The sequence below is a fragment of the Sphingomonas sp. Leaf9 genome, assembly GCF_001421355.1.
In the GTDB taxonomy this organism is placed as follows: Bacteria; Pseudomonadota; Alphaproteobacteria; order Sphingomonadales; family Sphingomonadaceae; genus Sphingomonas.
Genome location: NZ_LMKC01000001.1, coordinates 616,586 through 844,109 on the forward strand (window position 1 = coordinate 616,586; position 227,524 = coordinate 844,109).

Genomic DNA, 227,524 nt, shown 5'->3' on the forward strand with positions numbered 1-227,524 from the left:
ATCGTGCGAACCGGATTCGGCGCGGACGGGCTGAACTATCCCAGGGAAGACTCCGGGCTGGTCGTCCGCCGTGGCGCCAAGGTCCTGTCCACCCGGCGTTGCACGTCGATACAGCCGATCGCGGCGGAGGTACGCGACCTGCTGCCGGAGGGCGAGTTCGTGGAGCATTGAGTTGGCCCCACTATTCCGCTCGAAAGCGGATGTGATGGGTCCGACCAGGCATGGGAAGGTCGAGACGGACAATATCGCCCGCACGGATGCGTTCCTTGCCTGTAAAATTGGCAAAGCCGATCGCAAGGGAGCGCTCGTCCTTTGCCGGCACGGTCAGGGTCGGTGCAGTAGTGGCACTACCCGCATCGTAGAGCACCGGCGGGACATCATTGTCGGTACGCCCGTCAGACCGGTTCACCCCCGCCATGTCGGAGACCGACCACAAGGCAGCCTCTTCCCCGCCCCGGCGCAGACGAAGCGGCGCAAGTTCGACCCGAACCGGTTGGATGCCGCCATTGGTATATCGCAACTGCAGCGCCTGTGACGCCTCCGCCGCCCATTGCCCTTGGATGACCGCGACGACCCGCCCTTCCCGGACGGACATGCCGTCACCGGATATCCTGCCGCCATCGATCGGCACCAGGGTACCGGCATCGCCCACGCGGCAAGCGCCAAGAACGAGCGCCAGCGCGGCGATCCGGGCGAGTCTCATTGCGCGTCCCGAGCTTGCGAAACGGAGGAACGAGGGCACGCCGACGTTCGGCATCTGCCGTCAGCTGCTGGTGGTGTCGACAGCCTCCGCCACGCGCCGCTTCTGTGCCGCGCTCATCGCTTCGGTTTCGGTCAGGTCGACGATATGGGTGGTGGCCCGGCCAGCACGCTGCGCAATCCGCGAACCGGTCACGAAGTCAAAGGCCGACCGGATCGTGAAACGGTCAATCCGATAGATGCCGGGATGCCCAGCCGGAACCTCCAGCGGAATATATCGTCGTGCGCGGACCTGTTGCAGCACGGCGCGTTCCCACTGCCCCAGTCCGGACGTAGTCAATATTTCGGCATCCGCGGTTCGCCCGTCCGGTCGGATCCAGTATCCCACATCGGCCAGTCGGATATCGCCGGTCGCGGCACCGTTCGACATCATACCGGCGGGCGCCTGGACGTCCTCCACCGGTTGCGACGACAATAGCGTCGGACGGGCGACCGCCGACTGGCGGAGCCGTGCGGCCACCGCATCGATCCCACCGGCATCGCCCTTGTCCTTGTGCAGGGCGATGCGCGCCAGGAATATCGCGTGCAGGTCGTTCATCGCGCGATTCGCCGGGCCGGCAATGGCCATGGCCTCGTCCATCAGCCGCATCGCGCGCTTCTGGTTGCCCAATCCCATTTCCAGCCACGCCAGGCGGAACGTGGCCCCTGCCGCGAGGTCTGTCTTTCCGCTGTCGAGCGCGAGGCGCTGTACCTTGGTGAGGACACCGGTTGCCGAGGAAATATTGCCGTTTTCGAGCAGATTGCGGGCCAAGGTCATTTCCTCCAGCAAGGTCGCCGGATTGGACGGGCCCAGATATTTGCGAAGGATCTGGACGTTGCCGCGCGACGCATACATCCACTCGCGCGGATACCCATCATGCTCGGCCACGGTGGCAAGCGTCGCATATAGGCTGGAGACCGGTCCGGGCAGGTCAGCGGCATGGCGGCGGTTCCGCGCGATCGACCGGAGCAACACATGCCGAGCCTGCGCATAGCGCCCGGCCGAGAATTGCTCGACCGACGCCTGAAGCGATGCCTCGACATCCTCGGCGGGCGGGCATTTGCGTGCGAGGCAGGCGGCAAGCGCGTCCGTCGCACGGTGGCCGACGACCACGATCTCCTCGGCCAAGGCGGCGGGCGGCGGGGCGGTCGTCTGTGCGACCGCAAGCAGGATCGTGGACAGCATGGATCATGCTCGCCCGGACGGCCTGCCCTGTCAATCAATCCCGTGCCGGATCGGCAGAAAGGTCAAGCCAGGTCGTTCAGCGCCTTTTCCACGGCGTCCATCGTGAACGGCTTCGACAGGACCGGGCGGTCGCGGTGGGCGGGTTCGATAGTGTCGCCCGATCCACCGGTCGCCAGCACGAACGGGATACCCGCCGCCGCCAGGCGATCCGCAACCGGCCAGCTCTTTTCCCCGCCGCGCAGGTGCACGTCGAGGATCGCGCCGTCGATGCCGCCCTTGTCGATCGCCGACACGGCGGCCGCCACGCTGTCGGCGGTGCCGGCGACGGTGCGGCCGAGCATGTCGAGGAAATCCTCGAGCATCATGGCGATCAGGGGTTCGTCCTCAACCAGGAGGATACGCGCAGGCGAGGTCATAACGGCCGCCCTTTAGCGGTCAAAGCAGGAACACTGCAACCGAATTCGCGGGCTGTTCAGGACTTTGCCAGCGCATCGCGCGCGGCGGTGGCTAATTGTTGCACCGAAAACGGCTTTGGCAGGAACGATACTTGATCCAGATCAATCGAACGGCGCAACTGTTCCTCGGCATAGCCCGACATGAACAGGATCGGTAGCGTCGGATAGACTTTGCGGACATGGCCGACCATCGTCGGACCATCCATCGTCGGCATCACCACGTCGGATATCAACAGGTCGATATGCGGCCGGTCGGCGAGCAGTTCCAGCGCCGCCTCGCCATGTTCGGCGGTCATCACGGTATAGCCCTGCCGCGTCAGCGCGCGTTCGGCGATCGCGCGGACCATGTCCTCGTCCTCGACCAGCAGGATCGTGCCGGTGCCCCAAGCAGGCTCGGCCGGTTCTGCCTTCAGCTTGGGGTTCGTGCCCAGCCGCGGCGGTTCGGCGGCGGCGGCATGGACCGGCAGGTGGATGGTGAAGGTCGACCCCTGCCCGGCACGCGATTCGGCAAAGATATAGCCGCCCGACTGCTTGATGATGCCATAGACGGTGGAAAGGCCGAGGCCGGTGCCCTTGCCCACTTCCTTGGTCGTGAAGAACGGCTCGAAGATCTTGGGCAGCACGTCGGCGGGGATGCCGGTGCCGGTGTCGGACACCTTCAGCGTCACATAATCGCCGACCGGCAGCACGTCGTCGTCCATCGCGCGGACTTCCTGCGCGCTGGTCGCCAGCGTCTCGATCGTCAGCACGTTGCGGTTGCCGCCCTGCGAGAGCATCGCGTCGCGGGCATTGACCGCGAGGTTGACGACGACCTGTTCGAGCTGCCCCGGATCGGCACGCACCGACCCCAGCCCGCGACCATGGTTGACGACGAGCTGGACCGTTTCGCCGAGCAGACGCTTCAGCAGGTTCGACACCTCCGAAATCACGTCGGGCAGCTGCAGCACCTGCGGGCGCAGCGTCTGCTGGCGGGAGAAGGCGAGCAGCTGGCGGGTGAGACTCGCGGCACGGTTCGAATTGGCGCGAATCTGCTGGATGTCGTCATAATCGCTGTCGCCGGGCGCATGGCGCATCAGCATCAGGTCGCAATGGCCGATGATCGCGGTCAGGATGTTGTTGAAATCATGCGCGACGCCGCCCGCCAGCTGGCCGACCGCCTGCATCTTGGTCGCCTGTGCGACCTGGCGCTTGAGCTTGCCCTCCTCGCCCGTGTCCCGCAGCGACAGGACGACGGCGGCCTCGCCCAACCCGCGCGCACCGGCGATCGACAGCGCCACCGGTTCGTCGGTGCGATCGTTCAGGCGCACCGCCATGTCGGCGCTATGCTGCGCGCCCCCGGCAAAGCGGCGGACGGCATCGGCGAGCGCGGCCTTGTCCTCGCGCACCACCAGGTCGCCGGGATAGAGCGGCGGCGCGACCGGGTTCACGCCGGTCGCGCGGATGAAGGCGTCGTTCATGTGCAGGAAGCGCCCGTCGCGATCGACCAGCGCCATGCCGACCGGCAGCAGCGAGACGAGCGCGCGGACCTGCGCAGCCGATCCCGGCGCCGCGATCGGCATCAGGCCGACCGGCGCTTCCTCTTCGTCCAGCATCGCCACCAGCATCGGCCCGGCGGGATCGTCGACGAACGGCACCTGCACGATGCGCAACGGGTCGCCGCCCAGCCCTTCGCGTTCGAAGCGGACCCGCCCGCGGTTGTCGGTGACGAGGAAGCGGGCGAAGTCGCGCCCCTCGATCGTGGCATCCTCGTTCCCGACGGCGCGGGCGCGGAACACGCGGTTGGCGGCGCGGATGCGGCCATCAGCGCTCAGCAGCGCGACCATGACCCCGGCCGTGCCCAGCCGCTCGCCGGCGTCACCCGCGATCATCGCGCGCATCGTCACCGCCTCGGCAATCACCTGCCCCCCTTCGAAGCGCCAGACGAGCATCGATTCGCCGGCACGGGCGAGCGTCGCCACGATGGACGCGTCGCCCTGTCGCACGGTCACCTTCGCATCGCCATCGCGCCATGCCGCCCGCGCGGCGCCAGCCAGCGCGCTGGCATCGACGCCATCGCCCAGCACGCCCGGCGGCGTCGGATAGCCGCCGAACAGCGCGGCATAGCGATCATTGGCGCAAACCAGCCGCCCGGCGCGGTCGGTGACCGCCAGCGCATGCGGGCTGACCGATGCCAGCGTCTGCGCCAGCGACCAGTCGACCACGGGTTCTGCCGCCACGCTATCGCTGGTCCAGCGGCGCAGGCCGAGCGCGATGCCGGCAAGGATAATCGCCGCGGCGACGAAGCCGATCGCGACGGGCACGCTGCCGATGGTCCACAGGATCAGCGCCGCCGCCAATCCCCCTGCAACCAGCGCGATGGCGAGCGGCAGGACCGGTGAAGCGGCGGACGGAGATTTCGACAGCATGACAAGGCTGTTGGGGTGGTTCGGGGGGTGGCGTCAAGCGGGGCGTCGGGTGATCCGTCGCGCACGCGGGGCGTGTGGGGTTTTGCGGGTGGCGCACGTCCGCCGTTCCATCGCCGACGTGCCCCACGCAGGCGGGGACGAGTCGACGATGCTATTGGCGTCATGCTCTTTTAACTCCGTGCCCCCGCGCAGGCGGGGGCCCAGGGTCAAGCGGGCTGACGTTGGCGTTCTTGGCCCTGGGCCCCCGCCTGCGCGGGGGCACGGGTTTGGTTTAGGGCAGTTCGCTTCCCACACACCGTACCCCGGCCGATGCCGAAACACGATGTGAAGGGAAAAACCGAAACCCCCTTACCAGATGCGCACGCGCTTTTCGGGCGGCAGGAACAGATATTCGCCCATCGCCGGCTTGTAGCCCGAATACCACGGGTCGAGGTTGCGCACGACCCAGGCACGCTGTTCGGACGGGCTGTGCGGGTCGGTCAGCAGCCGCTGGCGCAGATTCGCCTCGCGGTAGCTGCGCCGCCACACCTGCGCCCAGCCGAGATAGAAGCGCTGTTCGGGGCCGAAGCCGTCGATCACCTTCTGATCGTTCGGATAGGCATGGGTGTAGGCGTCCCATGCGGCGGTCAGACCCGCCAGATCGGCGATGTTTTCGCCGAGCGTCAGTTCGCCCTTCACGTGCAGGCCGGGCAGCGGCTCATAGGCGTCATACTGCTTGACGAGGGCGGCGGTGCGTTCCTCGAAGCGCTTCACGTCCTCGGCCGTCCACCAGTCGGTAAGGCTGCCGTTGACGTCGTACTTGCGGCCCTGATCGTCGAAATGGTGGCTGATCTCGTGCCCGATCACCGCGCCGATCGCGCCGTAATTGACCGCCGGATCGGCGTTCGGGTCGAAGAAGGGCGGCTGCAGGATCGCGGCGGGGAACACGATCTCGTTCATCACCGGGTTCGCATACGCGTTCACGGTCATGGGGGTCATGAACCATTCCCACTTCTGGATCGGCTTGCCCAGATGCTGCACGTTGTAGCGCTGCTGCCACTGGTTCGCGCGGACCATGTTGCCGTACGCATCGCCCGGCGTGATGGTCAGGTCGCTCATGTCGCGCCACTGATCCGGATAGCCGATCTTGGGCGTGAACGCGGCGAGCTTGGCGCGTGCCTTCGCCTTGGTCTCCGGTGCCATCCAGTCGAGATTGTCGATCCGGCGGCCCATCGCTTGCGTTACGTTGCGGACCAGTTCGTCCGCCGCCGCCTTGGTCGCGGGCGGGAAATATTTGGCGACATAGGCCTTGCTGACGTCATCGGCGACCGCGTCCGAGGTGAAATCGACCGCGCGCTTCCAGCGTTCCTCCTGCTGCGGCGTGCCCGACAGGACGGTGCCGTAGAAGGCGAAATTCTCGGCATCGAACGCCTTGGGCAGCACGCTGGAGAAATTGTCGAGCGAGCGTACCAGCATCTGATCCTTCAGCACGCCGAGCGGCGCGGCGCCGATAACCTTGGCCATGCCGGTGAACGCGGTCGGCTGCGCGACGATCACGTCGGTGGTGTTGGCGCCCAAACCCCGGAAATAGGTCGCGAAGTCGAAACCCGGCGCACGGCGCTGCAGCTCGGCGACGGCCATCTTGTTATAGGTCTTGTTCGCATCGCGGCTTTCGATCCGCGTCCAGTGCGCCTTGGCGATCTGGGTTTCGAACGCGACGATCGCGGCGGCGCGGGCGGCGGCATTGGGTTCGCCGGCCAGCGTCAGCATCTTGGCGAGATGCGCCTCATACGCCTTGCGCTGTTCGACCAGCTTCGCGTCGGTCGACAGATAATAGTCGCGGTCGGGCATGCCCAGGCCACCTTGCGACGTCTGCAGTGCATAGACGGTCGGCTGCTTGTCATCCGGGCCGACATAGGCTCCGAACGGCCCGCCGACGCCCGACTGCGCCGCCTTGGCCGCCAGCGCGGCATAGCCCGCCTTCGACGACAGGCCCTTGATCTCGGTCAGCCACGGCTGGATCGGGGCCAGACCCTTCGACTCGATCGCCGCCTGGTCGAGATAGGTCGCATAGGCGACGCCGATCTTCGAATTGGGATCGCCCTTCGCCGCGTCGAGCAGTTCGCGGGTGCGCGTCTTCGACAGGTCGTCGAGCGCGGTGAACATGCCATAGTTCGACTTGTCGGCCGGGATCGGCGTGATCTTTTCCCAGTTGCCGTTGGCGTATTTGTAGAAATTATCGCCCGGCTTCACGCTACGGTCCATGCCCGCGACATCGAAGCCGAAATCGCCGATCTCGGGCTTGGGCGCTGCTGCCTCGGGTGTCGGCGCCGGCGTGGTGGCGGCGGTTTCGACCGGGCCGGTCGGCGCGGTGGTGCAGGCCGACAGGGCCGACGCCGCAAGCAGGGTGGTGAGGACGAAACTACGCCGCATCGAATAAGCCTCTTCGTATCGGGTGATACCGCAATGCTGCACCCCGGCTTATCGATCGTCAATATCTGGTTTGCTGCACGTCCTCTCCCGTTCGGTTCGAGCAGGTTCGAGCCTGTCGAGAAGCGTCCGTCGAGAACGGGGCGCTTGGGGCGCCCCCTTCTCGACAGGCTCGAACTTCCGCTCGAAGCAAACGGCGGGGAGATGGTCAGAAGAAAAACCGTTCGTGCTGAGTAGGGCCTAAGCGCAGTCGAAGACCCGTATCGACAGGCTCAGCGGCTACTCAGGACGAACGGAATCTGTCGAACCTGCGTTGAATTTGCCGTGCCCGCGCCGCTTCCACTTGGCGCCGATCCACCACCGCCAGCCGAGCGCCGCAATGGCATAGCCCAGCACCGCGCCGATCACCGAACACACGACCATGCCGAGCGCCGTCGCCGGCCCGACCTCCGCCACCAGCCATTCGAGCCAGCCCGGCGGCGTGGCGACCGCGTCGCCGATCGGATCGCCCGGCACCACGCGGTCGATGTGGAGCAGCCATGCCCCGACCTTGTAGTACAGGATGAACAGCAACGGCGTCGTGATCGGGTTGGTGAAGAAGGTGGTGAGCGCCGCCGCCGGGACGTTCGCGCGCAGCGGCAGCGCGAGGACGGCGGACGCCGGAATCTGGCCGAGCGGGATCAGGATGCCGGTAAACATGCCCAGCGCCACGCCACGCGGGACCGAGCGGCGGGTGAAGCGCCACAATTCAGGCGCAAGAACGCGGTGCGCGACGGGGCGGAGGAAGCGGTTCGCCTCCATCGATTCGCGCGTCGGCAGATTGGCGCGAATCCAGCGCAGCGCGCGCGCGCCCAGCCGCCGGTCGTCGTCGCCTCGCGGGTCAGCCACGGTCGCGGAGCAACCTTCCCTGTTCACGCTTCCAGTCCCGTTCCTTGATATGCTCGCGCTTGTCGTGGGTCTTGCGTCCCTTGGCCAATGCCAGTTCGACCTTCGCCCGCCCCTTGCCGTTGAAATACACGGAGAGCGCGATCAGCGTCATGCCGTCGCGCGCCACCGCACCGTGCATCTTGTTTATCTCACGTTCGTGAAGCAGCAGTTTACGCGGGCGGCGCGGTTCGTGGTTGAACCGGTTGCCGTGGCTGAATTCGGGGACGTTCGAATTGATCAGCCACACCTGCCCGTCGCGGACGTCGGCATAGCTTTCGGCGATCGACCCTTCGCCGAAGCGCAGCGCCTTCACCTCGGTCCCGGTCAGCGCGATGCCAGCCTCGTACACCGTGTCGATTTCATAATCGAACCGCGCACGGCGGTTTTCGGCGACGGTTTTCTTCTTGTCGAACAATTGGGGGCGCGGACGGCTCATGCGCGGGACATAGGGTGTCGGGCGGCCAAGGGGAAGCGGGCGCGCGAAATCCTCCCCGGCACGGGGAGGGGGACCAGCGCAGCTGGTGGAGGGGGCGGTCCGCAAACGCTGTCGTTCCGATTGGGGAAGCCCCCCTCCACCACCGCTTCGCGGCGGTCCCCCTCCCCGCGCAGCGGGGAGGACCTTCATTACGCGTCGAGCGCCTCGCGGACCTTCCTTGCCAGTTCGTCCACGCCGAACGGTTTCGGCAACAGCCGCGTGCCCGGATCGAGCACGCCGTTATGCACCACCGCGTTGCGGGTATAGCCGGTCGTGTAGAGCACCCGGAGGCCCGGCCGCATCGCCAGCGCCCGGTCGGCCAGCTCGCGCCCGGTCATGCCGGGCATCACGACGTCGGTGAACAACAGCGTCACCCGCACCCCTTGTTCGAGCAGCGCCAGCGCCTCCGGCCCGTTCGACGCGTGGAGGACCGCGTAGCCGAGGTCGCGCAGCACCTCGACCGAGAAGCTGCGGACGCGCGATTCGTCCTCGACCACCAGTACCGTCTCACCCGGATCGCCACGCCGCACCGGCAGCATCGTCGCCCGCGGCGTAGGCGTCGGCTGCTCGCCGTAGAAGCGTGGCAGGTACAGGCGCACGGTCGTGCCGACGCCGGGTTCGGAATAGATGCGGACATGGCCGCGCGACTGGCGGACGAAGCCGAACACCTGGCTCAGCCCCAGCCCGGTGCCGCGCCCGACCGGTTTGGTGGTGAAGAACGGTTCGAACGCCTTGGCCAACACCTCGGGCGCCATGCCGGTGCCGGTGTCGGTGACGGCGATCATCACATATTGCCCGGCGGCCATGTCGGCCTCCCGCGCATAATCGTCACCGACATGGGCGTTGGCGGTCTCGATGGTCAGCTTGCCGCCATCGGCCATCGCGTCGCGGGCGTTGACCGCGAGGTTGACGATCGCGTTTTCCAGCTGCCCCCGGTCGGCCTCGGCGCGCCACAGCCCGGCGCTCAGCACCGTTTCGACCGCGATGGGTTCGCCCAAGGTCCGGGTCAGCAGCTCGGTCAGGTCGGCGATCAGGCGATTGCCCTCGACCGGTTCGGGCGACAGCGGTGACTGGCGCGAAAAGGCGAGCAGCCGCTGCGTCAGCGCGGCGGCACGGGTCGCGCCGTCCTTCGCCGCCTCGACATAGCGGCCGACATCGCCGCGCCCGGCGGCGATGCGACGCTCGATCATGTCGAGCCCGCCGATGACCACCGCCAACATGTTGTTGAAATCATGCGCGATGCCGCCGGTCAGCTGCCCGACCGCCTCCATCTTCTGCAACTGGCGCACCTGCGTTTCGGCAGCGGCGCGGGCGCTGGCGGCGTTGTGCAGTTCGGTGGCGACGCGTTCGAGCTGCGCATCCTGCCGCCCGACCTTCGCCTCCAGCCGGAGCAGCGCGTCAGCGCGCTGGACGGTGACCCAGCTGATCTCCGCCACTTCCTGCAGCAACGCGATCTCGCCCGGCAGCCAGTGGCGCGAACTGCAATGGCCGACGATCAGCAACCCCTCCAGCCGCCCGTCATGGCGCAGCGGCACGCACAGGCCGGACAGGGCGGAATAGGAGGACGCGTCGCTCTCGGCAAAGGCCGGATCGATCGCGAAATCGTCGGACACGACCGTGCGCCCGGCACGCAGCAGCGCCGTATTGTCCCGCCCGAAGCGGTCCAGCGAATGTTCGCCGATCAGCGGCGGAAGCACCCCGTCGTTCCATCCGCCCATGTAGCGCACGCGATTGGCGGCGATCCGGGCGAACGCCACGCGCGACACCCGCAGCCATTCGCCAAGCGACCGGGCAGTGAAGCGCATGATCGCATCCGGGTCGGTCGCGGCGCGTTGCCGCGCGCTCAGCGACAGCACGAACTCCCGCTCGGCCTTGGCCGACAGCGCCGCCAGCTCGGCCCGCTTGCGATCGTCGATGTCGTAGCTGACGCCGGGAAAGCGCAGCGGGCGACCGGCGTCGTCAAAAGTGCATCGGCCCTGCGCCGATACCCAGCGGAACCCGCCGTCATGGCCGACCACCCGATATTCGGCGATGAAGGTGCCGTTGCCATCCGGGTCCATCGCGCGTTCGACCGCACGCTGGGCCTCGACCAGATCGTCGGGATGGATACCCTCGAAGAAGCGACCGATCGGTGCCCCCTCCTCCGCCGTCTGCGGATCGACGCCGTACAGCAGCGCGAAGCGGGTATCGGCGCGCACGATATCGGCCTGCACGTCCCAGTCCCACGCGCCGATGTTGCGCCCGGCCGACAGCGCCAGTTGCAGCCGTTCGTCCGCCGCCGCCCGCTCCCGCTCCGCGACGACCCGCGCGGTCGTCTCGCCGGTCACGCACAGCAGCCCGGCGATCTTTCCGGCATCATCGAAGGCGGGGGAATAGGTGAAGCTCCACCAGCTGTCCTCCGGTTCGCCGGTGCGCGCAAGGTCGAGCTTCATGTCGGTCGCCACGATATTGCCGCCGGCAATGGTCTTGTCGACCAGCGGCACCAGTTCGTCCCAGATGTTCGACCACACGATATCGAACCGCTCGCCCAGCGACCCCGGCAGCCGCACGCCCAGCAGCGGGCGATAGGCGTCGTTGTAGAAGCAGTGGAGCTCCGGTCCCCACGCCAGGAACATCGGCGTGGGGCAGGACAGCATCATCGCCAGCAGCGACCGCAACGATACCGGCCAGCCTTCGATCGGCCCCAGCGGATGCGCCGCCCAGTCATGTGCGGCAATCTCCGCCCCCGTAATGGTCTGGATCGAGAGATGTCCGTTTGGCATATGCATCACGTGTTACGCGGGTGCCGCCGCCGCGGCAATGGGATGGCCCCGGATCAGCGCACCAACCCGGCATGGGCAAGCGCGGCATCGACCGCCGCGCGCGATGCGTCGGACGCGGGGGTCATCGGCAGGCGCAGGTCGGTCGGGAAGCCCGGACGGACGCGGCCCAGCGCATATTTGACCGGTCCCGGCGACGCATCGCTGAACAGCGCGGCGTGGAGCGGGTACAGCCGGTCCTGGATCGTGAGCGCCCGCGCGAAGTCGCCGGCGGTGCATGCGTCCTGGAATTCCGCGCACAGCGCCGGCGCGACATTGGCGGTGACCGAGATCGCGCCGACCCCGCCCATCGCGTTGAACGCCAGCGCCATGTCGTCATTGCCCGACAACTGGGCAAAGCGGGTGCCGCACCGCAGGCGATGTTCGGCGACACGCGCCATCTGTCCGGTCGCGTCCTTGATTCCGACGACGACTTGCGGGAACCCATTCACGATGCGCTCGACCGTTTCGACGTTGATGTCGGTGATGGTGCGGCCGGGCACGTTATAGAGCATGATCGGCAGCCCGCCGTCACGGGCCAGCACCTCGAAATGGCGGAACACGCCCTCCTGGTTGGGGCGGTTATAATAGGGCGGCACCAGCAGCGCGGCGGCGGCGCCCGCTGCTTTCGCCGCATGGATGTGGTGCAGCGCGACGGCGGTGTCGTTCGATCCGCAGCCTGCGATCACCGGCACCCGGCCCTTCGCCTGATCGACGCAGACGCGCACGACATGATCATGCTCCTCGATCGTCATCGTCGCGGCTTCGCCGGTGGTGCCGCAGGGGACGAGCGCGCTCGACCCGCTCTCGATCTGCCAGTCGACCAGGGCGCGGAACGATGCTTCGTCGAACCGACCGTCGGCAAACGGGGTGACGAGCGCGGGAATCGAGCCGGAAAACATGGAAAACGCGCTCCACAGACAGGGATTTGAGCCGAAAAGGTGGCGACAGATAGGGCGGCCTTCCATATCATGTCCAGTATGCTGACCACCGTGTTCAAGAGCGCGTTCCTGCTCACCGGCGTCGCGAGCGCCGCCATGGCCGCCGGGATGTTCCACCCCGCCGCGCCGGTCCAGACCGCTGCCCAGCCCGCTCCGGTCGTTCAGGCGGCAACCCCGCCCCGCCCCTTCGTCCTTGACGGACCAAGGCCGGCGGTGACCGCCCCTGCCTATGACCCGATCCAGCCGGTGCTGGCCGACTGGAAACGGTTGCAGCAATCCGACAATTACCCGTTCACCGACTATGCCCGGTTCCTGCTGGCGCATCCGGGTTTTCCGGGGGAAACCAGTCGGCGCGCGGCGGCGGAGACGGTGCTGGCCGATGGCGCGCAGGACCCGCCGACAACCTTGCGATTCTTCGACCGATATCCACCGATGACCGCCGCCGGACGGCTGCGCATGGCCGAAGCACTGGCAGCAACCGGGCGGATGGCCGAGGCGCAGGAGGCGGCACGCGCGGCATGGCGCCGGGGTGCGCTCAGGACCAATGACGAAGCGAAGCTGCTCGGCCGGTTCGCCTCTGCGCTAACGCCACAGGATCACGACGCGCGGATGGACCGGCTGTTGTGGCAGGGCGCGACCAGCGCCGCCAGCCGGCAGGCCGGCTATGTCTCGGCAGCGATGCGTCCGACCTTCGACGCGCGCATCGCCTTTCGCACCAGCGCGGCCGATGCCAGCGTGCGCGGCGAGCAGCCCGGCGTCGATCGTGCCGATCCGGGCTATATCGCCGACCGCGCCAGCTGGTTGCGCGCGACCGGGCAGTCGGTGGCGGCGCGATCCTACCTTGCCCAACCGCGTCGGCTGTCGCGGACACCGGGCGATGTCGAGGAATGGCTGGAGGTGCTGCTGACCAATGCGAAAGGCGCGCAGGCGGACAGCCAGTTCGACCTAGCCTATCGCATCGCATCGCAGATCGACGACGCCTTCCCCGCCGGAACGGTCATCGCCGATGCCAGCTATGGCGAGCGCGACGAATATACCAGCCTCGCCTGGCTGGCGGGTACCTTGGCGCTGCAAAAGCTGAACCGGCCGTCTGACGCGACGGGCATGTTCGCCCGCTATGCCAGCGGATCGCGCACGCCGACGGTCAGGACCAAGGGCTATTACTGGGCCGGTCGCGCAGCGGAGGTGGCGGGCGACCGGCCGACCGCCGATCGCTGGTATGCGCAGGCCGCCGATCTGGGCGACCTCTATTACGGGCAGCTGGCCAGCGAGCGGATCGGCCGGCCGCTGCGCGCACCGAGCAACACCGCCGATCCGGCCGCGATCCCGCCAGCGGTGCGCGCGGCGTACATGAACAGCGACGTGGTAAAGGCGACGCGTTATCTCGGCCGTACCGGCCAGTACGCCGATCAGGGGCTGTTCGTCCGCAAGATCGCCGAGGATGCACGCAGCGACACCGACCATGCGCTGGCGGTCGAGCTGGCGCAGGCGATCGACCGCCCCGACCTGAGCGTCATGGTCGGGCGCAGCGCGCTGGTGAACGGGCATAGCGACTATACGCTGGCGGGCTATCCCTCGGTCCCGGTCAGCGGGGCGCAGCGCGACCAGTTCACGCTGATCCACGCCATCGCACGGCAGGAGAGCCAGTTCGACCGCACCGCCGTCAGCCGCACCGGCGCGCGCGGGCTGATGCAGCTGATGCCCGGCACGGCGAAGGAAACCGCCACCAAGCTGGGGCTGTCGTACAGCCCGACCTCGCTCAACGACCCGTCGTACAACATGGCGCTGGGGTCGAGCTTCATCCAGCGAATGCTCGACTATTACGGCGGCAGCTACCCGCTGGCGGTCGCGGCGTATAATGCGGGGCCGGGTAATGTGAACAAATGGCTGCGCGCCAATGGCGACCCGCGTACGCCGGGCGTCGACGTGGTCGATTGGGTCGAGAAGATCCCGTACAGCGAAACGCGCGGCTATGTGCAGCGCGTGCTGGAAAACGCGGTCGTCTATGACCTGATCCACACCGACAAGGCGCGGTCGCGCGGGCCCAACAACCTTAGCTGGTATCTGGGGAAGAACCGACCGGGATGACCGAGCCGCGTCCGAACTACATCACGCCCGCGGGCTATGCCGTGTTGAAGGCCGAATATGACCAGCTGCTGGGGAGCGAGCGCCCGAAGCTGGTCGATGTCATCGCCTGGGCCGCCGGCAATGGCGACCGGTCGGAAAATGGCGACTATATCTATGGTCGCAAGCGCCTGCGCGAGATCGACCGGCGGCTGGGCTTCCTTGCCAAGCGGATGAAGGCGGCGCGGGTGGTCGACCCCACCACCCAGACCGAGCGTGGCCGGGCATGGTTCGGCGCGACCGTCACCATCGCCGACGAAGACGATAACCCCCGCATCCTCGAACTGGTCGGCGATGACGAGGCGGATGCCGGCGCGGGTCGCATCGGCTGGAACTCGCCGATGGCCCGCGCGCTCCGCGGGAGCGCGGTCGGCGATGTGCGTACCGTCGTGCTACCGGCGGGGGCGAAGGAATATGAGGTGATGGCGATCACCTATCCGTGACGGTTCGGGGGAAGGCCATGCGGTTGAACGCTGCGATGCTGGGCATGATGCTGCTGTCGGGGTGCGGCGATGCACCGGCGGACGAGCCGTCGATTCGGATCGAGGTCCGCACGATCCATCCGCCGGAGGCACCGTCCCCCACCCCGACGCCCGGCCTTCCCGTCGATGTGATCGCCTTTCGCCTGAAGCGGGACGAATGCGACCAGCTGCGCGGCGAAGAGCCCACCGGCCCGGCGCGCGCCGCGGCGCTGCGCTATGGCATGGAGCGGACCTGCACCGGCACCGACGCCGCCCTCCGCGCGCTGCGCCAGCGCCATGCCGGCGACCCGGCGGTGATCGCCGCGCTGGCGGGCTATGACGACGCGATCGAATAACGATCGGGCTTCGCGGCGGACGGTTTCGGTCGCCAGCCGGGATCGCGTGCGATAGACCGGCGCCATGGCCACCCATAATGCTCCCACCGGCAACGTCGCGTTGCTGATCGATGCCGACAATGCCGGCGCCGCCTATCTCGATTCCGTACTGACGGTGCTGGCCGAATTCGGCACGGTCAACGTCCGCCGCGCCTATGGCAATTGGGAAAAGCCGGGGCTGAAGAGCTGGAAGGCGCTGCTGATGCGCCACGGCATCGAACCGTTCCAGCAGTTCGACATCACCAAGGGCAAGAACGCGACCGACATGCGCATGACCATCGACGCGATGGACCTGCTTCTGCGCGGACGCATCACCGGCTTTGGCATCATGTCGTCAGACAGCGACTTCATGCCGCTGGCGCAGCGCATCCGGCAGGAAGGGGTACCGGTCTACGGCTTCGGCACCGACCGCACGCCAGAGGGGTTCCGCGAGAGCTGCACCCGGTTCATCGATGTCGCGTCGCTGGACGTCGAGGATGTGGCGAACATGCCGCTGCCCCCGGCGATCAGTGGCACCCCTACCCCCGCCACGACCCCGGCGACCAGGCCCGACCCCACCCCGGCACGCAAGAGCCAGAAGGTCGACGCCGCGCTCGTGAAGCTGCTGTCGGATGCCTATGACGCATCGAAGGTCGACAAGCGCGGCTTTGCCAGCCTGTCCGAAGTCGGCCAGCGCGCGGCCAACCGGTCGAGCTTCGACACGCGGAACTATGGGTTCAAGCGGCTGTCGGACCTGATCGAAAAGGTGAAGGCGTTCGAGGTGGAACGGCGCGATACCGGGGTGTTCGTCAAGCTGGTGTGATCCAGCTCTCCCCCAAGAAACCGTTCGTGCTGAGTAGGGGCTGAGCGAAGTCGAAGACCCGTATCGAAGCATCTACCCCAAGCGGTCCTTCGATACGCCCTTTCGACTTCGCTCAATGGCTACTCAGGACGAACGGTGGGGAGCGAGGAGATGCCTTCTCGACGGTCGGTTCTCGACAGGCTCGAACCTGCTCGAAGCAAACGGGGATGGCGCGTGGGGCTGCTGCCTACACCGCCTCGGGCAACGGCATCACGAACGACACATGCGTCCCCGGCCCGGCATCCTCGAAATTGAGCGTGCCGCCCAACTGCCGCGCCAGACTGGATACCATCCGCATCCCCAGGCTGGTCGGGCGCGCTGCCGCCGGATCGAAGCCCGCCGGTAGCCCCTGTCCCCGGTCGACGACCTCCAGCGACAGCTGCCCATCTGCGCAGCGGGTTTCGATCCTGACCGCGCCACCGCCTTCGCCATAGGCATATTTGATCGCGTTGGTGACCAGTTCGGTCAGCAACAGCCCCAGCGGGATCGCGGTGTCGCCGCTGACGACCAGCGGTTCGATCTCGCAATCGATGGCGTGGTCGGGGGCCTGTTCCTTCAACTGCTCGACGATGCCGCACAGCAGCCGGTCGAGCGCGACGACGCCGACCCGGTCGCCCTGCCACAATTGGTCGTGCGCCTGGCCGATGGCGACGATCCGCGCCTGGGCATCGCCCAGCATCCGCTGCACGCGCGGGTCGTCATCCTCGCGCATCTGCAGGTTGAGCATGGCGGACACCATCGCCAGGCTGTTCTTGACCCGGTGCGATGCCTCGCGCGTCAGCAATTCCTGATGCTCAATCGCGGCGCGCAGCGAGGCTTCGGCCTCCAGCCGCTCGATCGCGACGCCGATCAGGTTGGCGAAGCCCTGCATGAAGGCAAGGTCGTCCTCCTCGAACCGGCCGTCCTTGCGGCTGTCGACCTCCAGCACGCCGAAGCGGCGGCCGTTCGCCTCGACCAGCACGTTGATCGCGCGCTTGACGCCGTGGTCGGCCATGAAGCCCGGCGTGCGGAAGCGCTTCTCGTCGCCCAGATGGTTGGAGATCACCGCCTCGCCGGTGCGGAAGGCGAAGCCGGCGGGCGAGGCGAGGTCGTCGCCCATCTCCGCCTGGCCCACCACGCCGTCATCCCAGCCGATGCCGGCACGGACGATCAGCGTGCCGCCCTGGTCGTCGTGATGCAGGAACTTGGCAAGCCGCGTCCGCATGCCGCGCGCGGCCAGCTCGACCGCCGCCCGCACGATCTCGTCGATGTCGCGGCTGCGCAGCGCGATGCCGCCGAACTCGGCCAGGATGCGCTGCTGGTCGAGGCGATAGCGGATCGCATCGGCGGGATCATCCGACCCCGCCCCGTTTTCCTCGACCACCGGCATCAGCTCAGCGCGTCAGCTTCTTGTAGGCAAGGCGCGTCGGGCGATCCGCCGCGTCGCCCATGCGGCGGCGCTTGTCTTCCTCATAGGCTTCGAAGTTACCCTCGAACCATTCGACATGGCTGTCGCCTTCGAACGCCAGGATGTGGGTGCACAGGCGATCGAGGAAGAAGCGATCGTGGCTGATGACCACGGCGCAGCCCGCGAACGACTCCAGCGCCTCTTCCAACGCACGCAGCGTCTCGACGTCGAGGTCGTTGGTCGGTTCGTCGAGCAGCAGGACGTTGCCGCCCTCCTTCAGCATCTTGGCGATATGGACGCGGTTGCGTTCACCGCCCGACAGCTGGCCGACCTTCTTCTGCTGGTCCTGCCCCTTGAAGTTGAACGCGCCGACATAGGCGCGCGTGCCCAGTTCCTGCTTGCCGAAGCGGAACACGTCGAGGCCGTCCGACACTTCCTCCCAGACATTCTTGTTGGGGTCGAGATCGTCGCGGCTCTGGTCGACATAGCCGAGCTTCACCGTCTGCCCGACCTCGATCGTGCCGCCATCGGGCTGTTCCTGGCCGGTGATCAGCTTGAACAGCGTCGACTTGCCCGCGCCGTTCGGCCCGATCACGCCGACGATGCCGCCGGGCGGCAGGTTGAAGTCGAGATTCTCGAACAGCAGCTTGTCGCCATAGGCCTTGGTCAGGCCCTGCGCCTCGATCACCTTGCCGCCCAGGCGGTCGGGGATCTGGATCAGGATCTGCGCCTTGCCGACGACGCGGTTCTCCTGGTTCTTGACCAGTTCGTCGAACGCGCGGATGCGGGCCTTGGACTTGGTCTGGCGCGCCTTGGGCGTCTGCCGCATCCAGGCCAGCTCGTCCTGGATCGCCTTGGCCTTGCCGGCTTCGTCGCGCTCTTCCTGCTCGAGGCGCTTGGCCTTCTTTTCCAGATAGCCCGAATAGTTCGATTCGTAGGTGTAGTAGCGCCCGCGATCGAGCTCGAGCACCCAGTTGACCACATTGTCGAGGAAGTACCGGTCGTGGGTCACGAGGATCACGTTGCCGGTATATTCCTTGAGGTAATTCTCAAGCCAGCCCACGCTCTCGGCGTCGAGGTGGTTGGTCGGTTCGTCGAGCAGCAGGATCTGCGGCTTTTCGAGCAGCAGCTTGCACAGCGCGACGCGGCGCTTTTCACCGCCCGACAGGTTTTCGACCGACGCATCGCCCGGCGGGCAGCGCAGGGCCTCCATCGCGATTTCGAGCTGGTTGTCGAGGCTCCAGCCATCGACCGCATCGATCTTCGCCTGCAGCTCGCCCATTTCCTCGAGCAGCTTGTCGAAATCGGTATCGTCCTGGGGATCGCCCATTTCGGCGGAGATGGCGTTGAAGCGGTCTACCAGGTCGGCGACCGGGCGCACGCCGTCCTTGACGTTCTCCATCACCGTCTTGGTCGGGTCGAGCTTCGGCTCCTGCGGCAGATAGCCGACCTTGATCCCCTCGGCGGCCCATGCCTCGCCGGTGAATTCGGTGTCGATGCCGGCCATGACCTTCATCAGCGTCGACTTGCCCGCGCCGTTCGGACCGATGATCGCGATCTTCGCATCGGGCAGGAACTGCAGGTGGATGTTGTTGAGCACCGGCTTGTTGGCGCCGGGGAAGGTCTTGGTCAGACCCTTCATTACATAGCTGTACTGCACGGCCATTGCCGAAGGCTCCGTTTCGAATATCGGGGGTGGTATGACAGGTTCTGCCGCGATGTAGCGCTGGGCCGGCGAATTGGCAACGCGGCCACCATGGACCGAACGCAGGCGGCCCCGCCCGATTCGGCCAGCCGCTATCCTGTGCCGGGCAGGCGTTACGATGCGGTATACGCTGCGATACACGGCACGGGCGCGCGATGGGCGATCACCATTCGCAGACGCAGCATGACGCTGCGGAAACCGGGCGTTTCTGCCCTATTTGGGGAGGGTTTCGCGGTTCGTCGCGCCCCTGCCACGGTCCACCATTGGTCGCAAAGCCGCATTCCTGCCACAATCGGACATTGACGGCGGCGGGGAAGGCGCTATTGCGGCTATCTCGCGACGGCGGTGACGCCGGGATATTCGCGAAATGGAATTTTCAGGGAGTAACCCGAATGAAGAAGATCATGCTCGTCGCCGCCGCCGCCGGCCTCCTCTCGGTCGCAGCCTGCAAGAACACCCCGACCGACAACGCTGCCGACGCAGCTTCGGACAACCTGGAAATGCTGGCCGACAACCTGGAAGCCCAGGCTGAGAACACCTCGAACGAAGCCGTTGCGGCCGACCTGATGAACGCTTCGGAAAACGCCGAAGACGCTTCGGACGCGATCGAGAACGCAGCCGAGCACAACGGCATGTAATTCCTGTTCCCGCGTCACCGCGACGCGGGAAACCGGAGTTCGAAAAGGGGCGCCCCGGCAACGGTGGCGCCCCTTTTTTATGGCCAGAAGCGGGTCGTTACGCGACCAGAAGCACGATGGCGTGATTAAGGCGCGATTGCGACCGGTCAGTGATCGAATGTTGCGCGCTGCGGCGCGGTATGAAGTTGTTAGATTTCTGCCCCAGACGGCCTCGCCAGCCGTCGTTCCGGTTCAGATGGCTTCTCACGCACCTCGCCCCGCCACTCTATCCAACGCCTGCCGCGCGCTTCATCGACCTGGAGCGGAAGCTACGTCAGGATTGGGCTTCCGATGGTCGTCAGGATGATCGTTTTGACGATGACACCCGCGGCGCGGTACGTTTCGGCACGGACGGGATCGACATGTCGAACCACTGCACGCGACAACTCGACGGCGTACTCTCGACCGCCCGAGCGCTGCTCCCGATCGCCGATGCGGTGAACGGCCAGATCAAGACTCTTGCCGATTCCGGCATTCGCTCGGGGCTGGACGTGGTGCAGATGCTGGCGCTGGGCGCGGATGCCATCATGATCGGCCGCGCCTTCATCCATACGCTGACCGGCGAACGGTCAATCGCCGAGATCGACCGGCCGAGCCTGGTCGGTGGATAGCGCTGAAGAAGGATGGTCGGGGAGACAGGATTCGAACCTGCGACATCCTGCTCCCAAAGCAGGCGCGCTACCAGACTGCGCCACTCCCCGACGCGAAGCGCGGCCCTAGTCGCAAACGCCGCGTAGCACAAGCGTTGGTGGGCCCGGCAGGACTCGAACCCGCAACCTAGCCGTTATGAGCGGCCAGCTCTAACCATTGAGCTACAGGCCCCACGCTTGTGCAGGCGCTGCGATAGCGTCGGGCGCGGGGGCGGCGCAAGTGGGATGATGCCCCTGCCCCGTCGCGGCGATCAGGCGGAGTCGCGTTCGACCAGGATCGGCGACATCACCACCGATGGCGCATCCTCCCCCGCGATCCGGCGGAACAGCGCGGACACCATCTCGTTCGCGCCCTGTGCAATGTCCTGCCGCACGGTCGTGATGCGCGGCACGGCGCTAATCGCCAGCGGCAGGTCGTCATAGCCGACCACCGGCATGTCCGCCGGCACCCGGATGCCCCGGTCGGCAAGCACGCGCAGCGCCGTCAGCGCAATGACGTCAGACGCGGCGGCGATCCCGTCGATCTGCCCTCCCACCCGGTCGAGATGCGCGGCAATCTCCTGCTCCATGATGTCGGAGGCGAGGTGGGTGTCCAACTGGACCGGCGGGTCGGCGATGCCGGCAAAGGCCAGCGCCTGCGCCACCCCTTCGCAACGTTGGCGGATTTCGGGCGCGCGCAGTTCGCCCAGAAAGGCGATACGCCGCGCGCCGCGTTCAATCAGCCGTTCACCGGCCAGCCGCCCGCCCGCGATATTGTCGGTACCGACCGCGCAATGGACCTGCCCGGGCAGGTTGCTGCTGCCCCACGCCACCAGCGGGCGATAGCGGCGGGCAACGCGTTCGATCGTGTGGAACTGGTCCGACTGACCGATCAGCAGCACGCCGTCGAGCATGCCCGAATCGACGATCCGCTCCAGCCAGTCGGTCGCATCGGGAATGACCCGCGACAGCATCAGGTCATAACCGTCTTCGGTCAGCCGATCGGCGAGGAAGCCGAGCATCGTCATGAAGAACGGGTCCGACAGGTGCTGGCGGCGTTCATGGCCCAGCGGCACGACCACGCCGATCACCCCCGTCCGCTGCGTCCGCAGCCGGCTGGCCATCTGGTTCGGGCGAAAGCTGTGCTCGGCGGCCAGCGCCTGGATGCGGTCGCGCGTCTCCGCATTGACCAGCGATTTTCCGGCCAGCGCGCGCGACACCGTGCCGGGCGACACCCCGGCCAGCCGGGCAAGATCGGCGATCGTCCGTACGCGGGAGGGAGTTGTTTCGTCCATGTCGCTGCTTGTACGAACATATTCCATCGGTCTGCCAGCAGAATGTGCGGGTCGGGGCGCGCAATTGCAAACGATTGCGAAGGTGGTTAATGGCTGGTCGCAATACCCCGGCTTGCGGCGACGATCGTCGTTGCGGCAGGATCGGGCTTCAGCGGAGAGGGCTAGCGATGGTTGCGGACAGGATGGTTGCCGGTGTCGAACTGGGCGGAACCAAGTCGATCGCGGTGATCGGACAGAGCGACACGATCGTCGACCGGTTTCGCGTACCGACCACGACCCCGGACGAGACGCTGGGTGCGCTGTCGGCGAAACTGGCCGAATGGCAGCAGGTGCATCGCCCGGCAGCGATCGGCATTGCCAGCTTCGGCCCGATCGCGGTCGCGGACGGGCGGATGCTGCCCACGCCCAAGCCGCAGTGGGCCGGCGCCGATATCGTCGGGCCGCTTTCCGCCGGGTTCGACCGGGTGGCGTTCCATACCGACGTGACCGGCGCGGCGCTGGGCGAGGGCAGATACGGCGCGGGCATCGGCCTGTCCGATTTCCTGTACGTCACGGTCGGCACCGGTGTCGGCATGGGGATCATCGTCAACGGCCAGCCGGTCACCGGCATGATGCATCCCGAGGCCGGGCATCTGCGCGTGCGGCGTCGTGCCGGGGACGATTTCGCCGGGGCATGCCCGTTCCACGACGACTGTCTGGAAGGGCTGGTCAGCGGCCCGGCGATCGCTGCGCGGGCGGGCAAACCGGCGCATCTGCTGAACGCCGACGATCCGGCGTGGCGCGACGTTGCCGATGCACTGGGTGAGGCGTTCGCGATGCTGTTCCTCACCCTCTCCCCTGCCCGCATCATCGTCGGCGGTGGAGTCGGGCTGGGCCAGCCGCACGTCCTGCCGATGGTGCGCGACCGCACCGTCGCCGCGCTGGCCGGCTATCTGGGTTTCGTCGACGAACACTCGATCGGCGAACGGATCGTGCCGGCGGGTTTGGGCGACGAAGCCGGCCCGCTCGGCACGCTGGTCATGGCAGAGGGCGTGCTCGCCACCGCTTGACTTGCAGGATCACTCCGCGTCGGACTGGTCGGCTCCGGTGGCGTCGTTGTGCGCGCCGCCCGAACCGCCATGATAGTCCTTCTCGCTCTGCCCGCCGTCAAAGCGACCGGCGTCGCTATCGTCGTGGGGGTTGGGGTAAGCCCCACCCGCCGATTCACCGCCGCCGCCGGCGGTGTTGACGCCGTCGGGGCTGGCAGCGTCGGACGTGCCGCCCACCGCCTGATTAGGTTGCTTTCCGTCATCGATCATTGCGCGCTTCTCCTTCGGGTTGAATGGGTTAACGTGCGACAACCGATACCGGGTGCGTGGGGTCAGGCCAGCACGAAGCTGCCGTTGACGCCCTCCGCCTCGGCCGAGGGGGCGACCCAGATGCGGAACGTGCCCGGTTCCACGGTCGGGCGGTTCTGCGTGCCGATGAAGCGCAGGTCGTCGGCGGGCAGGGTAAATTCCACGATCTTCGATTCGCCGGCGGCGAGCGCCACGCGCTGAAACGCCTTCAGTTCGCGCACCGGGCGGGTGATGCTGGCGGCGACGTCGTGGATATAGAGCTGCACGACCTCGGTCGCGGCGCGGGTGCCGCTGTTGGTGACGCGCGCGCGGACCTTCAGCGCGCCGTCGGTGTTGAGCCGTCCGCCGCCCAGATCGAGGTCGCTATAGGCGATGCGGCCATAGGTCAGGCCATGCCCGAATGGGAAGCGCGCGGCGTTCGCCCCCTCCTGATAATGCGCCTTGTACGGCACCAGCGGCCCCGACGGGTTCGGACGCCCGGTCGTCTTGTGCGCATAATAATAAGGCTGCTGCCCGGTCGAATAGGGGAAGCTGACCGGCAGCCGCGCCGATGGCGACATGTCGCCGAACAGGATGTCGGCGGTCGCCGGGCCGCTTTGCGACCCCAGGAACCAGGTGACGAGGATCGCGCGCGCGTCCAGCACCGGCTTGTCCAGCACCATCGCCCGCCCGTTGCGCAGCAGGATGACGGTCGGCTTGCCGGTGGCCAGCACCGCTTCGGCAAGATCGAGCTGCGCCTGCGGGATGCCGATATCGACGCGCGACTGCGCCTCGCCCGACATCTTTTGCGACTCCCCGATCGCCAGCAGCACCACATCGGCCTGCGACGCGGCGATCACCGCCGCCTCGATCCCGCCGGGAATGGCGTCGGTGATGCCGGACCCGTCGACTGCCGTAACGCTCGACGGGTCGGTGACGGCGGCGCGTACGCCCGTCAGCAGGTCGACCGCCTCGGCATCCGAACCATACACGTTCCAGGTACCGACCAGTTCGCGCTGTCCCTGCACGAACGGACCGATCAGCGTGATCTTCTTGCCGGACTTGGGCAGCGGCAGCAGGTCGCCATCGTTCTTCAGCATCACGATCGACCGCGCACCCGCCTCGCGCGAGAGTTTCAGATGGGCGGGCGTGCGCACTCGCTGCTTTTCGCGGCGCGGATCGATGCGGCGGAACGGATCGTCGAACAGGCCCAGTTGCGCCTTCAGCGCCAGCACGCGGCGCACCGCCTGGTCGAGCCGCGCCATCGGCACCTCGCCCTTCGCCACCAGATCGGGGAGATGCTTGAGGTAGAAGCCCGACTGCATCGACATGTCGACGCCCGCCAGGAAGGCGAGCTTCGTCGCGTCGCGCGCATCGGCGGCAAAGCCGTGCGCGATCAATTCCTCGTCGCCGGTATAGTCGGACACGACCAGCCCGCCGAACCCCCATTCCTTGCGCAGCACGGTGTCGAGCAGCCACGGATTGGCGGTGGCCGGCACGCCCGACAATTCGTTGAACGACGCCATCGTCGTCGGCGCGCCGGCGGCAAAGGCGGTCTGGAACGGCGGGAAATAGGTTTCGCGCAGGGTGCGTTCGGAAATGTCGACGGTGTTATAGTCGAGACCCGCCTCCGCTGCGCCATAGGCCGCGAAGTGCTTGGCACAGGCGGCGACCGCATCGTCGGCGGTCAACCCGCGACGCCCCTGGAACCCGCGCACGCGCGCATCGGCCATGACCTTGCCGAGCAGCAGGTCCTCGCCCGCCCCTTCGATCCCGCGGCCCCAGCGCTGGTCGCGGGCGATGTCGACCATCGGCGCGAAGGTCCAGTCGATACCCGCCGCCGATGCTTCGACTGCCGCTGCGCGCGCGGTGCGCTCGGCCAGGTCGGCGTCGAAGCTGCCCGCCTCGGCCAGCGGCATCGGGAACACCGTGCGAAATCCATGGATGATGTCGGCGGCGAACAGCAACGGCACCTTCAACCGCTGTTCGCGCATCGCCACCGTCTGCATCCGCCGCGCCATTTCCGCGCCATTGCCGTTGAACACGCCGGTCAGCTTGCCGCTGCGCACCTGTGCCAGCTGTTCGTCGAAGGTCGCGGTCGCGCTGATCGGGTTCAACGCATTGGCGGCACCCCCGGCCCATGCGGCGGCCATCAGCGTCAGCTGCCCGGCCTTCTCCTCGACCGTCATCTGGCCGATCATCGCCTCGACCGATGCCGGCAGGCGATCGCCCGCCTGGGCCAGCAATGCCCGTGCCGGCGACGCGCTCCACGCGGCCACGGCGCCCGCGCCCATCAACCATGCGCGGCGCGAAATGCGGATATCTTCCATGCGATCCCCTCTGTGTCGTTTGCGCAACGATCCTGTCGCGCCTGTGTTTCAAATCCGGTCGTTCGAATCTGTGGTTGAAGCGCGTTGTAGATTCTTGTAACCGGTTACATCAAGAGCGAACGGCAGGCGGCCGTCGGATTCGCCGCGATGGGCGCGGTGACGCAGGGAGTGGACGGACAAGCGCATGGCGAATGCCACCATCCGCGACGTGGCGCGTGCGGCGGAAGTATCCGTCGCATCGGTGTCGCGCGTGCTCAATCGCCATGACAATGTGCGCCCGGCGCTCCGCGAAAAGGTGGAGGCCGCCGCGCGGGCGCTGGGCTATGTCCCCCATGCCGGCGCGCGCTCGCTCAGCCTTGCCCGGTCGAACGCGATCGGCGTCGTGCTGCCCGACCTGCACGGCGAATTCTTTTCCGAACTGCTGCGCGGGATGGACCGCGAGGCGTCGGAGCGCGGATTGCAGCTGCTGCTGTCGAACATGCATGCCGATCCGGCGCGCGGCGTGGAGGCGCTGCACACCATGCGCGGCCGGGTCGACGGGCTGGTGGTGATGGCACCGCATATCGACCCCGACCAGCTTTTCGGCCACCTGCCGCCGGGGGTGCCCGCGGTCCTGCTCAGCTGTGCGCCGCATCATCAGCCGCGTCCCGAATTGCGCATCGCCAATGCCGCCGGCGCGCGGGCCATGGTCGACCATCTGGTCGCGACCGGACGGCGGCGCATTTTCCATCTCGCCGGGCCTGCGGGAAATATCGATGCCGAAGAACGACTTGCCGGATACCGCGAAGCGATGGCCAACGCAGGCCTCGAACCGGTCGTCGAACGCGGAACCTTTCTCGAGGATTCGGGCGTTTCGGTAGCGGAACGATGGGTTCGGGAGGGGGCGGACGTCGATGCGGTATTCGCCGCCAACGACATGATGGCGATCGGCGCCCTGATGGCATTGCGCCGCGCCGGTGTCGCCGTACCCGACCGGATCGCCGTTGCCGGGTTCGACGACATCCCGCTCGCCCGGCTCATCTCGCCCTCGCTCACCACGCTGCGCATCGACATCGCCGAATTCGGCGAACGTGCGGTCGCCCGCCTGATCGAACAGATCGACGGCGGGGACGATTGCAGCGTCGAACTGCGCGCACCCCTGCTGGTCGTGCGCGAAACCACTTCACCAAGGGAAGACCCGGAAAACCGGGAAACAAGGGGAATACACGCATGAGGAATACGATGTTCCGCGCGGCACTCGCCGCGGCCACGACGCTGGCGACGGGGGCGGTGCTCGCGCCGGTCGCCGCCTATGCCCAGGTCGGACAGGCATCGCTGCGCGGCACGATCACGTCGCCGGCCGATAACAAGGCGACGCAGGTCACCGCGGTCGAGGTCGCGACCGGTATCCGTCGCACCGCCACCATCGGGGCTGACGGGACGTACAACTTCGCCTCGCTGCGCGCCGGCACCTATCGGCTGGAAATCCAGCTGGCCAACGGCACGCGCAACTCGGACGAATTCACGCTGCGTGTCGGCCAGAATGCGGGCCTCGATCTCGACCTGACGACCGCCGCCGCAGCGCCGGCCGGGGAAACCACCGAGACCGATCCGGGCAGCGTTGCGTCGAACGACGAGGAAATCATCGTCACCGGCAGCCGCATCCGCACCCTGTCGGGCGGCCAGGTCGGCATCAACATCACCCAGCGCCTGATCGAGCAGCTGCCGCAGAACAACCGCAACTTCCTCGCCTTCGCCGACTTGGCGCCGGGCGTGCGCTTCGTCGAGGAAGGCGCCAACGGGCAGGCCCGCCTGCAGGGTGGCGCGCAGCGTTCCAACTCGGTCAACGTGTTCATCGATGGCGTCAGCCAGAAGGATTATGTCCTCAAGAACGGCGTGACGGGTCAGGATTCGTCTCCGGGTAACCCGTTCCCGCAGCTCGCCATCGGCGAATATCAGGTGCTGTCGTCGAACTATAAGGCGGAGTTTGACCAGGTCAGTTCGGTCGCGATCGTGGCCGGTACCAAGTCGGGCACGAACGAGTTCCATGGTGAAGGGTTCGTCGACTACACCAATCAGGACCTGCGCGATCGCCGTCCGACCGAACTGTTCCCGACCCGCGTCGCAAAGGTCGACACGAAGGACATGCAGTACGGCGTCGCGCTGGGTGGCCCCATCGTCAAGGACATCGCGCACTTCTTCGTCAGCTATGAAGGCAAGCGGCAGGAACGCCCGGTCGACGTGCTGCCGGGCAATGGCGTCGACATCAACGTGATCCCGGCCGAACTGCGCTCGCGCTTCGGCAACTTCACCAACACGTTCAACGAAGACCTGATCTTCGGCAAGATCGATATTTCCCCGACCGGGGAAGACCTGATCGAACTGTCGGGCAAGTACCGCAAGGAAAGCGGTGACGACCTTGGCAGCGGCATTAATGCGTTCTCCACCCGGACCAACAATTCGGTCAAGGACGTGCGCGGCCTCGCTCGCTGGCAGCACACCGCCGACAACTGGATCAACGATTTCCGCGTGTCCTACGAGGACGTGCTGTGGTCGCCGCGCCCGGTCGAACAGGATATCAACCAGTTCTTCCAGCGCACCGAAATCACCGGCACCGGTTCGCGCCGCATCGACCTGCTGCGTATCGGCGGCGGCACCAATTTCCAGGAAAAGGGCCAGAAGGGCTGGACCGTCCAGAACGACTTCACCTTCACCGGCCTCGAAGGGCACACCTTCAAGGCCGGCGTGAAGGCGAAGTGGGTCAACCTCACCACGCTCGAACAGAACAACATCAACGGTTCCTATACCTATGATGTGAACCTCAACAGCCCAACCGGCTTCCAGACCAGCGTCCCCTACCGCCTCGTCTTCGGTGCCCCCAGCGGCTTCGGCAGCTCGACGATCGAGTCGAAGAACTTCCAGTTCGGCATCTATCTGCAGGACGACTGGGACGTTACCGACCGCCTGACGCTGAACCTCGGCGTGCGGTGGGATTACGAACGCACTCCCGCGTTCCTCGACTTCGTGACGCCGCAGTCGAACCTGACCGCGATCTCGGCCGCGCAGTATCCGAACCTGCAGAACGCCGATTACAACATCAACGACTATATCTCGACCGGCAACAACCGGAAGGCGTTCATGGGCGCCATCCAGCCGCGCGTCGGCTTTACGTATCGCATCGACGAGGATGGCCGCTTCACCGTCTTCGGCGGCTTCGGCCGGTCGTACGACCGCAACCAGTTCGACTTCCTTCAGCAGGAATTGTCGGTCGGTGCCTTCCAGCAGCGCACCTTCCTGTTCCAGGGTGCGGACCAGCTGAACCCGTGCACCCCGTCGGCGACCTGTATTGCGTGGAACCCGATCTACCTGACCGCGGAAGGCCGCGCGCAGCTGGCACAGAGCAGCACCGGCGGCGGGCGCGAACTGCGCTTCATCAAGAACGATCTGAAGATGCCGTATTCGGACCAGTTCTCGCTGGGCTTCCGGTCGCGGTTCAACCCGATCGAACTTGAAGTCGGCTATCAGCATATCTCGAGCCGCGATGGCTTTGTGTATCTGCTGGGTAACCGCCGCCCCGATGGGTCGTTCTTCGCCCCGGCCCCCACGGCGCAGAACCCGACGCCGCAGTCGCCGTTCGGCTTCACGCCGCCGGGCTTCGGTTCGATCATCATCGGCGACAATGGTCTCAAGACCGACGCGGACTCGGCCTATGTCAAGCTGACCAAGCCGTATTCGCCGACGTCGCCATGGAGCCTCGACGCGACCTACACCTTCACCGAAGCGTCGGAAAACCGTCAGTTCGGCGAAACCTTCAGCCTCGATTTCCCGTCGATCGACGATTACCCGACGCTGCGGTCGGTCGGCGTGCCGCGCCACCGCTTCGTCATGGCGGGTAGCGTCGACACGCCGATCGGGCTGACGCTGTCGAGCAAGTTCTCGATCGAATCGCCGATGTTCATGGTGAACTCGTTCGACAGTTCGAACCCGTATCAGCGCAACTTCGTCGGCCGGTTCCGCGACAGCCTGGGTGACCAGTGGGGTCGTCGTCAGCTCGACGTCGCTGCCACGAAGTACATTCCGATCCGCTTCGTCAACGATACCGCGCGGATTCGCTTCCGCGTCGACATCATCAACCTGATGAACGATCGCAACTACATCGACTTCAACAACTCGCCGCTCGACAACAGCCGCTCCGACGGCACGCAGTCGGTCTATGGCGAACGGTCGTCGTTCAGCATCGGCGGCAACCAGCCGCGCACGATCAAGCTGTCGGCGGGCTTCAACTTCTAACCCCTTCCCTCCCCTGCCGGGACAGGCTCCCCCGCCTGTCCCGGCTTTTTTTGTGTCCAATAAAGGGGCCTGCTTGTGATCGATCGCCGTTTCTTCCTTGCCGCCAGCACCGCCGCGCTTGTCGGGGCCTGCACGCCACGGACCGGGATCGCACCCACGCCTGCCCGCAATCCCGACCTTTTTTCCGATATTCAGGAACGCGCATTCCGCTTCTTCTGGGACACGACCGATGCCGCGACCGGCCTTGCGCCCGATCGGTGGCCGACGCCCAGCTTCGCCTCGATCGCCGCGATCGGCTTTGCGCTGACCGCCTATGGCGTTGGCGAAAAGCATGGCTGGATCACCCGCCAGCAACACGCCGAACGCACGCTGACCACGCTGCAATTCCTCGCAGACGCGCCGCAGGGCGACGGCGCGACGGGTTTCAGCGGCTACAAGGGCTTCTTCTACCACTTCCTCGGCGTGACCAAAGGGCAGCGCTTTGCCCGCTGCGAGCTGTCGACGATCGATACCGCGCTGCTGCTGGGCGGGGTGCTGTTCGCGCAGAGCTGGTTCGACCGCGCCGATCCGAACGAGGTCCGCATCCGCGCGCTGGCCGAGCAGCTGTACCGCGCGGTCGAATGGGACTGGATCATGCCGCGCCCGCCGTTCGTGTCGATGGGCTGGCACCCGGAGAGCGGCTTCATCCGCTCCGACTGGAATATCTACAACGAGGGCATGATCCTGTACGTGCTGGCGCTGGCCAGCCCGACGCATCCACTGCCGCCTGCGACCTGGGGCGCGCTGACGCAGCAGTTCGACAAGAGCTGGGGCAATCGCTGGGGTGAGCCGCACCTGCAATTCGCGCCGATGTTCGGTCACCAGTACAGCCATGTCTGGATCGATTTCCGCGGCATCCGCGACCCGTATATCGCTTCCAAGGGCATCGATTATTTCGAGAACAGCCGCCGTGCGACCTATGCCCAGCGCGCCTATGCCAATGAAAATCCGGGCGGCAAGGTCGCCTATGGCAATGACTGCTGGGGGCTGACCGCCTGCGACGGGCCGGGCGACTTCACCGTCACGATTGATGGCAAGCCGCGCGAATTCTACAGCTATTCCGCGCGCGGCCCCGGCGAGCGTGACGATGGAACGCTGGCGCCGACTGCCGCGCTCGGATCGATCGCCTTCGCACCGGAAATCGTCGAGCCGATGGTGAAGACGATGCACGCCCGCTATGGCGCGGGCATCTATGATAAATATGGCTTTCTCGACAGCTTCAACCCGACGCTGACCCGCACCGACGAACCGCTGAAGCATGGCAAGCTGGTGCCGGGCGTGGGCTGGGTCGATGGCGATTATCTGGGGATCGATCAGGGGCCGATCGTGCTGATGATCGAAAACCGCCGATCCGGCATGATCTGGGAGGTGATGCGCCGGAACCCGCATATCCGGCGCGGGCTGGAACGCGCCGGGTTCAAGGGGGGCTGGCTGGCGTGATCCCGTTCGTCCTGCTGGCGGCGGCGGCACAGGCACAGCCGCTCGACCGGTTCGACGGTGTGGCGGCATGGCGCGCGGCATCGTCGGACGGCGTGAGCGCCACCGCGACCGCCGTGCCAGGCGCAACCGACAAGGCGCTGCAACTGCTCTATGATTTCGCGAAGGTGTCGGGCTACGCCTTCGTCCGGCGGACGCTGCCGATCACCTTTCCGCCAAACTGGGAAATGCGGGTGAAAATCCGCGGCTCGGGCGGGGTCAACGACCTGCAGATCAAGTTCACCGACGCCGACGGCACCAATGTCTGGTGGGTGACCAAGCCCAATTTTCGTCCCTCTTCGGATTGGCAGGAACTGCGCATCCGTCCGCGCGACGTGCAGTTCGCGTGGGGGCCGACGCCCGACAAGACGCTAAAATTGACGCAGGCGGTGGAGATCGTCGTCGTGCGCGGGCGTGACGGCGGTGCGGGTACGATCGAGATCGACGACTGGACCTTCGAAGCCCTGCCCCCGCCCCGCCCGCTGCCCGCCCCGGTGGCGAGCGACCGCAAAGCCATCGATGGCGACGGGACGACGGTGGCCAAGGGGCCGGTGACGATCGATTTCGGCGGCCAGCGCGAACTGGGCGGGGTGGTACTGCACTGGGCCGGTGCCGCGCCCGCTTACGCCATCGAAGCTAGCGACGACCGTCGCCGCTGGCGCACGCTGCGCAGCGTTCGCCAAGGCGATGGCGGCAGCGATCCGATCGCGCTGCCCGATACCGAAACCCGCTATCTGCGGATCAGCGGTGCGACGGGGTTGGCCGAGGTCGAGGTAAAGGACCGCGCCTGGGCGGAAACACCCAATGCGTTTATCGCCGGCCTGGCGCGTAACGCCCCGCGCGGCCGCTTTCCGCGCAGCTTCACCGAGCAAAGCTATTGGACATTGGTCGCCAGCGACGGCGGCGCGGTCAGCGGGCTGATCGGCGAGGATGGCGCGGTCGAGATCGCCAAGGGTGGCTTCTCGGTCGAACCGTTCGTGGTCGACAATGGCCGGACGATCGCATGGAGCGATGTTGCCACCGGCCATGCCCTTGAAGACGGCTATCTGCCGATCCCGCATGCGACGTGGACTGCGAGCGGATGGACGCTCAACACCAGCCTGTTCGCCGATGCTGACAGCAAGCGGCTAATGGCGCGCTGGACGCTGAAGAACACCGGCGACAGCCCACGCACGCTCCGCCTCGTGCTGGCGGTGCGGCCGTTTCAGGTGAACCCGCCTGCGCAGTTTCTCAGCCAGCGCGGCGGGGTCAGCCCGATTTCGACGCTGGCGTGGGACGGTGGCGCGATGGCGGTGACGACGCCCGGTGCGATCACCGGCGATGCGGCGGTCACCCGGCGGCTGTTCCCGCTCGCTGCCCCGGCACAGGCATGGGCGACGCCATTCGATCGAGGGGCGCTGACCGATCCTGCAACGCCGGGCACGGCAGTACGGGTCGAGGACCCGACGCAGCTCGCCTCGGGCGGGTTGGCGTATGACGTTACGCTGGCACCGGGCGCAAGCTGGACGACGGCGATGGCGCTGGGCGGCGATGCGCCCGTAACGCAGGCGACACTCGACGCCGCCCATGCCGCGACCCGTGCCAGCTGGCAGCGGACGCTGGGCGCAGTGACGATGACCGTGCCGGCGATGAAGCAGTCGCTGGCGGATACGGTCAAGTCGGCGCTGGCGCAGGTGTTGATGAGCCGCGACGGCCCCGCGCTGAAGCCCGGCACCCGCTCCTACGACCGGAGCTGGATTCGCGATGGCGCGATGATGACGGAAACGATGCTGCGGATGGGCGTCGTCGCCCCCGGCCGCGCCTTTGCCGACTGGTATGGGCCGAACCTGTTTGCGAACGGAAAGGTGCCGTGCTGCGTCGATGCCCGCGGACCCGATCCGGTGCCGGAGAACGACAGCCACGGCCAGTATATCCACCTCGTCACCGACCTGTATCGCTATACCGGGGACAAGGCGGCACTGGCGCGCGACTGGCCGAAACTGGACGCAGCACGGCGTTATATGGAAACCCTTGCCCAATCCGAACGGACGGCGGCCAACCAGACCCCCGAGCGGCGGATGCTGTTCGGGCTGATGCCGCCATCGATCAGCCACGAGGGCTATTCGGCCAAGGCACAGTATAGCCTGTGGGACGATTTCTGGGCGCTGACCGGATACAAGGACGCCGCCTTCGCCGCGCGCGTGCTGGGCAAGCCGGAGGCGGCGGAGATCGAGGCGCAGCGCGACCGGTTCCAGCGCGATCTGCACGCCGCCATCGGCGCTGCAGTCAAATTCTGGAAGATCGACTATCTCCCCGGTGCGACCAGCATGGGCGATTTCGACGCGACCTCGACCACCATGGGCCTCGACCCGGCGGGGGAACAGGCGCGGTTGGACCCGACGCTGTTGGCCAATACCTTTGACAAGCAATGGCGGCGGGTGATGGCGCGGCCGGTCAGCAGCGACTGGGCGGACTATACCCCCTATGAGCTGCGCAATGTGTCGGCGATGGTTCGGCTGGGCTGGCGCGACCGGGCGAACCGGATGCTCGATTTCTATATGGGCGACCGGCGGCCGGGCGGGTGGAATGGCTGGGCCGAGGTCGTCGGGCGCGACCCGCGCGAAATCCGCTTCCTGGGCGACGTGCCGCACGCATGGGTCGCGTCGGACTATATTCGCGCCGCACTCGACCTGTTTGCCTATGTCGAACCGGAAAGCCAAGCGATCGTGCTGGCGGGTGGCCTGGACGGCGATTGGCTGGCGGGCACGGGATCGGACGTGCGCGGGCTGCGCACGCCGTACGGCACGGTCGATCTGGCCATCCGGGCGGACGGGGATGTCGTCGTCGCGACCATCGACGGCGGGGCGATGCCACCCGGCGGGTTCGTGCTGCCATGGCCGTTGGCGGGCGAGGCCGGACGCGCGACGATCGATGGCAAGGTCGTCAGGATCGCCAAGGACGGCCTGCACATTCCGGCGCGCAGCGGACCAATTGCAGTGCGGATGGAACGCCCGCGCTGAAATCTCGTTTCGTTACCGTGCCGTATACATCGGCGCGGGGCGAAAGGGGAATATGCGCGGCTTGAAAGCCAGTTTGGGTGCAGCCGCGCTGCTGTTGTTGGGGGCATGTAACCGGCATCAATCGGCGCTCGACGTGTTCGGCGACGAAGCCGCGACCGTCCGCCATCTCACCGTCATCATGCTGATCGGCGCGATCATCATCGCCGCCGGTGTCGCGGCGTTGATGATTACCGCCGTGCGCGCGCCGGAGGGCAAGCTGACCCTGCGGAGCGGTATGCGGCTTGTCGGGTGGCTGGGCGGCGTGCTGCCGGTCGTCGTGCTGCTGGGCCTGCTGCTCTACAGCCTGCCCGCCATGCGCCCGCTGCCGGTGGCGAAGAACGACCTGCGCATCGCGGTGCAGGGCGAACAATTCTGGTGGCGCGTCCGCTATCAACCGCCGGGTGCCGCGCCGGTCGTCACCGCCAACGAAATCCGCGTGCCCGTCGGCCGCGTCGTGCAATTCGACCTGACCGCCGGCGACGTGATCCACAGCTTCTGGATTCCGGGGCTGGCCGGCAAGATGGACATGATCCCCGGCCGCACCAACACACTGGTCGTTCGCGCGACAAAAGCCGGCAAGTTCCGCGGCGTTTGCACCGAATTCTGCGGCCTCAGCCACGCGCTGATGGCGTTCGACGTGGTGGCGATGGAGCCGGCCGCGTTCGACGCGTGGCTGGCCAACGAGCGCCGCCCCGCCGCCCCGGCCGCCGACACCGCCGCCGGTGCGCGCGCCTTTGCCGCCAATGGCTGCACCGGTTGCCACGCCATCGCCGGCACGCCCGCCGCCGGGCAGATCGGCCCGGACCTGACCCATATCGGCAGCCGCACGTCGCTGGGCGCGGGCACGATGCCGATGACCCGCGACGCGCTGGTCCGCTTCATCGTCGATGCGCCGGCGGTAAAGCCCGGCGCGCGGATGCCCGCCTATCCGCAAATGCCGCGTCAAGACGCACGGGCAATCGCCGCCTATCTGGAAAGCCTGAAATGAGCCTACACGCGCAAGACGATCCCGCGCTCCGCGCCGCGCAGGAGGAACGCCTTCGTGCCGTGTGGAAAGCGCCGCAGGGCATTTTCCTGCGCTGGACCGACTGCAACAACAACCGCGTCGGGGCGTGGTACACGCTGACCGCGTTCGGCTTCATGCTGTTCGCGGGCGTGCTGGCGCTCATCATGCGCACCCAGCTGGCGGTGCCGGAAAACGATCTCGTCTCGGCGAACAGCTTCAACCAGCTGTTCACGCTGCACGGTTCGATGATGATGTTCCTGTTCGCCGTGCCGATGTTTGAAGCGGTGTCGATCATCCTGTTGCCGCAGCTGCTGGGCGCGCGCGACCTGCCGTTTCCGCGGCTGTCGGCGTTCGGATATTGGTCGTTCCTGCTGGGCGGCGTGTTTGTCAGCGGGTCGATCTTCTTCAATGCCGCGCCCGATGGCGGGTGGTTCATGTATCCGCCGCTCACCACCCGCACCGACCTGTCGGGGCTGGGTGCCGACATCTGGATGCTGGGCCTGAGCTTCATCGAAGTGTCTTCGGTGGCGGCGGCGGTCGAGCTGATTGTCGGCGTGCTGAAGTGCCGGCCGCCGGGGATGCGGCTCAACCTGATGCCGCTCTATGCGTGGTACATCCTGGTCGTCGCAGTGATGATCCTGTTCGCCTTCCCGCCGCTGATCGCGGGTGACGTGCTGTTCGAAATGGAGCGGTTGCTGAACTGGCCGTTCTTCGATGCGGCGCGCGGCGGTGATCCACTGCTGTGGCAGCACCTGTTCTGGATTTTCGGCCACCCGGAAGTCTATATCGTCTTCCTGCCGTCGATCGCGCTGTTCGCGATGATGATCCCGACCTTTGCCCAGCGGCATCTGCTCGGCTATCCATGGATCGTGCTGGCGGCGGTCGGCACCGCGTTCCTGTCGTTTGGCCTCTGGGTCCACCACATGTTCGCCACGGGGTTACCCAAGATCAGCCTCGCCTTCTTCTCAGCGGCCTCCGAGGCGGTGGCGATCCCGACCGGCATCCAGATTTTCGCGTTCATCGCGACATTGTGGGCGGGCAAGGTCAAATGGTCGACGCCGCTGCTCTTTGCCAGCGGCTCGCTCGCGGTGTTCGTCATCGGCGGGCTGACCGGCGTGATGGTCGCGATCGCGCCGTTCGACTGGCAGGCGCACGACACCTACTTCGTCGTCGCCCATCTGCATTACGTGCTGATCGGCGGCACGCTGCTGCCGCTGTTCGGTGGCCTCTATTATTACTGGCCGCTGATTACCGGCAAGAAACTGTCGGACAAGATGGGCCGCACCGCGTTCTGGATGCTGTTCGTTGGCGCGAACCTGACCTTCTTCCCGATGCATTTCAGCGGGTTGTACGGCATGCCGCGCCGGGTGTTCACCTACCCCAGCGAACTGGGCATCGATTACCTCAACCTTGCCTCGACCATGGGTGCCTATCTGTTTGCGCTGGGCACACTGGTCGTCTGCATCGACCTCGCCCGGTCGCCCTGGCGGCCCAAGGCGGCGCGCAATCCTTGGCATGCCGGCACGCTCGAATGGCTGGCGCATCCCGATGACGAGGATTGGGGCATCCGTTCGGTCCCGCTGATCGAGAGCCGCTACCCAATCTGGGACCAGAAGGATTTCGTGAAGAAGGTCGACGAAGGCCGCTTCTTCCTGCCCGATGCGGAGGAAGGCCGGCGCGAGACGATCGTGACCACCGTCCTCGACGCGCGCCCGCTCTATGTCGTGCGCCTCGGCACGCCCAGCTGGGTGCCGATGCTGACCGCGATTGCACTGGGCAGCGTGTTCATCCTGACCACCTATCACCTGTACTGGTGGTCGCTGGCCGGTGCGATCGCGACGCTGGGTTTCGTCCTCTACTGGCTGTGGACCGGCACCGCCGAAATTCCGGAAAAGCCGTCCAAGCCGATCGGGCACGGCATCGAACTGCCGCTCTATGTCTCCGGATCGGCAGCGCCCGGATGGTGGGCGATGTTCATCACGATGATGGCCGACGCGACCGCCTTTTCGGGCCTCGTCTTCGGCTATTATTTCTTCTGGACGGTGCATCCCGAATTCCCGCCTTCGGGCCCCGGCATGGATGGCCCCGGCACCTTCTGGCCGATGGTGGCGCTGGCCGTCGCGGCGGTCAGCTGGATCGCGACCGTGGCGGCGCGGGAGAGCAACAAGCGGGGCGGCGTCGGTGCAGCGCGCGGGTTGCTGGCGCTCGGCATCCTTGCCAGCCTTGCCGGCATCTGGGCCGGGTTGCAGGGGCCGCTGACCACCGGGCTCGATCCTGAACTGCACAGCTATCCCGCGATCGTGTGGGTGCTGGTGATCTGGACCACCGCCCATGCCGGCGTCGGTGCGATCATGCAGGCCTATACGCTGGCACGCAGCATGGCCGGGCGGATGACGCCGACGCATGACGCCGACCTGCGCAACATCACGGTCTATCAGCACTTCATGGCGCTCACCGCCATCGTCACCTATACGACGATCGGCCTGTTTCCGGGGGTCGCATGAAGCGCGGGCTGCACGGCATGGTGGCCAAGCTGAAGGTCACGCTCTGGTCGCTGATCGTGCCCCCGACGGTATGGGCGGTGCATTTCCTGTTCTCCTACCTGTGGGCCGCAATCCACTGTGCGAAGGTCGGCGGGTTTCCGCGCTTTCCGATCCTCTACACGGTCGGGACGGTGATTGCGCTCGCGCTGATCCTGGCGGCGGGAATCGTCGCCCACCTCCAGTCGCGCGTGCCCGGCGACGTGCCCCCGCATGAGGAAGGCACCGACAGCGACCGCATCCGCTTCCTCGCCTTCTCCACCGTGCTGCTGGCGGCGCTCAGTTTCGTCGGCGTGATCTTCACCGCCGCGCCGGTGCTGTTCCTAACGGATTGCCGATGAGGCGGACGAGCCTGATCGTGGGGCTGGTGCTGCTGCCCGCCGGGTGGCTGGCGGCGGCGCAGGCGGGGATGGTTGGGCATATGGCCGGGCACATGATCGCCGTCGCCATCGCTGCGCCGCTGCTGGCGTTCGGGCTGGCGGACACCCGCTTCGATCCCGCGCGCCGCTGGCCGCAGGCGGTCACGCCGCTTGCCATGTCGCTGGTCGAGCTGGCAACGGTGTGGGGCTGGCATCTGCCCGCGCTCAGGATGCTGGCCGACACGCATCTGGCGGCGATGATCGTCGAACAGGCGATGTTCCTTTTGGCCGGGTGGCTGCTGTGGGCCGCCGTGCTCGGCACCGGACCGGATCGGCGCGCGGCGGGGGTCGGCGCGCTGCTGCTGACCTCGATGCACATGACCCTGCTCGGCGCGCTGATCGGCCTTGCGCCGCGTCCGCTCTATCCGGCGATGGCGCATGGGATGCACGACGCGCTGGCCGACCAGCAACTGGGCGGGGTCGTCATGCTGATGATCGGCGCGGCCAGCTATTTCCTCGGCGGCCTTGCCCTGCTCGCCACCCTGTTACGCCACCCGGAGCCGACGCCATGACCATCCGCCTCACCTGGAAGCGCGTGATCGTGACGCTGCTCGGCATCTTTGCGTTCGGCATGGCCTTTGCCTGGTCGGGGCTGTTCAACGTCGCGGCATCGTCGGGCCACTGGGCGATCAGCGACTGGTTCCTGCACTGGGTCATGCGCAATTCGGTGCAGACCCATGCCGCCTTCTCAACGCCGAAGGACGCCAAGGACGATAGCGGGCTGGTCAGCGCGGCGGGCTATTACGCGTCGTCCTGCGCATCGTGTCACGGCGCGCCGGGCGTCCGGCCGCTGCCGCTGATGCAGGCAGCGACGCCCCCTGCCCCCGACCTGTCGAAAAACGCAAAGGAATGGACCGACCGCCAGCTGTTCTGGATCCTGGAACACGGCGTGAAGTTCAGCGGCATGCCTGCCTGGGCCGCGAAGGACCGCCCGGACGAGGTGAAGCGCATGGTTGCCTTTGTCCGGCGCCTGCCGACGATGACCCCGGCCGAATATCGCGTGCTGGCGGGCAGCAATGCACAGGGGTTCGGATCGGCGAACGGTCGGTTCGACAGCTGTGCCGGTTGCCATGGCACTGACGGCCTGGGTCGTGGTCAGCGCGACATTCCGATCCTGGCCGGGCAGAACCCCGCCTATCTCGCCGCCGCGCTCGAAGCCTATGCCGCCGGCCACCGCCAGAGCGCGGTCATGGGCAATGCCGCCGCACAGCTGACGCCCGAAGAGCGCGTGGCGCTGGCGCAGCGCTTCGCTGCGATGCCGGGCATCGCGCCGGGCCGTGGCGGCAATGGCGATGCAGCGGCACGACAGATCGTCGAGCGTGGGTTGCCCGACAAGCAGCTCCCCGCCTGCCGCAGCTGCCACGACGCCGCCGGGGTCAAGCGCTTCCCGGTGATCGATGGCCAGCGATCGGTCTATATCGCCGGGCGGCTGCGCCATTGGCGCGGCGAAAAGGAAGTGGTCGACGCGCGCAAGGATCAGGCGACAATGCCGGTCATCGCGCGGCGCATTCCGGAGGACATGATCGAACCGGTTGCCCGCTATCTGGCCGGGGAGTGAGCGGCGATTGTCGGGGCGGACCGGTGTTCACGTCTACAACGTCACCCCGGGCTTGACCCGGGGTCCCGCTCCTTTCCGACGGTAGCAGAACAAGCGGGACCCCGGGTCAAGCCCGGGGTGACGAGGTCGGCTATCGGTCTCGGAACGGCGGGCAACGCGTTGACAATGGTTCAGTCCGACCGGAAACCGCTCTAGCATGCGTCCGATGGCTCCCGATTTCGACCTCGACCCGCAGACGGTCCTGCGCGCCTATGCCAGCGGCATCTTTCCGATGGCCGACGACCGCGATGCGCACGGCATTTATTGGGTCGAGCCGAAGCTGCGCGGCGTGCTGCCGCTCGACGGGTTCCACCTGTCGCGGTCGCTGCGCAAGCTGGTCGCGTCGGATCGCTACCGCGTCACCGCCGATGTCGCGTTCGAGGAGATCATCGAGCTTTGCGCCGAAAGCGCGTCCGACCGGCCCGAGACATGGATCAACGGCACGATCGAGCGCGCCTTCCTGCGGCTGCACGAAATGGGCTTCGCCCATTCGGTCGAGATATGGGACGGCGACCGGCTTGCCGGTGGGCTGTACGGCCTCGCGCTGGGACAGGCATTCTTCGGCGAATCGATGGTCAGCCGCGCGCCCAGCGCGTCGAAGGTCGCGCTGGCATGGCTGGTCGCGCGATTGAAATTTGGCGGATTTCGGCTGCTGGACTGCCAGTTCCAGACCGATCATCTGGCGACGATGGGCGCGGTGGAGATCCCGCGCAAAGCCTATTCGGCGCTGTTGTCCGATGCGCTGGGAATCGATTCGGCGGGTACCGGGCTGGTGTCGGGCGCATTCGACGCGCTCGACCGGCGCGGGGCATTGGCCGCCGGTGCCGCCGCCCCTGCCCCGGCCGATACGGTGTCGGGACCGGTGTCGGGGAAGGACATCGTGCAGCTCTTGGGCCACACGTCATAGATCGGGTGGAGCACGACGTTCAGCGCCGGACGCTCCTTGAACAGCCAGCCCGAAAAGGCGCGCCGCCACTTCGCGTCGGTACCGCGCACGTCCATCTGGACGAACGCGCCGGTATATTGCTCCTGCTCCCATGGCGCGGTGCGTTCGCAGGCGCGCAGCCGCACGATCACGTCGCCGACGCGTACCGCCTGTCCGGGCTTCAGCGTCAGGTCACGGGTTTCGCCGTTGCGCTTGTTCAGCAGCCCGACGACCGCAACCCGCTCCGCCATCGGCGTGGCGCCGGCCAGCAGGCGACTGTCGAGGCCGGTATCGACGCTGACCACTTCGGCGGAACCGGGGCGCGGACGGGCCGATTCGGGAACGGCGACTTCCGCACGCGGCCCTTCGGGTGCCGCCTGTCGCGATTGCCAGCGCTGCCAGCCGAACCAGCCGCCGACCGCCAGCAGGGCCGCAATCGCCAGCCCGACCAGCCAGCGGCGCAAATTCACGCGTCGGGGCTCCACGCCTCGTAATCGCCGGTGGCGCGCACGCGGGCGCCGCCCTTGTCCAGCACGCCCGGCGGACGATAGGCGAGCGCGGTGCCGGTCTGGTTCGGGATCGCCGGCTTCTGCCACTGGCGCACCGGCGGCAGCGACTGGTCGGGCGTGCCCTCGATCTGATGGTGCAGCCAGCTGAACCATTCGGGTGGCACGCGGCTCGAATCATTCGATCCCGAATAGATCACCCAGCGGCGCGGGTTGCCCGCCGTGTCGCGACCGCCCTCGTAATAGGCGTTGCCGAGGTCGTCGGTGCCGACCTGCGTCTTGCCGCGCAGACCGATCCAGGTGCCGAAGGTGGCACCGTTCCACCAGGTGAAGACGTTCGCGAGGATTCCCATGCGCGACCGCTTAGCGTAGCCCCACGCGCACGACAATGGGGTGGATCATTTCCACGCCACCTTGTCGCCCGCCGCAATACCCAGTTCGGCGGCACGCCCGCCGCCCAGCTCCAGCACCGCCGACACCGGTTCGCCCGACGGGACCGGCGCTTCGGAAAAGGGCACGGTATTCTCGGCCACGGTCGCGATCGTGCGGTCGGGGCGGATGAACAGGATGTCGAGCGGACTGGGCGTGTTCTTCATCCAGAAATTGGCCGTTCTGGGCGGCCCGCCATCGGGGGGATAGGGCGCGAACAACATGCCCGCATCGGGCGCCAATGGCGGACGGTACATCAACCCCTGCTGCTGCTGCGGCTCGGTTGCCGCTACCTCCACGGTGAAGCGGTGCGCGGTGCCGTCGGCGGCGGTGATGGTCAGCGCGGTCTTTGCCAGCGCCGCCGGTTCGTCGCCCGCCTTGTCCTTGCATCCGCCCAACGACGCCAGCAGCGCGACCGCCGCCAGCCCGGAAACTCCCAATGCTCTCACGCTGTTACTCGCCCGTTTCGACCAGAACGGCCAATGGCCCCTTCTGCCCCTCCACGATGCGGGCGACAAGCCGCTGTTCGGGATCGACCTCCTCGATCCCGCCGCGCCGCAGCGTTTCCATATGAACGAAGACGTCGCCGGGCTTGCCGTCGCGGACCAGGAAGCCATAGCCTTTCAGGCGGTTGAACCATTTGACTGTGACCGGTTCGAACGGCCCGGCCTGATCGGCCAGCGCCACGCGGTCGGGGCGGTCGGCAACGCGCCGCACCGGTTCGATCGCGCTGGACAGGTCGATGTCGATGATTTCCACCGCCTGCATGCCGCGCGACCGCCGTACCGCGTTGCAGGTGATGACTGCCCCTTCGGGCAGCGTCCGGCGGCCATGCGCCTCCAGCACCGAAAAATGGACCAGAACGTCGCCGATCGTCGAATCGTCGGCCACCGCGAACCCGAAGCCGCGCGTCACGTCGAACCATTTGATCGCGCCGCGCACCGCCGGGATCACGTCCTCGTGCGCGGCCGCCATCATGGCCGGTACCGCATGTGCCGTCACGCAATCATCGGCAATCGTTCGCGCTTCCAGACGCATCGTCGCTTGCTCCCCCTGGGGCGCATTCTAACACGATGTTTCACGAACGCGACGATTTCTTTACGATATCATCCCTCCCAATCCGTATCGTCGCCGGACGCCTCCAGCCCCACGATCCGCCGGGCGAGTGCCGGGGCGTGCCCGGCGCGCACCATAGCCGCGATCTGTTTCTCACGACGGTCGCGCTCGACCGGGGCGGTCGCGAACGGGCCGATCCGCTTACGCCGGGCAAAGGCGAGCGCGGCGGCTTCCGCCCCCTCCTCCAGCGTGTCGCGAAACGCCCCGGCGTCATCCGCGCCGACGCCCGCCTGGCGCAGAGCGTCCTGCACCCGCCGCGCGCCCAGACCCCGCCGGGTCATCGACGCTACCCGCGCCTCGGCAAAGGCGCGGTCGTCGACATAGCGCAGCTCCGCCATCCGGTCGGCCAGCGTGTCGATATCGACCGGCCCCTCGCTGCCGCGCTCGCGCAGCTTGCGGTTGAGATAGGTCACGAGTTTCGCCCGCGTGGTCGCATAGCGTTCAACATAGCGTAAGGCTGCACGCTCCAGAGCGGGCTGGTCGAGCGGCGGAAGCGGACGGCGAGGGTCTCGGGACATGCGCCATGTTTGTGCCACACTGGGCGGCGATTTTGAAATCAACTGTGCCGCGCGGTCCTTTGCCGCTATGGCGACACGCTTCGGACGCCGCGTATCGCGCGAACGGGCCTGAGAGTTGGACAAGAATGACGACGAATCTTGAAGGAAGTGTTGCAGTTTCGCCGGAAGCCACCCCGACCGTGGACGCGTTGCTGCGCCGGTTCGCGGACTTCGCGACGCTGGGCGACGCGATGGATTATGCCGCGCAGGGGACGCGCGGGCTGAATTTCCATGACGCGCGCGGCACGCTGAAACGCCCCTATCCCTTCCGCGAGATGCGCGAGGATGCGCTGCAACAGGCCTATCGCCTGATCGCCAAGGGCGTGCGCCCGAACGACCGCATCGCGCTGATCGCCGAGACCGGGCCGGAATTCGCCGCGCTGTTCTTTGGCGTCGTTTACGCCGGCGCGTGGCCGGTGCCGCTGCCGCTGCCCACCTCGTTCGGTGGGCGCGAGGCCTATGTCGAACAGCTGCGGGTGCAGCTGGCCAGCTGCGATCCCAAGACGCTGTTCTACCCCGCCGAACTGGAAGCGATGGCCGGTGAAGCCGCGCGGATCGCCGGTGTCGAAGGCGTTGATTGGGAGAGCTTTTCGGCGGCCGAGGCCCCGGCGGTCGAGCTGCCCAAGGCGTCGACCGACGACATCTGCTACCTGCAATATTCCAGCGGATCGACCCGTTTTCCGCACGGGACCGAGATCACCCATGCCGCGCTGCTGAACAACCTGTCGGCGCACAGCCATGGGATGGAACTGGTCGAGGACGATCGCTGCATCTCGTGGCTGCCGTGGTATCACGACATGGGGCTGGTCGGCTGTTTCCTGTCGGTCGTCGCGAACCAGGTGTCGACCGACTATCTGAAGACCGAGGATTTTGCCCGCCGTCCGCTGGCGTGGCTCGACCTCATCACCCGCAACAGCGGCAATTCGATTTCCTACTCACCGACCTTTGGCTACGACATTTGCGCGCGGCGGATGTCGAGCCAGACGAAGGCGGCCGACCGGTTCGACCTGTCGCGCTGGCGGTTGGCGGGCAACGGCGCGGACATGATCCGGCCCGACGTGATGCAGTCGTTCGTCGACGCCTTCGCCGATGCGGGGTTCAAGGCATCCGCCTTCCTGCCGTCCTATGGCCTGGCCGAAGCGACGCTGGCGGTGGCGATCATGCCGCCGGGCGAAGGGATCATCGTCGAACTGGTTGAAGAGACCGAACTTTCCGGCGGCACCGGCCGCGCCGACCGGCCGCAGCGGTACCGTGCGATCGTGAATTGCGGGAAGCCGGTGAAGGACATGGCGATCGAAATCCGCGAAGAGGACGGCAGCCCCCTGCCCGAGCGTGCGATCGGCAAGCTGTGGTGCAAGGGCCCGTCGCTGATGAGCGGCTATTTCCGCGATGAAGAGGCGACTGCGGCGTGCATGGTCGACGGCTGGCTGGACACCGGGGACATGGGCTATCTGTCTGACGGATATGTCTATATCGTCGGCCGGGCCAAGGACATGATCATCGTCAACGGCAAGAATCACTGGCCGCAGGACATCGAATGGGCGGTGGAGCAGCTGCCCGGGTTCAAGGCCGGCGACATCGCCGCCTTTGCTATCACGACGCCGGGTGGCGAGGAAACGCCCGCCGTGCTGGTCCAGTGCCGCGCGTCGGATGAGGGCGAGCGCCAGCGGCTGCGCGAGGAAATTCGCGAGCGGGTACGGTCGGTTACCGGCATGAACTGCGTCATCGAACTGGTCCCGCCGCGCACCCTGCCGCGCACGTCATCGGGCAAGCTCAGCCGGGCCAAGGCACGCAAGCTGTACCTCGAGGGCGAGATCAAGCCCTACGCCATCGCCGCCTGATTTTTCACTTTCCTACAGCCCCGCGCTTCCCTATCCCGGATTTGGCCTTGCCCTTCCGGTTCTACCGGGATAGAGGCCGCGTCCGCACACGAGTGTAGCTCAGCTGGTAGAGCATCGGTCTCCAAAACCGAGGGCCGGGGGTTCGAATCCCTCCACTCGTGCCAGCGCGCCGCCGCGCCGATCCCCGCAACTGATGGACTGGATTCGACGACGATGTTTCGCGCGCTGTACGACTGGACGCTTCGCCTTGCCAATCATCGCCATGCGGTGCGCAGCCTGGCGGTCGTGTCGTTCTGCGAAAGCTCGTTCTTTCCGATCCCGCCCGACGTCGTGCTGGTGCCCGTCATCCTGCAGCACCGTAGCCGCGCGTACCAGATCGCGGCGATCTGCACGATCGCGTCGGTCATTGGCGGGATGGTCGGCTATGCCATCGGATATTTCCTGTGGGATACGGTCGGCGCGTGGGTCATCAACCTGTACGGGTTGCAGGACAAGGCCGCCGCGTTCCAGGCGTCGTTCGCGAAATATGGCGCGGCGATCATCCTGCTGAAAGGGTTGACGCCGATCCCGTTCAAGCTGGTCACGATCGCGTCGGGGCTGGCCAAGTTCAACTTCGCGCTGTTCGTCATCACCGCGGCGATCACCCGCGCCTTCCGCTTTTTCCTGATCGCATTCCTGCTGAAGAAATATGGTCAGCCGGTGCAGGACTTCATCGAAAAGCGCCTGACGCTGATCGGTATCCTGGTCGTCGTGGCGATCGTCGGCGGGTTCGCGGCGGTCAGCCTGTTGTAACCGTTTCGGATGTGGTTGCCGGAATCGTAACTTCGGCGAAACGACTGCCCGGCCACTAGCCCCCTCGGCGCGAAACTCGCGCGCAAGGGGGAAACGACATGAAGTTGACGATGGCCGGAGCAATCGCGGCACTGCTGGGCGCGACGCCGGCATTGGCGCAGGACATGCCGTTCGATCCGTACGGAACTGGCGGGGAAGTCACGTACCGCGACCCGATGACCGGCTTCCGGGTCGAGGTGCAGGGCGGCTATGACCGGTTGGAGATCAACACCGTCGACGGCGACACCAAATATTATGATGGGGTCGACGGCGTCCGCTATGGCGGGGAGATCGGGTATGATGTCGCGATCGGTGGCAAGGTGCTGCTGGGGGCCTATGCCGGCTATGCCGGGGCGTCGACCAGGCGGTGCGATGAGGTGGGCACCGTCGTCGAGCTGTGCCAGCGGGCGAAGGGCGAATGGTCGGGCGGGGTCCGGATGGGCCTGAGGGTCGTCGAGCGGGCGCAGCTGTATGGGAAGGTCGGCTATGCGTCGATGCCGCTGGAATTCACGATCGGCAGCGACCGGACGACCGAAACCTATGCCGGCGTGCATTTCGGATTCGGGGGCGAAGTCGGGCTGGGGCCGCACGCCTTTGCCAAGGCCGAGTTGATCGCGACGAATTTCCGCACCCGCGACAAGATCTATGAGGGGTATAATTTCGATCGGACGCACGCGGTGGCGGGGTTGGGATATCGGTTCTGAGGTCTTCGTCGCCTTGGGCGTGATCCGGGGCAACGCTTTTTCCGTCGTCGTTAGATCGAGAAGAAGAAGCGGGACCCCGGGTCGAGCCCGGGGTGACGGGTGGGGCAGCGGAGGCGCGCCGGGGTCGGGCGATGGCGGGCCTGGAAGGGCCGCAGGTCGACGCGACGCCCCCTGCCCCCGCACGCTTGCTTCCCGCTCGCGCAGTCGCTAGATAACATGCCCAATCCGACAGCGTGGATGGGCCGCGCCGGTTCCCAACAGGGACCGGACGGGGCCTTGTGTCCGCCGGTCGGTCGAACCGATAATGAAGGTCATGCACGTGGCGAAAGTTACCCCCGTCGAATTCATGCGGCAGGTCCGGGCCGAAACCGCCAAGGTGGCATGGCCGACGCGCAAGGAAACGGTGATGACCGCGGTGATGGTGGTCATCATGACCTCGCTGCTCGCCGTCTTCTTCCTCGGCGTGGATTCGGCGTTCGACGCGATCGTCAAGGGCCTGCTGAAGCTCGCCCAGTAACCACGCCTTCCCGTAATAGCTTTAAGGACACCCATGTCGCGCTGGTACATCATTCACGCCTATTCCGGGTTCGAGGGCAAGGTTCGCGATTCGATCCTGTCCGAAGCGACGCGCCTCGGCCTTGACCATGCGGTCGAGGCGATCGAAGTCCCGACCGAGAACGTGACCGAAGTCCGTCGCGGCAAGAAGGTGCAGTCCGAGCGCAAGTTCATGCCCGGTTACGTGCTGGCGAAGCTGGACCTGAGCGATCAGGTATACCATTTGGTCAAGAACACGCCCAAGGTCACCGGCTTCCTGGGATCGTCGGGCAAGCCGCAGGCGATCAGCGAGGCGGAAGCCACGCGGATGCTGAACAGCAAGGAAGAGGCCGCCGCCTCGCCCACCAAGCAGAAGATCAAGGTCGATTTCGAGATCGGCGATTCGGTCAAGGTGCTGGACGGCCCGTTCGCGAGCTTCAACGGCGTGGTCGAGGAACTGGACTTCGACAAGTCGAAGGTGAAGGTTTCGGTATCGATCTTCGGGCGTGCAACGCCGGTGGAACTGGATTTCGAGCAGGTCGAGAGAAGCAAGTAAGGCCACGCCTTACTTGCTGGCCGCACGAAATTAGCGTGAGCTAATTTCGAGACGGCGACCGACCGGCCGGCGGGTGTAAACCCGACCAACGTTAGCGGCGTAGGGCGAAGGCCCTGCGCCGCTTTTTTTCATATACTCAACTTAAAAGCTTATAGATTTTTGTAGATTAGTCATTTTTAGCAACTGCTCGTATACGAAGTTCTTTGCGTATAATGGCCGCACAAAGTCCTTTTGCAATACTAATCGTTTTTCTGTCTGCAATCTTAAGCGTATGTCGGCCTTCGTGAACTATTTGAGACCTAAAATCATAAACTTTCTTGAATTTCTCTTCTATCTCTCTCCGATGCTCGGAAGACGTTCCAAGAAGATAGGCACATCTACTCGCAAGCATATTCGTGAGCCCTACACCTTCAGCGGCTTTTCGATCTCCTAGCATTACCTCAATTGCAATCGTCGCTTGAAGAACTGAATCAAGTAGCCGCCTATTAACCATAGACTTGTAGTACCAGACGCATGCTAAAAATAATTTTCGACAATCCTTATTATTTAGAAAAACCGTTCCCATTTGAGATAGATTATCGAGAAGAAACTTTTTTTGATTGTTTTCTGTTCTTTTTATAAAATCGCTAGTCGCCAATAACGAATGTCTATCTAATAGGTCATCCTCTAATTCTTCTGTAAATAGTATTTCCTTTTCGTCTATACTATGCCCCATCATGTAAGGCATTTTTTGGCCTTCTGTTGAATAACTATATGAAAATAATCCGATAGCCATTCCTACGCCATAAAATGCCCGCAGATTGTCTTCAAATTCTCTGCCCAAAACACTTGATGAAGATACCGCAGCATATCCGATAAGCGGCATAGAAAAATATAAAGCATCATCACATATTTTGCGGTCTATTTTATCTTCTTTTGACCAATTTCTAAAGAGACTAATATCAATTAGATCATGACTAGAATTTATTGGAATATTTTTACTAATAGATGACCCTTTTCGAATTTTTATACCCTCTGGCAAATTAACTTTATCAGGTAAAATATCAAAGACAGGACCACTCAATGTTGTGGGCATTTTTGCAGTAATAGAATATCTTCTTGGTAGAGAACGTATTACTTCAACTATATTCTTAGCATAAGAAATAGTGTTATTGATAAAAGATATATCAGATAACCTTTGCCCAGCTTCTAATTCTTCATAATCCTCAAGCCTATCCCTATCATTGTCTATTTCACTCAAAATTAGCTTCGGCAGTCCGCCCTCGCCTACGAATCGTTCAAGCTTTTCCCGAGCATCTTCGGGCAGTATAGCCTCTAGTTCCTCTGACCACCTCAGATCACTCAATATGATAAAATCATATTTTATACAGTTTGATTGAAAACCTTCTGCTAGCTTCAGAACAAATTCGCTAGCAATGTTTTCTGGAATTTTGATTGTCATCCCCACCCTCAGATATTGCGGCCATGTTCTAACTATCGCCTTCATTTCTAATTTCGATAATTAGCTGCCATAACATGATGTTATCTTACCCCTTCCCCCGCAACGCAATCTCCAACGCCACCTCCCACCCGCCGGGCTCCCACTGCGTCCTGCGCCCACCCCGCCGCCACTCCAACTGCGCATACTCCACCATCCGCATCTCCTCCTCGGCCAGCAGCAACCCGGCGCGATAGTCCTTCGCCTTGCGCTCGAGATACGCCGCGTTGCTCTCGCCGCGCTTCGGCGCGAGGTCGGGTTCGGCCAGTCCCTTGGCGCGGCGGTCGTTCCACGCGATCATCTGCATGGCCTGCGCCGCCGTCATCGCCGGGATCGGCGGGGGATCGTTGTGCTGCCAGTGGTCGTGGACGCTCGACTCCGGCAGCGAACTTTCCAGCAGCGCCGCCTCCAGCCGTTCGGACCCCACCGCCAGCGCGACGCGCATTTCGCGGGCGAAGCCGGGGTGGTTGCGCGCGCGGGCGTAGAAGCTGGAATGGGCGAAGCCGGCGGCGGCTGCCGAGAGGCGGACGTTGGCGGTGGCGCTCAAGGCGGCGAGGAAGCGTTGTTCGGCGTCGCGGTCGATGGTGCGGGTCTTGCCGACGCGCAGTTGCAGGCGCCCTTTCGAACGGACGACGCGTGCTGGCCCCTCCGTCTGGTCGGGCCTGGCGAGGCGGGCGGCGGCGAGGGTCAGGGCGGCTTCCCAACGCTGGGCGAAGTCGGGGTCGGCATTCCGCCGCTTGGTGAGCATCGAGCGGTTGAGGCCGGTCACGCGGGCGGCGTCGCGGGCATTGCCGGTGCGTTCGAGTTGCTCCAGGAACGCGGCGTTCTGCAGCGCCTGCTTGCGGCTGTACGGGCGGGGTTTGCGATCGGGCATGGTGGCCACTCGATCAGGCGGAATCCTACATTGCAAGCGCCGTGCGTTTGCGCTAAGCGCGCGCCTTCCCAAACGACAGTTTTGGAAACCATGGCGGGAGGTGGCTCGGCAACGGACCACCGCACGTACCGCTAAACTTGAAAGAGAGTGAACATGGCCAAGAAGATTACCGGCTATATCAAGCTGCAGGTGCCGGCGGGCGAAGCCAAGCCGTCGCCGCCGATCGGCCCGGCGCTGGGTCAGCGCGGCGTGAACATCATGGAATTCTGCAAGGCGTTCAACGCGCAGACCTCCAGCGGTGACATTTCGAAGGGCACCCCGCTGCCCACGATCATCACCGTCTATGCCGACCGTTCGTTCAGCTTCGAGACGAAGACGCCGCCGGCGACGTATCTCATCAAGCAGGCGATCAACCTGAAGTCGGGTTCGAAGGAACCGGGCAAGGTGAAGGCCGGCCAAATCAAGCGGTCGCAGCTGAGCGAGATCGCCACGATGAAGATGAAGGATCTGAACGCCAACGACATCGACGCGGCGACGAAGATCATCGAAGGTTCGGCCCGCGCGATGGGCCTCGAAGTGGTGGAGGGTTAAGACTGTGGCCAAGCTGACCAAGAAGGCGAAGACCCTCGCCACCGCGATCGACCGCGAAAAGCTGTACGGTGTGGATGAAGCCATCGCGCTTGCCCGCACCCATGCGACCGCCAAGTTCGACGAGACGATCGAAGTCGCGCTGAACCTGGGCGTCGATCCGCGTCACGCCGACCAGATGGTCCGTGGCGTCGTCACCCTGCCCAAGGGCACCGGCAAGACCGTGCGCGTCGGCGTGTTCGCCCGCGGCGCGAAGGCCGAGGAAGCCACCGCGGCGGGTGCCGATGTGGTGGGTGCCGAGGACCTGATGGACGCGATCCAGGGCGGCAAGATCGATTTCGATCGCTGCATTGCGACCCCGGACATGATGGGCCTGGTCGGTCGTCTCGGCAAGATCCTGGGTCCGAAGGGCCTGATGCCGAACCCGAAGCTGGGCACGGTCACCATGAACGTTGCGGCTGCGGTCGAAGCGGCCAAGGGCGGCCAGGTGGAATACCGCGTCGAAAAGGCCGGCATCATCCATTCGGGCATCGGCAAGGCATCGTTCTCGGCCGAAGACCTGCGCGAGAACTTCGACGCACTGGTCGACGCGGTGGTGAAGGCCAAGCCGTCGGGCGCCAAGGGCAAGTATGTCCGCAAGGTTGCGGTCAGCTCGTCGATGGGCCCGGGGATCAAGGTCGACACCACGGAAGTGGCCGGAGCATAAGCTCCGGGCCGCACCGTTTTAGCGCGAGCTAAAACGGAGACGGCTGTCGACCGGCCGGCGGGGGCATAAGCCCCCGACCGACGACGCGGGATTTACTCCCGCGTCGGCCGCCACAAGAAACAGGGGTCGGAGGCTTCGCGCTTCCGGCCCCTTTTTCTTTGGCGGCGAGAAGAAGCGGGACCCCGGGTCAGGCCCGGGGTGACGGTTGGGGTTAGCGTTGCGCCCTCCCCGTCAGATATTCCCCTGTTCGTCCTCCGGCACGTCGTCGTCCGGGCCGTAGTACAGCGCGGCGCAGTCGTCGCGCAGGCATCCGCCCTCGATCACGATGTCGTCGCGATAGGCGTCGGCGATGAACGCCAGCGTGTCGATATGGCGGTCCTCGAAGTACATCTTGTGCACGTCGTCGCGACCGGCGCCGTAGACGACGCGGGCGACCTTCGACCAGATCGAGGCCATGGTGCACATGCCGCAGGGTTGCAGCGTGGAATAGAGCGTCGCGCCGCGCAGCTCCATGTCGCGCTCACTTTCGCAGGCGCGGCGGATCGCCATCATCTCGGCGTGCGCAGTGGCGTCGGGCAGTTCCTGCGTCTGGTTGGGTTCGGCGGAGAGGACGCGGCCGTCCCGCACGATGATCGATCCGAGCGGCGAGCAGGACGGGTCGTCGCCCTTGGTCCGGGCGATGGCGATCGCCTGTCGCATCCAGTGTTCGTCCTGGGGGGTGAGCATGGCAGGTGTTCCCTTCTGCTTGGCCCAACGCTTCGGCGCGGCGAAAGGATCAGGTGACGGCGGCGAGGAGGTCGTCGCTGGACGCGGCACCCACGTCGAGGCGGGCGAGCAGGCCCAGCACCGCGTCCCACCAGCGCCAGAAGGTCGCGAGGTCGGCAGCGTCGCGGACGTACGGGGTGTGGCCGGGGACCAGGCTGGGCGAGTGATAGGCGAAGTTGAGGACGCGCACTCCCTCCCCCACCGCCACCCGGATCGCCTCCAGCACATTGGGGAGCGGCATGTCCTCGGGCGTCAGCGCGACGCGGTGGAGCAGGCCGGTGCGGGCGAGGATGCCGCGCCCGCGGGGGATGCGGCCGGCCGCGCGGTAGAGCGCCGCGCCGCCGCGCCGCAGCCGCCCGGTGAAGACGGTGGTCAGCGGCAGTTCGACGATGCCGCCATCGGGGCCGGTGTGGAAGGCGTGGTTGGCGATGGCGCGATAATCCGGCCCACCCTGCGCGCCATAATCATAGCGGGCGCGCATCGAGCTATCGAGGCGGTAGCCGCGCGCCGCCAGGAGGCTGAGCGTGTTGGGGCCAAGGCCGTAGCGGCCGGCGCGGTAGACGGTCGGGCGGGTGCCGGCGAGGATGGTCAGCGCTTCGGTCAGCCGGTCGAGCTTCGCCGCCTCCAGCGCTTTCGGCAGGTTGCCGGCGAAGCTGCTATGCGCCGACAGCGCTTCGTCGAACGGCGGGTTGACCCAGGGGTGGAGCTGCGCGCCGATCGTGGCGTTACCCTGCGCCAGTACCGCGCGGAGCGCATCGATCGCGGCGGGATCGGTCGCGACGGGGTAATCGACGAGATAGCCGCTGCGCGCGCCCATGCCGGCCATCCGGGCATGGGCATCGGGCAAGGCGGCGGTGGTCGCCACGCTCCAGCCGTCGTGGCGGAAGGGCGCGCGCCAGTCGAATTCCTCTTCGGTATCGACCAGCACGGTGAAGCGCGTGCCGAAGCCGTCGCGCCAGACGACCGGTCGGCCATCGGCGGGCCGAAACGGCGGGCTCACCGCTGCTGCGCCTGCCCGACCTCCACCGCGTCCGCCGCCGGCAGGCGCAGCGTCAGCGTGGCGGTGCCGAAGACGAGCGTGCCGCCCAGTTCGGTGGCGAGGTTGCGGGCGAGGCGGAGCGCAAAACCGGTGCCGAGCAGCGACTGGTCGCCCTCGTCATCGTCCACGTCGAACACGCTGTCGCCGGGCCATGCGTCGAGCGCCGCCGGCCGATCGAGCACGATCGCGACATGGCCATCGCCCTCCAGCCCCATGCGGACATAGATCGATTCCTCCGGCTCGCCCGCCGACACCAGCGTCGCGAGCAGGCGGGCGAGGAGGCGTTCGACGGCGCGCCGGTCGCCGGTGACCGACAGGTCGGTCGGCTCGATTTCCAGCAGGGTGCCGCGCAGGTCGCACAGCGACGTGAGATCGGCGGCGATCATGTCGAGCACCGGGCGCAGCGCCACGCTGTCGGCGCGCAGGTCGAGCGCGTCGCCATCGATCCGTGCGGCAAGGTCGAGATCGTCGATCACCGCGACCAGATCGCGCGAATGGTTGAGGATCGCCCCGGCGCGGTCGCGATAGACCGGCGGCACGGGGCCGAGCAGCTGCGCCTCGATCATCTCGGCAAAGCCGGCGATCGCCCCGGCGGGGGTGCGCAGTTCGTGGACGAGCTGGCGCAGCTGCGCCACGCCCGCGTCGCGGGTGGCGACCGGTTCGGCGCGTTCGTCGCGGCGCGGACGACGCGCGGTGCCGCGATAGCCGGTGAAGCGGCCGGTGGCATGGTCGAAGGCGGGCACGCCCGACACGCTCCATTCGCCCGCCGCGTCGCTATCGCCACCGATCACGAGGCGGGCGTCGCGGAACGGGCTGCGCTGACGCAGTGCGCCAGCGGCCACGCCGTCGAAGCGCGCGGTGCCGGGCGCGGCGCCGAAATCAAGGGACAGGCCTACAAGCGGCGCGCGGCTGACGCCATCGACCCAGCGGATCAGCCCGGCGGCGTCGGTTTCGAAGCGGAAGCTGTCCTGCCGGCCGGTGACGGGCGGCGGGGGCGCAACGTCCTGTATGCGCTCGAACGCTTCGATCCGGGCCATCACGTCGACGATGCGGAACGGGCCGGCGGGGTCGGTGGCGAACAGGTCCGCCTGATCGGCGACGGGCGGCGGGGTGAAGGTTTCTGCCGCCTCTGCTTCCGGCACTACCCCGGCGGGGGCAGGCATCTCTGCGGGGCTGGCGTCGTCCGGTTGCGGCGGGATGCCCTCGTCTTCGCTGGAATGACGATCGGGAGTTGGCGACAACGCCAGCGCCTCCGTCTCCGGCGTTACCACGGCGGCCGCTGCGGGATGGGCATCGTCCGGCTGCGGCGGGAGAGCCTCGTCTTTGGCGTCCGGCACACTGTCATCGCCCAGCACCAGGTCGGTGCTGCCGAAGCTGTCGAGCGCGCGCTGTACCGCGGGGTCAAGGTCGCGGCGGTTGCGGACGATGCCGCGCGCCGTCGAACCGAGGCGCGGGAGCAGCGCCAGCCATTCGTCGACCGACAGGGTGGCGCTGCGCAGTACCGGCACCGCTGCCTCGATCACGTCGGTCGCCAGCAGGTCGACCAGCATGGCGGGCGGGCGGGCATATTCGAGGTCGCGGGCGCTGGCGATGCGGACGGTGCGCGGCACGCCGGCGCGCAGGTCGTGGAGCAGCGCGATCGCCCGCGGATCGGGGGCCGCACGGCCGCGCCCGATCAGGTCGACCAGCTGCCGCCATGCCGAGGCGCGCGCGCCCTCCCCCGTCAGGTCGGAGGCCAAAACCGTTTCAAGGGTATCGTCGAAGCGCACCGGATTCCCGTTACTCGCACCTGCGTAACTGCCGGGTGCCCATGACCCTTAACCCCGACACCGTTAATACGGAACTGCCCATTTTCGGTACGTCGCAATGTGGGACAATTGCGCTTCCGCGTAATTTTATAATGCTGTACGCAGGGCAATCATTCGAACCCTATCACGGAACTCTATCATGGCTTTCGATCGTATCGACCGGCAAATCCTTGCCCTGTTGCAGGAGGACGGGCGGATGACGAACGTCGAATTGGCCGAACGCGTCGGGCTGACCGCGCCGCCCTGCCTGCGCCGGGTGCGTGCATTGGAAGAAGCCGGCGCGATCCGCGGCTATCACGCCGCGCTCGATCCCCGGCTGCTGGGCTTTACCATCACGGTGTTCGCGCTGGTCAGCCTGAAGAGCCAGGCGGGCAGCGACCTGGCCGCGTTCGAGGCGCATATCGCGACGATCCCCGAGGTCCGCGAATGCCATATGCTGAACGGCGAGATCGATTTCATCCTGAAGATCGTCGCGGCGGACCTGGAAACGTTCCAGTCGATGCTGACGACGCAGCTGATTACCGCGCCGAATGTCGCGAGCGTGAAGACGTCGCCGACGGTCAGGACGTCGAAGGCGTTGCCGGGGATTCCGGTTTCCGCGGGGGAGTAATACCTTACAGCTCCCACCCCCGTTTGCTTTGGACGCAGGTTCGAGCCTGTCGAGAAGGGGATGCCCCGAACGGGGAGTTCTCGACAGACGCTTCTCGACAAGCTCGAAGCTGCTCGAACCGAACGGGGTGGTTGGGGTGGACGGTCCGCCCGCTCCCTTCGTCACCCCGGACTTGATCCGGGGTCCCGCTTTCCTGTTGCCGTTGCGAAGAAGAAGAAGAAGCGGGACCCCGGGTCGAACCCGGGGTGACGTTGGTTGACGGAGGTTCCGAACCAAACCGCCCCCAAACGAAAACGGCCCGGACCATCGCTGGTCCGGGCCGTTTCGTGTTGCGATCACCCGATCAGTTGTTGCCGACCGCCGGGGTCGAGGCGACGATGCGGGGATTGTCGACGTAGAAGGTCCAGAAGCTGGCGATTTCGGCACGCGGGCCGGTGGTCGTCACCTTTGCCAGTGCCGCCTTGGCTTCGGCAGCCTGACCGGCACGGGCATGGGCGATGCCGATGCGGGTGTTGGCCTCGTCGGCGTCGACCCCGCCCTTTTGCAGCGCGAGATTGTACAGCTCGACCGCCTTGGCGTTGTTGCCGGTCGCCAGATAGACGTTGCCCGCCGCCATTGCCGCACGACCGTTCGAACCGGCCTTTGCACGGGTTTCGAGCGCGGCGGCCGAACCGTCGGCCTTGATCTGTGCCTGCGCCGTGGTCTTCAGCGAATTGAAGACGCTGGCCGAGGCCGGGATCTTGCCCGACGCGCGCCCTTCGTCGATCACCGCGACGCTTTCATACGGCAGGCCGATGTCCTGCGTCGTCTGCACATAGTCGCGATAATCGTCCTGTCCGGCCAGCGACTTGGTGTCGCGCATCAGGCGCAGGATGTCGACGCGGGCCTGGTTGCCGAGCGTCGCGCCCTTGTTGTCCGCACGGTCGCGGAACAGCGCCAGCACGGTGCGCCAGTTGGCCTGGGTCGGATATTCGGCCAGCTTGCGGCGCGCCCACTGACCGGCCTCGACCGGACGGTTCGAGCGATAGAGCTGCGAAATGGCGAGGTCGTACCAGCCCGGCGGCACCGGCTGTCCGGCGGCCTTGCGTGCGGCCATCACCTTTTCGAGGCTGGCGAGGCCCTGATCGACCTGACCCTTCTGGATCGCGATGCTGGCAAGGCGCAGTTCGAGGTCGGGCTCGTTATAGCCGGCCTGCTTGGCGCGTTCGAAATTCTGCACCGCGACATCGGTCTGCTTGGTGTCGAGCGCGAGCACGCCGCGGTTGTAATAGAGGCTGCCGCGCTCTTCCGGCTTCAGCTTCGGGCTGGCGAGCAGTTCGTCGATCGCGGCGGCGAGCGCCGGGCGGTCGTTCTTGGCCTGTGCCGACTGCACCTTCAGCTGGGCGAGGAAATAGGCCTCGTCCTGGTTGCCGGGGGTGGCGGCGGCCTGCATCGCGGCGATCTGCTGATCGGCGGCGGCGAAATTCTTGGCCTTGATCGCGGCGTCGGCGGCAAGGGCGGCGGTGCGGAACGCTTCGCTGACCTGAATCTGCGGCGCGGCGGGCGCTTCGTCCTTCTTCTTGCGCTGGGCATCGGCCGGCGCGGCGACGGCCAGGGTCGCACCCATGCCGAGCAGGGCAGCCAGGGCAGCCTTGGAAACGAACGTCATGCCGTGATTTCTCCCGAAAACTGATGCTGGACGTGAGCGCCCGGCAGGCGCGGCCCATCTAGGTCGAACCATGCGTCCGCACAAGCACACGCACGTAATGATGCGTTGCCGGACCTGCGCTGAACGCGCGTTGAACGGTTCGGGTCCGTCGGTTTCGAATCAGGGCTGCACCGGCCCGCTCCCCCACCCGGCCACCCACAGCGTATCCTGATTGGATGCCGCGTCCGCGTGAGCGGACCAAACGCCACCCCCCTTTGACGTGTCCGCGCCGGGCCGATAGGCGGCCAGGCAATGATCGCGATCCTGTCCCCCGCCAAGACGCTCGATTACACGAGCACGCTGCCCGAACTGACCTGGAGCGCGCCGCGCTTTCCCAATGAGATCGGGCAAATCGCGCGCGGCGCGGCGCGGCTGGGCGCGGCAAAGCTCGCCAGCCTGATGCGGATTTCGCCAAAACTGGCCGAGTTGAACGCCGCGCGGTATCGCGACTTTGCGGATGCCGCGGAACGGCCCGCGCTGCTAGCGTTCGCGGGCGACGTCTATACCGGCTTCGATGCCAAGTCGCTGGAGGCGGCGCAGTTCGACTTTGCGCAGGATCATGTCCGCATCCTGTCGGGGCTGTACGGGCTGCTCAGGCCGCTGGATGCGATCCGGCCCTATCGGCTGGAGATGGGCACGCGCTGGGCGCCGGGGCGGGCGAAGGACCTGTATGCGTTCTGGGGCGACCGGATCGCCGACCTGCTGGCGCAGGATGTGCGCTCGAGCGGGTCGGACGTGGTGCTGAACCTTGCCAGCCAGGAATATTGGCATGCGGTGGCGGGCAAGCTGCCGGGCGATGTCCGCGTGATCGAGGTCGATTTCCGCGAGGATGGGCCGGAGGGGCCGCGCTTCGTCAGCTTTCATGCGAAGCGCGCGCGCGGCATGATGGCGCGGTGGATGTGCGAGCACCGCGTGACCGACGTCGCGGCGATGCAGGGGTTCGACAGCGACGGCTATCGGTTTGCGGGGGCCGAGGGGGATCGGTGGATGTTCGTCCGGGGGCAGCTTTAAGAAAACACCGCGATGATCCCGGCGACCACCGACGATCCTGCGAGCGGGCCGACGAACATCACCAGCAGGAATACGCCGATGCTGCCGAGCATCACCCGCTCCTGCGGCCGGGTCAGGCGCGCGGGCGGGCGTGGCGGTTCATAGCCGTCGGGCGGCGGGGGCCAGGCGTTCGAATCATAGAACATCGCGCTTCTCCCGATCCCGCAGGGGGAACCGCGCGGCAACGACGATCGCCGCGCTGGACAACAGGATCGACGATACCAGAGCGCCGATCGACAGCAACCCGGCAGGCGTGACCGATACCCCTGCCCTTAAGCGCAGCTTGCGCCCGGCATGCAGCGTCAGGCGGGCGGATTGCGGTTCGTGGAACGGCTTGGGCATGGATGGGACAACGCGAGGCGCGGCGTTGCTATCCACGGACAGGAACGGGCGCCCCCGCTACGTGGCGGGGGCGCTCCTTTCCTACCTTGTCAGGCCGGTTCGGCGACGCGCGGGGCGGCGTCGCGCACCCCGGCATCGACCGCATCGGCGAACTGCGCGAAATTGGCGGTGAACAGGTCGACCAGCTTGGCGGCGGTGCGGTCATAGGCATCGCCGTCGGCCCAGGTGCTGCGCGGGTCGAGGATCGCGGCGTCGACGCCCGGCACCGACACCGGCACCTCGAACCCGAAATGCGGATCGGTGCGGAATTCAGCGTCGTTCAGCGATCCGTCGAGCGCGGCGTTCAGGAGCGCGCGCGTCGCCTTGATCGGCATCCGGCGCCCTTCGCCATATTGCCCGCCGGTCCAGCCGGTGTTGACCAGCCAGCAGGCGACATTGCCCTTGGCGATGCGTTCCTTCAGCAGATTGCCATAGACGGAAGGGTGGCGCGGCATGAACGGCGCGCCGAAGCAGGTCGAGAAGACCGGTTCGGGTTCGGTCACGCCGATTTCGGTCCCCGCCACCTTCGACGTATAGCCCGACAGGAAATGGTACATCGCCTGGTCGGGCGTCAGCTTGGCGATCGGCGGCAGGATGCCGAAGGCGTCGGCGGTCAGCATCACGACGTTGCTGGGCACCGGTCCCATATTGTCGGCCGACGCATTGGGGATGCAGTCGATCGGATAGGCCGCGCGCGAATTTTCGGCGAGGCTGGGATCGTCGAGGTCGAGCGCCCGCGTATCCGGGTCCATCACGACGTTTTCAAGGACGGTGCCGAACCGCTTGGTCGTTGCAAAGATTTCCGGCTCCGCCTCGGCCGACAGGCGGATCATCTTTGCATAGCAGCCGCCTTCGAAATTGAAGACCGCCGTGTCCGACCAACCATGTTCGTCATCGCCGATCAGCGTGCGGCTGGCATCGGCCGACAGGGTGGTCTTGCCGGTGCCCGACAGGCCGAAGAACACCGCCGTATCCCCCTTGGGACCGATATTGGCCGAGCAGTGCATCGGCATGGTGCCGGTTTCGGGCAGCAGGAAATTAAGCAGGCCGAACACCGACTTTTTCATTTCGCCGGCATATTGCGTGCCACCGATCAGGATCAGCTTCTCGGTCATGCTGACCGCGATCACCGTCTCGCTGCGGCAGCCGTGGCGCGTCGGATCGGCGCGGAAATTGGGCAGGTCGATGATGGTGAAGTCGGGGACGAAGCCCGCCAGATCGGCGTTCTCGGGGCGGACCAGCATCGTGCGGATGAACAGGTTATGCCATGCCAGCGTGTTGATGACGCGGACCTTCACCCGGTGCTCGGGCTGCGACCCGCCGAACAGGTCCTGCACGAACAGGTTCGGTTCGTTGACCAGTTCGGCGAGGAAGTCGGCCTTCAGCGTGGCGAAATGCGCCGGGTCCATCGCGCGGTTGGTCTTGCCCCACCACACCGTATCTTCGGTGATCGCGTCGCGGACCATGAATTTGTCCTGCGGGCTGCGACCGGTGTGGCGACCGGTGGTCACGACCAGCGGGCCGTCCTTGGCCAGCCGTCCTTCGCCGCGTGCGACCGCCAGTTCGACCAGCTGCGGGGTCTGCAGATTCCAGTGCACCTCGGCACCGGTTTCGATGCCCATTGCCGACAGGTCGTGTTCGGGCGTGACGATCGCCATGGTAATTCTCCCTCGTATCCCGACTCGCGGACGGTGTCCCCGCCTCGCGATTTCCCGCTGCTGTAGGGGCCGGAAACGGTGCCGTCAAACACGTTAAACAACATTATCGCCGACATGTTTTGCGATCGCGGCCAATGGGTTAGCGGGTGAATTATATGATATATCCCTGTCCTCCGCGCGAACGCCATCCCGGTTCGCGCCTGGGCGGGTGTTCCGACAAGGGATCGAATGTCGCGTCGCGCGAGCGCAGGGCATTGAGCGGGACGCCCCTTTCCCGTACTCCTTGGCCGTGATGCAGATGGACCTTGTGGCATGACCGCGACGATCGCGCTGGTCGATGACGACCGTAACATCCTGACGTCGGTGTCGATCGCGCTGCAGACCGAGGGGTTCGTCACGCGGGTCTATTCGGATGGCGAGGTCGCGCTGAAGGCCTTTGCCGAGAATCCGCCCGACCTGGCAGTGCTCGACATCAAGATGCCGCGGATGGACGGCCTCGAACTGCTGCGGCGGTTGCGCGAGAAGAGCCGGCTGCCGGTGATCTTCCTGACCAGCAAGGACGACGAGCTGGACGAGGCGCTGGGCCTGGCGATGGGCGCGGACGACTATATCGCCAAGCCGTTTTCGCAGCGGCTGCTGATCGCGCGCATCCGCGCCATCCTGCGCCGCGCCGAACCGGCGCTGGCCGGCGAGCCGGGTAGCCCGGAGGGCGCGCCACAGGCGGTGCTGGAGCGCGGGCGCCTGGCGATGGACCCGGCGCGGCACAAGGTGACGTGGAACGGCGAGAACGTCACGCTGACCGTGACCGAGTTCCTGATCCTCGAAACGCTGGCCAGCCGCCCCGGCATCGTCAAGACGCGCAACCAGTTGATGGACGCCGCCTATCAGGACGACATCTATGTCGACGACCGCACGATCGACAGCCACATCAAGCGGTTGCGCCGCAAGTTCCGGCAGGTCGACAAGGAGTTCGACGCGATCGAGACGCTGTACGGCGCGGGGTATCGCTTCGCGGACGAATAGGGTGGCGGTGGATAGCGGTGGCGGTCCAGCCGTGGCCTGCTTCACCGCCGTGCCCCCGCGCAGGCGGGGGCCCAGGGCCACGATCACATACGCCAGTCCTGCCGGGCTCTGGACCCCCGCCTGCGCGGGGGCACGGCCATGGAAAGCGGTGAGGTATCATGCCCCCCGCTGATCCCCCCGAGGACCTGCTCCCCGACGAAGGCGCGCTGTCGCTGCGCTGGTCGGGGCGGGTGTCGCTGACCCCGCGCATCCTGTTCGTGAACATCTTTGCGCTGGCACTGCTGGCAGGCGGGTTCTTCTACCTCGACAGCTATCGCGCGCGGATCGTCGACGGGCGGGTGGCGCAGGCCGAGCGTGAGGTACGGCTGATCGCCGAGGCGCTGTCGCTGATGCCGCCCGACGACCGCACCGACGAAATGGCCAATTTCGCGCGCAAGTCGGGCTTGCGGCTGCGCATCTACGACCGGCGCGGGCGGCTGGTCGCCGACAGCCGGGCGCTGGGCGTGCGCAATTTCCAGCTGGTCGATCCGGACAAGGATGGCTGGCAACAGGATGCCGCCCGCGCGCTGGATGCCGGGATCGATACCGTGGTCGGCAACGAACGCGATCCGCTGTACCGCGAACGCGCGCCGGGTCGGGGCCTGCGCTGGCCCGATGTGGTGACGGTGCGTACGACCGGGGCGACCGCGGCGAGCGTGTGGCGCGCGCCCGATCGGACGCCGGTGGTCACCGCCGCCGCGCCGCTGCCCGAGGACCGGGTGCTGATGGCGACGGTCAACGCCCGCGACATCACCTCGACCGTTCGGACCGAGCGTGCACGGTTGAGCCTGGTGCTGGCCGTCGCCTTTCTGCTGTCGGTGCTGCTGTCGCTGTTCCTTGCGCGCACCATCGTCCGGCCGATGCGGATGCTGGCGCGTGCCGCGATCCGGGTGCGGCTGGGCCGTGCGCGCGAGGTGGTGGTGCCGCGCCTGCCCAGCCGCCGGGACGAGATCGGGATGCTCGCCCGCGCGCTGTCCGACATGACCAGTACGCTGCGCAGCCGGATCGACGCGACCGAAGCGTTCGCCGCCGACGTCACGCACGAGCTTAAGAACCCGCTCGCCTCGCTCCGCTCCGCCGTCGACGGGTTGGGCGCGGTCAAGGACCCGGAGCTGCGCGCGCAGCTGCTGGCGATCGTGCAGGACGATGTGCATCGGCTCGACCGGCTGATTACCGATATTTCCGATGCGTCGCGGCTGGATGCGCAGCTGGCCCGTGCGAAGTTCGAGGCCGTCGACCTGGGCGCATTGATTGATGCGCTGGTCGCCTATCGCACCGACCGGGGGCTGGAGCGGGGCGTAGTGCTGCGGTTCGAACCGGACGAACCGCTGGTCGTGCACGGCGAAGGCGCACGGCTGGAGCGGGTGTTCGCCAATTTGATCGATAATGCCATTTCCTTTTCGCCGCCCGGCGGCACGGTGCGGATCGCCGGAACCAACGACGGCGACCTGGTGGAGATCGAGGTGGTCGACGACGGCCCCGGCGTGCCGCCCGAACAGCGCGAGGCGGTGTTCCGCCGGTTCCATTCGGTGCGACCAGGCGATGAGGCTTTCGGACGACATTCGGGCCTTGGCCTTGCCATCGCGCGGACCATCGTCGAAGGCCATGGCGGTATGATCGCCGCCGAATCACGCAGGGACCAGCGCGAGGGCGCACGCTTCATCGTGCAGCTGCCGGTGGCCGGCGCATGAGCGACGACCCGCCGCCGGTCCACGCCTGTTGCGTGGCGATCGACGGCCGGGCGGTGCTGATCGCGGGACCGCCGGGTGCGGGAAAATCCGACCTGACGCTGCGGCTGATCGATGGCGGCGCGGTGCTGGTCAGCGATGATTATACGCTGCTGTCGGCGCGGGACGGCGTGCTGTACGCCGCGCCGCCCGCGACCATCGCCGGGCGGATCGAGGTGCGTGGTATCGGCATCGTCGAGCGCCCCTTCGTCGCCGACGTGGCCGTCGCGCTGTGGGTGGAGGCCGGCACGCCCGAGCGCATGCCCGAGGCCATGACCCGTGTCGTCGCGGGCATCGCCCTGCCCGCCTATACCCTATCCTTGCTGGAGGCATCCGCCCCGGCCCGTATCCATCTGATGCTCGACAGGATCGCCCGATAATGCAGCATGCCTCCATCCTGCTCGTCACCGGCATGTCCGGCGCGGGGAAATCGACGGTGCTCAAGACGCTGGAGGATAGCGGCTGGGATATCGTCGACAACCTGCCGCTGCGGCTGCTCGGCCAGTTGATTGCCGCGACCCCCGCCAATGCCGACCGGCCGCTGGCCATCGGCATCGGTACGCGCACGCGTGGCTTCGATGCCGAACAGATCGTCACCGCGATCCGCAACCATCCCGATTTCGGGGTCAGCGTGCTGTTCCTCGACAGCAGCCAGGCCGAGCTGGAGCGGCGGTATAACGAGACGCGGCGACGGCACCCGCTGGCGCTAGACCGCACCGCCGCCGACGGGATCGAGAGCGAGCGCGAGGTGCTCGAGCCGCTGCGGGCGTTTGCCAACCGGCTGCTCGACACCACCAATTTCAGCCGCAACGACCTGGCGCAATGGACGCGCGAGACCTTTGCCGAACCGGACAGCAGCGCGCCGGTGCTGTCGGTGCTGTCGTTCGGCTTTTCGCGCGGGGTGCCGCGCAACGCCGATATCGTGCTGGACATGCGGTTCCTGCGCAATCCGCATTGGGACCCGGTGCTGCGGCCGGGCACCGGCCTCGACGCCGATGTCGCCGCCTATGTGCAGGCCGACCCGGCCTATGACGCGGCGATCGCGTCGTTCGAAACGATGCTGCTGACGCTCCTCCCCCGTTACCGCGCGGAGGGGAAATCCTATGTCACCATCGCATTCGGCTGTACCGGCGGGCGGCACCGCTCGGTCCATGTCGCCGAACGGATGGGCGCATGGTTGCGTACCCAGGGATTTTCGCCCACGATACACCATCGCGACCTTGGCACCGCGCCGCAGGATTCGCTGGAAGGCGCACGACAGGCGCCATGACGGATGTAGGAACGACGACGAACATGATCGGCCTGGTTTTGGTGACGCACGGACGTCTTGCCGAGGAGTTCGTCGTGGCGATGGAACATGTCGTGGGTCCGCAGGAGCGGATCGGCACGGTGTGCATCGGTCCCGAGGACGATATGGAGGAGCGCCGCGCCGACATTGCGAAGGCGATTGCCGATGTCGATGCGGGACAGGGCGTGATCGTGCTGACCGACCTGTTCGGCGGCACGCCCAGCAACCTTGCCATCTCGCTGATGGAAACCGGGCGGATCGAGGTGATCGCGGGCATCAACCTGCCGATGCTGATCCGGCTGGGCGGTGCGCGCAAAGCAATGAAGGTCGCCGAAGCCGTCGCCGCCGCGCGCGAGGCGGGGCGCAAGTATATATCGGTCGCCAGCGAAGTGCTGGGCGAGGCGGCGGCGTGAGCGTCACCCGCACCGTCCAGATCACCAACCGCCGCGGCCTGCACGCGCGGGCCAGCGCGAAATTCGTGACGATGGCCGCCGCGCAGCCGATCGAAGTGAGCGTCGAAAAGGACGGATCGCGCGTCACCGGCACGTCGATCATGGGCCTGATGATGCTGGGCGCAGCCAAGGGCGACCATATCACGATCAGCGCGGCCGGTGACGGCGCGGAGGCCGTGGTGGGGCAATTGTGCCAGCTGGTCGAAGATCGGTTCGGCGAGGATTGACCGGGGCGGGCGGTCGCTTGACATTGCACGCCGTCATTCCCGCGTAGGCGGCAATCCATTGCCGCTGACGATTGCGATCTTGCCTCGACCGCGGCGTCTATGGATTCCCGCCTTCGCGGGAATGACGATCTCTGGCCGGCGGGGTGGGATTACGTCCCACAAATTTTTAGGGGTAGCCGCTCCCCCGGCCCGGCCATAGGCCGAACCCCATGACCATGCCGGCCAGACAGGGCATCGACACCCTGACCGAAAAGGAAAAGCAGACGCTGCGCCTGATCGTGCGCGGGCATGATGCGAAGTCGGTTGCGGTCACGCTGGGGCTGTCGGTCCATACCATCAACGAACGGCTGCGCGATGCGCGGCGCAAGCTGGCGGTGTCGAGCAGCCGCGAGGCGGCGCGGATGCTGCTGGCGGCGGAAGCCACCCCCGAAAATCTGGGGGACACAAGAACCGGGGACGACGCGCGGGGCGCGGCGAACGATGTGGAACCGGCGCCGGACGACGGCGCGGCAGCGGCACGTCGCCGGCTGCCGGTTCTGATCGGAGTGATGCTGATGACCCTAGCCCTTGGCCTGCTGGCCCTGACCCTGCTGCCCGGTACGACCCAGGCACCGCCGCCGTCCACGACGGTGCCGAGCGTGCCCGCCGCCGATGCCGCCCGCCAGTTCCTCGAACTGGTCGACCAGCAGCGCTGGCGTGACAGCTATGCCCGGTTCGGTGCGGCGTTCCGCAAGCTGAACAGCGAAGCGGTGTGGAGCGAGGTGTCGCAGCGCGTGCGCCCGCCGCTGGGCGCGGTCGTGTCGCGCTCGCTTATCGGGCAGGAGACGATCCCGGTGCCACCGGCCGGCGTCGAAATGCTGAAATTCCGCACCCGCTTTGCCATCGGCGGCGAGAAGATCGAGACGGTGACGCTCGATCAGGAAGGCGGCGACTGGAAGGTTGTCGGAGTGACGATCGAATAGTCGGGCAGATCGTCCGGCAGGGTCCAGCGCAGCGGCCAGTCATCGAAATCGGTCGCCGCGCGGATCGTGTCGCCGGCCAGCGCGAAGAAGGCATATTCGGGCGGATCGGGCCAGCCGAACCAGTCGCGGTCGCGGACGATCCAGCGTTCGTCGTCGACCTCCGCCACTACGAACACGTGGTCACCGAACCGGCCGAGGATCGGATGCCCCGCGATCGCGGCGACCTCCGCTGCGGCCGGCACACGCCAATGAACGTCGCGAAGGCGCGCACGGCGGAAGTATCGCTCGAAGCGCAGTTCGTCGCGCAGGCTCTGCCCGAACCCATCGGGGTCGAGCGAGGGTGGGGTACGCCCGAACAGCCAGTCGAATATGCGCAAGTCCTACCCCCGCAGCCGCCGCTCCTCCTCCAGCATATAATCGCGGGTCAGCGGCAGCGCGAGGCGGTTGCGGGTGAGTTGCACCTGGTAGTTGACCATGCCGCCATGGCGGAACGCCGCCGCCGCGCCGGCGAGGTAGAAGGTCCACATGCGATAGAATTTTTCGTCGTATAGCTCGACGATGGCGTCCTTCGCGGCGACGGTGCGGTCGTACCAGTGATCGATGGTCAGCGCGTAATGGACGCGCAGCACCTCGATATCGGTCGTGATCAGCTTGGTCCCTTCATAGCCGCGCACGATCTCGGACAGCGCCGGGTTGTAGCCGCCGGGGAAGATGTATTTCGTCGTGAAGGTGTCGGTGACGCCCGGCACACCCATCCGCCCGATGGTGTGGACCAGCATCACGCCATCGTCGGTGAGCAGTTCGCGGCACTTGCGGAAGAAGGTGGCGTATTGCGGCGGGCCGACATGCTCGAACATGCCGACCGACACGATCCGGTCGAACCGGCCGGTGACGTGGCGATAGTCGATCAGTTCGAACTTCACCTTGTCGGCGACGCCCGCTTCCTCGGCGCGGCGGCGGGCGACCTTGATCTGCTCTTCAGACAGGGTGACGCCCAGCACCTCCGCGCCGGTCTTTTCATGCAGGTACAGCGCCATCCCGCCCCAGCCGCAGCCGATGTCGAGCACGCGCATGCCGGGCTTCAGGGCGAGCTTGGCGGCGATATGCGCCTTCTTGTCCGACTGCGCCTGTTCGAGGCTGTTGGCGGGGTCGGTGAAATAGGCGCAGCTATATTGCAGGTCGGTGTCGAGGAAGAGCGCGTAGAGCCGGTCGGACAGGTCGTAGTGGTGCGCGACGTTGCGTTTCGACCGGCGGGCCATGTTCACCCGGTCGAGCCGGTGGCGCACCGCGTCGAACATCCGGATCGGCAGCGACGGCGCGAGCGAGCTGCCCCGGCCCCATGGGGTGTTGCCAGTCAGCAGCTCGACCAGATCGCGGATATCGCCGCGGTCGATGACCAGTTCGCCGTCCATGAACGCCTCGGCCGCGCCCAGTGCCGGATGACGGACGATGCGGCCGGCAACGCCGGGATGGGTGAAGCGGATCGCGACATCGGGAAAGGCCGGGTCGGCAGTGCCGAAGGTGACGGTGCGGCCATCGGCGTGGGTGAGCGAGAGCGTACCGCGGCGGACGGTACGGGCGAGGAACGTGTCGATCAGTGCCATGTCCCGAAACCAATATGCGCGGATTGTGGCAAGTGATGGGCGATGCAGCAAATCCTCCCCGGCACGGGGAGGATTGCGCCTGCGCTACGTTCCGCTACACCCCCGGCCCATGCTCTCCCGCCTGCGCGATCGCCCGTGGACCACCGCCCTGCTGATCGCCGTCGTGGCGCAGTTGCTGTTCATGTGGGGCCTTGGGCGACCGGGGAAGCTGTCGTTCGACGAGGTGCATTATGTGCCCGCCGCGCGTACGCTGCTGGCGTTGGCCTATCCCGCCAATACCGAACATCCGCTGGTGGCAAAGATGTTCATCGCCGCCGGCATCGCGCTGTTCGGCGATACGCCGTGGGGCTGGCGGATATTCGGCACGCTGGCCGGAACCGCGACCGTGCTGGGGGTCTTTGCCTGCCTGCAACTGTTGTTTCGGCGGGTGCCGGTGGCGGCGTTCGGCGCGGGGCTGGCGATGCTGAACCAGACGCTGCTGGTCGAGGCGCGGACGGCAATGCTGGAGGTGTATCTGGGCGCGTTCACCACGCTCGCCATCGCGGCGCTGTTGTGGTCGATGCGCGGGCGACCGACGTGGCGCCTTGCGCTATCGGCGGCGCTGTTCGGGCTGGCGGTGGGCGTGAAATGGGCGGCGGTCCCCTATGTCGCCGGCGCCGGGCTGTTGCTGGTGTGGGGCAAGAGCGACGGGCGCGATTACTGGCCGGGGCTGCCGCTGTTTCCGGCGCTGGCGCTGTTCGGGACGGTCAGCATCGGCACCTATTTCGCGACCTTTGCGCCGGCCTTCTTCTATACGCAAGACCCGCTGACGCTGGCACGGCTGATCCCGTTCCAGCTGGAAATGTACCAGCGGCAGACGCAGATCCTGGCCCCCCACCCCTATCAGTCGAGCTGGTGGAGCTGGCCGCTGCTGATCCGGCCGATCTGGTATTTCTACGAACCCGATAACGGCGTGCAGCGGGGTGTCTTGCTGCTGGGCAATCCGGCGATCATGTGGGGCGGGCTGGTCGCGGTGGCGGCGTGCCTGTGGGCCGGGCTGCGGCAGCGGTCGCGTGCGCTGCTGGGCGTCGGGCTGCTGTGGGTCGGGTCGTTGGCGGTGTGGGCGGTGATCCCGAAGTCGCTCGGCTTCTATTATTATTACCACCTGTCGAGCATCTGGCTGTGCCTCGCGCTGGCGGCAGGATTCCATGGCTGTGCCAGGGGGCGGTTCGCGCGGGCGCACGAATGGTTCGCGCTGCTGGTGCTGATGCTGTTCGTCTATTTCTACCCGATCATTTCCGCCGCGCCGCTCAGCGGGCCGCAGGCGTTCAACCGGTGGATGTGGTTCAATAGCTGGCGTTAGGCCGCCCGCTTCCGCCCGTACCGCCCCCAGGTAAAGCGCGACGACAGCGCGAAATTCCACACCGCGCCGACCGCGATTCCGGCCAGTGCCGGCAGCGCCCATGCATGCCCGCGCACATCGTACAGGAACGCCGCGACGCCGACATTGGCGACCGCGCCCACCGAACATACCGCGCAGAACGACACCCAGCCGTCGAGCAGCGCGCGTGCCCCCCGCAGCCGCCGGTCGCGATAGGTCAGCAGGTTGTTCAGGAAGAAGTTGAACGTCATCGCGGCGACCGTCGCGACGATCGTCGCCGCGATGAACCCTGCGCCCAGTTCCAGCCATAGCGCCAGCGCCGCCAGATGCACGATCGCGCCTGCCGCACCGATCGCGGAGAACATGACGAAGCGCACCGGCACCACCCGCCCGAACATCCGGTCGTACAGCGCGATCAGATATTCGAGCGCGACGACATGGTCGAGCTTGCTCTCCCCCACCGCGCGGGTGCGGAACACATAGGGCAATTCGGTGAAGTGCAGCGGCTGCGGTGCGGCGGTCAGGATGTCGAGCAGGATCTTGAACCCGATCCCCGACAGGCGCGGGACGATGCGGCGGACGACCTCCCCCCGAACCATGAAGAAGCCGCTCATCGGATCGGACAGATCGGCCTGCAACACGCGGCGCGACAGGCGGGTGGCGAGCGCCGACTTGGCAACGCGATCGGCATCCCACGCGCCGGTCCCGCCGCCGGCGACGAAGCGCGACCCGATCACCAGGTCGAGCGCCGGGTCGGCGATGAGCGCCGCCGCCATGCGCGGCAACAGCGTCTCGTCATGCTGCAGATCGCCGTCGATCACCGCGACCAGCGGCGCGGCGGTGGCGCACATCCCCTCGATACAGGCGCTCGACAGGCCGCGCCGGCCGATCCGCTGGATCACGCGAATGCGCGGGTCCTCGCGGGCGATGGCGCGCGCGACGTCGGCGGTGCTGTCGGGGCTATCGTCGTCGACGAAGATCGCTTCCCACGCGATACCCGTCAGCGCCGCATCGAGCGCCGCGACCAGCAGCGGCACGTTGCCGCGCTCGTTGAACACGGGGACGACGATGGCGAGGGCGAGCGGGGCGATGGTCACAACCCTACCGTACCGCCGCGCAGGCGGGGGTCCAGCGCCGAAAAGGGTGTCGCTCGTGGCTCCGTATCCCCGCCTGCGCGGGGATACGGCAACGCGAGGGGATCACAACGCGGCCAGCACCGCGTTCGTCATGTCCTGCGTGGTCGCGGTCCCGCCCAGGTCGGGGGTGCGATGCCCGGCGACCAGCGCCGCCGTCACCGCCGCCTCGATCCGGTCGGCGGCGTCGGCTTGCTCCAGCGAATGGCGCAGCATCATCGCCGCCGACAGGATCGTCGCCAGCGGGTTCGCCTTCCCCTGCCCCGCGATATCGGGGGCGGAGCCGTGGATCGGTTCGTACAGGCCCTTCTTGTCCTGATTGATCGCGGCGGAGGGCAGCATGCCGATCGACCCGGCACACATGCTTGCCTGATCCGACAGGATATCGCCGAACAGGTTGCCGGTGACGATCACGTCGAACTGGCCCGGATTGCGCACCAGCTGCATCGCGGCATTGTCGACATACATATGGGTGAGTTGGACGTCGGGATAGTCGGCCGACACCTCGATCACGACATCGCGCCACAGCTGCGACGTCTCGAGCACGTTCGCCTTGTCGACCGAGCACAGCCGGTGGTTGCGGGTGCGCGCCGTGTCGAAGGCGACGCGGGCGATGCGGGCGACCTCCGCCTCGTCATAGCGCATCAGGTCATGGCCTTCGCGCAGGCCATCGGGCGTCGTGCCCCGGCCCTTTTCGCCGAAATACACGTCGCCGGTCAGCTCGCGCACGATCACCATGTCGATCGCGGCGGCAACTTCGGGACGGAGCGCCGACGCGTCCTCAAGGCCGGCGAACAGTTTTGCGGGACGCAGGTTGGCGAACAGGCCCAGCGCCTTGCGCAGGCCCAGGATCGCCTGTTCCGGGCGGTGTTCGCGCGCGACATTGTCGAACTCGGGATCGCCGACCGCGCCGAACAGGACGGCATCGGCGCGCTTGGCGAGGTCCAAGGTCGCGGGCGGCAGCGGATGACCGTGCGCGCGATAGGCCGCGCCGCCGACCGGCGCTTCCTCGAACGTCAGGTCGAGACCCAGCGCATCCAGCACCTGCCGCGCCGCTGCCACCACTTCCGGTCCGATCCCGTCGCCGGGCAGTATCGCGATCAAAGCCATCATATCATCCATCGTTCACGCACGAAGATTGCGTGGGGGAGCCTCTGCCCCAAGCGCCCGCCCTCACGCAACCGTCCTTTTCAATCGCTCGACCAGCCGCGTGCGCGCGGCGAGGATATCCTGTCCCTTCACCCCCAGCAGGTCGCGCGACAGGAAATGGCCCGACAGCGTGAGGCCATCGAACGCCGCCGCCCAGTCGGCCCGTCCCCCTTCGACCAGGAAGGCGGGCAGCGGCAGCAGCCGATGTTCGAGACCGACCGCCGCCGCGCGCGTCACCGCGCCGCCGCTCCTCGGGCTGACATGGGTCAGGTCATCGGTGACGCCGGTCGCGACACATTCGTCGAGCGACAGGCCAAACCCCAGTTCGGACAGGATCAGCAGCTCGGTGCGCACCAGCGCCCCCACCCAGTCGCTGGCCCCCGGCGCGACGGCGATTGCCGAGAACAGCCCGTCCAAGGCGGCATGGATGCGGGGATAGGGCTGCGCCTCGGGCAGCGCATAGGCGGTCAGCGCACACATCCAGTCGATCGCGGCGGCGGCGAGCGGTTCGGCGAACAGCGGCGCACGGCTCTCGATCAGCTCGACGGTCAGCGCCGCCAGCTGCGTATCGGTCCGCGCGCGCCAGTCGCCGCGGATCAGGTTGCCGGGTTGCAGGATCGGTCGGATCGCCCTGCTCCGCCCGCCCCGGACGTAACCGGGCTGGACGCCGGCATGTTCGGTCAGCGCCCGCACGACCGCGCCATGTTCGCCGTGCGCGCGGACGGACAGGAGGATCGCGGGGGCGGTCAGGTGCATGAGGTGGGTTTAGCAGTGTCACCGTCCGAATGCAGCGTATTGCGGTATCCGCCGGCTCAGCGCAGGATCTGGTCGATGCGGTACGGTGATGATACCGTCGTCCACAGCAGAAAGGACGCCCCTTGGAAGTACCCCCGGCCATCGAACAATGTATTTCCGGACATCAGGATGTCGTCGTCAGCGTTTCCGGAAAGCCGGCGCAGGTAGCAGCGTTTCGAACGGATGCGATCAAAAGCTACGCGGGTTGGACGACCAGCGGCATCGAGACACAGGGCGATGACTCCTCGCTGACGCTGCGAGGCAAGCCGGACACGCCATATGTCGCCGTCGCCACGCTGCAGGACAGCGCCAAGCTGCGGCTGATGCCGCTGCGCATCAACTTCCTCTGCGACAAGCGCTGATAACCGGCCTTATCGGCGCTTGGGTTCGGGCGAGTTTCCCGTTCCTACAGCGCCATGGCCATATCGGAATCGCGCGAGTTCCTTGCATCGGTGGTTAGGCGCGGGTCGACGCGGGCATATTCTACCCCCGCCGCACCCGCGCCACCAGCGGCCCGATCACCGGCCATTCCCGCGCCCGCTTCACTTGCGCCACGCCGCCGTCGAACGCCCGCAGTGCCTTCACCGTCGCGCGGTTGCCGAGCGTTCCGCGTAATAGCAGCAGGTCGACACAGGGCGTGCCGCCGGTCGCGAATTGGCGCTTGTGCTGGCCTTCCCCTTCGGTGAAGTCGAAGCGCAGCGCGGCCGGGTCGGCGAAGAGGGTGCGGAACGCCTCCAGATGCAGGACGCTGCCGGGCGACCATTCGCTCCAGCTGGGGTCGTGGCCGACATAATCGTAGCGGACATCGCCCTGCGCCATCGGGCAATAGAGGTAGGCGATCGGGCTGCCGCCGACGAACAGCAGCCAGCCGAATGCCTCACCCGCCGCACCCTTGCCCTGCATTTCGGCGCGGAACGCCATGGTGTCGGGCAGGCCGGCGCCGAGCAGCTTTTCCTGATAGGTATGCTGCGCGACCCGGCGGGCGATGCCGTGGAATTCGGCCAGTTCGGCGGGTGTGCGATAGGTGCGGACGTCGAGCGTGCCGTCATTCGCCTCGGCCAGCTTCTTCGCCTTGCGCTTCAGGCCCGAGCGCGCATTGCCCGACAGGCCGGCGAACCACGTGTCGAAGCCGATGGTCAGGTCGGCATGGTAACGGGTGTAGCGTTGCCGGACGAACGCGAAGCCACTGTCGGGGCGTACCGCGTCGAGCAACGGTTCGGGCAGCGAGGTTACCGACCAGCCATCGGCCCCCGGTGGCAACGGCGGCAGGATGGGTGACTCCCCCGACAGCACGTCGCGCAGTTCGAGCGGCACGCGCACCAGCCGGCGGCGGATCGAAAAGAGGGTCCGTGCGCCGATCTGGAACTTCAGCGGCCAGGGGACGGCAACGCTCATGCCGCGCGTTCCTCGACCCAGTTGGACCACAGCTGTTCGACCTGCCGCCGCCGCGTGCGCCATGCGCTGGCGGGCAGCGGGCGGTCGTCCTGCCCCAGCCGCAGCGGCGGACGGTCGCGGAAATGGGTGGTGGGCAGCGCCCCGGCCCGGTCGGCCAGCGTGCGGCACAGTGCCTCGAACCGGCGGACATGGACGCCGTTGGCGCGCGTCCCCTGCCGGTTGGCGAGTTCGAAGCCGTGGCTGACGACCGTGACCGCCGCATGGGCCTGCGCGGCGGCATGGGCCAGCGCGGCGCGCATCTCGGCCGCCGACAGCGCGCAGATCTGGAAATGGCGCCGACCGCCGCCGGGCATGGCGATGGTCGTCACCGGCAGCTCGATCAGGCCGCGATGCGCGACCGGCGCGATCAGGTCGGGCGACAGCGACATGGCGCTGGGCCACGGATGATGCGCGCCGTTGTGGCTGCTGTCATAGGCGAAGCCGAGCGCGGCCAGCGCGTCGATCGTCGTGTCGTTGGCGCTGTAGCTGCCGGCGCGGAACGCCACCGGATCGGGCGCGCCGCACGCGCGCAGCAGGTCGCGTGCCTCGCCCAGCATGTCCTGTTGTTGGTCGCGCGACAGGTCGACCAGTTCGAAGCTGCCATGCGCCCGCCCCCGGTCGCCCACCGCCGCCCCGTCCCAGTTAGGATGCAGGTGCAACTGCACCTCTTGGCCCGCCGACAGGATCGCCGCCACGGTCGGGGCGATCGCGCCCATGCCATAGAGGCGCGCGGGCAGTGGATCGACGAAGAAGCATGCCTTCAGCCCGTACGCGCGCAGCCGCTCCAGCTGCCACCTCACCCCGACCCCGGCGGGTTCGAGCGAGCGGGCGACGACGGCCGTTGCGGGCAGGTCCGCCGCATGGTGCCGCCACATCAATTCAGTGTCGATCGTCAGGAATACCGGCGTTGCCATGGGCGTGTCCTGCACGGGGTCGCGTAAACATCCCATAAAGCCGCGCCCGCTGCATCGCATATTTTGTACGTGGTGTACCGTTCTTCCGTTAACCACTGTCTCGCAGATGCAGTGCGTATTGTTACCGCTGCGTACCGAAAATTGCCTGTAAATTGCGGGAATTCGGGGGTCGACACGGGGAACAGGAGCCGCGAAGGCGTCGTTGGGCGCGGTAACTTTATCTCCGGAGGGCAAGATGATCGACGACGACATCGATCGCACCGACGCCATTTTCCTGGTCGCCCGCCACGGCCGCGCGGCACCGGACGTGGCCGGATCGCGCAGTACCCGCGCCTGCAACCGGGGCGACACCGGCGAGGCCCGGCGCTGGCAGGCGATCCGCAACTTTATCCAGCGGGGTATCCGGTAAGCACTGCGAACGGGAGCCGGTTGAGACACCGGCCTTATTCGGGCGACCCGGCCCAGTCGTTCCATTCGGCGATCGCCGCCGCCGTCTCGGCGCGCAGTCCGGCCAACGCCGCTTCCTCGACCGCCCGCAACAGCGCCGCGTGGCAGGTCGCGGCAACATCGATCCCCGCCGCCTGCGCCCGCGCCACCAGCGCCGGGTCGAGCGCGACCTCAACGGGCGTGGAAGAAGTCATAGACCCCCTGTGCCATCGCCTTGCTCACGCCGGGTGCCTTTTGCAGATCCTCGAGGCTGGCGTTGCGCACCGCGCGGGCGGTGCCGAAGTGCATCAATAGCGCCTTCTTCCGCGCCGGGCCGATGCCGGGCACGTCGTCCAATGGGCTGGCCCCGATCGCCTTCGACCGTTTGTCGCGGTGGGCACCGATGACGAAGCGGTGCACCTCGTCGCGCAGCCGCTGGAGATAGAACAGCACCGGCGAATTGACCGGCAGCATCAGTTCGCGCCCGTCCATCAGGTGGAACACCTCGCGCCCGTCGCGGCCGTGATGCGGCCCCTTCGCGACGCCGACCATGCAGACATCCTCGATGCCCAGATCCTCCAGCACCGCCTTCGCCGCGTTCAGCTGCCCCTTGCCGCCGTCGATCAGCACGAGGTCGGGCCAGCCATTGCCGTCGCGATCGGTTTCGCGATCCGGATTCTCCTCCTGCGCGCGGGCGAAGCGGCGGGTCAGCACCTCCTTCATCATCGCGAAGTCGTCGTTGGTCTGCGCCTGCTTGATGTTGAACTTGCGATACTGGCCCTTGCGGAACCCCTCCGGCCCGGCGACGACCATCGCGCCCAGGGCGTTGGTCCCCTGGATATGGCTGTTGTCGTACACCTCGATCCGGTCGGGCGGCCCCTCGAGTTCGAACAGATCGGCGACCTCGCGCAGCAGCTTGGCCTGGGTCGTGGACTCCGCGTTGCGGCGTTCCAGCGCCTCCTCGGCATTGCGCTTCGCCTGGTCGAGCAGGCGGCGGCGGACGCCGCGCTGTGGCACCGACAGCGCGACCTTGAACCCGGCGCGCTCGGCCATCGCCTCGGCCAGCACCTCGCTTTCCGCCAGATCGCGGTCGACGAAGACGTTGCGCGGTGGCGGCACCTCTTCGTAGAATTGCATCAGGAAGGCGGACATCACCTCCTCCTCCGGCACGTCGTTGGTATGCGCCGGGAAGAAGCTGCGATGGCCCCAATTCTGGCCACCACGGATGAAGAATGCCTGGATGCCGATCGTCCCCTCGCGGGCGGCCATGGCGAAGATATCGGCATCGCCGACGCCATCCGCATTGATCGCCTGAGACCCCTGAATGAAGGTCAGCGCCTTCAGCCGGTCGCGCAGGACGGCGGCCAGTTCGAAGTCCATATTCTCCGCCGCCGCCTGCATCTGCACGCCCAGCTTCGCCTGCACCTTGGTCGATTTGCCGCCAAGGAAATCCTTCGCATCGGCGATCAGCTCGGCATAGGCCGCCTGGTCGATCCGCCCGACACAGGGGGCCGAGCAGCGCTTGATCTGGTACAGCAGGCACGGCCGGTCGCGCGTCTTGAAGAAATTGTCGGTGCACGAGCGCAGCAGGAACAGCTTCTGCAGCGCGTTCAGCGTCTGCGTCACCGATCCGGCGCTGGCGAAGGGGCCGTAATAATTGCCCTTCGCCCGCCTTGCTCCGCGATGCTTCTGGATGCGCGGAAAGTCGTGGTCGGCGCGCAGCAGGATGAACGGAAACGACTTATCGTCGCGCAGCAGCACGTTGTAGGGCGGGCGATAGCGCTTGATGAGCTGCGCTTCGAGCAGCAGCGCCTCCGCCTCGTTATTGGTCGTGACGATGGTCATGCTGCGGGTCTGCGCGACCATGCGCTGCAACCGCTTGGTCAGGCGCGACACCTGCGTATAGTTCGCCACGCGGTTTTTCAGCGCGCGCGCCTTGCCGACATACAGCACTTCGCCGCGCGCATCCTGCATCCGGTACACGCCCGGCCGCGCGGGCAGCGTCGCCAGCACGTTGCGGATCGCGGCAACACCGGCGTCGATGTCCGGCGCGTCCGACCCGCGCACGGTGAAGCTGGCCTTGTCCTCGTGGAAGCGATTGGGGGCGTTGGGGGTTTCCGACATTCCCGCCGATTTAGGGAGCGCGGCCCGCGAGCGCCAGCGTCATGCCGCCGCCGCGGTACGACCCCGGCTCTTGGCGCGGTACATCAGCAGGTCGGCCCGCTGGATCACATCGTCGATCGAGCGGTCGCCGGGTTCGATCGGCGCCGCGCCGATGCTGAGCGTCCATGCCGGCAGCCCCGCCTCCCCGCGACCGGCGCAGCGGCGCAACCGTTCGGCGGCCTGTGCCGGATCGTCGGCACGGGTGATGACAAGGAATTCGTCGCCGCCCAGCCGCGCGACGAAATCGCCGCCGACGCTGCGTTGCAGAGCCGTCGCGATCGCCACCAGCACCCGGTCACCCACCGCATGGCCGTGGCGGTCGTTGATCGCCTTGAACCGGTCGACATCGATCAGCAGCGCCACCCGCCCCGGCACCAGCAGTTCGGCCGCGCCCGCCGCCAGCGCGGCACGGTTCCCCACGCCGGTCAGCGGATCGCGCAGCGCCATCTGGCGCAATTGCTGTTGCGATCGCAGCCCGGGGATCGACAGCAGCGACAGGTTGGCGATGCCCATCAGCATCTGATCGGCCAGCATCGGGACCAGCGCGATGTAATGCACCGCCCGGGCCGACAGGAACTCGCCGATCGCCGCCGCCACATAGCAGGGCACATAGACCAGCAGCGCGACCCCGGCGAACCGGCGCATCGTCCGCGTGCCGTCATCGGCGCGGCTGACCAGCAACGGCCAGCAGAACAGGAAACTGGCAAACCCCAGCCCGAGCGACAGCAATATCCGCGCCGTCATCGCCCCCGCTGCACCGGGAAGCCCCATCGCGATTGCCGGCACGATCGCCACGCCGGCAACGACGCCGAGCATCCAGCGCTTCAGCGGCACCTGTCCATCGAAGGCACGAATACCGGCGAGGATGAACGCGATCGACAACGCCAGCAGGCCGTTGAGCGGCCCCGCCGCCCAGGGCGACAGCGGCTCCCCGGCCGCTTCATAGCCGAGCAGAACCGCGCTGTAGCTGCCGGTCGCGGCCGCCCACCACCACATATACGGCGTCCGTTGCCGCCACCCGGCCGCCGCGAACACCAGCGCGAACGCGGTGCTGGCGAGCAAACTGCACAGGCGCAGCGTGGAAAGGTCGGGCAGGTCGAACATTCCGGGCGAGCTTACCGGTCGAGCGTTAACGGCTTGTAACGCGACGAAATCTACCCCGCCCGTGCCGCTTCGATGATGCGCAGGCCACGTACTGCGTCGACCGGATCGACCGGTACCTCGCCTTCGCCCCGGATCGCATCGCGCATCGCCCGGTAGAACCCGCGCCAGTCGCCCGTTTCCGACCGCACCGGACGCGCAGCACCCTCGGCATCGGTCAGCAGGCCCCACTGATGATCGGGTTCGATGCCATAGCCGCTGTCGGTCGGCATTCCGCCGGCACGCAGCACCGCCTCCTGCGGATCGATGCCATGTTTGACGAAGCTGCCCCTGGTCCCGTGCAGGGCGAAGCGCGGGCGGGGGGCGGCGACCAGCGAGGCGGAACCGATGGTGACGCGGCGCGCGCCATAGCGCAGCACCACCTCGAAATAATCGTCGACGCCGGCGCCGTCGCGCTGCGTCGTCACGTCGCCCGCGACCGCATCGGGCATGCCGAACAGGCGGATCGCCTGATCGATCATATGGGGGCTGAGGTCGCTCAGCAGTCCGCTGCCCGGCCCGCCCTCCTCGCGCCAGCCTGGCTTGATCGCGGGGCGGAACCGGTCCCAGCGCAGCTCGGCCAGCTGCACCTCGCCCAGCGCATCCTCGCGCAGCAACCGTTCGACGGTCAAGAAATCGCTGTCCCAGCGACGATTGTGGAACACACTGAGCAACCGCCCCGCCCCGCGCGCCAACTGCACCAGCGCGACGGCATCGGCGTCGTCGGTGGCCAGCGGCTTGTCGACCACGACATGCCGCCCGGCGGCCAGCGCCGCCTGCGCCAGCGGGGCGTGGCTGTCGTTGGGCGTGGCGACGACGATCAGGTCGAGGCTGTCGTCGTCGATCAGCGCCATCGGATCGGCGTGGCGCACGGCACCGGGAAAGCGATCGGTCGGGCGCGAGGTGGCGATCGCCGCCAGCTCCATCCCCTCGACGGTCGCAATCAGCGGCGCGTGGAACGACGCGCCGGCAAGGCCGAACCCGATCAAGCCGACGCGCACCATGTCAGTTTAGCTTCGCGAGTTCGGCAGCGACCTTCGCGACCTGTTCATCGGTGACCTTGCCCTGGGCATAGGGCTGGACCTGCTTCAGGCTCATCCCCTTGAACATCGGGTAGGATTCGTGTGCCAGCATGCCCGGAAACTGCGCGTCGAGGATCGCCTTCCCCTTCGGATTGGCAGCGATGGCTTCGATGCTGCTGTCGATGGTCAGCTTGGCGGTGGCCGACGCCGGGGCCGGCGCGGTCTGGGCCGAGGCGGCCAGCGGCGTCGCCAGCAACGCGGCGGCGGTGAACAGGAACTTCATGGCAATCCCTCCATGGGCTTGGTCGCCCGCACAAGGACTTAGCGCCCCGCCCGGCCGCCGCCAAGCGGGGCGCGGGGGTCAACCCGCTCGCTTCGTCCAGCCATGCATGTCCATCCAGCGGACGAACGCGTCGAACCACCCGGTGCTGGTCGTCGGCTTCGGATACATGCCGAACCCGTGCCCGCCCTGTTCGTACAGGTGGAATTCGACCGGACGCTTCGCCGTCTTCCACGATTCGATCAGGCCGAACCCGCTATTCGCAAAGAACGGATCGTCGGCCGCGATCGCGACGAACAGCGGCGGCGCGTCGGTGGGCACCGGCCCCATCGCGGCGAGCGGGCCGTACACGTCGCCGATGAACGCGGGCTTCGCGGGGCCGTTCGACAGGGTGGTCGCCATGGTCAGCATCGCGCCGGCCGAAAAGCCGATCATGCCGATGCGGTTCGGATCGACCTTCCATTCGCCCGAGCGCGACCGGATCAGCGCGAAGGCGGCATTGGCATCGGCGATCTGCGGGGCGAGCATGTTGCCGGCAGCCCCCGGCGCTGGACGCGGGCGGGGTGCGGTGCCGGAAAACATCTCGCGCATCGACGTTTCGAACCCGGCCATGTCAGCCGGCGTCTGGTTCAGGCGATATTTCAGCACGAAGGCGGCGACGCCGCGCTCGGCCAGCGCCTTGGCCACGTCCCAGCCTTCGTTCGACATCGACAGCGTACGAAAGCCCCCGCCGGGCGCGACGATCACCGCCGTGCCGGTGGCCTTGGCCGGATCGGGCAGGAACGGGGTCAGCGTCGCATCGGTCACGTTGCGGGTGAAGCTGCTGCCATATTGCCGGTGCCACGATTCCTTCGCGGTCGCGCCGGGCAGCGTCCCGGTGTTCAGCGGGATGGCATTGGGCTGGGCCGGGGCTGCCATCGGCTCCATCCTGTCGCTCTGCGCCAGTGCCGGCGTGGCAATCGATACCAGTGCCGCGCCGATCGCCCAGCCAAGCGTACGCCGCCCGTGAAATGCTCGCATAAACCCTCTCCCTGTTATTATCGGGCGAGTATCCTCACGGCTCGGGGCGTTGTCCAACGATTCTTGTTAGCGGTAACGGTTATCATGGAGACGCGTATCCCCGCACAGGCGGGGACACGGTTTCAAGAAACTTACCCCTGCGCGAACAGCTTGGTGCCGACCACGCCGACGACGATCAGCACCATGAAGCCCGCCTGCACCGGCGCGATTTTTTCCCCGAACAGCATCGCGCCGCCGATGATGACCCCGACCGCGCCGAGGCCGGTCCACACCGCATAGGCGGTGCCGGCCGGAATGCCGCGCATCGCCAGCGCCAGCAGCCCCATATTTACGAACGACAAGGTGATCGGCACGGCGGACGCGGCCAGCGTCCCCTGCCCCGCCGCCCATTTCAGGCTCAGCGCCCAGATAATCTCACACACGACCGCAACCGCGAGAATGGCCCATGCCATATCGCTTACTCCATTTGCGGGCTCGGAAAGGAAACGGGCACGGCCGGAAACCCGAAAGAGGCCGTGCGAAAGGGTTCAGTCCAGCGGTGGACCAAAGCGATTGGGTCCGGGATCGCTCGGTCGGCACAGTTGCACGACCAGCACGGCCAATGTCGTCAGATAGACGACGTTGTTGCCGAACAGCAGCAGGAACGCGCCGGTATCCGGCACCATGTCCCGCTGCCCGAACTGATCGAAGACCAGCCAGAACGCGATCAACCCGATGCCGAGAAACGGCACCGGCAACAGCCCGACCCAGCCGGGCCGCCCGGAATCATGCAGCCTGCGGACGACCGATGCCGCCAGCAGCAGCAACGAGAACAGGGTAACGATGGCGACGCCGGGGATGAACCAGCGCATCGGCTCCAGCATCAACGTCGGCGGGACCGGTCCATCGATCTGCATTGAATAATAGCCGGGGCCGGCGGTCACCGTGGTCCGATCCGGATTTGCTTCCGCAAAAGCCGCCATGTTGCGGGCGATGCCAAGGAACATCGGAATACCGACGATCATCCCGGCGATCATGTTGGCGACCATGACGCAGGCGACCCACGGCCAAAACAACCCGCGCGGCTCGCGACCGGACCACCGCGTCAGCCGCTGGAGCTGAAACCACGGGGTCCGGTGCGGTGGCATCAGTTCAGGCGGCTACCACCCAGACCGGCAATGGTCCGGTCGACCAGCGCGCGGTCGGCTTCACCCGACAGGTGCGTCGAGATCAGCGCGCTCGCAGCCTTCGCAGCGGCATCGGCGGCGGTCGCGCGGACCTCGGCAATGGCGGCGCGTTCGGCGGCGGCGATCTTGTCGGTCGCCATCTTGGCACGACGCTGGGTCAGTTCGGCGGCGTCGGCCTCGGCCTTCACCAGCAGCGCCTGCGCCTCGGCTTCGGCATGGGCGACCATCTCGGCGGCCTGCGCCTCGATCCCGGCGATCTTCGACGTATATTCGTCGCGCAGCGCTTCGGCTTCGGCGCGCAGGGTGCGCGCTTCGTCGAGGCGGGTGCGGATCGCAGCGATCTGACCGTCGAGCAGGCGGCCGATCACGGCGGGCACGCCCTTCACGACCAGCACCAGCAAGAACAGCAGCATCGCCGCGCTGACCCATGCCGTGGCGTTCAGGCCCAGCGCGGTGGGATCGGCGTGCGCCGTTCCGGTGGTGCTGCCGTGCGAACCCTCGACGGCTTCGGTCCCGGTCTTGGCCAGGCCCTCTTCGTGGATCGCTTCGTTCAGCGTGGGGCTGCTGTGCGCGACGTTCGGATTAGCCATGGAGCACCGCCTTCACCGCGCCCTGCGCGTCCTGTTCGCTGACCCGCACGCCTGACACGCGCTCGACGATCGCCTGTGCCGCCTCGGCGGCGACGTGTTCGACCTGCGCCATTGCCGCGCCACGCTGGGCAGCGATATCGGCTTCGGCCTGCGCGACGCGGGCCTGCATGTCGGCATTGGCCGCGGCCAGCCGTTCGGCGGCCGCCGCCGCACCCTTTGCACGGGCTTCGGCCAACAGCTTCTGCGCAGCCTCGCGGCTGGCATTTTCGCGGGCACGCCATGCCGCTTCGGTCGCATCCGCCGCACCGCGCGCCTGTTCGGCGGCGGCGAGGTCGGCGGCGATGCCCTGGTCACGCTGGTCGACCGTGCCCTGCACCTTGGGCACCATGCCGAGGCCCACGACGAGGAACACGATGCCGAAGGTCAGCACCAGCCAGAAGACCTGCGACCCCCAGGTCGCGGCGAGCTGCTCGATTTGCGGCATGAAACGTCCCGTATTGGTCTGGTCGACCGGGCGCCATCGCCCGGTCGAAACCGGTCCGTCATCCGGACCGGGAGTCCGGCGCAGGGCTAACCCCCGCGCCGGGCGTCACGCATGTTACGCGACGAAGATCAGCAGCACGGCGACGACGAACGCCAGCAGGCCGAGAAGTTCGGCGGCGGCGAAGCCGATGAACATGTTGCCCTGCTGGCCGGCCGCTGCCGACGGGTTGCGCAGTGCGCCCTGCAGGAAGGCGGCGAAGACGTTGCCCACGCCGAGTGCGGCGAGGCCGGCACCGATAGCTGCGAGACCGGCGCCGAGGAACTTGATGGCGTCTGCTTCCATGTCGAAAACTCCCTTGGAAAAATCTTGTATGTTGGTTGGATCAGTGATGGTCGTGCAGGTGCACGGCATCGTTGATGTAGAGCGAGGTCAGCAGCGCGAAGACATAGGCCTGCACGCCGGCGACCAGCATTTCGAGGGCCGACACGCCGACCATCAGCGCGAAGCTGGGCACGCTGACCAGCACGCCGATGCCGGCACCGGTCGCGGTTGAATTGATGATGAAGCCCGCCAGCACCTTCAGCAAGATGTGCCCGGCGGTCATCGCCACGAACAGTCGCAGCGCGAGGCTGAACGGGCGGACCATGAACGACACGAACTCGATCGGCGCGACCAGCAGCAGCACCGGGATCGGCGTGCCCTTCGGCGCGAACAGGCTGAAGAAGCGCAGGCCATGCTTGAACAGGCCGACGACCAGCACGATCGAGAAGCTGGCGATGGCGAGGACACCGGTCACCGTGAAGTGGCTGGTGACGGTGAACGGGTGCAGCCCGACCAGGCCGAAGGGCAGCAGGCCGACGACGTTCGCGAACAGGATGAACATGAACAGCGAGAAGACGTAGGGCAGGTACTTGCGCCCTTCATGCCCGATGTTCGCGGCGAGCAGCTTGTCGATGAAGCCGGTGAAGCCCTCGACCGCCATCTGCCAGCGACCGGGCACCTGCTGCTGCTTCATGCCGCCGATCATGAACACGAACAGCGCGACCGCCGCGACGATCATCCACAGCGCCGAATTGGTGAACGGCAGGACGTGATCGCCCAGGGGAATGTTGAAGATCGTCTGCACCTCGAACTGGTGCATCGGATCGATCTTGCCTGCCTGCGCCACGTCGCTTCGCCCCGATATGCCAAGGCGCCCGAGGACTGTCAGTCCGGACGCCGGTTCGAAATCCTGATGATATTCCTGAACGCACTGGCAATTCCAAGGAACAGCAGCACGAGCAGAAGCCATGGCGAGGTGCCGAGCAGATAGTCGAGGGTTCCCCCGATCACCGCCCCCCCGACCATCCCGCCGACCAGTTCAGCCAGCACGCGATTGCCGAGGCGGTAGTTTTTCTCCCCCGCTTCGTCGCGCGCCTGACCGGATCGGATCGCCTCGTCCGCCTTTGCCCGTCGCAATCGCTCATCGAGCGAGGTGATCCGGGCATCTTCGGGCAAGGGGTCTAGTCCGGGCTCGTTCTCCGCCATCATCCCCTCCCACGACCAGTCGGTCGGGCCGGATATGCGCCGGATGGCGAGCCCGCCAAGGCAGGCGCGCTTTAGGAAGGTGACGGTTTCGAGTCAACCTTGGCGTTCGCGTGGAAACCTTTCCGGAGGATGAACGGGGTGTGGCGGGAGGTCCGCAATCGTAGAGACCCACTCTACGAATGCGGCATACTTCCCGGCGAACCCGGATCAGTGGATCCCAGCAGAGCCCCTTGCAGGCCTTGCTGGAGAAACCACTATGCTATTCCAAATCGTCCACATTGCTATCGAAGCTGGCTGGGCAATGCTGGCGTTGTCAGACACCATTTTGTGGATCGTCCGACTGATCGAACTGGCAAAACTGGCGCCCACAAGCCGTCAGCGAAAGTTAAAGACCCCGGCCGCTGGCACGACCGGGGTCTGGAGGTGTATCACTGAACCCTGATACCGCCTGATAGATATAGCGCATGATACGCTAATTTTTCAACTCTCACACGCAGCGCGGGTCACGCTCCGGCGGGCCATTGCCGCGGGTTTCCCAGCCGCCGCCCGGCGTCTTGTACTTCTCGCCCGGCTTGGTTTGCGCGATCAGGTTGCAGCCCGATACGAACGCGAACTGCTCGACCGTCGCGCCCGACTGTGCACCGCGGGTGTAGGCGGCCTTGCGCTGGATGTTGATGTTGGCGACCAGCGACCGAAGCTCGGGCGTGCCGCCGCCGACGACGCCCAGATAGCCGTCGGGCTGTTCGCCCACCTGCCCCGCCGCGCGGGCGGCCTGATAGGCCGGGTCGCGTTGCGCCCATGCGGTGCCGGCAATCCCGGCGACCGCGACGAAGGCGGCTGCGGCGAGACCGTATTTGACATATGCGTGCATGGTCAGAAAATCCCTGGGTTATCCTGGATGAGCGTCTTCGCCTCCCCATCGAGGCGATACACCACTTCCTGCGTGATGTTGATGTTCAGGTTGATGACGATCGGCTTGTCCGGCGCGGCCACGTTGACGCAGCCGCCGGCGAGGCACGCGGTGCCACCGATCATCAAGGCTCTGAACATCGTCACGCTGTCGTTCATGGCACAGTCTCGCTTTCGGAGGGCTGAATGGTGGTGTCGAGCGGCGCCGGTGGCAAGCCCTGTTCGCGGCGACGCTGTTCGGCCTGGAGCGCGGGCAGGTTGCGTTCGATCAGCCGTTTGGGGTCGTAGTAATTCTGTACCGAATCGATCAGCTGGCGGAAGGGTGCCTTGATCCGCACGTTGAAGACCAGCGGCAGGCTGGCAAGGCGACGGATCAGGAAATTACTGTACGTCCCCTTGCCCTGGCTGACCCCGGCAAAACGGATCGCGGTCAGCATCTCACCGGCCAGCGGGCCGTCCAGCTCGATCGTCAGGCGGCGATAGTTCATCGATTTCAGCGCCTGGAACGCCAGATTGCCCCAGAAGCCGACATCCTCCTTCGACACCTCCCCCACATAGGACAGGTTGCCGCCACCGCGCGATTGCAGCTTGCCGCCCTCGATGCGGCCGCCATTGGCGTCGAAGATCATCGGCAGCACGCCGTCGAACACGCCCGACGCGTTCAGATTGTCGAATTCGAACTGCTGCAGGAACAGCCCGCCATCGACCCCGGTCACGCGGAAGGTCATGCGCCGTTCGACATCCTCGGCGAAATCAAGAATCGTCGGCTCCAGCACCATTTCGCCGCCGCCCAGCGGCCAGCGCCCGCCTTCGATCTGGACGCGCATCCCTTCGATCAGGCGATAACGGACCACGCCGTCGGTCACCGCGATGCCCGGATTGACCTCCGCGATCGTCGCGACCTGTCCAGGTGCCGTGACGAGGCCGAGCAGGTCAGTGAAGCGGATCTCGCCCGCCAGCCCGTTCACCGGACCGAACGCGGCGGCAAGATCGGTGTCGGCGGTGCGGAAGGTGCCGGTCGAGGTGACGCCATCGGGGCTCCACGCGATATCGCCGCGGCCCGAAACGGTGCCCTTCACATCGGCGACGACACCGAAGGTCAGGCGAGTCAGCTCGTTCGGCTGGAACGAATCGCCAAAGGTGATGCCGGGCACCGCCAGCACCGCATTGCCGCGTCCGGTGGCAAGGTCGTGGACGATGGTGACGTCGGTCACCTTCGCCCCCTTGGCCGGGTGTTTCAGCGTACCGCCGGCGCGAATGTCGTTGCCGCTCAGGGTCAGCTTGAAATCGTCGCTGCGCAGCGGTTCGAATCGTGGCTGCGGATCGGCGTCGCGCACCCCGACATCGCCGTCGAGCGAAAGGACGCCACCGGCCAGTTTCCAGTCGCCAGCGGCGTCGCGAATCAGCAGCGGGACGTTGCCGATCTGCCCCTCGCCCCGTTCAAATTTCCCCGCGACCACGCCGTTCGCGACGCGGCCGGTCAGCGTGCCGAGGTCGAGGACGCTGATGCGGTCGGGGCTGCCCAGCCGGGTCTTCACATCGGTAAGCGCGAAGCCGAGGTCGCCAAGGCCGAAGCGTCCGCCGCCAGCCGCCAGCGTGACCGGGGTGCCGCCCAGCGTGCCGGTCAGCCGGGTCGCGCCGGTCGACACCCCGCCGCCAATTCGCCCACCCGCCAGCCGGACCATGCCACCGTCCGCCGCGCACAGCCGCAGCCGTGCCGGATCGAGCGTCAGCGCCGATACGCGCAGCCGGTCGAAGGCGACGGGCACGCAGCCGGTATTCACCACGAGCCGTCCGCCGCCGTCCCAGCGCGCATCGATCGGAAGTGCAAAGCGGTCGATCCGGCCGCCGCTGAACGGTCCCGACAGTTCGACGCGGGTTTCGATGCGGGTCGCGCCATCGGCGGCGGTGCGGAAGCGTACCGGGGACAGCGCCAGCCGGGCATCGCCCGCCGCATAGGGGGCGATCGTCGCGGTGCCATTGACCGGGGCACCGGGTGCTGCCTGCGACAGGCGCACGCTGGCGACCGGCAGCCCGCCGCCGCCCATCGCCAGCGTACCGTTCAGCGCCACGCCCTTGCCCGAGACCCAACGTACCGGCCCATCGCGCAGCGTCGCGCGCGCACCGCTGGCCGCGACGAACGCCAGCCGGTCGATCCGCGCGGCGAGCGGGCGGGCGGCGACGTCCGCCGACACATCGAAGCGTTGCAGCGCCCGGCCCGCCGCGCGGGTCGCCGCGATCGCCAGCGGTGCGACCGGGGTTCCGGCGGCGGCCTGCGCGCCGCCCGCGATGCGGGCCACCATCGCGGGGGCAAGGCGTGCGCCACGCGCGCCGATCCGCCCGTCGAACGCGGGCACGCCGTCCACCGCATAGCGTCCGGCGATCGACAGCCCCTGCCCGGCCAGCTGCGGCAGCACGAAATCGCCCGATGCCAGGTCGATCGCACCGGTCGTTCCCTTGGCTCCTCCATCGAACCCGATCGTGCCCGACAGCGCGGCGACCTGCGTGCGGGGAGCGACGATTCGATCGGCCGCAACCTCTGCCCGCCCGCGCCACCGGTCGAAGCCGGGTGAGAGCGTCGCTTCCGCCCGCATCGCCGGCCCGGCCAGCCGCACATCGCCGCACGCCGCCGCCTGGGCGCGGATCGGGCCGGTGAATGACGGGCCGGTGCGTGCGGTGCGCAGCGACAGGTTCGCCGCCAGCCGATCGATGCCGCAGCCGTTCAGCGCCAGCCGTTCGGATACCGCCGCCAGTTGCCCGGTAAACCCGTCCGCCAGATTGCCGCGCCCGGCGAGCTTCGCACCGATGACGCCGTACGGCGTGGTCAGGCGGATGCGGCCATCGTCGACGCCCACATCGAAATCGGGCAGTGCAAACGGCTTGCCGGAGGGCGGCGGCAGCAGCTTGTCGATCTGCCCGAACGAAACCGTCCCGTCCGGCCGCAGGGTGGCGCGCAGCCGCGCCTGTCCGACGCGCGCGCCGGTGACCTTCGCCCCGTTCAGCGACACATCGGTATCGATCTCGATCCAGTCGGCGATCAGGTCGGGCGCCTTCGGATCGCCCAGCACCACACCGACCAGCCGCTGTCGGCCCAGCCCGATCTGTGCGATGCGATACCGCGCGGCGATCCCGCGCTTTTCCAGTTCGCGACGGACCAGATTGTCGGCGATCGGCTTGCGCTGCGTCCAAACCAGCCCGGCAAGCAGCAGCACGATGCCGCTGACGACCAGCAGCACCTGCGCGAACCGCCGGCGCTTGCGGCCCCGGCGACGCGGCGACGCCACGGTCTCCACCGCCTGCTCGTCGTCACCGCCCAGACCACTCACTCCGCTGTTCAGTCCCGTTCGTCGCGCCTCACGCCGCCGGGGTCAAGCGCGAGAGGCGGCAAACGGTTCCGGCAGCGCAACGGAACTTGTCTCAGCCAGCGGGTCGCCGCGGCACCATCGCCGCCTTGCGCCGGTCCTGCCAACCCTGGGCCGCGTCGGCCATCGGCGGCCGAATACAGGCCTCCAGCTCCGCCGCGGTGCGGATCGTCGGCACGCAGGCGAGATAGGCCCGACAGACCGCGGCATCGAACAGCGGGTCGCCGCTGGACGGTTTCAGCGCGCAGCGGGTGGGCCCGACCAGCCACGCCCGCTTCGTCACGATCCGGAAATTGCGCTGGCGTTCGCCCGCCACGACGATCTCGTCGCTTGGTGGTGGCGGGACCGGCGCGGCCTGTGCTAGCAACGCGGCGACGAGGAGCGCCAGCATCACCGCCCCAGCCGCCGGACGACACGGATGCCGACATTATCGATGCCCGGATTGGTGTCGGAAAAGATCTGGCGATGGCTGAAATGCTCCCATGCCAGTTCGACCGCCCAGCGCCGGTCGACCCGCACGCCGATCGAGGCATTGGGATTGAACAGGATTTTCGACCCGAACGAGGTCCGCCGGCGATAGATGTCGTAGCGCCGCCATGCCTCGTCGTTGGAAATCCCCGGCTGGAACGGATCGGGCGTAAAGCTGTAGCCGTCGATGACCGTCGCGCCGATCCCGACCTGCCCATAGACCCGGCCGCGCAGGATATGCTGGCGCCATTCCGCGCCGATGCTGAAGAAACTGGTGCGCCCGGCGGTATTGATCTGCGCCTTGGCGGTCAGGCGGGGCTTGAGCAGGATGCGCAGGGGTGCGGTGCGATAGGCGATCTGCACGTCGACCGTGCCGTTCTCTTCGAACCCCTCATAGATTTGGCCGTCCGGCAGCTTGGGCAGGTCGAAAATCAGCTTGCCGCCGAGCGGATGGAAATCGGTGCCGTGATGCAGCACGCCGATGGCGACCTCCGCTGCCTCGCGCGGCGGTGCCATCCGCTCCTGTGCCATCGCCGTTGTGGAGGCGAGCGCCAACACTGCGCCCAGGACGCCCTTTTCCAACCGAATCATGTGAAACCCTTCCCACAAACGGCAGTCGCTTCGCCGTGACCAATGTCGTATCATCGACAATAATTGCTGTAAAACAGAAAGTATGTTGTGTCTGACGGATATTCGTTGCCGCCGAAAAAAGCGCGGACCAGCCGCAGGGTCGGTATGCTGTTCCTCGTCATCGCAGCATTGCTGGGGGTGATGACGATCGTCGCAGCGGCGGCACCGGGACCCTATCTGAACTGCGGTGGGGAACAGCGGTGTCGCAGCGGTGCGGATGCGGCGAACCTGCTGCCCGACGAAACGCTTGCCCGATTGAAGCGCGACACCAAGTCACGCGGCCAATTCGACAGATGGGTAGCGGAGCCGGGCGTCCGCGTCGGCTTGGCAGCGATCGTGCTGCTGGAATCGGGGCCGATGGCGGTCCTGTTCCTTGCCGTCGGGATGGCGCTGCGCCGCCTTGGGCAGCAGCGGCACCATGCACTGGCCGAGGCGCTGCCGTGGCTACGCCGCGCCTCCCGCGCTGCGATCACCCTGGCGGTCGCGCGGATCGTGTGTCCCGTCTTGCAGGCCGGACTGCTCTACAATGGGGTGGGTGGTTCCACCGCATTGTCCAACCCGATCCAGGTGGATACCGCGTTCCTGCTCCTGCTGCTGGCCTTCGCCGCCTATGCCACGATCTGGGCATTGGAGGCTGGCATCCGGGCGGAGCGCGAGCTGGCCGATTTCGTCTGATGCCGGTAATCGTCAATCTCGACGTGATGCTGGCGCGGCGGAAAGTGCGGTCGAAGGAGCTGGCCGAGGCGATCGGCATCACCGAATCGAACCTGTCGCTGCTGAAATCGGGCAAGGTGAAGGGGGTCCGCTTCGCCACGCTGGCTGCGATCTGCCGCTATCTCGACTGCACGCCGGGCGACATTCTCGACTACACCCCGTCCGACGACGACCTGAAGCCGGGGGGCGAGGATTGAGCCGCCCCCTCGCCCCGCCGCGCGCGATCCGCTAGGCGGGTGGCCATGACCACGCCCGAGACCGATGGCACCGGCCACCGTGCCCGCCTGCGCGGGCGGTTGCTGGAGCATGGCGGCGCGGCGCTGCTCGACCATGAGCTGGTCGAATATCTCCTGACGCTGGCAATTCCGCGCCGTGATACGAAGCCGCTGGCCAAGACGCTGCTCCACGAATTCGGCGGGATCGGCGGGCTGCTGTCGGCCGATCCTCTGGCGCTGGGCAAGGTGTCGGGCATGGGCGACAGCGCGGTGGCGGCGATCCGCATCGCGCAGGCCGCCGCGACGCGGATGCTGCAGGCGCAGGTGACCGAGCGGCCGGTGCTGTCGAACTGGCAGGCGCTGCTCGACTATCTCCATGCCGACATGGCGCATCAGGCGGTCGAGCGGATTCGGGTGTTGCACCTCAACAGCCGCAACCTGCTGATCCGCGACGAACTGGTGGCGGAGGGGACGATCGACGAAGCACCGATCTATACCCGCGAGGTGATCCGCCGTGCGCTCGACCTCGGCTCCGCCGCGCTGATTCTGGTCCATAATCATCCGAGCGGCGATCACAGCCCCAGCCGGGCCGATATCGACCTGACCCGCACCATCGCCGCCGCCGCCAAACCGCTGGGCATCACCGTCCATGACCACCTCATCATCGGCGCGAAGGGGCATACGAGCCTGCGTGCCCAGGGAATGTTCTGAATGCTTACCGAAAAGCAGAAGATGATCGCTGGCGAGCTGTACCATGCCGGCGATGCCGAACTGGTCGCCGATGTCGCACGGGCGGCGGCGTGGATGGACCGCTACAATGCCCGCATCGCGCTCGACCGCGACGAACAGCGCGGTCTGCTGCGCGAGATCATGGCCGGGGTCGGCAGGGACGTCGTGATCCGTCCGCCGTTCCATATCGACTATGGCTATAACATCACCCTCGGCGACGAAGTGTTCATGAACTATGGCTGCGTCATCCTCGACGTGTGTGCCGTGACCATCGGCGACAAGACGCAGATCGGGCCGGGCGTGCAGATCCTTGCCGCCGACCATCCGCGCGACCCGGCGGTGCGCGCACAGATGCTGGAATTCGGGCGTCCGGTAACGATCGGGCGCAATGTGTGGATCGGTGGCGGGGCAATGATCCTGCCCGGCGTCACGGTGGGCGACGATGCGATCATCGGCGCGGGATCGGTCGTGACGCGCGACGTACCCGCCGGCGCGACGGTGGTCGGTAATCCGGCGCGGGTCCGATAAAAAACGACCGCCGGGATCGCTCCCGGCGGTCGCATCGATATCAGCTCAGGCCTTTGGCTCAGGCGCTCTTGCTCAGGAAGCTGGTCAGTTCCGCCTTCGTCACCGCCTTCGACTTGTCCTTGTCCGCCTGGGCGAAGGCCTGCTTGACCCAGCTCTTCACCTCGGGCTTGTCGGCGGTCACGCCCGGCTCGCTCGCCGATCGCAGCGCGACCATCCATTCGCCGAACTGCTTTTCGGTCAGCTGGCCCTTCCCGTCCTTGTCATATTTCGGGAATTCGGCCTCGACGATCTGCGCGATCTGCGTGCCGCTGGCGGGCTGACCGGCCTCGGCGGTGGTCTGCGCGGTCTGCGTTGCCGGGTCGGCCTGCGTCGCGGGTGCCGGCTGCGTCGCGGCGATCGATGCATCAGCGGGAGCCGTTGGCGAGGTTTGCGGCGCGGCCTGCGTTGCCGGGGCAGTCGTCTGTGCTGGGGCCGTGTCCTGCGCAAATGCGGGGGCAGAAACCATCATGGCACTGGCGAGAAGAATACGCTTCATCATCGAATTTCTCCTTTCGGATTGGTTCGGGACTTCATGCCGCCGCTATGAAAGAACTCCGTAGCGGCGCTGCGATGACCCAACCAACTTAGGTCATTTCGGTTTCGATTGGAGCCCTTTTCGCGTTTCTTCTATCGCAAGACAGGCTCGATTCGTCCGCGACTTGTTGCTAGGGCGCGGCAAACCGTTCGCCCGTTTTCGAAAGGCCTGCCATGATTCCCCGTTACTCCCGCCCGGAAATGACCGCCCTGTGGCAGCCCCAAGCCCGATTCCGCATCTGGTTCGAGATCGAGGCGCACGCGACCGACGCGCTGGCCGAGCTGGGCGTGGTGCCGCGCGACGCCGCCGAAAAGATCTGGGCGATGAACGATGCCGAGTTCGACGTGGAGCGGATCGACGCGATCGAGGCGGAGACGAAGCACGACGTCATCGCGTTCCTGACCCATGTGTCGGAGCGCACCGGGCCGGAAGCGCGCTTCCTGCACCAGGGCATGACGAGCTCGGACGTGCTCGACACCTGTCTGGCGGTACAGCTGGCGCGGGCGTCGGACATCCTGCTCGCCGATCTCGACAAGCTGCTGGGCGTCATCGAACGCCGCGCGCGCGAACACAAGCTGACCCCGACCATCGGGCGCAGCCATGGCATCCATGCCGAGCCGGTGACCTTCGGGCTGAAGCTGGCGCAGGCCTATGCCGAGTTCGACCGTTGCCGCACGCGCCTGAAGAATGCCCGCGCCGAAGTGGCGACTTGCGCGATTTCGGGCGCGGTCGGCACCTTTGCGAACATCGACCCGCGCGTCGAAGAGCATGTCGCCGAGAAGATGGGCCTGACCATCGAGCCGGTATCGACGCAGGTCATCCCGCGCGACCGCCATGCGATGTATTTCGCGACGCTGGGCGTGATCGCCGGGTCGATCGAGCGCCTCGCCACCGAAATCCGCCATCTGCAGCGCACCGAAGTGCTGGAGGCCGAGGAGTATTTCTCGCCGGGGCAGAAGGGTTCGTCGGCGATGCCGCACAAGCGCAACCCGGTGCTGACCGAAAACCTGACCGGCCTTGCCCGCATGGTGCGCGGCTATGTTACCCCGGCGCTGGAGAATGTCGCGCTGTGGCATGAGCGCGACATCTCGCACTCGTCGGTCGAGCGCTATATTGGCCCCGACGCGACGATCACGCTCGACTTCGCGCTCGCCCGCCTGACCGGCGTCATCGACAAGCTGGTCGTCTATCCGGCGCGGATGGAAAAGAACCTCAACAAGATGGGCGGCCTCGTCCATTCGCAGCGCGTGTTGCTGGCGCTGACCCAGGCCGGCGTCAGCCGCGAGGATTCGTATCGCTGGGTCCAGCGTAACGCGATGAAGGTGTGGGAATCGGACGGCGAACTGTCGCTGCTCGAACTGCTGAAGGCCGACCCGGACGTCGCCGCCGCGCTGTCGGCGGAAGAGATCGAGAGCCGGTTCGACCTTGGCTATCACTACAAGCATGTCGACACGATCTTTGCGCGGGTGTTCGGCAAGGCGTGACGCCCCGGCCCCGCCGGACCTGACCGTCCGGCGGGGACAGTATAATCTTAACGATCTCACCCTACGCGGATGGGATGATTTTCCGCCGCTCCTCGCCCGATCTCGAAACCCGCACCGCACTGGCCGGGTATCGCCAGTCCCCCGATGCCATCCTTCTGCTGAAGGAGGGTGCATTCGTCGAATGCAATCCGGGCGCCGAGGCCATTTACGGCCGGACGCGCGCCGAAATCATTGGGCAGAACCCGGTCGTCTTTTCGCGTGCGACACAGGCCGACGGACGCCCGACGGCCGAACATGTTGGCGAACGGGTGCAGCAGGCGGTTCGCGACGGCTTTGCCCGGTTCGAATGGTTCAACATGCGCGGCACCGAAGAGGTGCGAATGTTGGTGACTGTGATCCCGGTCCCGCAGGAAGGTCCCGACGCGGTGCTGGTAATGTGCCAGGACATGGCCGCGACCGGTACCGTGGTCGATACGCTGAAGCACGGGCTGGCCGCGCTGGCCGGCGGCGACCTGAATGTCCGGATCGACACCCGCTTCAGCGAGGAATTCGAACCGCTGCGCGACAGCTTCAACACCGCTGCCGACCGGATGGCGGAATCAATGGCCGAAGTGACGTCGGTCGCCGCCGCGCTGCATAACGGCTGCAGCGATATCCGCCAGGCATCGGACGACCTGTCCGGCCGCACCGAGCGCCAGGCCGCCAGCCTGGAGGAATCAGCGGCAGCGATTCAGGAAATTACCCAGAATGTGCGCGAGGCCGCGACGCTGGTCGACACGACCGAGGCGATCATCGCCGACACGCACCGCGACGCGCAAAGCTCGGCCGGTATCGTCGAGGATACGACCCGCGCGATGGCCGGCATCGAAAGCGCGTCGAAGGAAATCGGCGAGATCATCTCCGTCATCGACGGGATCGCGTTCCAAACGAACTTGCTGGCGCTGAACGCCGGGGTCGAGGCGGCACGCGCGGGTGATGCGGGCAAGGGCTTTGCCGTCGTCGCATCCGAAGTGCGCGCACTTGCGCAGCGTTCGGCCGACGCCGCCAAGGATGTGAAGGCGCGGGTGACCGCATCGACCGCGCAGGTCGATCGCGGCGTCGAGCTGGTATCGAGCACCGGCATCGCGCTGAAGCGGATTACCGAACAGATGGACCGCATCCGCGCGCTGATCGGCAATATCGCGACCGCCTCGCATCAACAGGCCGAAACGCTGGGCCAGATCAACATCGCGGTCGGTGAGATGGACAGCATCACGCAGCATAATGCCGCGATGGTCGAACAAACCACCGCCGCCGCCCGCAATCTGGCCGAGGAGGCCGCGCGGCTGAACGATGCGGTATCGACCTTCCGCGTGGGGCATGGCGATGCGCGCGGGGCACATGTCGCGCCGCTGCGCATGGTCGCAGGCGGCCGGCGCTAGAGCGGTTTCCGACCAGATTGGATCACCGGCACGGAGGTGATTTCGGTTCGATGCGAGGCGCGAGGAGGGAGCGATGCCAAGCATCGTGAGCGACGAGCAACGCTGCATCGGACCGAAAGCGCCCCGCCGCGGAGCGGTCGCCCGAAGGGTGATGACGGTGGCTCAACCTGGTCGAAAACCGCTCTAGCGCGGCGGTCAGGCGACCGGCCGCTCCATATACACCGCATCCTCGCCAAACCCGGCCGCACCGCCGGGGGCCGCGATGAAGCCCTGTCGCGCCCAATAGGCATCGGCCCCGCCGACCGCGATCAGTGCCAGCACGGGAATGTCGCGGTGCGCGGCAATGTCGCACAGGATCGGCAACAGGCGCTCGACCGCGCGGGTTCCCCGCGCCGGTGGGGCGACGACGACATCGTGAAGATACCAGCAATCGGCGCTGGGCGGCAGGTCGCCGAGCAGCGCGTGCATCGCCGGCGGGGCCAGCCGGTGCCACGGATGGCTGATGCAATGGCCGATGACCGCATCCCCGTCCGCCAACACCCAGCAGCCATCGGGGCTGAGCGCGATGCGTTCGGCATAGAGGTCCGCCGCCTCGCCGTAGTCGCCCAGTTCGGCCTTTGCGAGCGTGGCGATGGCCGGTGCGTCGGAGACGGTGGCGGGACGCCACACAGCGGTCATGGTCGTCCTGTTCCTCGGTTTGGGTGGCCGTGCCATAACACGTCCTTGTCATCCCGGCGCAAGCCGGGATGACGAAGATTTGGCCGGCTAGACCTACCCGCCGAGCGCAGTCTTCAGCCGGCTGAAGAAGCCCATCGATTCGGGGCATTCCTCACCGGTTTCGGTTTCGCGGAACGCCTCCAGCAATTCCTTCTGCCGCGCCGACAGCCGGGTCGGGGTCTCGACCTCGATATGGATCACCATGTCGCCATGCCCGCGCCCCTGCAGCACCGGCATGCCGGCCCCGCGCTGGCGCAGTTCCTTGCCCGACTGGATGCCGGCCGGCACGCGGATGCTGTGCTTCTGCCCGTCGAGGCCGGGAATTTCGATCGTGCCGCCCAGTGCCGCGGTCGTAAAGCTGATCGGCGCGCGCGCGTGGAGCGCGGTTCCTTCGCGTTCGAACAGCGCGTGGCGCTTTACATGCAGGAAGATGTAGAGATCGCCCGACGGCGCGCCGCGTGCGCCCGCCTCGCCCTCGCCGGTCAGCCGGATGCGGGTGCCTTCGTCTACGCCGGGCGGGATGTTGACCTGCAACGTCTTCGTCTGGTCGACGCGGCCTTCGCCGTTGCACACCGGGCACGGGTCGCTGATGACCTGGCCTGCGCCATGGCAGGTCGGGCAGGCGCGTTCGACGACGAAGAACCCCTGCTGCGCGCGCACCTTACCGTGGCCGTTGCAGGTGTGGCAGGTCCGCGCCTTGGTCCCCGGCGATGCGCCGCTGCCGCCGCATGGCCCGCAGGACGTGGACACGTCGACGGTGATCTCGGTCTGGTGGCCATGATAGGCCTCGTCCAGCGAAACCTCCATGTCGTAGCGCAGGTCAGCGCCGCGACGCGGCCCGGCACGCCCACCCTGGCGGCCGCCACCCATGAATTCGCCGAAGACGCTTTCGAAAATGTCGGAAAAGCCGCCAAAATCCTGCGCGCCGGCACCGGCACCGCCCGCGCCCTGACGAAAGGCGGCATGGCCGTAGCGGTCGTAGGCCGCGCGCTTCTGCGGGTCTTTCAGGCAGTCATAGGCTTCGTTGATCGCCTTGAACTTCGCCTCGGAATCCTTGCACCCGGCATTCTTGTCGGGGTGATATTTGATCGCGAGCTTGCGATAGGCCGACTTGATCGTCCCCGCATCCGCGGTGCGCTCGCATTCGAGCAGCTCGTAGAAATCGACTTCGGTGGTCATTCGAAAACCCCAAAAGCCCTCTCCCCTTCAGGGGAGAGGGTTGGGAGAGGGGAAGTCACGCAACGGCCCCTCTCCCCGGCCCTCTCCCCGCAAGCGGGGAGAGGGAGCAGTCATTACGCCTTGTGGCTGTCGTCGACTTCCGAGAACTCGGCATCGACCACGTCGTCGGCCTTGGTCTCCGCCTGGGCGTCGGCCGCAGGCGCGGCTTCGGCCTGCTGCTGCTTTTCGTAGATCGCCTGGCCGAGCTTCATCGCAACCTGGGCGAGCGCGGTGCTCCTCTCGGTCATGCGCTCGGCATCGCCGCTCTCGACCGCTGCCTTGGTTTCGGCGACGGCGGCTTCGATCTCGGACTTCAGCGACGCGTCCACCTTGTCGCCATTGTCGGCCAGCTGACGCTCGGTCGTGTGGATCAGCGATTCGGCGTTGTTCTTCGCCTCGGCACCTGCACGACGCTTCTTGTCCTCTTCGGCAAACTGCTCGGCATCGCGGACCATCTGGTCGATGTCGTTGTCCGACAGGCCGCCCGAGGCCTGGATGCGAATCTGCTGTTCCTTGCCGGTGCCCTTGTCCTTGGCGCTGACGTTGACGATGCCGTTGGCGTCGATGTCGAACGTGACCTCGATCTGCGGCACGCCGCGCGGCGCGGGCGGGATGCCGACCAGATCGAACTGGCCCAGCATCTTGTTGTCGGCGGCCATTTCGCGCTCGCCCTGGAACACGCGGATCGTCACCGCACCCTGATTGTCGTCGGCGGTCGAATAGACCTGCGACTTCTTGGTCGGGATGGTGGTGTTGCGGTCGATCATGCGGGTCATGATGCCGCCCAGCGTCTCGATACCCAGCGACAGCGGGGTCACGTCGAGCAGCAGCACGTCCTTCACGTCACCCTGCAGCACACCGGCCTGGATCGCGGCACCGATCGCCACGACTTCGTCGGGATTCACGCCGGTGTGCGGTTCCTTGCCGAAGAACTGCTTCACGACTTCGCGCACGCGCGGCATGCGGGTCATGCCGCCGACCAGCACCACTTCGTCGATCGCGCTCGCCTGCACGCCGGCATCGGCCAGCGCCTTCTTGCACGGCTCGAGCGTCCGCTTGACCAGATCCTCGACCAGACGTTCGAGGTCGGCACGGGTGATCGACTTGACCAGGTGCTTCGGACCGGTCGCATCCGCCGTGATGAACGGCAGGTTGACTTCGGTCGTCTGCGCCGACGACAGCTCGATCTTCGCCTTTTCAGCGGCTTCCTTCAGCCGCTGGAGCGCCAGTTTGTCCTTGGTCAGATCGATACCTTCGATCTTCTTGAACTCGTCGGCCAGGAACTGCACGATCTTCGCGTCGAAGTCTTCGCCTCCGAGGAAGGTGTCGCCGTTGGTCGCCTTCACCTCGAACACGCCGTCGCCGATTTCCAGCACGGAAATGTCGAAGGTACCGCCGCCAAGGTCATAGACCGCGATGGTCTTGTTATTGTCCTTGTCGAGCCCGTACGCCAGCGCCGCCGCCGTCGGTTCGTTGATGATGCGCAGCACTTCGAGGCCGGCGATCTTGCCGGCGTCCTTGGTCGCCTGACGCTGGGCATCGTTGAAGTATGCGGGCACGGTGATGACCGCCTGCGTCACGGTTTCGCCGAGATACGATTCCGCCGTTTCCTTCATCTTCTGCAGGATGAACGCGCTGATCTGCGACGGCGAATATTCCTCGCCGCCCGCCTTCACCCACGCATCGCCATTAGGGCCCCGCGCGATGGTGTAGGGAACCAGCTCGGTATCCTTCTTGGTGACCGGATCGTCGAAGCGGCGGCCGATCAGGCGCTTCACCGCGAAGATCGTGTTGTCGCCGTTGGTGACCGCCTGACGCTTGGCCGGCTGGCCGATCAGCCGCTCGCCATCCTTGGCAAACGCGACGATCGACGGCGTGGTGCGCGCGCCTTCCGCATTTTCGATGACCTTGGGGCTACCGCCCTCCATCACCGCGACGCAGCTGTTGGTCGTGCCCAGATCGATACCGATTACTTTAGCCATGGTCCCTCATTGGCCCCCGGGTTGAAATACTGCCTGGACCCAGGCGGCACGGGGAGGTGCCGTCCGGATCGTTCCGAGGGCGGATATAGGCAGGGTTCGGCTTGCCGCAAGATTATGCGCGGCATAGGGAACCGTATCGGGACAGGAGCGTGCGCATGAAGACACGGTGGATGGCGTTGATGGGAGCAGCGATCGCGCTGACCGGATGCCAGAACCCGCCCCGGGTCGAGGATGCCTGGGTCCGCCTGCCCGCGGTTCCCGGGCGCCCGGCCGCGGGCTATGCCACGGTGTCGGGCGGGTCATCGACCACGGCGCTGATCGGCGTCACCACATCGGCCGCGGCCCGCAGCGAGTTGCATGAAAGCATGACCGGCCATGGCGGCATGGCGGCGATGCGCCCGCTGAAGGAATTGTCGTTCGCGCAGGACAAGCAGGTCCTGCTGCGGCCCGGTGGCGCGCATGTGATGCTGTTCGACGTGAAGCCCGGCCTGCGCCCGGGCGCGACGATCCCGCTGACGTTCCGGTTCGACGGGTGGGAAGACGTTACCGTCGACGCAAAGCTGGTCGGCGCAGGCGATCCGGCGCCGAAGTGAAGCGTACGCTCACCCCGGCCGAAACCGACCTCGCCCGCACCATGTTCGGCGACACGATCGATTATGCCCGGGCGCGGGTGGCGAATGCGAAATGGGCGTTCTTCCAGCCGAAACAGGTCGCGATGGCGCCGACCGGCTGCATCCATTTCCATCCGCAAGGCACGCTGTACCGTGACGATTTCGCGCACGCCGGGCGCGATCTGGCCGCGCTGTTCCTGCATGAGATGATGCATGTCCACCAGACGCAGCATCGCGGGCGCTACTGGCTGCCGCTGATGCGGCATCCGTTCTGCACCTATGCGTACGACGTCGTGCCGGGCAAACCGTTCGAGGCATACGGCATCGAGCAGCAGGCGGAGATCGTCCGCCACGCGTTCCTGCTGCGGCAGGGGGTGGCGGTGGAGGGCAAGCCACCGCTGGCGGTGTATGAGGCGCTGCTGCCGTTCGCGCGGGGGTGAGGCCGACCGATCAGCGCGGCATGCTCCACATCACGCGCCGGGTCGAATAGGATTCGACCGGCTTCCCCGCCGCATCGAGCGCGGGACGTAGATAGCGGCCCCGTCTCAGGATGGCATCGCAGGACGCCTTGTCGAGGTCGGCCGATCCCGACGTCTCGACGATCTTGCAGTCGGAAACACGTCCCGTCGTAGAGATGATCCAGGCGATCGTTGCGGCACCCTGCGCGCCCCTGTTCAGGGCACTGCTCGGATAATCGGTGTAGCTGATCCATTCGGCCGGCTTTTCCCCTTCCGCACGCGTCACGACGGCGGCGATCTTTGCCGGGTCGTAGCCGAGATGTTCGAGCAGACTGACCTCGCACTTGCGCAACGCCGCGACGAGGGGCTTCCCCATGCCCAGCGCGACGGAAACCGCCGGTCCCGTTTTCGGCCGGACGGTAAACACCGGGGCATCGACCATCGCATCGAATGTCGCGCGCGAAATATAATAGGTCAGCACGGCATCGTCGCTCTTGGGGAAATATACCCGCGTGCCCATCGGCTTGCCGTCGAGCGGAAGATCGCGTCCCGGCGCCTCCAGCGTCAGTTCGAACCGGCCTTCCTTGCCCAGCCTGTCTCGCTTGCCCAGGATGACGGCCTGCATGGTTTCGCCGAACGGGGTCGGCTTGAATCCGATGGTGACCGGGGCAGCGGGATCGCCATAGCCGCGGCTGACGACGCACATCTTCTCGGCATATTCGACGTGCCACCGGCTGACCGGCGTCATCGGTGGCGCGGCGGGGGCGCTGGCCTGCCCCACCAGCAACAATGTCGATACCAGCATTCTCATCTTTTCCTCCCCCCGATCCCCGAAGCGAGACTGCATCCGACGGGACGGGCCTGCAAGCAGCGATGCCGGACGGAACCGCTGTCGCCGCCAGATGGTTGGCGCGGCGAAACGATTCGAAAGGCTTGCGTGCGATGACCACCCGTTCCGGCGCCACGCTTCTCGCCCGTCTGGGGTTTGCTGCGCGCGGGGTCGTGTATTGCATCGTCGGCTGGTTCGCGATCGACGCGGCGCTCCGGGGCGGGAAGGCAGGCGACAATCAGGGGGCGATCGCCAGCCTGGCGGACGAACCGTTCGGCGAATGGCTGCTGGCGGCGATGGCGGCGGGGCTGGCCGGCTATGCGCTGTGGCGGCTGACCGAGGCGCTGTTCGATCCCGAGGCGCAGGCGAACGACGCCAGCGGCGCGTTCCGCCGCGCGGGACATGCGGTGAGCGGCATCGCCCATGTCGTGCTGGCATGGACCGCCGCGCGCCTTGCGGTCCACAGCGCGCGAGCGACCGGGCGGGTCGGCGGAGAGGACAGCGCGCATGACTGGACCGCGTGGCTGCTCGACCAGCCGGGCGGACGCGTCCTGGTGGCGCTGGTCGCGGTCGGGCTGCTCGCGGCGGCGGCGCAACAGGCAAAGAAGGCCTGGAGCGGCGAGTTCGCCCGTACCCTGTCGGGCGACACGCCGGTGCCCGATTATGTCTGCACCATGGGCCGCATCGGCTATGGCGCACGCGCCGCCGTGTTCGCGGCGATCGCGGTGCTGTTCGTCGGCGCGGCGTGGGCGGCGGATGCCGATGAAGCCGGCGGCATGGCGAGCGGCTTCGCGCTGTTGCAGCGGCAGGCGGGCGGGCAGTTGCTGTTGACCGCGATCGGCATCGGCTTTGTCGCGTTCGGTGCGTTCAGCTTCGTCGAGGCACGCTGGCGGCGGCTGCACGTCCGGCTGCCGGCATGACCGCGCGGGCGGCGCTGGAGGCACGGTGGCTCGACCTGACGCGGCGCGTGCTGCCGGGCGTCGCGCGCGAGCGCGGCTGGCCGGTGGTGGGCGACCATTGTTTTCAGCGCATCCTGCTCGACCATGCCTTTGGCGGGGTGTGGTACGATCATGTCGCGGGTCGCCCGGCCTATGCCCATGCCGATGGGCCGGCGCTCGAACGAGCGGTGGCGCTGGGCGAGGCTGCGCTCGCGGGCGGGGCCGATCTGGCCGCCCTCAACCGTCAATCGCTGGCATGGCGCGGCAAGGCCCCCTCGAAACCGGGAAGGCGCGCCCCCATGTCACCGACTAGCCATTTCAGTAGAACGAAGATAGAACGGATCGCATGAGCCTGACCCATATCTCCGTCCGCGGTGCGCGGGAGCATAACCTCAAGGGTGTCGACATCGACATCCCGCGCGACACGCTGACGGTCATCACCGGCCTGTCGGGTTCGGGCAAATCCTCCCTCGCCTTCGACACCATCTATGCCGAGGGGCAGCGCCGCTACGTCGAATCGCTGTCGGCCTATGCGCGCCAGTTCCTCGAGTTGATGCAGAAGCCCAATGTCGAGCATATCGAGGGGCTGTCGCCGGCGATCTCGATCGAACAGAAGACGACCAGCCGCAATCCGCGATCGACGGTCGCGACGGTCACCGAAATATACGATTACATGCGGCTGTTGTGGGCGCGGGTCGGCGTGCCCTTCTCGCCCGCCACCGGCCTGCCGATCAGCGCGCAGACGGTCAGCCAGATGGTCGACCGGGTACTGGCGCTGCCCGAGGGCACGCGGCTGCTGCTACTCGCGCCGGTCGTGCGTGGGCGCAAGGGCGAGTATCGCAAGGAACTGGCCGAATGGCAGAAGGCCGGGTTCCAGCGGGTGCGGGTCAATGGCGAGGTCCATCTGATCGAGGACGCGCCGACGCTCGATAAGAAGTTCAAGCATGACATCGAGGTCGTGGTCGATCGCCTGGTGGTGAACCCGGAGGTTGCCACCCGGCTGGCGGAGAGTTTCGAAACCGCGCTGAAACTGGCCGACGGGCTCGCCTATGTCGACCTGCTCGATACGACCGTTGCCGAGGCGCAGTCGAGCAACCCGCCGATCCCTAGCGAACAGGGCGACCGCGCGACCGAGGCCGCGCCGCAGACCGGCAAGCTGAAGGGTGCGGGCATCCCCGACAACCGCATCGTCTTTTCGGAAAAGTTCGCCTGTCCGGTCAGCGGCTTCACGATCAGCGAGATCGAGCCGCGCCTGTTCAGCTTCAACGCGCCGCAGGGGGCCTGTCCCGCGTGCGATGGCCTGGGCGAACGGTTGGAGTTCGACGAGGACCTGATCGTCCCGAACCACGAACTGTCGATCAAGAAGGGCGCGGTGGTGCCGTGGGCGAAGTCCAACCCGCCCTCCCCCTATTACATGCAGGTGCTGGGATCGCTGGCAAAGGCGTACAGCTTCTCGCTCGACGCTGCGTGGAAGGAGCTGCCCGCCGAAGCGCAGCGCGTGATCCTGCACGGCACCGCGGGCAAGCCGGTCACGCTCACCTTCATTGACGGCAAGAAGTCGTACGACGTCAAGAAGCCGTTCGAGGGGGTGCTGGGCAATCTCAACCGGCGGATGCTGTCGACCGAGAGCGCATGGATGCGCGAGGAACTGGCGAAGTACCAAGCGTCGCAGCCGTGCGAGACTTGCCATGGCGCGCGGTTGAAGCCCGAGGCGCTGGCGGTAAAGGTGGCGATGCAGGACATCGCCTATGCCACGCATCTGTCGGTGGTCGACGCGCTACGCTTCTTCGAAGGGCTGCCCGAGCATTTCAACGACCAGCAAAAGGCGATCGCACAGTCGATCCTGAAGGAGATCGTCGAGCGGCTGGGCTTCCTCAACAATGTCGGCCTCGATTATCTGAACCTCGACCGGACCAGCGGCACGTTGTCGGGGGGCGAGAGCCAGCGCATCCGCCTAGCGTCGCAGATCGGCAGCGGGCTGTCGGGCGTGCTCTATGTCCTCGACGAACCGTCGATCGGGCTGCACCAGCGCGACAACGACATGCTGCTTGCCACGCTGCGCCGCTTGCGCGACCTCGGCAATACCGTGCTGGTCGTCGAGCATGACGAGGATGCGATCCGCACCGCCGATTATGTCATCGACATGGGACCGGGCGCGGGCGTCCATGGTGGCGAGATCGTCGCCAAGGGAACGCTGAAGCAGATACTGAAATCGAAGGGATCAGTCACCGCCGATTACCTGAACGGCACCCGATCGGTGCCGCTGCCGGAGGTGCGGCGCAAGGGCAATGGCAAGAAGCTGACGGTGCACAATGCCACCGCCAACAACCTGACCGGCGTCACTGCCAGCATTCCGCTCGGCACCTTCACCTGCATCACCGGCGTGTCGGGATCGGGCAAGTCGAGCTTCACCATCGACACGCTTTACGCCGCCGCCGCGCGCACGCTGAACGGCGCACGCATCGTGCAGGGCAAGCATGACAAGATCACCGGGTTGCAGCACCTAGACAAGGTGATCGATATCGACCAGTCGCCGATCGGCCGCACGCCGCGGTCGAACCCGGCGACCTATACCGGGGCCTTCACGCAGATCCGCGACTGGTTCGCGGGGCTGCCCGAGGCGCAGGCGCGCGGCTACAAGCCCGGCCGGTTCAGCTTCAACGTCAAGGGTGGCCGGTGCGAGGCGTGTCAGGGCGACGGCGTGCTGAAGATCGAGATGCACTTCCTGCCCGACGTCTATGTCGAATGCGACGTGTGCCATGGCGCACGCTACAATCGCGAGACGCTGGAGGTGAAGTTCAAGGGGATGAGCATCGCCGACGTGCTCGACATGACCGTCGAGGATGCGGTGGAGTTCTTCAAGGCAGTGCCGCCGATCCGCGACAAGATGGCGATGCTGGCCGAAGTGGGCCTGGGCTATGTCAAGGTAGGGCAGCAGGCGACCACGCTGTCGGGCGGTGAGGCGCAGCGGGTGAAGCTGGCGAAGGAACTGGCGCGGCGCGCGACTGGCAACACGCTCTACATCCTCGACGAACCGACCACGGGCCTGCATTTCGAGGATGTGCGCAAGCTGCTGGAGGTGCTCCACCAGTTGGTCGAACAGGGCAATACCGTGGTGGTGATCGAGCATAACCTCGACGTCATCAAGACCGCCGATTGGATTTTGGACATGGGGCCGGAGGGCGGCGTGAAGGGCGGCAAGCTGGTCGCCGAGGGCACGCCGGAGAAGGTCGCTTCGGTCGAGGGTAGCTTCACCGGACGCTATCTGAAGCCGTTGCTGACCCCGAGGGCACAGGCGGCGGAGTGAGCCCGTGGCGTCCGGAGTTCGTGGCCGGCCTTGAGCTGTTCGCGCGGATCAGTTCCGAGATGGCGCGACGGGGCTTTGGCCGGCCCGTTCTGGTCGGCGGGGCTGCGGTCGAAATCTATTCTGGCGGTATCGTCGCGACCGGGGATTTCGACATCGTGGTCGCGCGGGACGATGTGCTGGTACAGATTTTTGTCGAGACGGGGTTCGAACGCCCGCATGGCGCAGGCGTCGCGACCAGAGGGTGGGTCTATCGCGACTTGCGCCTCGGGTTCGAGATTGTCGACACGGTGCTGCTCGACGGTGCTGCCGACAGGAATCGCGTGCGAATGCTTTCGGTGTCCGCCGATGACGCTTTTGAAATCATTTCGGTGGAAGACTTGATCGCGGATCGGATGGGCCAATACGGCTCGGGCACTGCGCAGGAAATGCTGGGACAGGCCCAAATCTTGTTCGAGCTTTCGCCCGAACTGGATATGGATTATCTTGAAAGACGGATACGCGAAGAAACGTCGAACGAACATGGCATCGCAACCTTACGCTCCGGCCCCGGAGGTCATGTCGCTTGAAGATTTCGGGCGCGATCTAACGCGTCGTCGCGCGGCGCTGGGCAATCCGGAGCTCCCGCGCAACGCCGGCGCTAACCGGACGGATAGCAAGCGCGCGCTGCTGGCGGCGATCGAGCATGCCGGTGGGCGCTGGTAATTACGCCTGCGAAACTATTGTTTTCCGTATAATTTCGGAACATCCGCCCATCCCCGGCATTCCGGTTTGATCGATATCAAGCGAAGGACATGTCGTCATGCGTGCGCTCACCCTCGGCCTCGTCGCCGCTGCCACCCTGGTTTCCGGATGCACCGATTATGGCATGGGCGGCCCGCGCTATGCCGATGCCGGCTATAGCCGCTATGACTATGACCGCCCCGATCCGGCGTATAACGGCTATGACGCCGCGCGCTATTATCGCGACGACCGCCGCTATCGTGAGCGCCGCTTGTCGCAGAATGATCGCGTCTATGTCGGCAATGATGGTCGCTATTACTGCCGTCGTGACGATGGCACCACCGGCCTGATCGTCGGCGGGATTGCCGGTGGCGTGCTCGGCACGGCACTGCGTCCGGGCGGCTCGGGCCTGCTGGGCGCGATCCTGGGCGGGGCAGCCGGTGCGGCGGGTGGTCAGGCGATCGATCGCAACAACGTGCGCTGCCGCTAAAAATACTACCCACCTACTAATGGCTTTCGTCGACCTGCCCCTTGCATGGGGGCAGGTCGATACCCATTTGTCATGGGCTACAGTCGCAAATCGATGGTGTCCTGCTTTGCGGCAAGTTCCTTCTTTCCCTGCTGCCTAAGGCACGGGGGTCGGGTGTTTCCGACGCCTGCAACATTCGGAAGGAACGATCATGGCCACACTCGGCACCGTAAAATTCTTCAACATCGACAAGGGCTATGGCTTCATCGCCCCCGATAATGGCGGAACCGACGCCTTCGTCCACATTTCGGCGGTCGAGCGCGCAGGGATGGTCACGCTGAACCAGAACCAGCGCCTCGGCTATGAGCTGGAAGAAGACCGGCGCGGCCGGGTCAGCGCGGTCAACCTGACCGCCGCCGACTGATTTCTATGGGGCGGGTGGAGCGACCTCCACCCGCCCCTTTTGCTTGCAGGAGAGGTTTTCTTGGCCGACACCGCCGAAGCCTATCGCGCCCGCGCCGCCGTGGAGCGCGCCAATGCCGAAGCCGCGACGCTGGACAATGTCCGCGACCGCTGCCGCCGCGCCGAACAGGCGTGGACCGAGATGGCCGACCGGGCCGAGCGCACCACCGAACAGCGGCTGATCCGCGAAGCCGCCACCGTACGGCGGAGCGAAGCCGTCGGTTGAACCTGTCTGCGCGCCGGTCGTTGGACCGGCGACAGCAAAAGGATCGACCATGGCCAAGCACAAGAAACACAAGCCGAAATCGCGCACTGCCGGGGTTTCGACCCTGCGCACGGTTGCGCTTGCCGCAGCGGGTATCGTCGTCGGCGTGGTCGGCGTGCTGCTAGCACGGCGCAAGCCGTCCGAAGGCCATGCCGCCCCCGACCTGGCATTGGGCAAGGATCGCCCCGGCCCGGCCGATCGCGCTCCGCCAGCGTTCCGCCCCGACCCGACTGCCCCGGTAACCGCCGCCGAGCGCGAATCGCTGCGCCCCGCCACCGGCCCGGCGCCCTCGATCGTCGAACCGCGTGGCAGCATGGCGTCGCAAACCGGCGCCTGACACCAACGGGGCGGTTGGCCGCACGCCCGGTCAGCCGCCCAGCCGCACCGCCAGCCACAATGTGCGCGGGGTCGCCCGCTCCACCACGCCGTCGCCGCCGATGGCGGTTTCGATCCGGGCGTCCGTGACGTTTTCCGCCCGCGCCTCTAGCGTCAGCCAGCGTGTTGCCGGCATCGCCGCGACCAGATCGAGCGTCGTCGCGGCAGACAATCGGCGCAAATTGGCATCATCCTCATACTGGCCGGCGACATGGCGGAGCGTTGCCGCTGCCTGCCACCGGTCGCGGCGCCAGCCGAGCGTGGCCGACCCACTATGCGCCGGGGTCTGCGCCGGACGCAGGCCATCCAGTACGCCACCGTCGCGGACCCGCGCATCGGTATAGGCATAGGACAGCTGCGCCTCGACCGGCCCCAACCGCCCCGATGCGTCGAGCTCGACCCCACGCACGCGAACATGGTCGAGATTTGCCCGTCGGCGAAACACGCCGGCGGCCGAGACAAAGCCGACTCCCGGAAAATTGCCCGGCCCATTCGAAATCGTCGCATTGGCGATGGCATCGCGCAGGTCGTTGCTAAAGGCGGTCGCGGCAAGGCGGATTGCAGTCGTCGGGCGCAACTCGACACCCGCCTCCCCGCCCCACAGCGTCTCCGGCGCCAAGGCGGCGTTGGCCGCGGTCGCATCGGCACCCACCCGGAACGGACGGTAAAGTTCGTTGAGGGTCGGCAGGCGCCAGCCGCGATAGCCCGCCAGTCGCAGCGTCATAATATCGGCGGGCGTCCAGGCCATGCCGACACGACCGGTCGGTTCCCACCCCCGTCGATCGGCGAAGCGCTGATCGGTCAGGGTCGCGCCGGACAATGCCGCCTCCTCCAACCGGCCATCGGCGATGGCCCAACGGTCAATGCGGCCACTCGCGCTCAGCACGACAGCGCCGGTCGTAACGCTGGCATCGGCAAACAGGCCGGCCGTTACATTGCGCCCGCCCGCGACCCGCCGCCGCGTCGGACTGCCCGCGACATAGGTGTAAAGCTCCTGCGTCTCACCGGTCACGCTGCGCACATCACCGCCCAGCCGCAGCGCCAGCGCGCCCACGACCGGCGCGATTTCCGCGCGACCGCCGATGCCGGTCGCCGGCACGTTATACTGGGCGAGCGTCGGCGTGGTCGATGCCCGCCCCGCCCCGACGCTGGCGAAGCGGCTCGCGAAGGCGCGGGTCTGAAGATAGCCGAGCAGCGACCAGCCGAGCGATCCGCGCCCGACCAGCCGGATGCTGGCATCGGCGCCTTCGCTGCGATTGTCGGTAAAGGCGAGGCCCCGGTCGCGACGGTCGGTGAAGCCCGACACATTGGCCTGCAATTCGGTGGTCGCCGCGACCTGCACCACGGCGCGGGCGGCGGCGCTGCCCTGTTCATAGGGTGCCGGCCTGTCGGCGGGGCCGCGATCCTCGCGCACGATCGGCACGAATCCGTCGCCACGGGCATAGGCGCCGGACAGGGTGGCGAACCCGCCGCCACGCACCAACGCCGCCGATCCCCGCGCGTCCAGCGAGGCGCGGCTGCCCCCGGCGATCGACGCGGCAAAGGGAGCAAGCTCACCCGGTTCGCCGCTGTCGAGTTCGATCGTCCCGGCGAGCGCCCCCGGCCCGGCGACGCCGCTGCCCCCGCCCCGCGTCACCCGGATGCGGCCCAGCCGATCGGTGGCATAGGCGGGAAAGGCGACCCAGCCGCCGAACGGATCGGCCTGCGGCACGCCGTCGAGCAACAGCAGCGCCCGGCTGGAGGCATTGCCACCCAGCCCGCGCAGGGTGATCCCCTGCGATGTCGGATTGGCGCTGCGGGAATCGGAGCGGCGGAATTGCTGCAGCCCGGCGACATCGCGCAGCACGTCCTCGACCCGGCCGCTGGCGGATTGGAGAAGACGGTCACGGTCCAGCGTGACGCTGTCGTACACGCGGTCGCCCGGCGCATCGGCAAGGCCGCGCCCGGTGACGACGATCTCCGGCACGTCCTGCGCCATCGCCATGCCCGGCCATGCGGCGGCCAGCAACCATAGGAAACGCTGCACCCTTACCCCCCGATGGGCGCGATCAGACCGTGAAGCTCTCCCCGCATCCGCACGCGCCCTTGGCATTCGGATTGGCGAAGACGAAGCCCGCGGTGAAATCATCCTCGACCCAGTCCATCGTCGAACCGATCAGGTACAGGATCGATCCGCCATCAACGAAGAAGGTCCCGCCCGGCGTTTCGATCCGTTCGTCCATCGCATTGGCGGTGGTGACGTAATCGACCGAATAGGCAAGGCCCGAACAGCCGCGCCGCGGCGTAGACAGCTTCACGCCGATCGCGTCCGCCGGGGCCTTCGCCATCAGGTCGGCGACCCGGCGTTCGGCGTTGGCGGTCAGGTTGATCGCAGCGGGGCGAACGCGTGTGGCCATCACAGCATTCCCAGTTCGAGCTTGGCGTCGTCCGACATCTTTTGCGGGTCCCATGGCGGGTCCCAGACGAGATTGACATCGGCGGTGGAGACGCCGGGCACCGCCGACACGCGCAATTCCACTTCGGCCGGCATCGATTCCGCGACCGGGCAATGCGGCGTAGTCAGCGTCATCGTCACCGCGACATGGCCGTTGTCGGCCACGTCGACGCCGTAGATCAGCCCCAGGTCATAGATGTTGACCGGGATTTCGGGGTCGAAGATATCCTTCAGCGCGGCGATCACCGCTTCGTAGACGTCGCCGCCCGGCTCGCCATCGGCGACCGGCACCGGCTTCTTCGCCAGGAAATCGCCCAGATAGTCACGCTGGCGCGGTGCGTCGGCATCGGTCACCCGTGCGCGCGGCGGCGGCGCCACGGCGTCGACTTCCTCGACCTGAAAGCTGCGTTCGTCGTTCATCCGAAAATCCTGCTTACCCGTTCCAGTCCGCGCACCAGCGCCTCCACGTCGGCCGCGCCGTTATAGACGCCGAAGCTCGCCCGCGCGGTGGCGGGGACGCCCAGCACGTCCATCAGCGGCTGCGCGCAATGATGGCCGGCGCGGATCGCGACGCGTTCCTCGTCCAAGATGGTGCCGACATCGTGCGGATGCACCCCCTCCACCACGAAACTGACGATTCCGGCGGAATCCTCCGGCCCGAGCAGCCGGACCGAGTTGATCCGGCCGAGCGCTGCGCGGGTGGCGGTGACCAGCGCGGTTTCATGCGCATGGATCGCGTCGAGGCCGATGCCCGCCACATAGTCGATCGCGGCATGGAGTCCCAGCGCACCGACGATATGTGGCGTGCCGGCTTCGAACCGGGCGGGCGGCGGGGCATAGGTGGTACGTTCGAACGTCACCCGGTCGATCATCGCGCCGCCGCCCTGCACCGGGTGCATCGCGTCGAGCAGCTCGGGCCGGCCCCACAGCACGCCGATCCCGGTCGGGCCGTAGAGCTTGTGCCCGGAAAAGACGTAGAAATCGCAGTCGAGCGCGGCCATGTCGACGGCCATGCGCGGCACCGCCTGGCACCCGTCGAGCAGCAGCTTTGCCCTGACAGAATGGGCGATGTCGGCGGCGCGGCGGCCGTCGAGGACCGATCCCAGCACGTTCGAGACATGCGCCAGCGCGACCAGCTTGTGTTCCGGCCGGATCATCGCCGCCATCGCGTCGAGGTCGATGCGGCCATCGTCGGTCAGCGGCACGACGTCGATCGCCGCCCCGATCCGTTCGGCGACCAGCTGCCACGGCACGATGTTGCTGTGATGCTCCAGCATCGACAGCAGGATGCGGTCGCCGGCCTTCAGGTACCGTTCGGCCCAGCCTTGCGCGACCAGGTTGATCCCCTCGGTCGCGCCGCGCACGAACACGCATTCTTCCGGAGCGCCCGCGCCAATGAACGACGCGACACGACGGCGCGCGGCTTCATAGGCGAGCGTCATGTCGGCCGAGCGCTGATACACGCCGCGATGCACCGTGGCATAGGTCGTGTCATAGGCGCGGGTGATCGCGTCGATCACACCCTGCGGTTTCTGCGCGGTCGCGGCGGTGTCGAGATAGGCCCAGCCCTCTGGAATGGCGGGGAAATCGCGCACGCGGTCGAGGGGGGTGGTTGCTGTCACAGCGTCGCCTCCAGCCACGCATCGGCATCCGCCGCGAAGGCTTCGCGCACCGTTTCGTCACCGATCCGGTCGAGCGCGTCGGACACGAACGCCTTGGTCAGCAGCGCCTTGGCCCGCGCCTCGTTGACGCCGCGGCTGCGCAGGTAGAACAGCGCCTTCGCGTCGAGTTCGCCGACCGTCGCGCCGTGCGCGCACTTCACGTCGTCGGCAAAGATTTCGAGTTCGGGCTTCAGGTTCACGGTCGCCGTCCGCTGCAACAACAGGCCGCGCAGCGACTGTTCGCCGTCGGTCTTCTGCGCACCGCGCGCCACTTCGACGCGGGCGGCGAGGCTCGCCTGGCTACGATCGGCGGCGACCGCGCGCCACGTCTGGCGGCTCGACCCGTTCAGCGCGGCGTGGCGGACGGCGACGGCGCATTCCTGCCGCTGGCCCTCGCGGGTCAGCAGCGCGCCGCCATAATCGACGAACGCGCTGTCACCATCGAGCGTCAGTTGCGCGTCGATCCGGCTACCCATGCCGCCGGCGCCGAGGAACTGCGATACGAGGCTCGCGCCCTCGCCCACCACCGCTTCATCGCGGATCGACACGAAGCCGTCCGCCTGCAGCAGCCGCACGCTGCGCATCAGCCGCGCACCGCGTTCGAGGTCGATCTGGGTCAGGCGGTTGGTCCAGCCGCTCCCGACATAGGTTTCGACCACCGACGCGACCGCATCCTCGTCCAGCGTCAGTCGGGCGGGCACGTGGTTCTCGGCACCGGTCGACAGGTGGACGATCTGCACCGTCTCCACGACCTCGGTGGCCGACAGGTCGATCGACCAGCCCGCCGCGCCCGATGCCTGCGCGCCCAGCGGGTGCGCGGTGTCGAGTGTCAGCGGCGACAGCGCGACATGGCCCGGCGTGCTGCGGTCGGCGGCATAGACGCCATCGACGAACAGGATGCGCGGGCCGGCGATGTCGAGCCAATAGCCCGCCGCGTCCGCCGCCGCACCACGGGTCGAGGCCGCGGCAGAGGACAGCGCGGCCAAGTCGGTCCAGCGAAACGCCTCCTGCGCGTTGGTGGGAAGGGTCGCCATCAGATCCTCCCCGCCTGCGGGGAGGGGGACCGCTCGCGCACGCGAGTGGTGGAGGGGAAGCGCCGCGCAACGCAACCGCTGTGGACGAGGATGGCCCCCTCCACCATGCTGCGCATGGTCCCCCTCCCCGTGCCGGGGAGGATCTGCAAGGTCCTCATGCCGCTACCGCTCCATAGCCTTCGCGTTCCAGCTCATGCGCCAGTTCCGCACCGCCCGACCGCACGATGCGGCCGTCGGCGAGGACGTGCACGAAGTCCGGCTGCACATAGTCGAGCAGGCGCTGATAATGGGTGATGAGGATCACCGCCTTGTCGGGCGCGCGCATGATGCGGTTGATACCGTCACCGACGATGCGCAGCGCGTCGATGTCGAGGCCGCTGTCGGTCTCGTCGAGGATCGCGAGTTTCGGGTCGAGGATGCCCATCTGCACCATCTCGTTGCGCTTCTTCTCACCGCCCGAAAAACCGACATTCACCGGCCGCTTCATCATGTCCATGTCCATGCCAAGGCCATCGGCCTGCGCGCGGGCGAGCTTCAGGAACTCGGCACCCGACAGCGGCTTTTCGTCGCGGGCGCGGCGCTGGCTGTTCAAGCTTTCACGCAGGAACTGGACGTTCGACACGCCGGGGATTTCGACCGGATACTGGAAGCCGAGGAACAGGCCGGCGGCGGCGCGGGCGTCGGCCTCTTGTTCCAGCAGGTCCTCGCCGGCGAAGGTCACGCTGCCTTCGGTCACCTCGTAGCCGGGACGCCCGCCCAGCACATAGCCGAGCGTCGATTTGCCGGCACCATTCGGCCCCATGATCGCATGGACTTCGCCCGCGTTCACGGTGAGCGAGAGGCCCTTGAGGATTTCCTTGCCGTCGATTTCGGCGTGGAGGTTTTCGATGTTCAGCATGTTCCGTCCTGTTCGTGCGACCTTGGCCGCAAATCTCGTATTACGGCGTCTCGCCCGCGACCGGTTCGGTGCCGAACTCGGCCTCGGCGGCTTGCGGGTTGGTCAGCACCGCCTTCATCGACGCATCGATCTTGTCGAGCATCGCTGCGTGCGCCTTGGCCACCTTCGCCCGCACCGGTGCGCACGCCTTGGCTGCATCGTCGAAGATCGCGACGCGCGCGGCGGTTTCGGCCGGTGGCTTTTCCATGCGGGCGTCGGTGTTGATCCGCTCCGACAGGCAATCGGCATAGGGCGCGGTCGGCGCGACCGCCTGTAGCGCCAGTGCGAGCAGGATCACCCCACCGACCCTTCAAGGCTGATGCCGAGCAGCTTCTGCGCCTCGACCGCGAATTCCATCGGCAACTGCTGCAGCACTTCGCGGGCGAAGCCATTGACGATCAGCGCGACCGCCGATTCCGAATCCAGCCCGCGCTGCATCGCATAGAACATCTGGTCCTCGGAAATCTTGCTGGTCGTCGCCTCATGCTCGATCTGCGCCGAGGGGTTCTTCACCTCGATATACGGCACGGTGTGCGCCCCGCACTGGTCGCCGAGCAACAGGCTGTCGCACTGGGTAAAGTTGCGCACCCCTTCCGCCGACGGTCCGACGCGCACCAGCCCGCGATAGGTATTGTCGCTGCGCCCGGCGCTGATCCCCTTCGACACGATCGTCGAACGCGATCCCTTGCCCAGATGGATCATCTTGGTCCCGGTATCGGCCTGCTGCATGTTGTTGGTGACGGCGACCGAATAGAATTCGCCGACCGAGTTTTCGCCCGCCAGCACGCAGGACGGATATTTCCAGGTGATCGCCGAGCCAGTTTCGACCTGCGTCCACGACACCTTGCTGTTCTTACCCTGACACAGCGCGCGCTTGGTCACGAAGTTGTAGATGCCGCCCTTCCCGTTCTCGTCACCGGGATACCAGTTCTGGACGGTCGAATATTTGATCTCGGCATCGTCGAGCGCAACCAGCTCGACCACCGCCGCGTGCAGCTGGTTCTCGTCGCGCATCGGCGCGGTGCAGCCTTCGAGATAGCTGACGTAAGAGCCCTTGTCGGCGACGATCAGCGTGCGTTCGAACTGGCCGGTATTTTCGGCATTGATCCGGAAATAGGTCGACAGCTCCATCGGGCAGCGGACGCCCTCCGGAATGTAGACGAAGGTGCCGTCGGAAAAGACTGCGCAGTTGAGCGTCGCGAAGAAATTATCCCGCTGCGGCACGACCTTGCCCAGCCACTTGCGGACAAGCTCCGGATATTCGCGGATCGCTTCGGAAATCGAGCGGAAGATGACACCGGCGGCTTCCAGTTCCTTGCGGAAAGTCGTCGCCACCGACACGCTGTCGAACACCGCGTCGACCGCGACCTTGCGCGATCCCTCGACCCCGGCGAGGACCTTCTGCTCCTCGATCGGGATGCCGAGCTTTTCATAGACGCGCAGGATTTCGGGATCGACCTCATCCAGCGAACCGAGCTTCGGCTTGGCCTTGGGCTCCGCGTAATAATAGGCGTCCTGATAATCGATCGGGTCGAGGTTCAGCTTGGCCCAGTCGGGCGCTTCCATCGTCTGCCACAGGCGGAATGCCTTCAGCCGCCAGTCGAGCATCCATTCCGGCTCGTTCTTCTTGGCGCTGATATAGCGAACCGTGTCTTCGCTCAGCCCCTTCGGCGCGAAGTCCTGTTCGATGTCCGAGGAGAAACCCCACTCATACTTCTTGTTCGCGGCGGCGAGCGCCTCGGCATTCTTCGTGGCCATCACACTACCTCTTGGGGGATCGCCCCGGTGTTCGCGAGTTGGGCAAGGCTGACGCCTGCCAGAGCGCCCCGGACCACGGCGTTGACCGTGCCGGCATGGGGGCGGATCATGCAGTTCGTCTCCACCGCGCAGTCATGCCGCGCGGCATCGACGCAGGTGGTGAGCGCGATCGGCCCCTCGATCGCCTCGATGATCTGCGCCAGGTCGATCGATTGGGGCGCGCGGGCAAGGCGGAAGCCGCCGCCGCTGCCGCGCCCGGTTTCGATCAGCGCGGCGGCCGACAGGCGGCTGACCAGCTTCTGCACCGTCGGCAACGGCAGGCCGGTTTCCTCCGCCAGCGCGGTCGCCGTGACACGCGCCTCTCCCCCCCGCCGCGCGGTGGCGGCGAGCAGGACGACGGCATAGTCGGCAAGGCTGGAAAGACGCATCGCTTCCTTAATCGGATCGTTCCGGTCGGATTGGCATGTGGTCGTGCGAGGGGCAGAGGTCAACCGGCTTTGTTTCGATTGCTGTGATCGATTGTCGGGTCGGGGATTGGTTCGGCCGCGCTCCGGCGATACAGCGCCCGACATGGCCTGGTATCACCCGCTCCTCTTCGCCCTCGACGCCGAACGCGCGCATTCGCTGACCATCGCCATGCTGGAGGCGTGGGGGAAGGCCGGCTCACCGCTCGCGCCGAAGACCGAAGACCGCCATGCGGTGACCGTGGCCGGCATCCGCTTTCTCAACCCGGTCGGGCTGGCGGCGGGCGTGGACAAGGATGCGCGCGCGGTCGCGGGTTTCCTGGGGCTGGGCTTCGGCTTCGTCGAGGTCGGCACGCTGACGCCCAAGCCGCAGCCGGGCAATCCGAAACCCCGCATCTTTCGCCTGCCCGAGGACAAGGGCGTGGTGAACCGGCTGGGGTTCAACAATGGCGGGATCGACGCGGCGCTGGCGCGGGTGGCAGCGCTCACCCCCCGCCCCGGCATCATCGGCATCAATGTTGGCGCCAACAAGGATTCGGTCGACCGCATCGCCGATTACGGGACGGCGGTCGCCAAGGCCGCGCCGCTCGCCGACTACGTCACGATCAACATTTCCAGCCCGAACACGCCGGGCCTGCGCGACCTGCAATCGCAGCCCGAACTGGGCCAGCTGATCGCCGCCAGCGATGCCGCGCGGCATGTGGGCGCCAAGCGCGTGCCGCTATTCCTGAAGGTCGCGCCCGACCTGTCGCGCGAGGGACTTGAGGTCGCGGTGCGCGCGGCGGTCGATGGCGGGGTCGATGCACTGATCGTGTCGAACACGACCATTTCGCGGCCGACCACGCTGCGGTCGGCGCATGCGAAGGAGACCGGCGGGCTGTCGGGAGCGCCGCTCGCCCCCCTCGCCCTCGCCAAGCTGATCGAGGCGCGCGAAATTGCCGGCGGCGCGCTTCCGCTGATCTCAGCGGGCGGCATCGGGTCGGCGGACGAGGCGCGACGGCGGCTGGATGCCGGAGCCAGCCTCGTCCAGCTCTACAGCGCAATGGTCTATGAAGGGCCGGGCCTTGCGCAGCGGATCGTCGCGGGGCTGTGACCCGGCTGTTCCGGCCACTGCTGGCCAATGCCGGGTTCCGACGGCGGGTGATCGCATGCCTCGGGGCCTGGATCGGCATCGCGCTGACCATGGCGGTCTGTGCGCAATTTCCGGGGATGGGCAGCGACCTGCCGATTATCGTCGCCCCGCTGGGTGCGTCCGCCGTGCTGGTGTTCGCGGTGCCGGCCAGTCCGCTCGCCCAGCCATGGCCAGTGATTGGCGGCAACATCCTGTCGACGTTGGTCGGCGTGGCCGTGTTTCAGGCGATCCCGAACCCGACCATCGCTGCCGGGGTGGCGGTCGGTCTCGCCATCCTCGTCATGTCGCTGTGCCGTTGCCTGCATCCGCCGGGCGGCGCGGCGGCGCTGACCGCGGTGATCGGCAGCGCGGGGATTCACGACGCGGGCTATGCCTTTGCGTTCGCGCCGGTCGGGATCAATTCGATCGCGCTGGTGTCAATCGGCATCTTCTACCACCGGATGACCGCGCTCAGCTATCCGCACCGACCCGCGACGCCCGCCGCGGTTCATGCGGCGGTGGAGCCGGGCGGGGTTCGACCCGAGGATATCGACGCGGCGCTGGCCGAGACGCCTGACGCGTTCGACATCGCGCGCGACGATCTGGCGCTGCTGCTCGAACGTGCCGAGCATTTCGCCAAGGTGCGGCGGACTTCGTAACTCCCGAGGCGTTCGTGCTGAGTAGGGGCTGAGCGAAGTCGAAGACCCGTATCGAAGCACCCGCTACCAACGGTCCTTCGATACGCTGCTTCGACAAGCTCAGCAGCTACTCAGGACGAACGGAAACAACGACAGTTTCCTCCTACTCCACGATCACCTTGCCCTCGCGCCGGGGATCGACGCCGCCATCGACCTTGCCGTCGCGGATGATGACGCCGTGGAGGCCCGAATCCTCGCCCTGCCCCGGCTGCAACCGGATGCCCTTGGCCGCCAGCGCGCTCAGGATTTCGGGCGAGAACTTCGTCACCTCCCCTTGGAAACTGTTGCCGCGCGCGACGAGGTTGGGGAGCGCCAGCGCCTGCTGCATCGGCAGCTTCCATTCGACCGCGCCGACCAGCGACTTGCCGACATAGGCGAGGATCGCGTTGCCGCCGGCCGACCCCAGCGCCCCGGCGAACCTGCCCTGCCGGTCGATCATCACCAGCGGCGTCATCGACGAACGCGGGCGCTTGCCCGGTGCCACCGCATTGGCCGACACCCGCCCCTGCGCATCGCGTGGCGAGAAGGCGAAGTCGGTCATCTGGTTGTTGAGGAAAAATCCGTCGACCATCCGCCCGGTGCCAAAGAAGCTCTCGACGGTCGTCGTCATCGACACGACATTGCCCTGCGCATCGCCGACGATGAAGTGCGACGTCCCCGCCGGCTCGCGCGTCGTGTCCGCCGCCGCCGTGACGACACCCGCCGGCACGCCCGCCACCGGGGCCGGCCCTGCGGTCGCACCGATCAGCTTCGCGCGCTCGGCTATATAGGCCGGGGCGAGCAGGCCGGCGACCGGCACGTTCACGAACTTCGGATCGCCGACATACAGGTCGCGATCGGCATACATCAGCCGGCTGGCTTCGGCGAAGAGATACCAGCTCTGCGGATCGTTCGGCCCGCGCTTGTCGATATCGGTCCGCCCGAGAATGGCGAGCAGTTCGAGCAGCCCGACCCCGCTCGACGGCGGCGGCGGCGTGCAGACGATATAGGCGCGCCAATTGCCGCACAGCGGATCACGCTTCACCGCGCGATAGGCGGCAAGGTCGGCGAGCGTCATCGTGCCGGGCAGGCTGCCGCTGGTGGTCCGCTCGACGATGCGCTGCGCGGTCTTGCCAGTATAGAGCGCGTCCGGTCCCTGCTTCGCCAGCCGGCGCAGGAAATCGGCATAGTCGCCATTCTTGATCCGGTCGCCGGTGGTCGCGAGCGCGCCGCCCTTGCCCTTGAAATAGCGGCGGACGTCCTCCGCCTGCAGCTGCGGCGACTGCCCGCCGAGGAAGCGGCCGAGGCGCGCTGAGATCACGAAGCCCTTGCGCGCGACCTGCTCGGCATCGTCGAACAGCTGGTTCCAGGCAAGCGTGCCATGGTCGGCATGCGCCTGTCCCAGCATCCTGACCGCGCCGGGTACGCCGGTTGCGCGGCCGCTCATCACCGCCTGCGCGAACGGCAGCGGCTGGCCATCGGTGCCGAGCAGCATAGTCGGTGTCGCCCCGGCGGGCGCAACCTCGCGCCCGTCATAGATTTCGACCTTGCCGGTCTTTGCGTTGAAATAGGTCATGAACGCCCCGCCGCCGAGGCCGGAGCTTTGCGGTTCGACCAGCGACAGCATCGCCTGCACCGCGATCGCCGCGTCGACCGCGCTGCCGCCCTTGCGCAGCACCGCCATCCCCGCCTCGCTGGCGATCGGATTGGCAGCGATCACGAACTTCTGCGCCGGTGCCGCCGTGGCGGCGGGCGGGGCCTGCGTCGCGGCGCTGGCGACCTCCTTCTTGCCGAACGGCAGGACGTTGCAGCCCCCGAGGGTGACGGTGGCGAGCGCGGCGATGGTGGTGGCGAACATTCTCATGCCCGCCTGTCTATCCCACGGGCTCGCCCCCGTCACCCGCTCTCGGGCGTTGCCGTACCGGTTATGCCTGCCTACACCCGGCCACAGGAGAAGGATACGTAATGGCCCGGCAACTCGAACGATTTCCCAATCTCGTCGCGATGTTCTTTGCCCGCGCGACCGAGCGCGGCGACGCACCGTTCCTGTGGAGCAAACAGGGTGGCAGCTGGCAGTCGATCAGCTGGGCCGAGGCCGCACGACAGGTCGCGAGCCTTGCCACGGCGCTGAAGGCAATCGGGCTGAAGCGCGGCGACCGGGTGATGCTGGTCAGCGAGAACCGGCCGGAATGGTGCATCTCCGACCTCGCCATCATGGCGGCAGGGTGCGTGACGGTGCCGACCTATGTCACCAACACCGTGCGCGACCATGGCCATATCATCGAGAATTCCGGTGCCTGCGCGATTATCGTATCGACCGAGAAGCTGGCCCGCACCGTCCTGCCCGCTGCACTGCGCACCACGCAATCGTCGGAAAAGATCATCACGATCGAGCGGATGCGCACCGCGCAGCAGGGGAGCCTGGAATTCCACGACTGGCGCGAGCTGATCGCGAAGCATCCCGCCGATCCGGCAAAGGTCGCGGCCGAGGCGGATTTCAGCCGCGAAGACCTTGCCTGCATCATCTACACCTCCGGCACAGGGGGGTCCCCGCGCGGGGTGATGCAACATCACGGGGCGATCCTGCACAACGTCAATGGCTGCTGCACCGTGATCTCGGAGGATTTCGGCTGGGAGGACGAGGTGTTCCTGTCGTTCCTGCCGTTGAGCCATGCGTACGAACATACCGGCGGGCAGCATTTCCCGATCGGGCTGGGCGGGCAGATCTATTACAGCGAGGGCCTCGACAAGCTGGCGAGCAATATCGAGGAGGTGCGCCCGACGATCATGGTCGTCGTCCCCCGCCTGTTCGAAGTGCTCAGGACCCGCATTACCAAGGCGGTGCAGAAACAGGGCCGCGTATCAAGCTGGCTGCTCGACCGCGCGGTCGCGATCGGCAGCAAGGAGGATGGCCCCGCCCTGCTCGACCGCCCGGCCAAATTGCTGGTCGATACGCTGCTGAAGCCCAAGGTCGGCAAACGCTTCGGCGGGCGGTTGAAGGCGATGGTGTCGGGCGGCGCGCCGCTCAACCCCGAGATCGGCGGCTTCTTCCAGTCGCTCGGCCTGTGTTTCCTGCAGGGCTATGGCCAGACCGAGGCCGCGCCGGTCATCTCCTGCAACCGCCCGGCGGCGGGCATCAAGATGGATACGGTCGGCCCGCCGCTGGCCGAGACCGAGGTGCGCATTGCCGAGGATGGCGAAATCCTGGTGCGCGGCGAACTGGTGATGCACGGATACTGGCGCAACGAGGCGGAAACCGCCCGCGTGCTGCGCGACGGATGGCTGCACACCGGCGACATCGGCGAGATCGATGCCAAGGGCCGCATCCGCATTACCGATCGCAAGAAGGATATCATCGTCAACGACAAGGGCGATAATGTAGCCCCGCAGAAGGTGGAGGGGATGCTGACCCTCCAGAACGAGATCGCGCAGGCGATGATCGCGGGCGACCGCCGGCCCTACATGGTTGCGGTGATCGTGCCCGATGCCGAATGGACCCAGAAATTCTGCGCAAAGGGCGGCGCACGCTGCGACTTCGCCCGGCTGCGCGAGGACAGCGACTACCGCGCGGCACTGGGCGCGGCGGTCGAGCGGGTGAACAAGGACCTGTCGGTCACCGAACGCATCCGCCGCTTCATCATCGCCGACGAACCCTTCACCATCGAAAACCAGCAGCTGACGCCCAGCCTGAAGATCCGGCGGCATGTGCTGAAGGAGGTCTATGGCGAGCGGATGGATGCGTTGTACCGGGGGTGAGGCATAGCGTTGCGAGGGAACCGCGGCGTTGATCATCAGTATAAGGTCGGCAGGGCAATTGTCGGTGTGACACCATGGGCCGCTTCTTTTCTTTCGACGCTCGCATCGGTCGGCTGCGGCTGCTGACCGGAATCGTGGTCGGCCTGTCGATCGGATGGCTCGGCATTCTGATTCTGCGAGAGACGAATGGCATCGCCACCGTTCTGGTAGGGGCCGTTGCCGGCGCCACGATCGCGAAACTGGTCGTCGAAGCCGGAAGGCGACGGCGCGACATGGATGCGACGATAGCGGGGCCATTATCCGCCTTGGCTGTCGGCGTCGTCGGGATCGCAGGCACCATGGTCTATGCGCTGGGCCCCGGTAATGACCTGCCCCACTATATTGCGTTGGCCCTGTTCGTGGTCGCATGGTGCGGCCTGCTGCTTCGCCCCGGCGTTGCCCATGCCAATGCGCATGGCACCGCACCCGACCTTCTCGCCCCCAGCTTCGGGTCGGCGCGCGGCGGCCGCGGCGGTGTCATCTTGGCGGTCTTGCTCGTCATCAGCGGCGCGGCAATCGGTCTTGGCGCCAATCTCTGGCTGGCGGCACTGGCCCAGCACCGTGAACGCGCGCAGACGATAGCCGAACACGAGAACGAGAGCAATGCGACGCCCGATGCGCTGGAGCAGGCTTATCGGGAGCAGGCACGATGAGCATCACCGCTGGCCCCCGGCTCCGCGCGGCAGAGGCACTGATCGCCCGCTTTGCTGCGGCTGGCCGTCCCGCTGCAGGCAGGAACCCGGCCGAAACCGCGAAGCGGACAGCAGCCCTGCAAGCCAGCCCGGTCGGATGGCCGTTCTCGCGCGACGCTTTGGTACAGGCATTGCGACGACGCATGTCAGGCAAGGATCTGCCGAAACAGATGGGCACATCCTATTGCGGTCCCGCCGCCTTCCTATACTGCGTATTGGAGGACCGGCCCGACCTGTATTGTGCCTATGCGATATCGATGTGGCTGCATGGCGAATATGATTTCCGCAGCGGGGCGCAAATCGTGGAAATCGACAGCAATGCCAATACGCGCAAAGCCTTGCCGACGGCACGTGCAGCGCAGCCCAATCGTTCGTTCATATCCGATCTCGACTGGATGACGATGGCGCCGCTGAGTGCGTCGACCCGGCCGGGATGGACAAAAATATTGGGTTCGCCCGAACCCGACGACCAGGTTGGATCGATCAGCTATCCGGGCGTCGTCAAGGGATGGTTCTCGGCAGTGGGCGCGCAGTTGCGCGCCGATACGATGGGGGTCGGGTTGATGAAAACATCCCCGACCGCGACCATCGGCTTGATGCGGCACTGGGCGAACAGCTGGATCGTCCTGCAGATTGATAGCAGCTTGATCCAAGCCGGCGCGACCAACACCTTCGCCAATCGACACTGGGTGGTGGTCAACCCCCACCGTCGCCCACTGATCCGCGCAGGGCAGAACGGCCAGGTCGTTCCGCTCGCCGACGCGTATCGCGCCGTGGGGCCTGATACTGCATCGGACATGGATGATTGGGACACCAGCCTCTACACCGTCAGTTGGGGCAGCGAGAACAAAGGCCTCAAGAATCCGACATTAGGTCACCTGAAGGGCCGCATCTACGGCGGATTTGCCTTTTCCCACTTCTGATACTGGCGGGTTGATCGACCGCTACCCCTTCCCATATGGCCCGCTTCGAATGCTGCAACGCAGCAAGGAGCGTGCCTGTGAACCCGACCCGTAGCCCTGCCCTCGTCCACCTCGCGCTCGCGCTTGGTGGGTTTGCGATCGGGACGACCGAGTTCGCGACGATGAGCCTCGTGCCGTTCTTCGCACCCGGCCTCGGCATCGACGAGCCGACGGCCGGGCACGTCATCAGCGCCTATGCGCTGGGCGTCGTGGTCGGTGCGCCGTTGCTGGCGGTGATGACCGCGCGGATGGCGCGGCGGACGGTGCTGATCGCGCTGATGGCGTGTTTCGGGATCGCCAATGCGGCTAGCGCGCTGGCGCCGACCTATGAAGCGATGCTGGTCGCGCGGTTCTTCAGCGGGTTGCCGCATGGCGCCTATTTCGGGATCGCCGCGCTGGTCGCCGCATCGCTTGTCCCTGCGGAAAAGCGGACTCAGGCGATCGGCCGGGTCATGCTGGGGCTGACCGTCGCCACCATCGTCGGCGTGCCGCTGGCCAACGCACTGGGGCAGGCGCTTGGCTGGCGCTGGGGGTTCGGCGTGGTCGCGGTGCTGGCCGCAGCGACGATGGCGATGGTCGCATGGGTCGCGCCGCGCGACCGGCCGGACGCGCAAGCCAGCCCGCTGGCTGAACTCAGCGTGCTGAAGTCGGGACAATTGTGGCTGACGCTCGGCATCGGTGCGATCGGCTTTGGCGGCATGTTCGCGGTGTACACGTACCTCGCCTCGACGCTGATCGAGGTGACCGGGGCCGCCCCGGCGATGGTGCCGGTGGTGCTGGCGGTGTTCGGCACCGGCATGACGGTCGGCAACCTGGTCGTGCCGCGCTTTGCCGACCGGGCGCTGATGCCGACGGCGGGCGCGCTGCTGCTGTGGAGTGCCGCCACGCTGGCGCTCTATCCGCTGGCGGCGGGGCAGCTGTGGTCGATGCTGGCAATCGTGTTCCTGATCGGCATCGGCGGCGCGCTGGGCACCGTGCTCCAGACGCGGTTGATGGATATCGCCCAGCATGGGCAGAGCCTGGCGGCGTCGCTGAACCATTCGGCGTTCAATACCGCCAACGCGATCGGGCCATGGGCCGGCGGGATGGCGATCGCGGCGGGCTATGGCTGGACCTCGACCGGGGTGGTCGGGGCCGGGCTGGCGCTGGGCGGATTTATGATCTGGGGGCTGGCAGTGTTGGCCGGGGCGCCAGTGCGGCGGTCGGTCGCGGCCTGAAGGCCCTCCCCGATAGAAGCGGTGGTAGGGGGGTGCCCTGTCCCACCACCGCTTCGTGTGCGGACGCCCCCCTCCACCACCGCTTCGCGGCGGTCCCCCTCCCCGTGCCGGGGAGGATTTTACTTCTTTTCGGGCACTACCTGCATCGACCAGTCCTTCGCCGGGACCAGATATTTCGCGGCCAGCGCCTGCAACTCGGCCGGGGTGGTGTTTCGGATATCGTTGATGATGCCGGGGATCGCCGCCAGCCGGGCGGGGTCGCGCGTGCCGCCCTGCGTCTGGTTCATCCAGAACATGTTGCCGCTCGACATACGGGCGACCATCTGGATTACCGGCAGCTTGGCGCGGTCGAGTTCGTCCTCGGGCACCGGCGTCTTGACCAGATCGGCAGCCAGTTCGCGCGCCAGGTCGAAGAAGAAGCCGGTCTTGTCCGGCGGGACCATGCCGATCGCCATGATCCGCCCGCCACCCGGCAGGCCGACCGGCCAGCCATTGTCGACGTTCGGCGAATAGCTGACCCCGGCCTGGCTGCGCAGGCGATCGAGCAGCCGGTCGCGGAACACGGCGGCCAGCACCTCCAGCTTGCGGCTTTCGGTCAGCCCCGCGCTCCCGGCAGCCGTCGGCCACGCAATGGCGGCGGCGGCCTGGTTGGGCTGGCCGCCATGGGTACGGGTGACCGGTGTCGCGACATGCGCCGGGAAGCGTACTGGCGGCGGCGGAGTCGTCGCGGCGGGGCGTGGGGTCATCGCCCCGATGGTCGCGGCGACGGCATCGATCGCCGGCTGCTGCTGCACATCGCCGAACACCTGCACCTCGATCGGGCCGGAGGCGAGCAGCGGCGCCCACAGTGCCTTGAACGCTGCCGGGGTCAGCGCCGCGATCTCCTTGCGATCGGGCGTGCCCCAGCGCGGATCATTGTCATGCAGCAACGCGTCGAGATCGCGCGACATGACGCCATCGGGCGAGGCACCCAAAGCATCATAGCTCGCCAGCATCACCGCGCGCGCACGGGCGACCGGCGCCGGGTCCCATGCCGGCGATTGCAGTTTGGCCGCGATCAGCTTCAGCTGATCGGACAGGTCGGCGGCGGTGGTGATGCCCGACAGGGAGAAGGCGTCGTCATCGATCCCGAACGACAACCCGATCTGCCGCCCGCCGGTCAGCCGGTCGAGCTCCTCCTGCCCCAGCACGCCCTTCGGAGTCTGGATACCCGAGGCGACCAGCGCAAGGTCGGCGGCAAAGGCCGGGGTGCGGCGGTCGGCCGGCAGCGCGTTCAGCCCCCGGCCGAAGCGGACGCGGACATAGACCTTGCCCGTCTCCGATTCATTGGGGAACAGCAGCAGCGACGACCCGTTGGCGAAGTCGACCCGCTCGACCGGCGGATCGGTGAGCGCCATGCTGCGGGCAGTGATCGCGCCGGGTTTGCCGAGCGGGGCCAGCCGATCGAAGCCGATCGCCCCCTGCCCGCTACGCCGGCTCGCGCTGCCGGCGATCTTTTCGGACAGGGCTGCGGTCAGCTTGGCCTGTGCGGTCGGATCGGGGGTGCGGGTGTTGACGATGGCGCGGGTGGCGGTGCCGTCGAACACCTTCTTCGTTGCCGCCTGCACGCGGGCGGGCGTGAAGAACTTCTTCGTCACCGCCCCTTCGAAAATCCGCAGCGAGGTTTCGGGACCGGCGACGGTCTCGCGGATGTCGGTCGCGGAAATCAGATTGTCGGCGAGCAGCGCGCCCGCCGTCACCGGCGCGGTGCGGACCTCGTTCTCCATGCCGGCGCGGATTTCGGCGACTTCGCGGTCGATCTCGGCCTGGGTCGGGGCGGTGCGCATCGCATCGGCGATCGACTGACGCACGTCGCGCAGCGCCGCCGCCCAGTCGTCGCCCAGCGGCAGGACGGACAGCTGGGTGATGTTCGCCGATCGCGACACGTCGTCGAGATTGGCCCCGGCCGAGATATAGCTGCCCCCCGCCCGCGCGCGGCTTTCCAGCCGGCGGTTCAGGATGCGCAGCGCGATCTGGTCGACCATCCGTTCCTGATTGAAGATAATCGTGTCGTCACCGACGGTCCACGGCCGCAGCACCGCCATCTGCACCAGCGTCGGCATGGTCGGTTCGCTGACGGCGGCCGCGACCGGCTCGTTCGCTTTTGGAGCGCCGAACTTCGGCTCGGCGGGCGACGGGCCATTGCCCTGCCAGCCGGAGAAATGCTTCTTCACCATCGCTTCGAGGATGGCGGGATCGGCGTCGCCCGCGATCACGATGATCGCGCGGTCGGGGCGATACCAGCGGTCGTGGAACGCCTTCACGCTCGCCGCCGTCGCTGCCTGCAACGTATCGACATTGCCGATCGGCGACCGATCGGCGAGCGGCTGTCCGGCGAAGAACAACGCACGCACCGCATCGCCGAAGCGGACCTGGGGCCCGGGCTGTTCGCGCTGTTCGGACAGGACAACCGGGCGTTCGGCGTCCAATGCGCCTTGCGTCAGCGTCGGTTCGGCCATCATCCCCGACAGGATCTTCATGCTCTCATCCAACCCGGTCGGCGTCGCGGAGGGCAGGTCGAGCTTGTAGACCGTCTGGGTAAAGCTGGTCGACGCGTTGCTGTCGGAGCCGAAGGTGACGCCGAGGCGCTGCCACACCCGCTTCGATTCGCCATCGGGCACATGGACCGACCCGCGAAAGGTCAGATGCTCGATCAGGTGGGCGAAGCCGCGCTCGCTATCGGTTTCCATCAGCGATCCGGTGCCGATCGCGACGCGGATCGCGACCTGCCCCGGCGGCACGCCGTTCTTGCGCACCGCATATTTCAGGCCATTGGACAGCACGCCGTACGTCCAGCTGCGGTCGGGCGGAATGTCGCTGCCCTTGAACAGCCATGGCGTATCCGGCCCCTGCGCCACCGGTTCCAGCGGCGGGAGCTGGCGCGCCGGGGCCGGCGATGCGGGCGCGGGCGATGCGGGCGGGGTCTGCGCGGCAAGCGGCGCGGCGATCAGGGCGAGGGCGGAGAACGCGCCCATGGCCGGTCGGAACAGGGATGCCATGGCCGAAGGTGTAGCGTCGTTGCAACGCCCCGACCAGTATCGACAGCGCGCCGCAAATATAAAGGTGGAACGCGCGTTTCGTTCAGCCCCGGCTCAGCTTCGGCTCAACGCTCCTCGCGCCGCAGGTACAGGTAGGATTCATCGAATTCGGCCAGCGCCTTCAGGCCCGGCATGTCGTGGATCGTCACCCGCCGCCCGCGCAGGTCCATCAGCCCGCGCTCGCGCAGGTCGCGCAGCGTGCGGTTGACATGGACCGGGGTCAGCCCGGTGCAATCCGACAAATCTGCCTGAGTCAGCGGCAGCGCGAAGCCGCTGTCGTCGGCCTCGCCGATCAGGCCGAGGCGGACGCGCAGTTCGCAGATCAGATGGGCGATCCGCTGGATCGCGGTGCGCCTACCCAGCGACAATTCCCATTCGCGGTGGATCGCGGCGTCGAGCGCGGTGAGAAACCAGTAGACCCGCGCCAGATGCGGCTGCTGTTCGGTAATCTCGGTCAGCTTCGTGTGGGGGACCAGCACGACGCGACACGGCGTCAACGTCATCACATTATGGTCGAGCTGTTTCAGCGAAAAGCTGTGCAGGTCGAGGAAATCGCCCGCGACGTGCAGTTCGGTGATCTGCCGCTCGCCCCCCGGCAGGTCCTTGTACCGGCACATCAATCCTTCGAGCAGCAGCGTGCTGTTGTGCAGCCGCTCTCCGGCGCGGATGCAGGTGTCGTGCGCCGGCAGCACGCGCACCTCGCCCAGCGACGCCCGGATGACCTGCTCTTCCTCCGCCGAAATCGTGTCGCGCGCGCGCAGTTTCGACAGATGCGTCTCGATCACCGGTGATAGCCCCTCTTGCCAGATCGTTACGGTGGTAGCGTAGCGCCGCCGCAGAGGCAACGCGGCCTGCCCCAACGGGAACGCAGCGTTTCCGCCGGCACCCTTGATCCCCCGTGCGCATGCCGCCACATGGGCGACATGTTGATCGAAACCGAATCCACGCCCAACCCGGCGACGCTGAAATTCCTGCCCGGACAGGTCGTGATGGACGCGGGCACCCGCGACTTCGCATCGCCCGAGGAGGCCGAAGCCTCGCCACTCGCCACACAGCTGTTCGCGCTGGGCGATGTGGTCGGCGTGTTCTTCGGCCGCGACTTCGTGTCGGTGACCAAGGCACCGGGCAGCGAATGGGCCGATCTGAAGCCCGACGTGCTGGCGCTGCTGCTCGACCATTTCGGCGGGCGGATGCCGCTGTTCCATGCGGCGGGCACCGCCGGCTTCTCGGTCCCGGCCGAGAACACCAGCTTCGTCGACAATCCCGAGGACGCCGATATCGTCGAACAGATCAAGGAACTGATCGAGACGCGCGTGCGCCCGGCGGTGGCGAACGACGGCGGCGATATTGTCTATCGCGGGTTCGACCAGGGCAAGGTGTACCTGCAGCTGCAGGGCGCGTGCTCGGGCTGTCCGTCGTCCAGCGCGACGCTGAAGAACGGTATCGAGCAGCTGCTCAAATATTATGTCCCCGAAGTCACGGAGGTTCGTGCAGTCTGATGGCCAAGCTTGACGACCAGGCGCTGGATACGCTGTTTCGCACCGCGCGCACCTTCAACGGCTATACCGACCAGCCGGTCGACGATGCCACGCTGCACGCGATCTGGGATTTGCTGAAATGGGGGCCGACCAGCGCCAACCAGCTGCCCGCGCGCATCGTGTGGTGCACCTCGACGGAGGCCAAGGAAAAGCTGGCTGCCTGTGCCAGCGGGACCAACCCCGACAAAATCCGCGCCGCGCCGGTGACCGCGATCATCGGCATGGACACCGAATTCCACGAACACCTGCCCGAACTGTTCCCGCATACCGATGCGAAATCATGGTTCGACGGCAATGCCGATCTGCGCCAGGCATCGGCGTTCCGCAATTCGTCGTTGCAGGGTGCGTATCTGATCCTTGCCGCACGTGCGCTGGGCCTCGATACCGGGCCGATGTCAGGCTTCGATGCCGGGGCGGTGGACAAGGCGTTCTTTGCCGACACGCCGTCGGTCCATACCAACTTCATCACGACGCTGGGCTATGGCGATCGGACAAGCCTGCACCCGCGCTCGCCCCGGCCCGATTTCGCCAAGTTCAACCGTATCGCCTGACCCGCCCGTGCGGACGCTGGTCATCGAAACCGCCACTGCCGCCTGCTCGGTCGCGCTGATCGAGGACGGCTTGGTGATCGCCCGCAACCATGTGGTCGTCGGACGCGGCCATGCCGAACGGCTGGTGCCGATGATCGCCGCGCTGCCCGGTGGGGGCCGCGCCGACGCGATCCTCGTTGATTGCGGGCCGGGCAGCTTTACCGGTGTCCGCGTTGGGCTGGCCGCCGCACGCGGCCTCGGCATTGGCTGGGGCGTGCCGGTCCATGGCTATTCCTCGCTGGCGCTGATCGCTGCCGCCGCGCTGGCCGAACAAGCCGGCGACGCGATCGTCGCGGTGCTGGACGGCGGCCATGGTGAAGTCTTCCAGCAGGGGTTCGACGGCGCGCTGATCGCCGATGGCCCGGCGGTGTCGCGCAAGCCCGCGGATGCGGTCGCGGCGCTGGCCGGACGGCGGGTCGTCGGACAGGGGCTGGCACGGCTAAGGACGGTGGACGACCACCTGCCCGCCTGCGACCGCCTGCCCGATGCCGCCGACGCCGTGCTGCTGCCAACCGCGCAGGCCAGCCTGCCCCCCGCCCCGCTCTATGGCCGCGCGCCCGATGCGGTGCCGAGCGTGCGCGCATGACCGACACCCGCGTCGAGATCGCGCTGGCCGACGGCACTGCTGCCGATGTCGGCGCGGTCGACCGGGTGATGCAGGCGGCGTTCGATCCGCGGTTCGGGGAAGCGTGGACGCCCGCCCAGTGCCTGGGGATGCTGTCGCTGCCCGGCGTGTGGCTGACGCTGGCGCGGTGCGGCGATGCGCTGGTCGGCTTCGCGCTAACCCGTGCGGTCGCCGACGATGCCGAACTGCTGCTGATCGCGGTCCTGCCTGACCAGCGCGGCCGCGGGGTCGGGCGCGCCCTGCTGCGCCGCGCGATCGACGATGCCGCCACGCGCGGCGCGGTGCGGCTCTGCCTCGAAATGCGGGCGGGCAACGATGCCACCCGCCTCTATGTCAGCGAAGGCTTCGCCAAATGTGGCGAGCGGCGCGCGTACTATTCCGGGCGCAGCGGCGAACGCTTCGATGCGCACACGTACGTACGGCCCATCCCGCTCCAATAAAGAAAAGATGTTGCTTATATTGTTGCGGTGACCGCCAAGGCAGACGATAGCGACAATCGTCATTGGTAGCGGCGGCGTAACGAGGAATACTATGGAACTGGACGCGGAGCGTGACGGCACGCTGATCGCCTTGACCGCGGATATCGTCGCGGCACATGTCGGCAACAACACGATCGAACTGGCGGAAATCCCGACGCTGATCCGCAGCGTCCATGGCGCGCTGGCAGGGCTGGCCAGCACGGCCGAGGCGCCCGCGCCGCGTGCCGAACCGGCCGTATCGGTTCGCGCCTCGATCAAGCCGGACTATATCGTCTGTCTGGAGGATGGGCGGAAGCTGAAGATGCTGAAACGGCATCTGATGACCCATTACAACCTGACGCCAGAGCAGTATCGCGCCAAGTGGAACCTGCCGGCCGATTATCCGATGGTCGCGCCCAACTATGCCGAACAGCGCCGGACGCTGGCCAAGCAGATCGGCCTGGGGACGCAGCGCCGTACGGCATGAGCCGGGCGGGGCGCGTTTACCGGCTTTCGCTGGCGCGCCCGGCACGCTAGAACGTCGGGGCATTTCACCAAGTCTGGACGTACAGGAATTCATGCCCCGCAAGATCGACCTCGAAGCGCTGTGTCACCAAAAGGGGCTGCGGATCACCGAACAGCGCCGCGTCATCGCGCGCGTCCTGTCCGAAGCCGACGACCATCCCGATGTCGAAAAAGTGTATGAGCGCGCCTCCACGATCGATCCGGGCATTTCGATTGCGACCGTCTATCGCACCGTGCGCCTGTTCGAAGAGGCCGGCATCCTCGACCGCCATGATTTCGGCGACGGCCGCGCCCGCTACGAACCCTCGCCCGAGGCGCATCACGATCACCTGATCGACGTTGAAAGCGGCCGGGTGATCGAATTCGTCGATCCCGAGCTGGAACTGCTCCAGAAACAAATTGCCGAACGCCTGGGCTTCCGCCTGGTCGACCACCGCATGGAACTCTACGGCGTCAGCCTCGACCGCAAGGATTGAGCGACATGACGCTGCCCGCGCGATGGCGATTGATCGCGCGCGCGGGCGGGATGCTGGCGGCGCTACTCGCCTATCTGGTCCTGCATGGTAGCTGGCGGTTGCTGCGCTTGCGATCGCCGTGGCCGCCGCGCTTTCTGGGCCGGATCGCACGGGTCGTGGGCGTTCGGACGACTGTCGTCGGATCGCCGGTGCCCCGCGACGTCCTGTATCTCGCCAACCACCAGAGCTGGATCGATATCCTCGCCATCGCCGGGGCCAGCGGGAGCGCGTTCGTCGCCAAGGGCGAGCTGCGCGATGCGCCGCTGGTCGGGTGGCTCTGTACGCTCAACCACACCCTGTTCGTCGATCGCGGCGACCGGCTGGGCGTCGCGCGGCAGATCGATACCCTGCGACAGGCGCTGCTGGCCGATCATCCGGTGACGGTGTTCCCCGAAGGAACCACCTCCGCGCCGGGCGAGCTGCTGCCGTTCAAGGCCGCGCTGCTGGGCGCGATCGACCCGCCCCCGCCCGGATTGCGGGTGCAGCCGGTGTATTGCGACTATGGCGATGCGCACGAGGTCGCGTGGCTGGGCGACGAACCGGGCACGACCAACGCCGCGCGCGTACTGGCGCGTGCCGGCCGGATCGGGCTGACGATCCACTTCCTCGAACCGTTCGATCCGGCCGGAATGGGGCGGAAAGCCGTGGCGAACCGGGCGCGGGATGCGATCGCGGCGGCGATGGCTCAGGGAAGAACGTAGGCGATTGGCAGTCCATCCCGGCCGGTCGCGGGATGAAATCGTAAAGATCGAAGACGATCGCAGATCGCGTCGGCACTGACGACCGACGGTACCTGGCCGTTTACCGTGCAAGTGCCAACGCGCCCATCGGCGTTCACGATGAAGCGGACGCGGTGCGGCGGTGCTACGGATAGCGTCGACCGCAGCGCCTGCTCCGCTACCTCGCTCGACGGTAGAGCCCGTGGCGGGGTAACGTCACGATCGCCGCGCCACGCGATGCGGGGAGGTATCGGCGTGCTGGAAAGCGGCACGTCGAACAGCTCCACATCTTCCATGCATTTGCAAACGTAATGATAGCGCCAGTCGAACGTCAGCGCGTAGACAAGCCAATTGACCAGCAGGGCAAGGGACAAGCCTGCCACCCGGCGCAATGCCCCCGATGCCGCGAATGAAGACCATGTGTCAGCCATCGACACAAAGTGTGTCATGCCGACCTCACGCTGCCAACCCTACTCGCTGAATTCCCCCACCGTCGTCCGCCGTCCGAGCAGGAACGCATCGTTGACATGGACGAACGGCGACAGGTCGACGTCGCTCTGCCGGTCGCGCAGGCATTCGGCGAAGCGGCGGTAGAGCCGGGCATATTCGGGTTCGTCGCCGACATCGACCGCTACGCCGTTCACCGCCATCTGCGAAGCGCCCATCGACAGCTTCAGGTCGCCGTCATCGGTTTCGACGTCGATGTCCCAGGTCTGCGGCCCGGTCTGGTCGAAGTCGAATTCGACGCGCACCGGCACCCCGGCCGTATCGGTGAAGTCGAGATCGGCGGCAATCGGGGCGTCGCGGTTCGACGGAAACCGCAGCTCGGCCGTGTCCAGCAGCAGCGGGCGTGGCAGGATGCGGGTGATGACCGACAACGCGTTGATGCCCGGATCGAACACGCCGATGCCCGGCTCCCAGATCCAGTCCTGCCCCGGATGCCAGACGCGGACGTCTTCCTTCCAGTTGACCGCGACACGACGGATGTTGCGCTGGGTCAGCCATTGGCGCGCCGGCTCGACCGCCGCGGCCTCCCGCGAATGCCATGTCGCGAACAGCACCCGGCGGGCGCGCTCGGCAGCGCGCGCGAACGCCTGCGCTTCAGACAGGGTAGCCGCCGGCGGCTTTTCGATCATCACGTCGAGGCCGTGGTCGAGCGCCTGTTGGATCAGCGGCAGCCGACCGCGCGGCGGGGTGCAGATCGAAATCGCCTGCACGTCCGGCATCGCCGCCATCATCTCGTCGATCGTTTTGAAGCCCGGCACGCCGTCGGGCGGCGTGTGGCCGGTGACGGCGGCGACAAGCTCGAAATCCGGGCTGGTGGTGATGTGCGGGATATGCTGGTCACGCGCGATCTTGCCGATGCCGGCAAGCGCGATGCGGGTCGGGGAAGCCAACGTCATTCTCTCCTGACGATTATTTGTCCGACTTATCAAGCCGGCCCCGCCCCCGCAAGCGCCGCGTCAGATTCCGTCGGCAACAACCTCGCGCCCGGTGGCGTGCAGCTGTGCGGTCAGGTCGGCAAGGCAGGCGTCAACCAGCGCCGGATCGGTGGCGCGGACGACGAAATTCGCGCCGGTGCGCCCTTCGCGGAAGAACGGGTAGCTGCCGATCGCCACCCCGTCATGCGCGCGCTCGACATCGCGCAGCAGCCCCGCGACCTCGCTCTCGCCGACCCAGCAGCCGATCGTGCCGGAGACGACCGGCAACCCGCCCTCCAGCGTGCCGGTCAGGCTGTCGAGCATCGCCGCTGCGATATGCGGCACGCCGGCCATGATGAACACGTTCCCGATGTGGATGCCCGGCGCGCCCGACATGCGGTTTTCGATCAGCTCGCCACCGTCGGGCACCCGCGCCATGCGCAGCCGCGCGTCGGTCAGCCCGCCGCGCGTCGCGTAATAGTCCTCCAGGATCTGCCGTGCCCGCGGATGGACGATGACGGGAACGCCCAGCGCCGCCGCGATCGAATCGACGGTGATATCGTCATGGGTCGGACCAATACCGCCGGTGGTGAACAGATAGTTGTTGCGCGCACGCAGGATATTCACCGCCTCGACGATCGCGTCCTCGCTATCCGCCACGACGCGCACTTCGGCCAGGCGGATGCCCTGGACGTTCAGCCACGTAGCGAGCTGCGCGATATTCTTGTCCTGCGTCCGGCCGGAGAGGATTTCATCCCCGATGACGAGCAGGGCGGCGGTCCAGATGCGGTCGGTCATGCCTTCGCATAGCGCGGGCACGCGCCCTCGCCTAGCGCCCGATCCTTGCCTATATGGGCGACATGACCGACTATCAGACCGTCACCGCCGATATGCCGCTCGCCCGTACCGGCGCGATCAAGCTGCACGATGCCGCCGGGTTCGAAGGGATGCGCCGTGCCGGCCGCCTCGCCGCGCATATCCTCGACGCGATCACGCCGCATGTCGTGCCCGGCGTTACCACCGCCGAACTCGACACGATCATCTATCGCCTGATGCGCGAAGGCGGCGCGGTGCCCGCGACGCTCGGCTATCGCGGCTATGCCCACTCGACCTGCATCTCGATCAACCATGTCGTATGCCACGGCATCCCGTCCGACCGGACGCTGAAGGACGGCGACATCGCCAATATCGACGTGACCCCGCTGCTGGATGGCTGGCACGGCGACAGCAGCCGCACCTATCTGGTCGGCAATGTCCCGATCAAGGCGCGCAAGCTGGTCGACGTGACCTATGAATGCCTGATGCTCGGCATCGAGCAGGCGAAGCCGGGCAACCGGATGGGCGACGTGGCGCACGCGATCCAGCGCCATGCCGAGGCACATCGCTACGGCGTGGTCCGCGATTTCTGTGGCCATGGCCTGGGCCAGCTGTTCCACGATGCACCCGAAGTGATCCATGCCGGACGGCCGGGCACCGGGCCGGAACTGCGCCCCGGCATGTTCTTCACCATCGAACCGATGATCAACATCGGTCGGCCGGACGTAAAGATGCTCGACGATGGCTGGACGGCGGTGACGCGCGACCGGTCGCTGTCGGCGCAGTTCGAACATTCGATCGGGATCACCGAGGACGGCTGCGAGATTTTCACGCTGAGCCCGAAGGGGTTCACCCGGCCGCCGTACGTTTAAGCTCCTCCCCGATACGGGGAGGGGGACCAGCCGAAGGCTGGTGGAGGGGGCTTTCGGCAAACGCTGAGGTAGCGATGGAGGACACCCCCCTCCACCACCGCTTCGCGGCGGTCCCCCTCCCCGGCACGGGGAGGAATACACTGCCCAAAAAACCGGCACCCTGCCCCTTCCGCGGGCAATATCGACACCCCTGCCCAAATCCCCGATGATCCCGCCACAGGCGAATCGCCAATTGGCACGGTAATTGTTTAATAGGATGCAAACGGCCCGTCCGGGTCGTCACGTCCGAGGGGATCGGCAGGGCGCATGAAGAAGATCGAAGCCATCATCAAGCCGTTCAAGCTGGATGAGGTCAAGGAAGCGCTGCACGAAGTCGGCGTGAGCGGCATCACCGTGACCGAAGCCAAGGGCTTCGGCCGGCAGAAGGGCCATACCGAACTGTATCGCGGCGCGGAATATGTCGTCGACTTCCTGCCGAAGGTGAAGCTGGAAGTGGTGGTCGAGGATGGCCTTGCCGAACGCGTCGTGGAAGCGATCGCGGCGGCGGCGCAGACCGGCCGCATCGGTGACGGAAAGATTTTCGTCATTCCGGTCGAGACCGCCTTGCGCATCCGCACGGGTGAGCGCAACGACGACGCGATCTGACGCAGCGCAGCATTATTTCGAATCACGGGGCGTTCCGGGGCGATTGATTGCGCCGGATCGCGGGGTTTAATCCAGAAAGGGCAGTTTCCGATGGCTACTACCGCCAGCACCATCCTGAAGCGGATCAAGGAAGAAGAGATCGAGTGGATCGATCTGCGCTTCACCGATCCCAAGGGCAAGTGGCAGCACCTGACCATGGTCGCGTCGATCCTGACCGATGACGAGCTGACCGACGGCCTGATGTTCGACGGTTCGTCGATCGAAGGCTGGAAGGCGATCAACGAGTCCGACATGGTGCTGAAGCCCGATCTGGATGCGGTGTACACCGACCCGTTCTCGGCCACCCCGATGCTGGTCATCTTCTGCGACGTTGTGGAACCGTCGACCGGCGAACTCTATGCCCGCGATCCGCGTTCGACCGCGAAGCGCGCCGAGGCGTATCTGAAGACCACCGGCATCGGCGACACCGTGTATGTCGGCCCGGAAGCCGAATTCTTCATGTTCGACGACGTGCGGTTCGAAAACAGCTATTCGACCAGCTACTACAAGATCGACGACATCGAACTGCCGGGCAATTCGGGTCGCGAATATGAAGCCGGCAACATGGGCCACCGCCCGCGTGCCAAGGGCGGCTACTTCCCCGTCGCGCCGGTCGACAGCGCCGTCGACATCCGTGGCGAAATGGTCACCACGATGCTCGAAATGGGCCTGCCCTGCGACAAGCATCACCACGAAGTCGCCGCCGCACAGCACGAGCTGGGCCTGACGTTCGGCACGCTGACCACGACCGCCGATCGCATGCAGATCTACAAGTATGTCGTGCACCAGGTCGCGCATGCATATGGCAAGACCGCTACGTTCATGCCGAAGCCGATCAAGGAAGATAACGGCTCGGGCATGCACACCCACTTCTCGATCTGGAACGGCGGCAACCCGCTGTTCGCCGGCGACGGCTATGCCGGCCTGTCGGACATGTGCCTGTATTTCATCGGCGGCATCATCAAGCATGCCAAGTCGGTGAACGCCTTCACCAACCCGACGACCAACAGCTACAAGCGGCTGGTTCCGGGCTATGAAGCGCCGGTGCTGCTCGCCTATTCGGCGCGCAACCGCTCGGCATCGTGCCGCATCCCGTACGGCACGGGTCCGAAGTCGAAGCGCGTCGAAGTCCGCTTCCCCGACGCGATGGCCAATCCCTATCTCGCCTATGCGGCGCTGATGATGGCCGGCCTCGACGGCATCCAGAACAAGATCCATCCGGGCGAAGCGATGGACAAGAACCTGTACGACCTGCCGCCGGCAGAGCTTGCCCAGGTCCCGACCGTCTGCGGTTCGCTCCGCGAAGCGCTCGACAGCCTCGAAGCCGATCACGACTATCTGCTGAAGGGCGACGTGTTCTCGAAGGACCAGATCGAGGCCTATGTCGAGATCAAGCGTGGCGAAGTGGCGCGGTGGGAAATGACCCCGAGCCCGGTCGAGTATGATATGTACTACAGCGCGTAAGACGCGGCGACGACCGCGCCGGTGCGTCCAGCGGACGCATCCGCGCTGTCGGCCGGCCTTGCCAACCGGCGAGGACCGACGACGTGGCTTCGCCACGTCGCGCTTGAGTTGAGAGAAAGGCGTCGGGCGCAGATCCCGGCGCCTTTTCTTTTTCGAACACTCAGCCGTCCCGTTTCCTACCGGCCGAAGAAGAAGCGGGACCCCGGATCAAGTCCGGGGTGACGGTGCGAGCGAGGATAACCTACCCTCCCCGCACCCCCGCCACACAAACGTCACATCCCCATGGTCAACGCACCCGACCACCCGCCACAGGAATCGCCGCCCATGACCGTCCGCCTCGACCGCCGCACGCTGCTCAGCGGTTTCGCCATCGGTGCCGCCAGCCTGACCGTCGCCCCGGCCGAGGCCCGCACGACCAGGGGCTGCACCTTTGCCGTGCTGGGCGACTGGGGCCGCGACACGCCCGAACAGCATCATGTCGCCGCCGCGATGGGCCGCGCGGCGGCGGAAGCGGGCAGCGATTTCGTGCTGGCAATCGGCGACAATTTCTACAGCGACGGCGTGACCTCCACCGACGACCCGCTATGGCAGTCGGTGTTCGAGGGCGTGTACACCCACCCCGCGTTGCAGGTGCCGTGGTACGCGCTGCTCGGCAATCACGACTATCGTGGCAATCCGCAGGCGCAGCTCGACTATAGCGCGCGCAGCAAGCGCTGGCGGATGCCGGCACGCTATTATCAGGTCGCCGATGCGTCGCTGGCGCGGGCGGATACCGAGCTGTTCGCGATCGATACCTCGCCCTTTGTGGAGCGATATCGCGAGAATGACGGCATGATCGGCAGCAACACCCGGTCGCAGGATACGAAGCAACAGCTGGCGTGGCTCGACCATGCGCTGTCGCAGTCGCGCGCCAAGTGGAAGCTGGTCACCGGCCATCACCCGATCCGCTCGGGCGGCAGCGGCCATGGCGACCAGCCGGAGATCATCGCGCAGGTCCTGCCGATCCTGAACCGGCATGGCGTCCAGGCCTATATCGCGGGCCACGACCACGACCTGCAGCATATCCGCCGTGATCGCATCGACATGATCCAGTGCGGCGGAGGCATGGAGGCACGGCCGGTCAAGCCGGTCGAGGGCACCCGCTTCTGCCGCGCTGCCGCCGGGTTCGGCATGGTCAGGATCGCCGGCGACCTGTTGTCGTTCGACCTGCGCGACGAACGCGGGGCCAGCCTTTACAACGCGTCGGTGCCGGTGCGCGTCACGGCATGACCGGCGGGATATAGGGCAGCGTAAACGCCAGCGCCCACAGCAGGAGCAGCACCAGCGGCAGGTGGACGATCAGCTGGAGGAAGCTGAACCCGACGATATCGCGCGCCTTCAGCCCGAGGATGCCGAGGAGCGGCAGCATCCAAAAAGGGTTGATGAGGTTCGGCAGCGCTTCGGACGCGTTGTAGATCTGTACCGCCCAGCCGAGATGGACGTGCAGGTCGTTCGCCGCCTGCATCACATACGGTGCCTCCAGCAGCCATTTGCCCCCGCCCGAGGGTATGAAGAAGCCGAGGATCGCCGATTAGACCCCCATGGTCAGCGGAAACGTCTCGGTGGTGTTCAGCGAGACGAAGGCATGGGCGATGACGTCGGAGAGGGTCGATCCATCGGCGCTCTTCGCGGTGGTCATCATAGCGGCGATGGCGGCGTAGAACGGATATTGGATCAGGATGCCGGCGGTCGCGGGGACCGACCGGGCGAGCGCATTCAGGAAGCGCTTGGGCCGCCAGTGCAGCACCAGCCCCGCCATCAGGAACAGGAAGTTGTAGGTGTTGAGGTTGGAGATCGCGACCATCCACGGCTGGCGCGCAAACTCCTGCACCAGCCAGCCCGCCGCCAGTAGTCCGATCAGCACGGTGAGCAACGGCGCATGTTCCAGCCACTCGCCGGGCTGGGTGCGGGGCGGCAGCGCGTCGTCCTCGCGCGCCGGGTCGATACCCATGTCCTGCGCCGTCACCGCGCTGTCGCGGCCGGGGGCCGATGCGATGGCGATCACCGTCGATACCATAATCAGGATCGCGGCGATTAGCATCGATTGCCACAGGAAGATCGTCTGGCTGAACGGGATGACGCCGGTTATCGGCAGCAGGCCGGGCGGCAGGCTGGCCGGGTTTGCCTGTAGCTGCGCCGACGAAGAGGACAGCCCCATCGCCCAGGTCGCGCCAAGGCCGAGATACGCCGCCGCCCCGCCCGCCCGGTAGTCCATCCTGAGTTCAGTGCGCCGCGCCAGCGCACGGGTCAGCAGCCCGCCAAAGATCAGGCTCAATCCCCAGCTGAGCAGCGAGGACAGCATCGTCGCGATGGCGATCAGGCCGATCGCGCCGCGCCCGCTCTTGGGGATCAGTGCCAGCCGGTCGATCAGCCGCTGCATCGGCGCCGAGGTCGCGACGACGTAGCCGCCGATGGTCACGAACGCCATTTGCATCGTGAACGGGATCAGTGTCCAGAAACCGTCGCCGAAGCTCTTCGTCACCGCCGCAACCGGCGCGCCGTTGGCGAGCACCGCGACCGCGACGACCACGACGGCCAGCGCCACGAAGACGAAGGCATCGGGGAACCAGCGTTCGGCCCAGTCGGTGAAGCGCAGCGCGATGCGGGCAAGGCGTCCATCAGCGGCGGGGGCGACAGCGGGCATTGGCGTCTCCGGTCGTTCGGCTTGCGGTTCAGTAATCGCGCGAGATGCGGACGTTGGTGCTCTGGCGACCGATGGTGGAGATCGACGCGAGCAGCGACAGCCAGCGCGTAACCTGGAACTCGATCCGGGTGGCGCTATAGCCCTGTCCGTCGGTCACGATCTCCGCATAGAATCGCCGCGTCAGATATTTGCCGGCGGCAACCGAGGTGCCCTGCCCCGTCTGCGGATCGGCGGGCAGGATGCGCAGCCGGTCGAGCCCGGCGGCACGGCGGACGGCATTGATCGGGTTCAGCACGCCCTCGCCATTCTGCAGCGCGGCGACGGCGGCGGCCAGCTGCAATGCTTCGGGCGCGGACAGGTTGGTGATCGACGTGCCGAACAACAGGCGGGACAGCAGTTCGTCCTCGGGCAGTGCCGGCACGCTCTGGAAACTGATTTCGGGCCGGGTCGCGGTGCCGGCGACGCGGATAGTCGCGTTCAGCCCCTGCGTATCGGCATTGGCGGCGATATCGAGCGCGGGGTCGGCCGGGCTTTCGCCGTTGAAGCGCAGCGCGCCGCGATCGACGCGGAACTCGCGCCCGGCAAATTCATAATCGCCGCGCACCAGATCGGCGCGGCCGTTGATGATCGGGCTGGTCGGCTCCCCGGTGATGGCGAGGTCGGCGGACCATTCGCTGTTGAGGCCGAGGCCGGTGACGATCAGCCCGCCGGGCGCGCGGGCGCGCAGGTCGAGCTTCCACGGCACCACCGCCGCGCTGGCTTCGTCGTCGCCGTCGGGGCGGTTGATCTCGCGGATGTTGAGGCGCGGGATCGGGGCGGTGGCGGTCGCACGGCCAAGGCGATAGCGGCTGCCATCCATCCGCACCTCGCCGGAAATGGTGCCCCCCGCCCCGTCGCTGCGCACGCGGATCGGGCCGGTGACAGTTGCGCCGATCGAGTCGGTGTTGATGAGCCGCGCGCGGTCGGCGTTGAGCGACAGGTCGATGCCGAAGCCGCGCACGGCGGCGAATTCGAACGCGCCGGTGCCGGTCACCCGCCCCTGCCGACCGTCGTTCGCCGCGAACCGATCGATCACCAGCCGCGACCCGTCGAAACGCCCCTGCGCCTCCACGCCGGTCAGCACGGTGCCGGTGATCGCGCTTTCGATGCGCGCACCGCTGGAGCGCACGACACCGCGGATGCGCGGGTCGGCAAGACGGCCCGTGACGTCGGCGCCGACCGAGACCGGGCCGGACAGGTCGAACAGCTCGATCCCGGTCAGCCGCCACAGCGTATCGGCCGGGCCGCCATAGCGCAGCTGCGCAAACAAGGGCGCGTTGTTCAGCCGGGTGGCAAGATCGCCTTCCCCCAGCGGAGAGAGACGCGCCTGCGCCCGGCCGATCGTCTTGCCGCCGCTCGCCATCACCGCGCGCACCCCGGCGCGGTTCGCATCCAGCACCGCCGCCACGCCGACATCGATCGGGGTCGACGACACCACCAGCCCGGAACGGCTGAGACCGCGAATGGTCAAGTCGACCCGCCCGCTGGGAGTATTCCCCCGCGTGGCATAGGCGATCTTACCCGACGCGCTGCCGCTCAGGCCCAGCCCCGGATAGCCGATGTCGAGCACGGCAAGCGGCATCCGCGTGACATCGAGCGCCAGTTCCGTAGTGTCCGCCCCCACCGCGCCGCCGACCGTCGCGGTGCCGCCGGCAAAGCTGAACTGCGTTGGTGCCAGTCGCCAGCCATCGCCCTCGCGCCGGATCACCGCCGGGGTTTCGAGCTTCAGCGGCCGGCGGTCGAGCGTACCCTCCGCGCTGATGCGATATTCGTCGGCGGTGACCTGCGTCACGCTCTGGATCGAAAAGGCGCGGCCGCGCGATCCAGCGATCGCGGCGCGCACTTCGCCGACGCCGTCGACCAGCTTCGCACTGCCCGCCAGCCGCGCGATCGACAGCTTGCCCCGGCGGAACCCCTGCGCGGTCATCGTCGCGTCGAGGGTCGTGCCACCGCCCGCCAGCACGATTCCGGCCTCCAGCCGGGCACGCCGCACCGATCCCGCCGTGCCCAGTTTCGCCCGCGTGGCATCCAGCGCGATATCGATCCGCTGGTCGCTACCCTGCGGGCGGAAGTCGATCGTCCCGGCAAACCCGCCGCCATCGACGTTCAGCCGACCGAAAAAGCCATTCTCGACAATATCGATCCCGCCGGTCGCACGGGTCCCGCTGACCTCCAGTTCGTCGACCGCGATCCGCGCCGTGCCGCCGGTCGGCAACAGGATGCGGCCATTGGCGGTGAACGGCCCGAGACGCGAACCGCCCTGCGCGCGATAGGCGAACCCCTCCGCCGTCGGGTCGAGATGCGCGACCACGTTGGCAAGGCCCAGCGTGGCGTTCGGCGATGCGAAGCGCAGGTCGAGCGTCGGCTTGGAGATATTGCCGTCGAGCACCAGCTGCACCGGGCCATAGGTCGCCTGTCGCCCGCTTCCTTCGAAATGGAAGGTGCCGTCGCGGCGGCGATAGCCGTTGCCGCTGAGCGTCAGGCCGGGCGAGGTGAGCCGCAGTCCGCGCAGGTACAGGATGCCGTCCTTGCCGCGTTCCAGCCCGGTTTCGATGCGGGGCAGTCCCTGCGTCAGCGAGCGGAAGAAGCCGTTGTCGAGCCGGCGGACCTGCGCCATGCCCCGTCCGACGATCCGCGTGCCGCCGCCCGGAATGGGAACGGCGGTCAGCTTCGTCTGGACATCGACCAGCCCGAGGCCGGGGATCAGATAGCGTTGCAGTGCGCCGCTGATCCCGACCTCATAGCGGCCAGTGGTCAGGTCGAGCGTCAGCATGATCCGGCCGTTGAGTTTGTCCGACCGTACGATCAAGTCGTTGCCGACCAGCGTCTTCGCACCGACCGCCAGCTTGCCGGTCACCGACAGGTTGCGCAGGATGCCGCCCGCCACATCGCCGACGCCGGTGACCCGCGCCGCCGCCAGCCGGATCGGCACGATCACCGGCGCCTTCGAAAACCGCCCCTGTCCGGCGGCGACCACCTGTTCGAACCCGGTCTGGTCGAACGCCAGCCGATTGGCGCGCAGGCGGTAATCGAAGCGTGCGGTCGAAAACTCCCCGTCGAGGATCGTGCGGAGTTCGATATCGCGCCCGGTCATGTTGGGGAACATCGCCGCCGGGCGCAGCAGCCGTGCGCGCAGGCGCAGGTCGCGAAACGCACTGGTGCCAAGGTCGACGATGCCGTCCGCCTCCAGCGCAAGCGCGGCACTGCGCAGCGCAAGCACGCCGTCGATCCGGCGATCGGCGAAGGTCGCGCTGCCGCGCACGCGAACCTGGGGGGCGGTCAGCCGCTGGAGCTTGCCCTGCAGCAGCGTCGACGGCGCAAGCGTACCGCCCAGCGTATAGCGCCCCGCGCGCACGCCCAGCGTCAGGTCGATGATCCGCGCACGACCGGCGTCGGCAACCGCGCGCCCGTCCCATGCCGACCAGCGCCCGTCGCCTGACACCTCCACCGACAAAGGCCGGCGAATACCGCTGGCGGTGGCGAGCAGACCGTCGCCCGCCCCCCGCGCCCGCAGGTCGATATCGAAGCGGTCGCGATCCGGTTCGGCATCGATGCGCAGCCGCAGCCGGTCGCTGGCGGCGATATCGAGCGCGAGGTCGACCAGCGCCCGGCCGGATCGGACATCCGCCTGTCCGGACAGCTTGCCCGTGCGCGCGGTGCCGGTCACACCCTTGGCCAGCTCCAGCCGCTCGACGCTCAGCCGGCCGATACGAATGTCGAAGCTCGGCAGGATCGGGGTCTTGCGCCCGGTCGGCGTCGGTTGCGGCAGCTTGGCAAGGATCGCGCGCGGGATGGTCAGGCTGTTGATCGACAGCCGGTTCGACACGAATTCCCATGGCCGCCAGTCGAGTTCGGCGAGCGGTGCGCGCAGCACCAGCCCCTTCGCGTCATAGATACGCACGTCGATCAGCCGCGCACGGGTGTAGATCGACCCGTCGATCCGCCCGATGCGATAGCGCATGCCGTTGGCGGGCTTCATCGTCGCGATACGGTTGGCGATCAGCCGGTGGCCCGGCCCGGTATCGATCACCACCAGCGCACCGACGATCAGAACGATGATGGCGAGAACCAGTTGCGCCAGCCGCCGGCCCCAGCCGATGCGGCGCTTCACCACCACCGGCGGCGTTTCGACCGGTTCGTCGTTCAAAACGCCTGCCCCAGCGAGACATAGACGGCGATGCGGGGATCGCCCTTTTGCGGGTTGATCGGCGTACCGACATCGACCCGGATCGGCCCGAAATTGCTGTAATAGCGCACGCCGATCCCCGCGCCGTAGCGCAGCCCCGAAAATTTCGGCATCGTCGAGGTATAGATGTTGCCGGCATCGAGGAACGGCACGACGCCGAAATTGCCGAACGCCTTGACCCGCGCCTCCAGCGAAAATTCGGCTAGGCTGCGCCCGCCGATCGGATCGTTGTTCGGGTCGCGCGGGCCGATATCCTGGAATCCGTAGCCGCGCACCGACGCGCCGCCGCCGGCATAGAAGCGCCGCGACGGCGCCACTGCATCGCGCGGCGCGCCGAGGATCGATCCGATGCGGGTCCGCGCCGCCAGCACGACCTGCGACGTGACCGGGCGGTAGACGCTCGCATCGACCTGTGCGCGGGTATAGCCGAACAGGTCGCCGCGCAGCGACAATTCGGGGCTGATCCGTCCGCCCAGCCGGAACCCCTTGGTCGGGTTCAGCAGGTCGTCCGACCCGTCATAGTTCAGGCTGCTGGGCAGCGCGCCGATGAAATAGGTGCGGCGGCGCGGCTCCCCCGTGGCGACGATCACGTCGCGTTCGTCGGTCGCGACCAGTTCGCCGCCCAGCGCCCAGGTCCACGTCTTTTGAAAGAAGATGTTGGTCTGCCGCTCCAGCCCGGCGGACAGCGAGACGGTGTTCGCCTCGAACGCGTTGCGGACGAGGTGGGTCGCGGCGACCTGTGCGGTCAGCACCCGGTCGCGGCCATGGAAATTGTTGCGACGGAAGGTGACCGCCGCCACCTGTTCCAAGGTACCGAGAACGCCCCGCAGGGTGAGTGCGCCTTCGGGCGGGAACAGGTTGCGGTGGGTCCAGCTCGCCTCGACCCGCGCGCCTTCACCGGTGCCGTACCCGATTTCGCCGGCGATGGTGCGCGGCGGCGCCGGCTCCATCGCAAGGTCGAGGTCGACGGTGCCGGGCGCCTGTCCCTCGACCGGGGTCAGGCGGACCTGCGATACCAGGCTGGTTTGCACGATCGCGCGGCGCAGGTCGTCGACCATGGCGGAATCATAGGTCTCGCCCGGCTTGAACCGGGCGATATCCTGCGCATGGTCGCCGTCGAACACCCGGTTGGGACGTGCCACGATCCGGCCGAAGCGCCGCTCGCCGCCCGGCTGCACATCGACCTCGATCGTCGCGGTGCGGGTGGCGTGGTCGACGGTGATCTGCGGCTCGCCGACCTTGGCAAAGGGAAAGCCCTCGCGCCCGATCGTCGTTTCCAGCTTGCCCTGTGCCGCGACCACCGTGTCGCCCTGTACCGGCGCCTCGGGCTTCAGGCCGAATGCCGTGCTGAGGTCGGTTGCCTTGTCCCCTGCTGCGGCGATGCCTGGCGTGCGGACCTGGGCGAAGCGATAGAGCTGGCCCGGCTCCACTTCCAGATAGACGATCAGCCGATCGCCCTCCGGGCGGACGCTGGTGGTGATGCGCGCGTCGAAATAGCCTTCGTTGCGCAGCAGGTCGTCGAGCAGGCGGGCATCCTCACGCGCGCGACGGTCGATCTGCGCGGCGTTCGACGGTTCGCCTTCCTTGGCGCGCAGGGTCGACAATTCGTTGAACCGCTGTCGAAACAGGTCGTTGTTGATCCCGTCGATGCCGGTGATCCGGTAATTGTAGCGGAATTCCCCGCCGGCACGCTGCGGCCCGGTGGTCAGCGTCGGATCGGTCGGCGCGGTCGCAAGGTCGGGCCACGCGACGCCGATGTCGGGCAGGTCGGCCAGCGGCGCGGTGGGATCGAGCGGCGTTTCCTGCGCGGCCGGCGGCGTCTGCGCGCGCGCCATCGGACCCGCGAAAGCAAGCCATCCGGCGCTCAACAGCACGGCAAACCGGCAGCTCGACATGGGATCGTCCTAGCGCGGCACGGCCACGGACGCCAAGCGCAAACCCGCCGGAATCGTCAGTGAATCGTACCCCAGGCGCCCGGCTGCTCCAGCAGCGTGACAAGCCGTGCGACCTGACGCCAGCGGCAGAACTGCACCACATTGTCACGGTCGCGCGCCAGGTTCGCGCGCGCGGTCGCTTCCTCGGCCGCTACCGGGCCATACTCCGCCATCAGATAATGCGCCCGCGCCAGATCGGAGAGGTCGGCGATGTAAGGCGACAGCATGGCGGTATCGAGCATGGCATTCCGTGGTTCATGGATCGTGCCGGAACCGAACCGACCGCCTCTCGCGCGGCCTTCGATCGTTAACGCCTGCGACGCAATCCCGCATCGACACATCCCGCCGTCCCGATGCGACACAGGCGGGACGACAGTGGCGCACCGCCGCCGACTATGGCAAGCGACATCAATGAACAGACCACCCCATACGCCGAAAGCCGGCGGGATGCCGATCGCGTTGGGCGTGATGGGCGGCGCGATCGTCGGCGCGGTATTCGGCGAGGCCACGATGGGCCTGCTGATCGGGCTGGCGCTGGGCATCGGCATCGCCGTCCTGATCTGGCGCACGGACCAGCCGCGCCGCTGACCGCGCTATAGCGCGCGCGACAGCCAGACGACGCGGCCGACGATATCGGGCGTGCCGTCGATGGCGATCGGCGGATAGGCCGGATTGTCGCTGACCAGTTCGCCCCCGCCTGGCACCCGCGCCAGCCGCTTTACCAGCAATACCCCGTCATGGCGCACGACATGGATCGCGCCCGACACCCCGCGCCGGTCCCCGCCATCGACCAGGATAGTGTCGCCATCAGCCAGCGTCGGCAGCATCGAGTCGCCCGCGACCGCGATCACCGATGCCTGCCCCGGCCGTACCCGCAGCTGGCGCAGCAGCGCGCCGTCGATCCGCATCGCGCCGTCGCCGCGATCGTCGTCGACCAGCCCGCCCGGCCCGGCCGATGCCCGCGCGTCGATCCGCGGTACCGCGACCAGCTCGCGCGCGACCGGCCCGCCCAGTGCCGCCTCCGTCACGCCCAGGTAGCGCGCCAGCGTCGCCCGGTCGCCTTCCGACAGCCGCCGGGGGGAACCGCGTTCGATATATTGCTGCATATAGGCCGGGTTGCGCCCCAGCAGACGCGACAGTTCCGACAGACTCGCCCCCCGCTCCGCCGCCAGACGAGCGATCACCACGCGCACATCGTCCAGTTCCATCGCCGTCCTCCCTTTAGGAATTTTCCTAGACATGTTGGATTTCAAGGAACAGATCAAGAACATTCTTGAGTCGAAGGAGTAGGCGGGAGGGTATGGATGCACAGCATTTTGCAGCGGATCAGTCGGCATCTGCAGGAAACGGGGACGCCCGAAACGCTGTTCGGTCGGCGGGCGGCGGGCGACCCGCGCCTGGTGGGCGACCTGCGCAACGGGCGGCAACCGCGCGCACCGCTGATCGCCCGGATCGAGGCCTATATCGCCGGCCAGGAACGATCGGAATGAGCCGGGGGCCGGACGCCGCCACCCTGCTGGAACGGCGCCTGCGCATTGCGGCCGAGGCGGCGGGGGTGTCGATCGCGATCACCGCATCGGACTGGACCGGCTGGGCCAGCGCGACGTTCAACGGCGCGCGGCACCGGCTGACGCTCAGCAGCGGCGATGCCGGGTTCGCCGCGTGGCTGGCCGAATTGCCCGAGGCCGACCTGCCGCTGCGCGGGCATCTGGTCGCCGACCTGATCTTCACGGGCGGGGCGACGCTGCCCGATCGCCATGACGCGACGATCGAGGTGCTGACAGTCGAGGAACGCTGACGCCTTATTCGCCCCCGGCCATGCGGCGCAGCGCGCCAAGTGCGGAGGCGAGGCCGGCATTGCCCGTTTCCGGCCCGGCCGAAACCGGGCGATCACCGCGCCGACGCTGCAACCCCCGGTCGAGCCGGTCGATCAGGTCGGACAGCTCCGGCGTCGGCGTCGGCGACGGCTCGACCGGGGGCGACGACGGGACGGGCTCGGGTTCAGCTTCGGGTTCGGCGTCAACCGGCGGCGGACGGAAGAGCGGGCGTACCGCAGGGGGCGGCGCTGCCGGAACCATCGGCAGCGCCTCCGGATCGAACATCGCCATGGGCGTATTCAGGTCGCGGGGCAGTTCCAGCTCCGCTTCGGTGGCCGCGACCGGATCGAGGAACGGCATGCCGAGGTCGCGCGCGGCACGAACCGGTGGGCGCGGCGGGGCGTCAGGATGGGCATCGGCGCGGCGGACGCTGGGCGGCGCTTCCTCGACCACCTCGTCGGCGGCGGGCAGCGCGACCGGACGACGGACGGCGAGCAGGGTCAGCGCAATCCATACCGGCACCGCGACCGCCAGCGCCGCGACCAGCATCAACGCTGCGCGCGCGGTCCAGCCGAGCGGCGGCGCGGCGATCGGCAGCAGCGCGGGCAGGCCGGTGTCCGACACGACCGTCTCGATCCGCCACATCGGCACGACGGCGATGGCGATGGCCACGAGCAGCCCGGAGGTCCCGGCGACCAGCGAGGGTAGCGAGCGGTTCATGCGTCCACCATCGTCGCGTCACCCATCACCGCGCCGGGCCGTGCGGCGCCGATCAACCGCTGATAGACCGGCTGATAGCGCGCGACGTTCGATGCCCAGTTGCGCTCCGCCTCGACAAAGGCGCGGCCCCGGTCGCGCATCGCTTCCCAGCCCGACCGGTCGGCCAGCAATGCGGCGACGCGGGTGGCGAGTGCGGCGGGGTCGTCGGGCGGGAACAGCGTGCCGGTATCGCCGTCGCGGATCAGTTCGCGGTGACCACCGACATCGGATGCTGCGACCAGCCGCCGCTGCGCCATCGCCTCCAGGGGTTTCAGCGGCGTGACCAGATCGGTCAGCCGCATCGCCTTGCGCGGATAGACCAGCAGGTCGACCAGTCCATAATAGCGCTCGACTTCGTGATGCGGCACGCGGCCGATGAAGTGGATTGCGTGGGCGACGCTGGACGCCGCCGCCTGGGCGCGCAGCGCGCCTTCCATCGGGCCGCCACCGACCAGCAGCAGCCGGACGTTCGGCCGTGCCGCGACCAGCGCGGGCATGGCGGCGATCAGCGTGTCGAGGCCCTCATAATCATAGAAGCTGCCGATGAAGCCCAGCACTTCCCTGCCCGCCAGCCCCAGTTCGGCGGCGAGCGCGGTGTCGGGCGGCGGCGGATCGCCGAACAGGGTCAGGTCGACGCCGTTGGGCGATACCATGATCTTCGCCGGATCGATCCCGCGCGCCACCAGGTCGCGGCGCAACCCTTCACAGATGACGGCGACGCCATCGGCGCGGCGCACCGCCCAGGTCTCCAGCGCGCGAGTCGCGCGGTAGCGGACCGAGCCTTCGGTGCCGGTCCCGTTACCGACCGCCGCGTCTTCCCAGAAGGCGCGGATTTCATAGACCAGCGGCAGCCCACGCCGCCGGGCGACGCGCAGCGCAGCGAGCGCGTCCAGCACCGGCGAATGGGCATGCAGGATGTCGGGCCGGAATTCGTCCACCACCCGGTCGATCGTGGCAGAAAATGCCTGGATTTCCGCCAGTTCCCCCAAGGGTGCCGGCAGGGCGCGGGGCGGCACGGTGCGGTGGAAATCGATGCCGTCGACGGTTTCCCGCGCGGCCTGCGTCACCCCCTGCCTGGCCCCGGTGACCGCCGCGACCTGCCACCCGCGCGCCATCTGCGCGGTGAGGATCGCCCGCGTACGGAACGTGTAGCCGCTGTGGAGCGGCAGGCCGTGGTCGAGGATATGAAGGACTCGCATGCCAACGTCCTGCCACGACAGGGTTAAGGGAGACGTAACGCCAGCATAGCGTGGGCTCAATCGCCGGCAAAGGCGAAGGGGGTCAGCCCGCCGTCGCGGTCGTCCAGCCGCATGGCGCGGGCATGCGGCGGGGCCGAACGCTGCGGACAGTCGCCGCGGGTGCAGGCGCGGCACCCCGGCCCCACCGGCATCCCGCGCGCCGACAGGTCCAGCCCGCGGGCCGCCGCCAGCCCGCCGGCCTGATCGGCGGCGATGCCCAGCATCACGACGAAGCGCGCCCGCACCTCCCCGGCCAGCGCGCCGGGCGGGGTGACGGTACGCGACAACGTGAGCCAGCGCCCGCCCTCCTCCGGCTCGACCAGTTGCAGCACCGTCTCCCCGCCACGCGCAAACGCGTCGAATGCGCCTAGCAGCGGACAGGGTGCCCCCTCGACCAGCGGCGACTGGCTGGCCCCGGCAAAGCGCTTCGACACCTGCCCCGCGCGGTCGAGCCGGAGCAGGCAGAAGGACAGCCCGCGCGCGCCGACGCGGTGCAGCGTGGTAAGCCGATGGGCGACATGTTCGAACCCCGCGCCGAACCGGCGGCCGAGCAGCGCCAGGTCATAGCCCGTCGCCTCGCATGCGCGCAGGAACCGGGCATAGGGCATCATCACCGCGGCGGCGAAATAGCCGTGCAGGTGGCGGCGCAGCCATTGTTCGGCGGTCCGGTCGGACAGGCCCGCGCCGCGCACCACCGCATCGACCTCCGCCCGCGCCTCCGCATGGCCCAATGCCCGGGCGAGCGCGAAGCTGCGCGAGGCGGGGTCGAGCCGTTCGGACAGCTGCAGCTGGCGCGCATGCAGGTCAGTACGGTGCAGCCGGTCGGGCATCACCTCCACCGGCAGCAGCCGCACCGACAGGTGATGCCGCACCCGCAGCCGGTCGGCCATCGCCGCCGCCGGATCGCCGCCGGCAAGGCGCAGCTCGTCGGCCAGCGCCTCCGCCTGTGCATCGAGGTCGGGGAAATGGTTGCGCCAGCGTTCGATGGTGGCGCGCGCCTCGGCTGCGGGATCGGCGGTGATCGGCGCCCCCGCCCCGCCACTGCCCAGCCGGTCGAAGGCACGGGCGAAGGCCTCCGCCCCGCCCGGCGCGGCGGACAGCCACTCGGCGATATCGGCGCGGTCGAGGCTCAGGTCGGCGAACATCGGGTCGGCCAGCCGGCGGCGCAGCGCCTCCGCACCGCCGCCCGGTTCGCTTGCCGCCAGCGTGCGCGGGTCGAAGCCGTAGCGTTCGGCCAGCGCCACCAGCAACGTCGCGGTCAGCGGTCGCTGGTTGCGTTCGATGAGGTTCAGATAGCTGGCGGAGATGCCCAGCGCCTCGGCCATCGCCGCCTGGGTCAGCGCCTGCCCCCGGCGCAGGCGGCGGACGGTGTGGCCGGCGAACATCTTGCTTTCCACAGGTACTGCCCCGCCGTTTCGATTGTAAAGAGATTACAGAAACGGGCGATCAGGACAAGGTCGGCGGAATGACCCTTTTTTGCAGGTCCGGTATCGGATATCCATCCCGCAACGATGCCGTTTCGAACATCGGGTTTGCAGGAGACGATGCAATGGACACCAACAGCCTGTTCCGGCTCGACGGGCGCACCGCGCTGATTACCGGCGGATCGCGCGGGATCGGGCGGATGATCGCCGCCGGCTTCGTCGCACAGGGGGCGCGAGTGTTTGTGTCGGCGCGCAAGGCCGATGCCTGCATCGCCACGGCCGAAGAGATCGGCGCGACCGCGCTGCCGCAGGACGTGTCGAGTGTGGAGGGATGCCGCGCGCTGGCGGATCGGCTGGCCAGCCATACCGACCGGCTCGACATCCTCGTCAACAATGCCGGCGCGGCATGGGGACAGGCGTTCGAGGAGTTCCCCGAAAGCGGATGGGACAAGGTGATGGACCTGAACGTGAAGTCGCCATTCTTCCTGACGCAGGCGCTACACCCGATGCTGAAGGCGGCGGCATCGCGCGCACGGCCGGCAAAGGTCATCAACATCACCTCGATCGACGGACAGCGTGTCAATCCGTGGGAAACCTACAGCTATCAGGCGTCGAAGGCGGCGCTGATCCACCTGACGCGGCGGATGGCGGCGCGGCTGGTGACGGACGCGATCCACGTCACCTCGATCGCGCCCGGCGCCTTTGCCAGCGAGATGAACAAGGCCGCGCGCGACCATGGCGACGGCGTGGCGAAGCGGATTCCGGCCGGGCGGATCGGCGTGGACGAGGACATGGCGGCAGCGGCGATCTATCTCGCCGCGCGCGCCGGGGACTATGTGGTAGGGGAAACGATCACCGTCGATGGCGGGCTGGTCAACGCGTCGCTGGGCGGATCGATCGACGGTTGAGCCGTCAAAGTTCACAAAGTTCACACTCGTGCGCGTTTTGCGCAGACGGCTGCGTCACACCGGACTTGATCCGGTGTGACGGTGGTGGGCGGTGGAACATCGCGCCCTGAACCGTCGCCAAAGTTCACGAAGTTCACACTCGCGCGCAACCGGCGTAGCAGGAAAAACCGCGCAAGGGGCGGGGTTGGCGGACAATGCGAAAGAGCAACATCGACCCTGCCAGCCCCGACCCGTGTAGGAAAGTCAGGGGGCGATCTCCGCCCCGTCCCAGGCGAAGATGCGGCCGCTCTGCTCCGGGGTCAGGCCGTCGAGCACCGCCAGCATCCGTTCGGCGCTATAGGCCGGGGTGAACAGCTTTTCCGCCGGCACGCCGCGCTGGAACGGCTTGCTCAACCCCGTGTCGACCGTGCCGGGATGGAGCGCGACGCACACCGCCTGGCGGTGGCTGCGCGCGAGTTCGATCGCGGCGGTGCGGACGATCTGGTTGAGGGCCGCTTTCGACGCGCGATAGCCGTACCAGCCGCCCAGCCGGTTGTCGGAAATGCTGCCGACCCGCGCCGAGATGCAGGCGATGGCGGACGGCGCATCCTTTGCCAGCAACGGCGCGAAATGCTTCAGCGCCAGCGCCGGGCCGATGGTGTTGATCGCGAACAGATGCGCGAGCCGTTCGGCGTCGAGATCGGCCAAGCGCCGTTCGGGACCGCCGGTGGCGTCATGCAGGACACCGGTCGCGACGATGACGCGGGTGAGCGGCGCGTCGATGCGGGCGGCGGCAGCCTCGATCGAAGCGGGGTCGGCGAGGTCGACGGGCAGGTAGTCGACACCGGGTGGCAGTGTGTCAGGCGCGCGGCGCGCGGCGGCGATGACGCGGGTGTATCGGCCGCTTGATGCCAGCGCCGCGACCAGCGCCGCGCCGATGCCTCCGTTCGCACCGATGATGATAATGCCCATAACCAATCCTTTATCGCTCTTTGTCAGAGCCGATGGCGAGCCCGTTCGACGCGGGCGTCGGACAATAGAGTCTGAGAAGGAGTGAAATGAAAACCCTAAAATCCGAATACGCATCGCTCGGACTTTTTACTGTGGCCGGTATGATCGGAATTCTGTGGTTGGCACCCACTACACCGATACTTGAAAATCGACGGTTCGAAGATGCTCGTACAGCATCCGAGTTGAAGCAGGACATCAGCTGCCAAGCTAAGATAATACAGAAAATGCCAACAGAAGCCGCGCGCCGTAAGGCTGTCGAGTGCTCGAAGGAAAAAGAAGAGCAACGCCTTTCGACAAACGACCTAATCCAGCAGACTAGAGCAGCTGATGCAGCTGTTGCCCAAACAAGCCTTGCCGCACAAGGCCTATGGTTGAGCTTTGTACAGGCATTAGCCGCGTTCATTACGCTAGTCGCTGCCGTAGCAGCAGCACTCTACGCACGCCGCGCCTCTACGTCGGCGAGTGATGCACTGGACTTCGAAAAAGCAAGATCCTCTCACGTAGATCGGCCATGGTTATCACTTGCCGTTTCCATTGTCGGCAACTTGAGCAAGAATGACAAGGACGAGACCTGCTTCAAGATCGATGTTCACATAGAAAATATCGGCAGTATGCCTGCGCACATGGTAACAACATGGGTGGAACCGTATCTCGGAACCGACCTGAAGACATTGGAAGAGACGAAGGCAAAAGTCGCAACGAAACTTATATCTATACGTGCAAGGGCTGCCCGGGAATCAAGGACATTGCTTCCCAGAAAGACGATGACGATGCGTGCGCCGCAGAGCATTAAAATGCAACCCCGCTATCATTTACGGGCGCTGGTCTATGTTCTCTATAATCTACCCTCTGGCGAGGAAGCGATGTCATGGGAGGTTTTTGAGTATGAATGCGCCGACGGCAACGGTTCGTTCGGGCCAATCATGTCAACGAATCAATCGGTCGATTTCGACAAGATGCGCGCGAGACCTGTCGGACTAACTCATTCCAAATAGCATGATGGTGCGAGCGGTGCAGCAGGGAGCGCCCGCACCGCGAGCGCCCCCTGCCGCATCACCCCACCATGCCGCCGGCGGCGAGTACCGCCAGCGTCACCAGTTCGTTGGCGGTGCTGGTCATCGGGGCGATCTGCACCGGCTTTTCCATGCCGATCAGCATCGGGCCGATCACGTCGTCGCCGCCCAGTTCGCGCAGCAGCTTGGCCGAGATGTTGGCCGATTGCAGCCCCGGCATGATGAGGACGTTGGCCGGACCCGACAGGCGGGCGAAGGGGAAGTTCGCCATCTGGCGCGGGTTGAGCGCGACGTCGGGGGCCATTTCGCCTTCATATTCGAAGCCGACCTGCCGCTTGTCGAGCGCGGCCACGCCGTCGCGGACGTTGTCGATCCACTGGCCCGACGGATTGCCGAAGGTCGAGTAGCTGAGGAACGCGACGCGCGGTTCGTGGCCCATGCGACGGGCGACGGCGGCGGTGCGCTCGGCGATGTCAGCCAGTTCCTCGCCCGAGGGGCGTTCGTTGATCGTGGTGTCGGACATGAACACGGTATGGCTCTGCCCGACCAGCAGGTGGATACCGAACGGCACCTTGCCATCGACCGGATCGATCACGCGGCGGACGTCGCGGAACGTCTGCGCATAGGTGCGGGTGATGCCGGTAATCATCGCATCCGCGACGCCCAGCTGCAGCAGCACCGCGCCGAAGGTGTTGCGGTCCTGGTTGATGAGGCGTTCGGCGTCGCGCTTGAGGTAGCCACGCCGCTGGAGCCGTTCGTAGAGAAAGTCGACCATCTGCGGCACCATCTCGCTGGTGCGGCTGTTGTGGACTTCGTAATCCTCCGGATTGGCGACGCCCAGCGCCCGCAGCCGGTCGTGCACGTCGTCGCGGCCGACCAGCACGGGGATGCCGTAGCCGCCTTCCTTGAACGCGATCGCGGCGCGCAGGACGACTTCCTCTTCGCCTTCGGCGAACAGCACGCGCTTGGGATGCGCGCGGGCACCTTCATAGGCCATGGTGAGGACCGAGGTGGTCGGGTTGAGCCGCGCGCGCAGCTGCTGGCGATAGGCGTCCATGTCGAGGATCGGGCGCGTCGCGACGCCCGAATCCATCGCTGCCTTCGCCACGGCCGACGGCACCAGTTCCATCAGGCGTGGGTCGAACGGTGCGGGGATGATATATTCGGGGCCGAAGCTGTGCTGCGTACCATATGCCAGCGCGACTTCTTCCGGCACGCGCTGCCGCGCCAGTTCGGCGATGGCGTTGGCGGCGGCGATCTTCATCTCGTCGTTGATGCCGGTGGCGCGCACGTCGAGCGCGCCGCGGAAGATGAAGGGGAAGCCGATGACGTTGTTGACCTGGTTCGGATAGTCCGAACGGCCGGTCGCAACGATCGCGTCGGGGCGCGCGGCCTTGGCCAGTTCGGGGCGGATTTCGGGTTCGGGATTGGCCATCGCGAAGATGATCGGCGACGGGGCCATGTCCTTGACCATTTCGGGCTTCAGCGCGCCCGCGGCCGACAGGCCCAGGAACACGTCGGCACCGTGCAGCGCTTCGGTCAGCGTACGGCGGTCGGTGGCGGCGGCATGGGCCGACTGCCACTGGTTCACGTCCTCGCGCCCCTGATAGATCACGCCGGTGCGGTCGCACATGATGACGTTGTCGTGGGCGACGCCCATCGCCTTCATCAATTCGGTGCAGGCGATGGCGGCGGCACCCGCGCCGTTCACCACGACCTTGACCTCGGACAGCTTGCGCTTGGTCAGCAGGCAGGCGTTGATGAGGCCGGCGGCGCAGATGATCGCGGTGCCGTGCTGGTCGTCGTGGAAGACGGGAATGTTCATGCGTTCGCGCAGCGTCTGCTCGATGATGAAGCATTCGGGCGACTTGATGTCTTCGAGGTTGATGCCGCCGAAGCTCGGCTCCATCAACTCGACCGCATCGATGAAGCGGTCGACATCCTCGGTCTTCAGCTCGATATCGATCGAATCGACGTCGGCGAAGCGCTTGAACAGGACGGCCTTGCCCTCCATCACCGGCTTCGATGCCAGCGCGCCGAGGTTGCCGAGACCGAGGATGGCGGTGCCGTTGGAGATGACCGCGACCAGATTGCCCTTGGCGGTATAGTCGTACGCGGTGGCGGGATCGTCGTAGATCGCCTTCACCGGTACCGCGACGCCGGGCGAATAGGCGAGCGCCAGGTCGCGCTGGGTCGCCATCGGCTTCGATGCGATGATCTCGATCTTGCCCGGACGCCCTTCGGAGTGGAACAGCAGCGCCTCGCGCTCGGAAAACTGGTCGGTGGTTTCGGACACTGGCGCTTCTCCCGTTTCCATGGGCTTTACGCAGCGGAAGGCGGGTCGGGCAAGGGTGTTGGTCGGGCCAGCGGCGGTTTGATATGCTTGCGTCCGGCCCGCCCGCGACAGTATCGCCCGGCGATGGCAACCAAGGCTCCGGGGTCCGACTCCCCCGCCCCCACCCCGATGATGCAGCAATATCTGGCGTTGAAGGCGGAGGCCGACGACTGCCTGCTGTTTTATCGCATGGGCGATTTTTTCGAGCTGTTCCATGACGATGCGAAGATCGCCGCCGCCGCCCTAGACATCGCGCTGACCGCGCGTGGCGAGCATGAGGGCGCAAAGATCCCGATGTGTGGCGTGCCGGTGCATGCGGCCGAGGGCTATCTGGCGCGGCTCATCAAGGCCGGGCACCGTGTCGCCATCGCCGAACAGGTCGAAAGCCCGGAAGAGGCGAAGCGCGCGCGGGGGTCGAAGGCGCTGGTGGCGCGCGCCATCGTCCGCGTGGTAACGGCAGGCACGCTGACCGAGGAAGCGTTGCTCGATGCCCGTGCGGCCAACTGGTGCGCGTGCATCGGTGAGGCAGCGGGCGGCGTGGCGATTGCCGCCGCCGATGTGTCCACCGGCAGGTTCGAGGTGATCGAGACCGACGCCACCGGCCTGACCGCCGCGCTGGCCCGGTTGCAGGCGGTCGAGGTCGTCGCGGCGGAAACCTCCGCCTTTGCCGAGGTCGCGACGCTGCTGCGGTCGAAGGCCGATTTCGACAGTGCGGGGGGCGAGGCGCGGTTGAAGGCGCTCCACGGCGTCGCGACGCTCGACGGGTTCGGGCAGTTTTCGCGCGCGGCGCTGGCGGCGGCGGGCGGGCTGATCGCCTATCTCAACCATACCGCGCGGGGGCAGCTTCCCTTCCTGCGGCCGCCGGTCTGCGCCGCCGATGGGCAGTGCATGGCGATCGATGCGGCGACGCGCGAGAGCCTGGAGCTGACCCGCACCGCCGCCGGGGCGCGGGCGGGTAGTTTGCTGGCCGAGGTCGATCGGACGGTGACGGGTGCCGGCGCGCGGTTGCTGGCGAGCGATATCGCCGCACCGTTGATGGACCGCGCGATGATCGAGGGCCGGTTGGCGGCGGTCGGCTGGGCGCATGACGATCCCGGTCTGCGTGACGAACTGCGCACCACCCTGCGCGCGCTGCCGGATGTCGGGCGGGCGCTGGGGCGGATCGCGGCGGGTCGGGGGTCCCCACGCGATCTGGGCCAGTTGCGCGACGGATTGAGCGCGGCGTGGACGCTGGGCCAGCGGCTGGACAAGCTGCCCGCCGTGCCGGTGCTGATCGCCGAACTGGCGCCGCGGTTGCGCGGGCATGGTGAGCTGATCGACCTGCTGACGCGCGGTCTCGTGCCGATGCCGCCGATCGATGCGGCGGCGGGCGGGTTCGTTGCCGAGGGGTATGATGCGGCGCTCGACGCACTGCGCGATACCGGGGCCGGCGGGCGGCGGGCGATCGCCGCGCTGGAGGCGCAGTATCGCGAGCGCACCGGGATTTCGGCGCTGAAGATCCGCCACAACGGCGTGCTCGGCTATCATGTCGAGGTGCCGGCGCGGGTCGCCGACAAGCTGATGGCGGCCGAAAGCGGCTTTACCCATCGCCAGACGCTGGCCGGGGTCGTCCGCTTCAACGCGCCCGACCTGCACGACGCGGCGCTGAAGGTGACGCAGGCGGGCGCACACGCGCTGGCCGCCGAAGCGGCGCATCTGGAAGCGTTTACCGAAGCCGCGCTGGCCAGGCGCGAGGCCATTGCCGCGACGGCGGATGCGCTGGCGCGGATCGACGTGACGGCGGCGCTGGCCGAACGGGCGGCGGAGGGCGGCTGGGCATGCCCCACGCTGGTCGATCACGCCTGCCTCGATATCGTCGGCGGGCGGCATCCGGTGGTCGAAAGCGCGGTGGCCAGGAGCGGCGGGCGGTTCGTGGCGAACGACTGTCGCCTGTCCGAATCCTCGCGGCTGTGGCTGGTCACGGGTCCGAACATGGGCGGCAAGTCGACCTTCCTCCGGCAGAACGCGCTGATCGTCGTGCTGGCGCAGGCGGGCAGTTTTGTGCCGGCGACCTCGGCCACGCTGGGGCTGGTCGACCGGTTGTTCAGCCGGGTCGGCGCGTCGGACAATCTGGCGCGGGGCCGATCGACCTTCATGGTCGAGATGGTCGAGACCGCCGCCATTCTGGCGCAGGCGACGGCGCGCTCGTTCGTGATCCTCGACGAAGTGGGGCGCGGCACGTCGACCTATGACGGCCTGGCGATCGCGTGGGCGGTGGTCGAGGCGATCCACGAGGATAATCGCTGCCGCTGCCTGTTCGCGACGCATTATCACGAGCTGACCCGGCTGGCCGAACGCTGCGACGCGCTGTCGCTGCACCATGTCCGTGCGCGCGAGTGGAAGGGCGACCTGGTGCTGCTGCACGAACTGGCCGAGGGGCCGGCGGATCGCAGCTACGGCATCGCCGTCGCGCGGCTGGCCGGCCTGCCGCCTGCGACTCTGCAACGCGCAAAGGCGGTGCTGGCGAAGCTGGAGGCGGGCAAGGCCAAGACCGGCGGCATCGCGGCGGGGCTGGACGACCTGCCGCTGTTCGCCGCGATGGCCCCGGTCGAGGAAGCGCCGGTCGATCGCCTGCGCGAGGCGCTGGGCGCGCTCGATGTCGATGCGATGTCGCCGCGCGAGGCGATGGAGGCGCTGTACCGGTTGAAGGGGCTGGCGTAGCGCCGCATCCGCCCTTTTGGCCGGGGGGGGGGGCGTCCAAGTCGCTGACGTCTTGGTGGAGGACACCCCCCTCCACCCCTCGCTTGCGCGAGCGGTCCCCCTCCCCGTGCCGGGGAGGATTTAGAATCGTGGCAGTTCGTCCTTCGTGATGTAGCGCGGCGAATGATAGGCGGCCTTCAGCGTTTCGGCAGTGTTCTGCACCCCGTCCTGCAACCAGCGCGTGTGCCATGTCATGAACCACAGCCAGTCGGCCTGTGGCCCCAATAGCGTCGGGTCGGGGATCGGGCCGTTTTCGTGCAGCGCGATCGGAACGGTGTCGCCGACGATCGCCTTTACGCCTGCGAACATCGCGGCCAGATTGCCGTGGTGATCGACATAGGTGTCGGCCCCCGCCACATCGACATAGGCCCGGCCGGGATAATAGTCGGCATCGGGCACGTCGGCGAACCCCAATACCCAGATCAGATTGTCGAGCCGGCGTTCGTCGACGAAATAGCGATACATGGTCCGCCACAACCGCTTGAACCCGACCGGTCCCCACTGCCCCCACCAGAACCAGCTGCCGGTGAATTCGTGGAACGGCCGCCACAGCACGGGAACGCGCGCATCGCGCAATTCGGTCAGCAGGTCGGCGATCTGCGCCATGTCGCGGTGCATCGCCGCGTGTTGCGGCGTGCCGGGCGTCAGCGCGGCGCGTACGTCGAATGACCGTTTCGAGTTTTCGTACCCCGTACCCCGGTCGGGTGCGCCCCAATGCCAGCAGATGCTGGGGATGCCGCCCTCCTCCCGCCACCAGCGCGTCGCGCGGGCGTTGACGGCGGCATTGTCCTTCGGATCGATATAGTCGAGGCCGAGGATCGCGGGCAGCTTGCCAGTCGTCCGCTCCAGAAAGTCGAGTTCGGCGCGCGGGCCCTGCGGCGTCCAGCTCGATTCCTGCTGCCCGGTCAGCGTGCGCTTGCCATAGATGCTCCAGAAATAGCGATAGAGCGCCCGCGCCTCCGCCGACGCACGCGGGTTGCTCAGCCGGTGTGCCAGGACCGCCGCCGCCGGCATCGCCGTGCCGAGCGCCATCGATGCCAGTCCGCCCAAACCCTGCCGTCGCGTGATCCGCATCGCGATCCTCCCCATCCTGTCGTCCCGGCACGCTGGGCGGATGAATAACAAAAATCAACATTCGATTTCATGGGGCGCGCGTAGCGGATAGGAAACGGCCATGACCGACCTGTCCGCGATCGTGGCCGATATCGCCGCAGAAATGGCCGACGCGCCCGATCGCGGGACGCCGGCCGATTATATCCCGCCACTCGCTGCCGTGGACCCTAAACGCTTCGGCATGGCGGTGATCGAGGCGGACGGGACCTGCCATCTGGCGGGCGATGCCGAGGAGAGTTTCTCGATCCAGTCGGTGTCGAAGGTGTTCGCGCTTACGCTGGCGCTGGGGGCGGTCGGCGACCAGTTGTGGAAGCGGGTCGGGCGCGAACCGTCGGGCAGCGCGTTCAATTCGATCGTGCAGCTGGAAAGCGAACACGGCATTCCGCGCAATCCGTTCATCAACGCCGGCGCGATCGTGGTCGCCGACATATTGCTCGGCCGCTACGAACCGCGCGAGGCGCTGGGCGAGCTGTTGCGCTTCGTCCGCGCGGCGGCGGGCGAGGACGGCATCTTCATCGATGAAGCCGTGGCGCAGGCGGAGCAGGATACCGGGTTCCGCAACCTGGCGCTGGCCAGCTACATGCGGGCATTCGGTAACCTGCACCATGATCCGCACGTCACGCTGGGGGTGTATTTCCACCAGTGCGCGCTGGCGATGAGCTGTCGGCAGCTGGCGCTGGCCGGGCGGTATCTGGCGGCGGGCGGGGTCAATCCGACGACCGGGCGCAATGTCGTGTCGGCGCAGCGGGCACGGCGGATCAATGCGCTGATGCTGACCTGCGGCCATTATGACGGGTCGGGTGAGTTCGCGTTTCGCGTGGGTCTTCCGGGCAAGAGCGGGGTCGGCGGCGGTATTCTCGCCATCGCGCCGGGGATCGCGTCGATCGCGGTGTGGTCGCCGGGGCTGAATGAGCGGGGCAATTCGCAGCTTGGCACGTTGGCGCTGGAGCGGCTGGTGCAGCGCACCGGGTGGTCGGTGTTCGAGCCGCGGTGACGGTTGGTTGGGGCGGCCGTCCTCCAGCTACGCTACGTCACCCCGGACTTGATCCGGGGTCCCGCTTTTCACCGGCCGTAGCAGAAAAAGCGGGACCCCGGATCAAGTCCGGGGTGACGAGGATGGGAGCTGGTTCGAACTGCCCCGCCGCACCGGCCCCCCGCCCACGCGGGGATACGGTTGCGCGGTGGGCGTTACCGTGCCGCCGCCGGCTGCGGCGTAAAGCTCGTCACGTTCGCCATGCCGTTCGCGCCGAAGGTGATGATGTGGCGCGATCCTTCCTGGCAGGTGGCGACCCAGCTGCCGGGCTTTTCGCCCTTTTCGGACTTGGTGACGCCCTGGCAGGGCAGCCCCGCGTCGCGGATCGCGCGGATGAACACGCCGTCGCGCTGGCCGGGCGACAGGGCGTCGACCTTGGTCGCGGTTTCCGCGGCTTCCTGCGCATTGGCGGCAGCGGCCTGATTGGCGGCGGCCTGTTGTTCCGCACTCGGCCCACACGCCGCCAGCATCAGCGATCCACCCAGCATCACCAGCAACGCACGCATATCCTGTCTCCCGTATGTGCCGCAGGCGCGGCGACTGTCCGCTTCGGACAAAGCCCGGCCGCGCCTGCGGGTTCCCTCATCCTTACCGCTGATATGCCTTGGGCAGCCCCTGTTCGGCGGGGTTGAGATAGCGGTCGCGCAGCCGGGTCTGGCGGTTGGTTAGCGGCTGTTCGACGCCGTCGATGAACAGCTGGGTCGGGGCCGATCCGATCTCCAGCGGATCACCGTCCCAGATCACCACGTCGCCGCGCCGCCCGGCGACAAGCGAACCTATCTCCCCCTCCATGCCGATGGTACGCGCGGGCAGCGAGCTGATCGTGGCGAACGCGGCGTTCCAGTCGAGGCCGGACGCGCCCGGCACCTTCGACAGTGCGACGAGGTTGCCGGCATATTGCCGCACCAGCCGCGCCTGCCGCGCTTCGTCGTCGCCGATCATGCCGATGCCGACGACCACCCCGGCCGCCTTCATCCGGCCGATATTGGACTGGGTGGCGGCGAGCTGTTCGAAGCTGGCGGGCAGGTCGGACAGCGCGCTGGCCAGCACCGGCACGTTTGCCGCCGCGATCTGTGCCGCGACGGTCCAGCCTTCGCTGGCTCCCACCAGCACCGGCTTCAGGCCCGCAAACTCGCGCTTGAGCGCCAGCACGCCGAGTATGTCGGAGGCGCGTTCGACATGGATCAGCAGCGGGACCTGTCCGGTCAGCACCTTTTGCAGCGCCTGTGCATCGGCACGGGTCAGCGGCGCTTCCTTGCCGCGATCGGCGAAGCTGGCCGGGTTGCGGGCATAGGCCTGCGCCTCGAACAGCGCGTTGCGGAACAGCGCCATCGCCGCCGGACGGCTGCCACCAGCCGCGCGCGCGCCGGCTTCGCCCCATTCCATGAACTGGAACGCCTGGGGCCTTGTCACCGCATCCATGTCGTTGCCGAGGTCGATGACCGCGCCTTGGCCCCCGAAGATCGATCCGCCGGTATCGGGCGCGACGATCGCGCGGGTGATGCCGTCGGTGCGGTTGATCGCGATCGGCGTCGCGCGCGGATTAACGGCGGAGGCGATATCGAGGCCCGCATTGAACACGCTTTCGCGCGCCGATGCATCGTTGGTCTGCGACACGCCGTCGACCTCGATGATGCCCAGCCGGGTGAAGCCCGCGACGAGGCCCGGCGTCACATAGCGTCCGCCGGCATCGATGGTGCGACCGCCCGCCGCCGCACCGCCGCGCCCGGCACTGACGACGCGTCCGCCGCGCACGACGACGGTGCCGCCCTCGATCGGGGCCGATCCGTCGCCCAGCACCAGCTTTGCATTGGTGATGGTCACGTCCTGCGCGATGGCAGGGGCGGCAAGGGTGCTGCTTGCGAGCAGAACGGCGAGGAACAGGCGCTTCACTTCACATCCCCTTCGCCGGGCTGGCCGAGTTCGAAATCGGACACCGGTCGCAATTTCGGATTGTTCGCGTCGTAGAGCAGCGCGCCGTCGACCCACACCATCTGCGGGCGGGTATAGACGCTGAACGGATCGCCGTTCCACAGCACGACATCGGCCATCTTGCCGGCCTTCAGCGAACCGGTCACCTTGTCGATGCCCAGCGCCCGCGCCGGATTGATCGCCAGCCACGTCCACGCATGTTCAGGCGTCACGGTGATGCCGGCGCGACGGGCAGAGGCGATGACCTTCGCCACTTCCTGGTTCAGCCGCTGAATGCCGTTCTCGCTGTCCGAATGGATCATCGCGCAGGCACCCTGCTGGTCGAGGATCGCGAGGTTCTCGCCGATCGCGTCGTAGCTTTCCATCTTGAAGCCGTACCAGTCGGCCCAGACCGCCGAACAGACGCCGCGCGCCTTCAACAGGTCGGCGATCTTGTAGCTTTCGACGGCGTGGTGGAACGCGGTGACCTTGTACCCCATCTCCTGCGCCATATCCATGACGATGGCCATTTCGTCGGCACGGTAGCAGTGGTTGTGAACGAGGATCTCGCCGTCGAGCACGCCGCGCAGCGTGTCCATCGCGAGGTCGCGGCTAGGGGCGTCGCCGCCGTCCGCCTCGTACTTGTCCCATTTGCGGTCATATTCGCGCGCCTTCAGCCAGGTCGCGCGGTCGACGGCGATGTTGCCCATGCGGGTCGAGGGCATCCGCCCCTTCGACCCATAGACGCGCTTCGGATTCTCGCCGCACGCCATCTTCAGGCCGTACGGCGCGCCGGGGAACTTCATCGCCTGCATCGTGCGGCCATAGACGTTCTTCAGCGTCACCGAACGGCCGCCCATCAGGTTCGCCGAACCCGGCAAAATCTGCAGCGTCGTCACCCCGCCATTGGTCAGCGCACGGGCAAAGCCCGGGTCCTGCGGCCAGATGCTGTGTTCGGCCCACACTTCGGCGGTGACCGGGCCGGTCATCTCGTTGCCGTCGCTGTTCGCCTCGACGCCGGGGCTGGGATAGTCGCCCAGATGGCTGTGGACGTCGATGACGCCGGGCGTCACCCATTTGCCCTGCCCGTCGATCACGGTCACGCCATCGGCGGCGGCGATCGTCTGCCCGACCTCGACGATCTTGCCGTCGCGGAACAGCACCGATCCGCGATCGATCCGCCCGCCCTCACCATCGAGGATGGTGACGTTGGTAACCAGCGTCGGCCGGCCCGGATAGGCGCGATAGGTCGAGGGAAACGGGTCGTGGTCATACCCCTTGCCAGCACCTGGCGCCTTGTCTTTCCCCGCGTCGGCAGACGCCGAGCGCACCGGCTTTCCATCGCCGGTACAGGCGACCAGCCCGGCGGCCAGCGCCGCAAGCGTCAATGTTCGGATCACGCGGAAACTCCCCTTTGGTATCTATGGTTCAGCCGAAAACGGCGTCGAAGTCGTCGGTGCCCGCCCCCTCTTTGGCGGTCCGCACCTCGTGATAGACAGCGGCGGCACCGACGGCCGGAAACACGCCGAGCAGCGTCGAAAAGATCGCCTGGATCGCGGCGCTCAGCCACGGATCATTGGCGCCGAGCAGCGCCACCGCCAGCCCCTGCACCATGCCGCTGACGATCAGCCACAGCACGCCGGCGATGACCAGCAACAGCAACAGCAACAGCCGCCAGCGCATCCCGCGCATCAACTGGCTGCTGCGCCCGAAACATTCGATCGGCCCCTCCCCCTCCGCCGCCATGACCGGCAGGATGACGAACCAGGTGAGCATCAGCACCAGCGCGGGAACGATCAGGAACACCATGCCGAGCATCAGCGCCATGCCGAACAGGATCAACATGCCCAGCGCCGGCAGCGTCCGCCGCAGCGCCATGCGCAGTGTCGCCGGCAGGTCGACCGCGCGGTTCTCCAACGTGTCGACCGCGATGCCGGTCATGAACAGCTTTACGAAGGGGTAGAGAAACAGCCAGAGCAGGCCGAACGGACCCACCATCGTTGCCATCCGCAGCACGCGTTCGGGATCGTTCACCCCGAACGTCGCAAACGACGTCGCCAGCGTCACCGGCGCGTTCAGCAGCGCGCTGGCCGCGAACAGCGCCAGCGGCGCACCGCCGATCGCGGCAAAGGCGTTGGAGATCACCCGGCCCATGCCGAACGGATACGGCGATCGTCGCCCTTCGAACCACGCGCCGCCGATCGCCACCGCCAGCAGCAGGACCGGCAACGCCAGCAACAGGATCGCGAACGCCGCCATGGATATGCTTCCCCCTCACGACCGCCCCCGGCCCTTGTCCCGAAAACTAGGGTGGAAAAGCGTTGCATGTAAATCGGCGATTTGCTCCAAGCGTGCCCACGCCACCACAGGCGGCAGGGGGACCGGGTTTGGCGGGGGCGGAAGGGGCGGACGGACTGGGCCATGCCGCCGCGTCGGTGCCACCGGTCGATTCCGCGCAAGTCGACGCCGCGTGGAAGGCGATCCGCGCCGACCCGTCGATCCAGTTCGACCTGCCGCAAAAGGTCGCCGAACCGCGCGATCCGCCGCCCGAATGGCTGGAACCGGTGCTGCGCACCATCGGCAATTTCGTGCAATGGGTCGGCGGCGGCTGGCGGGTGATCCTGTGGATCATCGCCATCGTCATCATCGTCGCGCTGCTGTTCGCACTGGTCCCGTCGCTGCGCGCGTGGATCGCCGAGAAGCTGGGCCGGAACCGCATGGTCGAGGAGGCGCCGGTGTGGGCACCGACCGAAACCCGCGCCCGCGCCTTGCTGGAGGACGCCGACGCGCTTGCCGCCGTGGGGCGGTATGACGAGGCGGTGCACCTGCTGCTGTTCCGCAGCATCGACGATATCGTCGCATGGCGCGGCGACGTGGTGCGCCCGGCCGATACCAGCCGCGATATCGCGCGGGCCGACGCATTGCCCGAAAACGCGCGCGGCGTGTTCGCCGGGATCGTCGCCGCGGTCGAGCGCAGCCTGTTCGGCGGGCGGGCGCTGGTGCAGGACGACTGGCAGCGGGCACGGGCCGACTATGCCGGCTTTGCGCTGAAGGGCGCGCGGTGAGCCAGTCCTCGCCCTTTGCCGTCCGCACGGTCGTCATCCTGGTGGTCGGCGGCGCGCTGTTGCTGCTGGCCTCGATCCTGATGTCGGGCTTCGGCGACGAAATTGCGCGGGCGACGGGCGAGGCGCCGGGCGAGGCGCCGGCGGCGGATCGCAAGGACGGGGCGGGCTATCACGCGTTGCAGCGGCTGGTGGAAGCAGTGCAGCCGGCGCCTGAGGAGGTGACCGAACCGCTGGTTACGGGATCGATCCTGATCCTGACCCCGACCGAGGCGACCCGACCGGAAGATATCAAGGCGATCGTCGACAAGCGCATCGCGGTGGCATCGGCAATGAGCGGCGGCGACGATTTCGTCGCAAAGGAAGGCCATCCGCTGATCCGCTTCCCCACGCTCATCATCCTGCCCAAATGGCAGGTCGAAAAGCTGCCGTTGCAGGGGGGCCGCGTGCGGCGCACCGGCGAAGCGGACTTCAGCAAGCTGGCGAAGCTGGTCCCGGCCGAAATCGAATGGCACCGGGAGGATCGCGGCAATGTCGGCATCGTCGCCGACGAATATCCCGGCCTGCGATCGTTCGCCCTGCCCGACCGTGAACTCAACGCGATCGCGGGCGACGGCATCACGCCGCTGATCGGCGCGCGCGACGGCGCGGCGGTGCTGGGACAGGTGGGGACGAGCGATACGTTCGTGCTGGCCGATCCCGATCTGGTGAACAACCGCGCGCTGGCCGACGAGCGCAATGCGAAGGCCGCGCTGGCGATGCTGCGCGCGATCGATCCCGAACATGGTGGGCGCGCGCTGTTCGACCGGTCGCTGCATTACACGCGCGGCGACCGCAATCTGGTGAAGCTGCTGTTCCTGCCGCCGTTTTTGGGAGTCACCCTCGCGCTGATCGCCGCCGCCGTGCTGGCCGGCATCGCGGCGGCCGGGCGGTTCGGGCCGCCGATGACCGAAAAGCGCGCGGTGGCGGCGGGCAAGCGCGCGCTGATCGACAATATTGTCGCGCTGACCCGGCTGGCCGGGCGCACGCCGCTGGTCGGCACACGCTATGCCGACATGATGCTGGAGCTGCTGTCGCGGCGGTTGCTGGGCGACGAAGCGCCCTCGGCCGAGCGGCTCGACCGGGTGCATCCGGGCTATTCCGATATCGACCGTCGCCTGCGCGATGCCGACACCGAGGGTGCGGCACTGGCGGCGGCACGGGACCTTACCGCATGGAAGAAGGAAACAAGCGCATGACGCTCGACGAGGTACGGTCGCTGGGATCGGCGATCGACCGGGAGATCGCAAAGGCGGTGGTCGGACAGGCGGGTGCCGTCCGCCTGCTGACCATCGCGCTATTCTCGGCCGGTCACGTCCTGCTCGAAGGACCGCCGGGCACCGCCAAGACGCTGCTGGCGCAGAGTTTCGCGCGCACGCTCGGCCTCGATTTCGGGCGGATTCAGTTCACGCCGGACCTGATGCCGGGCGACATCATTGGGTCCAACCTGTTCAATTTCCAGACGTCGACCTTTGCGCTGACCCGCGGGCCGGTCTTTTGCGAATTGCTGCTGGCCGACGAGATCAACCGCACCCCGCCCAAGACGCAGGCGGCACTGCTGGAGGCGATGCAGGAACGCCGCATCACCATCGACGGGCGTACCGAGCATCTGTCCGACCGCTTCACCGTGGTCGCGACGCAGAACCCGATCGAGCAGCAGGGGGTGTACCCGCTGCCCGAGGCGCAGCTCGACCGGTTCCTGTTCAAGATCGCGATCGGCTGGCCCGATCTCGACGCCGAACGCGCGATCGTCGCGCAGTACGGCACGCGCACCGGCACCCCCGCGCCGCAGGATTCGGGCGTGGCGCAGGTCGCGGACGGCGGTGCCATCGCCGCCGCGATCGATGCGGTCGGTCAGGTGCGGCTGGTCGACGAGGTGATCGACTATATCGTCCGGCTGATCCGCGCGACGCGTGAGCATGGCGATTTGTCGTCGGGTGCCAGCCCGCGTGCCGCATCGGCGCTGGCCGCCGCATCGCGGGCCGGGGCGGCACTCGACGGGTGCGATTATGTGATCCCCGACGATGTGAAGGCGCTGGCCCCCGCCCTGCTGCGCCACCGCCTGATCCTATCGCCCAGCGCAGAGATCGATGGGCGGCGGGTCGATGATGTGGTCGCCAGCCTGATCGCATCGGTCGAAGCGCCGCGATGATCGTACCCACGCCCCGCGCCATCCAACTGACCGCGTTCGCCGCGCCGGTCGGGCTGGCGCTGGGCGTGCTGGCCCCGGTGGCGTGGATCGCCGCGCCGCTGTGGATCGCGGGTGTGCTGGTGCTGATCGTCGCCGACGCGGTGCTGGCGCGGAAGCCAGTGCTGGCGATGCCCGCCGGGCTGCCCGCGACGCTGAACCTGGGGGAGACGTTTTCGCTGGGTAATGCCGACGTTGCCGCCGCGTTCGACGGCCCGGTCGAGCGCATCGGCCCCGGCCGCTTTCGCGCGGAACGGCGCGGCAAGGCGCGGCTGCGGCGGCTATGGGCGCGGCAGTCCGGCCCGATGGGGCTGGCATGGCGACAGGCGAGCGCGAAGGCGGAGCGCGACATTCCCGTGCTGCCCGATATCCGCCCGGTGCGTGACCAGGGGATGCGCCAGTATCTGAACAGCGTCAGCGTCGGCAACCGCCTGCGCCGCGACCATGGCAACGGGCAGGATTTCCAGGTGCTGACCGATTTCGAGGCGGGCATGGAACGCCGCTCGATCGACTGGAAGGCATCGGCCCGCCACGCATCGCTGCTGGCGCGCGAATTCCATACCGAGCGCGACAACATGGTCGTGTTCGCGGTCGATGCCGGGCGCGCGATGACCGATCCGGTCGGCGATCTTCCGCGTGTCGACCGGGCGGTATCCTCGGCCCTGCTGGCGGCGTTCGTCGCGCTCAAATCGGGCGACCGGGTGCGGCTCTATTCATTCGGTGCGCGGCCGCAGGTCGACAGCGGCAGCATCGGCGGCGGCACGCGCGGCTTCGCCCGGCTGCACCACGCCGCCGCCGATATCGACTATGGCGCGGAGGAGAGCAATTATACGCTCGGCCTGGTCACCCTCGACCAGAAGCTCGACCGGCGCGCGCTGGTGGTGCTGTTCACCGAATTCACCGATACGACCAGCGCCGAACTGCTGCTCGCCGCCGCGCAGCGGATGCTGAAGCGGCACCGGGTGCTGTTCGTGCTGTTCCGCGATGTCGAGCTGGAGGGGTTGCGCGATGCCGAACCGGCGCATGCCGACGATCTGGTGCGCGCGAACGTCGCCCACCTGCTGCTGCGCGACCGGGCGATCGTCGTCGAACGGCTGCGGCGGATGGGGATCGACGTGATCGAGGCGACCGCCGACGCAATGCCGCTGGCGCTGGTCGAACGCTATCTGAACCACCGGGAGCGCGGCCGTTGACCATAACCTTCGCCACCCACCATTTCCGTGCCGAACGCGAGGCCGACTGGGCGCGGCTGGAGGCGTTGCTCGACCGGCTGGAGAAGAAATCGCCGCGTCGGTTGTCGGACGACGATCTGATCGACCTGCCGCGCCTGTACCGCGCCACGCTGTCGGCACTGTCGATCGCGCGGGCGACGTCGCTCGATGCGTCGCTGGTCGGCTATCTGGAGGCGCTGTCGACGCGGGCCTATTTCGCGCTCTATTCGGCGCGCGAACCGTGGTGGCGGCAGGTGAAGACGTTCTTCACCACCGGCTGGCCGCGCGCGGTGCGGGCGATCGCCCCCGAACTGCTGCTGTCGACCGCGCTGCTGATCCTGAGCGCAGTCGCTGCCTATCACCTCTGCCGCACCGATCCGGCATGGTATTCGGCGATGATCTCGCCCGAACTGGCCAGCGGGCGCGACATGAATGCCAGCGCGGCGACGCTGCGCGCCTCGCTCTATTCCCCGCCGGACCAGGGCGGGCTGCACGTCTTTGCCACGTCGCTGTTCACCCATAATTCGCAGGTCGCGATCATGGCGTTCGCGCTGGGGTTCCTGTTCGGTATCCCGACGATCATCCTGTCGGTGCAGAACGGCGCGATGGCGGGCGCGATGTTCGCCGCGTTCGTGCCGCACGGCCTTGGCTGGGGCCTGTTCGCGTGGCTGATGATACACGGCACGACCGAGATCGGCGCGATCGCCATCGCGGCGGCGGCGGGGATGCATATCGGCCGCGCCGTCGCCTTTCCCGGCGAACGCACCCGCATGGCCGCCGCCGCCGATGCCGGCCGGCGCGGCGCGGTGGTGATGATCGGCGTCATCCTGATGCTGCTGATCGCCGGGCTGCTGGAAGGGTTCGCCCGGCAACTGGTCAATGACGACAGCGCGCGGCTGGCGGTCGGTGGCGGGATGTTGGCGCTGTGGACGCTCTATTTCACGTTCGGAGGCCGGCGTGGCGCGGCGTGAGCGCAAGGCCCGCCGCCCACGCGTGGCCCGCACGCTCGACCGGCAGCTCATCACGCCCGAAGGGGTGCCGCTGAACCTCCGGCTCGGGTCGGCGGGATCGCGCGCGGGGGCGTTCCTGATCGATGCGATCATCATGCTGGCGGTATTGGTCGGCGCGTCGCTGCTGATCCTTGCGCTGGCGGTCGGGGGACCGAGCGGCACGTCTTCGCTCTATGCGGTCGTCTGGCTGCTGGGCTTCTTCCTGCTGCGCAATTTCTATTTCGTGCTGTTCGAGGCGGGCAAGCGCGCGGCAACGCCGGGCAAGCGGCTGATGAAGCTGCGCGTCGTGTCGCGCGACGGCGCCCGGCTGACCGGATCGGCGGTGCTGGCCCGCAACCTGCTGCGCGAGATCGAGGTGTTCCTGCCACTGTTCTTCCTCGCCTTCGCCTTTGCCGAGGGGATGGCGACGGCGTGGACCGCGACGCTGGCGCTGGGGTGGGCGTCGATCCTGCTGTTCCTCCCGCTGTTCAACCGCGACCGGCTGCGCGCCGGGGACCTGATCGCGGGCACATGGGTCGTGGAGCGCGAGGTGCGCAAGCTGGGCGAGGATCTGCTGGTGCAGACCGCACATGCGCACGACCAGGCACGGATCGCACCGTTCACGCCCGCCGAGCTGGATGCCTATGGCGCGTTCGAGTTGCAGCGGCTTGAAGAGGTGCTGCGCCGGAACGACCGCGCCGACCTGTACGCCGTTTCGACCGCGATCCGCCGGAAGCTGGGCCGGCACGAGGAGGGCTATGACCTCGCCTTCCTCGAAGCCTATTATGCTGCCCTGCGGCATCATCTCGAAAGAAAATTGCTGTTTGGCCAGCGAAAACGCGACAAATTCGATCAGTTTGGAGCAAGTTAACCTGCGGCTATACCCGCCGTTAACGGTCGCGCTGCCATGCAACCGCCATGACGAAGGCCATCACCCAGCAGCGGATCGGAATGGTGACCGCGCTGGTCTATTTCCTGCTGTCGTCGGCGGTGATCCTGTCGAACGATCAGGGCGGGTTGTCGAGCGTCGCGCCGGCCACGCCGTTCGTCCTGTCCCTGCTGATCGCCCGGCCGCGACGCGACTGGCGCGCGATGCTGATCGGTGCCGCGATCGGCAGCATGGCGGCGACGTCGCTGTTCGGTTTCGGCGTGACGGCGGCGGTGCCGATGGCGATCGCCAAGGTGGGCGAGGTCGGGGTGGCGGCGTGGCTGTTTCGCAAGCTGCGGGTGCGGCGGGGATATTTCGGCTCGCTCGACCGGATCGGGCGGTTCGTCGCGGCGGTCGGGGTCATCGCCCCGGCGCTGGGCGCCACCGCCGCCGCCAGCGTGGTCGCGTTCCGGTACGGCCTGCCGTTTGAGCGGCAATGGCGCATCTGGTTCGTCGGCCACAGCCTCAGCATGATTACGATGACGCCGGTCCTCTCGCTCCTGCTGAGCGGCGCGATCGGGCGGGCGTGGCGCGATGCTGGGCGACAATTGCGGATCGAGGCGGCGGTGCTGCTGACGGCGACGGCGGCGGTCACCGCCACGATCTTCCTGCAAAGCGACCGGCCGCTGCTGTTCCTGCCCGCACTGCCGGTGATGCTGACCACGTTCCGGCTGGGATTGCCGGGGGCGGCGGCGTCGGCGATCCTCGTCGCGCTGATCGGCGGCTATGCGACGTCGCAAGGGTTGGGGCCGACGTCCTTCATCGCCGGTGACCTGCAGTCGCGGATGGAGTTCTTCCAGTTCTACATGGCGTGTACCGTGCTCACGACCTTCCCGGTCGCCGCCGACCTCAGCCGGCGGCAGGCGCTGTACCGGCGGCTGCGCGAGAGCGAGGCGCGCTATCGCCTGCTGGCCGACCATTCGACCGATATCGTGCTCGGAACCGATATCGGCGGGCGGATCACCTATCTCTCCCCCTCGATCGAACAGATCGTCGGGCGGAGCCCCGCGCAACTGCACGGCAACCGCGCGCTGGAGATGGTGCATCCAGTCGACCGCGACATGGTGCTGGTCGCGCATCGCGACGCGCTGACCGATGTAGAAGGTACGCAGATCGTCGAATATCGCGCGCGGGTGGCCGATGGCGCGCTGCGCTGGTTCGAATCGCATACCCGCGCGGTGCTGGACGATCATGGCGCGGTGACCGGCACGGTATCGATGATCCGCGACGTATCGCATCGCAAGACGCTGGAGGCCGAACTGTCGCGTGCGGCGTCGACCGATCCGCTGACCGGCCTGGCCAACCGGCGGGTGTTCGACGCCGCGCTGGCGCAGCGGGTCGACGTCGCGGCACAGGGCGGCATCGCCGGCTGCGTCGCGGTGTTCGACCTCGACCATTTCAAGGCGGTCAACGACCGCTACGGCCACGACGCCGGCGACCATGTGTTGCAGGCTTTCGCCCGGATCGCACGCGGGGTGATGCGTGACGGCGATGTCGTCGCGCGGCTGGGCGGCGAGGAATTCGGCATCCTGTTCCCCGGCACCCGCATCGAACAGGCGCATGCTCTGTGCGAACGGCTGCGCACCACGCTGGCCGCGACACGGCTGCGCCACGGATCGTCGGTCGTCGGACTGACGGTCAGCGCCGGGATCGCCCCGGTCGACGGCGCGGGCAGCGCGGCGGCGGTGCTGCGCGCGGCCGACATGGCGCTCTACGGTGCCAAGGCCGACGGGCGCGACCGGCTGCGGCTGGCGGCCTGATCCGCTTTCCCATCGCGGCACGCCGGCGGGCAACTTGCCGGTGTCGACGCTTGGCCGATCGGTGCTAGGGTCGCCGGCTATCGAGGCAACGGGAGAGGCTGCTTTGCGCGAGACATGGTATCGCGACCCGCGACTGGGGCTGGCGGCGGCGGTGCTGGCCGGGATCGTCGTCGGCATCGCCGCAGGCGCGGCGGGCCAGCCCGGCTGGCGGCTCCTGCTGCTGGCGCTGGCGGGCTTTGCGCTGGTCGCGTGGGGATTGTTCGCGGTGCAGGGGATCGCCTGGGTCTGGCGACAGCCCGACCGCGCCGACGTGCTGCGCGCGCTCAGCCTGCAACGCAGCCAGCATGCCTTCAACCATGCCGCATGGGGCCGGTTCGATCGCGATGCGGCGATGCTGCGCATGCTGCTGGCCGAACGCGCGCTGATCCCGATCGAGGCGGAACTGGTGCGCCACGCCATGGCGGTCGAGCAGTTCGACGCGGTGGCCGCCACCCTGCCCGGCTTTTCGCAGGCGGCGGCGCATTGGTACGACATCGCGTCGCAGGGCCATGCCGCCCTGCCCCCCGCCACCCCGGTCCCGACACCCGCCGCGCTGGACGAAGCCGCGCAGCAAATCCCCGCGACGCTGACCGACGAGGAGGATCGCCGCGCGGCGCTGCACTATCTGGCGGTGCGCAAGCGGCTGGCCGCCGACCGCGCGGCGGTGGAGCGCGAGCGGACGGCCGCGCTGCGTAAGTTGGCCGCCCCGCCGCCGGGCGTGCCGGTGGAATAGCTCCTCCCCGGCACGGGGAGGAGCTAGCGTGCTGCCAGTATCCGCCGGGCCTGGGTCAGGTGCGGGGCGTCGACCATCCTGCCGTCGACCTGTAGCGCGCCGGCATCGGGGTTCGCGGCAAAGGCATCGACGATCGCCTGCGCCCGTGCGACCGCTTCGGCCGAGGGGGTAAAGGCGGCGTTGATCGCGGCGACCTGCACCGGGTGGATCGCCATCATGCCGGTAAAGCCGTCGCGCGCGGCGCGCGCGGCATAGGCGGCGAGGCCCGCTTCGTCGCGGATCGCGGGATAGACGGTATCGATCGCCGCGACCCCGGCGGCGTGCGCCCCGAACAGCGTCAGCGACCGCGCTATTTCATAGGGCGCGGTATAGCGACCATCCGCCTCGCGCGAGGTCGCGGCACCGATCGCGGCGGGCAAATCCTCTGCGCCCCAGGTGATGCCGGCAAGGCGATGCGCGACCGTGCCATAGCTGCCGAGCTGAAAGATCGCCGCCGGGGTTTCGGTCGCGATCGGCAGCAGGGGGATGTCGGAGAGGCCGCGTTCGGCCAGCAGCGGGTCGAGCATCGCGATCGTTGCCGCCCCTTCCGCCTTCGGCACCATGATCCCGTCGGGGCGGGTGCCGGCCAGCGCGTCGAGATCGGCCAGCGCCAGCGGTCCATCGACCGGATTGATCCGTACGAAGCGTGGCAGCGACGCCCCCTCGCCCAGCCATGCGCGGACGGCGGCGCGAGCGGCGTCCTTGGCGGATGCCGCCACGGCATCCTCGAGGTCGAGGATCAGCGCGTCGGCACCGCTCGCCGCCGCCTTGGCGAAGCGATCGGCCCGGTCACCGGGCACGAACAGGAGCGAGCGCAGCTTCATGGCCGGCGCTGCAACAGCGCGGTGCGTAGGCAGCGGCAGACGACCTCGCCGCGCTGGTTGTGGAGTTCGTGCGCGAAGGTAACGATGCCTGCATCGGGGCGCGAGCGGCTGTCCTTCAGCGCAGTAACCTCGGTCGTGGCGCGCATAGTATCGCCGAGGAACACGGGCTTGGGCATCACCAGCTGGTCGTAGCCCAAGTTCGCGACCAGCGTGCCGAGCGTCGTCTCCCCCACCGACAGCCCGACCATCAGCGCGAAGGTGAAGGTGCCGTTGACGAGGATCTGGCCGAATTCCGACGCCTTCGCCGCCTCCGCATCGATATGCAGCGGCTGCGGATTGTGGGTCATCGCCGAGAACAGGAGATTGTCGGTCTCGGTCACCGTCCGGCGGATCGGGTGGTCGATCCGGTCGCCGACCTGCCAATCGTCATAATAGCGGCCGCTCATGCTGCGTCCTTTTCGATGCGGGCGAGGACGACGCCCTCGGTCACCTGCCCGCCGGGGGTGGCGGTCAGGTCGGCGACGATGCCGTTGAACGGGCTGAGCAACGCCTGTTCCATCTTCATCGCCTCCAGCACGACCAGCCGCTGTCCGGCGGTCACGCGGTCGCCCGCCGCGACCTCCACCGCAACGATGCGGCCGGGCATGGGGGACAGGATCGCGCCGTCGCCGGCCGATGCACCGCCGCCCTGCCCGGCGACCGGCGCGGCGAAGGGGAACGCTTCGCCAGCGGCGAACAGGACGCGCTCAACGCCGACCTGCGCAATGCTGCCGCCGGGTGCGGGCGTGGCGAGGCGGGTGGTGCCGCCGATCGCCACCGCCACCCGTGCGTCGGGCGCGGCGTTCAGGCGGAAGCCGGGGAGCGCGCGCCATGGATCGGTCGGATCGCGCTCGACCAGTGCCGCCGCCGCCGCGCCGGCGATGGCGTCCGAAGCGCTACCATCGGGCACCAGCCGGTCGGCATGGCGTTCGATGAAGCCGGTGTCGATCGCCTCGGCCACGAAGTCCGGATCGCCGGCACAGCGGGCGAGGAAGGCGGCGTTGGTGCGCACCGGCCAGACCTGAACCGCCGCGGCGGCCGCAGCCAGCTTCGCGGCGGCGGCGGTGCGGGTGGGGGCGTGGACGATCAGCTTGGCGATCATCGGGTCGTAATGCGGGGTGACCGCATCGCCCTGTTCCACCCCGGCATCGACGCGGATGTCGGTCGGCAGGTGGAGATGGGTGAGCGGGCCGGTCGAGGGCAGGAAGCCGGTCGCCGGGTTCTCGGCATAGAGCCGCGCCTCCATCGCCCAGCCGGTGATCGTGAGATCGTCCTGCCGCTTGGGCAGGGGTTCGCCGGACGCGACGCGCAGCTGCCATTCGACCAGATCGGTGCCGGTGATCGCTTCGGTGACCGGGTGTTCGACCTGCAGCCGGGTGTTCATCTCCATGAACCAGATGCGGTCGGCCCGCAGGCCCTGCGACGCATCGGCGATGAACTCGATCGTGCCCGCCCCGACATAGTCGACCGCGCGGGCGGCACGGACGGCGGCGTCGCACACCGACGCACGGGTTTCGGCATCCATGCCGGGCGCGGGTGCTTCCTCGATTACCTTCTGGTGGCGGCGTTGCAGCGAGCAGTCGCGCTCGAACAGGTGCACCGCATTGCCATGAGTGTCGCCGAAGACCTGCACCTCGATATGGCGGGGCGACAGGATGTATTTCTCGATCAGCATGCGGTCGTCGCCGAACGACGCAGCGGCTTCGCGGCGGCAGCTGTCGAGCGCTTGCGGGAAGGCGTGCGCATCGTCGACGCGGCGCATCCCCTTGCCCCCGCCGCCGGCCACGGCCTTGATCAGCACCGGATAGCCGATCGCGTCGGCCTCGGCGCGCAGCCGTTCGGGCGACTGGTCCTCGCCCAGATAACCCGGCGTCACGGGCACGCCGGCGGCGATCATCCGCGCCTTGGCCGCATCCTTCAGGCCCATGGCGCGGATCGCCGATGCGGGCGCACCGACCCAGACCAGGCCGGCGGCGACCACCGCCTCGGCGAATTCGGCATTCTCCGACAGGAAGCCATAGCCCGGATGGATCGCCGCCGCGTTCGTCGCGCGGGCGGCGGCGAGGATCTTCGCCTGGTCGAGATAGCTTTCGCGCGCCGGGGCCGGGCCGATACAGACGGCTTCGTCGGCTTCGCGGACGAAGGGCAGGCCGGCATCGACGTCGCTGTGCACGGCGATGGTCCGTACGCCCAGCCGACGGGCGGTGCGGATGATGCGGCGGGCGATCTCGCCGCGATTGGCGATCAGCAGCGATTCGATCATCGCGCCGCTCCAAAGTTCACAAAGTTCACACTAGTGCGCGTTTCGTGCGGTGCGTGACCCTGGCCGGTGGGCAATGCCGCCTGACGATGGTCTGGCACGGCGGGCGGGCTGTAGGAAAGGGTCATGGATGCGCCTCCGGAAAGCCGTGACGGACGTGCAGCGCGTGAAGCAAGCCCTTCAGATCGCTGACGAAATAAGTGCCGTCATGCCGACCATCGGCCAGCGCCGGATCGGCGTTGGCGCTGAGCACCAGCAGCGGCAGGTTCTGGTGCGCTTCGCCGACGACCGCGATCACCGCGTCGCGCGGGCGGGGATAGGGGACGCGGATGATGTCCAGCATCGTCACCTTGTCCGGAAAGCGTGCGAGCAGCCCGTCGATGGTGATGCAGTCGCGGCAATAGAAGGTTCGATCCGGATAGGCCGGGTCGGCGAAGCTCGGATCGAGCAGGTAGAGGCGGTCGCGCATGGGCTGTTCCGTGAGGGTCGGATCGCGGTCGGGATCGGTCGCGAGGGGATGGGAGGTCGGCGTCGGACGGTCGGGATCGACGCGGCCGCCCATCAGGGCGGCGGCGGCGAGCGCGAGGTCGCGGGCGCTGACCTCTGTCGGATGGGTCGGCAGGGGTTGCAGCGGGTCGGCGATAACGGCGCGCGCGGCGGCGGGATCGGCGGCGAAGGCGGCGGTCAGCGCTCGCGCGACCGCTTCGGGGAGCGGCGTGGCGTGGGTTTGCGTAGGGGTGGCGGCGGTGGGCGATGCCCCCTGCCCCTCGCCCTGCGGACGCGCGGCGAGTTGCGCCTCGACCTCCGCCGTCACGCGGGCGACGGTGGCGATGAAGCTGGAGAGCGCCATGCCCGGCGGCAGGCTGGCGATGGCGCGGGTGACCATCGCCACGATCGCGTCATAGGCAACGGTATCGATGCCGAGCGCGGACGTCGGGGTGGCAGGCACGGCCGGCGGCTGCGGCTTGGGCGGCGTGACGCCGACGTCCTGCGGGCCGGGCGGGCGGATCGGGGGCAAGCCGGAGATGGTGGTCATTTCGCCCATCCCCAACCACCGACGTACCCCCGCGCAGGCGGGGGTCCAGGGTTGCCAGTCACCGACGTCGCCGTTCGTGGCTCTGGATCCCCGCCTTCGCGGGGATACAGAAGGGAGATGCGGAGGGCCGCCATCACATCCGGAAGATGCCGAACTGCGCCCGGTCGGCGATCGGCGCGTTCAGCGTCGTCGACAGCGCGAGGCCCAGCACGTCGCGGGTCTGTTCGGGCAGGATCACGCCGTCGTCCCACAGCCGCGCGGTGGCGTAATAGGGGCTGCCCTCCGCTTCATAGCGGTCGCGCACCGGGGCCTTGAATGCCTCGGCCTGCTCCGGCGTCCAGCTGTCGGCATCGCGGTGGACGGTCGCCAGCACGCTCGCCGCCTGTTCGCCGCCCATCACCGAAATCCGGCTGTTAGGCCAGGTGAACAGGAAGCGCGGGGAATAGGCGCGGCCGCACATGCCGTAATTGCCGGCCCCGAAGCTGCCGCCGATCAGCACGGTCAGCTTGGGCACCTGCGCCGTCGCGACCGCCGTCACCAGCTTCGCGCCGTGCTTGGCGATCCCCTCCGCCTCGTACTTGCCGCCGACCATGAAGCCCGAGATGTTCTGGAGGAACAACAGCGGCGTGCGGCGCTGGCAGGCGAGTTCGATGAAATGCGCGCCCTTTTGCGCACTCTCCGAAAACAGCACGCCGTTGTTCGCGAGGATCGCGACCGGCATGCCCCAGATGCGGGCGAAACCGCAAACGAGGGTCGTGCCGTAGAGCGGCTTGAACTCGTGCAGTTCCGATCCGTCGACCAGCCGGGCGATGACCTCGCGCACATCATACGGCGCGCGGACATCGGTGGGGATGATGCCCGCCAGGTCCGCCGGATCGTGCAGCGGCGGCCGGGGCTCGGCCAGCGCCATTTCGGCGCGGCGCGGCGGGGGGAGCGTAGCAATGATATCGCGGACGATCAGCAGCGCCTGTTCGTCGTCCTCCGCGACATGATCGACCACGCCCGACTTGCGGCCATGGGTGTCGGCCCCGCCCAGTTCCTCGGCGGTGATGACCTCGCCCGTCGCCGCCTTCACCAGCGGCGGGCCGGCGAGGAAGATCGTGCCCTGGTTGCGCACGATCACCGTTTCGTCGGACATGGCGGGGACATAGGCACCGCCGGCGGTGCAACTGCCCAGCACGCAGGCGATCTGCGGAATGCCCTTCGCCGACATCTGCGCCTGATTGAAGAAGATGCGGCCGAAATGATCGCGGTCGGGAAACACCTCCGCCTGATGCGGCAGGTTCGCGCCGCCGCTGTCGACCAAGTAGATGCACGGCAGGTGGTTTTCGGTCGCGATCTCCTGCGCGCGGAGATGCTTCTTTACCGTCATCGGGAAGTACGCGCCGCCCTTTACCGTCGGATCGTTGGCGACGATCATCACCTGCCGGCCATGCACCTGTCCCACGCCGGCGATGACGCCCGCCGCCGGAGCCTCGTCGCCGTACATGCCATTGGCAGCCAGCGCGCCGACTTCGAGGAACGGCGATCCGGCGTCGAGGACGCGGTGGATGCGGTCGCGCGGGAGCAGCTTGCCGCGCGCGACATGGCGCTCGCGGCTGCGCTCCGGCCCGCCCAGCGCCGTCGTGGCGATCCGTTGCCGCAGGTCGTCGGCCAGCGCCGCATTCTGCGCGGCATTGGCGGCGAAGGCGGCCGAGTTCCGGTCGACCAGCGTCGGCAGCACCGTCATTGTGCGCGCGTCCCCTCGCACAGCAATTCACGACCGATCAGCATCCGGCGAACTTCGTTGGTCCCGGCACCGATGTCGAGCAGCTTCGCATCGCGAAAATAGCGTTCGACCGGCCAGTCCTTGGTATAGCCCGCCCCGCCCAGCGCCTGGATCGCGTCGTTGGCGACCTTCACCGCATTTTCCGACGCCAGCAGGATCGCGCCCGCCGCGTCGTGGCGGGTGGTGCGGCCGGCGTCGCACGCCTTCGCCACCGCATAGACATACGCACGGGCGGAATTGAGCGCGACCGACATGTCGGCGATCTTGCCCTGCATCAGCTGGAACGCGCCGATCGGCTTGCCGAACTGCTTGCGCTCGGCAACGTAGGGCAGCACGGTGTCGAGGCACGCCTGCATGATGCCCAGCTGGATACCCGACAGCACGACGCGTTCGTAATCGAGGCCCGACATCAGCACGCCGACGCCACCGTTCAACGGCCCCATGACGTTCTCGTCCGGCACGAAACAGTCGTTGAAGACCAGCTCGGCGGTCGGCGACCCGCGCATGCCCATCTTGTCGATCTTCTGGCCGATCGAGAAGCCGGCGAAATCCTGCTCGATCAGGAAGGCGGTGATCCCCTTCGATCCCGCATCGGGCGCAGTCTTGGCATAGACGACCAGCGTCGCCGCATAGGGCGCGTTGGTGATCCAGAACTTGGTGCCGTTCAGCCGCCAGCCGCCATCGACCTTGTCGGCGCGCAGCTTCATCGACACGACGTCGGAGCCGGCACCGGCCTCGGACATGGCGAGCGACCCGACATGCTCGCCACTAATGAGCTTCGGCAGATATTTCGCCTTCTGCTCGGGGTTTCCCCACCGCGCGATCTGGTTGATGCACAGGTTGGAATGCGCGCCATAGGACAGGCCGACCGAGGCCGAGGCGCGGGCCACTTCCTCGCACGCGACGACATGTTCGAGATAGCCGAGGCCGAGGCCGCCATCCGCTTCGCCGACGGTGATCCCGTGCAGGCCGAGCGCGCCCATTTCGGGCCACAGCTCCAGGGGGAAGCGATCCTCCGCATCGACCGCCGCCGCGATCGGCGCGATGCGGTCGGCGGCGAAGCGCTGCGTGGTCTCGCGAATGGCATCGGCCATCTCGCCGAGCGCGAAATCGAGCATGTCTCTCTCCAATGGTCCGGTCTCTGCCGGATCGTATCTGTCGTTACTATTAGGCCGGATCAGGCGGTCAGCGCAAGGCGTTGCCCTCCCCCGTCTCCAGACAGCGCAGGATCGCGGCGCGGTCGAACCTAGGTGCGGGCGGCGCGGTCATCGGCGCGATATCGACCGGGCGACCGATCGCGACCGCGCCGAAGCGGCGGTCGCTCTGCCCGATACAACGCTTGGCAGCGGTCAGCAATCTGGGCGGCGTGGCCCAGCCTTCATAGGACAGGCGGAACGTACCCCAATGGATCGCCAGCCCCCGCGACGCGCCCAGCCGACCGAACACGTCGAGCGCATCGACCGGTCCAATATGCGCGCCGCTGGCCATCTGTCCCGGCTGGAATCGGAACGCGCCGACGGGGATCAGCGCGAGGCGGATCGGGCCGAGCGCCGCGGCTTCGCGCACCCACTTGCCATCGCCCATGCCGGTGTCGCCGGCGAAGAACAGGTTCCCGCCGGGCAGTTCGACGACGAACGCCGACCACAAGGCGCGATTGCGATCGACGAACCAGCGGCTCGACCAGTGATGGTTGCGCACGACATGGACCGTCGCCCCGCCGACCCGCTCCGCCTGTCGCCAGTCGAGCGCGGTCGCCTGCATTCCCGCGCTGCGCAGAATCGCGTCATTGCCGAGCGACGTGACGATTGCCGGGCGGTCACGGTCGTACAGCATCTTGAGCGTGGACAGGTCGAGATGGTCGTAATGGTTGTGGCTGATAAGGATCAGGTCGATCTTCGGCAGGTCGGCGAGCGCAATGCCGGGTGCCGCCACCCGTTTCGGCCCGAAGCCGAACGGGCCGGCGCGGTCGCTCCATACCGGGTCGGTCAGGATGTTGAGGCCACGCGTCTGCACCAGCACCGACGCGTGGCCGACCCAGGTGACGCGCATCGGCGTGGCCGCAGGATCGCGCGCGGGCCGGGTGGTGACGGGCAGGAGTTCAGCGGGTTTCGCGGCGACGACCGGCACCTGCTCCGGCCATGCCGGGCGTCCGTCATTGCCGGTCGCCTGTCGCCACAGATAGCCGCTGCGGCTGCCACCCGGCGGGGCGGTGGTATCCTCGCCATCGGGGTTGAAGAAGCGCGCGCCGTCGAAATGGTCGCCGGCCACCCCCTGATAATAGAGGCGGTCGAGGAAGCGGGGCACGATCGTGACGGCCAGGCACAGGATCGCGACGATCCACACGCCGGTCCAGACCAGCCCCTTGATGACACGCCCCATCACGCCCGAACGATTTCCATCCGCTTTCGATGCGAGGCTACTCTTGTGTTGCCCATTTACCACACCATATCGCCGACAACATCACAGGGGAGCATCCCATGAACCTAGAGAAATTCACCGACCGCGCGAAAGGCTTTTTGCAGGCCGCGCAGACGGTGGCGATCCGCAACAATCACCAGCGGATCAGCCCCGAACATATCCTGAAGGCCCTGCTCGACGATGACCAGGGCATGGCGTCGGGCCTGATCGCCGCCGCTGGGGGCGATGCGCGCCGCGCCAACGCCGAAACCGATGCCGCGCTGGCCAAGGTGCCGGCGGTGTCGGGATCGGGGGCGCAATCCTCGCCGGGCCTCGACAACGATACCGTCCGCCTGCTCGACCAGGCAGAACAGATCGCGACGAAGGCGGGCGACAGCTTCGTCACGGTCGAGCGGCTGCTGCTCGCGCTCACCCTGTCGCCGGGTGCGGCGGGCAAGGCGCTGACCACCGCCGGGGTGACGCCGCAGGGGCTGAACGCCGCGATCGACAAGCTGCGTGGCGGGCGCAGCGCCGACACCGCCGGGGCGGAGGATCGCTATGATGCGCTGAAGAAATTCGCCCGCGACCTGACGGCGGCGGCGCGTGACGGCAAGCTTGATCCGGTCATCGGCCGCGACGAGGAGATCCGCCGCACGATCCAGATTCTGGCGCGCCGGACCAAGAACAATCCGGTGCTGATCGGTGAACCGGGCGTCGGCAAGACTGCGATCGCCGAAGGCCTCGCGCTGCGCATCGCCAATGGCGACGTGCCCGAGGGATTGAAGGACCGCGCGCTGATGTCGCTCGACATGGGGTCGCTGATCGCCGGCGCGAAATATCGCGGCGAGTTCGAGGAGCGGCTGAAGGGCGTGCTCGACGAGGTGAAGGGTGCCGACGGGCAGATCATCCTGTTCATCGATGAGATGCACACGCTGATCGGTGCCGGAAAATCCGAAGGGGCGATGGATGCCGGCAATTTGCTGAAGCCTGCCCTCGCCCGCGGCGAACTGCACTGCATCGGCGCGACCACGCTCGACGAATATCGCAAGCATGTCGAAAAGGACCCCGCGCTCCAACGGCGGTTCCAGCCGGTGTTCGTCGGCGAACCGACCGTCGAGGACACGATCAGCATCCTGCGGGGCTTGAAGGAGAAATACGAGCTGCACCATGGCGTGCGGATCACCGATGGCGCGCTGGTGTCGGCGGCGACGCTCAGCAACCGCTACATCACCGACCGCTTCCTGCCCGACAAGGCGATCGACCTGATGGACGAGGCCGCCAGCCGCATCCGGATGGAAGTGGAGAGCAAGCCCGAGGAGATCGAAAGCCTCGACCGCCGCATCCTGCGCATGAAGATCGAGCGCGAGGCGTTGCGGCGCGAAAGCGATGCCGCCAGCCTCGACCGGCTCGATACGCTGGAGGAGGAACTGGCCAATCTCGAGGAGCAGCTGGCCGGCCTCACCGCCCGCTGGCAGGCGGAGCGCGACAAGATTTCATCGGAAGCGAAGCTGAAGGAACAGCTCGACACCGCACGCGTCGCGCTGGAACAGGCGCAGCGCTCTGGCGACTTGGCCAAGATGTCCGAGCTGACCTACGGCACCATCCCGACGCTGGAGAAGCAGCTGGCCGAGGCGGCGGGCGCATCGGCGGGCGCGATGCTGCGCGAGGAAGTGACCGCCGACGACATCGCCGGCGTCGTCAGCCGCTGGACCGGCATCCCGGTCGACCGGATGCTGGAGGGCGAGCGCGAGAAGCTGCTGGCGATGGAGGAGGCGCTGGGCAAGCGGGTGATCGGGCAGGCCGATGCCGTGCGCGCCGTCGCCACCGCCGTGCGCCGCTCGCGCGCCGGCCTGCAGGACCCGAACCGGCCGCTGGGCAGCTTCCTGTTCCTGGGGCCGACGGGCGTCGGCAAGACCGAGCTGACCAAATCGCTGGCCGAGTTCCTGTTCGACGATCCCAACGCGATGGTGCGGATCGACATGAGCGAGTTCATGGAAAAGCACGCGGTCGCCCGGCTGATCGGCGCCCCTCCGGGCTATGTCGGGTATGAGGAAGGCGGCGTGCTGACCGAAGCCGTCCGCCGCCGCCCCTATCAGGTCGTGCTGTTCGATGAGGTCGAAAAGGCACATGGCGATGTGTTCAACATCCTGCTGCAAGTGCTGGACGACGGCCGCCTGACCGATGGACAGGGGCGGACGGTCGATTTCTCGAACACGATCATCATCCTGACCTCGAACCTCGGGTCGCAATATCTGACCAACCTTGCCGATGGACAGCCCGTCGAGGAGGTCGAGCCGCAGGTGATGGACGTGGTGCGGGCGCATTTCCGGCCCGAATTCCTCAACCGGCTGGACGAGATCATCCTGTTCCACCGGCTGGCGGCGGACCAAATGGCCCCGATCGTCGACATCCAGGTCGGCCGCGTCGGCCGCCTGCTGGCCGATCGCAAGGTGAAGGTCGAGATGACCGACGCCGCGCGGGCGTGGCTGGGGCGCGTCGGATACGACCCGGTGTACGGCGCGCGGCCACTGAAGCGCGCGGTCCAGCGCTATCTGCAGGACCCGCTCGCCGACCTGATCCTGCGCGGCGAAGTCCGCGACGGTTCGACCGTCCGGGTCGATGAGGGCGACGGGCGACTGGAGCTGACGGTCGCGTAAACGAAAAGGCGGCGGGGGATCGCTCCCCCGCCGCCCATTTCGTCCGGTAGTACCGCGTCGCTTAGAAGCGGGCGCGGGCCTGGACGGTGTACGACCGACCGAAGATGATCGGACCGTACCAGGTGGTGTCGACGCCACCCTGATCGAAATAGCCGTTCGGCGTGCGCTTTGCCTTCGCGTTCAGCAGGTTGTTGACGATGAAGGTGAAGTCGAACTTCTCGCCCACGCCCTGACGCACGGTCAGGTCGTAGTAGCTGAGCGTCGGCGTGACCGGGTTGACCGGCAGGCCAAAGTCTTCCTCGACGCGCGAGACGAAATTCCAGCGGCCCTGGATCGAGGTGCGATCAAGGTCGTATCCTACCGTCAGCGTCGACTTGTACGCCGGGATAGCACCACCATTGCCACCCGACGACTTGCCGGCGAATTCGGTGTCATCGAGCTTGTAGCTGTTGGTCCAGGTGAAGACTTCCTGGAAGCGCAGCTTGCCGCCGAAGCCGAACTGATCCAGCGGGAGGATCAGATTGGCGGCCGCGTCGATACCGTTGGTGCGGCGCGTGCCCTGGTTACCGGTGGCGGTGTTGATCGCGTCGATCTGACCGGTGCCGGTGTTGCGGCGGATGCGGTCGCAGGCCGTCGAGACGTTCTGGACATAGCACTGGTTGATGAAGAACCCGGCACCGAGCGTGGTAATCAGGTTCTCGATCTTGATGTTGTAGTAATCGACGGTCAGCGACAGCGTACCGAACCCGATCTTCGGCGTCAGGACCGCGCCCGCCGTGTAGGTTTCGGCCTTTTCTTCCGAGATGTTCGGGTTGCCGAACGCAAACGCTTCGACCTGGCTGTTGTTCTGCAGGAAGCCGGTGTAGCCGCCTGCCGCCGCGAATGCCGGGGTCTGGGCCGAACAGATTGCCAATGCCTGCGCGGTGCGGCTCGCGCCGGCGTTGCAGGGGTCGACATAGCTCGGAAAGCCCTGGTCGCCGTTCTGGAACAGTTCGACGATCGAGGGAGCGCGCGCTGCCTTGTTATAGATACCGCGGAATCGCATCCAGTTGATCGGCGCCCACTGCGCGCCGGCCTTCCAGTTGAACAGCGTGCCGATGGTCGAATAGTCCGAATAGCGCGCACCCGCTTCCACCGACAGGTCGTGGAAGAAGGGGATTTCCGCGAGCAGCGGGACACGGATTTCGCCGTATCCTTCCTTCACATTGATCGAACCGCCCTGGCTCTGCACGGCGTTGAAGCCGTAGATGTTGCCGGTGCGCTGCGCATCGTCGACGTTGATCGATCCGCGATCGGTGCGGACTTCGCCGCCGAGAGCGATCTGCACGTCGCCGTACGGCAGCTTGAACAGCGAACCCGACACGTTGGCCGCCGCACGCACCTGTTCAAACTGGCGCGATTCTTTGGTGTCGATGCGCACGAACGACAGCATCGCGGGGGTCAGCGTGTTGGCCCCGAAAATGTTGACGGGTACGCAGCCCGGCAGCGATCCGACCGGGCAACCGTTCAGGCCCTGTGCCACCGCCGTACGATTGATGTTGCCGAGCGAAGTCGCCAGCGCATCGACCTTGCCGTAGCTGAGCGTCGCGTCCCAGTTCCAGTCTTCGCTAAGCTTGCCCGACAGCGTGCTGCGGATCGTGAAGGTCTTCGAATCGTAGATGCCGACGCGGGGACCGGTTTCGCTGAAGCGGCGCGCATAGGTGAACGGCGCAGTCGGGTTGGCACGGCTGGCCAACGCGATGCGCAGATCTGCCGGCAGCAGCGAGCTGTTATACGGCACCGAGATGCCGGTCGCCGGCGTCGGCGCGAGGTTCACCGTCTGCGAGGTATCGGCGTAGTTCGCCAACACCTTCAACTGAATGTTGTCGGTGATTTCATAACGGGCCGTCGACGTCAGGATCAGGCGCTCATAGGGCGTCTGCAGAAGATTGGCCGGATTGAAATTGTACCGGCTGGAACCCGACGCCCGGTCGGCATAGGCGCACAGGCCGCTGCCGAAATAGGGGCTGAGCTGCCCGTTGCTGTTGAACGACAGCGTACCGCCGTTGACGGCAACGCCGGCCGTCGCCGGGTTACAATCGGTGTTCGCCGCGGCGAAGGTGCCCGGCAACAAGGTCGCCAGGTTGCGGAACGGATTGGCGGCATTGTTCGACACCTGACCCCAGGGCGGCGTGCCCGAGCCACCCGCAGCGTACAGGGAATCGTTGTTGGCCCCCGAGATCAGTTCCAATGGCCGCCCGACACGAATGCGATCATCATCTTCGGAATCTGTGCCGGCGTCGTTGTAGATCAGCACCGATGCAGGCGACGTGATCCGGCGGTCGCCCTGCCCGATCGCCTCACGGGTATAGTAGCTGCCAGAAACGGTCAGGTTACCGCGACCGTCGTTGAAATTGCCACCCAGCAACCCTTGGATGTTGAAGGTCGCGCCGTCACCCTGTTCGTTGATGCCGTACTGGGCCGACAGTTCGGCCCCTTCGTACTTGTCCTTCAGAACGAAATTGACGACGCCCGCGATCGCGTCCGAACCGTATACCGCCGATGCACCGCCGGTCACGACGTCGACGCGCTCGATCAGGCCGGTCGGGATGGTGCCGATGTCAACGACGCCGGTGGCCGACGATGCGGGGACGCGTTCACCGTCGATCAGGATCAAGGTGCGCTGCGGTCCAAGACCACGGAGATCGAGGGTCGAGAAGCTCTCACCACCCTGGTTGTTCGACACGCGGGTATTGCCCGGAATCAGCTGGGGCAGTTCGTTCAGCAGCGTTTCGACGGTGACGGTGCCGGTCAGATTGAACTGTTCGGCAGTGACGGTCGTGACCGGGCTGGGCGCGTCGAGATCGGGACGGGCGATGCGCGAACCGGTGACGGTGATTTCCTGCGCGGAGTCGTCGGTCGACGGATCAGCGGCGCCCTGCGCAACCTGCGCCATTGCGGGCGTCGCCATACCGAACAACAACGTCGATGCCAGCAGAGCGCTGCGTGCGTTCAATTTCATATTGGCCCCTTGTTTTCCCCGCTGCACCGTAACGACGGTGCAACATGACGAAACTAAGGGCGGCAAATATTTGGAAGCAATTCCCTTAAAGTATCGTGATTTCGAAAACAAAAGGCGCGTGTCATTTTAGTAACAGTCGCCACCAAGACACCTAAATGACTACCACTAAAACCAAACAATTGAGTTATTTCGTTTTTTTTCGATATAGTTATATTATAACGGGATAATAGTCGGCCCATATACTTGTTTATCGATATGTACTGATAGCCTGTATTACAGTCATACTCATGTATATCAGTATAACGGAAACTAGTCGGTCAATCGTCCGGCAATAGTCGTGAAGCATCATCGGCGGCCTGGTGTCGGATGCATTGCAGCACCCTCCCCGCGATCGACCTGCCGTTTGACGACACAAAAAAAGGGGCGGCTCCGGATGGAGCCGCCCCTAGTTTCGTTTCAGCAAGGCCGATGGTTAGAGGCCGACCTTCACGCCCGCGCGGAAGTAGCGGCCGAGGATGCCGAGGCCACCCTGCACCGGGTTGTAGAGGTGCGCGCCGTAGGTCACGTTGTCGAGCGGCGGCAGCCGGTCGAACAGGTTGATGGCGTTCACGTAGAAGGTGAAGCGGTCGTTGACCTTGAACGAGGTGTTCAGGTCGACGGTGATGTAATCCTTCACCTTGCAGGGGATGGTGCCATCCGACAGGCCGCAATCGCCCGCGGTGCCCGGACCGGTCTGGTCCTCGGCCGACAGGTCGTAACCGTCGAAATAGTTGACGGTCGCGCTGACCAGCACGTCGCGGAACTCGACGGTGTTCAACCAGGTACCGCGCCACTGCGGGGTGCCCGAACCGGCGGTCAGGTTGTAGTTGCCGAGCGTGCCTTCGTACCGCTCCTTCGAACCATCCGGGAACGTCGTGCTCAGCTCGAGGATGTAGCTGGCTTCGAGGTTGCTCGAAATCTTCAGGTCGTCGTTGAAGCGATGGTTGGCGTTGATCCCGAAATCGATGCCTTCCGACTTGATCGTGTTGGCGTTGATGAACGGCGACTGCACGAATGCGATACGCGGACGGGCGTTCGGGTTGTTGATGTCCACCGCGTCCGCGATGACCGTGTAGCCGGCCGGGATCGCCTGGCCCGCATAATAGGCGGCAATGGCCGGAGCGTTGTTCGCGGTCGTGATCGCGTCGGTCTTCTTGATGTTATAATAATCGACCGTGAACGACACGTTGCGGATCGGTTCGAACAGGATGCCGGCAGTGTAGCTGCGCGACTTCTCTGCCTTCAGGTCCGGGTTCGAGATGCTGGTCTGACCATAGGTCGCCGCCGAGATGTACGACGGGCAACGGGTATAGGTCGCCAGCGAGCAGCCATATTGCGACAGGAACGCGTCGTTGTAGATGCCTTGGGTCGCGCTGACATAGCCGGTGGTCGGGAAGGTCGCATTGGCCTCGCCGAACGACGGGATACGGAAGCCCTTCGACCAGGTACCGCGGATCACGAGCTGACGGAACGGGGTGAACTTCGCACCGATCTTCGGCGAGAAATTGTCCTGGCCGCTCGAATACTTGTCGTACCGGCCCGATGCGTTGACCAGGAACTGATCGACGATCGGCGCTTCGAGTTCGGCATAGGCCGAATAGACGGTGCGGTTACCCTTGGCCGCGAAGCCGTTCAGGCGGAAATACCGCTGGGTCGGGCCGTTGATGTCGCTGTTGGCGCTGGGCGCATCGACCGCTTCGTAGCGGATCGCGGTGCCGACACCGATGGCGAGCGGGCCGCCGGGCAGGTCGAACAGCGACGTCTGGACGCTGGCCTGTGCCTGATACAGGTCCGAGGTCGCGTTGTTGACGTTCTCCGGCGCGATCTGGTCCAGCACCGTCTGGCTGTTCGCCAGCGGGTTGATGAAGTTGTAGCTGCCGGTGTTGACCGCGTTCAGCAGGTTCTGAATGCGGACATAGCCGTTCGCGCGGGTCTGCAGGTCGATGTGCATCGCCGTCGCGCCGACATTGTAGCTCACCTTGTCGGTGATGTCGCCGGTGACGCCGATCGCCGCACGATAGGCACGGGTGCGGGTCTCGTTCTGCTCGCGCAGGTTCGGAATGCGCCCGATGATCGCCGCCGTGTTGCCCTGGGCCGCATACGGGTTGTTCGGGTTCAGCTGACGATCGGCTGCCGTCGCGCAGTTGACGCCCGATGCGCAGATGTAGACCGGGAGCTGCAGGATCGTGTTGTTGCCATAGGCGGCGATGTTCGCCGACGTGCTGTAGCGCGGGAAGTAGAAGCCGGCCGGCGCGTTGCCGCGGATCGTGGCGGGCAGACCCTGGTAGAAGGTGTTGGTCTGCAGGAAGTTGAATTCGCCGTACGCTTCGCCATTGTCGCCGATGCGGGCGGTGGCGCAGGCCGAACCGCCGAAGCGTTCGATACGCGGGGCGATGTTGCCGTACAGCTGCGTGATGTCTTCCTGGCAAACGACGCCGTTCGCCGGAGCGGCGGCATTCTGCGGCAGTGCCAGTTCGGCAGCGCTCAGCTGGGCGGTCGGCAGGCCCTGGCAGCCGTTGAGATACTGATAGCGGCTCGACAGGCCCGTGACTGCAGCACCGGTCAGCGCGTTGCGCGGACGCACCGCGAACGGGGTGGTGATTTCAAACCCGCCGGTGTTGCCGTCGGCTTCGGTGCCGTTCAGGACGCCGTTCGCGCCGCAATTCCCCTCATAGCACACCTGACGCAGATCGTCGGTGTTGTACGGATAGCGACGGTTGGCGGCGCGCAGCGCTTCCGAGCGGTAGTAGAAGCCGCTGCCGTAGATGTTGAAGCCGTTTTCCGCGATATCGCCGGTGCCGGCGGTCAGCGAGAGACGATACTGGCTGGCGTCGCCACGTTCGGAAATGCCGGCTTCCGCACGGCCGCCGACGCCCTTGAACTGCTTCTTGGTGATGATGTTGACGACGCCCGCAACCGCGTCCGCGCCGTAGAGCGACGATGCACCGTCGCGCAGAACCTGGACTTCCTGCACGATGTCGTCGGGGATGGTGTTCAGATCGACGAAGTTGCGCGTGCCGTCATCGGCGAGCGGGTAATAGGCACCGCGCAGGCCGTCGAACAACACCAGCGTCGAGTTCGACGACAGGCCGCGCAGCGACACGGCCGACGCACCGCCGGCAAACGCGCCGTTCGCGGTGAACGAGTTGGTCAGCGCAGGACCGTTGTTCGACGACAGCGTCTGCAGGCCGTCCTGGATCGTGGCGAGACCGCGGCGATCGAGGCTCTCGGTCGTCACGACGGTCACCGGCGACGGCGTTTCCTTATCGGCGCGACGCAGCAGCGAACCGGTGACGACGATCGTCTCGTCGTCGCTCTGGGCGGTGGTCGTGGTGGTCGAGGGGACGGCGGTGTCCTGGGCGGCCGCCGGTACGGCCATCATGCCGATCGCCACGGCCGAAACGGCCGCTCCGTTCCGCAATACCGCACGCATCATCGTCGAAATCATATGGTAACGCCCTTTTATTGCACTTTTGCAAGTACTTACAGCAAATGACACACCGCTACGGCGCATCGTTTCCGAAGGCGATTACGTACCCAGACGCCGAAAAAGTAAATACGCGCAGAAGGATAAGGAAATTTTGATAACGACTGTAACTAATCGGCAACAGATCAGAGACATTTCCCTGCCCGAAGCGTGGACCAAGGCACGCCGATCGGCAGCGAGCCGGCCGGATCGGACCAGGACGCCCCTGCCCCGTAGCTGCCTTACAGAAAGCTCGCCCGCACCCCGTCGATCACAAACTGCGCCGCCAGTGCCGCCAGCAAAACCCCCAGCAGGCGGGTGATGACCGCCTCGATCCGGGCGCCCAGCAGCTTCATCAGCGGCCCGGCCGCCAGCAGCGCCGCCAGCGTCAGGGCGAGGATGGTGGCCAGCGCGCCGAGCACGACCGCCCGCGCGGTCCAGTCGCCGACCTGGCTCATCAGCAGCATGACCGATGCGATCGACCCCGGCCCGGCGATCATCGGCATCGCCATGGGGAAGGTGGAGACATCCTCCACCTCATGCATCTCGGTGTGGGTCTCGATGATCTTCTGCGCGCGGTCCTCGCGGCGCTGGGTGCGCTTTTCGAACACCATTTCCAGCGCGATCAGGAACAGCATGATGCCGCCAGCGATGCGAAAGCTGTCGAGGCTGATGCCCAGTGCCTTCAGCAGCGCCTGTCCGAACAGGGCGAAGACGATGAGGATCGCGGCGGCGATGCCGACCGCGCGGATCGCCATCGCCCGGCGCTGCAGGTTGGACGCGCCGGTGGTCAGGCCGGCATAGATCGGCGCGCAGCCCGGCGGATCGATCACCACGAAGAAGGTGATGAGCGACGAGACGAACAGCTCGATCATAGCGTCTTGTCGTCGAACGCCAGCCCCACACGCCGGTGCGCCGCGACCAGCGTGTTGCGCAGCAGGCAGGCGATGGTCATCGGCCCGACGCCACCGGGGACCGGCGTGATCGCGCCGGCGACTTGCGACGCCGACGCAAAGTCGACATCGCCGACCAGGCCGGCATCGGTGCGGTTGATGCCGACATCGATTACGGTCGCACCGGGCTTGATCCAGTCGCCGGGGACGAAGTTCGCGCGCCCCACCGCCGCCACCACGATATCGGCGCGGCGGACATGATCGGCGAGGTCGCGGGTGCGCGAATGGGCGATGGTGACGGTGCAGCTCTCGGCGGTCAGCAGCGCCGCCATCGGCTTGCCGACGATGTTCGAGCGGCCGACGACGACCGCATCCATGCCCGACAGGTCACCCAGTTCGTCCCGCAGCAGCAGCAGACAGCCATAGGGCGTGCACGGCACCATGCCGGGCAGCCCAGTCGCCAGCCGCCCGGCATTGACCGGGTGGAAGCCGTCGACATCCTTGTCCGGATCGATCGTCAACAGCACCGCATCGGTGTCGAGATGCTTCGGCAGCGGCAGCTGGACGAGAATGCCATCGACCGCCGGGTCGGCGTTCAACTGCTCGACCAGCGCGATCAGATCGTCCTGCGACACGTCGGCGGGCAGGCGGTGTTCAAAGCTGGCCATGCCCGCCTCGCGCGTCGCCTTCCCCTTCGAGCGGACATAGACCGACGATGCCGCATCCTCGCCGACCAGCACGACGGCGAGGCCGGCGGGACGGCCGGCTTCGGCCGCGAAGGTCGCGGCATGGGTGGCGACACGCGCGCGCAAGGTCGCGGCGAAGGCTTTTCCGTCGATGATCCGGGCTGTCATGCCCGCGTGCATAAAGGGTGTGGGCAGCGTTCGCCACCCCCCGGTTACCCCAAACACACCGTCACCCCGGGCTTGACCCGGGGTCCCGCTTCTTCATCCGACGATCGTTGGGGAAAGGTCACGCCAATCCGGGTTCGCGCGCTCGATCAGGTCAAACTTCCAGTCGCGGTGCCAGCGCTTCATGCGCTTTTCGTGGGCGATGCAGGCGAGGATGTCGTCGCCGCTCTCGGCCCAGACTAGGCGGTCGAGGTTGTATTTAGCGCAGTGGATTGATCCGCCGCCGGTACGGTGCTGGTAAATGCGGGCGGCGAGATCGGTCGTCACGCCGACATAGGTCGCACCGCGATAGCGGTCGGCCATGATGTAGATCCAGCCGCCTTGCCTTTCCTTCGCCATCGTCCGAGAGAAGAAGAAGCGGGACCCCGGGTCAAGCCCGGGGTGACGAGGATGCGCTTCGAAGCGCCTCCTCGTCAAAATACACCGCACCTGCGAAACGATTTCGCCGTACGCGGCGTTCATCGGCACGATGCCGTACCAGGACCTCCCCCCTCCGCCCGCCGGCCTGCTCGATGATGCCGGCCTGTTCCTCGATTTCGACGGCACGCTCGTCGAGCTGGCCGACAAGCCCGATGCGGTGAGCGTCGACCCGGCGCTCCATGCGCTGCTTGCCCGCCTGCCCGCCCGGCTGGACGGGCGGGTCGCGATCGTCAGCGGGCGGTCGATCGAACAGATCGACGGCTTCCTCGGCGATACGATCCGCGACTTCGCCGTCGTCGGCAGCCACGGCGCGGAAATCCGCCCCGCCGGCGGCGACACCCTCCTGCCCGACCGTCCCGCCAGCCTGACCGCCGCCGAGCGTGCCTTTACCGACCGGTTCGGCGACGATCCGCGGATCGTGATCGAGATCAAGACCTTGGGCGTCGCGATCCATTATCGCGGCGCGCCGGAGGTGGAACAGGAGGCGCATGCGCTGGTCGATGCCTTTGCCCAGCGTGACGGTCTGACGGCACAGGCGGGCAAGATGATGATCGAGCTGCGCATGGCGGGCCATGACAAGGGCACCGCGATCGCGACGCTGTGCGAAAGCGCGCCCTTCGCCGGGCACGATCCGATCTTCGTCGGCGACGACCTGACCGACGAACCGGGCATGGTGGTCGCCGCGCATCATGGCGGCGCGGGCATATTGATCGGCCCGATGCGCGACACTGCCGCTGCATACCGGCTGGACGATGTGGCCGCATTTCTCGACTGGCTGGAGACAAACGCATGACCGCGACGATGGACCTCTGGCCGATCGGCAATTGCCAGGTATCGGCGCTGGTCGACCGCAACGGACGCTTCGTATGGGGCTGCCTGCCGCGCGTCGATGGCGATCCCGCCTTTTCGTCGCTGCTCGACGATCGGCGGCGAGCATCGGACGGGGCGTTCGGCTTCTGGGAGATCGACCTCGACGGCTGTGTCGAGACCGAGCAGACCTATATCCGCAATACGCCGGTGCTGGTCACCCGCCACACCGATGCGGCGGGCAATGCGATCGAGGTGATCGATTTCTGCCCGCGCTTCAAACGGCACGACCGGATGTATCGTCCGGTCGCCTTCTGCCGGATCGTCCGCCCGCTGGCCGGCAGCCCCCGCATCCGCGTCCGCCTGCGCCCGTCGGTCGACTGGGGCAGCGCACCGGCCGAGCGCACGCGCGGGTCGAACCATATCCGCTATCTGCTCGACCAGGAGGCGATCCGCCTGTCGACCAGCGCACCGGTCGGCTGGATCGAGGACGAGCGCCTGTTCCGCGTCGAGCGCACGCTGCATTTCTTCCTGGGGCCGGACGAGAGCTTTTCCGACGAGCTGCCCGCCTCGGTCGAGCGGATGCTGAAGAACACGATCGACGAATGGCGCCACTGGGTGCGCGGCCTCGCCACGCCGGTCGAATGGCAACAGGCGGTGATCCGCAGCGCGATCACGCTGAAGCTGTGCCAGCACGAGGAAACCGGCGCGATCGTCGCGGCGCTCACCACCTCGATCCCCGAACACGCCAATTCGGGGCGCAACTGGGACTATCGCTACTGCTGGATTCGCGACGCCTATTACACGGTGCAGGCGCTCAACCGGCTGGGTGCGCTCGACGTGCTGGAGGGGTATCTCGAATATCTCCGCAACATCGTCGACAATGCCGCCGACGGGCAAATCCAGCCGCTCTACGGCGTCGGTGGCGAAGCGACGCTGGTCGAGCGCGAGGCGGAGGGGCTGGACGGCTATCGCGGCATGGGCCCGGTGCGCGTCGGCAACCAGGCGTATGAGCAAATCCAGCACGACGCCTATGGCCAGATCATCCTGTCGAACGCGCAGGGCTTTTTCGACCAGCGCCTGTTCCGCGTCGGCAAGCAGGCCGATTTCGAGGCGCTGGAGCCGATCGGCGAGCGCGCCTGGGAAGCATACGACAAGCCCGACGCGGGCCTGTGGGAGCTGCGCACCAAGAGCCATGTCCACACCTATAGCGCGGCGATGTGCTGGGCGGCGTGCGACCGGCTCGCCAATGTCGCGGGCACGCTGGGGCTGACCGAGCGGGAAACCTTCTGGCGCGACCGGGCGACCGCGATGCGCACCAAGATCGAGCGTGAGGCATGGCGGCCGGAGACGAACCGCATGTCGGCGACGTTCGGCGGTGACGACCTCGACGCCAGCCTGATCCAGTTGCTCGACCTGCGCTTCCTCGAACCCAGCGACCCGCGCTTCCTCGGCACGCTGGAGGCGGTGGAAAAGGGGCTGCGCCGCGGCAGCCACATGCTGCGTTATGCGATCGCCGACGATTTCGGCCTGCCCGAAACGGCGTTCAACGTCTGCACCTTCTGGCTGATCGAGGCGCTGCACGCGACCGGCCGCGACGACGATGCGCGCGAGCTGCTGGAGGAGATGCTGTCGCGCTGCACGCCCGCCGGGCTACTGTCCGAGGATATAGACCCCGAAACCGGGGAATTGTGGGGCAATTATCCCCAAACCTACTCGCTGGTCGGCATGATCAATTCCGCCGTCCTGCTCAGCAAGTCATGGAATGTAGTACGATGAGCCGATTGATCGTCATCTCGAACCGGGTGCAGGCTCCCCAGCCTGGCACCGGCGGCGGGGCGCAGGGCGGGCTGGCCGTCGCGCTGAACGCCGCATTGGCCGAAGAGGACGGTATCTGGTTCGGCTGGTCGGGCGAGACCAGCGACAATCGCGAGCTGCGGTTCCAGACCTATGGCGGCGTTACCAGCGCCGTGATGGATCTCTCCGAGCAGGACGTCGAGGAATATTATGACGGCTATGCCAACCGGACGCTGTGGCCGCTGTTCCACTACCGATTGGACCTGACCGAGTTCGAACGCGATTTCCAGGGCGGGTATGAACGGGTCAACCGCGTGTTCGGCGAACGCATCGGCCCGCATATCGAACCCGACGACCTGGTATGGGTCCATGACTATCACATGATCCCGCTGGGTTGGGTGCTCCGTCAGCAGGGCGTGACCAACCGCATGGGATTCTTCCTGCACATCCCGTGGCCGCCGCGCCGGCTGCTGACCGCGCTGCCCGACCATCGTCGTCTGGTCGAGGCGCTGTTCGCCTATGACGTGGTGGGGTTCCAGAACGAGGAGTGGCTCGACAGCTTCTTCAACTATGTGAAGGAGGAGATGGACGGCACGGTCGACGGCAACAACGTCACCGTCGGCGGGCGCACCATCTGCGCGATCAGCTGCCCGATCGGGATCGAGGCGAAGGACTTCATCGCCGGGGCCGCCGGGCCGGTCGCGCGCGCGGCGCAATTGAACCAGCTGGAAAGCGCGGTCGGGCGCAGCCTGATCGTCGGCGTCGACCGGCTGGATTATTCGAAGGGGCTGCCCGAGCGGTTCTCGGGATACGAACGCTTCCTGCAGAACCACCCTGACCGGCGGGCTTTGGTCTATCTGTTGCAGATCGCCCCGCCGTCGCGCTCTGCGGTGCAGACGTATCGCGACATCCGCAACACGCTGGAACAGATGTCGGGGCGGATCAACGGTGCCTATGCCGATACCGACTGGGTGCCGATCCGCTATGTGAACAAGGGCTATCCGCGCGAGGTGCTGGCCGGCATCTATCGCGCGGCGCGCATCGGGCTGGTGACGCCCTTACGCGACGGCATGAACCTGGTGGCGAAGGAATATGTCGCGGCACAGGACCCGCGCGATCCTGGCGTCCTGATCCTGTCGCGCTTTGCCGGCGCGGCGCAGCAGCTGTCGGTCGGTGCGCTGATGGTGAACCCGTACAGCGCGGAGGATATCGCCGACGGTATCGACAAGGCGCTCAGGATGCCGCGCGCCGAGCGGATCGACCGGTGGCAGGCGATGATCGAGAATATCGTCGATGAAGATGTGATCTGGTGGCGCAAGCGGTTTATCGAGGCGCTGTCTGCGGACACGCAATAACCGCCCTGCCCGTCACCCCGGGCCTGACCCGGGGTCCCGCTTCTCACCGCCGCCGGGAGAAGCAGCGGGACCCCGGATCAAGTCCGGGGTGACGTGAGGGGGAGCGGCCGCCCCACCTCCGTCGTCGTTCCCGCGCAGGCGGGAACCCATACACGCAACGCTCGCGCTTCTATCCGCAACGTCGGCGTCAATGGATTCCCGCCTTCGCGGGAATGACGAAAGGGAACGTCACCCGTCCCCTCAAGCGCGTATCACGCCCCTTCGAGCAACCGCTCCTTCGCGATCTTCTCCCGCCACACCAGCGGCGCGAGGTGGTGGACATTCTGCCCCTCGCTATCCACCGCGACCGTGACGGGAAAATCCTGCACCTCGAACTCGTAGATCGCTTCCATGCCGAGGTCCTCGAACCCGACGACCTTCGACCCCTTGATCGCCCGTGCGACAAGATACGCCGCACCGCCAACCGCCATCAGATACGCCGATTTCCGCTCGGCGATCGCCTTGGTCGCGTCCGCGCCGCGCTCCGCCTTGCCGACCATCGCCAGCAGCCCCTGGTCGAGCATCATGCGGGTGAACTTGTCCATGCGAGTGGCGGTGGTGGGACCGGCGGGGCCGACCACTTCCTCACCCACCGGATCGACCGGCCCGACATAATAGATCACGCGGCCGCGGAAATCGACGGGCAGCTCCTCGCCCTTGGCCAGCATGTCGGCGATCCGCTTGTGCGCGGCGTCACGGCCGGTCAGCATCTTGCCGTTCAGCAACAGCCGGTCGCCATGCTTCCACGTCGCGACCACTTCGGGCGTCAGATTGTCGAGGTCGACGCGAATCGCCGCCTTGTCCGGCGTCCAGTTGACGTCGGGCCAGTCGGCGAGGTTCGGCTGCTCCAGATACGCCGGGCCACTGCCGTCCAGCGTGAAATGCGCGTGGCGGGTCGCGGCGCAGTTGGGGATCATCGCGACGGGCTTCGACGCGGCATGGGTCGGCCAGTCGAGGATCTTGACGTCGAGCACGGTCGACAGCCCGCCCAGCCCCTGCGCCCCGATGCCGAGCGCATTCACCTTGTCCATCAGCTCGATGCGCAGCGCCTCGATATCGCTCTGCGCCCCACGCGCCTTCAACTGGCCCATGTCGATCGGGGCCATCAGTGATTCCTTGGCGAGCAGCATCGCCTTTTCGGCGGTGCCGCCGATGCCAATGCCGATCATGCCCGGCGGGCACCAGCCGGCGCCCATCTGCGGGATCATCTCCAGCACCCAGTCGACGATCGAATCGCTGGGGTTCATCATCTTGAACTTGGACTTGTTTTCCGAACCGCCACCCTTGGCCGCGACGTCGACCGATACCGTGTCGCCCGGCACCATTTCGACGTGCAGCACCGACGGCGTATTGTCCTTGGTATTGCGGCGCGTGAACGCCGGATCGGCGAGGATCGAGGCGCGCAGCTTGTTCTCGGGGTGCAGGTACGCGCGGCGGACGCCTTCATCGACGACCTCCTGCAGCGACCGGTCGCTGTCGAGGCGGCAATTCTGGCCCCATTTCACGAACACGGTGACGATGCCGGTATCCTGGCAGATCGGGCGATGCCCCTCGGCACACATCCGGCTGTTGGTCAGGATCTGCGCGATCGCGTCCTTGGCCGCCGGGCTGGTCTCTGCGGCATAGGCTTCGCCCAGCGCGCGGATATAGTCCATCGGGTGATAGTAGCTGATGAACTGGAGCGCGTCGGCCACGCTGTCGATCAGGTCGGCTTCGGTGATGGTGACGGTCATCATGGGGTCCATGTCTGTCGAAAATCTTTCCCGCCCTACAGGGTGATCGTGCGCCCACGCAAAGAATTCGTTCACTTCTGTGACGCTATCCTGCCAACCGATCACGCGGGGGAAGCGCATTGACGAGCGGTGGTTTGAAGGCGGCACTGCGGTCGTTGGTCCAAGGGACCGACGATAGCGTACGCGCGCCGTCCGACCGTACGCTGCGCCTGATCCGCGAGGCGGAGGATCACAGCCCCAACTGGTTCTGGCAGACCGATCGCAACGGCCGGATCGCGTATCTGAGTGACAAGATCGTCGCGGTGTTCGCCGCCGCCGGCATCGATCCGGTCGGCCGGCCGCTGATCGACGTGCTGCGCATCGCCGGCGACGAATTGGCGCAGGGCGATGCCGAACGCACCATCGCCTTCCACCTGTCTGCGCGTACCGCCTTCACCAACTATGCCGTCAGCCCGGCGGCGGCGGGGCATGGCGCGGGCAGCTGGACCGTATCGGGCAGCCCGTTCACCGACCCCTATGGCCGGTTCGAGGGGTTCGTCGGCACCGGCACCGACATGGCCGCCGTTCGCCAGTCGGACGCGGCGATCACCCGCCTCGCGCTGTTCGACAGCCTGACCGGCCTTGCCAACCGGCAACGCATGCGGATGTCGCTGGAACAGACGCTGGCCCAGCCGGGCTATGACGGCATCGCGCTGTTCCTGCTCGACCTCGACCGGTTCAAGGCGGTCAACGACACGATGGGCCATCCGGTCGGCGACGCGCTGCTGAAACAGGTGGCGCAGCGGCTGCTGCGCACCGTCGGCGATGCCGGGCTGGTCGGCCGGCTGGGCGGCGACGAATTCAAGGTCATCTTGCCCCGGATCGGCAACCGCGCGGAAATGGCGACGCTGGCACAGGCGATCATCGTCGCGCTGTCGCAGCCCTATTTCCTGAACGGCGCGGCGGTATCGATCGGCTGTTCGGTCGGCATCGCCGTCTCGCCCGACCATGGCACCACCCCCGACGCGCTGGTCAGCCATGCTGACCTTGCCCTCTATGCCGCCAAGGATGCCGGGCGTGGTGTCGCGCGCTTCTTCAACGACGCGATGCTCGACGGTGCGCGGTCGCGGCGCCAGATGGAAGACGACCTGCGCGTCGCGCTGGCCCGCGACCAGATGCGGATCGTGTACCAGCCGGTTGTGGCGCTCGACGATGGCCGGATCACCGGGTTCGAAGCGCTGCTGCGCTGGCAGCATCCGACGCGCGGCACGCTGTTGCCCGCCGAATTCCTGGGCGTGGCGGAGGAATGCAAGCTGATCGAATCGATCGGCGAATGGGTGTTGCGCACCGCCTGCCACGACGCCGCCACCTGGCCCGGCACCGCGCGGCTGTCGGTCAACCTGTCGGGCACCCAGTTCACCAACCCGGCGCTGCCCGCGATCATCGCCAACGCCGTCGCCCGCTCGGGCCTGCCGCCCGAGCGGCTGGAGCTGGACCTCGATGAAGACAGCGTGCTGCGCGACATGCGTGCCGCGATCGGCACCTTCGCTGCACTGCACGGCATCGGCGTACGGATCGCGCTCAATGATTTCGGCGCGGGCCAGGGGTCGATGTCGTGCCTGCGCCGCGTGCCGTTCGACCGGGTCAAGATCGACCGGTCGTTCGTCCGCGGCGTCAGCGATCCCGAAGGGCGCAACGCCGCCGTCGTCCGCGCGATCACGACGATGGCCGAGATGCTGGGCATCGACATCACGGCCAAGGGCGTGGAATATCACGACGAACTGACCGCGCTGCGCGAACTGGGCTGCAACGACGTGCAAGGGTTCGTCTATGGCCAGCCGCTGGACAATGCCGCCACTGCCGCGCGGCTGCTGGCGGAGGGTGGCGCGCTGACCCCGCGGGGACCCAAGGCGCCGCGTTCGCCGCGCACGCGGATGCTGCGCTCGACCACGCTGGAGGTCGATGGCACCCGTCGTTCGGCCCGCATCCGTGACCTGTCGGCCAATGGCGCGCTGATCGATCTGGTCGATTTCGACGAATCGGCGATCGGCAAGACGCTGCGCATCGACACCGGCGGCGGCCAGTGGACGGCGGCGACGCTGCGCTGGGCCGAGGACGGGCGCGCCGGGCTGCATTTCGAACATCCCATCGTCGTCGAACGCCGCGTCACCATCCGCCGCAGCACGGTACGCGACGCGGGGGAGTGACGCTTGATCGGGCGCGCCGCCCCCGGTAGCGCTGCCCCCATGACCACGCAGCCCCTGCCGCCCACGCAAGACGAAGCCCGCGCTGAACTGGCGGACCTGGCCGACCGCATCGCCCGGGCCGACACCGCCTATCATGGCGACGACGCGCCGGAGATCAGCGACGCCGAGTATGACGCGCTGGTCCGCCGCAATCGCGCGATCGAGGCGGCGTTTCCCGATCTGGTCCGCACCGACTCCCCCTCGCTGCGCGTCGGCAGTGCGCCCTCGGGCCATCTGGCGAAGGTCGCCCATGCCCGGCCGATGCTCAGCCTCAACAACGCCTTTGCCGATGAAGACGTGGCGGAATTCGTCGCCAGCATCCGCCGCTTCCTGCGCCTGTCCGATGACGAAGCTGTCGCGCTGACCGCCGAGCCGAAGATCGATGGCCTGTCCTGTTCGCTGCGCTACGAGGATCGCCGGCTGGTCCGCGCGCTGACGCGGGGCGACGGCGCGGTGGGCGAGGACGTGACCGCCAATGTCGCGACCATCGCCGACATTCCGCAGACCCTGCCCGCCGCCGCGCCCGACGTGTTCGAGGTGCGCGGCGAGGTGTATATGGCGAAGCAGGACTTTGCCGGCCTGAACGCCCGGCTGCTGGCCGAAGCCGTCGACCCGGCCAGGGCGCGGCAGTTCGCCAACCCGCGCAACGCCGCCGCCGGATCGCTTCGGCAAAAGGATGCCGCCGTCACCGCGTCGCGCCCGCTCAAGTTCCTGGCGCATGGCTGGGGCGAGGTCGGGGCGCTACCCGCCGACAGCCAGGCCGGCGTGGTGCAGGCGCTCAAGGACTGGGGCTTACCCATCGCCGACGCCTTCCAGCGCTGCGAGGGCGCGGCGCAAGCGCTCGCCGTCTATCGCGCGATCGAGGCCGCCCGCGCCGACCTGCCCTATGACATCGACGGTGTGGTCTATAAGCTCGACCGGCTCGACTGGCAGGAGCGGCTGGGCTTTGTCGGTCGCGCCCCGCGCTGGGCGATCGCGCACAAATTCCCGGCCGAACGCGCGCAGACCACGCTGAAGGCGATCGACATTCAGGTCGGCCGCACCGGCGCGCTAACCCCGGTCGCGCGGCTGGAGCCGGTGACGGTCGGCGGGGTCGTCGTCACCAACGCGACGCTGCACAATGCCGACGAGATCGAACGGCTGGGCGTGCGTCCGCAAGACCGCGTGGTCGTGCAGCGCGCCGGCGACGTCATCCCGCAGATCGTCGAGAACCTGACCCGCGACGAAACGCGCGAGCCCTGGGCCTTTCCCACCACCTGTCCCGAATGCGGGTCGCTCGCCGAACGGGGCGAGGGCGAAGTCGTCGTGCGCTGCACCGGCGGCCTCGTCTGCCCGGCGCAGCGCGTCGAACGGCTGATCCATTTCGTCTCGCGCCACGCCTATGACATTGCCGGTCTGGGGTTGGTCCGGGTCGAGGATTTCTTTCGCGACGGGTTGATCGCCTCGCCCGCCGATATCTTTCGCCTCCACACCCACCGCGACGCGCTGGTCCAGCGCGAGCGCATGTCGGAGCTGGTCGTCGACAAGCTGCTGGCGGCGATCGACGCGCGGCGCAGCATCGGGCTTGACCGGTTCCTCTTCGCGCTCGGCATCCGCCATGTCGGCGAAGTGACCGCCCGCGACCTCGCCCGCCGCTACGGCACGATCGAAGCGTTTCTGGAAATGATCGAACGCGCGCTGGTCGTCCGCGCCGAGACCGTGCCCGCGATCGGCGAGAACGATCGCAAGTTCGTCCTGCGCCGCGGCCGCGCGCTGGTCGCCGCGGTCGAGACGGCGGGCATAGGCCCCGAGGTCGCCGACGCGCTGCTCGCCTTCTTCGCCGAGGAACATAACCGCGCGGTGGTCGACGACCTCCTCCGCGAAGTCACCCCCACCCCGGTCGAGCACAAGGCGGTCGCCTCCGAACTGACCGGCAAGACCGTCGTGTTCACCGGCAAGCTCGAAACGCTCAGCCGCGACGAGGCAAAGGCGCAGGCGGACGCGCTGGGCGCGCGGGTATCTGGGTCGGTGTCGAAGAAGACCGACCTGGTGGTGGTCGGTGCCGATGCCGGGTCGAAACGGGCCAAGGCGGAGGAATTGGGCATCCGCGTGATCGACGAAGCCGCCTGGGCGGACATCGTATCCGCTGCAACAACGTGACGTTTTTGCAACGCACCCAAACAGACTGAGTTCCCCGCTTTCGATTGTCGCAAAATAGAAATATGGCGCGTTCATTGGCGCCGGGACGGTGAATGCCACCGCCTGAACCAGCGTACTCGAGTCGCGCCAGAACCTTGCGATTCAAAGGGGACTTATGAACACCAAGCTCTATGCCGGCGTGGCCTTTGCCGCGCTCCTGCTCCCGGCCTCGGCCTTCGCACAGTCGACCGGTTCGACCGATTTCGAATCGGAAGAAATCGTCGTCACCGGCAGCGCCGCGAACAACGGCGTCGAAGGCATCAAGATCCCCGACAGCCCCAAGGCGCGCGTCGTACTGGATCAGGAATTCATCGCGAAGCAGGCTCCCGGCAACACGGTGCTCGACGCGCTGAACATCGTTCCGGGCGTCAACTTCACCCAGAGCGATCCCTTCGGTTCGGCCGGCGGCAACATCCGCATCCGTGGTTTCGACGGCAACCGCGTCTCGCTGACCTTTGACGGTTTCCCGCTGAACGATTCGGGCAACTACGCGATCTATTCGAACCAGCAGCTCGACCCCGAGCTGGTCGACGAGATCAACGTCAACCTTGGCGCGACCGACATCGACAGCCCGACCGCATCGGCCGCCGGCGGCACCGTCAACTATCGCACGCTGATCCCGTCGGAGACGCTGTCGGCGACGCTGGTCGCCTCGTATGGCGATTTCGATTTCCACCGCGTGTTCGGCCTGATCGAAACCGGCAACCTGACCTCGTTCGGCACCCGCGCCTTCCTGTCGGCGTCGAAGGCTTCGAACGACAAGTTCCGTGGTCCGGGTGAAATTCGCAAGCAGCAGTTCAACGCCGGCATCTACCAGCCGCTGGGCGACAATGGCGACTTCATCCGTATTTCGGGCCATTACAACGAGAACCGCAACAACTTCTATCGCGCGGTTTCGGTGGGTGACCTGCGCACCTTGTTCGGCACCGGCGTGATCCCGGCGAACGCATCGGCATCGCCCGCCAACCCGATCCGCATCGACCTGAACAAGAGCCAGTTCGAAGCTGCGAGCAATTTCGAAAACGACGAATTCTGCTCGACGCCGACGCCGGTCAACGGCACCGCGCAGGCTGCCAACAATTGCTCGAACTACTATGGCATCCGCGTCAATCCGTCGAACACCGGCAACGTCCGCGCCAACTCGCGCTTCACGCTGTCCGACAAGCTGACGCTGACCCTCGACGGTTCCTACCAGTACACGCTGGCCCATGGCGGCGGCACCTCGACGCTGGCCGAGAATTCGGCACGCGCCAAGGGCAGCCTGACCACCTCGCAGGGTGTCGATTTCAACGGTGACGGCGATTTCCGCGACACGGTGCGCTTCTTCTCGCCGAACATCACCAACACCAACCGCTACACCGGCATCGCGTCGCTCCGCTACGACATCACCGAAGACCAGCGCGTTCGCGTCGCCTATACCTATGACAACGCCAACCACCGCCAGACCGGCGAATGGGGCTACCTCTATTCGAACGGCATGCCGGAGGACATCTTCTCGGGCCGCAATGGCCGCCCTGTCCTCGCCGCCGACGGTTTCGTGATCTCGCAGCGCGACCGCAAGTCGACCGCCCTGCTGAACCAGGTCTCGGGTGAATATATCGGTCGTTTCTTCGACCGCGCCTTCACGCTGCAGCTCGGTCTGCGTGCGCCGTTCTTCAAGCGCGATCTCGAAACCTATTGCCCGATCGAGGCGCGCGGTTCGGGCTTCGCCTATTGCACCAGCGAACCGATCGCATCGCTGCGCATCATCGCCCCGAACGCAGTCGTCCCGACCACCGGTGCGACGCCCTATTATGCGCCGTTCGCAACGACGTATAAGTATGACGCGCTGCTGCCCAACGCCGGCTTCACCTACAACTTCGTCGATACCAACATCAGCATGTTCGGTAGCTATGCGAAGGGCTTCTCGGCACCGCGCACCGACAACCTGTATCGTGCACCGTTCATCGGCGTGCAGCCGGAAAAGACCGACTCGTTCGATCTCGGCCTGCGCTACAACAGCCGCATCGTGCAGTCGCAGCTGACCGGCTGGTACATCAAGTACCAGAACCGCATCGTGTCGTCGTTCGACTTCGATCAGGGCATCTCGTTCGATCGCAACATCGGCGCAGTGGACAGCTACGGCTTCGATGCCACCGCCACCGTGCGTCCGACCACCTGGCTGGGCCTGACGGCGATCGCGTCGTACACCCACACCGAACTGCTCTCGAACGTGCAGACTGCCGGCACCACGGTCGCACAGACCAAGGGCAAGGCCGTGCCGGAAATGCCCGAATGGCAGTTCGGCGGCCGCGCGGAACTGAACTACGGCCCGGTCAACGTCGGCGTGCAGGGCAAGTGGGTCGACGAGCGCTTCCTGACCGACCTGAACGACGTGGTGGTCGGCGCCTACACGCTGGTCGATCTCGACGCACGCTTCAGCCTGGCAGACTATGGCCTGAAGCGCACCAACCTGTCGCTGAACGTCCGCAACCTGTTCAACGAACGGTATTTCGGCAACATCAGCACGCAGGTCGACGCATCGTCGGGCAATCCGAACCTGTCGGTCGGCTATCCGCGCACGGTCATCGGTTCGATCAAGTTCGGCTTCTAAGCCTTACCCGAACCCACCAAACGGCAACCGCCGTCCCGGCAACGGGGCGGCGGTTTTCGTTTGTGGCTCGCTTGCGCTAGAGGCACTTTTGCCAACTCGCCCCCGCCCGGCTATGACGCCCATGGGGGGCACAAGACGACTGACGGAGCGCATGACGCCGAAGCCCGCCATTTTCTCGCGCCCCTTCTTCGAACAGAAGAACCGCGCCTTCTGGCTGCTGCAGGCGGCCGGCTGGACCGGCTATCTGCTGCTGCGGTCCAGCTCGGCGGTGGCCAGCGCCGCGCCGCTGAAGATCGTGCTGGGCAATATCGTCGAGGTGATCGTCGGATATTGCCTGACGCTGTTGATGAGCGTCCTCTACGGCTATTACCGCTCGCTGCCGCGCGTGCCGGCGATCTTCCTGACGCTGTGCACCCTGTCGGCGGCGACCTTCGCCTATTCGCTGATCGACGCGTTCGTCTTTACCTTCATCCGCAACACCTCCCCCGATGTCAGCCTGTCGCTGGTGCTTGGCACGCTGTTCCTGAACTTCATGGTGCTGTCCGGCTGGTCGGCGCTCTATTTCGGGATCAATTTCTACCTGGTGGTCGAACAGCAGGTCGACGAGATGCGGATGCTTGAGATGCAGGCTTCGTCGGCACAGCTCGCCATGCTGCGCTACCAGCTGAACCCGCATTTCCTGTTCAACACGCTCAATTCAATCTCGACGCTGGTCCTGCTGAAACAGACCGAGAAGGCGAACGTGATGCTCAGCCGGCTGTCGTCGTTCCTGCGCTACACGCTGGCCAACGAACCGACCGCGCACGTCACGCTGGAGCAGGAGGTTGAAACCCTCAAACTCTATCTCGATATCGAGAAGATGCGGTTCGAAGATCGCCTGCGCACCAGTTTCGACATCGACGGCCGCGTGGCACACGCGCGGCTGCCGTCGCTGCTGCTGCAACCTTTGGTCGAAAACGCGATCAAATATGCGGTCACGCCGCAGGAGGACGGGGCCGATATCGCGATCACCGCTCGACTGGCCGGGGATCGGGTGCAGATCGCCGTGTCCGACACCGGCCCCGGCTTGATCGACGGGCCGAAGCGGCCGACGCTGTCCACCGGTGTCGGCATACAGAATATCCGGGACCGGCTGGCACAGGCGTATGGCCCCGACCATCGTTTCGAAACCCGCGGCGGAAACGACGGCGGTTTCGTGGTCGAGATCGAACTGCCGTACCAGACGCAAGACGTTACCAAAGAGGCTGCATGACCATCCGTACCATCCTTGTCGACGATGAATCGTTGGCCATCCAGGGCCTCGAACTGCGGTTGCAGGCGCATGAGGATGTCGAGATCATCGACAAGTGCCAGAATGGTCGCGAGGCGATCCGGTCGATCAAGACCCACAAGCCCGACCTCGTGTTCCTCGATATCCAGATGCCCGGCTTCGACGGCTTTTCGGTCGTGCAGGGGCTGATGGAGGTCGAACCGCCGCTGGTGGTGTTCGTCACCGCCTATAGCGACCATGCGATCCGCGCGTTCGAGGCGCAGGCCGTCGATTACCTGATGAAGCCGGTCGAGGAATCGCGCCTCGCCGACACGCTCGACCGCGTGCGCCAGCGCCTGACCGAAAAGCGCGGCCAGGCCGAGGTCGAGAAGCTGAAGGAAGTGCTGGCCGAGGTCGCCCCCGACACGGCCGCCGAAATGGAGGCCGAGGGCGACGACGCGGTCGGCGCGAACCGCTTCGAAAAGCTCATCAACATCAAGGATCGCGGCCAGATCTTCCGCGTCGATGTCGACACGATCGAGATGATCGAGGCGGCCGGCGACTACATGGTCATCAACACCGGCGACAATTCGCTGGTGCTGCGCGAGACGATGAAGGACCTCGAAAAGCGGCTCGACCCGCGCCGGTTCCAGCGGGTGCACCGCTCGACCATCGTCAATCTCGACCTGGTGAAGCAGGTGAAGCCGCACACCAACGGCGAATGCTTCCTGATCCTCGAATCCGGGTCGCAGGTGAAGGTCAGCCGCTCGTATCGCGACGTGGTGGCGCGCTTCGTCCACTGATGAGCGGGATTACCGTCGCGGCGCTGTACCGCTTCACGGACATTGCCGACCCGCAGGGGACCCGCGACACGTTGGAAACGGTGCTGGCGGGTGCGGACGTTCGTGGCACGCTGCTGGTCGCGAGCGAGGGCGTCAACGGCACCATCGCCGGCAGCGCGGAGGGCATCGCCACCGCGCTTGCCGCGATCCGCGCCCTGCCGGGCTGCGCCGATCTGGCGCCCAAGTTCAGCCACGCGGCGACGATGCCGTTCCACCGGCTGAAGGTGCGGGTGAAGCGCGAAATCGTGACGATGGGCGTGCCCGGCACCGATCCGACCGCGATCGTCGGCACCTATGTCGCGCCAGCCGACTGGAACGCGCTGATCGCCGATCCGGAAACGGTCGTGATCGACACCCGCAATGCGTATGAGGTGAAGGTCGGCACCTTCGCCGGTGCGATCGATCCGCAGACCGACAGCTTCCGCGATTTTCCCGACTGGTTCCGCGCCCATCGCGACGACCTGCTGGCGGGCAAGCGCAAGGTCGCGATGTTCTGCACCGGCGGCATACGCTGCGAAAAATCGACCGCCTTCCTGAAAAGCGAAGGGGTCGAGGACGTCTATCATCTCGATGGCGGCATCCTGAAATATCTGGAGGAAGTGCCCGAGCAAGCCAGCGCGTGGCAGGGCGAGTGCTTCGTCTTCGACGAACGCGTCGCGGTAGGGCACGGGTTGGCGCAAGGGACCCATGGCCTGTGTCGCGGCTGCCGCATGCCGGTCAGCCCGGAAGACCGCGCCTCGCTGCTGTTCGAGGATGGCGTGCAATGCCCCGCCTGCGCAGGCACGCGCGACGCGGCGACGCTGGCGGCGAAGGCGGAACGGCATCGGCAGGTGACGCTGGCGGCGAAGCGCGGGGAGCAGCATGTGGGCGCGCGGATGGATAAGGACGGCCAGTGATCGACCGGCCGTGGCTGCGGGAACAGCTCATTCCCGACGGCTCGGTGCGTCATATCATAGTGGAGCAGCCGGACGGCGACGACTGGCAACGACTTTGGTCGGCGTTACGCCGGCACGATCCTAAGCCGTCCTATTTCTGCGGAGCAGATCCGACGCGGATGCCACCGACGATCGAGTCGGTGTTCGCCCTGTCGCCCGAGCCGTCCCGAACGGTGCTGTTCGAATGGCGCGGGGTGACCGTCACGTTTTGCATCTACGGCGGATTGGAAGCAGACTTTACCGTCAATCCAGCCGACACCGATCACGATACCGCGATCGTCGACCTGTTGGGCTGGCTGGGTGATCTGCTGCACCGGCCAGTGACGCTGATCCACGAGAACCGGCCGGATTACACGATCCTGCATTATGACCCGGCGGATGGACGCTATGCCCATCCGCCATGGCCCTGAGCGGCGCTTACTCCGCCTCGTCCGCCTTCACGTCCTCGGCCGGCGCTTCCTCACCCTCGGCGGGGGTCTGGTAATAGGCTTCGACCGGGCCGGACAGCTTGATGGTCAGCGGCTGGCCCTTGCGGTCGACCTTCTTGCCGAGCGCGACGCGGATCCAGCCTTCGGAGATCGAATATTCCTCGACGTCGTTGCGCTCGGCGCCCTTGAAGCGGATGCCGATGCCACGCTCCAGCACGGGCTGGTTGAAATGCGGGCTGCGCGGATTGATCGAGAGGCGATCGGGGGGCGTATCAGTCATGGGCGCGGCCCATGCCGCAAAACGCCGCCCCCGCCAAGCGGAAAGGGCGGAGGATCGCTCCCCCGCCCCGCCCGATCAGTTGCAGACGCGCACGCGCACCGTCTGGTCATAATAGGGGTCGTAGCGGCGCTCGACCCAGCAACGCTGGTAGTTATTGTAGCGATAGGCGTAATACCCGTCGTTCGGGTAATAGCCGCGCTGACGATAATACCGATCGTCGTAATTATAGGCATAGCCACGGTCACGGTAATAACGGTCGCGATAGCGGCCGTCATTGGCGCTCGACACCAGCGCGGCGCCGATCGCGAGGCCGGCGATCCCGGCGACGACCGCCGCACCGCCATTGCCGCGATCGCGGTGCCAGCCACGGTCGTAGCCCCGATCATACCCGCGGCGCCACTGCGCATCGGCAGGGGCAGCGGCGGTAAGCGCGGTGGCGGCCAGCGACAGCCCCAGACCCGCCTTGGTCAGCAACGTCTTCATGCCAATCTCCTCTACATGTCCGGGGCATCGCGCCCTTGTCATGTCGACGCATCTGCGCCGATGATCGATTCGATACGACCGGGCGACTGAACGGACGCGGAACCGGACATTCACCGGCGGTTTAGGAAAAGGATACCCCATGGCGCACTGGCTGCTGAAGTCCGAACCCGGCAGCTATGGCTGGGACGATCTGGTGCGCGATACCGGCACCGAATGGGACGGCGTGCGCAACCATGCCGCCGCAAAACACCTGCGCGCGATGGCGGTCGGCGACCACGCGCTCTTCTATCATTCGGGCAAGGACAAGGCGGCGGTGGGCGTGGCGCGCATCGCCCGGACGGCGCAGGCCGATGGCGACGAAGGCTGGGTGTCGGTGCGAATCGAACCCGACCACCCCCTGCCCCGTGCCGTGACGCTCGCGGCAATGAAGGGCGAGGATGCGCTGAAGGACATGGCGATGCTGCGCCAGTCGCGGCTGTCGGTGTCGCCGGTCAGCGAGGCGGAATGGGCGGTGGTGATGGGGTTGGCAAAGGGCTGAGCCCTCCCCCTTTCGCCCCCGTTCGGTTCGAGCAGCTTCGAGCGAAGTCGAGAAGCGTGCGTCGAGAACGGGGGGAGACGGGGTGGACCTACGCCCCCTCCACCCGCGCCAGCCGTGGCGACAGCAGATGCACCAGCAACAGCGCCACGAAGTACGCCGACCCAGCAACGAAGAACAACGGCGCATAGCTGCCGATCCCATCGAGCACATAACCGGCATATTTCGCCATCAACATGCCCCCCACCGCGCCGACCGTCCCCCCGATCCCGACCACCGACCCCACCGCCGCACGCGGGAACAGGTCGGAGGGGAGCGTATAGAGGTTCGCCGAAAACGCCTGATGCGCCGCCGTGGCAATCCCGATCACCAGCACCGCGACCCACAGATTGTCGATCGACTGGGCGAACAGCACCGGCAGCACCGCCACCGCGCAGACGAACATCGTCGCCTTGCGCGCGAAGTTGACGCTCCGCCCGCTCGCGATCAGCCGCGACGACATCCATCCGCCTGCGACACTGCCCAGATCGGACAACAGGTAGATCGCGACCAGCGGCGGCCCGAAGCTAAGAAGATCGAGGTCGTAGCGCGTGCCCAGATAGCCCGGCAGCCAGAACAGGAAGAACCACCAGATCGGATCGATGCAGAATTTGCCCAGCGCATAGGCCCAGGTCTCGCGCTTCGTCACCAGCTTCGCCCAGGGTAGCCGCTGCACCGGATCGGCCGGGTCCTGTTCGATCCACGCCAGCTCGCCACCCGACAGGTTCCGGTGATCGCGTGGGGAGCGATAGAAGGCGAGCCACGCGACCAGCCAGACGAGGCTGACCACGCCGGTCACCACGAACGCCATGCGCCAGCCATAGGCGACCGTCAGTACCGGCACCGCCAGCGGGGTGATGATCGCGCCGACATTGGCCCCGGCATTGAACACGCCGATGGCGAAGGCGCGTTCCTTGGCCGGGAACCACTCGGTCACCGCCTTGATCCCGGCCGGGAAATTCCCCGCCTCGCCCAGCCCCAGGCCGAAACGCGCCATCGCGAACTGCGTCACGCCATATGCGCCGCCATGGGCGATGTGCGCCACCTGCCAGATGACGAAGGCGACGGCATAGCCCATCCGCGCGCCGATCACGTCGACGATCCGGCCAAAGCCGATATAGCCGATCGCATAGGCCATCTGGAAAAAGAAGATGACGTTGGCGAAGTCGGTTTCGCTCCAGCCAAGGTCCTTCGACAGCGTGGGTTTCAGCACCCCGATCATCTGCCGGTCGACATAGTTGATGACCGTCGCCATGAACAACAGCGCGACGATCCCCCAGCGATAGCGCCCCGCGCGCGCGACCGCGCGTTCGATGCCGTCACCCTGCTCCGTCATTCCACGCCTCCGCTTGCATCCTCTGCGGATCGACCCTTCTGACGAGGGTGATTCCGCGGTGTTCGTTTTGGGCGATGGCACCACGTCGCGCACCCACCGCCGCCGTCCCGGTGCCCACCGACCGTACCCCCGCGCAGGCGGGGGTCCAGAGCCACGGGATCAGGCCGTCGCGATCATCAACCCTGGCCCCCCGCCTGCGCGGGGGTACGGCCGGTGTCTGCGTTACCCGCCGCCGCCACGATCCCGCACCGCACATGCTGCACGCCGAAATCCGCCTCGAAGCGCTGGCCCGGCCGGATCTGGTGCACGCCGGTCACCGCGCCCGACGACACCCAGGTGCCTGGCATCAGCGCCTGCCCGCGCGCGGCAAGGCAATCGACCAGGAACGCGACCGCGCCGATCGGCCCGTCGAGCATCGCCCGCGCGGTGGCACTACCCACCACCGCATCGTCGATGCGTGATTCCACCGGCCAGTCGAGAAAACCCAATTCGCGCCAGCCGGGCACTTCCGCCCCGATCAACAGCCCGAAATTATTGCCGAAATCGCTGATCGTCACCAACGGCCCGTCGGCGTTGATCCCGGCATAGGGCGAACTGGCGATCTCCACGCCGATATGCACCGCATCGACCAGCGCCAGCGCCTCGTCCAGCGACAGGGCGGTGCGGCCCGCTTCGGGTGCCCGGCCGATCCGCACGCAATATTCCGCCTCCGCCGCGGCAAAGCCGTCGGCGATGACCGCCATCGTCGCCGTCTCCGCCCCGAATATCTGGTCGGCAAAGATCGGCCCGGCCAGCCGGTTGACGCCCAGCGTCGCATCCAGCGGCGCGTTGATCCGCCCGACCTTCCACCCGGCAGCGACGCGCCCGTCGATCGCGATCGCCCGGTCCTGGATGGCATAGGCTTCGGCCAGCGTCATCGGCGGCTCGCCTGGATAAGGCGACAGGCCGGCCGCCTGCTGCCGCGCCGTCACGAACGCCTGCGCGATACGATCGCGATTACCCATGCCCACAGCCTCTCCCGTTACTGCGACGGGCCTATAGGAAACCGGTGTCACACGCAAGGCGGTGAAATCGTCCCTCCGGGACATTGGCGGATCGCGCGCCCCACGCTATCGATTGCGCCATGAAGAAAACCGGCCAGCCGACCATCAACGACGTCGCCCGCCTCGCCGGAGTCTCCAAAAAGACCGTCAGCCGGGTCATCAACCAGTCGCCGCTCCTGAACGGAGAGACGCGCGACAAGGTGCAGGCGGTCATCGCCGAGCTTGGTTACATTCCCAATCCGCAGGCGCGCGCGCTGGCACTGCGGCGTAACTTCCTGATCGCGCTGATCCACGACAATCCCAATGCGCAGATGGTGTTGCGCGTGCAGCAGGGATTGCTGGAGGTGCTGCGCGACACCGAATTCGAACTGCTGGTCCATCCGGTCGATCGCGGCGCGCCCGACATGCGCGACGAAATCCGCCGCTTCCTCGAACGGCAGCGGCCCTATGGCGTGATGCTGCTGCCGCCCATTTCCGAAAACGATGCGCTGGCCGCGCTCTGTGCGCAGATCGGCTGCCGCTATGTCCGCATGGGGTCCGCCGCGTTCGACGACCCCGCGCATATGGTGTCGTCGAACGATCGGGAGGCGGTGCGCGGCGCGATCGATCACCTGTTCGCCGCCGGCCATCGCCGCATCTGCATGATCGCCGGCCCGCACGGCTTCCGCTCGGCGTTCGAGCGGCAACAGGGCTATGAAGAGGCGATGGAGGCCGCGGGCCTCGGCGTGCAACGCACCTGGATCGCGCAGGGCGACTATACCTTCGAATCGGGGATGCGCGCCGCCGAACGGCTGCTCGACCTGTCGCCGCGCCCGACCGCGATCTTTTCGTCGAACGACGAAATGGCGGCGGGGGCACTGCATATCGCCCGGCAGCGCGGGCTGGACGTGCCCGAAAACCTGTCGATCGTTGGGTTCGACGATACCTCGATCGCGTCGCACCTGTGGCCGCCGCTCACCACCGTCCGCTGGCCGATCGCCACCATGGCCCGCGCCGCCGCGCTGAAGCTGATCGGCGAGGACGACGACGAACCCGATGCCGATGCGCCCGAAGCGGAGGCGACGCTGTTCGTCTCGACGCTGATCCGCCGCGCCTCGGTCGCCAAGCCGCAGCCGTGACTTGCGGCGGCGGATGACACCGATTACCCTGCCGACTGACAAGGATATATCCGCCCACACCCGTTCCTGCTGAGTAGGGGCTGAGCGTGTCGAAGACCCGTATCGAAGCACCTTCGGCAGTCCTTCGATACGCCATTTCGACAAGCTCAATGGCTACTCAGGACAAACGGGAGCGTTGGCACGGGAGAGAGACTGCATGACCCTGCCAATCGCCCGCCGCGACGTGATCGCCGGTGCTGCCGCACTGGCGCTGGTCCGCCCCGCCCGCGCCGCCGCCGATCCGGTCGTCACAGCCCCAGCCGGACGCTGGCGCGGCACGACCGAAGCTGGCGTGCAGGTCTTTCGCGGCATCCGCTATGGCATCGACCCGACCCGCTTTCGGTTTCATGCCGTTACGGCACCCGCGCCGGTTCGCGACACGCTGGCCGCGACCGATTTCGCCCCGTCCTGCCCGCAACGTGCCAACATCGACAACCAGAATGAGGATTGCCTGTTCCTCAACATCTGGACCCCCGACGCCCGGCGCGGCGGCAACCGCCCGGTCATGGTCTATCTCCACGGCGGCGCGTACATGAACGGCACCGTGGTCGACCCGCTGGTCCACGGCCACCGCCTCGCCGCCGACGGCGACGTGGTAGTGGTGACGGTCAATCACCGCCTTAACGCACTCGGCTATCTCTACCTCGCCCGGCTCAACCCGCGCTTCCCCGACAGCGGCAATGTTGGACAACGCGATCAACTGCTCGCGCTGCACTGGATACGCACCAACATCGCGCACTTCGGCGGCGATCCGTCGCGCGTGATGCTGTTCGGCCAGTCGGGCGGCGGCGCAAAGATCGGGACGCTGATGGCGATGCCCGACGCCCACGGCCTGTTCCACGCCGCCGCGACGATGAGCGGGCAACAGGTCACCGCCTCCGGCCCGCTCAACGCCACCCGCCGCGCGCAGGCGTTCCTGGCCCGGCTGAAGGCCACACCTGCCGAAGCCGTGACCCTGCCGGTCGCCCGGCTGATCGACGCGCTGTCGGCCGAGGACCCGATCCTTGGCGGCGGGGTCTATATGGGGCCGGTGCTCGACATGCGCTCGCTCACCCGCCATCCCTTCTGGCCCGACGCCCATCCGCTTGGCCGGTCCATCCCGCTGATCCTGGGCAACACGCGGGAGGAAACCCGTGCCTTCATCGCCCCGCCGCCGGACCTCAGCTGGGACAATCTGGCGAGCCGAATCGCCCCGCAGCTGCGTGTCGATGCCCCGCCCGAATGGATCGTGGCGCAGTATCGCACTCAATTCCCGGCGATGACGCCGCACGACATCCTCTACCGCGCGACCACCGCCGGGCGCAGCTGGCCGGGACAGGTGATCGAAGCGGAAGCCCGTGCCGCCGCCGGGGCACCCACCTGGGTCTATCAGCTCGACTACAGCTCGCCGGTGCGCCCCGGCGGCGGCGCGGCGCATACCGACGACATCCCGCTGGTGTTCGGTACGCTCGACGCCGCCGGTTCGGTCAGCGGCACCGGCCCCGCCGCCCGGGCGTTGTCGGCCCGGATGATGGCGGCGTTCGTATCGCTGGCTCGCAACGGCCATCCGGCACGCGACTGGCCGCGCCACACCCTTCCCCGGCGCGCGACGATGGTGTTCGACACGACCAGCCGCGTGGTCGACGATCCCCGCCGCTGGGAACGCGAGCTGTTCGCCCGCTTTCCGTATATCCAGCCAGGGACGTGAGGGCGGCGGGTCGCATTGCCGCCGACCGGGACGGACGCTATCCTGACCAAGATGACATCGCCGTTGTGGATGCTCGCACTGGCAGCGGCCGGCCTTTATTCCCTCGCGCGCGGCATCGTTGACCTGCGCGCCAGGCGCTATGGCTGGGCGCTCGCGGGCCTCGCCAGCGCAGCCGTACTGCTTACCATTCCAATCCCGTCGCACGCGGTCAAAATCGACCTCCCTGCGCCCCGTTAAGTCACTGCCGCCGTCCGGTCGCCCAGTCCAGCGCCCCGCCGACATGGGCGAGCACGCGCGGATCGCTCCAGCTTTCCTTGCGATGCCCCAGCCCGGTGTAGATCACCCGCCCCTTCCCCACGCGATGCGCCCACGCCAGCGGCTTCGGGTTCACGTCGGTGGCGCCGATCGACTGCGGGTCGAAGGTCAGCAGATGGTCGATGTCGGTCGACAGGTCGCGAAAGCCGTACCATTCGTCAGCGATGCGGAAGTGTTCTGGAAGGCCGGCGGTCGCGGGATGGCGGTGCGGGGTCCGGGTCACCTCCGCCTCGGGCGTGCCCGGTGGATGCTGGGCAAAGCGCCCGCCGATCATCCGCGCATACCACGGCCAGTTGTAATGCGAATCAGCCGCCGCATGGATCGCAACGATGCCGCCGCCACCCTCGACATAGAGTTGCAGCGCATCGCGGCGCGGGCCGACGAACCATTCGCTCTCCGGCCGCTTCGGATCGGTGGTGGTCGATACCAGCACGATCGCGGCATAGCGCAGCGGCTGATCGAACACTGCCGGATCGTCGCTGGCGATCGGCTCCATCCCCTTGTCGCGTACCATTTTGGTCAGCGCGACGACGGCCACGGGAATCGAATCATGCACGAACCCGGTCGCGCGGTGGAACAGCAGCACGCGCGGCGCGGACATGCCCGGCACCGCGAACAGCAACGCCAGCAGCGTGACGACCAGCCGAACGATCATTGCCGCATCGCCCGGTCGCGCGCCGACAGCGATTCCTGGATCGGCCCCTTCTGCCCCGGATAGCGTCCCGATTTCGGCTCCATCGTCACCAGATCCCACTCCCCTTCGACGAACGGCGCCGTGGTCGGCACCGGATGGGGATATTCGCTCACTTGCCGTTCGTCGTCGATGATCTTTCCGCGCCCCTCGGCCACGAAAAACAGCACGCGAATGTCGTCGGCGTCGCGGTCCCATGGCCGCGCGCCGGCATTGGCCAGGACATGCGTCTCGACATCCTGTGCGGGCAGTACCGGCAGGCCGGTCGGCCACACCGGCGAAGTCTTCACCTCGATCAGCTTCGCCCGCGTAACCCCATAGCGCCCGAACATCGGCAGCGGCCCGCCATGCTTGTCGACCGCGACGTTATCGCGCCCGTGATAGCGCAGGTCGCCATCGCCGCCTAGCATCAGGAACGGCAGGTTCGCATCGGTCGACGGCCCGGCGCGCAGCACGTTGCCGACCGCCGACAGCTTGCCCTCCTGATACTCATGCCCGGCCCATTCCAGCGCCATCAGGTTGTAATGCACCGCGCGCGTGCCGGGGTCGTAGATCAGGTTGTTGACCACCGCCGCCTGCACGCCGCCCTTCAGCAACGGGCTGCGCTCGACATTATGGGCATAGATATTGCGCCAGATCAGGATGCCCGTCGCATTGTCGTGGACCAGCGATCCCTTGCTATGTTCCCCCTTGGGATGGCTCGCATCGGCCAGCCCTTCGGACAGCAGATTGTAGCTGAAGGTGATGTCGTGGCTGGTCCCGCGCCGCCAGTCGTCGGGCGTCGTGCCGGCAAAGCGCGGGCCGGAGGCGGACAGGTTTTCGTCCAGCGCCCAGCTCACCGTGCAATGGTCGACGATGACGTTGTGCGCCGACACGGTGTTCATCGCATCGACTTCCCAACCCGACCGCTTGGGCTGCCCGTCGAGGCCCGGCCGCACGCGCAGATGGCGGACGATCACGTCATGCGCGCGAATGTCGATGCCGCCGCGAATGATCGTGATGCCCGGCGACGGCGCGGTCTGCCCCGCGATGGTCAGATACGGTTCGGTGATGGTCAGCGTCGTGCGGCCAAGATCGATCACCCCGCCCACCTCGAACACGACGATGCGCGCGCCCTTAGCCTCCAGCGCCGCCTTGAATGATCCGGGGCCATCGGGCGCCAGCGTCGTCACGCGGATGATCCGCCCGCCGCGTCCGCCCGGTGTCGCCGCCGCCCAGCCCTGTGCCCCCGGAAACGCGCGCGCGGTGGCCGGCGTCGCGGCCTCCCGCGCCGGCGCAGCGGTCGCGATCATCGCGATCGGCAGCAGGCCGTACAGGGCCAAGGCGATCCGTCGGGTCATATCGTTTTCCTCTCCGCGCGCTTCTTGACAGCTTCGTCGTGACGGCACAATGTCGCGTTGACACCGGTTTCTCAAGCCGAAAACAACAAGACCGGATTCTCGTGGCGGATTGCACCGTCGCGGGGAGGATCGACGGAGGTACGGGCCGAACCGGGCACCGTGCGTCCGACAGGCTGGATGACCTGCGGGGCAGCAAAATGCCCCCGGTGTCATCGCGCAGGGAGAGGGATTGCCATGGAAGTTCGCACCGATCGTCGGCTCATTCGCGCGCTGCTCGCCGCGACGTCGCTCATCGCCGTTGCCGGCGCGGCGCACGCGCAGGAAGTACCCGCCCCGGCCGAGCCGGCACAGAGCGCCGACGATGCCGAGGGGGAGATCATCGTCACCGGCTTTCGCGCGTCGCTGAACGCCGCGCTGAACGTGAAGCGCCAGTCGGTCGGCGCGGTCGACGCAATCGTGGCGGAGGATATCGCCAAGTTCCCCGACCAGAACCTCGCCGAATCGCTACAGCGCATTCCCGGCATTGCGATCCAGCGCGACGGCGGCGAGGGCCGCGCGATCACGGTCCGCGGCCTCGGCGCACAGTTCACCCGTGTCCGCGTCAACGGGCTGGAAACGGTCACGACCTCCAGCGACGGGGCGTCGGCCAATCGCGACCGGTCGTTCGATTTCAATGTCTTCGCCTCCGAACTGTTCAGCTCGATCGTGGTGCACAAGACCGCCTCGGCCGATCTGGACGAAGGGTCGCTGGGCGCGGTCGTCGACCTGAACACCGGCAACCCGCTGGCGGGCAAGACCGGCGTGACCGTCGCCGCCTCGGCGGTCGCCAATTACAACGACCTGTCGAAGACGGTCGGCCCGCGCTTTGCCGGGCTGCTTGGATGGAAGTCGCCCGACGGCACGCTCGGCGCGTCGGTGTCGGTCGCGTACCAGGATACGGTGACCAAGGAGATCGGCAACAACACCGTCCGCTGGGCACAGGCGCGGTTCGATTCGGTCGACGGCACCCGCTGCTGGACCGCGCCGAACCGGGGCGGCACCTATGTCTCCAGCGCCGCGTGCGACAAGGCGGCGCTGTCGTTCCACCCGCGCATCCCGCGCTATGGCGAGGTGACGCACAGCCGCGAACGCCTTGGCATCACCGGCAGCGTGCAATGGGCGCCGACCGACGCGACCAAGGTGTCGATCGACGGTCTCTATTCGCGCTTCCGTGCCGATCGTCGCGAGAAATGGGGCGAGGTGCTGCTGCGCTCGAACGAGCGGCAGATCGACGTGCTGAACCCGACCTATGACGCGAACAACAACATGGTGTCGGCAACGCTGAACGACGCATGGGTCCGCACCGAACATTATCTGCGCCAGTCGCAGACCGAATTCTACCAGATCGGCGGCACCTGGGATCAGGACGTCAGCGACACGTTCCGCTTCACCCTGCTCGGCGGCTTTTCGAAATCGGACGCCAGCATTCCGCTCGAAACGACGGTCGTGTTCGATGATCGCGATGCGCAGGGCTATCGCTACGATTACAGTGACAAGAATTCGCCGCTGCTTGCCTTCGGGACCAGCGTCACCGATCCGGCCAATTTCCAGCTGGCCGAAATTCGCGACCGCCCGTCCGATGTGGTGAACCAGTTCAAGACCGCGCAGCTGCGCACCGAATGGGACGTGGCAGAGGGGTTCCAGGTCCGCGTCGGCGGGGTGTGGCGGCGCTATGACTACGACACCACGTCGTTTACCCGCGACACATCGGTGTGCGGCAATGGCGGACGCGACCTCGTGCTCGGCACGATCACCTGTTCGGCCAGCACCGCGTTCGGCCCGACCGCGATCTATGGCTTCCAGGTGACGCCGCAGCTGGCCGACCTGTTCACGCTGAAGGGGGCAAAGACCCCATCGGGCACGACGACCCAGTGGCTGATCCCGAACCTCGACGCGACGACGCAGTTCACCGGGCTGTATAATCGCCCGCTGGCACTCGACGTCGGCAACAACCGCGGCGTGACCGAGGAGACGAAGGGCGGCTATCTGCAATTCGATGCCAAGGGCACCGTGTTCGGCCTCGAATACGCCGCCAATGCCGGCATCCGCTATGTCCGCACCGACCAGTCGTCCTATGGCATCAACAGCGGCGTCAACGTGACGGTGAAGCGCGATTACGAGGACTGGCTGCCCTCGCTGAACGTCGCGCTCTATCCCACGCCCGACATCATCCTGCGCGGCGCGATCGCCAAGGTCATTACCCGCCCCTCGCTCGGCAACCTGACGCCGGGCGGATCGGCCGACGGGTTCAACTTCCGCGTGACCAGCGGCAATCCGTTCCTCGAACCGTTCCGCGCGACCAATTTCGACCTTGCCGCCGAATGGTATTTCGCACCGCAATCGGCCTTCTCGGTCGCGCTGTTCCGCAAGGACGTCGCGAGCTTCCCCGTAGCGATTTCACGCAGCGGTACCTTCACCGAAACCGGCCTGTCGCCGAACGTGCTGGTATCCTCCTCGCCCGCCGCGCTGAACCCCGCACTCCAGGCACAGGATATCTGGACGATCTCGACCACCGGCAACGGCAAGGGCGCCAAGCTCGACGGGATCGAGATCGCGTTGCAAGCGCCGTTCCGGTTCTTGCCGGGCTTCCTGCACAATTTCGGCGGGATCGTGAACGCGACGTTCGTGCGGTCGAGCGCTGACTATACGCAGCAAGGGCCGGCGACGGTGCCCGGCGGCACCCTGCCCAACGTCACCCGCACCGAAACGCTGTACAATGTATCGAAGCGCCAGTTCAACGCGACGCTCTATTACGAGGATGCCAAGTTCAGCGCGCGCAGCTCGGTCGCCTATCGTGGGCCGTATGTCGATGGCGGGTCGGGCACCGGCAATATCTTCGAAGGCTATGACTCGATCGCGAACGTCGATGCCTCGATCCGCTACAAGCTGACCGATTTCCTCGAACTGTCGCTGGAGGGAACGAACCTGACCGACGCCTATCGCCGCCGGATCACCGACGTCGATGCCCGCCGCAATTACGAGAACAACCATTTCGGGCGGACCTTGCTGGTGGGGGCGCGGGTCAAGATTTGATGGGCGCAGGCATCGTGTCGGACAAGTAGCCACGCACGACGGCGACCGTACTCCCCGAACCCCCTTGCCGCTCCCCGGATAACCGTCCACCACGACCCGCGAAGGGGACGCGCGATGGACGACCACGGCACGCGGCACGGCATTTCGCGCAGGTCGATGACGATCGCCGCCTTTTCGACGGTCGTCGAATGGTACGACTTCACGCTGTATCTCTACCTCGCGACGCTGTTGTCGCGGGTGTTCTATGGCGGGGGGGCGACCTCGCTGGCGGTAACGCTGGGCGGGTTTGCCGTGTCGTACCTGATGCGGCCCTTGGGCGCGCTGGTGTTCGGGCAGGTCGGCGACCGGTTCGGGCGGCGGCGGATGATGTTGCTGTCGATGGCGCTGATGACCATCGCCATGCTCGGCATCGCGCTGTTGCCGACGCGCGCCGCGATCGGGCCGGCGGCAGGGTGGCTGCTGCTGGCCTTGCGCTGTGTCATGGCCTTCTCGGTCGGCGGCGAATATACCGGGGTCGTCGCCTATCTTTATGAGGGCGCGCGGCCCGATCGCCGCGGGTTCATCACCTCCTCGGCCTCGGCGGCGAGCGAGGTCGGCGGGCTGCTGGCGGTGGGGATTTCGGCGGCGGTCGTGTCGTGGCTGTCGACGGCGCAGCTGGAGGCATGGGGCTGGCGCGTGCCCTTCTTCCTCGGCGCAGCGCTGGCCGCGACGATCGGCATCGCCCGATCGACGCTGCAGGAATCGCCCGAGTTCGAACGCCAGCAGCGCGACGGATCGGTGCCCGCCAATCCGATCGGCCATGCCCTCACCCATCACCGCGCCGCCATCGCGCGCGGCTTCGCGATCTCTGCGCTGGGGTCGATCACCTATTATGTCGGCATCGTCTATGTGCCCTCGTTCCTGACCAGTACCGGCGCGATGGGCGAAGGGGCGGCGCTGTGGCTGGCGACCGCCGCTGCCGTCATGGTGATCGCGGTCACGCCGCTGGTCGGGCTGTTGTCCGATCATGTCGGGCGCAAGCCGGTGCTGATCGCCATCTGCATCGCCGCCGCGATCCTGCCGATGACGATGTTCGCGTGGATGGCGGGCGCGGGCCCCGCCGCACTGATCGGCGCGCTGGTGCTGGCGGCGCTGGGCGGGGCGATGAGCGCGGTCGGCGCGGTCGCGACCGCCGAACAGCTGCCCGGCGAAGGACGGCTGAGCGGCCTCGCGCTGGGCGCCACGGCGGCTACCGCGATCTTTGGCGGGCTGACCCCGCTCGTCTCGCACTGGCTGCTGGAATGGAGCGGATGGGTGATGGTGCCAGGCGCGATGATCGCGGTCGTCGCGCTGGCGGTCGCGCCCGCCCTGCTGACACTGCGTCCGCCCCGGCATTGACCGACCCGGTTGCGATTTGCGTTTGACGCGGTTCGTGGAACATGGCTTCGCAAACAACATGACCGAACCGCATCCCCATACCCGGACGCTCGGCCGGCTGGTCGGCTATCGCCTGCGCCGGGCCTCCGCCGTCTTTGCCAGCGACTTTGCCGTGACGCTCGACGGGACCGGCGTCCGCCAGATCCCGATGGGCATCCTGGCGGTGGTCGCCGACAATCCGGGGATCAATCAGGGGACGGTCGGCCGCCTGCTGGGCATCAAGCGCGCCAACATGGTGCCGCTCATCAACGAACTGATCGAAGGCGGGTTGATCGTCCGCGAAACCGACCCGACCGACCGCCGTGCCTTCACCCTCACCATGTCGACGGCCGGCACGCAGCTGCTGACCGAATGCATCGCCCGGATCGAGGCGCATGAGGACCGGTTGCTGGCGGGCTTCAGCGATGCGGAAAAGGCGACGCTGCTCGACCTGCTGGAGCGGATCGAACAGCGCGCGGTGACGACCGACTAAAGCGGTTTTCGACCAGGTTGGATCACCGGCACGGAGGTGATTTCGGTTCGATGCGAGGCGCGAGGAGGGAGCGATGCCAAGCATCGTGACCGACGAGCAACGCTGCATCGGACCGAAAGCGCCCCGCCGCGTAGCGGTCGCCCGAAGGGCGATGACGGCGGTTCAACCTGGTCGAAAACCGCTCTTAGCGATCGGCGCTACAGCAGTTCCTTCAGCGGCACCCCCGCATCGGCCAGCCGGTCGCGCGGCGGCGATGAGCCATGTTCGACCAGCTTGCGCCCCTGCACATAGTCGCGGGTGACGTTCACGCAATCGAGCGCGATCACGCGCCCCTGCCGCAGATAGACGATCGAAAAGGCGCGCGCGGCCATGTCGCCGCGCACCACCGCATCGTCATAGCCGGTCGACAGCCCGACGGTCTGCAAGCGCAGATCATACTGGTTCGACCAGAACCATGGCAGCGCGGCGTGCGCCGGGGCGTTGCCGGTGGCGATCAGCGTCGCGACGGTCGCCGCCTGGTCGTTGGCGTTCTGCACGCTTTCGACCCGCAGGCGCGCATCCCCGGCAAAACGGTTCGCCTGCGCCGCGCAATCGCCGATCGCAAAGATATCGGGCAGCGAGGTGCGGCACCACGCATCGACATCGACGCCGTTGCCGCCCGCCGCGCCCGCCGCCAGCAGCGGGGCGACGGCGGGCACGATGCCGATGCCGACGATCACCATCTCGCAGGGGAAAGCGCCGCCATCGGCGGTGCGCACCGACAGCCCGCCGCCGTCGCCGCGCTCGACGCAATCGACCGTGACACCGGTACGCAGGTCGACGCCCGCCGCGCGATGTTCGGCGGCGTAGAAGGCGGATAGCGGCGCACCCGCGACGCGCGCCAGCACCCGGTCCTGCGCCTCCAGCAGCGTGACGTGTTTGCCGACCTTGGTCAGCACCGCCGCCGCCTCCAGCCCGATATAGCCGCCGCCGATGATGCAGACCCGCTGCACCCCGTCCAGCTCGGCCATGATCGCATCGACATCGGCGCGCGTCCGGACGCGATGGATGCCGGGCAGGTCGTGGCCGCTGCACGTCAGCCGGCGGGGGCTGCCGCCGGTGGCCCAGATCAACCGGCCATAGCCGAAGGTCGCGCCATCGTCGGTCACGACCCGGTGGGCATCGGCATCGACGCTGGCGACACGGCGGCCCAGCAACATCTCGACCGACCGTTCGGCCCAGAAGGCGGCGGGGCGGATCAGGATGCGCTCGAACGCCTTCTCCCCGGCCAGATATTCCTTGGACAGGGGCGGGCGTTCATAGGGCAGCTCGGCTTCGTCGCCGACAATCGCGACGGTGCCGGCAAACCCCTTTTGCCGGAGCGCAATCGCCGCCTGCGCGCCGCCATGCCCTGCGCCGACGATCAGCACGTCGAACCGGCGCTCGCTCATTCGGCGTCGGCCTGCTCGCGCGCGATCGCCCGGTCGATCATCAACCGCGACCGCACGCCACCGGCATCGATGTTCAGCTTCAGCAGCTTGCGTTCGGGGAACTGGGTCAGGTTGCGTTGCTGCTGTTCCAGCATGTCGAGATCCTCCGAGAAGATCTTTCCCTGCCCCTCGCGGATCGTGTCGGTCAACGCCGCATCGTCGATGGCGAACTGCCGCGCCATGCCCCAGAAATACCAGTGCGACGTCTCCGTCTCCGGCGTGATGAAGTCGACGACGATGCTCGCCGCCTTCTTGTCCGCCGGGGCGTCGTAGCCGCCCTCCCCGGCCAGCGCGACGCCGACCTCGATCATCACATGGCTGGGCAGGGCGAAGCGGCATTTCTGCCACCGGTCGACGACCGCATCCTCGGGCAGCCCCGCGCCGCGCAGCGCCATCTGCCAGAACGGCGGCGCGGTCACCCCGTCCATCGTCCGGCTGGTCACGACCTCTTCGGGCGTCACCTCGGTCCTGACCGGCGCTTCGTCGATCTCCTTCTGCCCGATGCTGCTGGCATGGACATAGGTTTCGTGGGTCAGGTCCATCAGGTTGTCGATCATCAACCGATAATCGCACGCGATGTGGAACAGCCCCCCGCCATAGGCCCAGTCGGCGCTTTCCGCCCAGGGGAGCGGGTGCAGCTTGTCCGCCGACGCCTCCGCCGGATCGCCCGGCCACACCCAGACAAAGCCATAGCGTTCGATCACCGGGAAATTGTGGGCGGAGGGAAACCGGTCGACCTGCTGCCCCGGCATGTTGTCGGGCCGTCCTTTGCAGTTCAGCGCCAGCCCGTGATAGCCGCAGACGATCGTATCGCCGCGCACGAAGCCCAGCGACAAGGGCGCGCCGCGATGCGGACAGAAATCCTCCAGCGCGACGACGCCGCCGCTTTGCGGACGGAAGAACACCATGCGCCGCCCGGTGATCTGGCGGGCCAGCGGCTTTTCGGTAATTTCGGCGGCGGTGGCGGCGACATACCACGCGTTGCGCGGCCATGGCGTGCGCGGCGCGTCGGCGGTGGCAACGCGCGGCTTGGGCGGGGCGACGAGGGTATCGGTGGTCATGTCCTGCTCCTGTGCGGCCGCTGGTGGCGGCTCTCGATCCATGCGCCGATGCTATCACCCGGCCACGTCATAAGCATCGCGCATCATCGTTATACGCAGTATAAGCCATGGATATGATACCGCTCGATCTCAACCTGCTGCGCGTGCTCGACGCCCTGTTTTCGCAAGCGAGCGTATCGGGCGCGGCGCGGGCGCTGGGATTGACCCAGCCGGGGGTCAGCATCGCGCTGCGCCGGCTGCGCGAGCATTT

Annotated in this window: 212 protein-coding genes, 3 tRNA genes and 2 pseudogenes (2 of these 217 cut by a window edge); 106 read left to right on the forward strand and 111 right to left on the reverse strand. The window is 67.0% G+C overall.

Annotated elements, in window-relative coordinates; genetic code table 11:
- Window positions 1–171, forward strand: the final stretch of a protein-coding gene (locus ASE58_RS02980) for a hypothetical protein (RefSeq protein ID WP_055817711.1). 333 nt of this gene lie to the left of the window's left edge; only the last 171 of its 504 coding nucleotides appear in the window; its start codon lies off the left edge, out of view; it ends in the stop codon at window positions 169–171.
- Window positions 172–181: 10 nt separating this feature from the next.
- Here the strand turns inward: ASE58_RS02980 and ASE58_RS02985 are convergent, their stop codons facing one another.
- From ASE58_RS02985 to dapA, 9 genes are all read right to left on the reverse strand, one after another.
- Window positions 182–652, reverse strand: a complete 471-nt coding sequence (locus ASE58_RS02985) for a hypothetical protein (RefSeq protein WP_156360534.1) — start codon at window positions 650–652, stop codon at window positions 182–184.
- 111 nt (window positions 653–763) lie between these two features.
- The gene (locus tag ASE58_RS02990; protein ID WP_055817715.1) at window positions 764–1,924 is read right to left on the reverse strand and encodes an energy transducer TonB; all 1,161 of its coding nucleotides are present in this window, start codon (window positions 1,922–1,924) and stop codon (window positions 764–766) included.
- Between the two features lie 62 nt (window positions 1,925–1,986).
- Window positions 1,987–2,340, reverse strand: coding sequence for a response regulator (locus ASE58_RS02995; protein ID WP_055817717.1), 354 nt, complete (start codon window positions 2,338–2,340; stop codon window positions 1,987–1,989).
- Window positions 2,341–2,396: 56 nt separating this feature from the next.
- On the reverse strand, window positions 2,397–4,784 hold the full coding sequence (locus tag ASE58_RS03000; protein ID WP_055817720.1) for a hybrid sensor histidine kinase/response regulator: 2,388 nt from the start codon (window positions 4,782–4,784) through the stop codon (window positions 2,397–2,399).
- A gap of 348 nt (window positions 4,785–5,132) precedes the next feature.
- Window positions 5,133–7,196: a M13 family metallopeptidase gene (locus ASE58_RS03005; RefSeq protein ID WP_055817722.1), complete on the reverse strand. Its 2,064-nt coding sequence runs from the start codon at window positions 7,194–7,196 to the stop codon at window positions 5,133–5,135.
- A gap of 276 nt (window positions 7,197–7,472) precedes the next feature.
- Window positions 7,473–8,081 carry a DUF2062 domain-containing protein gene (locus tag ASE58_RS03010; protein ID WP_443024631.1) on the reverse strand — a complete coding sequence of 203 codons (609 nt, stop codon included), beginning with the start codon at window positions 8,079–8,081 and terminating at the stop codon, window positions 7,473–7,475.
- On the reverse strand, window positions 8,074–8,556 hold the full coding sequence (gene smpB, locus ASE58_RS03015) for an SsrA-binding protein SmpB (protein WP_055759935.1): 483 nt from the start codon (window positions 8,554–8,556) through the stop codon (window positions 8,074–8,076). Before smpB ends, ASE58_RS03010 begins: the two co-directional genes overlap by 8 nt.
- Before the next feature lie 188 nt (window positions 8,557–8,744).
- Window positions 8,745–11,357: a GAF domain-containing hybrid sensor histidine kinase/response regulator gene (locus ASE58_RS03020; RefSeq protein WP_162233498.1), complete on the reverse strand. Its 2,613-nt coding sequence runs from the start codon at window positions 11,355–11,357 to the stop codon at window positions 8,745–8,747.
- Between the two features lie 53 nt (window positions 11,358–11,410).
- The gene (dapA, locus tag ASE58_RS03025) at window positions 11,411–12,295 is read right to left on the reverse strand and encodes a 4-hydroxy-tetrahydrodipicolinate synthase (protein WP_055817726.1); all 885 of its coding nucleotides are present in this window, start codon (window positions 12,293–12,295) and stop codon (window positions 11,411–11,413) included.
- Window positions 12,296–12,373: 78 nt separating this feature from the next.
- Here dapA and ASE58_RS03030 point away from each other — a divergent pair, with 78 nt between their 5' ends.
- The 4 genes from ASE58_RS03030 to ASE58_RS03045 all read left to right on the forward strand — a co-directional run bounded on the left by ASE58_RS03030 (window position 12,374) and on the right by ASE58_RS03045 (window position 16,116).
- Window positions 12,374–14,422 carry a lytic transglycosylase domain-containing protein gene (locus ASE58_RS03030; protein WP_055817728.1) on the forward strand — a complete coding sequence of 683 codons (2,049 nt, stop codon included), beginning with the start codon at window positions 12,374–12,376 and terminating at the stop codon, window positions 14,420–14,422.
- Window positions 14,419–14,901 carry a transcription elongation factor GreB gene (greB, locus tag ASE58_RS03035; RefSeq protein WP_055817730.1) on the forward strand — a complete coding sequence of 161 codons (483 nt, stop codon included), beginning with the start codon at window positions 14,419–14,421 and terminating at the stop codon, window positions 14,899–14,901. The genes ASE58_RS03030 and greB overlap by 4 nt, the downstream gene beginning before the upstream one ends.
- A 17-nt stretch (window positions 14,902–14,918) precedes the next feature.
- On the forward strand, window positions 14,919–15,275 hold the full coding sequence (locus ASE58_RS03040; RefSeq protein WP_055817731.1) for a hypothetical protein: 357 nt from the start codon (window positions 14,919–14,921) through the stop codon (window positions 15,273–15,275).
- 64 nt (window positions 15,276–15,339) lie between these two features.
- On the forward strand, window positions 15,340–16,116 hold the full coding sequence (locus ASE58_RS03045; protein ID WP_055817733.1) for an NYN domain-containing protein: 777 nt from the start codon (window positions 15,340–15,342) through the stop codon (window positions 16,114–16,116).
- 226 nt (window positions 16,117–16,342) lie between these two features.
- On the opposite strand, the gene ASE58_RS03050 is transcribed toward ASE58_RS03045, so the two are convergent.
- Together ASE58_RS03050 and ettA are read right to left on the reverse strand one after the other, a co-directional pair.
- The gene (locus tag ASE58_RS03050) at window positions 16,343–17,524 is read right to left on the reverse strand and encodes a sensor histidine kinase (RefSeq protein ID WP_055817735.1); all 1,182 of its coding nucleotides are present in this window, start codon (window positions 17,522–17,524) and stop codon (window positions 16,343–16,345) included.
- 4 nt (window positions 17,525–17,528) lie between these two features.
- On the reverse strand, window positions 17,529–19,208 hold the full coding sequence (gene ettA / locus ASE58_RS03055; RefSeq protein ID WP_055817737.1) for an energy-dependent translational throttle protein EttA: 1,680 nt from the start codon (window positions 19,206–19,208) through the stop codon (window positions 17,529–17,531).
- A gap of 431 nt (window positions 19,209–19,639) precedes the next feature.
- On the opposite strand from ettA, the gene ASE58_RS03060 reads away from it, so the two are divergent.
- Window positions 19,640–19,885 carry a hypothetical protein gene (locus ASE58_RS03060; RefSeq protein ID WP_055759905.1) on the forward strand — a complete coding sequence of 82 codons (246 nt, stop codon included), beginning with the start codon at window positions 19,640–19,642 and terminating at the stop codon, window positions 19,883–19,885.
- Between the two features lie 179 nt (window positions 19,886–20,064).
- Window positions 20,065–20,535: an alpha-hydroxy-acid oxidizing protein gene (locus ASE58_RS18530; RefSeq protein WP_082467630.1), complete on the forward strand. Its 471-nt coding sequence runs from the start codon at window positions 20,065–20,067 to the stop codon at window positions 20,533–20,535.
- A 13-nt stretch (window positions 20,536–20,548) separates the two neighbouring features.
- Here ASE58_RS18530 and ASE58_RS03070 read toward each other — a convergent pair.
- The 3 genes from ASE58_RS03070 to ASE58_RS03080 all read right to left on the reverse strand — a co-directional run bounded on the left by ASE58_RS03070 (window position 20,549) and on the right by ASE58_RS03080 (window position 21,848).
- A tRNA-Pro gene (locus ASE58_RS03070) sits at window positions 20,549–20,625 on the reverse strand.
- 45 nt (window positions 20,626–20,670) lie between these two features.
- A tRNA-Ile gene (locus ASE58_RS03075) sits at window positions 20,671–20,746 on the reverse strand.
- A gap of 79 nt (window positions 20,747–20,825) precedes the next feature.
- Window positions 20,826–21,848: a LacI family DNA-binding transcriptional regulator gene (locus tag ASE58_RS03080; RefSeq protein WP_055817741.1), complete on the reverse strand. Its 1,023-nt coding sequence runs from the start codon at window positions 21,846–21,848 to the stop codon at window positions 20,826–20,828.
- Window positions 21,849–22,015: 167 nt separating this feature from the next.
- Between ASE58_RS03080 and ASE58_RS03085 the strand changes: the two genes are divergently transcribed.
- Window positions 22,016–22,897: an ROK family protein gene (locus ASE58_RS03085; RefSeq protein ID WP_235513469.1), complete on the forward strand. Its 882-nt coding sequence runs from the start codon at window positions 22,016–22,018 to the stop codon at window positions 22,895–22,897.
- Window positions 22,898–22,906: 9 nt separating this feature from the next.
- Here the strand turns inward: ASE58_RS03085 and ASE58_RS03090 are convergent, their stop codons facing one another.
- Window positions 22,907–23,146, reverse strand: a complete 240-nt coding sequence (locus tag ASE58_RS03090; RefSeq protein WP_055817746.1) for a hypothetical protein — start codon at window positions 23,144–23,146, stop codon at window positions 22,907–22,909.
- A 62-nt stretch (window positions 23,147–23,208) separates the two neighbouring features.
- On the reverse strand, window positions 23,209–25,494 hold the full coding sequence (locus ASE58_RS03095) for a glycoside hydrolase family 3 N-terminal domain-containing protein (RefSeq protein ID WP_055817748.1): 2,286 nt from the start codon (window positions 25,492–25,494) through the stop codon (window positions 23,209–23,211).
- A gap of 184 nt (window positions 25,495–25,678) precedes the next feature.
- Here ASE58_RS03095 and ASE58_RS03100 point away from each other — a divergent pair, with 184 nt between their 5' ends.
- The 10 genes from ASE58_RS03100 to aat all read left to right on the forward strand — a co-directional run bounded on the left by ASE58_RS03100 (window position 25,679) and on the right by aat (window position 40,785).
- A complete protein-coding gene (locus ASE58_RS03100) occupies window positions 25,679–26,707 on the forward strand; it encodes a LacI family DNA-binding transcriptional regulator (RefSeq protein ID WP_055817749.1) in 1,029 nt (342 codons plus the stop codon).
- Complete coding sequence (locus ASE58_RS03105; RefSeq protein WP_235513470.1) at window positions 26,704–29,763, forward strand: TonB-dependent receptor; 3,060 nt, start codon at window positions 26,704–26,706, stop codon at window positions 29,761–29,763. Before ASE58_RS03100 ends, ASE58_RS03105 begins: the two co-directional genes overlap by 4 nt.
- A 75-nt stretch (window positions 29,764–29,838) precedes the next feature.
- The gene (locus ASE58_RS03110; protein WP_055817753.1) at window positions 29,839–31,242 is read left to right on the forward strand and encodes a glucoamylase family protein; all 1,404 of its coding nucleotides are present in this window, start codon (window positions 29,839–29,841) and stop codon (window positions 31,240–31,242) included.
- On the forward strand, window positions 31,239–34,277 hold the full coding sequence (locus tag ASE58_RS03115; RefSeq protein ID WP_235513471.1) for a discoidin domain-containing protein: 3,039 nt from the start codon (window positions 31,239–31,241) through the stop codon (window positions 34,275–34,277). Before ASE58_RS03110 ends, ASE58_RS03115 begins: the two co-directional genes overlap by 4 nt.
- Before the next feature lie 52 nt (window positions 34,278–34,329).
- A complete protein-coding gene (gene coxB / locus ASE58_RS03120) occupies window positions 34,330–35,304 on the forward strand; it encodes a cytochrome c oxidase subunit II (RefSeq protein WP_055817757.1) in 975 nt (324 codons plus the stop codon).
- Entirely contained in the window at window positions 35,301–37,826 is a 2,526-nt protein-coding gene (gene ctaD, locus ASE58_RS03125; protein WP_055817759.1) for a cytochrome c oxidase subunit I, read from the forward strand. Before coxB ends, ctaD begins: the two co-directional genes overlap by 4 nt.
- Entirely contained in the window at window positions 37,823–38,203 is a 381-nt protein-coding gene (locus ASE58_RS03130) for a hypothetical protein (RefSeq protein WP_055759872.1), read from the forward strand. Before ctaD ends, ASE58_RS03130 begins: the two co-directional genes overlap by 4 nt.
- On the forward strand, window positions 38,200–38,793 hold the full coding sequence (locus tag ASE58_RS03135; protein ID WP_055759868.1) for a cytochrome c oxidase assembly protein: 594 nt from the start codon (window positions 38,200–38,202) through the stop codon (window positions 38,791–38,793). The genes ASE58_RS03130 and ASE58_RS03135 overlap by 4 nt, the downstream gene beginning before the upstream one ends.
- On the forward strand, window positions 38,790–39,839 hold the full coding sequence (locus ASE58_RS03140; RefSeq protein WP_055759865.1) for a c-type cytochrome: 1,050 nt from the start codon (window positions 38,790–38,792) through the stop codon (window positions 39,837–39,839). Before ASE58_RS03135 ends, ASE58_RS03140 begins: the two co-directional genes overlap by 4 nt.
- Before the next feature lie 196 nt (window positions 39,840–40,035).
- A complete protein-coding gene (gene aat / locus ASE58_RS03145) occupies window positions 40,036–40,785 on the forward strand; it encodes a leucyl/phenylalanyl-tRNA--protein transferase (protein ID WP_055817761.1) in 750 nt (249 codons plus the stop codon).
- Between the two features lie 35 nt (window positions 40,786–40,820).
- On the opposite strand, the pseudogene ASE58_RS17430 reads toward aat, so the two are convergent.
- The 5 genes and pseudogenes from ASE58_RS17430 to ASE58_RS03170 form a co-directional block, all read right to left on the reverse strand.
- Window positions 40,821–41,054 (reverse strand): annotated as a pseudogene (locus ASE58_RS17430) (DUF2155 domain-containing protein); the annotation flags it as partial.
- A gap of 215 nt (window positions 41,055–41,269) precedes the next feature.
- Window positions 41,270–41,662 (reverse strand): NADH:ubiquinone oxidoreductase subunit NDUFA12, encoded by a 393-nt coding sequence (locus tag ASE58_RS03155; RefSeq protein WP_055817766.1) that lies wholly within the window; start codon window positions 41,660–41,662, stop codon window positions 41,270–41,272.
- 45 nt (window positions 41,663–41,707) lie between these two features.
- Entirely contained in the window at window positions 41,708–42,187 is a 480-nt protein-coding gene (locus tag ASE58_RS03160) for a DUF192 domain-containing protein (RefSeq protein ID WP_055817768.1), read from the reverse strand.
- 4 nt (window positions 42,188–42,191) lie between these two features.
- Window positions 42,192–42,716 (reverse strand): cold-shock protein, encoded by a 525-nt coding sequence (locus ASE58_RS03165; RefSeq protein ID WP_055761517.1) that lies wholly within the window; start codon window positions 42,714–42,716, stop codon window positions 42,192–42,194.
- Between the two features lie 128 nt (window positions 42,717–42,844).
- A complete protein-coding gene (locus tag ASE58_RS03170; protein WP_156347586.1) occupies window positions 42,845–43,372 on the reverse strand; it encodes a regulatory protein RecX in 528 nt (175 codons plus the stop codon).
- 125 nt (window positions 43,373–43,497) lie between these two features.
- Between ASE58_RS03170 and ASE58_RS03175 the strand changes: the two genes are divergently transcribed.
- From ASE58_RS03175 to nusG, 6 genes are all read left to right on the forward strand, one after another.
- Window positions 43,498–45,252 carry a fatty acyl-AMP ligase gene (locus ASE58_RS03175; RefSeq protein ID WP_055817771.1) on the forward strand — a complete coding sequence of 585 codons (1,755 nt, stop codon included), beginning with the start codon at window positions 43,498–43,500 and terminating at the stop codon, window positions 45,250–45,252.
- A gap of 88 nt (window positions 45,253–45,340) precedes the next feature.
- Window positions 45,341–45,416: transfer RNA gene (locus ASE58_RS03180), tRNA-Trp, on the forward strand.
- Window positions 45,417–45,465: 49 nt separating this feature from the next.
- A complete protein-coding gene (locus ASE58_RS03185) occupies window positions 45,466–46,044 on the forward strand; it encodes a YqaA family protein (protein ID WP_055761514.1) in 579 nt (192 codons plus the stop codon).
- 98 nt (window positions 46,045–46,142) lie between these two features.
- Window positions 46,143–46,787: an outer membrane beta-barrel protein gene (locus ASE58_RS03190; protein WP_055817773.1), complete on the forward strand. Its 645-nt coding sequence runs from the start codon at window positions 46,143–46,145 to the stop codon at window positions 46,785–46,787.
- A 319-nt stretch (window positions 46,788–47,106) separates the two neighbouring features.
- A complete protein-coding gene (secE, locus tag ASE58_RS03195) occupies window positions 47,107–47,304 on the forward strand; it encodes a preprotein translocase subunit SecE (protein ID WP_082457097.1) in 198 nt (65 codons plus the stop codon).
- Window positions 47,305–47,337: 33 nt separating this feature from the next.
- The gene (gene nusG / locus ASE58_RS03200) at window positions 47,338–47,877 is read left to right on the forward strand and encodes a transcription termination/antitermination protein NusG (protein ID WP_055759843.1); all 540 of its coding nucleotides are present in this window, start codon (window positions 47,338–47,340) and stop codon (window positions 47,875–47,877) included.
- A gap of 166 nt (window positions 47,878–48,043) precedes the next feature.
- Here nusG and ASE58_RS17785 read toward each other — a convergent pair whose 3' ends face one another.
- Together ASE58_RS17785 and ASE58_RS03205 are read right to left on the reverse strand one after the other, a co-directional pair.
- The gene (locus ASE58_RS17785; protein WP_156347587.1) at window positions 48,044–49,363 is read right to left on the reverse strand and encodes a HEPN domain-containing protein; all 1,320 of its coding nucleotides are present in this window, start codon (window positions 49,361–49,363) and stop codon (window positions 48,044–48,046) included.
- A gap of 40 nt (window positions 49,364–49,403) precedes the next feature.
- Window positions 49,404–50,228 carry a hypothetical protein gene (locus ASE58_RS03205; RefSeq protein ID WP_055817775.1) on the reverse strand — a complete coding sequence of 275 codons (825 nt, stop codon included), beginning with the start codon at window positions 50,226–50,228 and terminating at the stop codon, window positions 49,404–49,406.
- Between the two features lie 153 nt (window positions 50,229–50,381).
- On the opposite strand from ASE58_RS03205, the gene rplK reads away from it, so the two are divergent.
- Both rplK and rplA read left to right on the forward strand, forming a co-directional pair.
- Window positions 50,382–50,819, forward strand: a complete 438-nt coding sequence (rplK, locus tag ASE58_RS03210; protein WP_055817777.1) for a 50S ribosomal protein L11 — start codon at window positions 50,382–50,384, stop codon at window positions 50,817–50,819.
- A 4-nt stretch (window positions 50,820–50,823) separates the two neighbouring features.
- Window positions 50,824–51,522, forward strand: coding sequence for a 50S ribosomal protein L1 (gene rplA, locus ASE58_RS03215; protein ID WP_055817779.1), 699 nt, complete (start codon window positions 50,824–50,826; stop codon window positions 51,520–51,522).
- Window positions 51,523–51,753: 231 nt separating this feature from the next.
- Here the strand turns inward: rplA and ASE58_RS03220 are convergent, their stop codons facing one another.
- From ASE58_RS03220 to ASE58_RS03230, 3 genes are read right to left on the reverse strand one after another with little or no spacing between them, the layout of a single operon-like run.
- Window positions 51,754–52,248, reverse strand: a complete 495-nt coding sequence (locus tag ASE58_RS03220) for a nucleoside deaminase (RefSeq protein WP_055759828.1) — start codon at window positions 52,246–52,248, stop codon at window positions 51,754–51,756.
- A 49-nt stretch (window positions 52,249–52,297) separates the two neighbouring features.
- Window positions 52,298–53,287, reverse strand: coding sequence for a polysaccharide deacetylase family protein (locus ASE58_RS03225; protein WP_055817781.1), 990 nt, complete (start codon window positions 53,285–53,287; stop codon window positions 52,298–52,300).
- The gene (locus tag ASE58_RS03230) at window positions 53,284–55,095 is read right to left on the reverse strand and encodes a sensor histidine kinase (RefSeq protein ID WP_055817782.1); all 1,812 of its coding nucleotides are present in this window, start codon (window positions 55,093–55,095) and stop codon (window positions 53,284–53,286) included. Before ASE58_RS03230 ends, ASE58_RS03225 begins: the two co-directional genes overlap by 4 nt.
- Window positions 55,096–55,273: 178 nt before the next feature.
- On the opposite strand from ASE58_RS03230, the gene ASE58_RS03235 reads away from it, so the two are divergent.
- Window positions 55,274–55,744 carry an Lrp/AsnC family transcriptional regulator gene (locus ASE58_RS03235; RefSeq protein WP_055759818.1) on the forward strand — a complete coding sequence of 157 codons (471 nt, stop codon included), beginning with the start codon at window positions 55,274–55,276 and terminating at the stop codon, window positions 55,742–55,744.
- Window positions 55,745–56,087: 343 nt separating this feature from the next.
- On the opposite strand, the gene ASE58_RS03240 is transcribed toward ASE58_RS03235, so the two are convergent.
- Window positions 56,088–57,392, reverse strand: coding sequence for a tetratricopeptide repeat protein (locus tag ASE58_RS03240; protein WP_055759815.1), 1,305 nt, complete (start codon window positions 57,390–57,392; stop codon window positions 56,088–56,090).
- 291 nt (window positions 57,393–57,683) lie between these two features.
- Between ASE58_RS03240 and yaaA the strand changes: the two genes are divergently transcribed.
- Window positions 57,684–58,442, forward strand: coding sequence for a peroxide stress protein YaaA (gene yaaA, locus ASE58_RS03245; protein ID WP_055817784.1), 759 nt, complete (start codon window positions 57,684–57,686; stop codon window positions 58,440–58,442).
- On the opposite strand, the gene ASE58_RS03250 is transcribed toward yaaA, so the two are convergent.
- The 3 genes from ASE58_RS03250 to ASE58_RS03260 form a co-directional block, all read right to left on the reverse strand.
- Window positions 58,439–58,627 (reverse strand): hypothetical protein, encoded by a 189-nt coding sequence (locus ASE58_RS03250; RefSeq protein ID WP_055817786.1) that lies wholly within the window; start codon window positions 58,625–58,627, stop codon window positions 58,439–58,441. The genes yaaA and ASE58_RS03250 overlap by 4 nt on opposite strands.
- The gene (locus ASE58_RS03255) at window positions 58,617–58,823 is read right to left on the reverse strand and encodes a hypothetical protein (RefSeq protein ID WP_055759806.1); all 207 of its coding nucleotides are present in this window, start codon (window positions 58,821–58,823) and stop codon (window positions 58,617–58,619) included. Before ASE58_RS03255 ends, ASE58_RS03250 begins: the two co-directional genes overlap by 11 nt.
- 89 nt (window positions 58,824–58,912) lie before the next feature.
- Entirely contained in the window at window positions 58,913–60,520 is a 1,608-nt protein-coding gene (locus ASE58_RS03260; RefSeq protein WP_055817788.1) for a phosphoenolpyruvate carboxykinase, read from the reverse strand.
- 312 nt (window positions 60,521–60,832) lie between these two features.
- Between ASE58_RS03260 and ASE58_RS03265 the strand changes: the two genes are divergently transcribed.
- From ASE58_RS03265 to ASE58_RS03295, 7 genes are all read left to right on the forward strand, one after another.
- Window positions 60,833–61,543, forward strand: coding sequence for a response regulator transcription factor (locus ASE58_RS03265; protein WP_055759799.1), 711 nt, complete (start codon window positions 60,833–60,835; stop codon window positions 61,541–61,543).
- A 158-nt stretch (window positions 61,544–61,701) separates the two neighbouring features.
- Window positions 61,702–63,273, forward strand: a complete 1,572-nt coding sequence (locus ASE58_RS03270; protein ID WP_055817790.1) for a sensor histidine kinase — start codon at window positions 61,702–61,704, stop codon at window positions 63,271–63,273.
- Entirely contained in the window at window positions 63,270–63,689 is a 420-nt protein-coding gene (locus ASE58_RS03275) for an HPr kinase/phosphorylase (RefSeq protein ID WP_055817792.1), read from the forward strand. Before ASE58_RS03270 ends, ASE58_RS03275 begins: the two co-directional genes overlap by 4 nt.
- Window positions 63,689–64,579, forward strand: a complete 891-nt coding sequence (gene rapZ, locus ASE58_RS03280; protein WP_055817794.1) for an RNase adapter RapZ — start codon at window positions 63,689–63,691, stop codon at window positions 64,577–64,579. Before ASE58_RS03275 ends, rapZ begins: the two co-directional genes overlap by 1 nt.
- 23 nt (window positions 64,580–64,602) lie before the next feature.
- Window positions 64,603–65,010, forward strand: a complete 408-nt coding sequence (locus ASE58_RS03285; RefSeq protein ID WP_055761511.1) for a PTS sugar transporter subunit IIA — start codon at window positions 64,603–64,605, stop codon at window positions 65,008–65,010.
- The gene (locus ASE58_RS03290) at window positions 65,007–65,276 is read left to right on the forward strand and encodes an HPr family phosphocarrier protein (protein WP_055759787.1); all 270 of its coding nucleotides are present in this window, start codon (window positions 65,007–65,009) and stop codon (window positions 65,274–65,276) included. Before ASE58_RS03285 ends, ASE58_RS03290 begins: the two co-directional genes overlap by 4 nt.
- A gap of 209 nt (window positions 65,277–65,485) precedes the next feature.
- A complete protein-coding gene (locus ASE58_RS03295) occupies window positions 65,486–66,238 on the forward strand; it encodes a helix-turn-helix domain-containing protein (RefSeq protein ID WP_055817796.1) in 753 nt (250 codons plus the stop codon).
- Here ASE58_RS03295 and ASE58_RS03300 read toward each other — a convergent pair.
- The gene (locus ASE58_RS03300) at window positions 66,193–66,615 is read right to left on the reverse strand and encodes a hypothetical protein (protein ID WP_055817799.1); all 423 of its coding nucleotides are present in this window, start codon (window positions 66,613–66,615) and stop codon (window positions 66,193–66,195) included. The two genes, ASE58_RS03295 and ASE58_RS03300, sit on opposite strands and share 46 nt — an antisense overlap.
- Window positions 66,616–66,618: 3 nt before the next feature.
- Complete coding sequence (locus ASE58_RS03305) at window positions 66,619–67,842, reverse strand: SAM-dependent methyltransferase (protein ID WP_055817801.1); 1,224 nt, start codon at window positions 67,840–67,842, stop codon at window positions 66,619–66,621.
- Between the two features lie 109 nt (window positions 67,843–67,951).
- On the opposite strand from ASE58_RS03305, the gene ASE58_RS03310 reads away from it, so the two are divergent.
- Entirely contained in the window at window positions 67,952–69,184 is a 1,233-nt protein-coding gene (locus ASE58_RS03310; protein ID WP_055817803.1) for a phospholipid carrier-dependent glycosyltransferase, read from the forward strand.
- Here the strand turns inward: ASE58_RS03310 and ASE58_RS03315 are convergent.
- From ASE58_RS03315 to recO, 3 genes are all read right to left on the reverse strand, one after another.
- Window positions 69,181–70,299: a glycosyltransferase family 2 protein gene (locus ASE58_RS03315; protein ID WP_055817805.1), complete on the reverse strand. Its 1,119-nt coding sequence runs from the start codon at window positions 70,297–70,299 to the stop codon at window positions 69,181–69,183. The two genes, ASE58_RS03310 and ASE58_RS03315, sit on opposite strands and share 4 nt — an antisense overlap.
- A 102-nt stretch (window positions 70,300–70,401) precedes the next feature.
- A complete protein-coding gene (leuB, locus tag ASE58_RS03320) occupies window positions 70,402–71,445 on the reverse strand; it encodes a 3-isopropylmalate dehydrogenase (protein WP_055818176.1) in 1,044 nt (347 codons plus the stop codon).
- A gap of 63 nt (window positions 71,446–71,508) precedes the next feature.
- Entirely contained in the window at window positions 71,509–72,240 is a 732-nt protein-coding gene (recO, locus tag ASE58_RS03325) for a DNA repair protein RecO (protein WP_055817806.1), read from the reverse strand.
- A gap of 122 nt (window positions 72,241–72,362) precedes the next feature.
- Here recO and ASE58_RS03330 point away from each other — a divergent pair, with 122 nt between their 5' ends.
- Window positions 72,363–72,641 carry a hypothetical protein gene (locus tag ASE58_RS03330; protein WP_055817808.1) on the forward strand — a complete coding sequence of 93 codons (279 nt, stop codon included), beginning with the start codon at window positions 72,363–72,365 and terminating at the stop codon, window positions 72,639–72,641.
- 121 nt (window positions 72,642–72,762) lie between these two features.
- Here ASE58_RS03330 and ASE58_RS03335 read toward each other — a convergent pair whose 3' ends face one another.
- Entirely contained in the window at window positions 72,763–73,674 is a 912-nt protein-coding gene (locus ASE58_RS03335; protein WP_235513472.1) for a GNAT family N-acetyltransferase, read from the reverse strand.
- The gene (locus ASE58_RS03340; RefSeq protein WP_055817811.1) at window positions 73,671–74,627 is read right to left on the reverse strand and encodes a polysaccharide deacetylase family protein; all 957 of its coding nucleotides are present in this window, start codon (window positions 74,625–74,627) and stop codon (window positions 73,671–73,673) included. Before ASE58_RS03340 ends, ASE58_RS03335 begins: the two co-directional genes overlap by 4 nt.
- Before the next feature lie 235 nt (window positions 74,628–74,862).
- On the opposite strand from ASE58_RS03340, the gene ASE58_RS17790 reads away from it, so the two are divergent.
- Complete coding sequence (locus ASE58_RS17790; RefSeq protein WP_156347589.1) at window positions 74,863–75,036, forward strand: hypothetical protein; 174 nt, start codon at window positions 74,863–74,865, stop codon at window positions 75,034–75,036.
- Window positions 75,037–75,070: 34 nt separating this feature from the next.
- On the opposite strand, the gene ASE58_RS03345 is transcribed toward ASE58_RS17790, so the two are convergent.
- From ASE58_RS03345 to ASE58_RS03430, 18 genes are all read right to left on the reverse strand, one after another.
- Window positions 75,071–75,268: a type II toxin-antitoxin system CcdA family antitoxin gene (locus tag ASE58_RS03345; RefSeq protein ID WP_055817813.1), complete on the reverse strand. Its 198-nt coding sequence runs from the start codon at window positions 75,266–75,268 to the stop codon at window positions 75,071–75,073.
- Window positions 75,246–77,177 (reverse strand): excinuclease ABC subunit UvrC, encoded by a 1,932-nt coding sequence (uvrC, locus tag ASE58_RS03350; RefSeq protein ID WP_055759758.1) that lies wholly within the window; start codon window positions 77,175–77,177, stop codon window positions 75,246–75,248. Before uvrC ends, ASE58_RS03345 begins: the two co-directional genes overlap by 23 nt.
- 39 nt (window positions 77,178–77,216) lie before the next feature.
- Window positions 77,217–78,320 (reverse strand): GGDEF domain-containing protein, encoded by a 1,104-nt coding sequence (locus tag ASE58_RS03355; RefSeq protein WP_055817815.1) that lies wholly within the window; start codon window positions 78,318–78,320, stop codon window positions 77,217–77,219.
- A 50-nt stretch (window positions 78,321–78,370) separates the two neighbouring features.
- Window positions 78,371–79,360 carry an oxidoreductase gene (locus ASE58_RS03360; protein WP_055817817.1) on the reverse strand — a complete coding sequence of 330 codons (990 nt, stop codon included), beginning with the start codon at window positions 79,358–79,360 and terminating at the stop codon, window positions 78,371–78,373.
- A 1-nt stretch (window position 79,361) separates the two neighbouring features.
- Window positions 79,362–79,661 (reverse strand): hypothetical protein, encoded by a 300-nt coding sequence (locus tag ASE58_RS03365; protein WP_055817819.1) that lies wholly within the window; start codon window positions 79,659–79,661, stop codon window positions 79,362–79,364.
- Window positions 79,662–79,739: 78 nt separating this feature from the next.
- The gene (locus ASE58_RS03370) at window positions 79,740–80,678 is read right to left on the reverse strand and encodes an alpha/beta hydrolase (protein ID WP_055817821.1); all 939 of its coding nucleotides are present in this window, start codon (window positions 80,676–80,678) and stop codon (window positions 79,740–79,742) included.
- Window positions 80,679–80,809: 131 nt separating this feature from the next.
- Window positions 80,810–81,130, reverse strand: coding sequence for a DMT family transporter (locus ASE58_RS03375; RefSeq protein WP_055817823.1), 321 nt, complete (start codon window positions 81,128–81,130; stop codon window positions 80,810–80,812).
- A 75-nt stretch (window positions 81,131–81,205) separates the two neighbouring features.
- Window positions 81,206–81,805 carry a DUF805 domain-containing protein gene (locus ASE58_RS03380; protein WP_055817825.1) on the reverse strand — a complete coding sequence of 200 codons (600 nt, stop codon included), beginning with the start codon at window positions 81,803–81,805 and terminating at the stop codon, window positions 81,206–81,208.
- Window positions 81,805–82,434, reverse strand: coding sequence for a F0F1 ATP synthase subunit B family protein (locus tag ASE58_RS03385; protein ID WP_055817827.1), 630 nt, complete (start codon window positions 82,432–82,434; stop codon window positions 81,805–81,807). The genes ASE58_RS03380 and ASE58_RS03385 overlap by 1 nt, the downstream gene beginning before the upstream one ends.
- Complete coding sequence (locus ASE58_RS03390) at window positions 82,427–82,918, reverse strand: F0F1 ATP synthase subunit B family protein (protein WP_055817829.1); 492 nt, start codon at window positions 82,916–82,918, stop codon at window positions 82,427–82,429. The genes ASE58_RS03385 and ASE58_RS03390 overlap by 8 nt, the downstream gene beginning before the upstream one ends.
- A gap of 114 nt (window positions 82,919–83,032) precedes the next feature.
- Window positions 83,033–83,260, reverse strand: coding sequence for a F0F1 ATP synthase subunit C (locus ASE58_RS03395; protein ID WP_055759731.1), 228 nt, complete (start codon window positions 83,258–83,260; stop codon window positions 83,033–83,035).
- Between the two features lie 40 nt (window positions 83,261–83,300).
- Window positions 83,301–84,086, reverse strand: a complete 786-nt coding sequence (locus ASE58_RS03400) for a F0F1 ATP synthase subunit A (RefSeq protein ID WP_055759728.1) — start codon at window positions 84,084–84,086, stop codon at window positions 83,301–83,303.
- A 38-nt stretch (window positions 84,087–84,124) separates the two neighbouring features.
- The gene (locus ASE58_RS03405) at window positions 84,125–84,445 is read right to left on the reverse strand and encodes an AtpZ/AtpI family protein (protein ID WP_055761505.1); all 321 of its coding nucleotides are present in this window, start codon (window positions 84,443–84,445) and stop codon (window positions 84,125–84,127) included.
- A gap of 487 nt (window positions 84,446–84,932) precedes the next feature.
- Window positions 84,933–85,316, reverse strand: a complete 384-nt coding sequence (locus tag ASE58_RS03410) for a YdbL family protein (RefSeq protein WP_055817831.1) — start codon at window positions 85,314–85,316, stop codon at window positions 84,933–84,935.
- A gap of 2 nt (window positions 85,317–85,318) precedes the next feature.
- Window positions 85,319–85,513: a YnbE family lipoprotein gene (locus ASE58_RS03415; RefSeq protein WP_055759722.1), complete on the reverse strand. Its 195-nt coding sequence runs from the start codon at window positions 85,511–85,513 to the stop codon at window positions 85,319–85,321.
- Complete coding sequence (locus tag ASE58_RS03420) at window positions 85,510–88,680, reverse strand: YdbH domain-containing protein (RefSeq protein WP_235513474.1); 3,171 nt, start codon at window positions 88,678–88,680, stop codon at window positions 85,510–85,512. The genes ASE58_RS03415 and ASE58_RS03420 overlap by 4 nt, the downstream gene beginning before the upstream one ends.
- Before the next feature lie 91 nt (window positions 88,681–88,771).
- Window positions 88,772–89,107, reverse strand: coding sequence for a hypothetical protein (locus tag ASE58_RS03425; protein ID WP_055817833.1), 336 nt, complete (start codon window positions 89,105–89,107; stop codon window positions 88,772–88,774).
- Window positions 89,107–89,775 (reverse strand): acyloxyacyl hydrolase, encoded by a 669-nt coding sequence (locus ASE58_RS03430; protein WP_156347590.1) that lies wholly within the window; start codon window positions 89,773–89,775, stop codon window positions 89,107–89,109. Before ASE58_RS03430 ends, ASE58_RS03425 begins: the two co-directional genes overlap by 1 nt.
- 144 nt (window positions 89,776–89,919) lie before the next feature.
- On the opposite strand from ASE58_RS03430, the gene ASE58_RS03435 reads away from it, so the two are divergent.
- The 4 genes from ASE58_RS03435 to ASE58_RS03450 are packed head-to-tail and all read left to right on the forward strand — an operon-like array spanning window position 89,920 to window position 92,000.
- Window positions 89,920–90,489, forward strand: coding sequence for a hypothetical protein (locus ASE58_RS03435; RefSeq protein WP_055817835.1), 570 nt, complete (start codon window positions 89,920–89,922; stop codon window positions 90,487–90,489).
- Window positions 90,489–90,725 (forward strand): helix-turn-helix domain-containing protein, encoded by a 237-nt coding sequence (locus tag ASE58_RS03440; RefSeq protein WP_055759714.1) that lies wholly within the window; start codon window positions 90,489–90,491, stop codon window positions 90,723–90,725. The genes ASE58_RS03435 and ASE58_RS03440 overlap by 1 nt, the downstream gene beginning before the upstream one ends.
- 45 nt (window positions 90,726–90,770) lie before the next feature.
- Window positions 90,771–91,454 (forward strand): RadC family protein, encoded by a 684-nt coding sequence (gene radC / locus ASE58_RS03445; RefSeq protein WP_055817838.1) that lies wholly within the window; start codon window positions 90,771–90,773, stop codon window positions 91,452–91,454.
- Window positions 91,455–92,000: a sugar O-acetyltransferase gene (locus ASE58_RS03450; RefSeq protein ID WP_055817840.1), complete on the forward strand. Its 546-nt coding sequence runs from the start codon at window positions 91,455–91,457 to the stop codon at window positions 91,998–92,000.
- 58 nt (window positions 92,001–92,058) lie between these two features.
- Here ASE58_RS03450 and ASE58_RS03455 read toward each other — a convergent pair whose 3' ends face one another.
- Window positions 92,059–92,535: an EF-hand domain-containing protein gene (locus tag ASE58_RS03455; RefSeq protein ID WP_235513475.1), complete on the reverse strand. Its 477-nt coding sequence runs from the start codon at window positions 92,533–92,535 to the stop codon at window positions 92,059–92,061.
- A gap of 212 nt (window positions 92,536–92,747) precedes the next feature.
- Between ASE58_RS03455 and purB the strand changes: the two genes are divergently transcribed.
- Entirely contained in the window at window positions 92,748–94,058 is a 1,311-nt protein-coding gene (gene purB, locus ASE58_RS03460; RefSeq protein WP_082467588.1) for an adenylosuccinate lyase, read from the forward strand.
- Window positions 94,059–94,132: 74 nt separating this feature from the next.
- Window positions 94,133–95,479: a methyl-accepting chemotaxis protein gene (locus ASE58_RS03465; protein WP_055817845.1), complete on the forward strand. Its 1,347-nt coding sequence runs from the start codon at window positions 94,133–94,135 to the stop codon at window positions 95,477–95,479.
- Window positions 95,480–95,674: 195 nt separating this feature from the next.
- On the opposite strand, the gene ASE58_RS03470 is transcribed toward ASE58_RS03465, so the two are convergent.
- From ASE58_RS03470 to dnaK, 3 genes are all read right to left on the reverse strand, one after another.
- On the reverse strand, window positions 95,675–96,157 hold the full coding sequence (locus tag ASE58_RS03470; protein WP_055817847.1) for a GNAT family N-acetyltransferase: 483 nt from the start codon (window positions 96,155–96,157) through the stop codon (window positions 95,675–95,677).
- Between the two features lie 93 nt (window positions 96,158–96,250).
- Window positions 96,251–97,375: a molecular chaperone DnaJ gene (gene dnaJ, locus ASE58_RS03475; RefSeq protein ID WP_055759688.1), complete on the reverse strand. Its 1,125-nt coding sequence runs from the start codon at window positions 97,373–97,375 to the stop codon at window positions 96,251–96,253.
- 113 nt (window positions 97,376–97,488) lie between these two features.
- Window positions 97,489–99,396, reverse strand: a complete 1,908-nt coding sequence (gene dnaK, locus ASE58_RS03480; RefSeq protein WP_055817849.1) for a molecular chaperone DnaK — start codon at window positions 99,394–99,396, stop codon at window positions 97,489–97,491.
- A 155-nt stretch (window positions 99,397–99,551) separates the two neighbouring features.
- Here dnaK and ASE58_RS03485 point away from each other — a divergent pair, with 155 nt between their 5' ends.
- Together ASE58_RS03485 and ASE58_RS03490 are read left to right on the forward strand one after the other, a co-directional pair.
- Window positions 99,552–99,989, forward strand: coding sequence for a copper chaperone PCu(A)C (locus ASE58_RS03485; RefSeq protein WP_055894737.1), 438 nt, complete (start codon window positions 99,552–99,554; stop codon window positions 99,987–99,989).
- A gap of 41 nt (window positions 99,990–100,030) precedes the next feature.
- On the forward strand, window positions 100,031–100,447 hold the full coding sequence (locus ASE58_RS03490; RefSeq protein WP_055818183.1) for a hypothetical protein: 417 nt from the start codon (window positions 100,031–100,033) through the stop codon (window positions 100,445–100,447).
- Between the two features lie 10 nt (window positions 100,448–100,457).
- Here the strand turns inward: ASE58_RS03490 and ASE58_RS03495 are convergent, their stop codons facing one another.
- Window positions 100,458–101,276 carry a TonB family protein gene (locus tag ASE58_RS03495; protein ID WP_162233499.1) on the reverse strand — a complete coding sequence of 273 codons (819 nt, stop codon included), beginning with the start codon at window positions 101,274–101,276 and terminating at the stop codon, window positions 100,458–100,460.
- Between the two features lie 131 nt (window positions 101,277–101,407).
- On the opposite strand from ASE58_RS03495, the gene ASE58_RS03500 reads away from it, so the two are divergent.
- The 9 genes from ASE58_RS03500 to ASE58_RS03540 all read left to right on the forward strand — a co-directional run bounded on the left by ASE58_RS03500 (window position 101,408) and on the right by ASE58_RS03540 (window position 107,792).
- The gene (locus ASE58_RS03500; protein WP_055817854.1) at window positions 101,408–102,214 is read left to right on the forward strand and encodes a DUF1206 domain-containing protein; all 807 of its coding nucleotides are present in this window, start codon (window positions 101,408–101,410) and stop codon (window positions 102,212–102,214) included.
- On the forward strand, window positions 102,211–102,582 hold the full coding sequence (locus ASE58_RS03505) for a GCN5-related N-acetyltransferase (protein ID WP_235513476.1): 372 nt from the start codon (window positions 102,211–102,213) through the stop codon (window positions 102,580–102,582). Before ASE58_RS03500 ends, ASE58_RS03505 begins: the two co-directional genes overlap by 4 nt.
- On the forward strand, window positions 102,579–105,539 hold the full coding sequence (gene uvrA, locus ASE58_RS03510; protein ID WP_055817856.1) for an excinuclease ABC subunit UvrA: 2,961 nt from the start codon (window positions 102,579–102,581) through the stop codon (window positions 105,537–105,539). Before ASE58_RS03505 ends, uvrA begins: the two co-directional genes overlap by 4 nt.
- The gene (locus ASE58_RS03515) at window positions 105,536–106,105 is read left to right on the forward strand and encodes a hypothetical protein (protein ID WP_055817858.1); all 570 of its coding nucleotides are present in this window, start codon (window positions 105,536–105,538) and stop codon (window positions 106,103–106,105) included. The genes uvrA and ASE58_RS03515 overlap by 4 nt, the downstream gene beginning before the upstream one ends.
- Window positions 106,095–106,241, forward strand: coding sequence for a hypothetical protein (locus ASE58_RS18255; RefSeq protein ID WP_235515891.1), 147 nt, complete (start codon window positions 106,095–106,097; stop codon window positions 106,239–106,241). The genes ASE58_RS03515 and ASE58_RS18255 overlap by 11 nt, the downstream gene beginning before the upstream one ends.
- 97 nt (window positions 106,242–106,338) lie before the next feature.
- Window positions 106,339–106,749: a hypothetical protein gene (locus ASE58_RS03525; protein ID WP_055817862.1), complete on the forward strand. Its 411-nt coding sequence runs from the start codon at window positions 106,339–106,341 to the stop codon at window positions 106,747–106,749.
- A gap of 190 nt (window positions 106,750–106,939) precedes the next feature.
- Entirely contained in the window at window positions 106,940–107,152 is a 213-nt protein-coding gene (locus ASE58_RS03530) for a cold-shock protein (RefSeq protein WP_055759663.1), read from the forward strand.
- A 60-nt stretch (window positions 107,153–107,212) separates the two neighbouring features.
- On the forward strand, window positions 107,213–107,416 hold the full coding sequence (locus ASE58_RS03535; protein WP_055759661.1) for a hypothetical protein: 204 nt from the start codon (window positions 107,213–107,215) through the stop codon (window positions 107,414–107,416).
- Between the two features lie 49 nt (window positions 107,417–107,465).
- Window positions 107,466–107,792, forward strand: coding sequence for a hypothetical protein (locus ASE58_RS03540; protein WP_055817864.1), 327 nt, complete (start codon window positions 107,466–107,468; stop codon window positions 107,790–107,792).
- Window positions 107,793–107,822: 30 nt separating this feature from the next.
- On the opposite strand, the gene ASE58_RS03545 is transcribed toward ASE58_RS03540, so the two are convergent.
- From ASE58_RS03545 to ASE58_RS03585, 9 genes are all read right to left on the reverse strand, one after another.
- On the reverse strand, window positions 107,823–109,814 hold the full coding sequence (locus ASE58_RS03545) for a TonB-dependent receptor (protein WP_055818185.1): 1,992 nt from the start codon (window positions 109,812–109,814) through the stop codon (window positions 107,823–107,825).
- 64 nt (window positions 109,815–109,878) lie between these two features.
- Entirely contained in the window at window positions 109,879–110,226 is a 348-nt protein-coding gene (locus ASE58_RS03550) for a HesB/IscA family protein (RefSeq protein WP_055817866.1), read from the reverse strand.
- Entirely contained in the window at window positions 110,226–110,684 is a 459-nt protein-coding gene (locus tag ASE58_RS03555) for an SUF system Fe-S cluster assembly protein (RefSeq protein WP_055759649.1), read from the reverse strand. The genes ASE58_RS03550 and ASE58_RS03555 overlap by 1 nt, the downstream gene beginning before the upstream one ends.
- Complete coding sequence (locus ASE58_RS03560) at window positions 110,681–111,886, reverse strand: cysteine desulfurase (RefSeq protein ID WP_055817868.1); 1,206 nt, start codon at window positions 111,884–111,886, stop codon at window positions 110,681–110,683. Before ASE58_RS03560 ends, ASE58_RS03555 begins: the two co-directional genes overlap by 4 nt.
- Entirely contained in the window at window positions 111,883–112,959 is a 1,077-nt protein-coding gene (locus tag ASE58_RS03565; protein WP_055817869.1) for a SufD family Fe-S cluster assembly protein, read from the reverse strand. Before ASE58_RS03565 ends, ASE58_RS03560 begins: the two co-directional genes overlap by 4 nt.
- Window positions 112,960–113,113: 154 nt before the next feature.
- Window positions 113,114–113,857, reverse strand: coding sequence for a Fe-S cluster assembly ATPase SufC (gene sufC, locus ASE58_RS03570; protein ID WP_055817871.1), 744 nt, complete (start codon window positions 113,855–113,857; stop codon window positions 113,114–113,116).
- A gap of 40 nt (window positions 113,858–113,897) precedes the next feature.
- Complete coding sequence (locus ASE58_RS03575; RefSeq protein WP_055817873.1) at window positions 113,898–114,194, reverse strand: hypothetical protein; 297 nt, start codon at window positions 114,192–114,194, stop codon at window positions 113,898–113,900.
- Window positions 114,191–115,654 carry a Fe-S cluster assembly protein SufB gene (gene sufB, locus ASE58_RS03580; protein WP_055817875.1) on the reverse strand — a complete coding sequence of 488 codons (1,464 nt, stop codon included), beginning with the start codon at window positions 115,652–115,654 and terminating at the stop codon, window positions 114,191–114,193. The genes ASE58_RS03575 and sufB overlap by 4 nt, the downstream gene beginning before the upstream one ends.
- Window positions 115,654–116,082, reverse strand: a complete 429-nt coding sequence (locus ASE58_RS03585) for an SUF system Fe-S cluster assembly regulator (protein ID WP_055817876.1) — start codon at window positions 116,080–116,082, stop codon at window positions 115,654–115,656. Before ASE58_RS03585 ends, sufB begins: the two co-directional genes overlap by 1 nt.
- A 142-nt stretch (window positions 116,083–116,224) precedes the next feature.
- On the opposite strand from ASE58_RS03585, the gene ASE58_RS03590 reads away from it, so the two are divergent.
- Both ASE58_RS03590 and ASE58_RS03595 read left to right on the forward strand, forming a co-directional pair.
- Window positions 116,225–117,211: a quinone-dependent dihydroorotate dehydrogenase gene (locus ASE58_RS03590; protein ID WP_055817877.1), complete on the forward strand. Its 987-nt coding sequence runs from the start codon at window positions 116,225–116,227 to the stop codon at window positions 117,209–117,211.
- Window positions 117,208–117,888 carry an HPP family protein gene (locus ASE58_RS03595; protein ID WP_235513477.1) on the forward strand — a complete coding sequence of 227 codons (681 nt, stop codon included), beginning with the start codon at window positions 117,208–117,210 and terminating at the stop codon, window positions 117,886–117,888. The genes ASE58_RS03590 and ASE58_RS03595 overlap by 4 nt, the downstream gene beginning before the upstream one ends.
- A 142-nt stretch (window positions 117,889–118,030) precedes the next feature.
- Here ASE58_RS03595 and ggt read toward each other — a convergent pair whose 3' ends face one another.
- Entirely contained in the window at window positions 118,031–119,770 is a 1,740-nt protein-coding gene (gene ggt, locus ASE58_RS03600; RefSeq protein WP_055817879.1) for a gamma-glutamyltransferase, read from the reverse strand.
- A 101-nt stretch (window positions 119,771–119,871) separates the two neighbouring features.
- Here ggt and ASE58_RS03605 point away from each other — a divergent pair, with 101 nt between their 5' ends.
- The 4 genes from ASE58_RS03605 to ASE58_RS03620 all read left to right on the forward strand — a co-directional run bounded on the left by ASE58_RS03605 (window position 119,872) and on the right by ASE58_RS03620 (window position 124,572).
- Window positions 119,872–121,662 carry an AMP-dependent synthetase/ligase gene (locus ASE58_RS03605; protein WP_055817882.1) on the forward strand — a complete coding sequence of 597 codons (1,791 nt, stop codon included), beginning with the start codon at window positions 119,872–119,874 and terminating at the stop codon, window positions 121,660–121,662.
- A gap of 74 nt (window positions 121,663–121,736) precedes the next feature.
- Window positions 121,737–122,354, forward strand: a complete 618-nt coding sequence (locus ASE58_RS03610) for a hypothetical protein (RefSeq protein ID WP_055817884.1) — start codon at window positions 121,737–121,739, stop codon at window positions 122,352–122,354.
- A complete protein-coding gene (locus ASE58_RS03615; protein ID WP_156347591.1) occupies window positions 122,351–123,316 on the forward strand; it encodes a hypothetical protein in 966 nt (321 codons plus the stop codon). Before ASE58_RS03610 ends, ASE58_RS03615 begins: the two co-directional genes overlap by 4 nt.
- A 35-nt stretch (window positions 123,317–123,351) precedes the next feature.
- On the forward strand, window positions 123,352–124,572 hold the full coding sequence (locus ASE58_RS03620; protein ID WP_055817888.1) for an MFS transporter: 1,221 nt from the start codon (window positions 123,352–123,354) through the stop codon (window positions 124,570–124,572).
- 119 nt (window positions 124,573–124,691) lie between these two features.
- On the opposite strand, the gene ASE58_RS03625 is transcribed toward ASE58_RS03620, so the two are convergent.
- Together ASE58_RS03625 and ASE58_RS03630 are read right to left on the reverse strand one after the other, a co-directional pair.
- Window positions 124,692–127,610, reverse strand: coding sequence for a M16 family metallopeptidase (locus ASE58_RS03625; RefSeq protein WP_055817890.1), 2,919 nt, complete (start codon window positions 127,608–127,610; stop codon window positions 124,692–124,694).
- Window positions 127,611–127,714: 104 nt separating this feature from the next.
- Window positions 127,715–128,434 (reverse strand): Crp/Fnr family transcriptional regulator, encoded by a 720-nt coding sequence (locus ASE58_RS03630; RefSeq protein ID WP_082467594.1) that lies wholly within the window; start codon window positions 128,432–128,434, stop codon window positions 127,715–127,717.
- A gap of 138 nt (window positions 128,435–128,572) precedes the next feature.
- Between ASE58_RS03630 and ASE58_RS03635 the strand changes: the two genes are divergently transcribed.
- The 7 genes from ASE58_RS03635 (at window position 128,573) to ASE58_RS03665 (ending at window position 132,601) form a co-directional block, all read left to right on the forward strand.
- Window positions 128,573–129,148 carry a NifU family protein gene (locus ASE58_RS03635; protein ID WP_055761487.1) on the forward strand — a complete coding sequence of 192 codons (576 nt, stop codon included), beginning with the start codon at window positions 128,573–128,575 and terminating at the stop codon, window positions 129,146–129,148.
- Window positions 129,148–129,738, forward strand: a complete 591-nt coding sequence (locus tag ASE58_RS03640) for a malonic semialdehyde reductase (RefSeq protein WP_443024632.1) — start codon at window positions 129,148–129,150, stop codon at window positions 129,736–129,738. The genes ASE58_RS03635 and ASE58_RS03640 overlap by 1 nt, the downstream gene beginning before the upstream one ends.
- A 7-nt stretch (window positions 129,739–129,745) precedes the next feature.
- A complete protein-coding gene (gene tsaB, locus ASE58_RS03645; protein ID WP_055817892.1) occupies window positions 129,746–130,363 on the forward strand; it encodes a tRNA (adenosine(37)-N6)-threonylcarbamoyltransferase complex dimerization subunit type 1 TsaB in 618 nt (205 codons plus the stop codon).
- Window positions 130,360–130,842 carry a GNAT family N-acetyltransferase gene (locus ASE58_RS03650; protein ID WP_055817894.1) on the forward strand — a complete coding sequence of 161 codons (483 nt, stop codon included), beginning with the start codon at window positions 130,360–130,362 and terminating at the stop codon, window positions 130,840–130,842. Before tsaB ends, ASE58_RS03650 begins: the two co-directional genes overlap by 4 nt.
- Before the next feature lie 91 nt (window positions 130,843–130,933).
- A complete protein-coding gene (locus ASE58_RS03655; RefSeq protein WP_055759603.1) occupies window positions 130,934–131,347 on the forward strand; it encodes a MucR family transcriptional regulator in 414 nt (137 codons plus the stop codon).
- A 91-nt stretch (window positions 131,348–131,438) separates the two neighbouring features.
- Entirely contained in the window at window positions 131,439–131,861 is a 423-nt protein-coding gene (locus ASE58_RS03660) for a Fur family transcriptional regulator (protein WP_055759600.1), read from the forward strand.
- 5 nt (window positions 131,862–131,866) lie between these two features.
- On the forward strand, window positions 131,867–132,601 hold the full coding sequence (locus ASE58_RS03665; protein ID WP_055817896.1) for a lysophospholipid acyltransferase family protein: 735 nt from the start codon (window positions 131,867–131,869) through the stop codon (window positions 132,599–132,601).
- On the opposite strand, the gene ASE58_RS17795 is transcribed toward ASE58_RS03665, so the two are convergent.
- The 3 genes from ASE58_RS17795 to ASE58_RS03675 are packed head-to-tail and all read right to left on the reverse strand — an operon-like array spanning window position 132,586 to window position 134,838.
- Entirely contained in the window at window positions 132,586–133,050 is a 465-nt protein-coding gene (locus ASE58_RS17795; protein WP_156347592.1) for a hypothetical protein, read from the reverse strand. The genes ASE58_RS03665 and ASE58_RS17795 overlap by 16 nt on opposite strands.
- A 39-nt stretch (window positions 133,051–133,089) precedes the next feature.
- Window positions 133,090–134,022, reverse strand: a complete 933-nt coding sequence (locus tag ASE58_RS03670) for a Gfo/Idh/MocA family protein (RefSeq protein ID WP_055817897.1) — start codon at window positions 134,020–134,022, stop codon at window positions 133,090–133,092.
- A 60-nt stretch (window positions 134,023–134,082) separates the two neighbouring features.
- Window positions 134,083–134,838: a competence/damage-inducible protein A gene (locus ASE58_RS03675; protein WP_055817899.1), complete on the reverse strand. Its 756-nt coding sequence runs from the start codon at window positions 134,836–134,838 to the stop codon at window positions 134,083–134,085.
- Window positions 134,839–134,900: 62 nt separating this feature from the next.
- On the opposite strand from ASE58_RS03675, the gene map reads away from it, so the two are divergent.
- From map to ASE58_RS03695, 4 genes are all read left to right on the forward strand, one after another.
- Window positions 134,901–135,728: a type I methionyl aminopeptidase gene (gene map, locus ASE58_RS03680; RefSeq protein ID WP_055818193.1), complete on the forward strand. Its 828-nt coding sequence runs from the start codon at window positions 134,901–134,903 to the stop codon at window positions 135,726–135,728.
- Window positions 135,729–136,034: 306 nt separating this feature from the next.
- The gene (locus ASE58_RS03685; protein WP_055759592.1) at window positions 136,035–136,373 is read left to right on the forward strand and encodes a P-II family nitrogen regulator; all 339 of its coding nucleotides are present in this window, start codon (window positions 136,035–136,037) and stop codon (window positions 136,371–136,373) included.
- Window positions 136,374–136,463: 90 nt separating this feature from the next.
- Window positions 136,464–137,876 (forward strand): type I glutamate--ammonia ligase, encoded by a 1,413-nt coding sequence (glnA, locus tag ASE58_RS03690; RefSeq protein WP_055817901.1) that lies wholly within the window; start codon window positions 136,464–136,466, stop codon window positions 137,874–137,876.
- A 324-nt stretch (window positions 137,877–138,200) separates the two neighbouring features.
- A complete protein-coding gene (locus tag ASE58_RS03695) occupies window positions 138,201–139,145 on the forward strand; it encodes a metallophosphoesterase (protein ID WP_162233500.1) in 945 nt (314 codons plus the stop codon).
- On the opposite strand, the pseudogene ASE58_RS03700 reads toward ASE58_RS03695, so the two are convergent.
- From ASE58_RS03700 to ASE58_RS03715, 4 genes and pseudogenes are all read right to left on the reverse strand, one after another.
- A pseudogene (locus ASE58_RS03700) lies at window positions 139,135–140,559 on the reverse strand (short-chain fatty acid transporter). The gene ASE58_RS03695 and the pseudogene ASE58_RS03700 sit on opposite strands and share 11 nt — an antisense overlap.
- A 28-nt stretch (window positions 140,560–140,587) precedes the next feature.
- Complete coding sequence (locus ASE58_RS03705) at window positions 140,588–144,745, reverse strand: translocation/assembly module TamB domain-containing protein (protein WP_235513480.1); 4,158 nt, start codon at window positions 144,743–144,745, stop codon at window positions 140,588–140,590.
- Entirely contained in the window at window positions 144,742–146,619 is a 1,878-nt protein-coding gene (locus tag ASE58_RS03710) for an autotransporter assembly complex protein TamA (protein WP_235513488.1), read from the reverse strand. The genes ASE58_RS03705 and ASE58_RS03710 overlap by 4 nt, the downstream gene beginning before the upstream one ends.
- 116 nt (window positions 146,620–146,735) lie before the next feature.
- On the reverse strand, window positions 146,736–146,960 hold the full coding sequence (locus ASE58_RS03715; RefSeq protein ID WP_055817906.1) for a hypothetical protein: 225 nt from the start codon (window positions 146,958–146,960) through the stop codon (window positions 146,736–146,738).
- A gap of 205 nt (window positions 146,961–147,165) precedes the next feature.
- Here ASE58_RS03715 and ASE58_RS18105 point away from each other — a divergent pair, with 205 nt between their 5' ends.
- Window positions 147,166–147,306 (forward strand): hypothetical protein, encoded by a 141-nt coding sequence (locus ASE58_RS18105; RefSeq protein WP_162233492.1) that lies wholly within the window; start codon window positions 147,166–147,168, stop codon window positions 147,304–147,306.
- A 5-nt stretch (window positions 147,307–147,311) separates the two neighbouring features.
- Here ASE58_RS18105 and ASE58_RS03720 read toward each other — a convergent pair whose 3' ends face one another.
- Window positions 147,312–147,926 (reverse strand): S24 family peptidase, encoded by a 615-nt coding sequence (locus tag ASE58_RS03720; protein WP_055817908.1) that lies wholly within the window; start codon window positions 147,924–147,926, stop codon window positions 147,312–147,314.
- A gap of 96 nt (window positions 147,927–148,022) precedes the next feature.
- Here ASE58_RS03720 and ASE58_RS03725 point away from each other — a divergent pair, with 96 nt between their 5' ends.
- The gene (locus ASE58_RS03725) at window positions 148,023–148,208 is read left to right on the forward strand and encodes a hypothetical protein (RefSeq protein WP_055759573.1); all 186 of its coding nucleotides are present in this window, start codon (window positions 148,023–148,025) and stop codon (window positions 148,206–148,208) included.
- Window positions 148,205–148,516 carry a hypothetical protein gene (locus ASE58_RS03730; RefSeq protein WP_055817909.1) on the forward strand — a complete coding sequence of 104 codons (312 nt, stop codon included), beginning with the start codon at window positions 148,205–148,207 and terminating at the stop codon, window positions 148,514–148,516. The genes ASE58_RS03725 and ASE58_RS03730 overlap by 4 nt, the downstream gene beginning before the upstream one ends.
- A gap of 4 nt (window positions 148,517–148,520) precedes the next feature.
- On the opposite strand, the gene ASE58_RS03735 is transcribed toward ASE58_RS03730, so the two are convergent.
- The 3 genes from ASE58_RS03735 to ASE58_RS03745 are packed head-to-tail and all read right to left on the reverse strand — an operon-like array spanning window position 148,521 to window position 151,917.
- Window positions 148,521–149,255: a hypothetical protein gene (locus ASE58_RS03735; RefSeq protein WP_055817911.1), complete on the reverse strand. Its 735-nt coding sequence runs from the start codon at window positions 149,253–149,255 to the stop codon at window positions 148,521–148,523.
- A complete protein-coding gene (locus tag ASE58_RS03740) occupies window positions 149,252–150,493 on the reverse strand; it encodes a TIGR04063 family PEP-CTERM/XrtA system glycosyltransferase (protein ID WP_055817913.1) in 1,242 nt (413 codons plus the stop codon). Before ASE58_RS03740 ends, ASE58_RS03735 begins: the two co-directional genes overlap by 4 nt.
- Before the next feature lie 56 nt (window positions 150,494–150,549).
- Window positions 150,550–151,917, reverse strand: coding sequence for a helix-turn-helix domain-containing protein (locus ASE58_RS03745; RefSeq protein WP_055818197.1), 1,368 nt, complete (start codon window positions 151,915–151,917; stop codon window positions 150,550–150,552).
- 164 nt (window positions 151,918–152,081) lie between these two features.
- On the opposite strand from ASE58_RS03745, the gene ASE58_RS03750 reads away from it, so the two are divergent.
- On the forward strand, window positions 152,082–152,864 hold the full coding sequence (locus ASE58_RS03750; RefSeq protein WP_055817914.1) for an SDR family oxidoreductase: 783 nt from the start codon (window positions 152,082–152,084) through the stop codon (window positions 152,862–152,864).
- A gap of 243 nt (window positions 152,865–153,107) precedes the next feature.
- Here ASE58_RS03750 and ASE58_RS03755 read toward each other — a convergent pair whose 3' ends face one another.
- Window positions 153,108–153,815 (reverse strand): SDR family NAD(P)-dependent oxidoreductase, encoded by a 708-nt coding sequence (locus ASE58_RS03755; protein WP_055817916.1) that lies wholly within the window; start codon window positions 153,813–153,815, stop codon window positions 153,108–153,110.
- Between the two features lie 86 nt (window positions 153,816–153,901).
- Here ASE58_RS03755 and ASE58_RS17800 point away from each other — a divergent pair, with 86 nt between their 5' ends.
- Complete coding sequence (locus tag ASE58_RS17800) at window positions 153,902–154,849, forward strand: hypothetical protein (protein ID WP_156347593.1); 948 nt, start codon at window positions 153,902–153,904, stop codon at window positions 154,847–154,849.
- A gap of 58 nt (window positions 154,850–154,907) precedes the next feature.
- On the opposite strand, the gene ASE58_RS03760 is transcribed toward ASE58_RS17800, so the two are convergent.
- Window positions 154,908–157,163, reverse strand: coding sequence for an NADP-dependent malic enzyme (locus ASE58_RS03760; RefSeq protein WP_235511848.1), 2,256 nt, complete (start codon window positions 157,161–157,163; stop codon window positions 154,908–154,910).
- A 168-nt stretch (window positions 157,164–157,331) separates the two neighbouring features.
- Between ASE58_RS03760 and mutS the strand changes: the two genes are divergently transcribed.
- Window positions 157,332–159,902, forward strand: coding sequence for a DNA mismatch repair protein MutS (mutS, locus tag ASE58_RS03765; RefSeq protein ID WP_055817918.1), 2,571 nt, complete (start codon window positions 157,332–157,334; stop codon window positions 159,900–159,902).
- Between the two features lie 120 nt (window positions 159,903–160,022).
- Here the strand turns inward: mutS and ASE58_RS03770 are convergent, their stop codons facing one another.
- Window positions 160,023–161,015, reverse strand: a complete 993-nt coding sequence (locus tag ASE58_RS03770) for a glycosyl hydrolase (RefSeq protein WP_082467596.1) — start codon at window positions 161,013–161,015, stop codon at window positions 160,023–160,025.
- Window positions 161,016–161,115: 100 nt separating this feature from the next.
- Between ASE58_RS03770 and ASE58_RS03775 the strand changes: the two genes are divergently transcribed.
- A complete protein-coding gene (locus tag ASE58_RS03775) occupies window positions 161,116–162,048 on the forward strand; it encodes a glutaminase (protein WP_055817920.1) in 933 nt (310 codons plus the stop codon).
- A gap of 194 nt (window positions 162,049–162,242) precedes the next feature.
- On the opposite strand, the gene ASE58_RS03780 is transcribed toward ASE58_RS03775, so the two are convergent.
- The 4 genes from ASE58_RS03780 to ASE58_RS03795 form a co-directional block, all read right to left on the reverse strand.
- Window positions 162,243–162,593 (reverse strand): hypothetical protein, encoded by a 351-nt coding sequence (locus ASE58_RS03780; protein WP_055817922.1) that lies wholly within the window; start codon window positions 162,591–162,593, stop codon window positions 162,243–162,245.
- Window positions 162,594–162,675: 82 nt separating this feature from the next.
- A complete protein-coding gene (locus tag ASE58_RS03785) occupies window positions 162,676–163,980 on the reverse strand; it encodes an amidohydrolase family protein (protein ID WP_055817924.1) in 1,305 nt (434 codons plus the stop codon).
- Window positions 163,977–165,398 carry an amidohydrolase gene (locus ASE58_RS03790; protein ID WP_443024634.1) on the reverse strand — a complete coding sequence of 474 codons (1,422 nt, stop codon included), beginning with the start codon at window positions 165,396–165,398 and terminating at the stop codon, window positions 163,977–163,979. Before ASE58_RS03790 ends, ASE58_RS03785 begins: the two co-directional genes overlap by 4 nt.
- Window positions 165,399–165,426: 28 nt before the next feature.
- Entirely contained in the window at window positions 165,427–166,257 is an 831-nt protein-coding gene (locus ASE58_RS03795) for a hypothetical protein (RefSeq protein WP_055817927.1), read from the reverse strand.
- A 92-nt stretch (window positions 166,258–166,349) separates the two neighbouring features.
- On the opposite strand from ASE58_RS03795, the gene ASE58_RS03800 reads away from it, so the two are divergent.
- The 8 genes from ASE58_RS03800 to ASE58_RS03835 all read left to right on the forward strand — a co-directional run bounded on the left by ASE58_RS03800 (window position 166,350) and on the right by ASE58_RS03835 (window position 174,947).
- Window positions 166,350–167,063: a DUF4129 domain-containing protein gene (locus ASE58_RS03800; RefSeq protein WP_235515892.1), complete on the forward strand. Its 714-nt coding sequence runs from the start codon at window positions 166,350–166,352 to the stop codon at window positions 167,061–167,063.
- Entirely contained in the window at window positions 167,060–168,298 is a 1,239-nt protein-coding gene (locus tag ASE58_RS03805; protein WP_055817931.1) for a DUF4350 domain-containing protein, read from the forward strand. The genes ASE58_RS03800 and ASE58_RS03805 overlap by 4 nt, the downstream gene beginning before the upstream one ends.
- Window positions 168,295–169,251, forward strand: a complete 957-nt coding sequence (locus ASE58_RS03810; protein WP_055817933.1) for an AAA family ATPase — start codon at window positions 168,295–168,297, stop codon at window positions 169,249–169,251. Before ASE58_RS03805 ends, ASE58_RS03810 begins: the two co-directional genes overlap by 4 nt.
- Window positions 169,248–170,480, forward strand: coding sequence for a DUF58 domain-containing protein (locus ASE58_RS03815; protein WP_055817935.1), 1,233 nt, complete (start codon window positions 169,248–169,250; stop codon window positions 170,478–170,480). Before ASE58_RS03810 ends, ASE58_RS03815 begins: the two co-directional genes overlap by 4 nt.
- The gene (locus tag ASE58_RS03820) at window positions 170,477–171,469 is read left to right on the forward strand and encodes a stage II sporulation protein M (protein WP_055817937.1); all 993 of its coding nucleotides are present in this window, start codon (window positions 170,477–170,479) and stop codon (window positions 171,467–171,469) included. Before ASE58_RS03815 ends, ASE58_RS03820 begins: the two co-directional genes overlap by 4 nt.
- Entirely contained in the window at window positions 171,456–172,358 is a 903-nt protein-coding gene (locus ASE58_RS03825; RefSeq protein ID WP_055817939.1) for an RDD family protein, read from the forward strand. Before ASE58_RS03820 ends, ASE58_RS03825 begins: the two co-directional genes overlap by 14 nt.
- 47 nt (window positions 172,359–172,405) lie before the next feature.
- Entirely contained in the window at window positions 172,406–174,175 is a 1,770-nt protein-coding gene (locus tag ASE58_RS03830; protein WP_055817940.1) for a sensor domain-containing diguanylate cyclase, read from the forward strand.
- 103 nt (window positions 174,176–174,278) lie between these two features.
- Window positions 174,279–174,947, forward strand: a complete 669-nt coding sequence (locus ASE58_RS03835) for a hypothetical protein (RefSeq protein WP_055817942.1) — start codon at window positions 174,279–174,281, stop codon at window positions 174,945–174,947.
- 23 nt (window positions 174,948–174,970) lie between these two features.
- Here the strand turns inward: ASE58_RS03835 and ASE58_RS03840 are convergent, their stop codons facing one another.
- The 7 genes from ASE58_RS03840 to ASE58_RS03870 all read right to left on the reverse strand — a co-directional run bounded on the left by ASE58_RS03840 (window position 174,971) and on the right by ASE58_RS03870 (window position 183,292).
- Window positions 174,971–175,810: an HpcH/HpaI aldolase/citrate lyase family protein gene (locus tag ASE58_RS03840; protein WP_055817944.1), complete on the reverse strand. Its 840-nt coding sequence runs from the start codon at window positions 175,808–175,810 to the stop codon at window positions 174,971–174,973.
- Complete coding sequence (locus ASE58_RS03845) at window positions 175,807–176,256, reverse strand: MaoC family dehydratase (protein WP_055817947.1); 450 nt, start codon at window positions 176,254–176,256, stop codon at window positions 175,807–175,809. The genes ASE58_RS03840 and ASE58_RS03845 overlap by 4 nt, the downstream gene beginning before the upstream one ends.
- Complete coding sequence (locus tag ASE58_RS03850) at window positions 176,253–178,112, reverse strand: acetyl/propionyl/methylcrotonyl-CoA carboxylase subunit alpha (protein WP_055817949.1); 1,860 nt, start codon at window positions 178,110–178,112, stop codon at window positions 176,253–176,255. The genes ASE58_RS03845 and ASE58_RS03850 overlap by 4 nt, the downstream gene beginning before the upstream one ends.
- 121 nt (window positions 178,113–178,233) lie before the next feature.
- Window positions 178,234–179,145, reverse strand: coding sequence for a DUF3088 domain-containing protein (locus ASE58_RS18260; RefSeq protein WP_235513481.1), 912 nt, complete (start codon window positions 179,143–179,145; stop codon window positions 178,234–178,236).
- 133 nt (window positions 179,146–179,278) lie between these two features.
- Window positions 179,279–180,874, reverse strand: a complete 1,596-nt coding sequence (locus ASE58_RS03860) for a carboxyl transferase domain-containing protein (RefSeq protein WP_055817951.1) — start codon at window positions 180,872–180,874, stop codon at window positions 179,279–179,281.
- Entirely contained in the window at window positions 180,871–182,031 is a 1,161-nt protein-coding gene (locus ASE58_RS03865) for an acyl-CoA dehydrogenase family protein (RefSeq protein WP_055817953.1), read from the reverse strand. The genes ASE58_RS03860 and ASE58_RS03865 overlap by 4 nt, the downstream gene beginning before the upstream one ends.
- A 67-nt stretch (window positions 182,032–182,098) precedes the next feature.
- Entirely contained in the window at window positions 182,099–183,292 is a 1,194-nt protein-coding gene (locus ASE58_RS03870; protein ID WP_055817956.1) for an MBL fold metallo-hydrolase, read from the reverse strand.
- A gap of 98 nt (window positions 183,293–183,390) precedes the next feature.
- Between ASE58_RS03870 and clpB the strand changes: the two genes are divergently transcribed.
- Window positions 183,391–185,967: an ATP-dependent chaperone ClpB gene (gene clpB / locus ASE58_RS03875; protein ID WP_055817958.1), complete on the forward strand. Its 2,577-nt coding sequence runs from the start codon at window positions 183,391–183,393 to the stop codon at window positions 185,965–185,967.
- Window positions 185,968–186,028: 61 nt separating this feature from the next.
- On the opposite strand, the gene ASE58_RS03880 is transcribed toward clpB, so the two are convergent.
- From ASE58_RS03880 to ASE58_RS03900, 5 genes are all read right to left on the reverse strand, one after another.
- Window positions 186,029–188,968 (reverse strand): TonB-dependent receptor plug domain-containing protein, encoded by a 2,940-nt coding sequence (locus tag ASE58_RS03880; RefSeq protein ID WP_055817960.1) that lies wholly within the window; start codon window positions 188,966–188,968, stop codon window positions 186,029–186,031.
- A 472-nt stretch (window positions 188,969–189,440) separates the two neighbouring features.
- On the reverse strand, window positions 189,441–192,455 hold the full coding sequence (locus ASE58_RS03885; RefSeq protein WP_055817962.1) for a TonB-dependent receptor plug domain-containing protein: 3,015 nt from the start codon (window positions 192,453–192,455) through the stop codon (window positions 189,441–189,443).
- 260 nt (window positions 192,456–192,715) lie between these two features.
- Window positions 192,716–193,348, reverse strand: a complete 633-nt coding sequence (locus ASE58_RS03890; RefSeq protein ID WP_055817964.1) for a MarC family protein — start codon at window positions 193,346–193,348, stop codon at window positions 192,716–192,718.
- Window positions 193,345–194,220 carry a bifunctional methylenetetrahydrofolate dehydrogenase/methenyltetrahydrofolate cyclohydrolase FolD gene (gene folD, locus ASE58_RS03895; RefSeq protein WP_055818205.1) on the reverse strand — a complete coding sequence of 292 codons (876 nt, stop codon included), beginning with the start codon at window positions 194,218–194,220 and terminating at the stop codon, window positions 193,345–193,347. Before folD ends, ASE58_RS03890 begins: the two co-directional genes overlap by 4 nt.
- 93 nt (window positions 194,221–194,313) lie before the next feature.
- Window positions 194,314–194,616: a GIY-YIG nuclease family protein gene (locus tag ASE58_RS03900; RefSeq protein ID WP_055818207.1), complete on the reverse strand. Its 303-nt coding sequence runs from the start codon at window positions 194,614–194,616 to the stop codon at window positions 194,314–194,316.
- A 130-nt stretch (window positions 194,617–194,746) separates the two neighbouring features.
- On the opposite strand from ASE58_RS03900, the gene otsB reads away from it, so the two are divergent.
- Genes otsB through ASE58_RS03915 form a run of 3 tightly spaced genes read left to right on the forward strand, consistent with a single transcriptional unit; the run spans window position 194,747 to window position 198,656 of the window.
- Window positions 194,747–195,490 (forward strand): trehalose-phosphatase, encoded by a 744-nt coding sequence (otsB, locus tag ASE58_RS03905; RefSeq protein ID WP_055817966.1) that lies wholly within the window; start codon window positions 194,747–194,749, stop codon window positions 195,488–195,490.
- On the forward strand, window positions 195,487–197,283 hold the full coding sequence (locus ASE58_RS03910) for a glycoside hydrolase family 15 protein (RefSeq protein WP_055817968.1): 1,797 nt from the start codon (window positions 195,487–195,489) through the stop codon (window positions 197,281–197,283). The genes otsB and ASE58_RS03910 overlap by 4 nt, the downstream gene beginning before the upstream one ends.
- Window positions 197,280–198,656 (forward strand): alpha,alpha-trehalose-phosphate synthase (UDP-forming), encoded by a 1,377-nt coding sequence (locus ASE58_RS03915; protein ID WP_055817969.1) that lies wholly within the window; start codon window positions 197,280–197,282, stop codon window positions 198,654–198,656. The genes ASE58_RS03910 and ASE58_RS03915 overlap by 4 nt, the downstream gene beginning before the upstream one ends.
- 251 nt (window positions 198,657–198,907) lie before the next feature.
- Here ASE58_RS03915 and ASE58_RS03920 read toward each other — a convergent pair whose 3' ends face one another.
- Window positions 198,908–200,428 carry a fumarate hydratase gene (locus tag ASE58_RS03920; RefSeq protein ID WP_055761456.1) on the reverse strand — a complete coding sequence of 507 codons (1,521 nt, stop codon included), beginning with the start codon at window positions 200,426–200,428 and terminating at the stop codon, window positions 198,908–198,910.
- A 119-nt stretch (window positions 200,429–200,547) separates the two neighbouring features.
- Between ASE58_RS03920 and ASE58_RS03925 the strand changes: the two genes are divergently transcribed.
- From ASE58_RS03925 to ASE58_RS17805, 7 genes are all read left to right on the forward strand, one after another.
- On the forward strand, window positions 200,548–202,614 hold the full coding sequence (locus ASE58_RS03925; protein WP_156347594.1) for an EAL domain-containing protein: 2,067 nt from the start codon (window positions 200,548–200,550) through the stop codon (window positions 202,612–202,614).
- A 39-nt stretch (window positions 202,615–202,653) separates the two neighbouring features.
- Window positions 202,654–204,792 (forward strand): NAD-dependent DNA ligase LigA, encoded by a 2,139-nt coding sequence (gene ligA, locus ASE58_RS03930; RefSeq protein ID WP_055817973.1) that lies wholly within the window; start codon window positions 202,654–202,656, stop codon window positions 204,790–204,792.
- Window positions 204,793–204,946: 154 nt separating this feature from the next.
- Complete coding sequence (locus ASE58_RS03935) at window positions 204,947–207,424, forward strand: TonB-dependent receptor (RefSeq protein ID WP_055817975.1); 2,478 nt, start codon at window positions 204,947–204,949, stop codon at window positions 207,422–207,424.
- Window positions 207,425–207,575: 151 nt separating this feature from the next.
- The gene (locus ASE58_RS03940) at window positions 207,576–208,676 is read left to right on the forward strand and encodes a sensor histidine kinase (RefSeq protein ID WP_055817977.1); all 1,101 of its coding nucleotides are present in this window, start codon (window positions 207,576–207,578) and stop codon (window positions 208,674–208,676) included.
- On the forward strand, window positions 208,673–209,476 hold the full coding sequence (locus tag ASE58_RS03945) for a LytR/AlgR family response regulator transcription factor (RefSeq protein ID WP_055759444.1): 804 nt from the start codon (window positions 208,673–208,675) through the stop codon (window positions 209,474–209,476). Before ASE58_RS03940 ends, ASE58_RS03945 begins: the two co-directional genes overlap by 4 nt.
- A complete protein-coding gene (gene trhO / locus ASE58_RS03950) occupies window positions 209,476–210,411 on the forward strand; it encodes an oxygen-dependent tRNA uridine(34) hydroxylase TrhO (protein ID WP_055817979.1) in 936 nt (311 codons plus the stop codon). The genes ASE58_RS03945 and trhO overlap by 1 nt, the downstream gene beginning before the upstream one ends.
- On the forward strand, window positions 210,408–210,860 hold the full coding sequence (locus ASE58_RS17805) for a hypothetical protein (protein WP_156347595.1): 453 nt from the start codon (window positions 210,408–210,410) through the stop codon (window positions 210,858–210,860). The genes trhO and ASE58_RS17805 overlap by 4 nt, the downstream gene beginning before the upstream one ends.
- Before the next feature lie 7 nt (window positions 210,861–210,867).
- On the opposite strand, the gene ASE58_RS03960 is transcribed toward ASE58_RS17805, so the two are convergent.
- Complete coding sequence (locus ASE58_RS03960) at window positions 210,868–211,158, reverse strand: DUF3297 family protein (protein WP_055759439.1); 291 nt, start codon at window positions 211,156–211,158, stop codon at window positions 210,868–210,870.
- Window positions 211,159–211,233: 75 nt separating this feature from the next.
- Window positions 211,234–211,641 carry a hypothetical protein gene (locus ASE58_RS03965; protein ID WP_055759435.1) on the reverse strand — a complete coding sequence of 136 codons (408 nt, stop codon included), beginning with the start codon at window positions 211,639–211,641 and terminating at the stop codon, window positions 211,234–211,236.
- Window positions 211,642–211,780: 139 nt separating this feature from the next.
- Between ASE58_RS03965 and ASE58_RS03970 the strand changes: the two genes are divergently transcribed.
- Window positions 211,781–212,179, forward strand: a complete 399-nt coding sequence (locus ASE58_RS03970; RefSeq protein WP_055817983.1) for an EVE domain-containing protein — start codon at window positions 211,781–211,783, stop codon at window positions 212,177–212,179.
- Between the two features lie 88 nt (window positions 212,180–212,267).
- On the opposite strand, the gene ASE58_RS03975 is transcribed toward ASE58_RS03970, so the two are convergent.
- Entirely contained in the window at window positions 212,268–213,551 is a 1,284-nt protein-coding gene (locus ASE58_RS03975; RefSeq protein WP_055817986.1) for an MFS transporter, read from the reverse strand.
- Between the two features lie 176 nt (window positions 213,552–213,727).
- Entirely contained in the window at window positions 213,728–214,555 is an 828-nt protein-coding gene (locus tag ASE58_RS03980; protein ID WP_055817988.1) for a 2-keto-4-pentenoate hydratase, read from the reverse strand.
- A gap of 119 nt (window positions 214,556–214,674) precedes the next feature.
- Here ASE58_RS03980 and ASE58_RS03985 point away from each other — a divergent pair, with 119 nt between their 5' ends.
- The 3 genes from ASE58_RS03985 (at window position 214,675) to ASE58_RS03995 (ending at window position 217,675) form a co-directional block, all read left to right on the forward strand.
- Complete coding sequence (locus ASE58_RS03985; RefSeq protein WP_055759427.1) at window positions 214,675–215,712, forward strand: LacI family DNA-binding transcriptional regulator; 1,038 nt, start codon at window positions 214,675–214,677, stop codon at window positions 215,710–215,712.
- 196 nt (window positions 215,713–215,908) lie between these two features.
- Window positions 215,909–217,438: a carboxylesterase/lipase family protein gene (locus tag ASE58_RS03990; protein ID WP_200909286.1), complete on the forward strand. Its 1,530-nt coding sequence runs from the start codon at window positions 215,909–215,911 to the stop codon at window positions 217,436–217,438.
- A 51-nt stretch (window positions 217,439–217,489) separates the two neighbouring features.
- A complete protein-coding gene (locus tag ASE58_RS03995; RefSeq protein ID WP_055818212.1) occupies window positions 217,490–217,675 on the forward strand; it encodes a hypothetical protein in 186 nt (61 codons plus the stop codon).
- Window position 217,676: 1 nt separating this feature from the next.
- On the opposite strand, the gene ASE58_RS04000 is transcribed toward ASE58_RS03995, so the two are convergent.
- Together ASE58_RS04000 and ASE58_RS04005 are read right to left on the reverse strand one after the other, a co-directional pair.
- Window positions 217,677–218,408: a ThuA domain-containing protein gene (locus ASE58_RS04000; protein WP_055817990.1), complete on the reverse strand. Its 732-nt coding sequence runs from the start codon at window positions 218,406–218,408 to the stop codon at window positions 217,677–217,679.
- Window positions 218,405–219,784 carry a pectate lyase family protein gene (locus tag ASE58_RS04005; protein ID WP_055817992.1) on the reverse strand — a complete coding sequence of 460 codons (1,380 nt, stop codon included), beginning with the start codon at window positions 219,782–219,784 and terminating at the stop codon, window positions 218,405–218,407. The genes ASE58_RS04000 and ASE58_RS04005 overlap by 4 nt, the downstream gene beginning before the upstream one ends.
- Before the next feature lie 234 nt (window positions 219,785–220,018).
- On the opposite strand from ASE58_RS04005, the gene ASE58_RS04010 reads away from it, so the two are divergent.
- The 3 genes from ASE58_RS04010 to ASE58_RS04020 all read left to right on the forward strand — a co-directional run bounded on the left by ASE58_RS04010 (window position 220,019) and on the right by ASE58_RS04020 (window position 224,744).
- On the forward strand, window positions 220,019–222,856 hold the full coding sequence (locus tag ASE58_RS04010) for a TonB-dependent receptor (RefSeq protein WP_055817994.1): 2,838 nt from the start codon (window positions 220,019–220,021) through the stop codon (window positions 222,854–222,856).
- Between the two features lie 114 nt (window positions 222,857–222,970).
- Window positions 222,971–224,233 (forward strand): MFS transporter, encoded by a 1,263-nt coding sequence (locus ASE58_RS04015; RefSeq protein ID WP_055817996.1) that lies wholly within the window; start codon window positions 222,971–222,973, stop codon window positions 224,231–224,233.
- Between the two features lie 58 nt (window positions 224,234–224,291).
- On the forward strand, window positions 224,292–224,744 hold the full coding sequence (locus ASE58_RS04020; RefSeq protein WP_055818214.1) for a MarR family winged helix-turn-helix transcriptional regulator: 453 nt from the start codon (window positions 224,292–224,294) through the stop codon (window positions 224,742–224,744).
- Between the two features lie 197 nt (window positions 224,745–224,941).
- Here ASE58_RS04020 and ASE58_RS04025 read toward each other — a convergent pair whose 3' ends face one another.
- Complete coding sequence (locus tag ASE58_RS04025) at window positions 224,942–226,174, reverse strand: NAD(P)/FAD-dependent oxidoreductase (protein ID WP_055817998.1); 1,233 nt, start codon at window positions 226,172–226,174, stop codon at window positions 224,942–224,944.
- Window positions 226,171–227,274, reverse strand: a complete 1,104-nt coding sequence (locus ASE58_RS04030) for an aromatic ring-hydroxylating oxygenase subunit alpha (RefSeq protein WP_082467643.1) — start codon at window positions 227,272–227,274, stop codon at window positions 226,171–226,173. Before ASE58_RS04030 ends, ASE58_RS04025 begins: the two co-directional genes overlap by 4 nt.
- A gap of 113 nt (window positions 227,275–227,387) precedes the next feature.
- On the opposite strand from ASE58_RS04030, the gene ASE58_RS04035 reads away from it, so the two are divergent.
- Window positions 227,388–227,524 carry the 5' end (the start) of a LysR family transcriptional regulator gene (locus ASE58_RS04035; protein WP_235515893.1) on the forward strand. The gene runs 814 nt beyond the window's last position, so the window shows 137 of its 951 coding nt (coding positions 1–137); its start codon is at window positions 227,388–227,390; its stop codon lies off the right edge, out of view.

Excerpts from the sequence above, each read along its gene's own strand:
- ASE58_RS04030 (WP_082467643.1), bottom strand. The coding sequence starts at position 227,274 with ATGACCACCGATACCCTCGTCGCCCCGCCCAAGCCGCGCGTTGCCACC.
- ASE58_RS03755 (WP_055817916.1), bottom strand. The coding sequence starts at position 153,815 with ATGGGCATTATCATCATCGGTGCGAACGGAGGCATCGGCGCGGCGCTG.
- ASE58_RS03305 (WP_055817801.1), bottom strand. The coding sequence starts at position 67,842 with ATGGCACTGATCGACACGTTCCTCGCCCGTACCGTCCGCCGCGGTACG.
- ASE58_RS03495 (WP_162233499.1), bottom strand. The coding sequence starts at position 101,276 with ATGAGAATGCTGGTATCGACATTGTTGCTGGTGGGGCAGGCCAGCGCC.
- ASE58_RS03565 (WP_055817869.1), bottom strand. The coding sequence starts at position 112,959 with ATGGCGACCCTTCCCACCAACGCGCAGGAGGCGTTTCGCTGGACCGAC.
- rapZ (WP_055817794.1), top strand. The coding sequence starts at position 63,689 with ATGCAGCATGCCTCCATCCTGCTCGTCACCGGCATGTCCGGCGCGGGG.
- ASE58_RS03545 (WP_055818185.1), bottom strand. The coding sequence starts at position 109,814 with ATGGCGATGGCGCAGGACGTGCCGGAGATCGTCGTCACCGGGCGCGGC.
- smpB (WP_055759935.1), bottom strand. The coding sequence starts at position 8,556 with ATGAGCCGTCCGCGCCCCCAATTGTTCGACAAGAAGAAAACCGTCGCC.
- ASE58_RS03205 (WP_055817775.1), bottom strand. The coding sequence starts at position 50,228 with ATGCCCGATCGCAAACCCCGCCCGTACAGCCGCAAGCAGGCGCTGCAG.
- ASE58_RS03050 (WP_055817735.1), bottom strand. The coding sequence starts at position 17,524 with ATGCCGGTGGTCGAGGAAAACGGGGCGGGGTCGGATGATCCCGCCGAT.
- ASE58_RS03685 (WP_055759592.1), top strand. The coding sequence starts at position 136,035 with ATGAAGAAGATCGAAGCCATCATCAAGCCGTTCAAGCTGGATGAGGTC.
- yaaA (WP_055817784.1), top strand. The coding sequence starts at position 57,684 with ATGATCGCGATCCTGTCCCCCGCCAAGACGCTCGATTACACGAGCACG.
- ASE58_RS03980 (WP_055817988.1), bottom strand. The coding sequence starts at position 214,555 with ATGGGTAATCGCGATCGTATCGCGCAGGCGTTCGTGACGGCGCGGCAG.
- ASE58_RS03450 (WP_055817840.1), top strand. The coding sequence starts at position 91,455 with ATGCTTACCGAAAAGCAGAAGATGATCGCTGGCGAGCTGTACCATGCC.
- ASE58_RS04005 (WP_055817992.1), bottom strand. The coding sequence starts at position 219,784 with ATGACCCGACGGATCGCCTTGGCCCTGTACGGCCTGCTGCCGATCGCG.
- sufC (WP_055817871.1), bottom strand. The coding sequence starts at position 113,857 with ATGCTGAACATCGAAAACCTCCACGCCGAAATCGACGGCAAGGAAATC.
- ASE58_RS03270 (WP_055817790.1), top strand. The coding sequence starts at position 61,702 with ATGCCCCCCGCTGATCCCCCCGAGGACCTGCTCCCCGACGAAGGCGCG.
- ASE58_RS03455 (WP_235513475.1), bottom strand. The coding sequence starts at position 92,535 with ATGAAGCGTATTCTTCTCGCCAGTGCCATGATGGTTTCTGCCCCCGCA.
- ASE58_RS03720 (WP_055817908.1), bottom strand. The coding sequence starts at position 147,926 with ATGGAACTGGACGATGTGCGCGTGGTGATCGCTCGTCTGGCGGCGGAG.
- ASE58_RS03525 (WP_055817862.1), top strand. The coding sequence starts at position 106,339 with ATGCGTGCGCTCACCCTCGGCCTCGTCGCCGCTGCCACCCTGGTTTCC.
- ASE58_RS03370 (WP_055817821.1), bottom strand. The coding sequence starts at position 80,678 with ATGCGAGCATTTCACGGGCGGCGTACGCTTGGCTGGGCGATCGGCGCG.
- ASE58_RS03090 (WP_055817746.1), bottom strand. The coding sequence starts at position 23,146 with ATGATCGATGACGGAAAGCAACCTAATCAGGCGGTGGGCGGCACGTCC.
- ASE58_RS03590 (WP_055817877.1), top strand. The coding sequence starts at position 116,225 with ATGGCCTGGTATCACCCGCTCCTCTTCGCCCTCGACGCCGAACGCGCG.
- ASE58_RS03915 (WP_055817969.1), top strand. The coding sequence starts at position 197,280 with ATGAGCCGATTGATCGTCATCTCGAACCGGGTGCAGGCTCCCCAGCCT.
- ASE58_RS03045 (WP_055817733.1), top strand. The coding sequence starts at position 15,340 with ATGGCCACCCATAATGCTCCCACCGGCAACGTCGCGTTGCTGATCGAT.
- aat (WP_055817761.1), top strand. The coding sequence starts at position 40,036 with ATGCGTCCGATGGCTCCCGATTTCGACCTCGACCCGCAGACGGTCCTG.
- ASE58_RS03815 (WP_055817935.1), top strand. The coding sequence starts at position 169,248 with ATGATCGTACCCACGCCCCGCGCCATCCAACTGACCGCGTTCGCCGCG.
- ligA (WP_055817973.1), top strand. The coding sequence starts at position 202,654 with ATGACCACGCAGCCCCTGCCGCCCACGCAAGACGAAGCCCGCGCTGAA.
- ASE58_RS03380 (WP_055817825.1), bottom strand. The coding sequence starts at position 81,805 with ATGCCACCGCACCGGACCCCGTGGTTTCAGCTCCAGCGGCTGACGCGG.
- ASE58_RS03840 (WP_055817944.1), bottom strand. The coding sequence starts at position 175,810 with ATGAAGCTGCGCTCGCTCCTGTTCGTGCCCGGTGACCGGGCCGATCGC.
- ctaD (WP_055817759.1), top strand. The coding sequence starts at position 35,301 with ATGAGCCTACACGCGCAAGACGATCCCGCGCTCCGCGCCGCGCAGGAG.
- ASE58_RS03550 (WP_055817866.1), bottom strand. The coding sequence starts at position 110,226 with ATGGCCACACGCGTTCGCCCCGCTGCGATCAACCTGACCGCCAACGCC.
- ASE58_RS03340 (WP_055817811.1), bottom strand. The coding sequence starts at position 74,627 with ATGGCAACGCCGGTATTCCTGACGATCGACACTGAATTGATGTGGCGG.
- rplK (WP_055817777.1), top strand. The coding sequence starts at position 50,382 with ATGGCCAAGAAGATTACCGGCTATATCAAGCTGCAGGTGCCGGCGGGC.
- ASE58_RS18530 (WP_082467630.1), top strand. The coding sequence starts at position 20,065 with ATGAAGTTGTTAGATTTCTGCCCCAGACGGCCTCGCCAGCCGTCGTTC.
- ASE58_RS03900 (WP_055818207.1), bottom strand. The coding sequence starts at position 194,616 with ATGGCGAAGGAAAGGCAAGGCGGCTGGATCTACATCATGGCCGACCGC.
- radC (WP_055817838.1), top strand. The coding sequence starts at position 90,771 with ATGACCACGCCCGAGACCGATGGCACCGGCCACCGTGCCCGCCTGCGC.
- ASE58_RS03985 (WP_055759427.1), top strand. The coding sequence starts at position 214,675 with ATGAAGAAAACCGGCCAGCCGACCATCAACGACGTCGCCCGCCTCGCC.
- sufB (WP_055817875.1), bottom strand. The coding sequence starts at position 115,654 with ATGGCCACGAAGAATGCCGAGGCGCTCGCCGCCGCGAACAAGAAGTAT.
- otsB (WP_055817966.1), top strand. The coding sequence starts at position 194,747 with ATGCCGTACCAGGACCTCCCCCCTCCGCCCGCCGGCCTGCTCGATGAT.
- ASE58_RS03440 (WP_055759714.1), top strand. The coding sequence starts at position 90,489 with ATGCCGGTAATCGTCAATCTCGACGTGATGCTGGCGCGGCGGAAAGTG.
- ASE58_RS03695 (WP_162233500.1), top strand. The coding sequence starts at position 138,201 with ATGACCGTCCGCCTCGACCGCCGCACGCTGCTCAGCGGTTTCGCCATC.
- ASE58_RS03715 (WP_055817906.1), bottom strand. The coding sequence starts at position 146,960 with ATGCTCGATACCGCCATGCTGTCGCCTTACATCGCCGACCTCTCCGAT.
- ASE58_RS03975 (WP_055817986.1), bottom strand. The coding sequence starts at position 213,551 with ATGACGGAGCAGGGTGACGGCATCGAACGCGCGGTCGCGCGCGCGGGG.
- ASE58_RS18260 (WP_235513481.1), bottom strand. The coding sequence starts at position 179,145 with ATGACCACCATCTCCGGCTTGCCCCCGATCCGCCCGCCCGGCCCGCAG.
- ASE58_RS03500 (WP_055817854.1), top strand. The coding sequence starts at position 101,408 with ATGACCACCCGTTCCGGCGCCACGCTTCTCGCCCGTCTGGGGTTTGCT.
- ASE58_RS03295 (WP_055817796.1), top strand. The coding sequence starts at position 65,486 with ATGACCATGCCGGCCAGACAGGGCATCGACACCCTGACCGAAAAGGAA.
- ASE58_RS03395 (WP_055759731.1), bottom strand. The coding sequence starts at position 83,260 with ATGGAAGCAGACGCCATCAAGTTCCTCGGCGCCGGTCTCGCAGCTATC.
- ASE58_RS18255 (WP_235515891.1), top strand. The coding sequence starts at position 106,095 with ATGTCGCTTGAAGATTTCGGGCGCGATCTAACGCGTCGTCGCGCGGCG.
- ASE58_RS03265 (WP_055759799.1), top strand. The coding sequence starts at position 60,833 with ATGACCGCGACGATCGCGCTGGTCGATGACGACCGTAACATCCTGACG.
- glnA (WP_055817901.1), top strand. The coding sequence starts at position 136,464 with ATGGCTACTACCGCCAGCACCATCCTGAAGCGGATCAAGGAAGAAGAG.
- ASE58_RS03940 (WP_055817977.1), top strand. The coding sequence starts at position 207,576 with ATGACGCCGAAGCCCGCCATTTTCTCGCGCCCCTTCTTCGAACAGAAG.
- ASE58_RS03885 (WP_055817962.1), bottom strand. The coding sequence starts at position 192,455 with ATGATTTCGACGATGATGCGTGCGGTATTGCGGAACGGAGCGGCCGTT.
- ASE58_RS03845 (WP_055817947.1), bottom strand. The coding sequence starts at position 176,256 with ATGAGCGGCCGCTATTATGACGATTGGCAGGTCGGCGACCGGATCGAC.
- ASE58_RS03410 (WP_055817831.1), bottom strand. The coding sequence starts at position 85,316 with ATGCACGCATATGTCAAATACGGTCTCGCCGCAGCCGCCTTCGTCGCG.
- ASE58_RS03060 (WP_055759905.1), top strand. The coding sequence starts at position 19,640 with ATGAAGAAGATCATGCTCGTCGCCGCCGCCGCCGGCCTCCTCTCGGTC.
- ASE58_RS03490 (WP_055818183.1), top strand. The coding sequence starts at position 100,031 with ATGTTCGGCGACACGATCGATTATGCCCGGGCGCGGGTGGCGAATGCG.
- ASE58_RS03960 (WP_055759439.1), bottom strand. The coding sequence starts at position 211,158 with ATGACTGATACGCCCCCCGATCGCCTCTCGATCAATCCGCGCAGCCCG.
- ASE58_RS03135 (WP_055759868.1), top strand. The coding sequence starts at position 38,200 with ATGAGGCGGACGAGCCTGATCGTGGGGCTGGTGCTGCTGCCCGCCGGG.
- ASE58_RS03005 (WP_055817722.1), bottom strand. The coding sequence starts at position 7,196 with ATGCGGCGTAGTTTCGTCCTCACCACCCTGCTTGCGGCGTCGGCCCTG.
- ASE58_RS03345 (WP_055817813.1), bottom strand. The coding sequence starts at position 75,268 with ATGACTTCTTCCACGCCCGTTGAGGTCGCGCTCGACCCGGCGCTGGTG.
- ASE58_RS03185 (WP_055761514.1), top strand. The coding sequence starts at position 45,466 with ATGTTTCGCGCGCTGTACGACTGGACGCTTCGCCTTGCCAATCATCGC.
- ASE58_RS03860 (WP_055817951.1), bottom strand. The coding sequence starts at position 180,874 with ATGACGGTGCTGCCGACGCTGGTCGACCGGAACTCGGCCGCCTTCGCC.
- nusG (WP_055759843.1), top strand. The coding sequence starts at position 47,338 with ATGTCGCGCTGGTACATCATTCACGCCTATTCCGGGTTCGAGGGCAAG.
- ASE58_RS17785 (WP_156347587.1), bottom strand. The coding sequence starts at position 49,363 with ATGAAGGCGATAGTTAGAACATGGCCGCAATATCTGAGGGTGGGGATG.
- ASE58_RS03505 (WP_235513476.1), top strand. The coding sequence starts at position 102,211 with ATGACCGCGCGGGCGGCGCTGGAGGCACGGTGGCTCGACCTGACGCGG.
- ASE58_RS03100 (WP_055817749.1), top strand. The coding sequence starts at position 25,679 with ATGGCGAATGCCACCATCCGCGACGTGGCGCGTGCGGCGGAAGTATCC.
- ASE58_RS03935 (WP_055817975.1), top strand. The coding sequence starts at position 204,947 with ATGAACACCAAGCTCTATGCCGGCGTGGCCTTTGCCGCGCTCCTGCTC.
- ASE58_RS03355 (WP_055817815.1), bottom strand. The coding sequence starts at position 78,320 with ATGTTCGACCTGCCCGACCTTTCCACGCTGCGCCTGTGCAGTTTGCTC.
- trhO (WP_055817979.1), top strand. The coding sequence starts at position 209,476 with ATGAGCGGGATTACCGTCGCGGCGCTGTACCGCTTCACGGACATTGCC.
- coxB (WP_055817757.1), top strand. The coding sequence starts at position 34,330 with ATGCGCGGCTTGAAAGCCAGTTTGGGTGCAGCCGCGCTGCTGTTGTTG.
- ASE58_RS03730 (WP_055817909.1), top strand. The coding sequence starts at position 148,205 with ATGAGCCGGGGGCCGGACGCCGCCACCCTGCTGGAACGGCGCCTGCGC.
- greB (WP_055817730.1), top strand. The coding sequence starts at position 14,419 with ATGACCGAGCCGCGTCCGAACTACATCACGCCCGCGGGCTATGCCGTG.
- ASE58_RS03465 (WP_055817845.1), top strand. The coding sequence starts at position 94,133 with ATGATTTTCCGCCGCTCCTCGCCCGATCTCGAAACCCGCACCGCACTG.
- ASE58_RS03165 (WP_055761517.1), bottom strand. The coding sequence starts at position 42,716 with ATGATGGCGGCCGCGCACGAGGACGTGATCCCGGCGGTGCGCGGCGCG.
- ASE58_RS17800 (WP_156347593.1), top strand. The coding sequence starts at position 153,902 with ATGAAAACCCTAAAATCCGAATACGCATCGCTCGGACTTTTTACTGTG.
- ASE58_RS03775 (WP_055817920.1), top strand. The coding sequence starts at position 161,116 with ATGACCGACCTGTCCGCGATCGTGGCCGATATCGCCGCAGAAATGGCC.
- ASE58_RS03155 (WP_055817766.1), bottom strand. The coding sequence starts at position 41,662 with ATGGGAATCCTCGCGAACGTCTTCACCTGGTGGAACGGTGCCACCTTC.
- ASE58_RS03255 (WP_055759806.1), bottom strand. The coding sequence starts at position 58,823 with ATGCCCAAGCCGTTCCACGAACCGCAATCCGCCCGCCTGACGCTGCAT.
- ASE58_RS02995 (WP_055817717.1), bottom strand. The coding sequence starts at position 2,340 with ATGACCTCGCCTGCGCGTATCCTCCTGGTTGAGGACGAACCCCTGATC.
- ASE58_RS03085 (WP_235513469.1), top strand. The coding sequence starts at position 22,016 with ATGGTTGCGGACAGGATGGTTGCCGGTGTCGAACTGGGCGGAACCAAG.
- dapA (WP_055817726.1), bottom strand. The coding sequence starts at position 12,295 with ATGTTTTCCGGCTCGATTCCCGCGCTCGTCACCCCGTTTGCCGACGGT.
- ASE58_RS03675 (WP_055817899.1), bottom strand. The coding sequence starts at position 134,838 with ATGACCGACCGCATCTGGACCGCCGCCCTGCTCGTCATCGGGGATGAA.
- ASE58_RS03260 (WP_055817788.1), bottom strand. The coding sequence starts at position 60,520 with ATGGCGATCGTCACGCCCGAACACGACCTGTCGGCAATGGGCATCGAA.
- ASE58_RS03615 (WP_156347591.1), top strand. The coding sequence starts at position 122,351 with ATGAGCATCACCGCTGGCCCCCGGCTCCGCGCGGCAGAGGCACTGATC.
- ASE58_RS03965 (WP_055759435.1), bottom strand. The coding sequence starts at position 211,641 with ATGAAGACGTTGCTGACCAAGGCGGGTCTGGGGCTGTCGCTGGCCGCC.
- ASE58_RS18105 (WP_162233492.1), top strand. The coding sequence starts at position 147,166 with ATGCCGATCGCGTTGGGCGTGATGGGCGGCGCGATCGTCGGCGCGGTA.
- clpB (WP_055817958.1), top strand. The coding sequence starts at position 183,391 with ATGAACCTAGAGAAATTCACCGACCGCGCGAAAGGCTTTTTGCAGGCC.
- ASE58_RS03735 (WP_055817911.1), bottom strand. The coding sequence starts at position 149,255 with ATGAACCGCTCGCTACCCTCGCTGGTCGCCGGGACCTCCGGGCTGCTC.
- ASE58_RS03920 (WP_055761456.1), bottom strand. The coding sequence starts at position 200,428 with ATGACCGTCACCATCACCGAAGCCGACCTGATCGACAGCGTGGCCGAC.
- ASE58_RS02990 (WP_055817715.1), bottom strand. The coding sequence starts at position 1,924 with ATGCTGTCCACGATCCTGCTTGCGGTCGCACAGACGACCGCCCCGCCG.
- ASE58_RS03890 (WP_055817964.1), bottom strand. The coding sequence starts at position 193,348 with ATGATCGAGCTGTTCGTCTCGTCGCTCATCACCTTCTTCGTGGTGATC.
- ASE58_RS03670 (WP_055817897.1), bottom strand. The coding sequence starts at position 134,022 with ATGACGTTGGCTTCCCCGACCCGCATCGCGCTTGCCGGCATCGGCAAG.
- ASE58_RS03275 (WP_055817792.1), top strand. The coding sequence starts at position 63,270 with ATGAGCGACGACCCGCCGCCGGTCCACGCCTGTTGCGTGGCGATCGAC.
- uvrA (WP_055817856.1), top strand. The coding sequence starts at position 102,579 with ATGAGCCTGACCCATATCTCCGTCCGCGGTGCGCGGGAGCATAACCTC.
- ASE58_RS03095 (WP_055817748.1), bottom strand. The coding sequence starts at position 25,494 with ATGGAAGATATCCGCATTTCGCGCCGCGCATGGTTGATGGGCGCGGGC.
- ASE58_RS03970 (WP_055817983.1), top strand. The coding sequence starts at position 211,781 with ATGGCGCACTGGCTGCTGAAGTCCGAACCCGGCAGCTATGGCTGGGAC.
- ASE58_RS03425 (WP_055817833.1), bottom strand. The coding sequence starts at position 89,107 with ATGCTGGCGCTCCTCGTCGCCGCGTTGCTAGCACAGGCCGCGCCGGTC.
- ASE58_RS04010 (WP_055817994.1), top strand. The coding sequence starts at position 220,019 with ATGGAAGTTCGCACCGATCGTCGGCTCATTCGCGCGCTGCTCGCCGCG.
- ASE58_RS03430 (WP_156347590.1), bottom strand. The coding sequence starts at position 89,775 with ATGATTCGGTTGGAAAAGGGCGTCCTGGGCGCAGTGTTGGCGCTCGCC.
- ASE58_RS03910 (WP_055817968.1), top strand. The coding sequence starts at position 195,487 with ATGACCGCGACGATGGACCTCTGGCCGATCGGCAATTGCCAGGTATCG.
- ASE58_RS03360 (WP_055817817.1), bottom strand. The coding sequence starts at position 79,360 with ATGGTGCGCGTCGGCTTGATCGGGTTCGGCCTTGCCGGCGCGTCGTTC.
- ASE58_RS03485 (WP_055894737.1), top strand. The coding sequence starts at position 99,552 with ATGAAGACACGGTGGATGGCGTTGATGGGAGCAGCGATCGCGCTGACC.
- ASE58_RS03830 (WP_055817940.1), top strand. The coding sequence starts at position 172,406 with ATGACGAAGGCCATCACCCAGCAGCGGATCGGAATGGTGACCGCGCTG.
- recO (WP_055817806.1), bottom strand. The coding sequence starts at position 72,240 with ATGCACCTGACCGCCCCCGCGATCCTCCTGTCCGTCCGCGCGCACGGC.
- ASE58_RS03000 (WP_055817720.1), bottom strand. The coding sequence starts at position 4,784 with ATGCTGTCGAAATCTCCGTCCGCCGCTTCACCGGTCCTGCCGCTCGCC.
- ASE58_RS03175 (WP_055817771.1), top strand. The coding sequence starts at position 43,498 with ATGACGACGAATCTTGAAGGAAGTGTTGCAGTTTCGCCGGAAGCCACC.
- ASE58_RS03780 (WP_055817922.1), bottom strand. The coding sequence starts at position 162,593 with ATGCGTGCGTTGCTGGTGATGCTGGGTGGATCGCTGATGCTGGCGGCG.
- ASE58_RS03385 (WP_055817827.1), bottom strand. The coding sequence starts at position 82,434 with ATGGCTAATCCGAACGTCGCGCACAGCAGCCCCACGCTGAACGAAGCG.
- ASE58_RS03945 (WP_055759444.1), top strand. The coding sequence starts at position 208,673 with ATGACCATCCGTACCATCCTTGTCGACGATGAATCGTTGGCCATCCAG.
- ASE58_RS03990 (WP_200909286.1), top strand. The coding sequence starts at position 215,909 with ATGACCCTGCCAATCGCCCGCCGCGACGTGATCGCCGGTGCTGCCGCA.
- ASE58_RS03415 (WP_055759722.1), bottom strand. The coding sequence starts at position 85,513 with ATGAACGACAGCGTGACGATGTTCAGAGCCTTGATGATCGGTGGCACC.
- ASE58_RS03710 (WP_235513488.1), bottom strand. The coding sequence starts at position 146,619 with ATGGCGCGCGCGCAGACGCCGCCGGCCGCGCAGGAAACGCCGCTCGAT.
- ASE58_RS03190 (WP_055817773.1), top strand. The coding sequence starts at position 46,143 with ATGAAGTTGACGATGGCCGGAGCAATCGCGGCACTGCTGGGCGCGACG.
- ASE58_RS17790 (WP_156347589.1), top strand. The coding sequence starts at position 74,863 with ATGATCGACGACGACATCGATCGCACCGACGCCATTTTCCTGGTCGCC.
- ASE58_RS03795 (WP_055817927.1), bottom strand. The coding sequence starts at position 166,257 with ATGGCGGCGTTCGCGATCCTGTTGCTGGCGTTGCCGGTCCTGCTGCTG.
- ASE58_RS03020 (WP_162233498.1), bottom strand. The coding sequence starts at position 11,357 with ATGCCAAACGGACATCTCTCGATCCAGACCATTACGGGGGCGGAGATT.
- ASE58_RS03435 (WP_055817835.1), top strand. The coding sequence starts at position 89,920 with ATGCTGTTCCTCGTCATCGCAGCATTGCTGGGGGTGATGACGATCGTC.
- ASE58_RS03470 (WP_055817847.1), bottom strand. The coding sequence starts at position 96,157 with ATGACCGCTGTGTGGCGTCCCGCCACCGTCTCCGACGCACCGGCCATC.
- folD (WP_055818205.1), bottom strand. The coding sequence starts at position 194,220 with ATGACAGCCCGGATCATCGACGGAAAAGCCTTCGCCGCGACCTTGCGC.
- ASE58_RS03640 (WP_443024632.1), top strand. The coding sequence starts at position 129,148 with ATGGCCAAGCTTGACGACCAGGCGCTGGATACGCTGTTTCGCACCGCG.
- ASE58_RS03665 (WP_055817896.1), top strand. The coding sequence starts at position 131,867 with ATGACGCTGCCCGCGCGATGGCGATTGATCGCGCGCGCGGGCGGGATG.
- mutS (WP_055817918.1), top strand. The coding sequence starts at position 157,332 with ATGATGCAGCAATATCTGGCGTTGAAGGCGGAGGCCGACGACTGCCTG.
- ASE58_RS04015 (WP_055817996.1), top strand. The coding sequence starts at position 222,971 with ATGGACGACCACGGCACGCGGCACGGCATTTCGCGCAGGTCGATGACG.
- uvrC (WP_055759758.1), bottom strand. The coding sequence starts at position 77,177 with ATGTCGGAAACCCCCAACGCCCCCAATCGCTTCCACGAGGACAAGGCC.
- map (WP_055818193.1), top strand. The coding sequence starts at position 134,901 with ATGACCGACTATCAGACCGTCACCGCCGATATGCCGCTCGCCCGTACC.
- purB (WP_082467588.1), top strand. The coding sequence starts at position 92,748 with ATGATTCCCCGTTACTCCCGCCCGGAAATGACCGCCCTGTGGCAGCCC.
- ASE58_RS03530 (WP_055759663.1), top strand. The coding sequence starts at position 106,940 with ATGGCCACACTCGGCACCGTAAAATTCTTCAACATCGACAAGGGCTAT.
- ASE58_RS03170 (WP_156347586.1), bottom strand. The coding sequence starts at position 43,372 with ATGTCCCGAGACCCTCGCCGTCCGCTTCCGCCGCTCGACCAGCCCGCT.
- ASE58_RS03655 (WP_055759603.1), top strand. The coding sequence starts at position 130,934 with ATGGAACTGGACGCGGAGCGTGACGGCACGCTGATCGCCTTGACCGCG.
- ASE58_RS03880 (WP_055817960.1), bottom strand. The coding sequence starts at position 188,968 with ATGAAATTGAACGCACGCAGCGCTCTGCTGGCATCGACGTTGTTGTTC.
- ASE58_RS03725 (WP_055759573.1), top strand. The coding sequence starts at position 148,023 with ATGCACAGCATTTTGCAGCGGATCAGTCGGCATCTGCAGGAAACGGGG.
- ASE58_RS03810 (WP_055817933.1), top strand. The coding sequence starts at position 168,295 with ATGACGCTCGACGAGGTACGGTCGCTGGGATCGGCGATCGACCGGGAG.
- ASE58_RS04020 (WP_055818214.1), top strand. The coding sequence starts at position 224,292 with ATGACCGAACCGCATCCCCATACCCGGACGCTCGGCCGGCTGGTCGGC.
- ASE58_RS17795 (WP_156347592.1), bottom strand. The coding sequence starts at position 133,050 with ATGGCTGACACATGGTCTTCATTCGCGGCATCGGGGGCATTGCGCCGG.
- ASE58_RS03555 (WP_055759649.1), bottom strand. The coding sequence starts at position 110,684 with ATGAACGACGAACGCAGCTTTCAGGTCGAGGAAGTCGACGCCGTGGCG.
- ASE58_RS03030 (WP_055817728.1), top strand. The coding sequence starts at position 12,374 with ATGCTGACCACCGTGTTCAAGAGCGCGTTCCTGCTCACCGGCGTCGCG.
- ASE58_RS03625 (WP_055817890.1), bottom strand. The coding sequence starts at position 127,610 with ATGGCATCCCTGTTCCGACCGGCCATGGGCGCGTTCTCCGCCCTCGCC.
- ASE58_RS03610 (WP_055817884.1), top strand. The coding sequence starts at position 121,737 with ATGGGCCGCTTCTTTTCTTTCGACGCTCGCATCGGTCGGCTGCGGCTG.
- ASE58_RS03850 (WP_055817949.1), bottom strand. The coding sequence starts at position 178,112 with ATGATCGAATCGCTGCTGATCGCCAATCGCGGCGAGATCGCCCGCCGC.
- ASE58_RS03310 (WP_055817803.1), top strand. The coding sequence starts at position 67,952 with ATGCTCTCCCGCCTGCGCGATCGCCCGTGGACCACCGCCCTGCTGATC.
- ASE58_RS03405 (WP_055761505.1), bottom strand. The coding sequence starts at position 84,445 with ATGGCGGAGAACGAGCCCGGACTAGACCCCTTGCCCGAAGATGCCCGG.
- dnaK (WP_055817849.1), bottom strand. The coding sequence starts at position 99,396 with ATGGCTAAAGTAATCGGTATCGATCTGGGCACGACCAACAGCTGCGTC.
- ettA (WP_055817737.1), bottom strand. The coding sequence starts at position 19,208 with ATGGCCGTGCAGTACAGCTATGTAATGAAGGGTCTGACCAAGACCTTC.
- ASE58_RS03650 (WP_055817894.1), top strand. The coding sequence starts at position 130,360 with ATGACCGACACCCGCGTCGAGATCGCGCTGGCCGACGGCACTGCTGCC.
- ASE58_RS03620 (WP_055817888.1), top strand. The coding sequence starts at position 123,352 with ATGGCCCGCTTCGAATGCTGCAACGCAGCAAGGAGCGTGCCTGTGAAC.
- ASE58_RS03130 (WP_055759872.1), top strand. The coding sequence starts at position 37,823 with ATGAAGCGCGGGCTGCACGGCATGGTGGCCAAGCTGAAGGTCACGCTC.
- ASE58_RS03220 (WP_055759828.1), bottom strand. The coding sequence starts at position 52,248 with ATGCTCACCCCCCAGGACGAACACTGGATGCGACAGGCGATCGCCATC.
- ASE58_RS04000 (WP_055817990.1), bottom strand. The coding sequence starts at position 218,408 with ATGATCGTTCGGCTGGTCGTCACGCTGCTGGCGTTGCTGTTCGCGGTG.
- ASE58_RS03995 (WP_055818212.1), top strand. The coding sequence starts at position 217,490 with ATGACATCGCCGTTGTGGATGCTCGCACTGGCAGCGGCCGGCCTTTAT.
- ASE58_RS03365 (WP_055817819.1), bottom strand. The coding sequence starts at position 79,661 with ATGAAGTTCCTGTTCACCGCCGCCGCGTTGCTGGCGACGCCGCTGGCC.
- ASE58_RS03235 (WP_055759818.1), top strand. The coding sequence starts at position 55,274 with ATGGCTTTCGATCGTATCGACCGGCAAATCCTTGCCCTGTTGCAGGAG.
- dnaJ (WP_055759688.1), bottom strand. The coding sequence starts at position 97,375 with ATGACCACCGAAGTCGATTTCTACGAGCTGCTCGAATGCGAGCGCACC.
- ASE58_RS03040 (WP_055817731.1), top strand. The coding sequence starts at position 14,919 with ATGCGGTTGAACGCTGCGATGCTGGGCATGATGCTGCTGTCGGGGTGC.
- ASE58_RS03865 (WP_055817953.1), bottom strand. The coding sequence starts at position 182,031 with ATGCTCGATTTCGCGCTCGGCGAGATGGCCGATGCCATTCGCGAGACC.
- ASE58_RS03870 (WP_055817956.1), bottom strand. The coding sequence starts at position 183,292 with ATGGGGCGTGTCATCAAGGGGCTGGTCTGGACCGGCGTGTGGATCGTC.
- ASE58_RS04025 (WP_055817998.1), bottom strand. The coding sequence starts at position 226,174 with ATGAGCGAGCGCCGGTTCGACGTGCTGATCGTCGGCGCAGGGCATGGC.
- ASE58_RS03250 (WP_055817786.1), bottom strand. The coding sequence starts at position 58,627 with ATGTTCTATGATTCGAACGCCTGGCCCCCGCCGCCCGACGGCTATGAA.
- ASE58_RS03540 (WP_055817864.1), top strand. The coding sequence starts at position 107,466 with ATGGCCAAGCACAAGAAACACAAGCCGAAATCGCGCACTGCCGGGGTT.
- ASE58_RS03605 (WP_055817882.1), top strand. The coding sequence starts at position 119,872 with ATGGCCCGGCAACTCGAACGATTTCCCAATCTCGTCGCGATGTTCTTT.
- ASE58_RS03635 (WP_055761487.1), top strand. The coding sequence starts at position 128,573 with ATGTTGATCGAAACCGAATCCACGCCCAACCCGGCGACGCTGAAATTC.
- ggt (WP_055817879.1), bottom strand. The coding sequence starts at position 119,770 with ATGAGAATGTTCGCCACCACCATCGCCGCGCTCGCCACCGTCACCCTC.
- ASE58_RS03375 (WP_055817823.1), bottom strand. The coding sequence starts at position 81,130 with ATGGCATGGGCCATTCTCGCGGTTGCGGTCGTGTGTGAGATTATCTGG.
- leuB (WP_055818176.1), bottom strand. The coding sequence starts at position 71,445 with ATGGCTTTGATCGCGATACTGCCCGGCGACGGGATCGGACCGGAAGTG.
- ASE58_RS03770 (WP_082467596.1), bottom strand. The coding sequence starts at position 161,015 with ATGCGGATCACGCGACGGCAGGGTTTGGGCGGACTGGCATCGATGGCG.
- ASE58_RS03390 (WP_055817829.1), bottom strand. The coding sequence starts at position 82,918 with ATGCCGCAAATCGAGCAGCTCGCCGCGACCTGGGGGTCGCAGGTCTTC.
- ASE58_RS03745 (WP_055818197.1), bottom strand. The coding sequence starts at position 151,917 with ATGTTCGCCGGCCACACCGTCCGCCGCCTGCGCCGGGGGCAGGCGCTG.
- ASE58_RS03740 (WP_055817913.1), bottom strand. The coding sequence starts at position 150,493 with ATGCGAGTCCTTCATATCCTCGACCACGGCCTGCCGCTCCACAGCGGC.
- ASE58_RS03750 (WP_055817914.1), top strand. The coding sequence starts at position 152,082 with ATGGACACCAACAGCCTGTTCCGGCTCGACGGGCGCACCGCGCTGATT.
- ASE58_RS03140 (WP_055759865.1), top strand. The coding sequence starts at position 38,790 with ATGACCATCCGCCTCACCTGGAAGCGCGTGATCGTGACGCTGCTCGGC.
- ASE58_RS03080 (WP_055817741.1), bottom strand. The coding sequence starts at position 21,848 with ATGGACGAAACAACTCCCTCCCGCGTACGGACGATCGCCGATCTTGCC.
- ASE58_RS03240 (WP_055759815.1), bottom strand. The coding sequence starts at position 57,392 with ATGACGTTCGTTTCCAAGGCTGCCCTGGCTGCCCTGCTCGGCATGGGT.
- ASE58_RS03105 (WP_235513470.1), top strand. The coding sequence starts at position 26,704 with ATGAGGAATACGATGTTCCGCGCGGCACTCGCCGCGGCCACGACGCTG.
- ASE58_RS03335 (WP_235513472.1), bottom strand. The coding sequence starts at position 73,674 with ATGAGCGTTGCCGTCCCCTGGCCGCTGAAGTTCCAGATCGGCGCACGG.
- ASE58_RS03660 (WP_055759600.1), top strand. The coding sequence starts at position 131,439 with ATGCCCCGCAAGATCGACCTCGAAGCGCTGTGTCACCAAAAGGGGCTG.
- ASE58_RS03285 (WP_055761511.1), top strand. The coding sequence starts at position 64,603 with ATGATCGGCCTGGTTTTGGTGACGCACGGACGTCTTGCCGAGGAGTTC.
- ASE58_RS03585 (WP_055817876.1), bottom strand. The coding sequence starts at position 116,082 with ATGCGTCTTTCCAGCCTTGCCGACTATGCCGTCGTCCTGCTCGCCGCC.